Here is a 230686-nt window from a genome sequence, read left to right as displayed (position 1 = left end):
TACTGGGACATGGACGACGAAACCCGGGCGTTCTCGCAGCGCTTTTTCAAGGTGGCCGGCAAGATGCCCACCGCCTTGCAGGCCGGGCAGTACTCGGCGGTGCTCAACTACCTGCGCGCCGTCGAAAAATCCGGGTCGGACAACGTGGACGTGGTGATGAAGACCTTGCGCGAAATGCCCATCCGGGACGCCTTCGCGCGCAATGCCCGGCTGCGCGAAGACGGCAAGCTGATCCACGACACCTATGTCGTCGAGGTGAAAGCGCCAAAGGAATCGACCGCCGCCTGGGATTACTACAAGATCGTCAAGACGGTACCGGGAGACCAGGCATTCATGCCTCTGGCCGAAAGCCAGTGCAAACTGGTCAAGAAATGAGCGCGTCGCCGTTGCTGACCGCCGCCTTGCCCGCCTACGAGGTGTACGCGATCCGCTACGCCACCGTGGCGCGGCGGGCAGTGGACAATTTCCTGTCGCACAACGATGCGCACGACGGACCTATGCCCTTGGACTTCTATTGCTGGGTGGTGCGCGGGGGCGGCCGCACGGTGCTGGTCGACACCGGTTTCAGCGCATGCTCGGCCCGAGCCCGCGGCCGCGCCTTCTGCCTGCAGCCCGGCGCCGCGCTGGCACGGTTGGGCCTGGCGCCGGAGGACATCGGCGATCTCATCCTCACCCACCTGCACTATGACCATGCGGGCAACGTGGAGGCCTACCCCAACGCACGGGTCCATCTGCAGGATGCCGAAATGCGCTACGCCACAGGCCGCTATATGTGTTTTGAAGCGATGCGGCATTTTTTCTCGGCCGACGACGTGCAGGCGGTCGTGCGCCGGCTTTACGCGGGGCGAGTGCAGTTTCACGATGGCGACGCGCGCCTGGCGCCCGGCCTGGAGCTCTACCGCATCGGCGGACATACGCCGGGCCTGCAGGTGGTGCGCGTGCATACCGGCCGCGGCTGGATCGTACTCGCGTCGGATGCCCTGCACTACTACCGCAACTACACTGACCACAACCCCTTCCCCGCCATCTTCCATGTGGGCGACATGCTGGAGGGCTATGCGCGCATCCGATCGCTGGCGGATTCCGATGCGCACATCGTGCCCGGCCATGATCCGCTGGTGGCCAAGCGCTATCCGCGCATGGACGAAGAAGATGGCATCTATCGGCTGGACATGCCTCCATCATGAAGGAACCCGATATGCAAGAAGACGATTTCATTCTTGATCGCCTGGCCGACGCGGTGAATTCGCGCGAACGCCTGGTATGGCGCGGCCGCCACCTGGACACGGTGTTCCTGCTGGAGTCCGGCGACACCGCTCACCTCGTCACGGTGGCGGGCGGCCGTATCGAAGAGGTGCGGCGCGGCCCCTTCGTCATGCCGCGCTGGCAATTCGCGCTGCGCGCGCAAGCCGAGGACTGGGCCCGCTTCTGGGCGCCCAAGCCGGCGCCGGGCTTCCATGACCTGATGGCCATGATCAAGTTCCGCCGCCTGCGCGCCGAGGGCGATCTCTACCCCTTCATGTCCAACCTGCTGTATTTCAAAGAGGTGCTGGCCTGCCCCCGCACCCCGGGAGCATGCTCGTGAACCGACAACAAGCCGTATTCGAACCGGTCGTGGGACGCTACCTGAGGCTGCTGTTGGGCGGGCGCGAGCACCGCGTGTACGTCGAAGAAGCCGGAACCGGCACACCCTTGTTGTGCCTGCATACCGCTGGCGCGGATACCCGCCAGTACCGCGCGGTAATGAACGACCCGGAGATACTCGAAAATTTCCGTGTTATCGCCTTCGACTTGCCCTGGCATGGCAAATCCTCGCCGCCCGAAGGCTGGCACGAGGAAACCTATCGCCTCACCTCGAAAGCTTATGCCGAGGCAGTCCTGGGCGTGGCGGACGCGCTGGCGCTGGAGCGGCCCATCGTCATGGGTTGCTCCATCGGGGGGCGCATGGTCCTGCACCTGGCGCTGGAGCACGCGCAACGTTTTGGCGGCGCCATTGGCCTGCAATCGGGGGCTCATGTCGACCCCTACTATGACCTGGAGTGGCTCAATCGTCCCGACGTGCATGGCGGCGAGGTCTGCGCCGGCATTGTTTCCGGCCTGGTGGGTCCGGGCAGCCCCGACAGGCATCGCTGGGAAACGCTGTGGCATTACATGCAAAGCGGACCCGGCGTGTTCAAGGGCGACCTGCACTTCTATACCGCCGACGGCGACATCCGCGAACGTGTCGCGGCTATCGATACCCAGCGCTGTCCGCTGTGGCTGTTGACCGGCGAATACGACTACTCATGCACGCCACAGGACACCGAGTTCCTGGCAGGCCGCATCGCCGGTTCGAAGTGGCAGCTCATGGAGGGCATGGGGCATTTCCCCATGAGCGAGGACCCGGAGCGCTTCCTGTCGTATCTGCGTCCGGTGCTGAGAGAAGCGGCGGCATCGCGCGTAGAGAAATAACGCGAGCGGCGCCCGCCCGGCACCGCCCGCTGCGGTTCCGGGCCTAAGCCGCTGTTTCTCTCAAGGCGCGCAACAGCTCGTCCACGGGACGCGCCAACTGCGTGGCGTCGCGCACGCAGACGTAGAACTGCCGTTCGGCCCAGGCGTCGCGCAGGCGCAGCAGCACCAATCCCATTGCCGTCAGGTAGTTGCGGGCGATGCCCTCGGGCACGATGCCTATGCCCAGGCCCTCGCGGATCATGCGGCAGCGGGTTTCAAAGTTGGATACCTGCAGCTTGACGTTGGGCGGGCGCGAAAGCGTCTGGCCCGCGTAGGCCAGGAATTGGTCCAGCGAATGGCGCGGGAAATAGCCCAGCAGGTCGTAGTCCAGCGCATCTTCCAGGAACAGCTCGGTGCGTTCAGCAAGCGGATGGCCCACTGGCACGACAAGGCCGACGCGATCGCGGCGGAAGGGAAACGAGGCCACCCCCGGTACCGGGTGATCGGCGTGATAAATGCCGATATCGACCGAGGCTTCCGCCACCATGCGCGGGATGTCGTAGCTGTGCGCATCGAGCAGGTCCACGCTGACGTCACGGCGATCGGCGAGGAATCGGCCCATTACGCCGGGCAGGAACTGCAGGATCGTCGACGGATTCGAAGCCAGGCGGATCTTCGCCTGGCCGTCGGCCGAATAGCCATTGATGGCCGATTCCGTCAATTGCACGCTGCGCAGGATCGCCTTGGCGCGTTGATAGAGCAAGGCGCCCGCGGGCGTTGGTTCCACGCCGCGTCCGTGCCGATGCAGCAGTGTGCGGTCCAGGTGGCGTTCCAGCTCCGCCACGCGCTTGCTGGCGGCGGAAGTCACCAGATTCTCGCGTTCGGCCGCTTTCGACAGGCTTTTTTCTTCGACGGCCGCGACGAAGATTTCCAGTGCGGGAATGTCCAGCTTTTTCATACCGGCAATATACCGTGGCGCCACGCCATCAAGGAGGCTTCCACGTGCCCGATTTCTTCCGCCGTCATCCCGGCCTGGTCGTAGAAGCGCTGGCGCTGCGCCACCACATCGCGCACGTGGTCGAGGATGTCGCGAGCCACGGCTTCGGAACGCAGGCCGAAGCGCCGGTATTCGCTCAGGCAGTTCTGGAACGAGCTTTCCCGGCCGGCCTCGCCGATGTGGAGGTAGTGCTTGGCCGAGCCCTCCTGCGTCACTACGTCGAACAGCGGCGACAGGCGGTAGGTATGGGCGCCCTCATCCTTGAGGAAGCCCACGTTCTTGAGGTGGTCGTCGGTGTTGTGCACGGCCACGTTCAAGATCATGCGGGCATAGAGTTCTTTCAGGTCCTGCACGGGATTGGACGAGACGCGGCGAGTGACATCCGCCAGCCGCGCATAGGAATATGTCGCTTTGCCGCGCGGGCCGTCGAGTTCGCGTTTGCCGATACGCACCGAGGGGCTGATCAGGGAAGCGCCACTGAGGAAATGACGGCGGGCAACGACGGGGTCGGCTCCTTGTTCCACCGGCAGCAATTCGCGGTCGAAGCGATGCGTGAGCAGCACCGCGCCCAGATGCGTTTCAGCCAGCCGGATCTCGGGCACCGTCAGGCCGATGGCCCGGGCCATTTGCAGGTTGGCGTACTCGACGCGCTGGCGGTCGTAGGAGTCGCCCTTGCGCGGAAACTTGGCGATCCACATTTCGCCGTGCTCGTCGCGCACGATGGTTTTGGGACGCGCGCCGCCGATATCCCAGGAACTGCCGAGGATGTCGCGATACAGCCCCTTCGGCTTTACGCCCTGGTCGATGTCGGTCAGCAGGTCGGCCAGCGACTCCAGCTGGCTGAGCTCGGGAAGACGGTAGGTCTTGCGCATGTTCGGCGTGAGCTGGCGCGCGCTGAAAAAAAGCGCCCCCACGCCCATGCCGCGGCCCTTGAGCAGGACTTCGTCTTCGGTCACGCGGGCGCCGGCGTTGTCCACGCGCATGACGTTGCGGCCCCAGGCGTCGGGCGCGGCGTCGAAGATCGCGCCCAGCGTCTCGTAGCGGCTTTCCGTGCGGAAGGTCGTCCGCGCGTCCGCAAGCGGCAGGTTCAGCGGATCCAGGGCGAACGCCCTCGGATCGTTCACATAGGACTGCACGTAGGTGAATTCGGCATAGAAATGGCTTTCGTCCGAGTCGTCCAGCGTCAGCAGTCCGGCCAGTACGGCCTCGCCGCGGATGTCGACGTAGACGTACAGCTCGCTTTCCACCGATTTGTGTTTCTTGGATTGCACGATGTACGGACGCTACAGCAAGGTGGGATCGGCGCGGTGCGCATTTGGTGCCTTGGCGCTACCGCGGTTCGGGCGGCGCACGGCGTCCAGGCGCTTGCCCACGCCGTCGAGCTCGGGGTCGCCCAGGCCGTAGACCTGGTCGGCATAGCCGTATTGCAGCAGGGCTTCGATGGCCAACGCCAGCGACACGCCGCCGTCGCCCTTTTCCAGCCGCGTGATGGTGGCGCGGGACACGCCCATGCGACTGGCCAGCGTGGATTCGGTTTCGGCGCGGCGCAGCCTGGCGGTCCGGATGTTGGCGCCGATTCGGGCTAGCGCTTCGGCGGCTTCGAAGCTGGGTTCGATCTTCTTTTTCATGACTCAATAATAGTGCTTTATTGATGAATATGCACTATTAATGAGTCATTTTTTAACACCGCCTCGATTCATTAATGAAGCATATCTGGAAATTATGCTCCATTAATAGCGCATTTCTTGCAGAGCTACGTCACCACCGCTTGCTCCAGGCGCAGCGCGCCGCGGCTCGTATCCAGCGTTACCTGTGCGCCCAGCGGCAATGTCAGGTTCGGATCGCCGTGGCCGCTGGGCCACCCGGCCAGTACCGGAATGCCGCGCCCGCGGAACTGGTCGAGTATCAGGGGATACAACATCCCTTGAGCCTGGGCATCGTCCATGGACACGCCCAGAATGCGCGTGAAGTTGCCGACCAGCACGCCTTTCAGGTCATCGAACTTGCCCGCGGCCGCCAGTTGGCTCAAGAGCCGGTCGATACGTGGCAAGGCCTCGTTGACGTCCTCGATGAACAGAATGGCGCCGCGGGTGTCGATTTCGTGGTCGGAGCCGATCAGCGCCCCAATCAGCGCCAGGTTGCCGCCGATCAGGCGACCGGTCGCCGTGCCCGGTACCAGTTCCGTGGCGGTGGCATAAGGGGGCGGCGCGATCCACGTCCCCTGCCCCACTTGGCCGGTAATCATGGACAGCAGATGAGATTCGGTGGGTTCGCGCTTGCCGGCCAGCAAATCCTGCGCAAGCATCGGCCCGTGGAAGGTCACGAAGCCGGCGCGCCGCTGCATGGCCAGATGCAGCGCGGTAATGTCGCTATAGCCAATGAACGGTTTGGGATTCTGTCGCAGCAGGTCGAAATCCAGCTGGTCCAGCAGGCGCCAGGAACCGAAGCCGCCTTGCAGGCACCACACGGCGCCCACGTCCGGCGCCGCGAAGGCGGCGTGCAGATCCGCCAGCCGTTCGGCGTCCGTCCCGGCCAGATAGTCATAGGGCGCGTCCAGCCTTGAGCGCGAGGCCGGCATGACCTGCGGCACAAAGCCGCGCGCCAGCAACCATTCGGCCGCCTCATCCGCCGCATCGGGGGCGGCGGATGCGGGTGCGACGATGGCGATGCGCGCACCGGGTTTCAGCGCCGGCACTGCCGCGGCGGCGCCCGCCACCGGCGGCGCTGCAGGAGCGGGCCTGGCCGGTTGCGGTGTCCGGCGCGGTTGTGGCGTCCTGGCCGCGCAGCCCGCCAAAGCGGCGGACAGGCACAGCGCGCCCGCATTGATCAGAAAACCCCTGCGTCCGGAGTGCCGCTCCGGTCGCTGGCCTTGCGGCGCTTGTTCCATAGTCATTCCTGCTGCCGTCAGAAGCGTTCGTATTCCAGGCGATAGCGCCACTGCCCAAGAGCCAGTCCTGCCATGGGCAGGCGGCCGATGCGGATACGCCGCAGGGCTTGCAGGCGCAGTCCCACCGTATCGCATGCATATTCGATGAACCCGGGCGCGGGCGTCTTCAAGGCGAAGCGCAAGTGGGTTTCGTTCTGCCAGCTGACCTTCATGGGCGTTGCGGCGCGGCCTTCGTAGGCCACGCCGCGTTGCAGGCGCGCCAGATCGGCGGCGCTGAGCTGGCCGGACACCTGGGCCACGTACTCTTGCTCGACGTAGCGCCCTTCTTCCACCAGCTTGCGCGCCACCGGGTATTCCTGCGTATAGACAACCAGCCCGCTGGCCGCGCGTTCCAGCGGCGTGACGAGTTTCATGCCATTGAACATACGCTTCAGATAGCGTTGGCCCGAGCGGTCCCCGGGCATCAGGTTCTCGGGCAGGATCAGGCTGCGCGCCGAGCCGGGCTCGTCGTTGGCGTACAGGCCCGCGGGTTTGTGCAGCAGGATGGTGACGGGGCGCGCATCTTCCAGGCGCGCGCCCGGCAAGAGGCCGACGGATTGGCCCGGGCCGACCCGGAACCCGGGCTCTTCCACACGCTGGCCATCCACGGTGGCCCAGCCGCCTTCTATATAACGTTCGGCGTCGCCGCGCGAGCAGGACAGTTCCGTGGCCAGGCGCTTGGCCAGGCGTACGCTTTCGCTCATTGCGCCACCGTCTTGCGGATGGAGATTGCGAAACCGGGCCAGGAATGTAAGGCGCCGATAGGCGACGCCAGAGGGTGCATCATCATGAGGTATTGCCGGGGTGTTGCGGAAAAAGCGGGCCGTGCGCCCGCGACGTGAGGCAGATGTTACGCCCTTCCCTGGCGGCTCGCCCGCCGACGGAATGCGTCATCCGGTGCGTTGGCGCTCAGACCGGCGGGAAGCCTGCGCGTTCGGCGGGCGTCTGGCCGAGATCGGCGTCCGCGGTCAGCGCGGTGGGCGCTGGCACTTCGTCGATCCAGGCTTTGAGCAGCGTATGGGTTACCGCCAGGATCACCGGGCCGATGAACAGGCCCACGATGCCGAACGCGAAGAGTCCCCCCAATACGCCGACCAGTATCAGCAGCAACGATAGATTGACGCCGCGTTTGATGAGGAGCGGCCGCAGCAGGTTGTCCAGCATGGCCACCAGCACCGCCCACACCAGCAGGATCGCGGCGGCCAGCTTCATGTCGTTCTGGAACAACCAGACCACGCCGCCCAGCATGGGCAGGAAAGGCCCCAGCTGTGCCAGGCACAGCATCACCATCAATGCGGTCAGGATGCCGGCGGCCGGCACGCCCGCGATCCACAGGCCGATGCCGCCCAGGCCGGACTGCACCACGGCGGTCACTACGATGCCCAGCGCCACGGCGCGTATCGCCTGTCCGGCCAGCTTGACCGCTGCCAGGCCGCGCTGTCCGGCCAGCCGGTTGAAGAAGCGCCGCACGAAATCGACCGCAACTTCACCCTTGGTGTAGAGAATGCCTGCGACGACCACGGTGATCAGCATGTGCACCATGAAAGCGCCTACGATGGCGGCGTGTCCCAGCAGCCAGGCGACGGCGCTGGTCAGGTAGGGCTCCAGCCTGGCCAGCAGGCCGCCGGCGCCAGCGTCCGACAGGGTCTGCCATTCCTGGGCGATCTTGGGGCCCACCAGCGGAATGCCGTGCACCCAGTCGGGCGGCGCCAGTAGCGCATAGTCGGGCAGCCGCTTGACCGCGGCCATGATGGCGCCGCTATGGAGCGCCAGGGTTGAAATGACTTCATACAGCGGCAGCACGATGACGAACAGCAGGATGACCAGCATCGTCATCGTCGCGATCCAGCGCCGCCCGCCGCAATAGCGCTGTATCGCCTGCATGACAGGCCATGTGGCCACGACAATGGTGGTCGCCCAGACAAGGCCCGGCAGGAACGGGCGCAGGATATAGAGGCTGCCTGCCATCAAGCCGGCCAGGATCACGATGACCAGAATGATGCGGGCGAGATCGACCGTCTGGCGTGGAAGCGGATTCAAGCGCGGCTCCTGACAGGGCCGGCGGCCCTGAATCCCGACGCATCACCGTCAGCAGGCGCCTGCCTGCTGATACACGTGGATGCGTTTTTGACGAATTTATCCGATATTCCCGTGGACTTGTACAGAACCGCAGGAGGAAAATGGACCGTCGGGCAGATCTCGCGCCCGCGTCCGGCGCGCATCGTGCTGCCGGAAAGGATGATGACGGTTCATCGGACCCTCCGCGGATCGTATTTCCGGCAGGCTACTCCACGGAGGTTCTCCATGAGGATCCTGACCACCGCCGGCTTGTTGCTGGCGTTTCTGCTGGCTGGCTGTTCGGCGCCCAGTTCATCCGGCTCCAGCATGTCCATGAAGGCCGATCCGGCCAATTACCACGCTTCGAGTTTTGGCGAACAAAACAACGAGCCGTTCCAGGGCGTATATCCGGGTCATTAGGCCTGTGATCCCGCGCCAACCGCGCTCGCCGGCGCATTCTCCGGCCGGCGAACGCCCTGCCCTGGTCTTCAGGCGCCTTGCCCGGCTGGCGGGATAGGCGCAGGGGCGGCGGTTTCAAGCCGGGTTTGTGCCATCAGATGCCGGGTCAGTTCGCTCAATTGCTCGTCCTTCCTCTTCAATTGCGCCATGAATTCGGCCGACCGTAATTCTGCGGCGGCAAGCCTGGCCTCGAGCGCCTGTTCGCGTTCGCGGCTGGCTGCCTTTGCTGCATTGGCCGCCGCTTCGTCCGCCTGCAGGCGCATTTGCAGCGCCTGGACTTCAGTGCGCAACGCCTGCGCGCCCTGCTCTGCCTGCCGGCGCTGATCCTGTTCGAGCTCCAGCGCTTTGCTCGCCTGCGCCGTTTGCTGCTGGTGGACCGCCAGGGCTTCGTCCAGGCGCGCCTGCAAGCGCTTTACGGCGCTGCGTTCGCCGTCCAGTTCATTCAGCCAGCGACGTTCGTGGGCCGTATGGCGCGCCTCCAGTGCGTCCAACGCCTGGGCGTGCTGGGCGCGGACGTTGTCGGTCTCCGACAAAGCCGCCTGCGTGGCGCTGCGGGCATCTTCCAGCTGCAGTTGGACACGCTTGAGTTGGTCGTCGCGCTGGCGCAACTGCTGCTCGGCCGCTTGCAGGCGATCTTCGGCCGCCGCCAGCTGGGACGTCGCCACCCTGAGCGCTTCCTGCAAGTCTTGTTCGCGGAGCACGAGTTGGGCTTCGCGTTGCTGCAACTGCTCGGCGTCAGACGCGAGCTGCTCCCCTTCGCGCGCCAGCTCTTCCCAGCGTCCGCGATAAGCCTGCTCCTGTTGGGCCCGCGCTTCGGACAGAGCGGCTTCCCAGAAGTGAGCCGCTGCCTGCGCAATGGGATCGGGCACGGCCGCGGGCGCGGCAAATGCACCCGGATCCTTGATCCGCGTGCCCAATGAGCGGAACCAGGTTTCCAGATAGGGGCTGACGGTGTTGGGCGAGCCGCGGCCTATTTTCTGGCGCACCCGTTCGATGGTGGGCCGGGCGCCTTCCAGCAGCAGGGCGTCCGCGGCGCTCCAGACGTCAGTTTCGGTAATTCCCGTGGCCATGGGCTTGCTCCGTGCCGAATTCTGTATATGAAGGATAATTACCCACGATAATGGAACCTTATCGCTGGTAATCTGCTATATATGTTAGAGATCATACAGCATACATAATGAAAATTATAAATTTGGATTTTTCTCCCCTGCCCGACCATGACTGAGCTGAAACTGCAGGCGCCCCTCCCTGCGCTGGACCCACAGACCCTGGACGGCCAGGCCGAGACCGCGGCGCGCGCATTGCTGCGCGAAGGCAGTTCCGCCAACACCGTAGCCAGCTATCGCGCGGCGATTCGCTATTGGAGTGCCTGGTTCCAGCTGCGGTACGCGCGCCCTTTTGCCCTGCCCTTGCCGGAAACGGTGGTGATCCAGTTCGTGGTCGACCACGCCCAACGCTGGACCGAACAAGGCCTGAAATGGGAATTGCCGCTGGCGCTGGACCAGGAGTTGGTGCGCCTGAAGGCCAAGAGCCGATTGGGCGCGCCCAGCCTCAACACGCTGTTGCAGCGCATTTCCGTCTTATCCAAGGCGCACGAGCTGCACGGACACCCCAACCCCTGTCGCGGGGCCGCGGTGCGTGAATTGCTATCCAGAACCCGCCGGGCCTATGCGCGCCGAGGCGTGGCGCCCGCCAAGAAAGTGGCGCTGACGCGCGAACCGCTGGAGGCCATGCTCGCGACCTGCGACGATTCCCTGCGCGGCTTGCGCGACCGCGCTCTGCTGCTGTTTGCCTGGGCCAGCGGCGGACGCCGGCGCTCGGAAGTCGTGCGCGCGTCCGTGGAAAACACCAGGCGCACAGCCGATGGCTTTCTGTTTGCCCTGGCCCATTCCAAAACGAATCAGTCGGCCACGGTCCGTGCCAACGACCAAAAACCCATCGTGGGCGTCGCTGCCGAAGCGCTCGATGCCTGGCTGCGCGCCAGCGGCATCACGCAAGGTCCCCTGTTCCGCCGCGTGCGTCGCGGCGGCGTGCTCGGCGAACCCTTGGCTGCGGCCGCGGTGCGCGACATCGTGCAGGAACGCTGCAAGCTGGCGGGCCTGGAAGGCGAGTTTTCGGCCCACAGCCTGCGCTCGGGTTTCGTCACGGAAGCGGGACGGCAGAACGTCCCGCTGGGCGACACCATGGCCATGACGGGCCACGCCAGCGTGGCCACCGTGATGGGGTACTTCCGGGCCGGGGCGGCGGCCGAATCGCCTGCGGCGCGCCTGCTGGACGACCCAGACAGCCCGCGCGGGTAAAATCCCGCGCACTCGCCGCAACCGAATCCTGCCCGACACGATCCTCATGCGAATCAACCTCCGCGGGCTGGTGCTTGCGCTTACCGTGTTCAGTGCCCTGGCCGCCACCGCCAACGCCCTATATGCCAGCTATCGGGTGCAGCGCGAACAGCTCATTGCCAATACGCTAGAGTCCAATCGGGTCTACGCGGCCAAGCTGGCCGAAAGCGCCGACTCTTTTCTGGATTCCGCCCTGCAGCAATTGGAATACAGCGCGCGCCACGTGGCCGGACGCTTCGATGCGCCGGAATTGCTGAACACGGAAGTGTCGCGCCTGCGGGAGCAGACCGCCAGTTTCAATTCGGTCGCCATCGTCCGCGCCGACGGCATCATCGTGGCGGCCAGCCAAGGCATACGCAGCTACCAGGGAACCCGGGTCGACAATGCCGGCAGCCGCGTGGCGCTGCAGACACGCAAGCCGCTGATCAGCAAGCCGTATGTGTCCATCGCCGGCAATCTGCTGATCAATGTGTCGTATCCGATCCATTCAGACAGTGGCGCCTACCTGGGCTACGTGTCCGGCACGATCTACCTGCGCAATGACGGCGCCCTGCATACGCTGCTGGGCAGGCACCCGTACCAGGACGGTTCCTATCTTTATGTGGTGGATGGCGATGGCCGGCTGATCTACCACGCGGATAACGATCGCGTGGGCGAAGACGTCAGCAGCAACCCCGTGGTGGGGGCGGTGACGCGCGGCGAGCACGGCGCGCAACGTCTGATCAATACGCGCGGTGTGGACATGCTGGCCGGTTACGCGCCCGTGCCGCGCAGCGGCTGGGGGGTAGTGGCGCAGCGTCCGGCACAGGCCACGCTGGAGCCGCTGCACGACCTCACCTGGGCCTTGGTGCGGTACGCGGCGCCCTTCGCCATGGTCTTCCTTCTGGCGATCTGGTGGTGCGCGCGCAAGATCTCGCAGCCGCTATCGCAGCTGGCGACCAACGTCGAACACCATGATATGGCCGTGGCCATGCAGCGGGTGCGCTCGGTCAAGGCCTGGTACTTCGAGGCGCAGCGTTTGAAGCGCGCAGTGATACGGAGCTACACGAATCTGCAGGACAAGATCGGCAAGCTCAACCAGGCCAGCATTACCGACCCTTTGACCGGGTTGCGCAACCGCCGCGGCACGCGGCAGGCCGTGGATACGCTGCAGGCGGCGGACACGCCCTTTGCGGTGGTCGCGCTGGACATCGACCACTTCAAGCGCGTGAACGACACCTACGGGCATACGGCCGGCGACGAAGTGATTCAGGGCATGGCGCAGTTGATGCGGGACTGTTCGCGCCCGACAGATGTTCTTTGCCGCAATGGCGGCGAGGAATTCTTGATCCTGCTGCCCGGCGCGGGCGCGAAAGAGGCGGCTGGCATGGCCGAGCGCCTGCGCCGCAAGACAGAAGCGCGCCGCTTGAGCGGCGCGCTTGAGATCACCGTGTCGGCCGGCGTGGCGCAATGGCCCGCGGGCGGCGCGGACGTGGAAAAGGTCTTTCAGGCCGCGGATGCCGCCCTGTACGCCGCCAAGCAGCAAGGGCGAAATCGGGTGGTGATACACGCGGCCTAGCGCGTCCGGCTCCGCCACACGTATTCAAGCGTGGCGGGGCGCCGTGTCAGGCGTCCTTGTCCTCGGCCGAATCGGTGTCCGCGGGAGCGGACTTGATGTCCGCTTCTTTATTGGTCTCGGGCGCCTTCCAGTCCAGGGGCGGGATCTCGAAGTGCCACTTCTTGCCAACGAGTTGATGGGACATGAACGTTCTCCTGTTCAGGGCGCATGGCTTTCCCCGCGCAAAGCGCCATGCATGGGATTCGTGCGTGCCATGGATGCTGTTCCAATGGGTGCCATCGGGGCGCGGGGGCATGCGCGCAGGCAACGCAAACGAAAATGGCGGCCGCAGCCGCCAGCGACTTCAACTACCAGACCTTCAGTAATTTCAGCACTTGTTTTATTGTAATTTTGCTGAAAGTTGTCGTATTTTAGCACTAAATTGGCTGAAAAAGCAAGAGACTGGTACGCTCCCGCGTCCCGCACGCATGGCGTTCCGGCGAGGCGGCGAAGATGACGCAAATCCCCCCGTAGGATGACGCGATCGCCACTCCCCTGTCGCAGGCGCCATCAATACACTGGTTGCACGGCTTCCCAAGGAGACAGATCGTGACCCAGCCTCTCATCGAAGGCGGCTGCGATTGCGGCGCCGTCCGCTATCGCCTGGCCGGTCCCCCCATGTTCGTGCATTGCTGCCATTGCACCGTATGCCAGCGGCATTCGGGCACCGCCTTTGCCATGAATGCGGTTATCGAATCCGACCGCGTGCGCCGCCTGCAAGGTGAGTTGCGACGGCATCCCGCCGATAAGACCGCCAATGACGGCGAGACCGTCGTTGTCGTGCGTTGCGCGGCCTGCTCCGGTCTGCTGTGGAGCCATCATCCAGGCTATGGCGAAACGGTGGCGCTGATATACGCCGGCACCTTGGACCGCGCCGCCGACTTTCCCCCTGGCGCTCACTGTTTCCTGCGTTCCAAGCATCCATGGATCGGCATCCCGGACGACGTGCCGGCGGCCGACGAGTTCTACGACATGGACGCCTGCTGGCCAGAATCTTCCAAGCGGCGGCTTGACGCCGCGCTGGCCGGTAGCGAGCGCAAGCCCTGGGTTCCCAAAGGGATGAAGCCTTAGGGATTTCCCCCGTTTTGGCCCAAAAAGAGCCTGTTTTACGCATTGCCCGTCCTCCTGAAAGGTGAACGGAAGTTTGGATTTTTAGACTTCCGCGTTCATCCAAAAGTCAGCTTTTGTTCAGAACGTAGTCAGACAAAAGCACAACAACGGGAGGACTACAGATGCAATCCAAACGCAGCGCCGCGCGGCGCGAGGCTTGGGCCGCGGGCACGATGATCGTGCTGGGCCTGGGCGCCATCGCGCAGGCATCCACCTACAACATCGGCAGCCTCGCGCGCATGGGGCCGGGAATGTTTCCCGCCATCCTTGGCGTGCTGCTGGTCTTGCTGGGCTTGATGATTGCCCGCATGGCCGTCGCGCCCGCAGCCGCGGAGGAAGACGCCGAAGACGAACCGCCGCCCGACTGGCGCGGCTGGGGCTGCATTATCGGCGGCTTGATGACCTTCATCCTGGTGGGCAAGTACGGCGGCCTGGTGCCCGCGACTTTTGCCTTGGTGTTCATTTCCGCAATGGGCGACCGCCAACACACCCCGCGCAGCGCGGCGCTGCTGGCCGCGGGCGTGACCGTGCTGGGCGTGGCCGTTTTCTCCTGGGCGCTGCAGTTGCAGTTTCCGCTGTTCCGCTGGGGCTGATCGATGGAAATCCTCAATAACCTGATGCACGGGTTCTCCGTCGCCTTCGCGCTGGACAATCTGATGTGGGCCGCGTTCGGCGTGTTCATGGGCAACCTGATCGGCGTGCTGCCGGGCATGGGCGTGCTGGCCGCGATCTCGATCCTGCTGCCGTTGACCTACACCATGACGCCGACGGCGGCGCTGGTGATGCTGTCGGGCATTTACTATGGCTCGCAATACGGTGGCGGCATTACCTCCATCATGCTGAACTTGCCCGGCACCGCCTCGCATGCCGTGGCCTGCCTGGATGGCAATCCGCTGGCGCGCAACGGCAAGGCGGGGTCGGCGCTGTTCATGTTGATGTTCTCTTCATTTTGCGGCGCGTCCATAGGCATCCTGGCGATGATCCTGTTCTCGCCCATGCTGGTGGACGTTGCCTTCAAGTTCGGCCCCGCAGAGTACTTCTCCATGATGATGCTGGGTCTGCTGGCGGGCGCGACTCTCGCCAAGGGATCGGCGATCAAGGGCGTGGCGATGGTGGTTGTGGGCCTGTTGCTGGGTGTGGTCGGCACCGACGTCAACACCGGCACGATGCGCTTTCACTTCGGCATTCTGGAGCTCTCCGACGGCCTGCAGATCGTGGCGCTGGCCATGGGCCTGTTCGGCGTGGCGGACTTCCTGAAGAACATCAACCGCATTGGCGGCGATGCCAAGGTGACCACGGCAAAGATCAGCATGAAGTCGATGCGGCCCGAAGCCGGGGACATCAGGCAATCGCGCGGCGCGCTCGTACGCGGTACGGCCATCGGCGCGGCGTTCGGCATTCTTCCGGGCACGGGTCCCACCATTGCCTCATTCATTTCGTATGCCACGGAAAAGAAAGTGGCGCGTGAACCGCGCCGTTTCGGCCGAGGCGCCATCGAAGGCATTGCAGGGCCGGAAGCCGCTACCAGCGCATCGACCCAGACCAGCTTCATCCCCACCATGAGCCTGGGCATCCCCGGCGACCCGGTGATGGCGCTGATGCTGGGCGCGCTGATCATCCACGGCATCCAGCCGGGACCGCAGATGATGGTCGAGCACGCTGACATGTTCTGGGGGCTGATCGCCAGCTTCTGGGTGGGCAATGTGCTGCTATTGCTCTTGAACCTGCCGCTGATCGGCATGTGGGTGCGGCTGCTGACCGTGCCGTTCCGGTACCTGTTCCCCGCGGCGCTGTTTTTTGTCTGCGTGGGCGTCTACAGCACCAACAACAATCTTTTCGATGTGGCGATGGTGACCTTGTTCGGCGCGGCGGGCTATGCCCTTATCCGCATGCGCTTCGAACCTGCGCCGCTGTTGCTGGGTTTTGTGCTGGGACCCATGGTGGAAGAGAACTTCCGCCGCGCCCTGCTGCTGTCGCGCGGCGACCTGGCGATCTTCGTGTCGCGTCCCATCAGCCTGGGATTCGTGGTGGCATGCGTGGCGTTGATCGCCTTGCTGGTGGTTTCGGCCATGCGCCAGCGCAAGGGCCGCGAGGCCTTGAAGCAGGCAGAGTCGTCCGCGTAACGATGAGATGCGCGTAGCAACGGCCGACCATGCGAGGCCGGCCGTTTGCACGCGCTAAGCGTCAGGCGCGGTCAGAGGGCCCGCCGTGTGCCCATCAATGTGACCGAGCGTGCGAGCGGGATCAAGGCGGTCGCGCACGCGCTGTTTCAGTTCCTTGGCGGATGGAAAGCCGCCATCGCTCTTGCGGTCCCAGATCAGGTCGCCGTTGTAGGTGACCTGGAAAATTCCGCCGGTGCCGGGCTGCAGCACAACCTCGCCCAGATCCGTGGAGAACGTCGACAGGAGTTCCTGGGCCATCCAGCCTGCGCGCAGCAGCCACTGGCACTGCGTGCAGTAATGGATGACGATGCGGGGGCGGAGGGCGGGAGCGTTCATAGGTAGAAGATTCTACGCCGGTTCATGGATAATATCGGGTTTTCCCGGGTCTGCAATGGACCCCGAGCCTGCCATGAAGTCTGCATTATCCCCTCGCGGCCAACGCTGGCTGATCGGCCTCCTCATGGGGCTGGTCACGTTGACGCCCATGGGCATCGATATCTACCTGCCCTCTCTGCCCGCCATGGCGCTGGACTACGGCCAGCCCGTTACGGCGCTGCAAGCCAGCATCACCTTGTTCATCTTCGCCGTGGGCGTGGGCCAGATGCTGATCGGTCCGCTGGCGGACCGCTACGGCCGGCGACCCGTGGCGCTGGGCGGCGCGCTGGCCTATCTGCTGGGGTCGGCGCTGGGCGCGTCGGCCGGCTCGCTCGAGCTGTTCTACGCCGCGCGCGTCATCCAGGGCCTGGGCGCTTGCTCGGCTTCCCTGGTGGCTTTTGCCGCCGTACGGGATTGTTTCAGTCCTGCGGTCGGCGCCCGGGTGTATAGCTACCTGAACGGCGCGCTGTGTACCGTGCCCGCCCTGGCGCCCATGGTGGGCGGCGCGCTTGCTGTCTATGCAGGCTGGCGCAGCACGTTTGTTTTCATGGTGCTGTTCGCCTTGGTGCTGGCGGGCCTGCTGGCGGTCCGCTTCGAGGAAACGCGGGCTGCGCCCGCGAAAGCCCAGGGCGCGCTTTATAGCCTGCGCCGTTATGCGCCTATCGTGGCCAGCGGCCGCTTCCTTTACTTTGCCGCGTTCGGCATGGCGGGCATGGCCATGATCCTGGTGTTCGTTTCCGCCGCACCCGTGGTGCTGGTGCAGCAACTGGGCTATTCGGAACTGGGCTTCTCCGCCTGGTTCGGGGGGAATGCGGCGATCAACATTGGCGCCTTCTTCCTGGCCCCCGCCTTTATTTCGCGCTATGGGCGCCACACCATGGTGCGCGTGGGCATGGCCGCCCTGCTCGCGGCGGCCGCCATGCATATGGCCGCGTGGTTGTGGCTGCCCTTGTCGGCCTGGGCCTTCATGTTGCCGGTGGCGGTTCTGACCGTGGGCTTTTCGCTGGCGCTGGGTTCGGGGCTGAGCTTGGCGCTGGAGCCATTCGCTGAACGCGCGGGCACCGCGGCCGCGGTGTATGGGCTGTTTCAGATGAGCGGGTCGGCGGTTATCGCCACTCTGCTTCTTGACAGCGGCATGCCGCCGCAGACGGCCATGGCTTTGATCGGCGTCGCCATCGTCGGGCCCCTGCTCTGCCTGTCTCCAGGTATGGCGCGGAGGATCGCGGCGGGCTGATGCCCTCTCCCCGTCCGGGGGTTTCTCCCTCTACTATCCAGGAATAGCCCATCCTGGAGAAGACATGACTATCGAAGACGCCGCGCAAGCCCCCATCCTGGTACGCCAAGCCGAAGGCGGCGTCGTAACGTTGCGGCTGAACCGGCCGGGCCAGTTCAACGCGCTGTCCGAAGGCTTGCTGGCTGCCTTGCAAACCGAGGTAGACGCCTTGTCGCGCGAGGCCGGCCTGCGCTGCGTGGTATTGGAATCCAGCGGCCGCGCGTTCTGCGCCGGCCACGATCTGCGCGAGATGCGCAGCCAGCCCGCCCTGGATTACTACCGCGAACTATTCAGGAAGTGCAGCGCGGTGATGCAGGGCCTGCAGGCCCTGCCGGTGCCGGTGATCGCCAAGGTGCATGGCATCGCCACCGCCGCGGGTTGCCAGTTGGTGGCAAGCTGCGACCTGGCCGTGGCAGCCGATACGGCGAAGTTCGCGGTATCCGGCATCAACGTCGGCTTGTTCTGCTCGACGCCCGCGGTGGCGCTGAGCCGCAATGTGTCCGCCAAGCGCGCCTTCGAGATGCTGGTGACTGCGCGCTTTATCGATGCCGAGCAGGCCCGCGACTGGGGCCTGATCAACGATGCCGTGCCCGAGACGCAACTGGACCAACGCGTGCGCGCCCTGGTGGACGACATCCTGGCCAAGAGTCCCACGGCCATCCGCTACGGCAAGCGCATGTTCTACAAGCAGCGGCAGATGGCGCTGGCGGACGCCTACGATTATGCGGGGGACGTGATGGCGCGCAACATGATGGAGGCGGACGCCTGTGAAGGCATAGACGCCTTCCTGCAAAAGCGCCAGCCGCGCTGGCAGTCCTAGCGCCCTGCCCGCGGGGCGCTCCGGACGCGCAGTGCCGTCATGCCAGCGCCCAGCCGCCAGCCGCGGCCAGCAGCACCACCCAGACGGGGGACCAGCGCGCATAGACCAGCAGGCCGAACAGCAGCAAGGCCAGGCCGAAGTCCGCGCGGTCGCGAATGGCGCTGGTCCAGACCGGATCGTACAGGGCCGACAGCAGAATCCCCACCACGCAGGCGTTCACGCCCGCGATCAGATTGCGCACCCCCGGCCGTCGCCGCAGGCTCTCCCAGAACGGCAGCGCCGCGGCCACGAGCAAGGCGCCTGGCAGGAAGATCGCGACCAGTAATGCGAGCCCGCCGGCCCAGCCCGACAAGGGGCCGGGTGACATGGCGCCCAGGAAAGCGGCAAAGGCGAACAGCGGCCCGGGCATGGCCTGCGCCGCGCCATATCCCGCGAGGAAATCGGTGTTGGAGACCATGCCGTTCGCCACCGTAGCGGATTCCAGCAGAGGCAGCACCACATGGCCGCCGCCGAACACCAGCGCGCCTGCGCGGTAGAAACCGGAGAGCTGCTGTGCCAGCGGCATGCCGCTAAGCGCGGCCCACACCGGCAAGGCCGTCAGCAGCAGCACGAACAGCGCAAGTGCGGTGTACCCGGCGCGGCGCGAGATCTTCAAGGGCTGGACCGCCAACGCGGGGCGCGGCGGCACTTGCAGCGCGGCCAGGCCGGCAATCGCGCCCAGCAGGATCGCGCTCAGTTGCCCCAGCGTCGTTGGCATCAGGATGGTGATGAGCGCCGCCGCCACGGCCAGTCCGGCCCGCTCGCGGTCTGGACAAAGCGAGCGGCCCATGCCCCAGACCGCTTGCGCGATGATGGCGACCGCCGCAATCTTGAGCCCATGGATGGCGCCCGAGGCGGAAAGCCAGCCGAACTGCGCCAGCCCCAACGCAAAGAGAATCAGCGCGATGGCGGTGGGCAGCGTAAACGCCACCCAGGCAGCCAGCATGCCGGCCCAGCCGGCGCGCTTCAGGCCGATGGCCATGCCGACTTGGCTGCTGGCCGGACCCGGCAGGAACTGGCATAGCGCCACCAGGTCGGAATACGCATAGTCGTCCAGCCAGCGCCGCCGTTCGACGAATTCGCTGCGGAAGTACGCCAGATGCGCGACCGGTCCGCCGAAGGAGGTCAGCCCCAGGCGCAGGAACACCAGAAAGACTTCCAGACAGGAGCCCTGGCCAGCCTCCTCGCGCGCGGAAGTGGCGGGCTTGCTGGCGACATGTTCGTCTTGGGGTGAAGGCAGCGGCGGCATGGGATTCGGGTTCATCGACAGGCGGGGCATGAGGATACAGCCCTCGCCTCATGCTTATAGCCGGGCGGCGGAGCGGATTCAACCGCCTGAACGGGCCGGGCCATATGGCCGGTTTACCTCGCCAACGCGGCGCGCTTCAAACAACTTTACAAATACCGTACAAATATCGGTGGATTGGCCGGCCGCGCACCCCTAGGATCGCGAGTCCTCATCCCGCTTCGTCCCCCATGTTCAAGTTCGCGATCCGCATCTTCGTCGTCGCCGCCATCGGCTATGTCGCGGGGTCGCAGTTGGTGGAGCGCGGCCTGCTGTATCTGCTGGACGAGGTTAGCGCCGACTTGTCGTACCAGGCCGTCCGGGGGCAGATGCATGTACTGCGCAAGGAACTCGACGCCATTGCGCCCGCAGCTCGCGCCGACCGCCTGCGCGACGATATACAACCGCTCTACGGCCTGGGCCTGGGCCTGGTCGACGACGACAAGGTCACGCCCAGCGAAGCGGAGCGGCAGCAACTTGCCACGCTCGGCTTCATCATGCGCGACGATTACAACGTCTACCTCGCCCCATTGGCCGGCTCGCCCAGACAGTGGCTGGAAGTCCGCCTGCCGCGCGCTCCGGGGATCGAAAGATGGGTCACCGTCGGCGTCTGGACGGCGCTGAGCCTGATCGTCGGCATCATCCTGCTGCTGCTCTGGGCCCTGCCCTTGTGGCGCGACCTGGACCGGCTGCGCAACGCCACGCTGCGTATGGGCCAGGGTGAGCTTGGCGTTCGCGTGCGGCTGTCGCGCCTGGCCGGCATGCGGCACGTCGGCGAAAGTTTCAACCAGATGGCAGAGCGGATTTCGGCGCTGATCGAAAACCAGCGCAGCCTGACCAACGCCGTGTCGCACGAATTGCGCACGCCGCTTGCGCGGCTGTCATTCGAAGTCGCCCTGCTGGGCCAGGACGCGCAACTGCCCCGGCGGCACCATATCCTGCGCGATATGCAGGCCGACATCAACGAACTGGAGACGTTGGTGGCCGAATTGCTCGTCTATGCCCGGCTGGAGCGTCCCACCGACGAGACCGTGAAGCTCGAGACCGTGGACACCAGCGATTGGCTGGGCGAGGCGTTGGCCCAGGTGGCGCACCAGGCGGAGGCGCGCGCCGTCCGGTGTCATGTGCGCCCCGAGTATCCGCCGCGCGTGCGGCTGCATCCGCGGTACATGAGCCGCGCTTTGCTCAACCTGGTGCAGAACGCGGTGCGCTATGCCAGTCGCCACGTGGAGGTAGAGCTCAGGCGCTGCCAGTCGGGCGGCTTTGAACTCATCGTCGACGATGATGGCGGCGGTATCCCGCCGGCTGACCGGGCGCGGGTGTTCGAGCCGTTCATCCGCCTGGATGAAAGCCGCGATCGGGGCACAGGCGGCGCCGGATTGGGCCTGGCCATCGTCTGGCGCGTGGCGGCCAGCCACGGCGGCAGTATCGACATCCACGACAGCCCCTTGGGCGGCGCCCGTTTCGTGCTGCGCTGGCCTGCCTGAGCGGCCGGGCGCGCGCGCACCGCAGGCGCCGCGCATGGCCCAGGTGAAAACTCCATTTATGGCACTTCTGGCCTGGACCAACCTGGCGCATCCTGGCGGTACGAGATTCCCTTTTGCAACCCGTACCGAAAAGGCAGGAACATGACACAGCGGTTGAACTATTTCCAGGTGTCCGAGGAACAGTCCAGGAAGTATCTGGAATTCAGCATGTCGCTCAAGAAGACCCCCATCGTTCAGGAGGTGGGCCAGCTCGTGGATATCCGGGCGTCGCAGATCAATGGCTGCGGCTTCTGCCTGGACATGCACGTCAAGCAAGCCAGGATTGCAGGCGAGCGCGAATTGCGCCTGCATCATGTCGCCATCTGGCGCGAATCCACCTTGTTTTCGCCACGCGAGCGCGCGGCGCTGGCATGGACGGAAGCCGTCACGACCTTGTCCGCGCAAGGCGTGCCCGATGCCGTCTACGAAGAGGTGCGCGCCCAGCTATCCGAGAAGGAAATCTCGGACCTGACGCTATTGGTGGTCGGCATTAACGGCTGGAACCGCCTGAACGTGGCCTTGCGCACGGTGCCGGGGTCGGCCGATGCAGCCTATGGCCTGGACAAGGCCGGGCTGCACTAGGACTGCATCAGTTTCAGTATCCGCAGGCCCAGTTCATGGGCCTGCGCCTGCGTGGCGATATTGGTGAAGCTGAGCAGCAGGGCCGGCTGCTGCTGCGGCACGGCGTACCAGCGCGACAGCGCTCCCGCATACATGCCCTGCTCTTCCATGCGGTGCGCCAGCGCCACGTCGCTCTGGCCATCCTGCAGGCGCGCCACCAGATGCATGCCGCCCGGCTGCGGTTCGATCCGCAAGCGCTGCCCCAGCGCCGCGTTCAGGCCGGCCGCGGTCGCCGCGCGCCGTTCGGCATAGAGCCTGCGCATGCGCTGGATGTGGCGGCCGAAATGCCCTTCGGCCATGAAGGCCGCGAGTATCGCCTGGGTCAGGCCCGGCGCCGCGCCCGCCTGTAGCCGCGCGGATTGCGCAAACCGGGTAGCCTGCGCTTGAGGCACGACCAGATAGGCCAATCGCAAGCCGGGAAACAACACCTTGCTGAACGTGCCCGCATACAGCACCCGCCCTTGCGTATCCAGGCTCTTGAGAGCCGGCAGCGGACGTCCGACGTAGCGGTATTCGCCATCGTAATCGTCCTCGACGATCCAGGCGCCCTGGCGTTCGGCCCAATCCAGCAGCGCCTGCCTGCGGGGCAAGGACAGCGACATGCTCAAGGGGCTTTGATGAGCCGGGGTCACGATGGCGCCGCGCGCCCGCCCCGCCCGCGCCGTCCCGGCGCTGACCTGGATACCGTCCTGGTCCACCGGCACGGGCACCGGTTCCAGTCGCGCCTGCTCCAGCAGTGCGCGCGTGGGCGGGTAGCCGGGATCTTCCATCCAGACCTGGTCGCCTGGCTGGAACAGCGTCTGCAGGATGAGGCGCATCGTGCCGTTATAGCCGGAGGTGATGAACACTTGCGAAGGCTGGCAGTGGATGCCGCGCGCGACTTGTAAATAGGCTGCCGTGGCAATGCGCAGGGCGTCGAGGCCGCCGCTTGCGGGATAGGCGAGATCGGCGGATTGCAGGCTGCGCAGTTGCCGGGCCCCCAGACGGGCCCATAGTTTGCGCGGGAATGCATCCAGCGCCGGCAGGCCCATTTGGAAGGGGCGCACGCCGGGATACTCCCGCCAGCCTGGGCCGTCGCTGGACTCGTCGGACGCAATGGCAGGCGCAGGTGGCGGCGCGTGCTGCGGTTGCACGTCGGGAGCGACCACTGTGCCGGCCTGGCCGCGCGCCTGGATGTAGCCCTCGGATGCCAGCAGTGAGTAGGCCACTTCCACTGTGCCGCGCGCCACGCCCAGCTCCTTGGCGAGCGCCCGTGCCGAGGGAATGCGGTCGCCCGGCTTAAGCGTGCCGTGGGCGATGGCGCCGCGGAATCGGTCATAGACCTGACGATACAGAGGACCGGCGCCGCCGGCGGCAAGCGCTTGCGCATCCTGGGTCGGAGGGCTGATCATGGCATAGTCCAAAGTTCATTTTATGGCCCTTCTAATTATGGCATGCGCCTCCTAACATGACTGCACGCCCGTTCTGACACCCTTGTGCATTCATGACAGAAGCCACCTTGCGCCATCTCGAAACCCCGCAGGAATTGCGGGCATGCCTGCCCCTCATGCGTGAGCTCAGGCCACACCTGGACGAATCCGACGATTTCATCGAGCGCTTCGCGCGCATGCGCGGTCAAGGCTATCGCCTGTTGGCGGCCATGGACGCCGGCCAAGCCGTCGCGCTCGCCGGCTATCGCTTGCAGGAAAACCTGGTCTACGGCCGTTTTCTGTATGTGGACGATCTGGTCGTGGCGAATGGCCGCCGCGGCGAGCGCTGGGGCGCCAGCCTATTGCAGGCGCTGGACGCCACCGCGCGCGACAGCGGTTGTGCCCGCCTGGTGCTAGACACCGGTCTGGCCAACGCCCTGGCCCAGCGCTTCTACTTCCGCGCCGGTCTCCTGACCAGCGCCATCCGTTTCAGCAAATCCGTGGAAAACATCGCCTCATGAACATCCTGCGCATCATCTGCAGCCCGCGTGGCCGCGCTTCCGAAAGCTATCGACTGTCGCAAGCCATCGTCGAGCAACTGGTAGCCAGCGCGCCCGCCACGCCGGCCTTGCTGGACGTCGACGCCACCACCCTGCCGCTCGTCGACACCGATTACGCCGCCGCGCTGAGCGCGCGCCAGGATCCCACGGACGGCAGCCAGGATCGCGGCGCGTTGCGCCGTTCGACCGAACTGATCCAATCATTGCAGGACGCCACGCATCTCGTCATCGCGACCCCGATGCACAATTTCACGGTGCCTGCGTCGCTTAAGACCTGGATCGACCACGTGGTGCGGGTACGCAGCACATTCCAGATCACCGCCCGCGGCAAGGAAGGCAGCCTGGAGGACCGCCCGGTGTACGTGGCGATCTCCTCGGGAGGCGCATTCGGCGGCGGCGCGCACAACCAGCCGGATTTCCTGACGCCCTATCTCAGGCACGTGCTGGGCACGATAGGCTTGAAGAACGTGACGTTCTTTTCGGTGCAAGGCACGGCGCGCGGACAGGCCGCGCTGGACGAAGCGCGCGCGCGGGTGCAGGCCGAGATCGCCTTGCATCCCTTTGCGGCCGGCATGCGCCCGGAATTCCAGGCCGCATGACTGCGCCCGGGCCTGAGCGGCGCTTGGTGCAGCCGCATCATGGCGCGCGCACCAAACCGCCTCGTGCTTAAGGATAGCGCCGTCGCGCCATGCGGCTTCCCCAGAAAGTCCTAGTCAATCGGGCTGCGTTGACACTTCAAAATTGCCCGCACTACGCTCTTTGCAGAACCCCATAGCCTGAGCAGACTAAGTCGTATTTCCTCATGCGGGCATGGAGGCAGGAGGCGTGCGATGACACTGACCAGACCCGGTATGCTGTTTGCGGCCGCGATAGCGCTGTTTGCCCTGGCCGCGCCGCGCGCCGACGCGGCTTGCAGCGACAAGAAGATAGTGGCGATGGCCAACGACGGCCGCACGGTCAATGCGATCGCCAAGGCCTGCAGCATGCCGGCGGCCAAAGTCCGAGGCGTGATCGAGCGCGCCGACGCAGAAGATGAGGCGCCGCCGCCCGTCGCCAAGGTCGAGCGCACCGCCCCGTCTGAACCGGTCAGCAAGCTGTTGCCGTCCGGCGCGGGCTTGGCCCGCTGCGACTGCCAGGGCATGGTGCCCTATGGCGAACGGGTGCCCGAACTGCGTTGCCAGAGCGGCATGTCGATGGCCACGCCCTGTGCGGGATACTGCTCGCCGCAAGGCGTTGCGCCCTGGCGGAGGATATGCAGTTAAGGCCTACTGCCTGCCGGGCATGAACCAGCGGTAATAGGCGTTGTCGCCGTCGTCGCGGGCCAGTTTGTTCATTTCCCTGCCCCAGGTTTCGCGGTCGCCCACGTACGCTGCCAGCGACGCCCGATAGAAGGTGTCCAGCCTGGCGCGCTCCAGCTGCATCTCGGCGCGCAGTCCATCGGATGCACCCTGTAGCGGCGGTTCGCTGCGCAGGGCCAGCAACGTGGGCAAGACGCGCACCACTTCGCGCGGGCGCACCCAGGTCGCATATTCGATGCCGGGGCGGTCGTCGGTGACGGCCTGCGCGTCGCCGGCAAAACGCGCAAGTCCGTCGCGATCCGTGACCCAGGTGGACAACAAGGCCGCTGCCGACGGCACGCCGACCGCCTTGAGCGCGGCGGCGGTATCGGGCTGGCTGTAGCGCGCCTGGATACGAGCCGCGTCCAGTGTCAAGGGCTGCATCGAGCCCAGCAGCAGCATTTCATGCAGCTCGCTCGTCCAGAGCTGGGCATGGGGGAACACTTCGATAAAGCTGGCGACCAGCGCGCGGGTGTCCTCTTCATTTTGCGTGGGCAGCGGCAGCCACTGCGCCACGATGCCCTGCGGCGCCAGGCGGTTTGCGGCCAGTTGGTAGAAATCCCGCGAATAGAGATTGACCACGCCAGCGGCGGAAGGCGGCGGCGGCTCCAGCGTAATCAAGTCCCAGCGTTCGGCGCTGGCCTGGAGTTCGCGCCGACCATCGCGCAGACGCTTGTCCAGGCCGGGATCCGTTGCGGCCTGGAAAGTCCCCTGGAAGTGCGGGGCGGCACGCAGCACGGCGGGCAAGAGCTCGGCCACGGCGCGCTTTTCCAGCCCGCGATACTGCGACAAGGCGCCGGCGGTGATGCCGGTGCCATAGCCCACCACCAGGGCGGACTTCGGTTCGGCGTTGTGGACGATCAGCGGCAGCAACGCCTGCAGCCGCATGTAGCGCAGCGATGGCATGGCATCACCCGAATTCGACACGCCCTGGATATACAGTCGATGGAAGCGATTGCCATTGCCGGCGCGCTCCACCACGGCGACGGTGCCGCCATGGCTTTCCTCGTAGAAAACCAGGCCGGCGCCGCTGGCGCCCGGCAAGAGCCGCGCAAACTGGTCCATCGGCAGCATGGCCACCACGGCAAGCGTGCCCAGGCCCACGACGCCGGTCGCCCAACCCGTGGTGGCGCGGCCGCCGGCCCGACCGCGCCAAGCCGCTATGGCGCCAACCGCCGCGGCGATAGCGGCGAGCACACCAAGCGTGCGCACCAGCCCCAGGGCGGGCAGCAGCAGGAAGCCGGTCAGCAAGGTGCCCGCGATGCCGCCCAGTGTGTTGCACGCCAGTACGACGCCAGCTTCCCTGCCCACCCGTTGATCGCCCACGGCGATGCGCAGCACCGCCGGAAAGGCGGCGCCCAGGAGCAGCGTTGGCGCGAGCACCAGGCTGGCCGCCGCTACCGCAAAGCGCGCGCACATGCCGGCAAAACCGCTTCCTGTCCATTGATAGACAGCCGCTTCCGCATAGGTCTGGGCCAATACCAGCCATTTGCCGAGCAAGGCAACTTCCAGTACGGCGACCAGGCCCGCGCCGGCGATCAGGAAGCCGAACACCGGCCAGGGGTTACGCACGCGATGGGCCCAGCGCGCATACAGCGCCGCGCCTATCGCCAGGCCCGCCAAGTACGTGGCCAGCACGATGGCAAAGGCAAACGCGCGCGTACTCATGAAGGGCACGATCATTTGCGACCAGAGCACCTCATAGCCCAGCGCGACGGCGCCGGCCACGGCATATAGCGCCACGGCCAGGCGCGCTTGCGCCGGCAAGGGAGCGGCCGCAAGCTGAGCGTCCTGGGCGGGCGTTGTGCCGCTACCGGCGCTTCGGTCCAGCAACCAGGCCCCGGCAGCCGCCAGTAGATTCAGCGCGGCAGCGGCCAGCGCCGCGCCCTGCACGCCGAATCTGGGAATCAAGAAGAAAGCGGGCAGCAATGCGCCCAGGATTGCGCCGCAGGTATTCGCGGCGTACAAGGCTCCGCCGCGGCGGCTGACGTCCGCGTCCCCGCGGCTGACCGCGCGCAGCAGCACCGGCAAGGTGCCACCCATCAGAAATGCGGGTATAGCCAGCAGCAGGCCCACGCCCAACCAGGCGGCGACGGGGCTGTGGGCCTCGATGGCGACGAATGCGGCGGCGCTGCGCGCCAACAGCCAAGTCACCGCGAGACACGACAGCGCTACGGCCGCCTCCAGCATGGCGTAGAAGCGCACTGGCCGCTGCAGGCGATCCGCCTGGCGGCCCAGTAGCCAGCCGCCCAGCGCAAGGCCCAGGAAAAATGCGCTGACCGAACCGGCGATGGCGCTGACCTCCACCCCCACCACCAGCGACAACTGCTTGATCCACAGGACCTGGAACACCAGGGCTGCGGTGCCCGACAGGAACAGCAAGGCGGCTGGCCGGACCGCCGTCAATGGCCGCCCTTCCCTGGCCTGGTCTTTCACCGCACGCGCCTGCATCGCCGCCTCGCTCACCCCTAAGCCCATCATGCCGCACCTCCAGCGTTGCCGGGCGACGCGGCAGGCGCCGCCCGGTCCTGCTCCGGCTCGCGCCGGCACCGTCTACTTCGACTTCTGTTTGTCCAACTGATCGAAGTGCTCTTCCATTGCCTTGTTCACCCGTTCCTGCACCTGGTCCACGCTGAAGCTCGCGGGCCGCTGGCTGGGCGGATACTTGAGGAACGTCTCCAGGAACGCCGACGCCTTCATGGTCGCGATTGCCGTTAGATAGGCGTTCTTGGCCAGCCAGTCGTTGTACTGGTCGGAAGTAATGTCGGCGCGTTCATAGGGATCCATGCGCAGGTTGTAAATTTTGGGCAGGCGCAGGCAGACGAAGGGATTCTGCCAAATATTGAGGTTCCCCGGCGCCCGCTGTTCGCAGAACACCGCCTTCCAGTCACCCCACCGCACCCCCACGAGCAGCCCGTCGTCATTAAAGTAGTAGAAATCGTCGCGGGCGCTCTTTTCCTGCTTGCCGGTCAAGTACGGCAACTGGTTGTAGCCGTCCAGATGCACCTTGAACTTGGTACCGCCCGCTTGCGGCGCCCAACCGTCAAGCAACCGTTCCTTCACGTTGGTGTCGCCGGTGGCGGCCAACAAGGTCGGGAACCAGTCCATGCCGGACATCATGCCGCGCTTGATTTCCCCCGCGGGAATCTTGCCCGGCCAGCGGACCATGGCGGGCACGCGGAACGCCCCCTCCCAGTTGGAGTCCTTCTCGCTGCGGAATGGCGTGGTGGCGGCGTCAGGCCAAGTGAAGGCATTGGGCCCGTTGTCGGTGGTGTAGATGACGATGGTGTTGTCGGCAATGCCCATGTCATCCAGCTTTTTCAACAGCTTGCCCACGTCCTGATCATGCTCCCACATGCCGTCGGCGTAGTCGTTGCCGGGCATACCGCTCTTGCCTTTGTGCTCCGGCCGGATGTGGGTGTAGATGTGCATGCGTGTGGTGTTCATCCACACGAAGAACGGCTTGTCGCCTTTGCCGTGCTTGTCGATGTAGTCGATTGCCGCGCCCACCGTTTCATCGTCGATGGTTTCCATACGCTTGGTCGTAAGCGCCCCGGTGTCCTGCACCTTGCCATCGGCAGTGGCCTTGATCACCCCGCGCGGAGAGAAGTTCTTCACGTAGGGATCGTTGGGGTCCTTGGGCCAGTACGGGCGTTCGGGCTCTTCCTCGGCGTTCAGGTGGTAGAGATTGCCGAAGAATTCGTCAAAGCCGTGCCGTGTCGGCAGGTACTCGTCACGGTCGCCCAGATGGTTCTTGCCGAATTGCGCTGTCGTGTAGCCCTGTGCCTTGAGCGCTTCGGCAATGGTGATGTCGCCTTTCTGAAGTCCGACGGTTGCGCCGGGCATGCCAACCTTGGACAAGCCGGTGCGTAGCGGTGACTGCCCCGTGATAAAGGACGAGCGCCCCGCCGTGCAGCTATTCTCGGCGTAATAATCGGTGAAAAGGGTGCCCTCCTTGGCGATCCGGTCGATGTTGGGCGTCGTGTAACCCACCACCCCATGTGTGTAGGCGCTGATGTTGGCCTGCCCGATGTCATCGCCAAAGATCACCAGGATGTTCGGCTTCTTGCCGTTCGGAGTCTCCTGCCCCTGGTTGGCCGGCGGGGCCTGGGTTTGCGCCTGGGTCTGCGCCTGTGCGCCGCCCAGGACCGCAAGGCCCGCAGCGGCGAAGAGCGCCGCGCTCAACAGTTTTCTTGCGTTCATCGCTTTCTCCTTACCCTTGCGGGCGGTTCCCAATCACGTAAACGAATCACTGCGTTTCAAATGCGTACACCCTTCTCCACTCCTTTGCCATATCCACGATTACCCAACCCCTTTGTTGCGCTTCGTCCAGGGCCTTGTCCAGCCGGCCGACCTTGGATTCGCGGTCGTAAGCCCATTCGCGCCTGCCGTCGGTGTGGTGCACCAGGCCCGCAAAGCGCTTGCCGCTGCCGGCCGCGGTCCACTGCAGCATCTGCAGATCGCCGTCTGAATTGCCGAAGGCGAAGATGGGCTGGCGGCCGATGAATTTATTGATGGCCACGGGCTTGCCCGGACCGTCGTCGTTGAAGTCCAGCTTGGGCGTGCGCATCAGTACTGGCTTGCCGTCCCGCATCTGGAACTCGGTGACGAAAGTGGTGCCTATGACTTGCTCGGGCGGTATGCCGTAGACGCTTTGGGCCCAGGCGCGCATGAACTCCACTTCGCCGCCCGACACAATGTAGGTCTTGAACCCGTTGCTCCGCAGGTAGTCCAGCAACTCCAGCATCGGCGCGTAGATCATGCTGGTGTAAGGCTGCTTGAAGCGCGGATGGCGGGCGGTCTTGATCCATTGCTTGACCTCGGCGCTGAAAGCCTGCGTGCTCATATTGGTGTGCGTGGCCCCCACGATCTTGAGCAGCCCTTCGGTGCCCGAGGCCGCCAGCGCCTGGCGGTCACCCTCGATCGCGGCTTTGAAGGGCTGCTCCGTTGCCCATTCAGGGTGCTGCGGGGCCATGGCCTTGACCTGGTCCAGCGCAAAGATCAATTGGAAGTACAGAGGCTGCTCGCTCCATAGCGTGCCATCGTTGTCGAACACGGCGATGCGATCGGACGGCGCCACGTAGTCGGGACTGCCGTCGCGAGTGACAGCCTCGACAAAACCGAGGATTGCCTGGCGCGAGGGACCTTCGTTCCAGGACGGCAGCGGCGACTGCGCGCGCGCCATACCGGCCAATAGCAGCAGCATCAGCAGCGCGCACCAGCGCCGGACAAGCAAAGGCATCGTCATGGGAGATCTCCTGGCAGTTCGCCGGACGCGGCGTCGGCGGTTCCACGTGATGGTTTGGCCGGACGGGGATTCAGGGCAAGCAAGCACTGCGATCGGGCCGCGTGCCGAGGGGCGCGCAAGGCGCGCCGCAAGCGCGGAAACACCTCGCGCAAGCCGCGCCAGCCGCGCTCCGCGTCGGGCTCGCGGCCGTAGCAGGCCCGCAGGGCGTCAGCGCCAGGCTGCCGCAGAGCGGGGCCCAGGCTCGCCGTTGCCCGTGCCAGCGTGGCGGTGCCGCAAGCGCGGCGCAGCCACGTATACAGCGCGTCCAGGCGTGGTTGGGGTTGGGCAAGCAGGCGCTGCAGTCTCATCGCGGCATAAGATTCGGATTCGCGCCAACGCTGGCGCCGCGCGCGCAGCGCGCTTTGCATGCCAGCGAACGCCCGCCGTATCCACGGGGCGGCCAGCCACCCCGCCAGCGCCGCAACCGCCAGCCCTCCTCCCAGCGCCAGCCAGCCTCCCGGGATACGCAGCTGCGCTCGCCGCCCCATATCCCGCAGGTCCTGCTCGACCGAAAATGGCGTTTGATAAGCGGCGCCCGCTTGCGCCTCGAAGCGTTGCGCGGGCAGTTCCGCGCGCTCTTCCTTGTTGGCCGCAATGTTCCACCAGCGGATCTCTACCGCAGGCAATTCGTAAGCGCCGGCCCGCTCAATCACGTAATCGAGCCGGTCCACGCGTCGTCCGCCCACAAAACCGCCCCTGCTGTCCGAGATCGGCGCCAATTGGGGATCCGATGGATACAGCTTGAGGCCCGGCACAACGGCGGCAACGGGCGGAGGGATCAGCATGGCTTGCGCGCCCTGCGCTTCTATCGTGATGACGCGGCTGACGCGGTCGCCCACGGCGGGCGGCTGGGCCGAAAACTGGATCTGCTGGGCCGCCTGGACAGCGCTTGCCGCCAGCGCGTGGCCGGCCAGGCCGCCGGGCGGTCCCGCGGCCCGCAGCTCCAGCGCACGCGTCTGCGCGGCCAGCGGTGCAGACGCCTGCCCCACCTGGGCGCTGACGTGGATGACGGGTATACGCAAGGGACCGGCCGCTACGGGGCTGACGAGATAGGAGAAGCGCAATCCGTTGTAGGCGACGCCGCCGATCGTGGCGCGGATGATGGTGGCCTGGCCCGACGGCCCCGAAACCAGCGCGCCAGGAACATCCAGGGCTGGCAGTTGAGGGGGTTGGGTAAACCAGGTCGAGGTCAGCACGTCCACCTGCAGGACGGATGTGGCGCCCGCCATCAGTGGGCCGCCCGGGGCCATGCGCGCCTCGGCTCGTAACTGTGCTGCGGCATCCGCGGATTGGGCGTGCGCCACACCGGCCGCCAGGGCCAGGAGCAAGGACAGCAGCAGCAACAGCAGGCCGAGGCGGCGCGGCGGATCATGGCGGCGCATCATGGCTGCCCCCCCTGCGCTGGCGTGGCCTTGCGCGCGTCTTCGATGGCGAACTTCTGCTTCAGGAAACCCGCCGGCGACAGGCTCAGATTGCGTAACCAGACCTCATCCGATGCGGCTTGGGTAACGGTGGTCCGTACCATCTTGCCGGCGGCCTGGTCGTTATCCATGCGGGTCTCGTCCGGCTTATCCGAGTCGTCGTCCTGCTGTTCGGTTTCAGCGGCGGCGATCAGCCTGGCGACCAATTCCCGGTTCTCGCGCGCTTGCGGAAAGTCCGGTCGCTGGCGTAGCGCCTGGTCATAGGCAGCAATCGCGGCGCCGTAGCGGCGTAAGCGGACCTGGGTATTGCCCATATAGAAATAGCCTTCTGGCGTGTCCAGCCTGGCGAAGGCAGCCAACGCGGCCTGGTAGTCGCCCGCGTCGTAGGCCGCGCGCCCCTTCCAGTAAGGATCGGTGAAACGCGTCGCGGCTTCGGCATAGCGTTGATGCTCGTAGGCCCAACGCCCTTGCTGGTCGGGCGTGAAGAACGCATCCACCAGGGGATTCGCTTCCGCCCGAGGCGCGTGCAGCGCGCCGCCGGCAGCGAGCACGAGGCACGCCGTCCAGTTGATGTTCCAACCGCGCCGCAGCGCCAATAGCGCCAGCAAGGCCAGGGGCCAGCACAGCCAGTAACCCGCGTCTTTCCAGTGCAGCGGCTTGTCCGCGTCCTGCACTTCCTGGAAGTGGCGCTGCGCGTGCAGGGATACCCAGTCCAGGTCGTCGTCGTTCAAGGTAAGGCTGCCCAGGGGCGCGCGCGCGGCTTGCGCCAGCTGTTTCAGCGCAGCCTCGTCGAAATTGCCCAGCAGGGGCTTGCCCTGGCCGTCCAGGCGGGGCTGGCCCCGGGCGTCACGGACCAGGCCGCCATCGCGGGTGCCTGCTGCCCACACCAGTATCTGGAAGGAACTGGCGCGGGCCAGACGTTCGACCTCGGCCAACTGGCGCGTGTCCGCGCCGTCGGTCACCAGCAGCAAGGTGCCGCCCGCCTCGCCGGATTGCAGCAGGCTAGCAGCCAGGGAAATGGCGCCGGCGGCGTCCTTGCCCGGCGTAGCGATGAGGTCGGTCGACAGGGTCTGGACGAACATATCCGGCAATGCCGGATCATCGGTAGGCGGCAGCACCAGGTGCGCCGTTCCGGCATAGGCGATCAGGCCCGTCTTGGCGCCCGCGCGCCGTGCCAGCAGGTCGCGCAACTTGCGTTTGGCGGCCTCCAGGCGGCTGGGCGGCAGATCGGCCGCGTCCATCGAGGGCGACAGGTCCACTGCCGCGATCAGCGGCGCAAGATTGTCCAGGAAGGCCGGTCGGTCTTGCCGCCACGTCGGGCCGGCAGCGGCGATGCCGCCCAACGCCAGCAGCACTGCCAGCATCTGCGCCGGGCGCGGGCCGCGGCTGCCTGGCGTGCGCACGGTCAGGTATGGCAGCAGCGCGGGCGCAATATTGCTCCGCCATCCGCGATACCCGTCCTCACCCCGCCGCCGCCATAGCAGCAAGGCCGCGGCCGGAATCGCCAGCAGCCACCAGGGGCGCAGGAAATGGAAGGCGCTCAGGTCGATTTCCACTCGCCCTCCTCCGTGCCTCGCTTGGTGCCGCCTGGATCGCGGCGCCAGCCGCGCAGCGCGGCAAGGAGGTGCCACCCTCCCAGCAGCAACAGCGCCAGCCCCAGCGGCACCCAGAAGAAATCCTGCTTGGGCTGGTGGCGAAGCTCACGCACCTCGTGCGGCGTGATCCGGTCCAGTTCGGCATAGACCTGCCGCAGCGATGCCTGGTCCTGTGCGGGGAAAAAACGGCCGCCGGTCTTGGCGGCTATCGCGCGCAAGGCGTCGAAATCGACCTTTTCCTCGCCTTCCCCCTGCGGATCGCCTATGCCTATCGTGTGAATCACGATATGGCGCGCGGCGGCCATGGCCGAGGCTCGGTCGGGCGGCACGGCGCTACCGGTGTCGTTACCGTCCGTCAGCAGGATCAGGACCTGGTCGTGCTCGCCAGCGTGCTCGAATTGCTTGATCGCCACGCCGATGGCGTCGCCGATCGCCGTGTTGGGACCGGCCATGCGTGTGCTGACTTGACCCAGCAGCTGTTGGAGCGTGGCGTGGTCCTGCGTCAGCGGCGCCTGCGGATAGGCCGCCGTGCCGAATACGATGAGCCCGAGCCGGTCGTCTTTGCGGCGCTCGATGAATTCGCCGACTACCGTTTTCACGCCCGTCAGCCGGTCCTCCCGGCGGCCGTCCGGCGCGATGAAATCCTGGGTCTCCATGGATTGCGAGATATCGATGGCCAGAAGCAGGTCGCGCACCGGCTGGCGGTGTTCCAGCGGCGGATCGACCCGTTCGGGCCGCGCCAGGGCCAGGACCAGGAACAGCCATACCAGGAAGTTCAGCGCCAGTTGCCAGCGGTCGCCGCGCACGCCGGGACGCTGCGGCGTCTGCCCCGTGCTGCGAGCGACCGATTCGAAGAATGGAATGCGCACCGCGCTGCGGCGCTGCACGTATGGCGGCAAATAGCGGTACGCCAGCCAGCCCAGCGGCAGCAGCGCGAGCAGCCAGGGATACTCAAGCCGCCACATGGTGCTTCTCCATCCATACACGGCTTGCGGCAAACAGTTGCCGCAAACGCGCGGGATCGATGGCCCGCAGGGTATCCGGCGGCGCATAGGCGAGCGCGCGCAAGAGGATGCCGGCATCGGGTGGAAAGACCGCCTTGCCGCTATCCATGTAAGCGACCCACTCCGCGCCCTGCAGCGCGCCCACCCGTGCCCGATCCGCGGCGGTCACGGACGACAGGCCGACGCGCTTGAGCAGTTCAGGCAAGGCGCGCGCGGCCAGCGGATCGGATTGCGCCGCCAGCCGCAGCGCTTCCAGCATGCGCAGGCCCGCGCGCCGATAGCGGTTGCGCCTGTGCCGGCGCACTACCCGCCAAGCGACCCAAGCCGCCAGCGCCAGCACCACCGCCAGCGCGACCAGCCAGCCCCAGGTCTGCGGCCAATAACTGACCGGCGCGGGCAGCGGCAATTGCCGCAGCTGTTCGATGGACGGCGTGGCGTCGGCGTTCACGTGCGCTCCCGGGGTGGCGGGCGGCTTGCCTGGCGGCCCAGTTCGCGGCGCAGCTGCGTCGCGGTGTCCTCCGCTGTGTCGATGGACAGCAGCGGCACACGGCTGCGTCGAAGCAGTTCCGCCACGTCGTGCAGGCGCCCGGAGAAAAATGCCGACAGGGGCTCTCGCACCTGCTTGCGATCCGCCGCCACCTCCACCTGCAACTCACCCTGGGTCACCACCAGCCGGCCGCGCAGCGGAATGCGCAGCGCCAGCGGGTCGTACACCAGCGTGGCGACCACGTCGTTATGCGCCGCCAGCGTACGCAACAGGCGCAAGGTCGTATCATCCGCGCCGGCGAAGTCGCTGATCAGGCACACCAGACAATCGTGCGGTGCGTGCGCCAGCGCGCCCTCCAGCGCCTGGTTCAGGCGGCCAGAAGCGTCCACGTCGGGTTGATCGGCGCGCATGGACTGACTGCGGCGCGCGATGGCGGCAAACAAGGCCTGGATGCGTTCACGGCTGCGCAGCGGGCGCACACTGTCCATGCCCGCATCGCTGAACACCAGGCCCCCTACCCGGTCGCCGGCCTGGAAGGCCATCCAGGCGGATAGCGCGGCCACGCGCGCCGCCACCACTGATTTGAAGTTGCGCACCGAGCCGAAATACATGCCCATGCGCTGGTCCACCACCACCAGCGACGGACGGTCGCGTTCTTCGCTGTAGGTACGCACGTAGGGCTTGCCCAACCGTTGGGACGCGCGCCAGTCCAACTGGCGGAGATCGTCTCCGGGCAGGTAGCGGCGCAATTCCTTGAAATCCAGCCCGCGTCCGCGCAAGCGCGAGCCATGCTGGCCGGCAAGGATGCTGCGCACCGGCTGGCGGCTGAAGAAGCCCAGGCCGCGCGCGGCGGGCTCCAACGCCATCAGGTCCGCGATGCGGACCTGCACTTCCGGAGGGGGAGCGGCGGAGGCCATGGCGGGTTCAGACCGGTATCGCGACCGTGTCCAGCAGTTTGTCTATCACGTGGTCCGCCGTGATGCCGTCGGCCACGGCGTCATAGGACAGATGCAGGCGATGCCGCAATACCGGTCTGGCCACGCCGCGCACGTCGTCGGGCGAGGCAAAGTCCTGTCCGGACAGCCAGGCATGGGCGCGCGCCACCTTGTCCAGCGCGATCGCGCCACGCGGGCTGGCTCCCACCTGGACCCAGCGCGCAAGATCCGGGTCATGTTCCGCCGGGCGGCGGGTCGCGTTGACCAGGTCCACCAGGTATTGGTCCAGCGCCTCGGATACATGCACCTTATCGACCTCCGCGCGGCAAGCGAACAGGGCTTCCTGCGTCAGCCGCAGGCCGGGTTCTCCCGCGTCCTGGCGCGCTTCGCCCCGCAACAAGGCCAGCATCTGCTTTTCGCTGTCGGCATCGGGATAGTCCAGCACGATCTTCATGATGAAGCGATCCATCTGCGCTTCGGGCAACGGATAGGTGCCCTCCTGTTCTATCGGGTTCTGGGTGGCCAGCACCATGAACAACTGCGGCATGCGATGGGTCGTGCCCGCCACCGTGATCTGCCTCTCTTCCATGGCTTCCAGCAGCGCCGCCTGCACCTTGGCGGGCGCGCGGTTGATCTCGTCGGCCAGGATCAGGTTGCCGAACAGCGGCCCCTGCTGAAACTGGATGCGGCTATTGCCCTGCGCGTCCTGCTGCAGCACCTCGGCGCCCGTGATGTCCGAAGGCAGCAGGTCGGGCGTGAACTGGATGCGGCTCATGGCGGCGGCCAGGTGTTGCGCCAAGGTCTTGACCGTGCGCGTCTTGGCCAGTCCGGGCAGGCTTTCCAGCAGCAAATGGCCGTCGGCCAACAGGCCCAGCAGCACTTCGCGGATGACGGCGTCCTGGCCCAGCACCGAGCGCGCGATGGCGCGCTCCAACTCCAGGATGCTGTCGCGGTTGCTCATCGGCATTGCTTCTCCTGCGTGAAGGATGGCTTATCGGATCAGCGGCTGGCGATACCGTTTCTCGCGGTCTGAGCCAGCTTCCATTGCTGGGGCGTCATGACGGTGCGAAAGCCCAGATGCGACATCCCGTTCATCGGGTCCGTGCCGCGCCGGGCGCTGGTGCGGTAGCTGATGCAATAGGTATCGCTGCAAAGAAACGAGCCGCCGCGCGTCACGCGTTTGGGCGCCGCGGGCGGGACGATGCCGTCATCGGGGTCGAAGCTGTCGGCAGGGCCGGCCGGATCCGCCGGAGGCTGGCGATACTGCGCCTGGATCTTGAACGCGTCGGCGCGGTACCAATCCGCGGTCCACTGCCACACATTGCCAGCCATGTCGTACAGGCCATAGCCATTGGGAGAAAAGCTTCCCACTGGCATGGTGCCGACCTGTACCTTTTCATCCTTCACGACGGGGAAAGGCTGCCGCTGCTGCGTGTCCCAGATATTGGCCATGGCCTTGCCCTGCGGCAGCAGTTCCTCGCCCCACGCGTAGGTGGCTTGCTCCAGTCCGCCGCGCGCGGCCATTTCCCATTCGGATTCGGTGGGAAGACGCTTGCCCGCCCATTTGGCATAGGCCACGGCGTCCTGGTACGACACCTGCACCACCGGGTGGTCGTCTTTGCCTGCAATGGAACTGCCCGGGCCTTGCGGATGGCGCCAGTTCGCGCCCGGCACGTAGCGCCACCAGCGAGAATAATCGCGCAGGGACACTTCGCTTTCGGTGCCGACGAACACCATGGCGCCTGGCACCAGCAGGCTGTCGTCCGGACGGGGCGTGCCGGGCGGCAACTGCACCTGCAGGTCTTCCCACCGCGGCTTCTGCTCGGCGGTCGTGACATAGCCCGTGGCCTCGACAAAGCGCCGGAACTGCGCGTTCGTGACGTCGTTCACGTCCATCCAGAAACCGCTGACCGATACCTTGTGCGCCGGCATTTCGTTGGGTTGGGCCAGCCGATGGTCGCTGCCCATCAGGAATTCGCGCCCCGGTATCCAGGCCATGCCGGCCGGGCCGCTTTTGCCGTCGCCCAGCACGACCTTCACCGCCTGCGGTCCAGCCTCCTTGCCCATGAGCAAATAGGCCGTGCCAGCGCCCGCGCCGAGCACCACCCCGGCCAGCAGCAATGCGCCAGCCAAGCGTGCCTTCCCTTGTGTTTGCTTTGCCATTCCTATCACCCAAAAGCTAACGGTTCAGGGGCGGCGGCGCCGCTCCCCCGGGGCTGGCTGCCCCTTGAAATCGTGCTGCGTTCAGAACACCAGCGTCGCGGTCGCCATCACCGTGTCATTGCTGTCCAGACGCTTCGTGCTGCTGATGGTGGGCACCCAGCGCAGGCCCAGGGACAAAGAGCGCTTGTCCGCCAGTTTCCTGTCATAGGTCACGATGGGACCCAGCGCCCAATCGCGGCCCTTGAAGCCATTGAGCCGGTCGGCCGTCGGGCCGGAATCGCTACCCAGTTGCTGGATGGTGCCCAGGATCAGGCCCGCGCTGACGCCGTTGCTGAATAGCTTGCGGCCCATCACATCCATGCTGAACAGCGGCGCGTTGCGGTAGTCCGTGGCGTTGTTGCGTGTGTAGAACTGGATGCCGGCGACGGTGTCGAGTTGAAAGCCCGCCTCCGGAAATATCTTGGTATAGGCCACCTGCGGAATGAAGGTCCAATTGTTCAGGCTGGGGTTGGCCATGTCGTCGGCGTTGTACTTGCCGGTAGGTGCCCAGATGTTCAGGCTGAGCGCCATGTGCGAGGTTTCCGAAAAGTGGTAACCCGCGATGATGGGCGAGAAGTACAGATCGAACAGGTTCGAGGCGGTGTCGCTCTGGCTTATGCTGCGCCCGCCAGCCCCCGCCACGGTGGAATTCACCTTGTTCCAGACGTAGGGCAGCGTAAAGCTGGACGCGAAGTTCCAGGGGCCCGGCCCGGTATCCCATGTCTTGAGGATGGTGGCCAGCGTGAACGCCACCTTCGCGTCCAGGCCGAGCGAGGTGCGGCCTCCTATGGGCACTTCGCGGCTGCCGCCCACGGTGCCGTCCAGGTAGATTTGAGAGAAGTTGACGGCCCAGATCGGTTCTGGAGACACGATGCCGGCGTTGGGCTGTACGTTGGTGCCGGTAATCTGGCGCCCCAGGGCGCCTTCCGTCGCCCAGGCCGCCGCAGGCAAGACTGACATTGCGCAGACGGTCATTCCGGCCGCTGTCCTGCTGGCTGTGATTTTCCTGAATGCAGACCTCGTACTGCCCATGCTATGTACCTCGGCAAGAGATAACAAAATGCAAAGACACGCCGTATGGAAACGCCGATTTCAGCAATGAGGGCCGAAATCATAAGTCGAGAAATCTGTCGCAATATTCTCACAGAGTTTTGCTTTCACCAAGTTGGGCCCGCCCGTCTATGAGCGCCCGGCTTTCAGTCCCGCGAAAGGTGTTGGATACCGGCACGCCACAGGGTCGCAGGCGATGCAAAAAAAGGGGATGCCGGTAGCATCCCCTTTTCGTGCAGACGCCATCGGCGTCAACAATCACTGCGCTTGCTCGATCTCCTGACGCACGAGGCTGGCGCGTACCTGGTCGATCCGCAGGCCATCGCGGCGGGTGATTTCGAAGCGCCAGTCACGCCACGTGATTGCATCCCCCGCTTCAGGAATCCGTCCAGCGGCGCGCAACAGACAGCCGGCCAGCGTCGCGTCGGGATACTCTTCTGCCAGCGCGGACGCATCCAGCAAGCGCGCTGCTTCGGCCACCGCCAGCCGGCCTTCCAGCAGCCACGATCCGTCGGCGAGTTGCAAGGCTTCGGGCTGGTCTTCCTGGTGTTCGGGCAGGTCGCCCGCGACGGCGGTCAACACGTCCATCGGCGTGATCAGGCCTTCGCACACGCCATGTTCGTCCACCACGATCAGCATGTGGTCGCGCGACGCGCGCAGCTCGTCCAGCACCTTGAGCACGGGCATGGTTTCCATTACATAGCGCGGTTCGCGGGCCAGCTCCACCAGATCGATCGGGCCCGGGTTCTGCAGCAGCGGCAGCAGGTCCTTGAAGTGCAGCACGCCCAATACGTTGGCCGGATCGCCCGCGCACAACGGCAGGCGCGAATGGCCGCTGCCGAATTTGCGCACGATGGCCTCCGGGGTGTCGGCGACATCCAGCCAGACCATGTCGCCGCGCGGCACCATGATGGAGCGGACATCCCGCCCGCCGATGGAGAGCACGCGTTCGATCATGGTGCTTTCCTCCGGCGCGAAGGCCGGCTCATCATCCGCGCCGTCGACCAGCGCGGCAACCTCGTCCGCCTGCCCCGCCGCCTCGCCCTTGCGGCCGGCGCGCAGCAGGCGCAGCACGGCTTGCGCGGTGCGCTGGCGGCGGCCCAGGGCATGCGTGCCCCGGGCGCGGTTGCGGCGCGCCAGCTGGTTGAAGAGCTCGATCAGGATCGAGAAGCCGATGGCGGCATACAGATAACCCTTGGGCACATGGAAGCCCAGGCCTTCGGCCACCAGGCTGAAGCCGATCATCAGCAAGAGGCCCAGGCACAGGATCACCACCGTGGGATGGCGGCCCACGAAGCTCATCAGCGGACGGCTTGCCAACATCATTACGGCCATGGCGACGACGACCGCGATCATCATGATGCTGAGATCCTGCACCATGCCGACGGCCGTGATCACCGAGTCCAGCGAGAACACGGCGTCCAGCACCACGATCTGCAGGATCACCTGCCAGAACACGGCATGTTGCGGCTTCTGTCCCTGGTCATGGCTGGCGCTGCCTTCCACGCGTTCATGCAGCTCCATGGTGCCCTTGAACAGCAGGAACAGGCCGCCCAGGATCAGGATCAGGTCGCGTCCCGAGATCTCGGCGCCCAGCAACGTGAACATCGGTTCGGTCAGCGTGACCACCCACGCGATACTGGCCAGCAGGCCCAGGCGCATCACCATCGCCAGCGTCAGGCCGATCAAGCGCGCGCGGTTGCGCTGCGCGGGCGGCAGCTTGTCCGCCAGGATGGCAATGAACACCAGGTTGTCGATACCCAGCACGATTTCAAGCACGACCAGGGTCGCCAGGCCGAGCCAGGCGGTGGGGTCGGACATCCAGTCGAAAATCATCGATATTCCATGCAAATCGGGGCCGCGCGCCTAGGGGCGCCGGACGGGATCAAGAAGAGCGCGCCGCAGGTGCGCGCCAGAGGCTTGGAACGGGCATGAACAGGCCCCGGGGCTGGCGGCGGAGCGCGGCCGCCCAGACGCGGCGTGGCCGCAGCGGCGTGCAGGGAGTCGGCGTGGGGGCTGTGCGCCCGGGCCGTGGCGGAAAGATGGGGCGTCGGGCGCCGGCTTGCTTGCGGCGCCCTGCTAGGGGGTGGGTCTTCAGTCATAAATGGCGAACCGCTCTGGGCTGCCTGTGCAGCGCATGGGGGGAGCGTTCGCCCTGCTCTCTTTCTTACGGGAAACTGAATACTACCTGAATACCCTCGGGCGCGCATCCGGGCCACCCCCACTCCCGCAGCGGTGCCCGCTCCTGCTCATGCGGGATTTTCCTGGTGTTTACCCTAGGTCGGCGATATACTCCCGGCACTTTCAACTCACCCGAGATCAATGTGGACAACGACGGATGTAGTCAATACACGACTGCAAGCGCCGCTTGACGCAGGATCCGCGGAAATAGTCCGCGCCGGTCCTGCCTGAAGCCAGGAACCGGCTCTACGGTCCCGTATCGCGCGGGACCGCCCCAGCCCAATCCCCTACTGCTTGCCGAGGCGACGCGTCGCGCCCCGTGGCGCGCGTGCGCACGGCGTGGCGGCGCATGCATGTGGACTTTCCACCGTACTCCCCCGCTAAGGAGACGACCATGCGTATCAAGCAATTCCTGCCATTCCTGGACCGGACCCGCGCAATCCCGGCCACTCCGGCCGCCGCCGCGCCGGTCTATCAATTCACCATCGTCAGCGTGGGCGACACGCTCAACGCATTGCGCAAGCAACTGTATTACGAACTGCGCGACCTGGATCTGCGCGTGCTGGCCGTGCGGATCTCACGCGCCGAATCGGACCAGCTGGCGTCGACTGTCGTCACGCTGCACTGCCCGCCCCACCTGCGCAACCTGCTGGGCGCCATCGCGCTGCGTCTCGGGCAGAGCCCCGATGTGCGCCGCGTGCACTGGGAATGCGAGTCGGGCGCGGCCATTGCCGTACTGCCGGCCTGAAGCCGGCCCGGTCCAGGGCGGTTGCCGGGAGGCTGTCATGAAAGATCCGTACAAAACCTTGATGATTGCGCGCGTCGTGGCGCTGGTGCTGATCTGGCTGGCGGGGCTGCTGTTGGTCCTGCGTTCGATCTGGCGCCTGCCCTGAGCGGCCGCGCACCCTTTTCATACGTGCTGAAGCATCGAGCAGAAAATGAAGAACTTCGAAAACATCCAATTCCTTACGCTGGCCAACACCTTGGTCAGCCTGCTGACCGCCTTCATCCTGGGTTCCGTGGTGGGTTTCGAGCGCCAGTTCCGCCAACGCACGGCGGGCTTGCGCACCAATGTGCTGGTGGCGGTGGGCGCCGCCATTTTCGTGGACCTGGCGTTCCGGGTGGGCGGCGCCGACGGCGGTTCGCGCGTTATTTCCTATGTGGTTTCGGGCGTGGGATTCCTGGGCGCGGGCGCCATCATGCGCGAAGGCGGCAGCATACGCGGCCTGAACACCGCCGCCACGTTGTGGGGCTCGGCCGCCATCGGGGCGTGCGCAGGCGCATCGCTGATCCTGGAAGCCATCGCCGCCACGGCCTTTGTGCTTGCCGCCAATACCTTGCTGCGTCCGGTGGTCAGCTACGTCAACCGCCAGCCGGTGGATTCCCAGACCACGGAAGTGACGACCGTGATACATGTCATCGCAAACGTGGACCAGCGCCAGGCGGCCATGACCGTGCTGGAAGACGTGCTGGAAACCGAGCAATTGCCGCTATCCGAATTGAAGATCGACCAATTCGGCGAGAACGAGGTGGAGATCGAGGCGGCGCTCAGCGAAGCGTCGGTGGACGAACTGGACCTGGACCGGGTCACCGCCAGCATTGCAGCTTCGCCCGCCGTGCGCACGGCGTTCTGGGCGGCCCGCACGGTGTAGCGTTCGCGGTCCGTCAGCGCAGGAAATCAGGCAGCTTGGCGCAAGGCTACCGTGGCCGGGTCCCAGCGGCGTCCCGGCACGGCGGCCAGCAAAGCCTGCGTGTAGGGGTGCGAGGGCCGCCCGAACACCTGGGCGCAAGCGCCCGCTTCCACCACCCTTCCGTTCTGCATGACCGCGATGTCATCGCAGACCTGCGCAGCGACGCGCAAGTCATGGGTGATGAAGAGAATGGACAGCCCCAATTGTTCGCGCAGCCGTGCCAGTAACGCCAACACCTGCGCCTGTACCGACACATCCAGCGCCGACACCGGCTCGTCCGCGATCAGCACGCGCGGCCGCATGGCCAGCGCCCTTGCCAGTCCCACCCGCTGACGCTGGCCGCCCGAAAACTCGTGCGGATAGCGTCGCACGGCGTCGGGCGACAATCCCACCAATTCAAACAGTTCCCGGGCCCGCGCCAGCGCTTCGCGCCGGGGCGTGCCGTGCACGATCGGGCCGCGAGCCACGATTTCGCCCACGCGCTGGCGCGGATTCAACGAGCCATAGGGGTCCTGGAACACCATCTGCACCCGCCGCGCATGCTCGCGCCGCGCCGCAGCGCCATTCAGCGCCAGCGGTTCGCCAGCCAAAGCGATGCCGCCCGCATCCGGTGGCGCCAGCCCCAGCAAGGCGCGCGCGAGCGTGGACTTGCCCGAGCCGCTTTCGCCTACGATGCCCAGCGTGCCCCCCTCCTTCAATGTCAGCGTCACGTCATCCAGCGCGCGCGTTTCATGGCCGGGACGGCCGAACCATCCACGTTTGCGATATGTCTTGAATACGCCCTGCGCGCGCAGGATGGCCGGCGCGTCGTCTTGACGGGCGACTTCGGCGCTGGAGGCGGCGCGCGGCGCCAATGGCGGCACCGCCGCGATCAACGCGCGCGTGTACGGATGCCGCGGGTGTTCCAGCACCTGTTCCGCCGCCCCGCTTTCCACCAGTTCACCGCGTTGCATCACGGCCACACGGTCCGCGATCTCGGCGACCACGCCGAAGTCGTGGGTGATGAAAAGCACGGCCGTGCCCTTGCGGCGCTGCAGATCGTGGATCAGGTGCAGGATTTGCGCCTGGGTCGTTACGTCCAGCGCGGTGGTCGGTTCGTCCGCGATGAGCAGCGCCGGCTCCAAAGCCAGCGCCATGGCAATCATGGCGCGCTGTCGTTGTCCACCAGACAGCTCGTGCGGGTACGCGTCCATCGCCCGCGCCGGGTCCGGCAAGCGCACGGATTCCAGCAAATCCAGCGTGCGGCGCCGGACTTCCTTGCGCGGCAAGCTTGTATGGGTGCGGAAGACTTCAGCAATCTGGTCGCCGATGGTGCGCAGCGGATTAAGGGCAGTCATCGGTTCCTGGAAGATCATGCCGATGCGTTTGCCGCGAAGCTTGCGCAGCGCGTCGGGCGGCAGCCGTAGCAGGTCCTGCCCCTCCCACAGTATCTGGCCGCCGCTTGCGCGCACGTCCTGAGGCAGCAGGCCGAGGATTGCGCCCGCGGTCAGCGACTTGCCTGAGCCGCTTTCTCCGACGACGCAAACGATTTCGCCTGCATCGAGGGTCAGCGACAGATCCTTCAACGCATGCGGCCGGTCGGCGCCTGGCGGCAGGTCCACGGTCAGGTTCTGGATGCGCAGCAATTCGGTCATGAGTCGTTCACCAGGAAGAAGCTGTGGATCGTAGGCCGGGGCGGCCTCTCTGGGAACTGCGCATTTCTCATTTGCTCATTCGGTTTGTGCCGATCGGTGTTTGGGCACCATCGTGGTTACCTCTCTTTACGTTTCGGGAACGGGGATTGCTCCGCAGTGCGGATCGACCCATCCGGAGCGTCCATGTCCTCTACGCACTATATCGACGCCACGACGGTGACTGTGCTCACCGTCAATACGCACAAGGGCTTCACCAGCTTCAATCGGCGCTTCATGCTGCATGAGCTGCGCGAGGCGTTGAGAACGGCGAGTCCCGACATCGTGTTTTTGCAGGAAGTGCTGGGTGAACACCAGGGACACGCGGAGCGGCACAGTGCCTGGCCCGCCTCCTCGCAGTATGAGTTTCTGGCGGATTCGCTGTGGACGGATTTCGCCTATGGGCGCAATGCGGTCTACCCGGCGGGACACCATGGCAATGCCCTTCTGTCGAGGTATCCCATCGAACGCCACGAGAACCATGATGTGACCGTCCACGGACACGAGGGACGGGGTCTGCTGCATTGCGTACTCAGGGTGCCGTCGCTGCCCACCCCCGTCCATGCGATATGCGTGCACCTGGGCCTGCTGGAAGGCCATCGGGGACAGCAGTTGCGCCGCTTGTGCGAACTGGTCGCCCACGGCGTGCCCGCCGACGAGCCGCTGCTGATCGCCGGTGACTTCAACGATTGGCGCCTGCGGGCCGACGCCCTGATGGGCGACTGCGGCACGCGCGAGGTCTACACGTCGCGTCTGGGCCGCCCTGCCCGCACTTTTCCCGCACGCTGGCCTTTGCTGCGGCTGGACCGCATCTACGTGCGCAGCGTGCGCGACTGGCAGCCGGTGCCGCTGGCTTCGCGGGTCTGGTCGCGGCTGTCCGACCACGTGCCTATCTGCGCGGAGATCGCCCTATGAACTTGCGTTGGCGCGAGCACAACCAGTACACGCTGCTGGAGAATGGCACCGACTACTTCCCGGCGGTGCTGGAAGCGGTCGAGGCGGCGCGCAGCGAGGTGCTGGTGGAAACGTTCATCCTCTTCGAGGATGCCGTGGGCCAGGAGTTCCAGCGCGCCTTGATCGCGGCCGCGCGCCGCGGCGTCAGCGTGGACCTGACGGTGGACGGCTATGGCTCGGACGAACTGAGCGAAGACTTCGTCGGCGCCATGACCGAAAGCGGTGTCCGCGTGCACGTGTTCGACCCCCGTCCACGCTTCCTGGGCGTGCGCACGAATGTGTTCAGGCGCATGCACCGCAAGATCGTGGCGGTGGACGGCCGGATCGCCTTCGTCGGCGGCATCAACTTTTCGGCCGACCACTTGCCCGACTATGGCCCGGAGGCCAAGCAGGACTATGCCGTGCGGCTGGAAGGACCGCTGGCAACCGACATCGCGGATTTCGCTCGCGCAGCGCTTGCCGCCGGCGCACGGACACGCGGGCGTCGGCGGCCCGCCTACCTGGATCCGATGCCCTCGGGTGACGGCGGCGGCCGCCTGGTGGTGCGCGACAACATCGAACACCAGACCGACATCGAGCGCTTTTACCGGGCCGGCGTGCGTGCCGCGCGCGAGGATGTGCTGATCGCCAATGCCTACTTCTTTCCCGGGTACCAACTGCTGCATGACCTGGCCAACGCCGCCCGCCGCGGCGTGCGGGTGCGGCTGCTGCTGCAGGGCGAACCTGATGTGCTGGTCGCGCGCCTGGCCGCTACGATGCTGTACGACTACCTGATCGATGCGGGCGTGGAAATATATGAATACTGCAAGCGGCCGCTGCACGGAAAGGTGGCTTGCGTGGACCGCGACTGGAGCACGATAGGCTCCAGCAATCTGGATCCGCTCAGCCTGGCGCTGAATCTGGAGGCCAACGTCGTGGCGCGCGACGCCGGGCTGAACGCCGCGCTGCGCGGCAGCCTGGATCGGCTGATAGAGCAGGACTGCCGACGCATCGAGCTGCCAGCGGGGTCGTCGCGGCGTTTGCGGCGCCTGTGGATCGGCGTGGTGGTGTTCCACTTTCTGCGGCGCTTTCCCGCCTGGGCCGGCAGCCTGCCCGCCCATAAGCCGCGTTTGAAATCCATCCCGATAGAACCGCAACGGGAGTCGGCATGAGAGTCTTCCGTTCCACGCTGACACGCGCATGGCGGCATCGCTGGCCCCGGCTCAAGCGCGCCCTGCCCGCCCTGGTGCTGGTCCTGGTGGCGGCATTGCTGTATTACCTGGGCCGCTCGATAGACTGGCCGCAGGTGTGGATCGCCATGCGCAAGATTCCGCAAGGCACCATTGCCGAGGCAGCCGGCCTGGTCGTGGCGGGGTACCTCGTCTATGGCGGGATGGATCTGCTGAGCAAGCGCTACACCGGCCATTCTCTGCCGTGGCCCAAGGTCCTGGGGGTAGCGATGATGAGCTATGCCCTGAATCTCAGCCTGGGCGTGCTGCTCGGCGGCCTGGGCGCGCGCCTGCGGCTCTACGCCCGCCTGGGCTGTCGCAAGTCGGTGGCGACGCGCGTGGCCTTGTTCTCGGCGGTGACCAACTGGATAGGCTATGCGTGGATCGCCGGGATTCTGTTTGTCTCGGGCGCGGTGCCCGTGCCTCAAGGCTGGGCCATCGGCTCGAATCTGCTGCGCGCGCTGGGCGCGGCGCTGCTGTTGCTGGCGGCCGGCTACGTGGCCATATGCGCGCGAGCCAGGCGGCGCTCCTGGACCTGGATGGGGCAGCGCGCCGTGTTGCCAAGGGGGATGATGGCGGTGGCGCAAAGTGCCGTTGCCGTGCTGTCCTGGGCCATCATGGGCGCCATCATCTACCTGCTGCTGCAGGGCAAGGCCAGCTATCCCGCCGTGCTGGGCATCCTGCTGTGCGCCAGCTTTGCCGCGCTGATCATCCGGGTGCCGGGGGGCTTGGGCACCACGGAGGCGATCTTCGTGGCCACGTTGGCGCCCGGGATTCCGGCCGCGGAGGTATTGGGCGCCGCGCTCGCCTATCGGGCGCTTTACGCCTTTGGCCCGCTGTTCCTCGCACTGGTCGCCTTTGCAGTCATGGAGTTCAAGCTGCGACGCAAGCGCTGGCCAGCCGGCCGGCCCAGGGACGGCGATCCTCCCAAGAGCGCGCGGGAGTCCTTCAAGGCTTAGGCGTCAGCAGGTCCGACAAGGCATTTCCCAGTTCCTTTACCGCGCCGGTGACGCCCTCCGCCGCCCCTTCCGCGCCGACCCCGATCGCACGGCCGAACCCCCGCGCAACCTGAGCGGTAAAGCCGCGGGTAACGGAAAACTTGGGGTTGTCCAGGTCGCCCGCCAGGGCGAACTCGAAGCGCAGCGTGCCGCTCTGGTCCTTGAGCGCCGCCAAGACCGCCTTGCGCGGCAGGGAAAACAGGTCGCCGTTCCCGCTGAACCGCAATCCTCGCAGCGCCACCGTACCCGTGGCCTGAAGCTGGCGCTTGGCGATGGCGGTACGCATGTCCAGATCCATGGCGCCCGCGGCCAGCGAGGAGGCGCCATTGTCCGCCAGATAGGGCGCGGCGTGCTGGATATCCATGTTGCGCACCGCGACCTTGATGTCGGCGTCCGTGCCGCCCACCACTAGCCAGCCTTGCGCGCGCACCGTGGCCGCGCCATTGCGGTTGCCTTCGATTTTTCCTTCGAACTCCATGTCGCTGCGCGAGCCGTCGCCGGGAATGGTCAGGGGACGCAGGCGCGCCTGCACGCCTGAGAACGGGATCCGGTGCGCGGGCCGGGACACCGCGGCGTCCTCGAAATCCAGGCGGCCGTCGCGCAGGATCAGCTCAGCGATGCGGATCGGCGTGTGACGTCGGGCCTGGCCATCGCCGCCCTCGCCGGCTCGCAACGAGGACTGCAGCGCTGGCGCGATGTCCATGTCGCCATTCGCCTTGCGTACCACCGTGAAGTCAAAGCCTTCGATAGTCACCGTCTTGAAGACTGCCTCATGGCGAAAAAAAGCGGACCATTCCGGCTCCAGGACCACGTGTCGGGCCCGGGCGCCGGCCTGGCCGGTACCGCCGGATATGGTCACGTCCCGCAGTATTACCTGCGAGTACCCCACCTCGACGTGGCCGACCTGGCCCCGCGGGCCCAGCATGTTCGCAATGCGCTGCTCGGCGATCCGCAAGGCGGCAAAGGCCAGCACGACGGCCACGGCCGCGATCAGGGTCAGGACCGCCAGTGCACTGCCCCACGCCGACTTGCGGCGTGGCGCGGCTGGGTTGAGGCTCATCGTGGATTCCCGAGGTGCGGCACAATCCGTGCATGGTCCTGGAAACGCCCGATATCATCAATGGGCAAAAAGGATTAGGCGCTCAACGGCGCCAATGGTCGGACATGAGGCACACGCCCGCGAGCACGCCGATCAGGGCGGCACCAGCCAGGCTTTTCCATGCGTTCTCATGCACGTATTCGTCCGCGGCATGCGACGCATGCCTGGCGCGGTCCCAGGCTGCTCGTTCCCAGCCCTTTGCGTGTTCGCGCGCTGCCTCCAGTTGTTGCTTGAGCGTATCGCGCGCTGCCTCGATCTCGGATCCTCCATAGCTTGCGGTGCTGCGCAGCAGCGCCTCCGTTCCCGAGATCAGCTCGCGCATCGTGCGGGTGGAGTTGTCGGCCGGTTGAAACATGTCTCGAAGTCCGTGGTGCTTGTTCATAGATGCTCCTGGTGAAAAAAACGGGTGCTCGGAACGGCCGCAAGCTGCGGCGCGTCGAGCCTGTCTATGCCGGGGGTTTGCTGCGGATCCAGTCCGGGCATGGGATTGGGCAGGCTGTCTGGCGGCCAGCGGCCGTGTTGGTCTTTTTCCTGCTCGGCAGGATCGGGCCTGGGCTGCTCCGCCGGGTGCTGCTCCGGGCTCGTTGGCTTGTCCGCCCCAGGCTGGGCAGGTGTCGGAGGCGTGGTCTTGGTCATGTGACGTGCTCCTGGAGAAAAGTGCATTCGGCGCGGGCGGACCGCCGCGGTCACGGGGTCAGCCCGCCCACCATTGCTTGAGGGTCGCGCGCAGGGCCGCGCCGCCTGCGGCGGCCTCTTCCTTGCGCAACGCCTGGAAATACGCCCCTACCTGCTTGAGCGGGATATGGGGTGGCAAGGGCGGCATCTCGGGGTCGGTCACCATTTCCAGCACCACCGGGCGTGTCGCGGCCAGGGCCTGGTCCCAGGCGTCTCCGACCTTATCCGCGCTGTCCACGCGTATGCCTTCCAGGCCGAGCAAGCGGCCATACTCCGCGTAGGAGAAGTCCGGCAGCCATTGCGAAGCCGCAAAGCGGGGATCGCCGCCCATGACGCGCTGCTCCCAAGTGACCAGGTTGAGGTCTCCGTTGTTCAGCACCATGACGACCAGAGTCGGGTTGGACCAGTCTTTCCAGCGATGGGCGATGGTGATCAGTTCGTTCATGCCCAGCATCTGCATGGCGCCGTCGCCGACCAGCGCAATGACGGGCCTGTCGGGATGGGCCAACTTGGCGGCGAGCGCATAAGGCACGCCGCAGCCCATGGTGGCCAGTCCGCCCGACACCGAGCCCATCATTCCTTCACGCATGGCAATGTCGCGCGCATACCAGTTTGCGGCGGACCCGGAATCGCAGGTAAGAATGGTACGCGGCGGCAACCGTCGCGACAGCTCCAGGAAGGGGCGCTGCGGATTCAGCGGCTGCGCGTCCACCATGGCGCGTGCCGTGACGGTTTCGTGCCACTTCGCGACCTTGCCCTCGATGCGTTCGCGCCAGCGGCGCGCGGTCTTGGCCTGCAGCAAGGGAATCAGGGCCTGCAGGGTCAGCCGGCTGTCGCCGACCAGGCCTAGCTCGACGGGATAGCGCAGGCTGAGCTTGCGGCCATCGCGGTCGATCTGCACAGCCCTGGCCTGCCCCTCTGGCGGCAGGAACTCCGAATAGGGAAACGACGTGCCTACCATCAGCAAGGTGTCGCACTCGTTCATCATGTCCCAGCTGGGCTGCGTCCCCAGCAAGCCGATACAACCGGTGACGTACGGCAGGCTGTCAGGCAGGACCGCCTTGCCCAGCAGCGCCTTGGCTACGCCTGCGCCCAATCGTTCGGCGGTTTCGCGCAGCTCGGGGCCGGCGTCAAGCGCGCCGGCCCCGACCAGCATGGCCACGCGTTCGCCCTGGTTCAGGATGTCGGCGGCATTGCGTAGCGCGGCTTCGCCGGGCACCCCGGCATGCGATGTCACGCCGATGCCCGTGGGGACATTGCCATGTTCCCGGGCGGGCTTTTCCACCGCCGGCAAATCCTGCACATCGTTTGGAAAAATGACGCAGGTCACGCTGCGGCGCTCCATGGCGATACGCATGGCGCGGTCGATCATGTGGCGCGCCTGCTCCGCGGTGGTGGCCATCTGCACGTAATCATGCGCCACGTCCTTGAAGAGGCTGATCAGATCGACCTCTTGCTGATAGTCGCCGCCCAGGGCGCTGCGCGCCTGTTGGCCAACCAGGGCGACCACCGGTTGATGATCGAGCTTGGCGTCGTACAGGCCATTGAGCAAGTGGATGGCGCCAGGGCCTGAGGTCGCCAGGCAAACGCCCGCCTGCCCCGTGAACTTGGCATGGGCGCACGCCATGAATGCGGCCGCTTCTTCGTGCCGGGCCTGGATGAACGTCAATGGCTCCTCGGTGCGCCCGAACGCGCCAATCAGGCCATTGATGCCGTCCCCGGGATAGCCATAGATCCTCCTGACTCCCCATTGGGATAGCCGCTCCAGCACAAAGTCCGCCACTGTTTTCATCCGATTCTCCCTACGTACGCCCGCAATTCGCAGAACGCCGTAATCAGCAAATGGCATTCCCGCCCGCAGCGCGTCTGCGGCGCACCCGGAGCGGGCACGGCGCTTGCGGAGGAATGCGCTACGGCGGACGCGCTTGACGATCTGCCCCATAAAGGGAGTTGGCATGGCGAAGATTCGAACCCTGGTAGTGGCAGGTGAAGCATTTCCCCTGGCCAAGACAGGTGGGCTGGGCGATGCGATCACGGGCATGGCGCGCGCGCTGCGCGAAGCGGGCCTGCCATTGTTAGTGCTGCTTCCCGCCTACCGCGGCGTGCGGCAGCGCCTTGAGGGCGTCCGGGTGGTTGCGCCGTTGCACAACCTGCCGGGAGGCGAAGCCCAGCTTCTCGCTGGGCATTGTCCCCAGTCCGGACTGGACTTTCTGCTGCTGGAAAACGACGCGCTCTATGACAGGCCCGGCATCTACCTGGACGAAAACAGCTGCGAACATGCGGACAATGCGGTGCGCTATGCGGCGCTGGCCCATGCCGCGGTGCGCGTGGCCGGCGGCCTTCCCGGTGTTGCGCGCCCCAATCTCCTGCACGTGCATGATTGGCATGCGGGGCTGGTGCCGCTGCTGTTGCGGGAGTACGGGCTGCGCGACGTCAAAAGCATCATGACGATCCACAACCTGGCGTTCCAGGGACAGTTCCCGCTGGAATGCGCAGCCTCCCTGGGCATACCCGAACGCTATTGCAATGACGAGGGCGCCTGCGCGTGGGGACGCTTGAATTTCCTCAAGGCGGGGATCCGCTACGCCGATCGCATCACGACCGTCAGCCATACCTATGCACGGGAAATCCTGACCCCCGCTTTCGGTTGCGGTCTGGAAGGCCTGTTGCGGCGGCGTGCCGCCGATCTGGTGCCGATACCCAATGGCATCGACAATCTGCTGTGGAATCCGGTCCGCGATCCCCACCTCGGATCCCTGCGGTACTCGGCGCGCGACCTGAGCCGCAAGGCGCGCTGCAAGGCGGCCCTGCAACGGGAATTCGGTTTGCATGAGGAGGCCGACGCCGCGCTCATGGCCATGGGAAGCCGGTTGACGGAACAGAAGATGGCCGACGTTGCAGTGCAGGCCCTGCCCGAAGCGCTGGAAAGGCACCCCGATCTGCAAATTGCGATCCTGGGCCAAGGCGACCGCCGGCTGGAGGATGCGCTGAAGGCGCTTAGCGCGCGCTATCCAGGCCGGTGCGCCACCCGCATCGGCTATGACGAGGCGGTGGCGCACCGGCTGCACGCGGGCTCCGACATCCTTTTGCACGGCAGCCGCTTCGAGCCCTTCGGCCTGACGCCGCTCTATGCCATGCGCTACGGATCGATTCCCATAGGGTCCCGCGTGGGCGGCATGGCCGACACGATCGACGATCCGGGCCCGCGCGCGCCGCTGTCCGCCATGGCCGGCGCCAATGGCCTGCTATTCGACGGCGACGACCCCGCGGCCATGGGCGCCGCGATCTCCCGCGCCCTGGCCCTGCGTGGGGACGCGATGCTCTGGCGAACCATGCAGCGCAATGCCATGAGCGCGGATTTCAGCTGGCGGTCGGCCGTGGGACCTTATGCGGATCTCTACCGTTCGCTGATTGATCCCGGCCGCCGGACCCGGGCCCCGTCCCTGGTCGACGTGCCGGCTGGCGCCGGCGCCCTGCGCGCGGGTCACCGTTCAGGCGGCCCCCTACCCGCGCCCGCCGTCTAGGCAAGCCTACAGGAGGAATCGCCGGTGCCCCCAGCCCAAGCCGCCCAGCCTCACGCTCCCTTGCGCCTCTACCATGCCCATGGCGGGGCCGCCGGCAACGCATCCGCCCCGGCCGGCGACCTGGGGCCGGAGCTCTACGCGCGCCTGCACCGGCGCGGATTCAACGCAGTGCTGGTACAGGCGCCCTGGCTGGTGGCGCCGGGTGGCGCCTCTTTCGCGCCCCTGGATGCGGATCGGGCGTTGCTCGCCGGCGAGCGAGTCCCTATGACGGATTGGCTTCGGTATGTCTCGGGTCAGCTTGCCGAGCACGGGCTGACCCTATATCTGGATCTGGCGCTGGACCGGTGCGCCATTGACGCCGTCGCGGACACGATAGGTCCCGGCTGGTATCAACCGGCGGCCGAAGATCCCGCGCGCGATCCTCGCATGAACGCCGAAGCGCGCGAGGTGCTGCACTTGCGGCACGGCGACCCACCGCCTGCATTTGTCGACGCCTGGGCCAACCGGCTGCAGCGCTGGGCGGCGCACGGCGCCGCGGGCTTCGCGTTTCAGTCGCCACAATGCCTGCCCTCTGCGGCGTGGCAGGCGCTTGCCGCGGCGGCGCGGCGAGGCCGCCCGGCCGCGCAACTGATAGCCTGGGCCCCAGGCCTCACGCCGGAATCGTTGACGGCCTTGCGCGGCGCGGGATTCGACGCCCTGTTCTCGTCTATGCCATGGTGGGACTTCAAGTCCGGATGGTTGGCGGAGGAAGACGCGCGGCTGCGCGCAACGGCACCCGTAATCGCCTCGCCTGCGCGCACGGCGCCGCATGCCCCGCAACTTGCCTCGGACAAACGCGGCGTATGGGCCGCGGCCTTGTGCGCGGATGGCCTGATGTTCGACGACAGCGATGAGAGCCGGCTGCCCGACATCGATGCAGCCAACCATTGGTTCGCGCAGGCAGGCTTGCGCGGGCCGCTGCGCCTGGCAGGCGGACGTGACGGCCATTGCACCATGTTGCTGCGCGAATGTGCTGCCGGCACCGCGGTCCTGGCGCTCAACCCCTCTGACGCGGACGAGGCGCGCGTGGATTGGGATGCCCTGGCCCCGCTGCTGCCCCCCGCCGAATTTCTGCCCGAGGGCGTGCCGGCCGGCTTGCTGGCACCAGCCGATGCGATCCCGCCGGCGGGATGCGCCATGTTCCTGTTCGAACCCACGCACCCCGTGCGCGAGGCCGCGAGACCTGTCGCGCGCCGCATGGACGGCGGGGCCAGCCAGCGCATTGTCGTCGAACAGGTCGGCCCCGCGGTGGATAACGGCGCTTTTCCCGTCAAGTGCATTCCGCACGAACGCATTACGGTACGCGCTGATATTTACATGGACGGCCACGAACAGCTTGCCGCCGAGCTGCGTTGGCGCGCGGCGGATGAAAACTCCTGGCGCGCCGTGCCCTTCGAACGGGGCGTGAACGACCGTTGGGAGGCCTCGTTCCGTCCTCGCCGCATCGGCGCGCATGAGTTCGTCATCAACGCCTGGCTGGATGCCTGGCAGACATTCCGCCACGACCTGGACGTGAAGCACCAGGCCCAGGTGGACCTCCGGCTGGAAGTCCAGGAAGGCTTGCTGATGCTGCGGGCGGCGCTGGCGCGAGCGCGGACCGCCTCGCACCCCGGGGCCATGACGGTGCGCAATGTCTTGCAGCAATTCAACAAGGGAAACGACGCCGAATCCGGCCCGCCCACGCCGCGGCAGATCGCTGCCCTGCTCGACGAGGAACTCGCGCACACCATGCGCGAGCTGGACGATCGCCCGTTCGAGTACGTCAGCCCTGCCCCCTATCCGCTCTGGGTGGATCGGCGCCAGGCCTGCCATGCCAGCTGGTATGAGCTTTTTCCCCGCTCGCAATCGCCGCGGCCAGGCCAGCACGGCACCTTCGACGACGTCATCGCGCGGCTGCCCGATGTGCGCGAGATGGGATTCGACGTGCTCTATCTGCCGCCCATCCACCCCATCGGGTTGCGCAACCGCAAAGGACGCAACAACAGCTTGCGGGCGGAGCCGGACGATGTTGGCAGCCCGTATGCCATTGGCGGCGCCGAAGGCGGGCACGACGCGATCGAACCCCTGCTGGGCGGACTGGACGGCTTTCTCCGACTGGTGGAAGCCGCGCGCGGATACGGCATGGAAGTCGCCCTGGATTTCGCGATCCAGTGCTCGCCGGACCACCCCTGGCTGCAACGCCATCCCGATTGGTTCTCCTGGCGGCCCGACGGCTCCCTGCGCTATGCCGAGAATCCACCCAAGAAATATCAGGACATCGTCAACGTCGCCTTCTACGGCGCCGCCGCGCGCCGCGCCCGCAAGCTCACCCTTTGGCGCGCGCTGCGGGACGTCGTGTTGTTCTGGGTGCAGCATGGCGTGCGCACCTTTCGGGTCGACAATCCCCATACCAAGCCCCTGCCGTTCTGGCAGTGGCTGATCGCGGAGGTCCATGCCCAGCATCCGGACGTGATCTTCCTGTCCGAAGCCTTCACCCGCCCCAAGATGATGTACCGGCTGGCGAAGATCGGCTTTACCCAGTCCTATACCTACTTCACCTGGCGCAACGACAAGGCGGAACTCGAAGCGTACCTCGAGGAAGTATCCACGCCGCCCGCGGCAGATTTCTTCCGGCCTCATTTCTTTGTCAACACGCCGGATATCAATCCCTATTTTCTGCAGACTTCCGGCAGGCCGGGCTTTCTGATCCGCGCGGCGCTGGCCGCCTTGGGATCAGGCCTGTGGGGCATGTACAGCGGCTTCGAACTGTGCGAGGCGGCCGCTCTGCCCGGCAAAGAGGAATACCTGGACTCCGAGAAGTACGAATTGCGTCAGCGCGACTGGTTTGGGCCGGGCAACATCCGCTCGGAAATCACCCGCTTGAACCAGATCCGGCGCACCAACCCAGCCTTGCAGAGCCACCGGGGCCTGAGTGCGGTCCGCAGCGGTAACGACCGTGTGCTGGCATTCTGCAAGTCCACGCCCGGCCGCGGCAATTTCATTCTTGCAGCCATCAGCCTGGATCCTTTCCAGCCGCAGACGGCGCGCATAGAAGCGCCGTTCTGGCTCTTCGGCCAGGCCGACACAGGGCGGCTGGTCGCCGAAGACCTCCTGGCCGAACGCAGTGAGCCCTGGCAGGGCCAGATCCGCGAGCTCACGCTGCATCCCGATCAACCCTATCGCGTGTGGCGCCTGTCGCTACATGGATGACGCCCCACGCCCATTGCCATGATCAGTGAAACCCAGCCCATCCAGGACGACGACCTCTGGTACAAGGACGCAGTCATCTATCAACTGCACGTCAAGTCCTTCTTCGATTCAAACGGCGACGGCGTGGGCGACCTGCCCGGCCTGATCGCCAAGCTCGACTACATCGCGAGCCTGGGCGTCAACACGATCTGGCTATTGCCCTTCTATCCGTCGCCGCGCCGCGACGACGGCTATGACATCGCCGACTACCGTGGCGTGCACCCGGACTATGGCACCGTGGCGGACGTGCGCAAACTGATACGGGCGGCCCACGCCCGCGGCCTGCGCGTCATTACCGAGCTGGTGGTCAACCATACCTCGGACCAGCACCCGTGGTTTCGCCGCGCCCGCGCGTCCAGGCCCGGCTCCGCGGCGCGCAACTTCTATGTCTGGTCGGACAACGACAAGGCTTATGCCGGCACGCGCGTCATTTTCTGCGATACCGAAAAGTCGAACTGGACCTGGGATCCCGAAGCCGGCGCGTATTTCTGGCACCGCTTCTATTCCCACCAGCCCGACCTGAACTACGACAACCCGCAGGTGCTGAAGGAAGTGCTGGCCGTGATGCGCTATTGGCTGGACATGGGTGTGGACGGGCTGCGCCTGGACGCGGTGCCCTACCTCGTCGAACGCGAAGGCACCAACAACGAGAACCTGCCCGAGACACACCAGGTGCTCAAGCGGATCCGCGCCGTGATCGACGCCGAGTATCCCAATCGGCTATTGCTGGCCGAGGCCAATCAATGGCCTGAGGATGCGCAGGAGTACTTCGGCGCGGGAGACGAATGCCATATGTCATTCCACTTTCCGCTCATGCCGCGCATGTACATGGCGATCGCGCAGGAAGACCGCTTCCCCATTATCGACATCATGCGCCAGACGCCGGATATTCCCGCCTCTTGCCAATGGGCCATATTCCTGCGCAACCACGATGAATTGACGCTGGAAATGGTCACCAGCCGCGAACGCGATTATTTGTGGAACGTCTACGCCGCGGATCCGCGCGCCCGCATCAACCTGGGCATCCGGCGCCGACTGGCGCCGCTGCTCGAACGAGACCGGCGCCGGGTGGAGCTGATGAACAGCCTGCTGTTGTCCATGCCCGGCACGCCCGTACTCTATTACGGCGATGAACTGGGCATGGGCGATAACGTGCACCTGGGCGATCGCGACGGCGTGCGCACGCCGATGCAGTGGTCGCCGGACCGCAATGGCGGCTTCTCGCGCGCGGATCCGGAACAACTGCCCTTGCCTGTGCTCATGGGCCCCCTGTACGGCTACGAAGCCGTGAACGTTGAAGCGCAACAGCGCGATCCGCATTCGCTGCTTAACTGGACGCGCCGGCTCCTGGCGCAGCGGCGTCAGAGCCATGCTTTTGGACGCGGTGCGCTGAGGTTCATTTTTGCCGGCAACCGCAAGATTCTCGCCTACCTGCGGCAATGGCAAGAAACGACCATTCTGTGCGTGGCCAACCTGTCCAACGCTGCGCAACCGGTGGAACTGCAGCTGCAGGAATTCAACGGCCGCGTGCCGGTCGAAATGCTGGGCGGAACGCCGTTTCCGGCGGTGGGTGAACTGCCGTATCTGCTGACCCTGCCGCCCTATGCATTCTATTGGCTGGACCTGAGCAACGTAGCGGCTCCGCCCGACTGGCATGCGACCGCTCCGGCCCAGATGCCGGAATTGACCACATTGGTATTGCGCGCCCAGGGTGGGGCTGCGCTGACCGATGCTTCCCGCTCCACCCTGGAACGTGAGGTACTGCCCCAGTATCTGGCGCGCCAGCGCTGGTATCCGGGCAAGGAGACTCCGGCCCGGGCACGCCTGGCCTATGCCACTCCGTTTGCCTCGGCCGATGGCGAGTACTACTGGGCTGAAATCGAGCCTGAGGACGGCGTCGATGGATTGCGCGCGCAGGCGCCCTTCGTGCTGGTGTGGGACGAGACCGCCACCGTGCAATACGCGATTGCCCGGGTCCGCCGCGGAGCGGAGGTCGGCATTCTGGCCGACGCCTTCCTGCAACCCGGGTTCGTGCGCGGCGTGGTCAACGCCCTGAAAACGGGCCGCGAGGTCGACGGCCGCAGCGGCGGCAAGCCCGGAGACAAGCCCGGGGTCATACGTTTCCTGCCCGAGGAAGGTCTGGCCGCCATGGAGATCGCACCGGACGGCGAGCTGCAGTGGCTCTCGGCCGAACAATCCAACAGTTCGGTCATCGTCGATGGCCAGGTCATACTGAAGCTGATCCGCGCCGTCAGGCCCGGCCGCTCGCCCGAGGTTGAAATGACGCGCTATCTGACGCGCGCGGGTTATGCAAACATGCCGGCGTTACTGGGCGAGGTGCAACGCGAAGATGCCGATGGCGTGGTCCACACGCTGGCCGTGGCGCATCGCTATGTCGCCAACGAAGGCGACGCATGGAGCTGGACGCTCGATCTGCTGAAACGCACGCTGGACAATGCCGTGCTCGTGAATCAGAGCCCCGACGAGTTTGTCCAGGATCTGCAGGGCTACGCGGCCATGGCCGCCACCATGGGCGAGCGCCTGGCGCAAATGCACAACCTGCTGGCGCAGCCCACCGACGAGCCCGACTTCCAGCCACGGCCCGCCAGCCAGGCGGACGCCGACGCGCGCACGCGCCATATCCAGGGCCTGCTGGAACGGGCGGAGAAGGACCTGCGGGCGCATCTCGGCAAGCTGGAAGCGCCTTCGCGGGCCTGCGCTGAATGGTATTTCGAACACCGCGAGCGGCTGGCGGCGCGCGTGGCGGCCATGGCGCAAGCCGAAACCGGAGCCTTGTGCCTGCGGGTGCATGGCGACTTTCATCTTGGGCAAGTGTTGGTCGCGCAGGCCGACGCCTATCTCATCGACTTCGAAGGCGAGCCCGTCAATAGCGTCCAGGCGCGCCGCGCATTGGCCTCGCCCTACAAAGACGTTGCGGGCATGCTGCGTTCGTTTGACTATGCCGCCGCCTCCGTCGCCCGCGCCGACTCCCTGGGCGGCGCGCCCACGGACGCCAATGCCGGCGCTGGCGACACGCCCGGAACGGCCGTCAGTCCCGCCGAACTGCGCGACGCGCTGTTGTCGCGTTTCCGCCAGAGCGCCTCCCAGTCTTTCCTGCAGGGCTACCGCGATGCTCGCGCCTCGGCGCTGATCCCGCCCGGAGATGAAGACGTGCTGCTGGCGCTCGCCCAACTGGAGAAAGCCGCCTATGAAGTGAGCTACGAGGCCGCGCACCGCCCCGACTGGATTTCTATCCCGCTTTGCGCCCTGGCGGAGCTCGCGCGCAACCTGCTGCTCACGGCAGCGCTGGACGATGAGGACACGCCATCATGAGCCAGGATACGTCCGCCGCTGTCGCCTCCGGCGCCGTCGACCCCACCGAACTGGCCGCGCTGGCTTGCGGCCTGCATAGCGACCCCTACGCCATCCTGGGGCCGCATGAAGGAACGCTTCGGGTATACGCGCCAGGCGCGCAGGGGGTCGATGCAATGGATGCCGAGGGTCGGCGCACCGCGCTGCATGAGCAGGACCACGGCCTGTTCCTGGGGCGCGTGCCGTACGCGCGTGCGGGCGACGGAAGCTCTTACCGACTCGCGATCCGATGGCCCGGCGCCGAGCAGATTACCGCCGATCCCTTTGCGTTCGGCACCCTGCTTCCGGAAGAGACGCTGGCCCAGCTGGCGCAAGGCTCATGGCGAGCGGCGGGCGATGCCCTGGGCGCGCAACTGACGCAAGTCGACGGCGTGGCGGGCCTGCGCTGTGCGGTATGGGCGCCCAACGCCCAACGTGTCGCTGTCGTAGGGGATTTCAACGGCTGGGACAGCCGCCGGCACGGCATGCGGCTGCGGCACGCCGCGGGCGTGTGGGAAATATTCATCCCCGGCGTGCAGGCCGGCGAGCGCTATAAATTCGCCATCACGGATCGCGCGGGCAATCAACGGCTGAAGGCCGATCCCATGGCGCGGCGCAGCGAAGCGCCGCCAGCCACGGCGTCGGTGGTGGACGACCCCGCGGACTACCCCTGGGAAGACCAGGGCTGGATGGCGGCCCGTGAAGCCAGGCAGTCTTCGGATGCGCCGCTGTCCATCTACGAAGTGCACGCGGGTTCCTGGCTTCCGGAGGAGCCCGAGTCCCGCGCCTGCGTATGGGACCGGCTGGCCGACAAGCTGCCCGCCTACGCCCGCGCCATGGGTTTCAGCCACGTGGAACTGCTGCCGGTCATGGAGCATCCGTTCGGCGGCTCCTGGGGCTACCAACCCTTGGGCATGTTCGCGCCGGCGGCCCGCTACGGCCCGCCCGCCGCGTTCGCCCGCTTCGTAGACCAGTGCCACCGGGCCGGCATCGGCGTCATCCTGGACTGGGTGCCCGCGCATTTCCCCGACGATGCCCACGGGCTCGTCCGCTTCGACGGTACCGCGCTGTACGAGTATGAGGATCCGCGCGAAGGCTACCACCCGGACTGGCACACCATGGTCTACAACCTGGGGCGCACGGAAGTGCAGGCCTTCATGATCGCCAGCGCGCTGCATTGGCTGCGCCGCTTCCACGTGGATGGTTTGAGAGTAGACGCCGTGGCTTCCATGCTGTATCGCGATTACAGCCGCCAGCCAGGCCAATGGATACCGAATCGTTACGGCGGCCGCGAGAACCTGGAGGCGGTGCAATTCCTGCAGGCGCTGAACACCACCGTGCGCCAGGAAGTTCCGGACGCGATCATGGTGGCCGAGGAATCCACCGCGTGGCCGGGGGTGACCGCGCCGGTCGCCGACGGGGGCTTGGGTTTTCACTACAAATGGAACATGGGCTGGATGCACGACACCCTGCGCTATCTTGCCGAGGATCCCGTGCATCGCAAGCATCACCATCACGACATCACTTTCAGCATGGTGTATGCATACAGCGAGCGCTTCATCCTGCCGTTGTCGCATGACGAAGTGGTGCACGGCAAAGGCTCGCTGCTGGGCAAGATGCCGGGCGACGCTGCCGCCCGGCTCGCCAACCTTCGCGCGTATCTGGGCTTCATGTGGGCCCATCCAGGCAAGAAGCTGCTGTTCATGGGCGGCGAGATGGCCCAGCCCCGCGAATGGAATCACGATGTGCCTTTGGACTGGAATCTGCTTGACCATCCCGGCCACCTGGGCGTGCAGCGCCTGGTCGCAGACCTGAACGGCCTGTATCGCACACTGCCGGCTTTGCATGCCCGCGATGCCGATCCCGCGGGCTTCGCCTGGACGATCCTGGACGACCGCGACAACAGCGTGGTCGCCTTCATCCGCAGCGACGGATCCCATCATGTGCTTGCCGTCGCCAACTTCACGCCCGTGGCGCGCCACGACTACCGCATCGGCGTCCCGCGCGCGGGACGCTGGACGGAGAAATTGAACACCGACGCCACGCACTACGGCGGATCGGGCCAAGGCAACCAGGGCGGCGCCAGCACCGGCGAAGGCGCTTCCCATGGCCAGCCCCAGGCCTTGTCCCTGACGTTGCCGCCCTTGGCCACCCTCTTCCTGCTTTACGAAGGCTGAACGTATATGGACCCTACCCAATTTACGCGCATTAGCGGCGGCCAGCCTCATCCCCTGGGCGCGGTCAGCGACGGCCTGGGCGTGAACTTCGCGGTGTTCTCGGCCAACGCCACGCGTATCGAGCTGTGCCTGTTCGACGCCAGGGGCCGAAAGGAACTGCGCCGCTTCGACCTGCCGGAATGCACGGACGAGATCTGGCATGGCTATCTGCCAGACGCGCATCCGGGGCTGGTGTACGGCTACCGCGCCCACGGGCCGCACGACCCGCGCAATGGCCACCGCTTCAATCCCCACAAGCTGCTGCTGGATCCGTATGCGCGGCAACTGACCGGGCCGGTGCATTGGAGCGATGCGCTGTTCGGCTATCGCATGAAACACGCGCGCGCGGACCTCAGCATAGACCGGCGCGACAGCGCGCCCGCCATGCCCAAGGCCATCGTGGCCGAGGAGGCGCCGTTCACCTGGGGCAATAGCCGGCCGCCGGGCACGGCGTGGAACGACACCGTGATCTACGAGGTCCACGTGCGCGGCGCGTCCATGCTGCGCGAAGACCTGCGCCAACCCTTGCGCGGCACCTGCTCCGCCTTGGCAGACCCCCGCTTCATCGAGCATCTGCAGCGGCTGGGTGTCACGGCGGTGGAGCTGTTGCCGGTCCACGCATTCCTGCAGGATCGCTTCCTGACGGAACGCGGCCTGCGCAACTATTGGGGCTATAGCACCCTCTCCTACTTCGCCCCTGAACCCTCCTACCTCCAGCACAATCCGAACGAACTGCGCCAGGCCATACGCCGGCTGCACGCCGCAGGCATCGAAGTCATCCTGGACGTGGTCTACAACCACACTTGCGAGGGCAACGAACTCGGCCCCACGCTGTCGTGGCGCGGCCTGGACAATGCCAGCTACTATCGCCTGGTCCCCGGCGACGAGCGCTACTACATCAACGACACCGGCTGTGGCAATACCGTCAATCTGTCGCATCCGCGGGTCCTGCAGATGGTCACGGATTCGCTGCGTTATTGGGCCGAATCCTATGGCGTGGACGGTTTCCGCTTTGACCTGGGCGTGACGCTGGGCCGGGAAGGAACCGGCTACGACCCTGGCTCGGGTTTTTTCGACGCGGTGCTGCAGGATCCTACCCTGGCCCGTCTGAAACTGATATCCGAGCCCTGGGACGTCGGCCTCGACGGTTATCAGCTGGGTAATCATCCGCCAGGGTTTGCGGAATGGAACGACAAGTTCCGCGACGCGGACCGGCGCTACTGGCGCGCGGACCCCGCCATGCGCGGCGAAATGGCGGCGCGGCTGTGCGGATCTCGCGACCTGTTCGACCGCCGCCACCGCCGGCCCTGGAGCAGCATCAACTACGTCGCCTCGCACGATGGCTTCACGCTTGCCGACATCGTCAGCTACGACGCCAGCCACAACGAGGCCAACGGCGAAGGCGGCAATGACGGCCATGGCGAGAACTACAGCCACAACTGGGGCGCCGAAGGCCCGACGGAAGATCCGGACATCCTCCAGACCCGCAAGCTGGTGCAACGGGCGCAGCTTGCGTGCGTGTTCCTGTCCGACGGCACGCCGATGCTGCTGGCCGGCGACGAGTTCGGCAACAGCCAGGAAGGCAACAACAATGCCTATTGCCAGGACAATCGCCTGTCATGGCTGGACTGGACGCAAGCGCAGGACGAGGCCGGCCGCGAGCTCAGCCGCTATACCGCGCGCCTGATCGCACTGCGCCGCGCGCACCCCAGCACCCGGGGCGCGCGCTATGGCGATGCCAACCAGGAGCTGGCGCCTGGGGTAAAGGCCATCGCCTGGTTCGACCCGGCGGGCGGCGAACTCGATGCCGCCGCCTGGGAGTCGGAACAGGACAATGCCATGGCCTTGCGCCGCGCTGCCTGCCGCGAGGACGGCAGTCTGGACGTGACTCTGTTGATGCTCAATCCGGGTGGGGAGGACGTGGTGTTCCAGGTGCCGCCGCCCGCCCTGGCCTGGATCCGCGAGTTGGACTCCGCCACGCAGGCGCCGGCCGCGCCCCTGGCAGAGCCGGCGATCACGGTGGCGGCGCGCAGCGTGGTGCTGCTGGCCGCGGCGCACGTGCCGGGGGATCCGACATGAGCCACACCTATGCGTCCGGCGCCATGCCTCTGGATAGCGGCGTCACGCGTTTCCGCTTGTGGGCGCCCTCCGCACCCGCCAGCCTTGCCCTCGAGGTCGAAGGTCATCCCCCCATCCCCTTGCGGCCCGGCCCTGACGGCTACACGCAAGCGGACGTGGACTGCCCTATCGGGGCGCGCTATCACTATCGCCTGGATGATGAGACCGTCGTTCCCGACCCCGCGTCGCGCCTGCAGCATGGCGACGTGCATGGAGACAGCATCGTCACCGCGCCGGATTCATACCCGTGGCGGTATGCAACCTGGCGCGGACGCCCCTGGGAAGATGCCGTGCTCTACGAGACCCATGCGGGCCTGGAAGGCGGCTACGCGGGCCTCGTGGCGCGGCTGCCCGAATTGGCTGCGCTGGGCGTTACCTTGCTGGAGCTGATGCCCATTGCGGATTTCCCCGGGCCTCGCAACTGGGGCTATGACGGCGTCCTGCCCTACGCGCCCGACACCGCCTATGGCACGCCGGACGAGCTCAAGCGCCTGATCGACGAGGCCCACGGCCTGGAAATGGGCGTGATGCTGGACGTGGTCTACAACCATTTTGGCCCGGACGGCAATTACCTCCCGCGCTACGCCGCGCCGTTCTTCAGAAAGGACGTCGTCACCCCTTGGGGCGAGGCCATCGATTTTCGTCAGCCCGCGGTGAGCCAATTCTTCAAGGAAAACGCGCTGTACTGGCTTACGGAGTACCGCTTCGACGGCCTGCGTCTGGACGCCGTGCACGCCATCGCCGGCCATGAATGGCTGCATGAACTGGCGCAATACCTGCGGCAGCACATCCCCGCCGAACGCTATGTGCACCTCGTGCTGGAGAACGACGACAACCGCGCCAGCCTGTTGCAAGGCGATTTCGATGCCCAATGGAACGATGATGCCCACCATGCCTTGCACGTCCTCCTGACGGGCGAGGCTCACGGCTATTACGCAGATTACAGCGCGCAGCCGGCCCAGGCCCTGGCGCGTTGCCTGGCCGAAGGCTGGCTGTATCAGGGCCAGCCTTCGCCATATCGTGGCGGGCAGGTTCGCGGCGAGCCTAGCGCCGGGCTGCCGCCAACCGCATTTGTGCTGTTCCTGCAGAACCACGATCAGGCGGGAAACCGCGCCGGCGGCGAGCGCCTGGCCAGCCTGGTTGACAATCCTGCCCGCCTGCGGGCTGCGGTGGCGCTGCAATTGCTGGCGCCGCAGATACCGCTGATCTTCATGGGCGAAGAGCGCGGCGCCCGGACTCCGTTCCACTACTTCACCAGCCATGCCGACCCGGCCTTGGCACAAGCGGTGCGCGAGGGGCGGCGGCGAGAATTCTCGCGGTTTCCCGAGTTTCAGGGTTCGGCAACGGCTGCGCTGGCCGATCCCAACGCCCCAGAGACCTACCTGGCCAGCAAGCCCCGTGCAAGCTCGGCGGACGCGCACGCCTGGATGCGGGACTACGCCATCCTGCTGCATTTGCGCGCGCGCCTGATTGCGCCCAGGCTGCCCGGCGCAACCAGCCTGGGGGCCAGCGCCATCGGCGAGCATGGCGTGTTCGCGCGCTGGGAATTGGCCGGCGGCGCGCGCTTGACGGTCTATACGAACCTGGGGCCCGACCGCCTGGCCTTGCCTGAGTCTTTGCAGGCGGGGCTGGAAGCCTATGCCGCGCTGTTGTTCGAGTCCGTGGCCGGCGCTCGCGATGCGCTGTTCCAAGGCGAGGTCTGCGGCGACAGCACTGTGTGGCTGCTGGAGGAACCGGCATGACCGCCGCCGCAGCCGGCGATGCCGCTTTGTCCGCCTTGGCCGGCAAGGCCGGCATCGCCGAACACTGGACCGACGCACGCAAGCGCCCGCAACGCGTGTCGCCGGACACCTTGCGTCTGTTGCTGGCCGGCATGGGCCTGCCGGCAGCCAATGCCCAAGACATCCGCGACAGCGACCACCGCCTGAGCCACGAGCAAGCCAACTTGCTGCCGCCGCTGTTGGTGGCGCGGGCTGGCGCAGCCACGTTCCTGCCTCCGTCCGCGCGCGGCCCCTACCGCCTCGTCTGCGAATCGGGCGCTGCCCGCGCGGGCATCATTGGCCCGGACGGCCGCCTGGATGCGCCCGACGAGGCCGGTTATCACACGCTGAGTTTCGAATCCGGGCAGACCGTGCTTGCCGTGGCGCCCAGGTTAGCGCCCACCCTGGACCAGTTGACGGGATCCGCCGGGCAGCGCGCCTGGGGGCTGTGCGCGCAGGTCTACAGCCTGAGGCGCGATGCCGCGCACGGCGCGCTGGGTGGAGGCTTCGGCGATTTCGCCGCGGTGCGCGAGCTGGCCGCGGCTGCCGCGGCCGAAGGCGCCGACGCGCTCGCCATCAGCCCGGTGCACGCGATGTTCGCGGCGCTGCCGCAGCGCTGCAGCCCTTATGCCCCGTCCAGCCGACTATTCTTGAACACGCTTTATGCCGATCCGGCCGCGGTCCTGGGCGGGGATGCGGTGGCACATGCGACCGCCGAGCTCGCCGCCGCTACACGCCCGACGAGCCTCATCGATTGGTCCGCCGAGGGCGCGCGGCGCCAGCGTCTGCTGCGCGCGCTGCACCAGCGCTTTCGCCAGGCCGGGTCCGCGGATTGTCGCCAACGCTATGCCGCATTCTGCGCGCGGCGCGGCAAGGCGTTGCGCGATCACGCGGTCTTCGAAGCCCTGCATGGCGCGCACGTCGCGCGGGATGCAATCTCCGCGTCATGGTCGCAATGGGAGCCGGGGCTGCGGGATCCCGACACGCCCGACGTGGAGCGGTTCGCGCAGGAGCACGCCGGAGACGTCGACTTTCATTGCTTTGCCCAATGGTTGGCAGCGGAGAGTCTGGCTGACGTCCAGAATGCGGCGCGCGCGGCCGGCATGCGCATCGGGCTGATCGCCGACCTTGCCGTAGGCGATAGCCCGGAGGGCAGCCACGCCTGGAGCCGGCAGGCTGACTTGATGCCGGGGCTGTCCATCGGCGCCCCGCCCGACATCCACAATCCACTGGGGCAGAACTGGAATCTGACCGCGTTCTCCCCGCGCGCAATGCACGCCCACGGATATTCCGCCTTCATCGACCTGCTGCGAGCGGCCCTGTCCCACGCGGGCGGCCTGCGCATCGACCACATCCTGGGTATGGCGCGCCTGTGGCTCGTGCCGGAAGGCCTGGCCGCCGGCGCGGGCGCCTACCTGCGTTACCCGCTACAGGAACTGCTGGCGCTGACCGCCCTGGAAGCCTGGCGCCACCGGGCGCTCGTCATAGGCGAGAACCTGGGCACGGTGCCAGAGGGGTTCAACCGCGAGTTGGGAGATCGCGGCATCCTGGGCATGAACGTGCTGTGGTTCATGCGGCGGGAGGGAGAGCCGGCGCACGAAAGCCCGGCGCCAGCGGCGTCCGGATCTCCGGCGACAGAGGCAATCCAGCCATTTCTCCCGGCCGCGTCCTGGCCCGTCGAGGCTGTCGCCATGACCACCACGCATGACCTGCCCACGTTGCGCGGCTGGTGGGCCGAACGCGACATTGATCTGCGGGCCAAGTTGAACCTGCTGGGAACGGATGACGATCTGGCTTCGCTGCGGCGCGGGCGCGGCATGGACCGCGCCCTGCTGGCGCAGGCCCTCGGCTACTCCGCCCCGCCCTCGCAGCCCCCACTGGCGGACATACTGCGCTTCGTTTCTTCCAGCCCCTGCCCGCTATTGCTCGTGCCGATGGAAGATCTGGCGGGCGAGCTGGAACAGCCCAATCTTCCCGGCACCGTGGACGAACACCCCAACTGGCGCAGGCGGCTACCGGTGAGCAGCAGGGACTGCTTCGCCGACCCAGAAGTGCAGACGCGCCTGCAAGCCATGCGCGGCGAGCGGGGCCGGCCATGAACATGCCGCGCGCCACCGCCCGGCTGCAGTTGCATGCCGGCTTTACCTTCGACGACGCCCGCAACTGCGTGGACTATTACGCCGACCTCGGGGTAAGCCATCTGTACCTGTCGCCGATCACGCGCGCTCGCGCGGGCTCCACGCATGGCTATGACGTGATCGATCATGGCATGGTCAACCCAGAGCTGGGCGGCGAGTCCGCGCTGCGCAATCTGGCCCACGCCGCGCGCCGGCGCGGACTGGGCCTGATTGCTGACATCGTGCCCAATCATATGGCCGCGCATCCCGCCAATGGCTGGTGGCGTGACGTTCTGGAACATGGCGCGGCAAGCGCGCACGCGCGGGACTTCGATATCAGTTGGGATGCCGAGGACCCGGCATTGCGAGGCAAGGTGCTCCTGCCTGTCCTGCCGGAACCCTACGGCGTGTCGCTGATGCAAGGCGCCATGCGCTTGCAGTACAACGCCGGGACCGACCGGGTAGAACTGGATGTGGGCGGCCTGCGCTATCCGATCGCGCCAGAGTCGATTCCACGCGGGCTGGATCCGCACACCTTGCTGCGCCGCTGCGACCCCGCCCGAACGGCTGGCCGCGAACGGCTGCACCGCTTGCTGGAGTGCCAGCATTACCGGCTGGCCTGGTGGCGCTGCGCGGCGGACCAGATCAACTGGCGCCGCTTCTTCGAGATAAGCGACCTCGTAGGTGTGCGGGTCGAAGATGACTCCGTGTTCGACGCCGTGCATGCGCTGGTACTGCGCCTGTATTCCGAAGGCATCCTCGATGGGCTGCGCATCGACCATATCGACGGGCTTGCCGCGCCGGGCGCGTACTTGCGCCGCCTGGCCCGGGGCCTGGCCGAAGCCGGCGCGAGCCGTCCGGCTTCCTGCGCGCAGACGCAAGCATATCTGGTGGCCGAAAAGATCCTGGCGCCCGGCGAGTCGCCCGACCCGCGCTGGCAATTTCATGGAACCACCGGCTACGACTTCATGGACGAGGTCGGCGCCTTGCTGCATGACCCGGACGCCGAAGCGCCGCTGCGCGCATTCTGGCAGCTTCTAACGGGCGATCTGCGCACACCGCAGGTGCAGCTGGAAGCGGCGCGCGTACGCATGCTGGAACGCCATTTTGCGGCGGAGCGGCAGGCGCTGGTCCGCAGCCTCGAACGCGTGGCGCGACTGGACCGGCAGATGCGCGATTGGAGCGCCGCAGCAATAGACCGTGCGATGTCCGCATGGCTGGTGGCGTTTCCGGTATACCGCAGCTACGCCGAAGACGGCGGACGCAGTGACGGCGACCGCCATTGGTGCGATATCGCCACCCAGCGGGCTCAGGCTCTCTTGGGTGCCCGTTCCGGAACGTCGGACGCGGCCTTGCTGGCACAGTTGAACCAATGGCTCAGCGGCAGCGTCACGCCGGCTCCGATACCCGCAAGAGCTGTCTCGCCGCAACAGCAAGCCCGCGCTGAAACCGCCCAAGCCCTGCGCCGGTGTCAGCAGTTGACTCCGCCGCTTGCCGCCAAGGCGCTGGAAGATACGCTCTTCTACCGCTACGGCCCACTGTTGTCGCGCAACGAGGTCGGCGCCTCGCCCGGACGATTCGCGCTGGCGCCGGACGCCTTTCATGCCTTGGTGCAGGCTCGGGCGGACCGACATCCCTACGCCATGCTGGCCACCGCCACGCACGACCACAAGCGCGGAGAGGATGTGCGCGCGCGGCTGGCGGTGTTGTCGGAAATGCCCGACGCCTGGCGCAAGACGGCCTATCGCTGGATCCATGCCTTGCCGGATGGCGGACTTTTTTCGCTGGCGGATCGCTACATGTTGACGCAGACCCTGGTAGGCGCCTGGCCGGCGGACTGGCCCGTCGACGTGGTGGACGAACCTGACGATGCCCTGGGCGCATGGATAGAGCGCGTGGGCCAGTGGCAGCTCAAGGCGCTGCGCGAAGCAAAATTGCACACCAGTTGGACAGATCCGGATTCCGCATACGAGGCGGTCGCGGGCAACGCGCTCATGCACTTGCGGGACACGGTGCCAGGCCGGCGTCTGTTGACCGAAATGGCGGACTTCGCCTTGACGCTGGCACCTGCCGGCATGATCAATGGACTGGCGCAGACACTGTTGCGCAACACGCTGCCGGGGATACCGGACTTGTACCAAGGGACGGAGTTGTGGGACGACAGCCTGGTCGACCCCGACAACCGGCGCCCGGTGGACTATCCGAGACGCATTGCGCTATTGGCTCGCGCCCGGGCCGAACCAAGCATTCCTGCGCGCGAAGCCGATTGGCGCAGCGCTGCGGTCAAGCAAGCGCTGATCCAGCGCTTGCTTGCAGCGCGCCAACGCCAGCCGGCGCTGTTCGGCGTGGGAACGTGCATTCCCCTGCAAATATCGGGGACACAGGCGCGCCATGCGCTGGCCTGGCTGCGGCAGCATGACAATGCGCGTGCGCTTATCGTCGCGCCGCGGCTGTGCGCCCTGCGTCTGTCCGGCTACGCGCGCGGCGCACCGGCGGCGGCTGCGGAGTTCTGGGCCGATACGGTCTTGCACCTGCCCACCGGCTCGTCAGGCCCGTGGCAGGATGTTCTGGGAGGCAAGGATTTCAAAGCGGGGACGAACGGCGCGCTGCGGCTGGCGGATGTGTTGGGCGGCCTGCCGGTCGCGCTATGTCTGTCCGTGGATGCCTGACACCGCAATGCCTGACACCGCAAGGCCCGCCACCCGATAAGCGCCGCGCATGCATAAACGGCCTTGTCCGCCCACAGCGGGACAAGGCCGTTTCACCGCGCTACCCGCCCGACTAAAGGGTCCGGAGCACGCGGTCTATGAGTCAGCGCGGCATCTTGCTTTGCTGGCCCGGGTTCTGTCCCGGCTGCTGCCGGTCTTTATCGGCATGCTGACCGGACTGGCCGGGCTGCTGCCCGGGCTGCTTGCGGTCCCTGGGGTCTTCCTGGGCCTGTTGCTTCTGCTGCTGCTTTTGCTGGTCGGGCTGGTTCTGATTGGGCATTGCAAGTCTCCTGGAAAGCGGAAAAAGCTCCGCCATACCCCCTTCAGCAACCCGCGTGCCCAAACGTGGGGCGCCCTTGCGGCATCCAGGCCGCGCCCAGGCCCGCAGCCGGGGATCAGAGTTCCGCCTTGTCGGTAAAAATTGCGCTAGCGCGCCACCGCTATTGCGTGGCCGCGTGCCGCTTGCCGCGCCCGGATTGCGGCTCCGAGGCCGCATCGTGGGCGTCCAGCCAGGAAGAGGTGTATGCCGCGGGCGCCGCCAGCGGTTCACCCTGGTCGCGCTGCGTGCGCAGCCGCACCATCAATTCATCCAGCGGCATGGGACGGCCCAATGCGAAGCCTTGCCCGTAGCGGCAGCCGGCGGCGCGCAAGGCGGGAATGTCCGCGACATTCTCGACGCCTTCGGCCACCACGCGGCGTCCCAGCCGGTTCGCCAATTCGGCTGCGGTGCGCAGCACTTCAAACGCAACGGCGCTGCGCCGCATGCGCGTAACGAAATATTGGTCGATCTTGACCTCGGACAGCGGCAGAGCCGACAGCAGCTTCAACGACGCGTGACCGGTGCCGAAATCGTCCAGGCTGACTTCGCAGCCCGCGGTTTCAAGCTTCAGCAGCGTCGCCCGCAGTACGTCCAGCTCGCGGATGGGCTGGTCTTCGGTCAATTCCACCCGGACCAGCGAGGCGGGCAATTCCGCCGCGTAGATGCGGTCCAGCAGGAAATCCACGGCAGCTTCATCCGACAAGGTGGACGCAGGCGCATTGATGGCGACCGGCACCGCGATGCCCGCGCGCCGCATCGTCAGCAGCATATCTATCACCCGCAGGCAGACGCGCTCGAACAGTATCTTGTCCAACCCCAGGCGATTGACAGCCGGAATGAATTCGGAGGGCATGATGATGCCCAGCCGGCGATGCCGCCAGCGCGCCAGCGCCTCGGCTGACACGATCCTGCCGGTCAGCAAGTCCACCTGCGGCTGCAACAGCATGCGCAGGCCGTCCTTGCCGGTAATCATGGCGGCGATCTCGTCGTCGCTCGCCATCGAGCCTGTGGAAGCCTCGTGATTCGACGTCATGTCGACACTCCTTGCGCGCCCCTGGGCGAAACCTGCGCTGTCCGGGCGCAGAAAGGGGCACATTGGACTGAGTATTCCCAGCTACAGGGCTTTTTGTATGCGATTTCCAGACTTTCTTCCAGGCAATTTTGCGCCCCTGCGGCGGCAAAGTCACACATATGTATCCATACGTATTAAGCTGCTCGGATTCATGTACGCGGTCGTCCAATCGGCCCCCCTTGCCGATGTCATCGGAAGCGCTTGTCGACATGGTAGGGTTTGCGTCTTTCGTCTCGCTCCGGGCCCTCCCCGCTGTTGCTCTACTCGCGTGAAGAACTTCTTTTCCCATTGGCGCGCCTCCTTGCGCAACGTTTTGTGGCTGGACGCCCTCCAGGCTGCGGCGATCAGCGCCGCGCCCGTCATCCTTGCCGTGCTTGCGCACGAACCGCGCCTGGGCTGGAGCGCTATCGCGGCGTTCTGGGCCTGCTTTGGAGACCCGGGCGGGCCGCTGCGGCAGCGGGCGGGGGCCATGCTGGCGTTGGGCCTGATCGGCGCGCTGTTCTGCTTTTTGGCCAGTGTCAGCGCCACCCATCTGTGGCTCCTGTTGCCCCTGACTTTCGTATGTTGCACCTTCGGCGGTCTGTTACGCGTGCTTGGGCCGGCCGCGGCCATTGTCGGGACCCTGTTGTCGGCGGGCTTCGTGGTGGCGGCCGAGCTGCCTGCGCCGACCTGGTCCGACAGCCTGTCCTACACACTGTTCTTCCTGGCAGGCGCAGCCTGGGCGATCCTGATGACCGCGCTGGTGTGGCGCCGGCGTCCCTGGAAGGACGCCACGCATGCCGTCGCGCACTGCTACCGCAGCCTGGCGGATTTTGCGGACGCGCTGGCCCGCATGTATTCCGGACTGACGCCGGCAACCAGCCCCCAGGCATGGAGCGCCGTGACGCGGCCGCAGCGCAGCGCTCGAGGCCGCTCGCGTGCGTATACGCGAAGTGCAGGATGCCCGGCCTTCGCGCCGCGCCCGCGCGCACCAGCTGCTGTACTTGCTGGACCATGCCGAGGACAGCTTCATCGCGCTGGTGGCCGCCGCCGATCTGTTGGAATCGAACGCGCCGCGATGGCTGGGCCGTGGCGCCGGCGCCCATCTTTCTCACGCGTTGCACCGCTACGCCAGCCTGAGCAATGCCATCGCCAGCACATCGGACGTCAACGATGCCAAGCAAGCGCAATGCCTGCGCGAACGGCTGGCCCATTACAGCGCCGGCCTGCACGAGCTGCGCGGCAGCGCCATGGCCCATGCGCCCGAGCTGGCGACCATGGTGCCGGTGCTGGACCGCCTGCTGCATGCGGCCCAGGCAGTCACGCAGTCCTTGTTCGACCAGGGCGATGCGCCGGCGGCGCCGGTACGCGACCGCCTTACGGAGGGGCGCACAAAAACGGCCTGGCGCGTCTTGCGCCAGAACCTGAGTTTCGAGTCCGACGCCTTCCGCCACGCCTTGCGCGTGGGCGTAGGCGCCACCATCGCGGTTGCGCTGTCCAAGACTTTCGCTGTCAACCATGGCTATTGGATGTCGCTGACGCTGGTCTTCATCCTGCAACCCTACTTCGCCACGACCTGGCAACGCACGCTGGAGCGCGTCGCGGGCAGCGTGGCCGGCGCCATCGGCGCCTCGCTCCTGGGCTTGTTCCTCAGCACCCCCTTGTCGGTGGCGCTGGCGGTGCTGCCGATTGCGCTAGGCACCTTCGCTGCACGCACTATCCACTACGCGCTGTTCACATTCTTCCTGACGTCGCAGTTCGTGCTGGTCACGCACATCCAGCAGCCCGAGATCTACGAGCCCATGCTCGCCGCCCTGCGCGCATTCAATAGCGTGCTGGGCGGCATACTGGCGTTGCTGGTCGGCTTTCTGGTCTGGCCGGAAAAAGAGCCGCGCCAGTTGGCCGGCGCGCTCAGCATGGCGCTGGAACGCCACGCCGCCTATGCACGCGCCCTGCTTCAGGAAAAGAGCGGCGAGCCCGGCGCCGGGCAGGATATCGTTGCGCTGCGCCGCATGGCCTGCCTGTCGGCCGACAACGCCCAGGCGTCACTGCAGCGCCTGCAGCAGAATCCGGTGCATCGCGACCGCAACGTGGGCACGGCGGAGAGCCTGCTGAACGCCATGCGCCGGGTCACGGCGGCGGGCACCGTGCTGGAAATACAGCCTGCCCTGCCCTCGGGGTCGCCTGCCGCCCGTGCGCTCAGCGACTACGGTTCGGTCCTGGCGCACGCCCTGCACCCCCAGGATTCCGAGCCGTCCCATGGCCGCCAACTGGCCGTGCCCGCGGCTGTCGCCGCCGGCTATCCCGAACTGGCGGGACCTCTGGATCGCATCGCGCAACAGGCGCGCCAGCTGCGTCAACTGCGTGAGCGGGTGGAACGGGCGCCGGCCGTGCACTAGCGGCCGGTTTGCGCGGGCTCGGGCGAACTGCCCCTGCCTTGACGCGCATCAATGGCGAAATGGCCGGAAAGCGTAACCATAGGGGCATGGCAAGCTTAAACAAGGAGGCCTCCATGTACCGCCGCATTTCCGTCCACCTGGACCACGGATTCGACTGCAAACGCCGCATTGAAGCTGCCCTGGCCTTGGCCAAGCGCCACAAGGCCGAACTGGTGGGCATCTATGCCAACGCCGCGCCGCCGCAGTACTACTACGGCGAGTCCGTGCTCATGTCGCGCTCGCTGGGCATCATCAAGGAATTACAGGCACAGAACCGTGACGCGGTGGAAAATGCCTTCCTGGAAGCGGCCGCCCAAGCGGACGTGCCCGCCTTCATGCGCTCGGGCACCTCTTCGCCCAGCGAAACCGTGGCGCTCCTGGGCCGCACGACCGATCTCATCGTCGTCAGCCAGGAGAACCGTGAGGACGTCGAAGCCGCGCACGAAATCGAGTTCGTCGAGCAGACGCTATTGACCGCGGGCCGGCCGGTGCTGGCGATTCCGTCCAGCGGCGAATTCCCGGTTATCGGCGACCGCGTGCTGTGCTGCTGGGACGGCAGCCGCGAGGCGGCCCGGGCCCTGGCGGACGCCGCGCCCATCCTGCGCCTGGCCTCGCATATGATCGTCCTGACCATGAACGAAGGCGCCGCGTCCCCCAAGGCCGAAGCACCGTTCGAGGACCTGGCTACCTATTGCGTGGCGCAGGGCATGCCGGCGCCCGAGCACGTGCGCCGCGACATCAAGGGCGTCGGCGTGGGCAGCACCATCCTGAATGCCGCCGCGGACCATAGCGCGGACCTGATCGTCATGGGCGCCTACGGCCACAGCAAGCTGCGCCAATGGGCCCTGGGCGGTGCCACCGCGTCCATCCTCAAGAGCATGACCGTGCCGGTCATGTTCTCGCACTAGGAAGCAGTTGCCGTGTCCTGGCGCACGGGCGTCAGGACCGGCTTGCCGCCAAAGTGCGCCGTGGCGTTGTCCAGGAACAGCGTCACGGTGGCGTGCACCGCTTCAGGCGAGCGCCCCGCGCTATGCGGGGTCAGCACCACATTGTCGAGCGCAATCAGCGCCTTCGGCACGTCGGGTTCTCCGTCCACCACGTCCAGTCCGGCGCCTGCAATGCGGCGCGCCGACAGCGCCGCGATCAGCGCGTCGGTATCGACCACGCTGCCACGAGCGATATTTACCAGATAGCCCTCCGGCCCCAGCGCTTCCAGTACGTCGGCGTTCACCAGGTGACGCGTTTGCGCCCCGCCCGGCGTTGCCACCACCAGGAAATCCGAGGCCGCAGCCAGCGCGCGCGGGCTGTCGAAATAGGCGTAACCGGTGTCCGGCCTGACACGCCGGCTGTAGTAGCCCACGCGCATGCCGAAACCATGCGCGCCGCGCCGGGCAATTTCCAGACCGATCGTGCCCAGGCCCAGAATGCCCAAGCGCTTGCCGGAGATTTGCGGTCCCATGAAGCCGCTCCAATGGCCTTGGCGCACGGCAGCATCAGCCTGCGGCAGCCGCCGCGCCGCGCCCAGCAGCAGCGCCATGGCATGGTCGGCGACCGACACCGCATTGGCGCCCGGGCCGTTCGTCACCACGACGCCATGCTCGGCGGCTGCGGCGAGGTCGATGTTTTCATAGCCGACGCCCAGGGAACAGGCTATCTCCAACGCAGGCATTGCCGCGATCTCGTCGGCGCGCAAGCCGGTGGCGCCGCGCGTAAGCACGATGCGGACTTCGTGGCCGTGGTCGCGGATCGCCTGGGCACGCGACGCCGCGGTGGGCGCATAGATCACGCGAAAGCCGCGCGCTTCGATTTCTGGCAGGTAGTCCTGCACACTTTCAATCAGGACAAGCAAGGGAATGGTCATGTCGGGAGATACCGCGGATAGCGGGGCTGCATTCAAACCCGGCGATCTTACGCCTGGGCATTGGCGCGCGCCACCGGCCCATCCGTCTGGCGGCCACCCGGCAACCGAAAGATCCGCGCGCCGCCCGACGCGGCTCGCGGATCCGGTGCCGGACAGCGCCCCGCTACAGGCGTCCGGTCAATAGCATCACGATCAGCACGATCAGCAGAATGCCCAGTATGCCGCTGGGGTAATAGCCCCAGCCACGGCTATGGGGCCAGGCGGGCACGGCGCCGATCAGCAGGAGGATAAGGACAATCAGCAGGATGGTCGACATGGCGACTCCTCGGTTCTTGTTGGGTCAGTGGGATTCCGTGGCCAGCGTCACGGGCTGGGCGGCGTGATTTCCTTGCCGGGCGGCGACAAGGGCGGCAGGTCGACGTCCGGCTCGTCGGTATCCGGATCCACCGGCAAATCCCCCGGAGGCGAACCTGGCGGTATGGGATCTGGCTTGGGCGGAACGTGCAGGTAATACGAGTACGCGATGTGCATGGCGGTCTCCGGGGAAAATCCACCCCTCTGTCAGCAAGCAGCGTGCCCACCCCTTCGTGCACACCGGCCCGGGCACGCCGGATGCTGATGCGACCGCCCCGGTCCTGAGGCTGCCGCAGATACCATGAAATCCAACTCCCAGGCGCCGCGCGCTTCCGGCAGCGCGGCGCTGGTCTACTACGACGATAGCCGGGCGGGCTATGCCAGGGTGCGCGTCAACGGCCACACCTTTCATTACCTGGATACCCAAGGCCAACGCATTCGCGACCCGCGCGAAATTCAGCGCATCAATGCCCTGGCGATACCCCCGGCCTACGAGCAGGTGTGGATTTGTCCGTCCCCTCACGGACATTTGCAGGCTACTGGCCGCGATGCGCGCGGGCGCAAGCAATACCGCTATCACCCCGAATGGACGGCGGTGCGCGACGCGAGCAAGTACCAGAGCCTCGCCGCGTTCGGAGAGACGCTGCCGCGCATCCGGCGTCAGGTGGAACGCGACCTGAGGAGCGCCGGCCTTACCCAGAACAAGGTGATCGCCGTGCTGGTGCGGCTGCTGGAGGCAACCTTGGTGCGCATCGGCGCGCGTGAATACGCCCGGACGAACAAATCCTATGGCCTCACCACGCTCAAGCGTCGCCACGTAAGGGTAAGCGGTGACCGGTTCCGGTTTCGTTTCCAGGGCAAGAGCGGCGTAACCCATGACGTTACGGCGGCAGACAGACGGGTGGCCCGCGTCATCAAGCGCTGTCTGGACATACCCGGCCAGCAACTCTTCCAATACCTGGACGAAGACGGCGGCAGCCATCCGGTGGATTCAGGTGCGGTCAATGCCTATCTGCGCGAAGCGGGCCACGGCGATTTCACGGCGAAACACTATCGGACCTGGGCGGGGTCGGTCATGGCGTACGCGGCCCTGCAACGGTGTCCAAGCGAAGACGACGCCCAAGCGCAAAAGAATGTGGTGGAAGTCGTCAAACAGGTGGCACGGCGTTTGGCCAACACGCCCGCAGTGTGCCGCGCGTGCTATATCCACCCCGCCATTCTGACCGCCTATCTGGAGGGGACGCTGCCCGCGCGCGCGGCAGCGCCCAAGGGGCCGGCGGGGCTGAACGCGGACGAACGCCGCCTGCTCGCCTTTCTGCGCGGCGGCGCCGGCGCCGGGCATGCCTCGGGCTGAGGTTCAGAGGATGGAAGAGCGCGCGTTCTTAGCCCGCGGCTGTGGCGCGGAACCGTCCGCCCAATTCGATTCGGTACGGGTATCTGCGACGATCCGCTTGTCGCGCGCCGCTTCGTCCGGTGTCGAGGAGTCTGGTTTATCCGGTCTGCGCGGAACATCGACGGGAGAGCTTGGCGGCAGTATCTTAGCGTTGTCTTCCGGCTGCTTGCCGGCCTGCGCCGACTTTGCGGATCCGGGTACGGATGCTGGTTTCATGCGTGGCTCCAGAGGATTCCCCCATGGGATCTGACCTCCAATGCTACGTCTGTCGCGCCACGCGGATCATCCCCGGCGGCTTCAAATTGCAAGCGGATGTGGCCCCTGTCGGCAGGCGCGCCGATTGGCGCGCCTGCCAGGCATACACAAGGAGATGCAATGCGAGACCCAAACTTCGATCAATGTGTGCAAGCCTGCTATGAATGCGCCGTGGCTTGCGACATCTGCGCGTCCGCCTGCCTGGAGGGGAATCCAGCGGCGATGAAGCGCTGCATCGCGCTATGCACCGATTGCGGGGCGGTCTGCCGGTTGTGCGCAGCCATGTTGGCGCGCGATGGCGAATTTGCCAACGCCCTGTGTACTTTGTGCGCATTGATGTGTGATGCCTGCGCGCGCGAATGTGCACCGCACGAGGCATCGCATTGCCAGGTTTGCGCCGGCGCGTGCCTGAGCTGCACGCTCGCCTGCCGAGACATGCTGGAGGCCTGAGCCCCAGAACCACCGCGCGGCCGCCCGGGCCGGTCCGCGTCGATGTTTTTCCCGCCCGACAGCCAGGAGCTCCCGATGGCCTCTACCAATACCCCCCTGCCCTCCGACTTTCCGGAAAACGGTCCAGACAATCGCGGCGCCCACCGGCGCACTCGGCATCCGGAAGCCTGGATAGACGAACTGGAAGCCACGCTCAGCGACACGGGCGCCACGGATATGGAGGCACTCAAGGCACGTTTGTCCGAGCAGCTGCGCGCGACGCGGCGCAGCCTGCGAGACGCTTCCGACAACGCCAGCGATCTGATGCGCGAGACCATCGATTGCACCGAGGAATACATCCACGCCCGCCCCTGGCAGGCAATCGGGCTGGTGGCCGGCGCGGCCTTCCTGTTCGGTGTGGTGGTGGGCCGGCAGTAGCACTCAGGCCCGCGGCCCGCGCGCCGCGGGCATTCCCCGGCCGGGCATGCCAATTGCTCGAGGATGGGCGAGGCGCCTATCGCGCCCGCCCATCAGGAGAATCGCATGAGCAAACCCGACCAAGCCGGCACCGGCGCCCGGCCCCATCCCACGCCTCCCATGCCTGCCCAGCATCTGGAAAAACCAGGCCAGGAAGCAGACATGGTCCTCAAGCCGCAGTACCAGGCGCCTCAATACAAGGGTAGCGGCAAGCTGGAAGGCATGGCTGCCCTGGTGACGGGCGGCGACTCGGGTATAGGCAGGGCCGTGTGCCTGCTTTATGCCCGTGAAGGCGCCGACGTGGCGGTAGTCTATCTTTGCGAGCACGAAGACGCGGAAGAAACCCGGCGCGCCATCGAGGACGAAGGCAGGCGCTGCGTGCTGATTCCCGGTGATGTGCAGGATCCGGCGTTTTGCGCAAAGGCGGTCGAACAGGCTGTCCAGGCATTCGGCAAGCTCGACGTGCTGGTGAACAATGCGGCCTACCAGCAGCATACGGACACGCTGCCGGAAATCAGCGACGAGAAATGGGACAAGACGCTGCGCACCAACATCACCGGCTATTTCCAGATGGCCCGCGCGGCGCTGCCGCATCTGCGGGCGGGTTCGTCCATCATCAATACCGGGTCTGTTACGGGTCTGCGCGGCAGCGCCAAGCTGCTGGACTATTCCACCACCAAGGGGGCGATCCACGCCTTCACCCGGTCCCTGGCAGCCAATCTTGCCGAGCAAGGCGTGCGCGTAAACGCCGTGGCTCCCGGGCCGGTATGGACGCCGCTCAATCCTGCGGACCAGAGCGCCGAAAAGATTAAGGAATTTGGCAAGCACACGGACTTCGGCCGCCCCGCGCAACCCGAGGAAATCTCCCCCGCCTACGTCTTTCTTGCCTCCCCGGCCTGCTCCAGCTATATCACCGGCATCGTGCTGCCCATTACCGGCAGTGCCGGCGACTGACCTGATATTGCGTCGGCCTCATTGCGTCGGCCTTTGCGCGGCCTTATTGCGCCCTCTACGCGGCCTTCTTGCGGGATTTACGCCGGCCGCGCATCCGGGCCCGGGCCTTCAGGGTTTCGCCGGCGCAATCGACGCCGGCGCCTCGCGGGACGCGGGCGACACTGCGGGGGCTTCGCCCTTCACGGCGGGCTGGATCTTATCCGGGTCGGCCGGCGGCACCTTCTGGAGCTTTCGACTCAGGGCGAGGTGCTCGGCCACGACGGGTAACGCACGCGCCGCGAAGTCGCGTACCTGCGGATCCTTTGCCTCGCGCGCAGCGGTCTCGAACAGGCGATTCGCGGTCGTGTGCGCATCCACAGCCGCCTTTTCGATGTACAGCGCGTCGAAGTCCGCCCCGGAACGCTCGCCCAGCTGCTTAAGCGTGCCCCGGTCGGGTTCGGATGGTTCGCCGGGCAACTTTACTTGCTTGCGTTCGGCCAAGGTCTTGATCTCGGCATTCATGCCGCGATGCTGCTCCAGCATCTCCGCCGCATACGCCTTGACGTCGTTGCCCGCCGCGCGCTTTTTCGCCAGTTCCGCCGCCTCGACCTCAAACATCCCGGATCCCGCCGCCGCCTGCAGAAAACGCGCGTCCGGCTCCGCCAGCTCCTGGGCCTGGACGCCGCCAAGCACGCCTGGCGCCGCCAGCAGACAAACCGCGACGATGCCGGCAATCCATGTCGTTTTCTTCATTTTTGCCTCCCGTGGCGGGTAGCCCAACCTAGTTCGCCATCGTCTGCGCTTGCACGCGGTGGGGCGGCGTCAGCGGGTCGAAGTCTACCCATTTGCCGTTTTGCCAACGGCCTTGCGCCCGCTCGATGTCCCGGCCGCCTGCCGCCGCCAAAATGTTCCTGGCCTGGGCATCGCGGTCGGGCGACACGTGCAACGCCAGCATGACGCCCGCATGGCGCACCGCGGGATGCGCATCCGCCGTGGCGGACGCGGCAACGCGGGTGCGCCGGCCGCGGCCGACGACCCAGAGCGCTCCGGCCAGCGCGCCAAGATACGCGCCGACGCCAGCCGCGGCGATAACAATCAGCACCGGTGCACCCACGCGGGCGGCAATCAGGCCGCCCAGCAGCGCAAATACCAGGCCCAGGGCGGACGCGCCCGCCACCGCACCGAAATGGCCGCCCTTGGCGTCTGGATCCGCGACGCGGTCGCCGCCAATGGGATAGCGCGCGTGCTCGCCCGCGGAATTGATGTAGAAGGTGTGGATATTGTCTTCGGTAAAACCTTCCGCGCACAGCTTGTTCGCCGCCTCGGCGGCCTGGTCGAAAGTGTCGAATCGGGCTGCAACGATCAAGGACATAGTGCTCTCCAGCGCGAAAATGCATTGCCGGTCGTGCAGCAATTGCCATGCCCGCGGCGGGCACGGTGCTTGCTGTAGGGGACCAGCGGCCTGGCCAGGCAGGCATCGGCAGTCCGCCCGCAGTCCCGCCTATTCGCAGCTCGCGCAAAGGACACCAGCATGGACATGCCAGGCAAGAACGAAGACTTTTCCGAACTGGAAGAAGAACCCGCGCCGCCGCTCGTTCCTCCCGAGACCCGTAGTCTTTCCATCCTGGACTGGTCGGCGTTGATCGCGGTGGTGGCAGGCGGTTTGAATTCCGGCTTGATCGCCGCCGTGGAACTGGACGTGTTCGAGAAGATCCTGCCCTCCGCAGCGGCTATCCGTAGCGTCTATGGACTCATCGGGCTGGCGGCGTTGTACAGCGTCGTGCTGTTGTTCCGCCTGGGTGAAGCGCCGGATTGATCTCCGGAGCGCCACTACTTGCCCCCCGGACGCTTGCCGGGATACTGGCCCCCTTCTTCGTACTCGGCCCCCCTGTCATTGGGCTTCTCGTCCGAGTCGCGCTTGGGCGCGCCGGACCGCTTGCCGAAGCCCGGCTTGTCCGTGCCGAATTGCCCACTGCGGTGTGCGGCCTCAGTCTCGGTATGCGGCTCGTTGGCCTTTGCCTTTTCCGGTTCTGCCTTTTCGTTTTCCGTGCGCTTGCGTTCCATGCTTTCACTCCCCTGCAAATCGGGCAATTTTCCAGGTGAGGCCAGGATCACCGGCCCCGGTCCAAGCCCGAGCAAGCGGCGTGCCCGACGGGCCCGGCGGGGTTGGGCATGGCACTTGCTTGGCTGTGCCACAGACCCGCGCAGTGTCGGGTCATCCACAAGGAGTCAGTCATGAATCTGTCCCGAGTCGTCTTCCCCGCCGTAGCCCTGAGCCTTTCCGCCCTCGCCTTCCAGGCCCAGGCGCAAACCACGCAAGGCGGCACCACCACCGTGCGCAGCAATGAGCAAATCGACAATCAATACAAGCTGGACAAAAAACGCTGCGACGGCATGAAAGGCAATGAGAAGGACGTCTGCCAGCAACAGGCCGAAGCCACGCGCGACAAAGCCCGGGCCGATGCCAAGGCAGGCAAGGAAAAGGCCGAGGCCTCGCACGACGCTGCCAAGACGCGCAACGACGCCGACTACAAGGTCGGCAAGGAGAAATGCGACGGCATGTCAGGCAACGCCAAGGACGCCTGCATGGCGGACCTGAAAACCCGGTACGGGAAATGAAATCAGGACCGGTCCTGTTCCCGGGCAGGCAGCGCGGCAGACGCTTGCGCGTCCGCCGCGGCATATTCCTCCAGCCTGTTGTAGAGCGTCTTGGGGCTGATGCCGAGCACTGCCGCGGCCTGCTTTTTCACGCCGTTGCAGCGTTCGAGCGTCGCCAGGATCAGGCGCCGGTCCGCTTCCGCCAGCGTTTCTCCCACGGGCACGCTTACGTGCCCGGATGCGCCCTCGCCCGCCGGGGTCACTCGCGGCGTCAGCATGTCTGCGTCAAGCTTGTCGCCATCGGCCATGATGAAGGCGCGGCGCACATAGTTCTTCAGTTCCCGCACATTGCCGGGCCATTCGTACTGCTGGAGCGCCGCGACCGCGCGCGGCGAGAATTCCTTGTTCTTGCCGGATTCCTGGTTCAAGCCTTGCAGGAAGCGGTTCGCCAGGAACAGGATATCGTCGCCGCGTTCACGCAGCGCCGGCAGCTTGATGGGAAAGACGCTCAGCCGGTAATACAGGTCTTCGCGCAGCTTGCCTTCCCGCACTGCCTGCTCGGGATCGCGGTTGGTGGCGGCCACAATGCGTATGTCGCAGGCGATTTCCCGATTCGTGCCCACGCGCATGAACTGTCCCGTCTCCAGGACGCGCAGCAACTTCACCTGCAGGTCCAGCGGCATCTCGGTGACTTCGTCCAGAAACAGCGTGCCGCCGTCGGCACGCTCGAAGTAACCTTTGTGCTGGCGGTCCGCCCCGGTAAAACTGCCCCGTTCATGCCCGAACATTTCGCTTTCGATCAGGTTTGGCGAGATCGCGCCGCAATTCACGGCGATCAGCGGACGTTGGCGGCGCGCGCTGAGCTCATGGATGGCGTGTGCCGCCAGTTCCTTGCCCGTGCCGCTTTCCCCGATCAACAAGGTTGTCACGGTGGTGGACGCCACGCGCCCGATCTGGCGATAGAGTTCCTGCATGCACGCGGACGCGCCATACATCTTGCCGTAGCGGCCCGGCTCTTCGAACGGCGCGCCGGCCAGATCGTTACCGGCGTTTGCGTTGACGCGCGCGAAAATACCGTTCAGGCGCTCCATGCAGATGGGCTTGACGAGGTAATCGGTAGCGCCCAGGCGCAGCGCCTGCACGGCGTTGTCCACCGTGCCGTGGCCCGTCATCACCACGACTTCCGCGCTGGCCGCGGCGTCGTTCTTGAATATGTCCATGCCGCTGCCTTCGGGCAGACGGATGTCGGTCAGCACCAGGTCGGGAATGTGCCGTTCCAGCTGGATCAGCGCATCTTTGACGCTACCGGCCAAGGCTACCGAAAAACCGCTTTCCCGGCCGATCTCGGCCAGGGTTTCCCGGATTGCGGGGTCGTCATCAACGATCAGAAGATGAGGCATGCTTGCTCCGTATCGCGGATCTTGTGATGAGTAACTCAGCATAGCCATAACGGGCGAATCGGTGGCAAATGTTCGACACTTTCCATCAACATTTTCGAATGCTTGCAAATCGTCGCATCCCGCTCCCTTCCGTCCCTCTAGCATGAGGGCAGACTCATGGCCCGGCCTGGGCCGAGGAATCAGCATGGCGAATCGCAGCACTTCCACCGCCGCGCGCGCCGCGGCAGCCGCCCCTTCCGATGCGCTCATGGATGCATCCGGCCTGTCGACCGTGATGCAGAAGTTGAACGCCCAGGTCCAGCTTGCAGCCGCCACGGATGCCAGCGTCTTCATCGTGGGCGAAAGCGGCACCGGCAAGGAGATCGTGGCCCGCGCCATCCACGACGCCAGTGAGCGCCGGGAACAGCCCTTTGTTGCCGTGAACTGCGGCGCCATCAGCGGCAGCCTCGCGCATGCCGAATTGTTCGGACACGAGAAAGGCAGTTTCACGGGCGCGGTCGCTCAGAACGCCGGCTACTTCGAGTACGCCAGTGGCGGCACGCTGTTTCTGGATGAAGTGACCGAAATGCCGCCGGACCTGCAGGTCAATTTTCTGCGCGTGCTGGAGGCCGGTACGTACCAGCGAGTGGGCGGCTCAGACCTGTTGCGCGCGAATGTGCGCATCATCTGCGCGAGCAACCGCGATCCATACGCCTCGGTTGCCGAAGGCCGCTTGCGACAGGACTTCCTGCACCGCCTCCTGGTGATTCCGCTGCGCGTTCCGCCCTTGCGCGAACGCGAGGACGACGCGCTGGTACTGGCGCACTGGTTCCTGGATACCCTGAATACCGCGAACGGCACGCAAAAGACCTTCTCTGCGGAGATGCTGGAAGCGATTGCCCAGCATGACTGGCCGGGCAATGTGCGCGAACTGCGCAACACAGTGCAGCGCGCGTTCATCCTGGCCGACGGCGTGCTCCAGGCCGAACTGCACACGCGTTCGCGCGGCGAGCAACGGGCCACGATGCGCGAAGGATCGTTGACGCTTCCTATCGGTATGTCGCTGGGCGACGCACAACGCGCATTCATCCTCGCAACCCTGGCGCACCACGCGGGCGATAAGCGCATTGCCGCTGAAACCTTGGGGCTGAGCTTGAAGACGCTCTACAACCGGCTGGACGAATACGAAAGGGACGCGCAGAACCCTGCAGCCTCCTGATGCCCGCAAGGCCGCCAGCGCCACGAGAGGCATTTCTTACCACTCCCTTGTAATACTGAGGCAGTCCGGCGCGCGTCAGCCTGCCGGTCCTGCCCGCAAGGGCACATGGCACGGAGTTTGCTTGAGTATCAGGATGAGTTGCCCGTCGGCAGCCCTTGTCCAGGAGACTCGATTGGCCTACCCCTCGCAAGAATTGCGCCTGCGCCAGCAGATGACGCTGGCGCCCCGGCTCCAGCAATCCGTCAAGCTGCTCCAAATGTCCGCGTTGGAATTCACCACGGCCGTGGAACAGGCCCTGGCCAGCAACCCATTCCTGGAGGACCCCGACGAGCAGGACAGCGACATGCCGTCTGAGGCGCCGACCTTTCCTCCCGCCGCCGAGCAAGCCGTGCCGGCACCCGCCGAGCCTGCGGCGCAAACGGAGCCGCCGATGCCGGACGCGCCCGGCTATTCCGGCGACTACCCCACGCGCGCACAGGGCGACGGCCCGGATCGCGACCAGGGCCTATGGGTGATGTCGACGTTGTCGATGAGCCAGCACCTGTCGCAGGAACTCGGCAATTACCAATTGCAGGCGCGGGATCGCCTGCTGGCCGAATACATCATCGACGCCTTGGACGAGGACGGCTACCTGCGTGCGCCGCTGGCCAGCTTGTGGGGCGACAATCATCGCGGCGCGGACCCCGTTCCGGATGAGGGCGAGTGGATGACGGCATTGCGCCTGGTCCAGCAATTGGACACGCCTGGCTTGGCGGCGCGCAGTCTGTCCGAATGCCTGTCGCTGCAGCTGGCGGTTGCGACCGGCATCAGCGACGAACAGCGAGGCCTGGCCTTGCGCATTGTGCAGGAGCAACTCGATCGGCTGGCCCGCAACGATTGTGCCGGCCTGCGCCAGCAGCTCGGCTGCTCCGAGGATGCGCTGCGCGAGGCCTGCGCCCTGATTCGCAGCCTGGACCCCAAGCCCGGCAGCCGCTACAGCGCAGAAGCTCCCGTCTATGTCGTTCCCGATGTGTACGTGGACAAGTGGCAGTCGCGCTGGCGCGTGCTGCCCAACCGCAATGCCATGCCCCAGGCCCGGTTGCACCAGACCTATGCCGAACTCTTCCGCCGCGCCCGACTCGATGACCGCAGTCCCATGGCGCAGGAACTCCAGGAAGCCCGCTGGCTGGTCCGCAACGTCGAGCAACGTTACGTCACCATCCAGCGTGTCGCCGAAGCCATCGTCAAACGCCAGCAGACCTTCTTTGAATATGGCGACGTAGCCTTGCGGCCATTGATGTTGCGCGAAGTGGCCGATGATCTGGACATGCACGAATCCACGGTGTCGCGCGCAACCGTAGGCAAATACATGGTGACGCCGCGCGGGGTGTTCGAGTTCCGCCATTTCTTTTCGCGCGAACTGGCGACCGACACCGGTGGGTCCTGCTCCGCGACCGCGGTGCGCGCCCTGATCAAGGAAATGGTCGAGGCCGAGGATCCGGCGATGCCGCTGTCGGATGTGGCGTTGACGCAGCAACTGGCCGCGAACGGCATTCTGCTGGCGCGCCGCACGGTATCGAAGTACCGCGGGCAGTTGCGCATGCCGCCCGCCGAATTGCGGCGCCGGCACTAGCTGGCCGGGCGTGGTCCGTCGGGCGCGCTGTCGAGCATGCGCTGCACGCGCTCGGACAACTTGTCCAGTCGAAAGGGCTTCACGATCAGCTCCAATCCCTGTTCCAGGAAGCCCTGGCCGCGCGCGGCGCTCTCGGCATACCCCGTCATCAGCAGCACGCGCAGGCCGGGACGCGCCACGCGGGCGGCGTCGGCCAACTGCCGGCCATTAATGCCTGGCAATCCCACATCGGTCACCAGCAGGTCGATGCCGCGGTCGGACTGCAATACCTCCAGCCCGGCCTCGCCGTCGGCGGCCGTCAAGACTTCGAGCCCGAGTTCAGCCAGGCATTCACGCACCATCTCCCGCACGTTCGCATCGTCTTCGACCACCAGCACGACTTCCTTGCGCGCCCCGCCGGGCGACACCGCCTCCGGGCGCTCGCCGTTGTGCAGGTTTTCGGGCGCGCCATCGTGGCGGGGCAGGAACAGCCTCACCGTCGTGCCCTCGCCGACCGTGCTCTCCAGACTGGCCGCGCCGCCCGCCTGCTTGGCGAACCCGTAGATCATGGACAGACCCAGACCCGTACCCTGGCCCATGGGCTTGGTCGTGAAAAACGGATCGAACGCGTGCGCCAGCACATCGGGCGGCATGCCACAGCCCTCGTCCGTCACCGAAACCTCCACGAATTTTCCCGCGTGCGCGCCCGCGGATTGCAGGAGCAGCGGATCATCCGGTTCCACGTTGCGCACCGCCACCGTCAGCGCGCCGCCATTGGGCATCGCATCGCAGGCGTTGATCACCAGATTCAGCATGGCGTTCTCGAACTGGTTCTTATCGCAGCACACTGTCCACAATTCAGGTTGCAGGTCCAGCCGCAACGTGACCCGTTCGCCGGTATAGCGGTGGAACAAGGCGACCATCGATTGAAGCGCCGAGGCCGCGCAGAACGGTTTGGGATCGATGGGCTGGCGACGCGAAAATGTCAGCAGCCGCTGGGTCAGATGCGCAGCCCGGTTCGCCGAATCCATGGCAACGTCCACGAAGCGCAGCGCCTGTTCCGGCGCGCCTGCCGTGATCTTGCGCTGGACCAGATACAGCGCGCCCGATATCCCTTGCAGCATATTGTTGAAATCATGGGCAATGCCGCCGGTCAGACGCCCCACCGCTTCCATTTTCTGCGATTGCCGCAGCGCGTTCTCGGTCTCGCGCAGCGCTTCCGCCTGCAGCTTCAGGTCGGTGTCGTCCCGGCCCGTCAGATACAGGCTGTCCTGCGCCCAGGACATGCTCCAGGTTATCCAGCGATAGCCGCCATCTCGCTTGAGCAGGCGGTTTTCGAGATGCTTCGCGCCGGTGCGCGGTCCGATGTCCCCGGTTGCCCAGGCCCACGCGGCCAGGGTCGGCGCCAGATCGTCGGGATGGATCAATTCACGCAGGTCCATGGACATGAATTGGTCGGGACTCCACCCGAGGATCGACCGCACCGCCGGGTTGACGCTGACAAAGCGTCCTTGCCGGTCGATCACGGCCAGCAGCTCGGCGGACAAGCGCCAGATACGGTCCCGCTCCGCGATCGCATCCTCGACACGCTGCTCCAGCATGCGCGCGTACTGCGAGCGTTCGACGGCGCCGCACATGCGCTCGGCCACTTCCTCGATAAAGGCAATGTCGCTGCCCCTGAGCCGGCTGCCGGACGAAGGCCGCGCCAACAAGGCGCCGCCGTGCCGGCCCCACCGCCGCAATGGCACGATGATCGCCCAGGGACGGATATCGCCGCCAGCCTCTCCAAGCAGGGGCGCCAGGTACGTCGTGCGTCCTTGGCGCAATGCGGTGTGGTAATCGTCCGTCAAGGCATCGAGGCGGTGCGGCGGCTGCCCCAGCAGCTCGGAGGCCGAGGGCCAACTCGAGGAAATGACAGGTGCCTGGCCTTCGCCCTTCGAATCCAGCACCGCCACCTGGCCCAGCGCCAGATGTTGGCTCAGGCCTTCACAAGCGGCCTGCTCGATATCCTCCTGGCGGTGCAGTTCACGCAGGCGGTCACCCAGCGCGGCCAAATAGATCTTGCGATGTTGCCCTTCCCACAGCTCGGCTTCCGCTGCCTTGCGCGCCGTCACGTCCAGGAACAGCGCCATCATCCTGTCCGCCCCTTCCTTGCGCGCGCGGGCTTCGTACCAGGCCTCCTTGGGCGCGGGCACCATGAACTCGAACTGAGTCGGTTCGCCGGTCTCGACCACTTGGGCGAACGTATCCATGATCTGCCCGGGCACGCCGGGGATCATTTCGCGCAACGTGTGGCCCAGGGTGTCGCCTTCTTTCATCCCGGTCTGGCGCTCGAATGCGGGATTCACTTCCAGGAAACGGAAGTCGACGATGCGCCCGCTGTCATCGCGCAATGCTTCGCTGAGGAAAAAAGCTTCCTGCATGCCCGCGAACATGGCGCGCCAGCGTTCGCCGCTCTGGCGCAACGCCAGCTCCGTCAGGTGGCGCTCTATGGCCAGCGCGGCGCTGCGGGTCACGAGCGCGATCGCGTCGATGTCATGCGCCGAGGGCGAACGCGCTACGGTGTAGTAATTGGAAAACACGCCAAGCAGGCGGCCATCCGGCGCCTTGATCGGCGTGGACCAGCAGGCCCGCAAACCATGCGACAAGGCCAGGTCCCGCCAGCGTTCCCATCCCGGATTGGCGGCGATATCTTCTGCATAGACAGGACTGCCGGTATAGGCCGCCTCGCCCCAGGACGCGGTGTCCGGACGGATGGCCGCCTTGTGCACTGCCGCGTTGTAAGCCATCGGCAAGCTGGGCGCGGCGCCATGCAGCAGAAAGTTGCCGGTTTCGTCCACCAGCGCGATGGAGGTACGCAGCTCCACGCTGGACTGCGCCTCGATGGCATGCAGCACATGCTCCAGCACTTCAGCCAGCGGCACGCCGGCGGCGATCCGCTGCAACATGATGCGCTCATCCTCCAGGCGGGCTAGCGTGTCCGTCCAGGGTAGCGCCACTCGGTCTCGCTTGGTCAGCATGTCGACCCCCCTAACCGCCCACTGTATTCCGGGAGTGGCCGAGCAGCCGAAACGCTAGGTAACCCGACGCTACGGTTCGCCTTCGGGAGCCGCCGATTCAGCCGTCAGTCTTCAGCGGTTCGCGCTGCAGCCGCAGCGAATGCAGGGCCTCGGGCTTGTCCACCAGCACGCACTGTTTACCGGTGCGGGTGCAATGGTCTTTGACGCGCCAATAGGCGCCATGGCTCACGCAGCCGGTCTGGCAGATCACCAGGTCGGCGGCAACCAGGCTGGCTTCCAGGGTGTCTCCGTCGGCGTCCGCGCCGCCATCGTGGCCTAAGTAGCGTCCACCGGCCAGCTCGACCAGCTTGCGGGTCAACGCCAGGGCCACGGTATCTTCGCCCACGCACAAAACCGCCTTCTCGCGCAGCATGACGGCTGAGGGCGCGGGCCGCCACGCCGGCGGCTCGATCAACGTTTCCAGGCCGCGCGCGCAGGCGCTTGTTTTCCCTTGCCAGGCCAGGCGTTCGCGCATCAGGCTCTGCACGCGCTCCATCAACTGGGTAACGCGGCGCGCCAGCGCCACGCGGCGAGGCAGGCCGGGAATGGACGTCTCCAGCGCCTTGCGGTCTTCGCGCGCCCAAGCCAACGCGGTGTCGCGCAAGATGACCGCCGCGCGCAAGCGCATGGCTTCGCTCTCGAGATAGAGGATGCGCGCGGCCTGCGCCGCAAGCAGTCGGCTGCAATGCGCTTGCGCCTGCCCGTAGGCGGCTAGCAGCGCCGCGTGTTCGCGCTGCAGGCTGCGGCTGTCGGGGGAGATAGGATTCATCGCGGCCCTCGGATCTGAATGGGGAGCTCAGTGAGCGTGCCGCAAATTATAAATGAGAATTAATATCTTTTGATGCGGTATCAGGAAGCGCCTCCGCCTACTGCGGCGGAAGCTGGTGCGCGGCCCGTGCGCCAGTACAGACAGGCGCTTATCGCCAATGCCAAGGCCAGCAGGCCGCCCGCCATGGCGGCCACGCCCGGCCACTGGCCGGTGGTCCAGAAGTGCCCGCCCAGCGAGCCGAGCACGCTGGATCCCACGTAATACACCAGCAGATAGAGCGACGCGGCCAAGGCCTTGTAGCCACGCGCCATCTGTCCGACCCAGCCGCTGGCTACCGCATGAGCCGCGAAGAAGCCGAAGGTGAACACGACAATCCCGGCGATCAGCAGCGGTAACCAGTTGGACAGTGTCAGCAGCAAGCCTGCCAGCGCCAGGCCGGTCGAGGCAGACAGCATCGCGCCGCGCCCGTGGCGATCTGCCAGGCGGCCGAACCAGGTCGAAGCGAAGATGCCGACCAGGTACACCACGAAGATGAAGCCGATGAAGGTCTGGCTCAGGGAGAACGGCGGCAGCAACAGGCGAAAACCCACATAGTTGTACACGGTGACGAACGCGCCCATCAGGACACCGCCCAGCGCGAACAGCCCGCACAGAGGGCCGTTCTTCAGGTGCGCAACCACACCGGCGTGCACGTCGCCTCTCACGCCGGCCCAGCCCCTGCCCCGCTGCGGCGCAAAGCGGCGCGATGCGGGCAGCAGCCAGACGAACAGCACCGCTGCCACGATGCCCAAGAGGCCCAGCGTGCCCAACGCGGCGCGCCATCCAAAATGATCCGACACCAGGCCGGTGATGACGCGGCCAGATAACCCGCCGAAGGCGCTGCCGCCGATATACAGCCCCATGGCGAAACCCAGGGTGCCCGGCTCGACTTCCTCCGCCAGATAGGCCATCGCAAGCGCGGGCACCCCGCCCATGGCCAGGCCTTGCAGCGCGCGCAGCGCCAGCAGGCTGTGCCAGTCAGGCGCTACCGCGGCGATGGTGCCCAGCACGGCGGACGCGAACAGGGACAGCGCCATGGCGCGCTTGCGCGGTACCGTTTGGGAAAACAGGCCGACGAAGAAGATGGCGACCGCCAGAAAGGCGGTGCAAAGAGACAGTACCAGGCTGCTTTGAGCCGGCGACACGCCGAACGCGTGGGTGAACAACGGCATCAGCGGCTGCACGCAGTACAGCAGCGAAAACGTGGAAAAGCCAGCAGCGAACAGCGCCCATTGGGCGCGTCGCAATCCCGGGGTGCCGCGGGCAAGATGATCGGTAGGCGTGGAAACAGGCGCCGCAGGGGAGGACGCGGCGGTCGGGGATGAAGAACTGGCGGAAGGGACTGACATCGGGATTCTCGAAAGCAGCGGGCATGCGGCCCACGCGATCAAGGTAGACTTTTCCCGCCCATATGTCCAATATATGAAACTCACCCACACCATATTTAATAACGATGGAACTGCGCCATCTGCGGTACTTCACCGCCGTCGCCGAGGAACTGCACTTCACGCGCGCCGCTGCCCGGCTGGGTATAGGCCAGCCGCCCTTGAGCCAGCAGATCCAGCAGCTGGAGCGCGAAATCGGCACACCGTTGTTCCTGCGCCTGCCGCGGGGCATCGCGCTGACCGAGGCCGGCGCGCAGTTCCTGGAGGATGCGCGCGCCCTGCTCGCCGGCGCCGACCGCGCCATCGACACGGCGCGCCGCCTTGGGCGCGGAGAACGCGGCGCGATTACCGTGGGATTCACGGCGTCGGCCGTGTTTCACCCTTACCTGCCACGCGCCATCCGCGCGTACCGGGACCGCTACCCTGATGTGCGCGTGACGCTCACCGAGAGCAACACCGTCACGCTGTTGCGCGGCCTGCGCGCGGGCGAAGTCGACGTGGCGTTCGTGCGCCCGCCGTACGTGCTGGACCCGGAATTCGAATCCGAACGCGTGCTGGATGAGCCCATGCTGGTGGCGCTTCCCCCCGACCACGCCCTCAGCCGCAAGCGCAGCGTGCCCATCGCTGCGCTATCGGATGAGGACTTCGTGCTGTATCCGCGCCCCATAGGCGCCGGTCTGTACGACGCGATCATGTCCGCTTGCCTGCGCGCCGGCTTTGCGCCGCGCGTTATCCAGGAAGCGCCGCAAATGGCCTCCATTGTCAGCCTGGTCGCGGCTGGCGTCGGCATTTCCATCGTGCCTGCCGCCATGCGCCATATGGGCGCGCAAGGCATCGAGTACCGCCCCATCAAGGGCGACGCTCCGCATGCCCTGCTTGACATGGCCTACCGCCGGCACGACCGGTCTACCGCGGCAGGCAATGCCGTGGACATGCTGCGCAAGCTGGCCCACCCTTGAGCCACCGCGCGCGTGCGACGCGGTATCGCACTGTCGCGTTTGTCATTTTCTGTAAAACCAAGCCCCGACCCGCAATGTAAATTGGCGCGCTCGGCGGCCCGTCCCTCCCGATAGGACGGCGCCGCGCGACCCCAACCTGTATAAAGGTGACATAGTGCGACGTACCCTTCTGGCCTTGGCCATAGCGACGATACCCGGCCTTGGCGCTGCCGCCGGCCTGGCCTCTTCCATCGGTTCGGTAACCGTCTACCAGGACCGTGCCGTCGTGACGCGCGCGGCCAGCAGCGAACTGGCAGCCGGCGAACACGAATTGGTGCTGGAAAAATTGCCGGCCAGCCTGCAGGAAAATTCGTTGCAGGTATCCGCCAAAAGCACCGGCCAGGCCACGCTGCTCGACGTGAAGGTGCGCGACGCCTATCAAGCCGACACCGTCAACGAGCGCGTCAAGCAGTTGGAGGATCAGGTACGCAAGCTTCAGGCCCAGCACGCGCTGCTGGACGACGAGGCCGCAGTACTGGATAACCAACGCGAACTGGTGCTGATGATGCAGCGCGGCGCGACCGAGCCCTCCAAGGAGGGTGCCCGTCTCACGCTGGACGAGCTCAAGGCGATCCAATCCCTGAGCGCGGACTCGTTGGCCAAGGCGCTGGCTGGGCTGCGCCGGGTTGCAGAACAGAAAGAGACGCTGGAGCGTGAGCTGACCGCATTGCAGAACCAGCTGGATCAATTGCAGAGCTCGCTCAATCGCCGCACCAAGACCGTCACCTTGCGCGTCAACCTGGCGCGCGCGGGCAAGCTGGACCTGAACGTTGCCTACGCCGTGGCCGGCGCCCGCTGGACGCCCGCCTACGATGCGCGCCTGCGCCCGGCCGATCGCAGCGTGGATCTGGGCTATTTCGGCGTCATCCGCCAAAACACGGGCGAGGACTGGAACAACGTCAAGCTCACGCTGTCCACCGCGCGGCCCTCGCTGGGTGGCGGCGCGCCCGCGCTGCAGCCGTGGATCATCGACGTGGCCGCTCCGCCGCCCCCGCCCCGCCCGCGCCCCAGCCCCGCGCCGGTCGCGGCGGCCAGGCAGGAAGCCGAAGCCAAGATGTCGCGCCAGCGCGTCCAGTCCTTCGAGGACGCCGGCGCGCCGGTTGCCGAGATAATGCCGGAACCGCTGGAGCAGGCAACCGCGGAAGTCCAGGCCGAAGCCACCAGCGCCTCGTTCCAGATCAAGAATCCGGCCACGCTGCTGTCCGACAATTCCACGCAACGAGTGGCCATTGCCACGGCCAAGCTGCCCGCCACGCTGCAGTACCAGTCCACGCCGGCGCTGCGCGAAGCCATGTTCCTGACCGCCCACGCCAGCAACAATACGGACTTTCCGTTCCTGGCCGGCTCCCTCAACACCTTCCTGGACGACGCCTTCGTCGCGGCCAGTTCCATGAAGTCCGTGATGCCGGGAGAAAAGCTTGAACTGGCGCTGGGCGCCGATGAAGGCATTTCTATCAAGCGCCAGCTCGTGAACCGCTATACGGAAAGCACCGGCTTTTCCGGCAGCGGCAAGCGCGTGACTTACGAGTACAAGATCACGGTCAAGAACAACAAGGCCACGAAGGAAAAGGTGTCGTTCAAGGACCGCCTGCCCATCTCGCGCAACGAGAAAATCGTGGTCAAGCTGCTTTCGCCCGCCGACCGCGACATCAAGCGCGAGGAAGACGGCAAACTCGTCTGGGACTGGGAAATGGAACCCGGCAAGTCGCGCGAGACGGTGTTGAAGTTCTCGGTCGACTATCCGGGCGATATCGAGGTTTCCGGCATCTGATGCCCTCAGCGCATCTGGAACGCCTCCTGGTGGAACAGCTCGCTCACCGGCATGCCGCGCCGGTGCAGCCCATCCTTGAGGGCATCGGCGAATCCCGCCGGACCACAGAACCACACGCTGGGCCATATTTCGCCTGGCTTGTGGTCCGCGGCCAGTTCCGCAGCGGTCAGCGGACGCTGGGTATCGCTGTAGCGCACGTGCAGGGTGACGTTCGGCACGCGCGCGCACAGCGCCTCCAGGTGATCCGCGAACGGCGCGTCGGCGGCGTTGCGGGCGCAGTAGTAAAGCGTCGCGACGGGCGCGCTCTCGGGATCCGTTTGCAAGAACTCCATCCATGAAATAAAGGGCGTGACGCCTATGCCCGCAGCGACCCAAATTTGAGGGCGCCCGTCGTCGCGCTGGAAGTCGAAACAGCCATACGGGCCTTCGATGGTCACAGCCTGCCCCACCTGCAGGCTGCGCTGCAGACGCCGGGTATAGTCTCCCAGCGCCTTAATGGAAAACTGCACCCGTCCGGTGCCGTCGTCCGCGCCGGACACGGTGAATGGATGCGCGCCCTCGCGCCGGTCCGCGGTCAGGAACGCGAACTGCCCTGCGCGGTGATGCCAGTCGCCCTCCACCCGGCAAGTCAGCGCCAGGATGTCATCCGAAAGATGGTCGATGGCCAGCACTTGCCCCTTGTAGCGGCGCCCTCGCCCGATCAAGCCGGCCAGCGCCATCACCGCACAGACCGTTCCCGCCGCGGTGCACGCGGCGACGAGCCACCCCGCGGGCTGCCACCACCAAGCCGCCGGCGTGAGCACCACGCCGTGGAAGGCCACCACCAGGAAAATCACCGCGGCAATGCGGTGGACCTGGCGCCATATGTGGTACGGAAAGCGCCGCCACAGCGTCAGCAGCACCATCGCGGCCAGGATCCACACGGCCCATTCGCCGATGTCCTTGGCGGAACCGCGGAATACGTCCAGCACGGCCGCCGCCCGCGGCGTCTTGGGTAAGGGATCGAACAGCGCCAGGAGTACCGGCTTGCCCAACTTGATCAAGTAGTGCGCCGCCGCCAGCACGGCGGCCAGGATGCCGCTCCATTTATGCAGCCGGTACATCTTGTCCAGCCCGCCCAGCCGTGTTTCCAGCCACATCGGGCGCACCGCCAGCAGCATGATCAGCGTCATGACCGCGTAGGCCCCCAGGCCGGTCAGCAGGATGAGCTGATCGCGCGCCGTCCAGACGTTGAGTTCGGCCGGAGGTTGCACCCAGTAGGCCCCGGCCCAGGCCAGCAGGGAAATCAGTAGGACACCGGCCAGAATGCGTCGCATTGGTTCATCGCTCCATCTTGGGGCCGCGCCATCGCGCGCGGTCCGCGTGGAGCAATGGTAAATCCTACGCCGACGGCGTTTCCCGATGCGCGGCTGCTGTCTTGATCCGGGTCAAGCCGGCCGGAAATCGGAATGGTCCGGCCAGCGCCAGAATACTCCATGCGCCCGAAGCTCGGATTAGTGCGTGCGGCAGAATTCGATGAAGGCGTCGGGCTCCAACGGCACGGATATGCCATAGCCTTGCGCGACGTCGCAGCCCAGCTCACGCAGCAGTTCGATGTCGCGTTCATGTTCCACGCCTTCCGCGACCACTCGCCGTCCCAGTACCCGGCCCATTTCAATGGCGGCTGCCACCACCGCGCGCGACGCTGGCTCGCGATGCATGTGCACGATGAAGTCACGGTCTATTTTCAGCTCCGTGAATGGCATGGCCGAAAACAGGCGCATCGAGGCAATCCCGGCGCCAAAGTCGTCCATCGCCAGTTCAAAACCGCGCACCCGCAGCAGGTTCAACGCCGAGGACAGGGCCAGCCAATCGGTCACGGGCTCGTCTTCGGTCAGTTCGACCTTAACCAACCGGGCCGGCAGGCCGGCCTGCCCCACGCGCTGCTCCAGCAAGCCCGGCAGATCCCTTGAACACAGCGTTGACGCCGATGCGTTGATCGCGACAGGGACGGCGATATCCTCGGCATGCATGCGCTGCAGGACCTCCAGCACCCGGTCGGTCACTCGGCAGAACAACGTGCGGTCCAGCCCGAGCCGGTGCGCGGCGGGCACGAAATCCGCCGCCGGGATGGCGCCCAGTTCGGGGTGGTCCCAGCGCGACAGCGCTTCGGCGGCCAGCACACGTCCCGTGGACAGGCTCATCTGAGGCTGCAGCACCACGCTCATCCCCTGGCCGGTGATCAGCGCATGTCCCAGCGCCGCTTCGATGACATCGCGGCGCAGCGAGCGCTGCCGGGGCGACGCCGTATCGTCTTCGTCGACGCTGCGCAGCGCCGTCTTGATCGCCTGCTGCAGACCCGTGCGGGATACTGGCTTGGACAGCGCCTGCGCCGAGGGGCAGCCGGCCTGCAAGGCCAGCCGTACGTGAGATTGCAGCAGTTCATCGCTGAGACTGCTGATCCATATAATCGGCGGCATGCTTTTCAAGCGCCCGGCATCCACCAGGCGCCGAAGTTCGTTGGGCAGGCGCGTGCCGTCGCCCTCGCCCGTGACGATATCGCTGATGACCACGTCATAGAACTGACGCGCCAGCGCGCTGACGGCTTCGATGCTGCTGCCCAGGCCTGCCACCCGACGGAATCCCAGCGCCAACAGTACGTTCTGCAGATAGGCGCGTTCAACCGGATGGTCTTCAACGAGGAGTATCCGCCGAGTCCCGCCGGGTTCCGTTTTAGGCATGGTGTACCGTCCTACTCAAATATAGGGCGGGCCCCCGCAGGCGGCCGCTGGAAAACTGTGTACACCATGCTAAGGCAAACGCGCCCGGCCTGTCGTTATCGCTAACGGGTTAATGCAGGCCCATCGCCGATAGTCGTAGGATCTGGAACATCAGCCAGACGGAGGCAGCCTTCCGTCGCCCCGCGGCACGGCCGGTGCCATAATAGATGTCTTTCCCCGCATCTACGGCACGGAGCTACCCTTGACCCGCATTGACGACCCCCTGCACGACCGCGAGGTCGGCGCGGCCGACTCCACCCAGGACAATACGCGCACGGACGACACCCGCATCAGCGCGGTTCGCCCCTTGATTTCGCCAGCGCTGCTGCAGGACGAACTGCCTGTCTCGCCCGACATCCAGACGCTGGTCGAGCAAAGCCGCGCCCAGATCGCCGACGTGCTGCACGGCCGCGATGACCGCCTGGTGCTGGTGGTTGGACCCTGTTCCATCCATGACCATGGCCAGGCCATGGAATACGCCCGCTTGCTGCGCGCCGCCGCCGAGCAGCACCAGAAGGACCTGCTGATCGTCATGCGCGTGTACTTCGAGAAGCCGCGCACGACCGTGGGCTGGAAGGGTTATATCAACGACCCGCGGCTGGACGGCAGCTTCCGCATCAACGAAGGCCTGCGCCGCGCGCGCGAGCTGCTCCTGGACATCAGCGGCCTGGGCCTGCCGATCGCGACCGAATTCCTGGACCTGCTCAGCCCGCAGTACATTGCGGACCTGATCGCCTGGGGCGCCATCGGCGCCCGCACCACCGAAAGCCCCAGCCATCGCCAACTGAGCTCGGGCCTGAGCTGCCCGCTGGGCTTCAAGAACGGCACCGACGGCGGCGTGCAGATCGCTGCCGACGCCATGGTCGCCGCCAGCGCCAAGCATGCCTTCATGGGCATGACCAAGATGGGCATGGCCGCCATCTTCGAAACCCGCGGCAACCAGGACACCCACGTCATCCTGCGTGGCGGCAAGCAGGGCCCGAACTACGACGCGGCCAGCGTCGACGCCTGCTGCGCCGCCCTGCGCGCCGCCGGCCAGCGCGAACAGGTCATGATCGACTGCTCGCACGCCAACTCCAATAAGTCGCACCTGCGCCAGGTCGACGTGGCCAACGACATTGCCGCCCAGATCGCCCAAGGCGACGCCCGCATCACCGGCGTCATGATCGAAAGCCATCTCGAAGAAGGCCGTCAGGACCTCAAGCCCGGCCAGCCGCTGCGCCGCGGCGTGTCCATTACGGACGCCTGCCTGGGGTGGTCGCAGACCGCGCCCGTACTGGAAGCCCTGGCCCTGGCCGTGCGCCAGCGCCGCGAAAAGGCCGCGAAACAGGGCTGAGTCCGAGCCTGACGACGCCTGCTGCGTCAGGTCCTCAGCGGCCGACGCGGTAAGGCGCAGGGTCGATGTCCGGCGCCTGGCCCGTGATCATGCTTGCCAGCAGCTTGCCGGTCACGGGTCCCAACGTAAATCCATGGTGGGCGTGGCCGAACGCCAGCCACAGGCCGTGATGACGCGGTGCAGGTCCGATGACCGGCCGCATATCCGGCATGCAAGGCCGGCACCCCATCCACGGTTCCGATTCCACCGCCGCGCCCAGAGGCAGCAGCTGGCCCGCCAAGGCGCGCGCGCGCTGGATCTGGACTGGCGAAGGCGGCGCGTCACGCGCCGCGAACTCCGCCCCAGTCGTCAGCCTGACGCCGAGAGTCATCGGCGTCACCACGAAGCCGCTTTCGATGTCGGCCACCGGATGCGACAAGGCCGCGCCCTCTTCGAGCGCATAGTGCTGGTGATAGCCGCGTTTGACCGCCATCGGGATGCGATAGCCCAGCGGCCGCAGGACGTCGGGCGTCCAGGGCCCCAGTGCCACCACCACGTCCCGGGCCTCGATCATGCCTTCGTCGCCCTGCACCTGCCATGCCTTGCCCGATGGTTTGAGACTGCGCGCGTCGCCGCGCGCCAGCACGCCGGCACGCCGCTGGAACAAGGCCGCGTACCCTCGCGTCACGGCGCCCGGATCGGACACGTTGACGGGATCCAGCCAATGCACCGCGCCCGCCATGCGCGATAGCGAAGGCTCCACCGCCGTCAGCGCCTCGCGATCCAGCACACGGTAGTTCAGCCCGTAGGGCGCGAGCGCCTGGGCTTCGGCGATGGCCCGGGCCAGGCCGGCCTCGCTGCGCACGCCGTCGAGCCAGCCGTTGCGGCGGAACAGATGGGCGATGCCCGCTTCGTCCTTCAGTGCATCATGCTCGGCTACGCTGCGCTCGATCAGCGGCAGCATGGCTTCGGCCGCGCGTGCCAGGCGCGGCGGCGCCGAATGCCACCAGTAGCGCAGCAGCCATGGCGCGATGCGAGGCAGATGGCGCGGGTGGTAGCTCACATCCGGGGTATTGTTCCGCGCGTAGCGCCACAGGCTGCGCCAGTCCCGCGGAAAAGCGTAGGGAATCACGCTGGCGCGCTCGATCAGGCCCGCGTTGCCATAGCTGGTTTCCTCGCCGGGGCCGCGCCGGTCCAGCAGCACGACCGAACGGCCGCGGGCAACCAGATGCAAGGCTGTGCTGACCCCGACGATACCCGCGCCCAATACCACGACGTCTGTTTTCATGCGGCGCATTCTGCGCTCGCGGGCGGTGTTCGGCAAGCGAGCGCGCGCGTAGAATCCCTCCCTGCCCGGCACGCTTCCACCGCCCCGGTTGCCTTCAAGGAATACGCCATGACAGTCCCCCGCCTGCAACCCGTCACACTGGCCGGAGAGGTCGTGCGCCTTGAGCCCCTGGCGGCCGGCCATGCGGCCCCGCTTGCGCAAGTAGGCCTGCATCCCGAGCTATGGAAGCTGCAGCCCGAACCTGTGCAGACGCTGGATGACATGCAGCGCTATGTCGACCGCGCGCTGGCTGCCCAACGCGAAGGCCATTGCCTGCCGTTTGTCATCGTGCGCCAGGAGGATGACCAGATCATCGGCGCTACACGCTATATGGATGTCGCGCTGGCTCACAAGCGCCTGGAAATCGGCGGTACCTGGCTGACGCCTTCAAGCCAGCGGTCGGGCGCCAATACCGAAGCCAAATTCCTGTTGTTGCAGCATGCTTTTGAAACAATTGGTATCATACGCGTCGTATTCAAGACCGAACTGAGCAATATGCAATCGCGCCAGGCCATACTCCGCATCGGCGGTGTCGAGGAAGGCGTGTTCCGCAAGCACCTGATCGCGCAGTCAGGGCGCGCGCGCGACATGATCTATTTCGCGATCCTCGATGAAGATTGGCCGACGGTCAAAGCGCGCCTGCTGACACGCCTGCGCCGTGTCGCCTGAATCGCCCTGCTCTTTTCCGCTTGTCCGGGTCTCATGGCCCACCCGCACTTCTCACGCCAGGTATGCAACACACTAACGCCGCCCCGGCCGCCCCGGCCGCCCATACGCGCCACACGATATTCCTCTACACCGAAGAACAGCGGGGCAACCAACTGGTCGAATCGCCGGTGATCGGCATGCTCTCGGACGTCTCCGGATCGGACAAGTTCGTCGTGGTGCAGGATCCGCACAGCGGCTTGAAGTTCGTCTACCGCATCGACCACGACAGCAGCAACCTCGATGCCGCGGCGATCACCGAACAGGATGTGTCCTTGTTCAATGGCAAGACCTCGGTCCAGATCAACGCCATGTCGTACCGCCTGGGCACGGCCGAGAACGCCATGAAATTGCTGCGGGGCAAAAGCCAGTGGATACAGGACAAAGGTGCCGTGCTGTCCGTGCTGCTGCAGAATGCAGCCGCGCGCAAGACGCGTTTTGCGGCGCCGCGCATCGAACGCGACCGCATGCGCAAGGTACCGCCGGGCGTTCCGGTCGAGCACCTGCCTACATAAAAAGAACAGTATCCACAGGGGCGGCCTTATCCACAATTTCTGTGGATAAAAATGGTTCGAACCCATGGCTGATGGCCGTTCGGCGGATACGCGACGGGCTGCTCATTTTTTGACCACTCGCGGCCACCCCAGCACCCGGTCGCCATCCGCGATTCTTGACGCGGCGCCGCAGTGGCGATGATGATATTCTCCGCAAGCGCGCCATACGAAAAATATCGCGCAAGCGAATTCTCCCCCTACAAGAAGACCCAGATACAAGGAGCGGATAGCGTGTTTGCACTCGAAGCTCCTTGCGCGCAACCGCTGACGCCGGACTCGCCGTGACCATCATCATCGTCGACGACCACGGAGACTGGCGCGACACTATCGCCGAATACATACAGGACCTCGGCCTGGACCGCAGGATCCTCACTGCCGGCTCCCTGGCCGAGCTGGACCAGCTGCTACTGACCGTCACGCCAGGCATCCTCGTGCTGGACGCCATGCTGCCCGACGGCGACGCGCTGACTCGCGTCTCGCACCTGCGAACCTCGTTTCCTTCAATGGGCATCATCATGCTGACCGGGCGCCTGTTGAGCGAGGACAAGGTCTCGGGCCTGAGCCTGGGCGCGGACCATTACCTGACCAAGCCCGTCAATCTGGCCGAGCTGGGCGCCACGCTGGTGTCGTTGTCGCGCCGCCTGCGGGTGGTGCCAGCCGGAAACGCCGAGGCATCCGAATCCGGCGCCTGGCGTTTCGATCCCGCCCGCCGGGTGCTGGTGTCGCCCCAACAGGTCAGCGTGGACATCACCGACACCGAGAGCAGGCTGATCGGCGCACTGATCCAGGCTGCTCCACTACCGTTGTCTCGCGCCCGGCTGATCGAGGCGCTGGGCGCCAGCGTCCAGGCCTATGACACGCACCGGCTGGACGCCCACATGCATCGCTTGCGCCGCAAACTGCGCGCGCTGGCCGGCGGCGACATGGGCATACGCACCGTATACGGCGTGGGTTATGTCTGCACCACGCCTGTGCAGATCGTCAGCAACACCAAGAACTGAAACCACGCCATGACTATTCCGATACGCCCTCGCCGCTCGGTGCTTTATATGCCAGGCGCCAATGCCCGCGCGCTGGACAAGGCGCGCAGCCTGGACGCCGACGCCTTGATTCTTGACCTGGAAGACGCGGTCGCGCCCGATGCCAAGGCCCAGGCGCGCGAGCAGGTCGCGGATGCCCTGCGCACCGGCGGCTACGGACGCCGCGAGTGCATCGTGCGTATCAATGCGCTGGATACGCCGTGGGGGCTGCAAGATGTCCAGGCCATCGCCCGATGCGGCGCCGATGCCGTGCTGTTGCCCAAAGTGCAATCAGCCGGACAGCTCGCCGCGCTGGTCCAGGCGCTGGATGCCGCGGGCGCGCCAGCCGACCTGCCCCTTTGGGCCATGGCGGAAACGCCGCTGGGTTTCCTGCGCCTGGACGCGATCGCTGGCGGCCACCCCAGGCTGGCCGCCATCGTCGTCGGCACCTCGGACCTGGTCAAGGATCTGCATGCACGCCACACGCCGTCACGCGAAGAAACCCTGTTGGCGCGCTCGATGGCGGTAATGGCGGCGAGAGCCCACGGCCTCGCGGTACTGGACGGCGTGCACCTGGACCTGCACGACGACGCAGGCCTGGAGGCAGCGTGCAAGCAGGGACGCGACCAGGGCTTCGATGGCAAGACGCTCATCCATCCAAAGCAGATCGCCGCGGCCAATGCCGCGTTCGCGCCCACCAAAGAAGAACTTGCCACGGCGCGCAAACGCCTGGATGCCTGGCGGGCGGCGCAGGCTGCCGGCCAGGGCGTGGCCGTGGTCGACGGGGCGCTGGTGGAGAACCTGCACGCCCTTGACGCGGAACGCGTGCTGGCGCTGGCCGCGGCCATCTCGCGCGCCTAGCGCGGCCGAAGGCAAGCTCCTTCTCCCCTACGCCGCCGCACCCCGGGGCACGGATACATATGGCAGCAGTAACAAACACGGCAGCAACAATCGACCCTTCAGCAGTAATATCGGCTTTCAAATGCATATTGCCAGTAACGCGCTGCCATGGGCGTTGCCGGCAAATCGGGGAGCCGTCGTGGCGCTGATCTTGCGACAGATATCGATGTCATTGTTACTGGCGGCGCTCTGGGCCGCCGCCGCAGCGAGCCTGCCGGCGCCGGCGCATGCACAGGTTGCCAATTTCCACCCCTGCAATTCCCAGCCTTCCCTGCCGATGTGCCAGCATGGTTACGGCAAGCGCATCGCTGTCCAGCGCTGGGGCGCGCAACCTGAACCCTTGGACCCCGACGCGGCGCTCAACGCTCCGCTGGTCACGCGCGATCCGGCCAAGGAAATCGGCAAGCTCAAGTCCACTACGATCCTGGTCCAGGACATGGACACCTCGGAGGTGCTGTTCGCGCGCAATGAGGGGGCCGTGCGGCCCATCGCCTCCATCACCAAGCTCATGGCGGCGCTGACGCTGGTCAAGGCTGGCCTGCCCATGGACGAGATCATCACGATCGACGCCAGCGACACCAGATCCTCGAGCGAACTGCCCTCGCGCTTGACGGCCGGCACCAAACTGAGCCGCGCCGATTTGCTGCGGCTGGCGCTGGTACCTTCCGAAAACAGCGCCGCGCAGGCGCTGGGGCGTACCTATACCGGCGGCACGTCGGCCTTCGTCGCGGCGATGAACGCCGAAGCCCGCGCGCTGGGCATGACCGACTCCAGCTTCGCCGAGCCTAGCGGCCTGTCGAACGAAAACCAGTCTTCGGCCAGGGATCTCGTCAAGTTGCTCGAGGCGATTTCCACGCAGCCGCTGATCCGGCAATACACCGGCGAGACAAGCTACCAGGCCGCGGGCCAGACCTTCCGCAACACCAACATCCTGGTGGGCCGTCCGCAATGGGACATCCTGGTGTCCAAGACCGGCACCACCCGCGAAGCCGGCGACTGCCTGGTCATGGCGGTCAAGGTCGGCCAGCGCAACCTGGCCATGGTGTTGCTCAACGCACAAGGCACCAACGGCTCGCGCTTCGGGGATGCGGTGCGTCTGCGCCGCGTGCTGGACAGCCGGTTCGCGTCGCGGTAAAGGACGCTGTTGCGCGGCGGGCACGGCAAGCCCGGTACAATACCGGCCTTGCCGTGGAGCGAACACCCGTTCCGTCCGCCTGTCGCGCCGCCTGTGCGCTTCCCTTCCCCAATTATTTACACCGCGCCTGGCCGGCGGGAATCCCGCCGCGTTCCCTGTTGCACCACCCATGATCCGCTTCCAACAAGTTTCACTCATGCGCGGCGTCAAGCCCTTGCTCGACAAGGTCGACCTGCTGCTCAATCCCGGCGACAAGATCGGCCTCATCGGCGCCAATGGCGCGGGCAAGTCCAGCCTGTTCGGCTTGCTGCGCGGCACGCTGCACGCCGACCAGGGCGACCTGGACTATCCGGCCAGTTGGCGCATGGCCTACGTGGCGCAGGAAACGCCCGCGCTGGATCGCCCTGCCATCGAATACGCCATCGATGGCGACGTCACGCTGCGCAAACTGGAGGCGGAGCTGGCCCTGCTGGAAGCCGAACCCGAAAGCGTCGAGAACGGCCTGCGCATGGCCGAGATCTATGCAGCGCTTGCCGATGCGGATGCCTACACCGTGCATTCGCGCGCCGAACAGCTGCTGACCGGCCTGGGCTTCACGCAGGCGCAGATGCATTTGCCCCTGACGAGCTTTTCCGGCGGCTGGCGCATGCGCTTGAATCTGGCGCAGGCGCTGATGTGCCCGTCGGACCTGCTGCTGCTGGACGAACCCACCAACCACTTGGATCTGGACGCCATCATCTGGCTGGAAGACTGGCTCAAGCGCTATCCCGGCACCCTCATCGTCATTTCGCATGACCGGGACTTCCTGGATGGCGTGGTCAATGTCATCGTCCACATCGATGAACGCAAGCTCAAGCGCTACTCCGGCCATTACTCATCCTTTGAACGCCAGCGTGCCGCGCAGCTGGAACTGGCCCAAGGCATGCAGGAAAAGCAGATGCGCCAGCGCGCGCACCTGCAATCCTTCATTGACCGCTTCAAGGCCCAGGCCAGCAAGGCGCGCCAGGCCCAAAGCCGTATCAAGGCGCTGGCCCGCATGGAGGAAGTGGCGCCGCTGCGCGCGGCCGCCGAGTTCTCCTTTGAATTCCGCGAACCCTTGCGCGCGCCCAACCCGCTGTTGACCATGGACGCGGTCAGCGCCGGCTACCGGGTGACCGATGAGGACACGCAAGCCGTATCCGACAAGATCATCGTCTCGGGCGTCAATTTCTCGCTGCAGGCCGGCCAACGCATCGGCTTGCTCGGCATCAACGGCGCGGGCAAATCCACCTTCATCAAGACCATCGCGGGCGAACTGCAGACGCTGGCCGGCGAAGCGCAGTTCAACAAAGGGCTGTCGATCGGCTATTTCGCCCAGCATCAGGTGGAAATGCTGCGCCATGACGAATCGCCGCTATGGCACATGACGAAGATCGCGCCCACAGTGCGCGAGCAGGAATTGCGCAACTTCCTGGGCAGCTTCAACTTCAACGGCAACATGGCGACCAGTTCCATCGCGCCCTTCTCCGGCGGGGAGAAGGCGCGGCTGGCGCTGGCCCTGATCGTATGGCAGCGCCCCAACCTGCTGCTGCTGGACGAGCCCACCAACCATCTGGACCTGGAAACCCGGGAAGCCCTGACGAGTGCGCTGGCCCAGTTCGAAGGCACGCTGATGCTGGTATCTCACGACCGGCACTTGCTGCGCGCCACCACCGATGAATTCATCATCGTGGCCGACGGCGAAGTCAGCCCCTTCGACGGCGACCTGGACGACTACAAGGACTGGCTCTACAAGACCAAGCTGGCCGCCAAGGCCGCCTGAGGCAGAGCGCGCCGCCCGGAGCGGCCCACCCGGGCCGACCGCCCCGCATCACGCCAATGCGCTGGGATAGGGACTGGTGTCGATATGCTCCAGCATGCCGTAGGCCAGCCGCTCCAGCAGCCGCGCCCGATCGCCCGCGCGCGCTGGGTCGTCCCACAGGTTGCGCAGTTCGTGCGGATCCTGCTTCAGGTCATAGAGCTCGCCCCACCGCGCGCCGTCATAGACCGTGACCCGGAACCCGTCGGCCAGCAGCGTGCGGCAGCGGATGCGGCTGTCAAAGCCGAGGATCACGCGCTGCCCTTCTTCTTCGATCATCAGCGCGTCGCGCACGGCCGGTTCACGTCCGGCGATAAGGCCCGCCATATCGCGCCCCTGGATTCCGTTGTAGGGCCGCACGCCTGCGCGCGCCAGCACGGTGGGCGCAACGTCGATGGTGCTGAGCAAGGCATCGCTGGCGGCTCCCGCCACCCGTGCCGCGGCGGGATCGCGCCAGATGAACGGCACCCGCGTCAAGCCACGGTAATGGATGGGCCCCTTCAGCATCAATTGATGATCGCCCAGGTAATCGCCGTGGTCGCTGGTGAAGATCACCACCGTGTTGTCGGTCAGCCCTAGTGTGTCGAGTTCGGTCAATACCCGGCCGATCTGGTTGTCGATGTTGGCGATCGAACCGTAGTTCAGGGCCAGCGCTTCCCGCGCTTCGCGCTCGTTGCAGGAAAAGATCGCGGGTGTGTGTTTTATCGCCGTGCCGGCATCGCGTTGGGCGCGCAGCCAGGCGACGTGTGGCGGCGGCGTCCCGGCGCCATAAAAGGACGCCGGCAACTCCATGTCCTCGGGCCGGTGCAGATCCCAGAATCGCCCGGGCGGCGTGAAAGGATGGTGCGGGTCGGGGAAGGAACACTGCAGGAAGAACGGTTGGCCGGATGCCGCATAGCCACGCAGCGCATCGATGCTGCGGTCGGCAATGTAGGCCGTGGGATAGAGCTCTTCAGGCACCCGCGTGCGCCATGCCTGGCGGATGCGCGTCAGCTCATACTCCGGCGCGGGAATGGCATGCGTCGGGCCTATCAGGGCTTCGACTTCCGGATGCGTCCGCCGCAGCCAGCGGCGGTAGTGGCCATGCACGTCGTCGCTATGGTCATCGACCAGATCCACCTGCTCAAAGCCATAGTACGGATAGCTCAGCTCATGGTCCGGACATTCAAGCCACAGCTTGCGCTGTTCCTGGTCGTAGCGGCCGGCGTCGGGCTCGACCGCCTCCCGCGGCAGCCTGTCCTCGGCACGTACTGGCCAGGAGGGCGGGATGTCCGTCATGTTCTGCAGGTGCACCTTGCCCACCAGGGCAGTACCGTAGCCTGCCTCGCGCATGGCCTCGACAAATGTGCGGCTGCGCAGCGACAGCGCAATACCGTTGTGGCGCGCGCCGTGCGCGGAGGGGTAGCGCCCGGTCATCAAGCTGGCGCGGTTCGGCATGCAGATGGGCGTGGCCACGTGCATGTTGTCGGCGCGCCAGCCCGAGGCCGCCAGCCGGTCCAGGTTGGGCGTGCGCACTACCCGGTTGCCATAGGCTCCCAGATGGTCGGCGCGATGCTGGTCGGTGATGAACAGCAGGAAGTTGACGGGTTTGGCGGAATGGGTCATTGCTTCGCCCCGGACATCTCCACGGCGGAACGCCAGGCCGGCATGTCGCGCTTGACCATGTCGCCGAAGGACTCGGGCGTCATATAGATCGGCACCATGCCCAGCGGCTGCAATGCCTGCTCGAATGCGCGGTCCGTAAGCACCGCCTGCAGATCCGCGCTCAGTTTCTTCACGACCGCGGGCGGCGTGCCGGCGGGCGCGAAGAGCCCGATCCACGACCGCACCGCGACCCCGGCGGCCACGTCCGAGAACAAGGGCACGTCGGGCAGCGCGGCATACTTTTCGGTATTGGCCACGCCCAGCACCTTGACCTTGCCGGACGCGAGGAACGGAATGGCCGGCGCAATGCCGCCGATCATCAGCGGAACGTGCCCAGCGACCAGATCGGCCATCGCGGGGGCTGCGCCCTTGTAGGGCGCGTGGACTACGTCCAGGCCGGCGGCATGCTTCAACTGCTCCATTGCCAATTGATGCACCGTGCCCAGACCCGGTGAGCCATAGGTGTATTTGCCAGGATTGGCCTTGATCAAGCTGACCGCTTCGGCGAGCGTTTTAGCAGGAAAATCGGCATTGGCCAGCAACACGACGACATTGTCTGCCACCAGGCCTACCGGGCTGAAATCGCGCACCGGGTCGTAGGGCAGGCTGGCATACAGCGCGCTGTTGATGCCATGCGTATTGGTGGTGCCCATCAATAACGTGTAGCCATCGGGTGCGGTGCGCGCGACCATGGACGCGGCGATGTTGCCGCCCGCGCCCGGCTTGTTTTCCACCACCAGGGTGTAGCCGCGCGGCTCCAACCGTTGTGCCAGTTGGCGGGCCAGCACATCCACCGCGCCGCCCGGCGAGAACGGCACCACGATCTGCACCGGCCGCGCCGGATATGCGTCCGCCGCCGCCGCGGCGCCCACCATGCCACAGGCCCAGCTCGCGGCTAGGGCCATCCAGAACTTCTTCATGACTCGTCTCCATCCCGGCGTTGCTGCCCGGCCGTGCCCGGCGAACGCCTGTATCTCGTTGAGCGGGAAGTATGCCGATCGCGCGGCCCCCTCGTGAAATGAAATAAACTGAACGATTCATAACCATTTGAATATGATCCGTCATGCCAGAACGCGCCGGTACGCATCTCAAGCGGCGTCACGCCGAACTGCTGGTCGCGCTGGATGACGAGCGCCATCTCGGCCGCGCCGCTGACCGATTGCATATGTCGCAACCTGCCGCATCCAAGGCGCTGGCGCAGCTGGAGGATCAAGTGGGCTACGCGCTGTTCGAGCGCGGGACTCATGGCACCCAACCCACCAATGCCGGATTGGTTATGATCCGCCACGCCCGTCACAGCCTGGGCGCGGCCCAGCGCGTGGCGGCCGAACTGCGTGCCGCCGAAGAGCGCGGAGCCAGCTTGCTGCGCCTGGGCACCCTGCCCTCGGCCGCGCCCAGGCTTGCACCGCAGCTGATTGCACACCTGCTGCAAGCGTCTCCCAGGTTGGAAGTGAAGCTGGTTGAAGGCGCGCTGGATGACCTGATGGACAAGCTGGCGCGCGACGAGCTGGACATCGTGCTGGGCCGCTTGGGCAGCCGCTTGCTGCCGGTGGACTGCGAAGTGATCCGGCTCCATGAAGAACCGATCCTGGTCGTGGCGCGCCCAGGCCACCCGTTGGCCGGCTGCGATGCCCTTGAACCGGCCGAGCTGGCACGCTGGCCGTGGGTGCTGCCGCTGGAAGCCACCATGATGCGCGAGCGTCTGGACGAAGCCTTTGTGCGTGCGGGCTCGCGTCCGCCAGACGCAAGCGTCCAGTCCAACTCCTTGCTGGCAACCCTGGCGCTGCTCGGCCAGGACGATAGTCTGGCCGCGCTGCCCCAGGGCATCGCGCGCTACTGCCAGCGCCAAGGCAGCGTGACCGTCCTGCCGCTGCGGCTGGAGGCCAACTTCGGCGCCATCGGTGCAGTGGTCAATCGGAACGCGGCCGGAATGCCGGTGGCGCAGGCGGCCATGGAATGGTTGCGCGGCTTGGCCGCGGACGCCAGCCCTGCCGAAGGCCGCTAAGGCGCCTGGTAGCCGAGCAGCACGCTGGCGGCCTCGGCCTCGAGACGTACCGCCCGCGCAATCGCCCCGTCCGCCGAGGCGTCGAATCCCCCGGTCGCGCCCAGCGCGGTGAGCGCCGCGCAAGGCCGCCCATTGTGGTCAAGCAGCGGCGCGGATACCGCGCTGATGCCCTTCAGGTTTGTGTCGCGCACGGTCGCGCAACCCTCGGCCAGCACCTGGCGGCGAAGGCGCCCGATCGGATCGGCGGCGTCCAGCTGCGCGCGCAATTCGGCCGGCGCGCGCGCCAGTTCGGCTTCGGCGAGGGCGCGCACGCGCGCATCATCCTGCAAGGCCAGGAACACCCGCCCGGTCGCGGACCACAGCATGGACAACACCGAGCCCATCCGCACATTGACCGTCACGGGCAGGCCGGGCTCTTCGAAGCGCACGATGGTGGGCCCCTTGTTCCCCATCACCGCGATAAAGCAGGTCACTTCCAGCCCTTCGCGCAAGCGCACCAGGCTGGGTTCGGCCAGGCGGATGGGATCGGCCTGACGCAGCGCGGCCAGGCCCAGCAGCATTGCCTCCAGCCCCAGGTAGTACTGTTGAGTCACGGCATCCTGCGCCACCAGCCCCTCTTCCATCAGGCTGACCAGATAGCGGTGCACCTTGGCGGGACTTTCGCCCACCTGCGACGCCAGCAGCGTCAGGCTGGCGCGGCCTCCCAGCCGGCCCAATCCCTTGAGCACGGCCATGCCGGTTTCGGCTGCTTGCACGCGCTGCCGCCGTTCTCTTGGACGCGGAGCGTCCGCGGACGGAATGGCAAGGGAAGCGGGATCGGAGGTCTGGTTCATGGGCGCGATGGAGGGGCTGCCCGGCGGCTGCGGACGCAGCCCGGAGATTACCCCAATTGAATAATTACGCAATGCGTATATGATTTACGCAATTGTAATCCGGAGCGACAACATGGGCCACACTCCCTCTCCCGCATCCCCCGCAGCCGGCCATGCCGGCGGCTGCCCCATCGATCACGCCGCGCTGGCCCGGGCCCAAGGCTGTCCGGTCAGCCCGCGCGCCGCGGAATTCGATCCTTTCGGCGACGGCTACCAGCAAGACCCGCCCGAATACGTGCGCTGGGCGCGCGAACAGGAGCCCGTGTTCTACAGCCCCAAACTCGGCTACTGGGTAGTGACCCGCTACGACGACATCAAGGCCGTGTTTCGCGACAACCACACCTATAGCCCCTCGATTGCTCTGGAGAAGATCACGCCTACCGGCCCCGAGGCCAATGCGGTCCTGGCAAGCTATGGCTACGCCATGAACCGCACCCTGGTCAACGAGGACGAGCCCGCCCACATGCCGCGCCGCCGCGTGCTGATGGATCCCTTCACGCCGGACGAACTCAAGCACCACGAGCCCATGGTGCGGCGCCTGACGCGTGAATACGTGGACCGTTTCATCGACGACGGGCGTGCCGACCTGGTCGACCAGATGCTCTGGGAAGTGCCGCTGACGGTCGCCCTGCACTTCCTGGGCGTGCCCGAAGAAGACATGGACCTGCTGCGCAAGTACTCCATCGCGCACACCGTCAATACCTGGGGCCGGCCCAAGCCGGAGGAACAGGTGGAAGTGGCGCATGCCGTGGGCAATTTCTGGCAGCTGGCCGGCAAGATCCTCGACAAGATGCGCCAGGACCCCGATGCGCCCGGCTGGATGCAGTACGGCATCCGCAAGCAAAAAGAGCATCCGGAGGTCGTCACCGACTCCTACCTGCATTCGATGATGATGGCCGGCATCGTCGCCGCGCATGAAACCACCGCCAATGCTTCGGCCAACGCCATCAAGCTGCTGCTGCAACATCCCGACGCCTGGCGCGAACTCTGCGAAGATCCCGGCCTGCTGCCCAATGCGGTCGAAGAATGCCTGCGCCACAACGGCTCGGTCGCGGCCTGGCGCCGCCTGGCCACGCGCGACACCGAAATCGCCGGCGTGGCGATTCCCGCGGGCGCCAAGCTGCTGATCGTGTCCTCGTCCGCCAACCACGACGAACGCCACTTCGCCGACGCCGACTTCTTCGACATCCGACGCGACAATGCCAGCGACCAGCTGACCTTCGGCTACGGCGCGCACCAGTGCATGGGCAAGAACCTCGCGCGCATGGAAATGCAGATCTTTCTTGAAGAGCTGACCCGCCGCCTGCCGCACATGCGCCTGGCCGAGCAGCAGTTCACCTATGTGCCCAACACGTCGTTCCGCGGCCCGGAGCATCTGTGGGTGGAATGGAACCCGGCCGACAATCCCGAGCGCCGCGATCGCGCCGTGCTGGACCAAGTCCAGCCGGTACGCATCGGCGAGCCCTCCACGCACGCCATCAGCCGCAAACTGGTGGTGACGGCGGTCACCGCCGCAGCCGATGGCATCGCGCGCATCCGGCTCGAATCGCCCGACGGCAAACCGCTGCCGCGCTGGACGCCCGGATCCCACATCGACGTCGAATGCGGCGATACCGGCCTGTCGCGCCAGTACTCGCTTTGCGGCGATCCTGCCGCCGCGAACGTGCTGGAGATCGCGGTGCTCAAGGAGGCGGCTGGCCGCGGCGGCTCTGCCTGGATCCACCAGCACCTGCGTCCGGGCAGCATCGTGCGCGCCCGCGGCCCGCGCAATCACTTCAGGATGGACGAAGGCGCCAAGCGCCTGATCCTCATCGCCGGCGGCATAGGCATCACGCCCATCAGCGCCATGGCGCGCCGCGCGCGCGAACTGGGCATGGACTATGAATTGCACTACAGCGGCCGGTCCCGTGCTTGCATGGCCATGTTGGAAGAATTGGCAGCGCTGCATGGCGAACGCCTGCGTTTGCACGTCAGCGATGAAGGCAGCCGCAATGACTTCGCGATGCTGCTGTCCCGGCCTGAGGGCGGCACCCAGATCTACGCTTGCGGTCCTGAACGTATGCTGGACGCGCTGCAGCAGGCCTGCGCCGCCTGGCCCGACGACAGCCTGCGGGTGGAGCATTTCCATTCCACGCTCGCGACGCTGGACCCGTCCAAGGAACATGCTTTCGAGGCCGAGCTCAAGGACTCCGGCATCGTCGTGCAAGTACCCGCCGACCAGACCCTGCTGACCGCCCTGCGCGGCGCCAATATCGACGTGCAGAGCGACTGCGAGGAAGGACTCTGCGGCTCCTGCGAAGTCCGCGTGCTGGGCGGCGCCGTCGATCACCGCGACGTAGTGCTGACCCGCGCCGAACGCGAGGCTGGCACGCGCATGATGGCCTGCTGCTCCCGCGCCCAGGGCGGGCGCATCGTGCTGGAGCTGTAGCGGCCGCAGCGCGCGGGACGCCAGGCCTTTGCGCTGGCGCCCGCCTGCGCGCGTCCCTCTGCCTGAAGTGCGCCTGAAAGCGGTAGAATTCACCCCTCTGCTCATTACCACGTCGTCCCGCTGCAACGCGGGACGACGTTTTTTGACGCGGCAGGTCCCGGACCAGCAAGCGGGCCCCCACGGGCCGGCCCTTGCCGCGGCCCGCCGCGGGGTTATTTCTTAGCGCTCATAGATGCCGATCAAAGACCAACTTTTCCTCGCCAGCCAGTATCTCGCCCCTCACCACCTGGTGTCGCGGCTCTTTGGGTACGCATCCGACTGCCGGGAACCCGCGGTCAAGAACTGGATGATCTCGCGCTTCGTCCGCCGCTATGGCGTGGACATGCGCGAAGCGCTGCAGGAAGAGCCCTTGGCCTACGACTGCTTCAATGACTTCTTTACGCGGGCGCTCAAGGAAGATGCGCGTCCGCTGGATGAGGAACCCGGCTCGGTGGTGTGCCCCGCCGACGGCGCCATCAGCCAGATGGGCGCGATCGAACACGGACGCATCTTCCAGGCCAAAGGCCATAGCTACGGCCTTGCGGATCTGTTGGGTGGCGATGCCGAACGCGCCGCACCGTTCCAGGGCGGCGAATTCGCCACCATCTACCTGTCGCCCAAGGACTATCACCGCGTGCACATGCCGGTCGCCGGTACCTTGCGCGAGATGATCCACGTCCCCGGACGCCTGTTCTCCGTCAACCCGCTGACCGCCCGCAACGTGCCGCGCCTGTTTGCGCGCAACGAACGCGTCGTCTGCATCTTCGACACCGAGCATGGTCCGATGGCCGTGGTGCTGGTGGGCGCCATGATCGTCGCGTCCATCGAGACGGTGTGGGCCGGCCTGGTCACGCCACACAAGCGCCGCGTCAAAGCCACCCGCTACGACGATGCCGCGCGCGCCCCGATCCATCTTGCCAAAGGCGCGGAAATGGGCCGCTTCAAGCTGGGCTCGACCGCCATCGTGCTGTTTGGCCCCAACAAGATCCGCTGGGCCGACACGCCTTCTGTGCTGGGCCCGGTGCGCATGGGCGAACTGATGGCGCTGCCCGCCTGACATTCGAATAAATCGAAATTGGATGTGTGGATTTATTCGCTTTATGCGATTAATCGGCATTGTTAGATTACGGGCTTTTGCCGGCCCGCCATGACATCCCTGCTTTCGTCCACTGCCCGTCCCCGCGCCGCTTCGGCCGACCGCCCTTTGCCGCGCGCGCTGGCGCGCATGCTGTCCCTGGACGACTTCGAGGCCGCCGCCAAACGGCGCCTGCCTAGGCCCATATTCGGCTACGTGGCGGGCGCGGCGGAAGACAACCAATCGCTGCGCGGCAACCGCCACGCTTTCGCGCAATACGCCTTTTCGCCGCGCGTGCTCGTGGACGTGTCGCGCCGTAGCCAGCAGACCGAGCTCTTCGGCCGCCGCTACGCCTCGCCCTTCGGTATCGCCCCCATGGGGATTAGCGCCCTGTCGGCATATCGGGGAGACATTGTGTTGGCCCGCGCCGCCCGTGAACAAGGCATACCGGCCATACTCAGTGGCACCTCGCTGATTCCGCTGGAAGACGTCATTCGCGAGGCGCCGGGCACCTGGTTCCAGGCTTATCTTCCCGGGGATCCGCAGCGCATCGACGCGCTGGTGGAGCGCGCCCGCCGCGCGGGCTACGAAACTCTGGTGCTGACGGTGGACATTCCCGTGTCGGCCAACCGCGAGAACAATGTGCGCACCGGCTTTTCCACGCCGCTCAAGCCGAGCCTGCGCCTGGCCTGGGACGGCCTGACCCGTCCGCGCTGGCTTGCTGGTACGTTCATGCGCACGTTGCTGGCTCACGGCATGCCGCATTTCGAGAACTCCTTTGCCACGCGCGGCGCGCCGATCGTGTCTTCATCGGTACTGCGCGACTTCAGCGCCCGCGACCACCTCAGCTGGGAACACGTGGCCCGCATCCGCCGGTCGTGGCCGGGCACGCTGATCGTCAAGGGCATCCTGCATCCGCAGGACGCGGCGCAGGCCCGCCAGCACGGCGTGGACGGCATCATCGTGTCCAACCACGGCGGACGGCAATTGGACGGCGCCGTATCGCCGCTGCATGCCCTGCCCGGCGTAGTCGCGGCGGCGGGCAACATGACCGTGATGATGGACAGCGGCGTACGCCGCGGCAGCGACGTGCTCAAGGCGCTGGCGCTGGGTGCCAGCTTCGTCTTCGTCGGCCGCCCCTTCAACTACGCGGCCGCCGTCGGCGGCGAGGCCGGCGTCTCGCACGCCATCGGCCTGCTGCGATCCGAAGTCGACCGCAATATGGCGATGCTGGGGATCAATCATGTCCGCGAGATGCAGGCTGATCTGCTCATGCGCGTGGACCCGGGATACGGCCCGCGCCCCTAGCCCGGCATAGAATGGCGATTCCTTTGCCACGCGCGCCGCGGCTTTTCCCCGGCGCGCCCCCGAGCCGCCCGTGTCCCTACGCCAATCCTCTTTCTTCCTGCGCTTCCTGACATTGGGCGCGCTGGCCCATGTCTATGTGGGCGCCCGCTTGATTCCCGACGCCCAGTTGGGCGGACCCGGTTCCGCCGCCGCGATTCTTGCCCTGCTGTTGTCCTGCATCCTCATTCCGTTAGGCATGCTGGCCCGCTCGTCGGTGCACCCGCCTTGGGGTGACCGCATAGCCTGGGTCGGGCTCTTCGCCATGGGCTTGTTCTCCTCCCTGTTCGTGCTGACCGTGCTGCGCGACGCGCTGCTGCTGGCGGTATGGCTGGCGAACCTGGCAATCGGCGCCGACATTCCATGGGCCGGGCTGCTTCGCGTCAGTGCGTGGACCGTTCCCATCCTGGCCTTGGCGGGTACGCTGCTCGGTTTGTACAACGCCCGCAAGCGGGCGCGCATCGTAGATGTGGAAGTGCCCATCGCCGGACTCGCGCCCGACCTGGACGGCTTTACCATCGTCCAGATCAGCGATGTCCATGTGGGGCCGACCATCAAAAGGCGTTATGTGCAGGCCATCGTCGATGCCGTCAATGAGCAGCTGCCGGACATGATCGCCATTACCGGCGACGTGGTGGACGGCAGCGTCGAACAGTTGTCCGCCCAGGCAAGTCCGCTGGGCCAGTTGCGCGCGCCCTATGGCGTATACCTGGTGACGGGCAACCATGAATATTATTCGGGCGCCACGCCCTGGATCGCTGAATTCCGCCGCCTGGGGCTGCGCGTACTCATGAATGAACATGTCGTCATCCATCCCGCCGGGCTGCCCGTGGTGGTAGCTGGCATCACCGATTACAGCGCCGGTGCCTTCGACCCGCAGCAGCGCAGCAATCCCCGCGCCGCGCTTGCCGGCGCGCCCGCCGACGCCCTGGCCAGGATCCTCCTGGCGCATCAACCGCGCAGCGCGGCCGCGGCCGAACCGCTGGGCTACACCCTGCAACTGTCCGGCCACACGCACGGCGGGCAATTCTTCCCGTGGGGCTTCTTTGTGCGGTTCCAGCAACCGTACACCGCTGGCCTGCACCGCCTGGGCAAGATGTGGATCTACATCAGCCGCGGCACGGGCTACTGGGGACCGCCCAAACGCCTGGGAGCCCCGTCAGAGATCACTCGGCTGCGCCTGCGCGCAGCTGGCGCCGGTTGAGCGGCGGGTTCAGCCATTGTCCGGCAACGGCCCACGCTCCAGGTAACTGGTCAGGGCGATGTCGCTGGTGGTGTTGGTGATGCCATCGATCTGATGGATGCGCGCCAGCAGCGCCTCCAAAGCCTGCGTATCCCGCACGCGCACTTTCAACAGCATGGCGCTCTTGCCTGTGATCGTGTGGATCTCTTCCACCTCGGTCAGTTCGGCCAGACCCAGCACCTGCTGCGTGATGCTCCAGTTGTTGGTATCCACGTGCACGAAGGCCAGCAGCGGCCGGCCTATCCGGGCGCCATCCAGCTTGGCGGCGATGCCTTTGATCAGGCCATCCCGTTTGAGGCGCTTCACCCTTTCGTGCACGGCCGGGGCGGAAAGATTCAGCATTTTTCCCAGTTCGGCGTAACTGGGGGTCGCATCGTCGGCCAACAGCGTTAACAGCTTTCGGTCGCGGTCATCTAGATCAGGCATTGGAATCAAATTCTGCCGAACGGCATTCGAACTTTTATGGAATAAAGAAATATACGCGTTAACCCTTATTTTATTCCAATAAAATTTGGCGATGCAGAACCGTAGCACCCGCAGCGCCCACCCGTCTTCCCCCGTTCCCGCCTTGATGTTCGCCGTCAGCGTCGTTGGATCCAACGGCTTGGCGTTAAGCCCCATCCTGAGCGATGTGGCGCGCTCCTATTCCACCTCGCCGCTCACCATCAGCACCGCCATCTCCGCCTATGGCGCGGCCACGGCCGCCAGCGCCTTCTTCCTGGCCTCGCGCATCGACCGTATCGGCATCCGCCGTTCACTCCTGGGCGCGATGGCCGCCCTGATCGTGGCGCTGGTCCTGTCGGCCTGCGCCCCGCACTGGATCGTGCTGACACTGGCACAAGCGCTGGCCGGAGCGGCCGCGGGCGTCATCCTGCCCGCGGCCTATGGATCGGCCTCGTTGATCGCCCCGCCGGGCCAGGAGGCGCGCACCTTGGGCCGGGTCATCGCAGGCTGGTCCGTTTCCCTGGTGGCAGGCGTCCCCCTCTCCGCGCTGATTTCCGACGCCGTGGGATGGCGCGCCACCTACGGCACCCTGGCACTATGCGCCGCGATTGCCGTGCTGGGCCTGCGCAAACTGCCTGAGCGCCGCGTTGCCAATCCCGCGCCGCTGCGCCTGGCGCGCCTGCTGGCCCCGTTGTCCTATCGCGACGTACCCGCCCTGCTGCTGGGCTGCCTGGCCTTTTCGTCGGCCTTCTATGGCGTGTATGCCTTTCTTGCCGATCACGTGCGCAGCGTGCTGGCGCTGTCCGCCGGGCAAGTGGGCTTCATTGCCTTCGCCTACGGAGCCGGGTTCCTGGTCGCAGGCGTGGCCGGCGCGCCGCTGATCGAACGGCTGGGACCGCGCCGCGCCCTGCCGCTGGCACTGGGCATCATCGCCCTGGTGTACGTAGGGCTGCTGCCGGCGGCACACGCGTTGGCCGCCGTGCTTGCTATCGCCGCGCTTTGGGGCGCGGCCTCGCAGTTGAGCCTGAATCTGCTGGTGCTGCTGCTATCGCGCGCCCGGCCCGACGAACGCGGCGCCGTATTGGGCCTGAACACGTGCACCACCTACCTGGGCGCCAGCGTGGGCACCGCCGTCGCCGGCACCATCTACACGCATGCCGGCTTCGATGCGCTGGGATTAGCCGCTGCCTGCGCGCTCGCCGCGGCGGCGGTGGGCCTGCATTGGCGCCTGAACGGCCGGCGCTCGGCGCGCGGTCAGGCCGCGGCATAAAGGCCTTATCGCGTCACGCGCAAGCAGGTCAGTGCTGGTATTCCACCGCGCAATCCCGCCCCGCGCGCTTGGCCTGATAGAGCGCGAAATCAGCCCGGCGCAACACATCCGAGGCCGTCGCGTCGCTAGGCAGGAAGCCCGCAATACCCCCACTGACCGACAGCACGACGGCCACGCCGTCGATCTCGGCGGGATGCTGCCGCAGGCAGGCGCGCAGTCGCTCGCAAATCGCGCGCGCCACCGCCGCGTCGGCGTCCGCCAGCAGCACCAGGAATTCTTCGCCGCCCAACCGTCCTATCGCATCGCCCTCGCGCAGACACGCGCGGAGCTGTTCGCAGAAATGCCTAAGTGCGATGTCGCCGCCCAAGTGTCCGTAGCGGTCATTGACTTGCTTGAAGTAATCCAGATCCAGCATCAACGCCGTGGTCGGCCCGCCGGTGCCGCGCCGTACGCCGCCCAGCCGTTCTTCCATGCGCTTGAGGATTTCGGCGCGGTTCCAGCAGCCGGTCAGGCTGTCCACCCTGGCCATCCAGGCCAGCGCGGCTTCGGCGCGGCGGCTTTCGGTGACGTCCATTCCCAGGTTGACCACCTTGCCGTCCGGCAGCCTGACGTTGGACCACAGCACCGAAAGTTGCTCGCCGTCACGCGTGCGCGGCTGCCATTCCCGGAATGACCGGTCCGGCCGCGCGCTGACACTTTCCCGCACGCGTTCGCGGGTTTGCGGATCGGGATAGAACAGCGCCAAAGGATCCTGGCTTTGCTTGATCTCGGCTTCCGTCCAGCCAAAGCGCCGCTCGCAAGCGTCGTTCCACAAGGTGCAGCGGCCATCCTTGTCGAACGCATTGATCAGTACCGGGGCCGAACGGAACAGGGCCGCGAACTGCGCGATCACCTCATTCAGTCGCGCCACTTCGCGTTCGCGTGCCGCCGCGCCCAGCACCGCGTGCTGGGCGAAACTGGCCAGAATGGCTTGTGCGCCGGAATAGGCGGATGCATCGGACAGCCTCCGCCTGAAGACAAAAGCGATGTGGCCGCAGGCCACGCCATTTGTGTCGTAGAGCGTGCGAGCCACGCAAGCCCGCGCGCCGGCCTCGACCAGCCAGGGGGGCGATTGCGGCAAGCCTTCCAGGCAAAGGTACGAAGCGCGATCTCCCAATAACGATTGCAGCGCCTCGGCCGCCCCCGCAGGGTCAGCCGCCATGCGGGCACGGCAGGTGGCGCTGGCAATCAGTTCCGCCCTACTGCCGGCGTTCTCCAGGCAGACCCAGGCGTAATCGGCGCCCAATGCCGTGACTGCGTGGTCGACCAGCGTCTCGAAAAAACGGCCCTGCGGCCCGGTAGCCAGGATCGCACTGACCGCCGCCAGAATGCGGCTGTCCTCGGCAGCGGGCGGCCCCTGGGCATGGGCGGCATCGTCGGACGACGGAATACGCATGGCTTGGGTATCGAGGCGAGGATGGCGCGCCTCCCGGGACTGGAGCGCCGCGTTGCAGGGCGGGTGAAAATCGGGGCCAGTATACGAGTTATCCCCGAGTCCAACTGCCAAGAATCGTTAATGCCCGCCGCGTCGGGCGGGCGTGCCGCATCACCAGGGAAAATCGATCAAATCGCCATACAGGCTGCGCAGTTTGGCCTTCACTTCGGCGGAATTCTGATAGATCGCGATGAACTTCAGTAAGCGCGGATCCTGCGCGCCGGCCGGAGTGGTCACCCAGCGGATGGCATAACGGCGCACGTTGGCAGGGTCGGTATTGTCAAACGCAAGGCCGTCCTTCTCATTCAGCCCGGCCTGCTTGGCGAAGGTGGTGTAGGTCACCGACGCCGTCACGTCGTCGAATGTGCGCGCGGACTGCGAACCTTCGATCTGCACGAATTTCAGATTCTTCGGATTCGACACCACATCCTGCAAGGTGGCCTGGTGCGCGACGCCGGGCTTGAGCGTGATCAGGCCGATGGACTCCAGCAGCAACAGCGCCCGTCCGGTGTTGACCGGGTCGTTCGGCACGGCGATGGTCGCGCCAGCCGGCACCGCGTCGCCCTTCTTCAGCTTCTTGGAAAACAGGCCGATGGTGGTGGAGTAACCATAGGCGATTGGCTTCAGATTTGCGCCACGGCGTTGATTGAACAGTTCCAGGAAGGGCTCGTGCTGAAAGAAGTTCGCGTCCACGGAACCGTCGGCCACTGCGATATTGGGCAGCACCCAGTCGTTGAATTCCACCAGCTTGACGTCCAGGCCTTCTTTCTTGGCCTGCGCGATCGCAAGCTCGGTGGCGGCATTGGCGACGCTGGGAATCACGCCGATGCGCAAGGGTTTGTCCTGCGCCATGGCGTTGCCGGCGCAAACCGCGGCCAGCCCGGCCGCTGCGGCGTAACGAGTGAAATTCAATAGCAGTCGATGCAGGAACATGAGGACCATCCAGAAAGAAAGAAACAGGGCGTCGCCCCGTGCTGCCGCTATTGTGCAGCAGCCTGCGGTTTCCTCCGGCAATGGCCTTTGTCACGCAATGGCAATGCCGCGGATCGGCTGGCGGCGCTAAGATGGCTGCAATACCTCCTCGGGAGACGCTCATGAGCGCGGTATTGAATACCCAGCCGGGCGCGCAGTCCGCCGCCAGCCACCGCGACCGCGTGGAAGACCAGCTTGGCGCGCACAACTACCACCCGCTCGACGTGGTCATTGCACGCGGCAGCGGTGTCTGGCTCTATGACGTGGACGGCCGCCAGTACCTGGATTGCCTGTCGGCCTATTCGGCGGTCAACCAGGGGCATTGCCACCCCGCCATTCTGGCCGCCATGGTCGAGCAGGCGCAAAAGCTCACCCTGACTTCGCGCGCCTTCCGCCATGACCAGATGGCCCCGTTCTACGAAGACCTGGCGCGCCTGACCGGCGCGCATAAGATCCTGCCCATGAACAGCGGCGCGGAGGCCGTCGAAACCGCCATCAAGGCCGTGCGCAAATGGGGCTACGAAGTCCGCGGCGTGCCCGAAGACCAGGCCGAAATCATCGTATGCGCCAACAACTTCCATGGACGCACGCTGGGGATCGTGGGCTTCTCGACGGATCCGGACGCCTATGGGCACTACGGGCCCTTCGCGCCGGGATTCAGGATCGTTCCCTTTGGCGACTACGACGCATTCGATGCCGCCATCACGCCCAATACCGTGGCCTTCCTCGTCGAGCCCATACAAGGCGAAGCGGGCGTGGTCCTCCCTCCCGCGGGCTACTTCGGCCGGATCCGCCAACGATGCACCGAACGCGGCATCACGCTGATACTGGACGAAATCCAGACCGGCTTGGGCCGTACTGGCAAATTGCTGGCCGAAGAACATGAAGGCATCGAGGCCGACGTCACGCTGATCGGCAAAGCGCTGTCGGGCGGGTTCTATCCCGTGTCCGCGGTACTGTCCAACGCCGACGTGCTGGGCGTGTTCCAGCCGGGCCAGCATGGCAGCACCTTTGGTGGCAACCCGCTGGCCTGCGCCATCGCGCGCGCCGCGCTGCGCGTGCTGACCGAGGAAGGCATGATCGACAACGCAGCCTCCATGGGCGCCTACTTTCTGGACCGGCTGCGCGCCCTGCCCGGCCCTGTGCGGGAAGTGCGCGGCCGCGGCCTGATGCTGGCCGTGGAGCTGGAACCCGATGCCGGCGGCGCGCGCCTGTGGTGTGAACGCCTGCAGGCACGTGGCATGCTGGTCAAGGACACGCACGGCCACACGTTGCGCCTGTCGCCGCCCCTGATCGTGACTCGCGAGCAGGTCGATTGGGCATGCGACCAATTGAGCGCGGTACTATCCGCCACTTGATACCCCCTCCGGAGTCCGCCACTTGCAGAACACCGATAGCCTGCCGCACCACATCACCCTGATCGGCGCACCCACCGACATCGGCGCGGGCGCGCGCGGCGCGTCCATGGGCCCCGAAGCCCTGCGCGTGGCGGACCTGGGCCCGGTCATCGAAGCCCAGGGTTTCCAGGTGACCGATCGCGGCAATTTGTATGGCCCCGCCAATCCCTGGCTGCCGCCCGTGGAGGGGTACCGCCATCTCGATGAAGTCGCGGCCTGGAACCGCGTGGTGCACGAGGCCGTCTACGAGGAACTGAGCCTGGGCCGCCTGCCCATACTGCTGGGCGGCGACCACTGCCTGGGCATCGGCTCCATCAGCGCGGTCGCCCGCCATTGCCGCGCGACAGGCAAGAAACTACGGGTGCTGTGGCTGGATGCGCACGCCGACTTCAACACCAACGCCTTGACCCCGACCGGCAACATACACGGCATGCCCGTGGCCTGCTTGTGCGGCTACGGCCCCGCGCAGATCACAGGCCTGTCCGGCCAGACGCCCGACATCGAACCGGGCTGGGTGCGGCAGATCGGCATACGCAGCGTGGACCAGGGCGAAAAGCGTCTGGTCCATGAAGCCGGCCTGGAAGTCTTCGATATGCGCTATCTCGACGAAATGGGCATGCGCGCCACGATGGAATCCGCCTTGAGCGGACTGGACGCCGATACCCACTTGCACGTGAGCTTCGACGTTGATTTTCTCGATCCGGAGATTGCCCCAGGCGTGGGCACCACCGTGCCGGGCGGCCCCACCTACCGCGAGGCCCAGTTGTGCATGGAAATGATTGCCGACACGGGTCTGATGCGGTCGCTGGATGTGGTGGAATTGAACCCGGCCTTCGACGTGCGCAACAAGACCGCGGAACTGGCGGTGGACCTGATCGAAAGCCTGTTCGGCAAATCCACCTTGATGCGCCGGGGTTCCTGAAGCGGACGCCCGGCGGTCGTGTTCAGTCAGCCGCCTTGGATGGTCGTGCCTAACAGGCCTTGTCAGCCTTCCCGGCCGAGGCGGATCGCTTCTACTGCGTCGCGCAAATGGCGCAGGTTCTCTTCGCGCTTTTCGGCCACGCGCGACGTCGGGCCTGCCAGGCATAGCGCATACCATTCGCCGCCCAGGTCCAACGCCACGGCCAGGCCGGTCAGGTCGGCCACGCTTTCGCCGGCGTTCTCGGCCCAACCCCTCGCCGCCGTCAGCTCCACCTCCGCCAGCAGCGCCTGGCGCGTCACCAGCGTGCGGTCGGTATAGCGCTCGTAGTCGGCGGAGGCCAGGACGCTGTCCCGTTCAGCCGGCGCCAACCGAGCCAGGATGGCCTTGGCCACCGCGCTGGTATGCAACGGGCGCCGGGCTCCCGGCCGCGCGCCGTAATGCACGGGATGGGTGGACTCCGCCACGTCCAGGAAAAGCACCGCGCCGTCCTGGATCTTGCCCAGCATTACCGTCTCATTGGCTGCGTCGCGCAGCGTGGCAAGCTGCGGCCGCACGCGTTCCATCCACGGATCACCCGACAGAATCAGCCCGCATAACGCGTGCAGCTTGGGCGTCGGGTAATAGCCCGCGCGGCGCCGGACCTCATACAGGTAGCCGCGTGCCACCAATGTGCGCACCAAGGCCAGGCAACTGGACATGGGCGCGCCCAGGCCTTGCGCCAGCTCGGTCAATGGCATCGGCCGGCGTACCTGGGCAAACAGCTCTATCAGCTCCAACGTTCTTGCGACGAGCTTCACTTCCATTGCGGGGCTCCCTCGCGCGGGTTCCAGCCGGGCGCAGCGCTTGCCGGCCTGGGAAATCCACTATGTTGACTTTTCATATGTGCGAACCTAAATTCTTGCACAGGAATTTTCTTTCACCAATATGAATTAAATTTCGGCCAGATGGAGAACTGGCATTCCGCACACAGATACACGGCATCAAACGAAAAACCGATAAATCGGCCCGCCTGGGCCGGGAGGCAAGCAGATGCGTATCAAACCCCTACTGGCGGCGCTCGCCGCCTCGCTGGCCGCCTGCGCGGCACAAGCCCAATCCGACGTCGTGCGCCTGGGCGTATCCAATGACCGATCCGGCATTTACTCCGACCTGGGCGGCCTGGGCTCGGAAATGGCGGTTCGCATGGCGGTCGAGGACTTTGGCGGCAAGGTCGCCGGCAAGACCGTAGAAGTGATCGGCGCGGACAACCAGAACAAGGCGGACGTGGCCTCCGCCCTGGTCCGCCGCTGGTTCGACACGCAGGGACTGGTGGCAGTCGTGGACGGCGGCGCCAGCTCCGCCGGCCTCGCCGCCCAGGGCGTGGCGCGGGAAAAAGGCGGTACCGCGCTCATCAGCGGCGGCTTCGCCGGCGACTTCAGCGGCAAGCAATGCAGCAACCTCAGCACGCAATGGGCGCCCGACACCTACGCCTTGGCCAACGCCGTGGTCAAGAGCGTGGTCGAGAGCGGCGGCAAATCCTGGTACTTCATCACCACTGACTACGTATTCGGCAAATCGCTCGAAGCGAATGCCTCGCGCTTCGTGGATAAGGCCGGCGGGAAGGTGCTGGGCAGCACGCGCCATCCGCTGGGCGCGCTGGATTTCGCTTCATTCCTGGTGCAGGCGCAATCTTCCAAGGCCGACGTGGTTGGCCTGGCCAGCGCTGGCGGCGACCTGGTCAACCTGATCAAGCAGGCCCAGGAGTTCGGGCTGACCGGTGGCAGGCAGCGCATGCTGACCTTCCTGACCTTCATCAACGATGTGCAGGCGATGGGCCTGCCCGTGGCGCAAGGCCTGACCTTCCCCACCGGCTTTTACTGGGACGCTGACGACGACACCCGCGCCTGGACCCAGCGCTGGCAAAAGAAAATGGGCGTGACGCGCGCGCCTTCCATCGTGCAGGCGCTAAGCTACGTCGCCACGACTCACTATCTGCAAGCCGCGCAGGCCGCAGGCACTTTCGAGGGCGCCGCGGTCAACCAGAAGATGCGCGAGTTGCCGATCACCACCAAACTGATCAAGAATGCCCGGGTGCGTCCCGAAGACGGCCGCGTCATCATGGACCTGTATCTGGTTGAAGTGAAGAAACCCGCCGAATCCAAGTATCCGGGAGACTTCTACCGCATCCTGTCCACGGTACCGGGCGAAAAGGTCTTCGTAGCTCTGGCGGACAGTGAATGCCCGACCGTGAAGAAATAGCCTTGCCACGCCGCGCCCGCCCAGCGGGCCGGCAGTAGAAAACACCTAGGAGGAGACATCCCATGAAGTGCTATTGCGTCGTGAACTTCCGTGAGCCCTTGCAGGAAATGGACCAGCCCACGCCCACGCCCCAGGGGTCGCAGGTGCTGTTGAAGGTCCGCGCGGCGGGGGTTTGCCACAGCGATATCCACTTGTGGGAAGGCGGCTACGACCTCGGCCAGGGCCGCACGCTGTCGTTGAAGGACCGCGGCGTCTCGCTTCCGCTGACCATGGGCCACGAAACCGTGGGAACCGTCGTCTCGGCTGGCCCGCAGGCCCAGGGACTTGCCGCCGACCGCAACTACCTGGTCTATCCATGGATCGGCTGCGGCCAATGCCCGCCTTGCCTCGCCGGAATGGAAAACCACTGCTCCGCGCCCGCCTGCCTTGGGGTACACCGCGCCGGCGGGTACGCGGACCACATCCTGGTGCCGCATCCGCGCTACCTGATCGATATCGGCGACCTGGATCCCGCGCAGATTGCGCCCTATGCCTGCTCCGGGCTCACCACGTATTCCGCGCTGAAGAAGATCGGCGCCGACGTCTACCGTTCGCATCCGGTGGTTATCTTTGGCGCTGGCGGTCTGGGCTTGATGAGCCTCACGCTGATCAAGGCGCTGGGCGGCGCGGGCGCCATCGTGGTGGACATCGACCCCGCCAAGCGCCAGGCCGCGCTGGAGGCAGGCGCCCTGGCTGCGATCGACGGCGCGGCGCCCGATGCCGCGCAGCAGATCATCAAAGCGGCCGGCGGCAAGCCCGCGCAGGCCGCGATCGACCTTGTGGGCGCGCCCGCGACCACCTCGCTCGCCTTCGACTTCCTGACCAAGGGCGGCAAGCTGATCATCGTGGGCCTGTTTGGCGGCGCATCGTCCTGGCCCATCGCGCTGATCCCCATGAAGGCCCTTTCCATCGTCGGCAGCTACGTCGGCAACCTGACAGAGCTGCAGGAACTCATGGAACTGGTCAGGGCCGGCAAGGTGCCGCCCATGCCGGTGCACCGGCATGCATTGGCCGAGGCCGACAGCGTGCTCGCATCGCTGCGAGCCGGCAAGGTCGTTGGCCGCGCCGTGCTCACCAACTGAGCTCAGGCGGGGCGCAGGCGCGGATCGTAAATGAAGCGTTCGCGCCGCACCACCACGATGTGCTCCGCATCGGGGTGCGCAGGATTGATGAGGAAATTACAGTCCGGCACGCCCCGATACGGCACGATGGCGCTGGGCAGTTCAAGCAATGCCGACACCCCGGACTGCACCCAGTTGTCGCCCACGGCCTGCGACGCTTCCGCGAAAGGCACGGCATCCCAGAAGGGATAATCTTCCTGCAGCTGCGTGAGACTCAGGGTCTGGCGAGCCTCGTGCACGGCGCGCGGCACGGCCAGCTCGATCAGGTAGCGATTGGCTTGCTCGGATGCGCGAGCCGCGAAGTGCACCACCGTTTCCAGTACCGCCATCGACACGCTTGCCGACGCATAGACCACCGGCGTGCCTGGGCTGTTGTAGCGCCCGCCCACCGCCGCTGCGCCCGCCCCGCTCAGATCGTCGGCCCGGTACTTGCCCGCCGTGGTCCCGATGCGCCAGATCGAAATGCTGTCGTCCGTCATGCGTAGACGCCGGCTGCGGCGCGCGCCAGCGTATCTTCGACGATACGGCTGCTGGCGTCCGAAGTCAGTAGCGACAGCGGCTTGACGTTGCCCAGCGCCGGCACCGGGGTATTCAGCCAGGCCACCGCTTCTTCGTCGCTGCCCAGCACCTGGCGCGCCACCCGCGCCACCCGCGCGACGCGGGCCAGGCGGTCGGACTCGCCCAGGGGCAGCATATGGCCCTCGCGGCTCCAGCGCGACAGCGACGCCGCCTTGACCTCGGTAATGGCCATGATTTCCGACTTGGGCACCTGCAGGTAGTCGGCTGCGTCGTCCACCATCTGGGCCGGCAGCCCGCGGCGCACATCGCGCGCCATGTCGATCAGGGGGCTGTCCACCAGGCTGCGGAACAACTGCTTGGCACGCGCGGCATGGCGTGTGGCGCGTTTGTCGGTGGATTTTTCGGGGACGGCTATGCTCATGGCTCAGCTCCGGCTAGGCGCTACACCGGGCTTTGCCGGCGTAGCTGTTTTCCAAATTGAATTCATAATATCTCATTTGGAATCCCCGTAACAAGATCCGCCCCCAATTCCGTCCATGCCCCAGCGGTTAACAGATTTGGGCATATCATAGGCGGCTGTAACACGATTAATCAGACACTTCCAAGGACTGGCGATGACGGACCGACAGCTGACGATACTCGCGGCGTTGAATCTAATGGTGGCCGTGGGCGCGGGCGCATTCGGCGCCCATGGCCTCAAGCGCATGCTTACGCCGGAGTTGCTGTCCGTCTGGCAGACCGGTGTGCTTTACCACCTGGTTCATGCGCTGGGCCTGTTCGTCGTTGCGCTGCTGGGCGCCCGTTATGGCTCGCCGCTGCTGTCGGCTGCCGGCATGGTGATGTTCGCGGGCATCGTACTGTTCAGCGGCAGCCTCTACCTGCTGTCCCTGACGGGCACGCACTGGCTGGGGGCCGTCACGCCCTTCGGCGGAGTGGCGTTCCTGGCGTCGTGGGGCATGGTCGCGCTGGCGGCTTATCGCTCCCAGAGCTGAACACGCGCGCGCCTTCTCTCCTTTCCCACATTCAGGCGGCCGGAACCGCCAACCCCCAGGCTGTAGATGTCCACCTCTTCCGTACTCCCCGCTGCCCAGAATCAATCCGCTGCCGCAGGCATCGCCTGTGTGGTGGGCGGCATTTTCTTCCTGACTTTGAGCGACGCCAACGCCAAGTGGCTGGGTGCCAACTACAACCCGCTGCAGATCCTGTTCCTGCGGGCGCTCATCGCCCTGCCCTTCGTCACCGCGCTGGCCTTGTGGCTGGGCGGACGCCGGGTGCTCCGTACCGCCCATCCCGGGCTGCACCTGACGCGCGGCGCCATCAACGTGGTCTCAGCCTACTGTTTTTATCTGGGGCTGCGCACGCTGCCACTGGCCGAGGCTACCGCCATTGCCTTCGCCGCGCCCTTGTTCGTCACCGCGCTGTCCGTGCTGGTGTTGAAAGAACGCGTGGACGGCAAGCGCTGGCTGGCCGTGCTGGCCGGTTTTGCGGGCGTGCTGATCGTGGTGCGTCCCGGCGCCGCGACCTTCCAGGCGGCAACCCTGTTGCCGCTAATCACCGCATTGCTATACGGAGTGATGATGATCACGGCCCGCGGCATCAATCGCAATGAAGGCATGCTGACGACCACCCTGTACATCGTCCTGGGCCAGTTGGTATGCAGCGCGGTCGCGCTGCCCCTCGTGTGGGAGCCGCCGGCCGTCGCGGATTTGCCGTATTTCGGCGCGGTGGCGTTGTTCAGCACGTTGGGCCTTGCGCTCATCACGCAGGGATTCCGCATCGGCCCGGCATCGGTGGTTGCGCCTTTCGACTACACCGGACTGATCTGGGCCACCGTCCTGGGCTGGATCTTCTGGCGTGAGACGCCCGACGCCTATGCTTATCTGGGCGCGCTCTTCATCGCCGGCAGCGGCGTTTATATCGCCTTGCGCGAGGCGCGGGCCAAGTCCCGGACTCGCAAAGCCTCCCAACGCTGACGCCGTCTATTCCGTGGGCGGCGGAAAGTGCCGCCGCAGCACCCGAGCCACGTTGGCCTCGAGCGCCGCCTCGCGCGCCACGGCCGTGAGGGCCGGACACTCGGACGCGAACCACGCCTGCCCCGGACGCCAGCGCGTCATGACCGTGACGTACAGGTCCAGCGCTGAAAAACGCCGGCCCAGCATATGCGGGGCGCCCGCCTGGCGCTCCAGCTCCTGCCAGATATCCGCGCGGCGCGTATGCACCCGCTGCCGCAACAGCTCGGCCGCAGGCCCCTCGGTGGTCCATTGCGGCGGGTTGTCCCCGTAGGTAAACGTGGGATAGATCGCCGCCACCAGGCGGATCAACAGATTGAGAAAGCGCGCCCGCTCCGGCTTGTCCGGGGTGGGGGCAAGTCCCGCCTGCGGCGCCACGTCGTTCAGGTGCAGGATCATGGCGGCGCTTTCGGTCATGATCTCGCCGTCTGGCAGGACCAGGGTGGGCACCTGTCCGAGCGGATTCAATTGCAGCAGCCGGTCGCGCTCGGCGCAGGGTTTCAGGTACGGCAGGTCTGTCAACGTATGCGGCACGTTGGCCAGCACCAGCGCCATCTCGACGATGGCGGACCCGCAGCCAGCGGACCCGATCAGCTCATACGGTTTCATCGCGTTCATCCTCCGGAGTCTGCCGGCGCCAGGCGCAGCAACTCGCCCGGCGAGGCGTCGGTCAACACGTATACGTAGCCGTCCGGCCCCTGCCGCACGTCGCGTATCCGCTGCTTGCGGTCCGTCAGCAGCCACTCCTGGCCCACGACGCGGTCGCCGTCCAGAGTGAGGCGGATGAGATTCTGGTTGGCCAGAGCGCCGATGAATACGGAGTTGCGCCACGCCGGAAACCGGTCCGCGTTGTAGAAGGCCATGCCGCTGATGGCCGGTGACTTCGGCCACCAGTACAACGGCGGCTCCATGCCCGCCAGGTCGCCGCCCTTGGCTTCAGGAATGGGCTGGCCCGAATAATTGATGCCATGGGTGGCCAGCGGCCAGCCATAGTTCTTGCCCCGCCGGACCAGATTGATCTCATCCCCGCCGCGAGGCCCATGTTCGTTTTCCCAGAGTTGGCCGGTCCAGGGATTGAGCGCCATGCCCTGCGGGTTGCGATGTCCATAGGACCAGATTTCCGGGCGTGCGCCGGCCTGGCCCACATAGGGATTGTCGGGCGGCACGGAGCCATCGGCCTTCAGGCGCACCACCTTGCCTTGCAGCTTGTCCAGGTCCTGGGCCGTGGGCCGCTGGTTGTTTTCGCCCAAGGAAATGTAGAGATAGCCCTTGCCGTCGAGCACCAGGCGCGACCCGTAATGCAGGCCCGACGACAGCTTTGGCTCCTGCCGGAACAACACGCGAAAATCTTCCAGCGCCGCGCCGTCGACGGACAGGCGGCCGCGGCCCACCGCCGTGCCGCTCTTTGAACCGTCGGCCTCTGCGTAGGACAGGTAGACATACCGGTCCTTGGCGAAGTCCGGCGAAAGCGCCACGTCCAGCAGGCCGCCCTGACCTTGCGCGGCGACCTTGGGCACACCGGCCAGCGGCTTGGACAACCCGCCCGGAATGCGCAATAGCCTCAAGTTGCCCGGACGCTCTGTGATCAACACGCCGCCTTCCGGCAGAAAGGCCATGCCCCAAGGATGATTCAGTCCGCCCACCACGGCCGTGACACGGGCCGGGACGGATGCGGGTTCGGGACCAGGCTGCGCGGACACCGTCAGCGCGGCGCTCAGGCAGAGCGGCAGGAACAAGGCGCGCGTGATCGCGGCGGGGCGTGACGGCATGGGCATCTCCGGCAACGGGTGGCGTACCATATCGGGCCAGGAACGGAGATCCCCGTCCTTGCTCTCAGGAGACCCCATCTGATGAAACTGTACTACATGCCCGGCGCATGCTCGCTCGCGTCCCACATCGTCCTGGAATGGATTGGCAAACCTTACGAAACGCACAAGCTGAGCCGCGACGAGCTCAAGAGTCCGGAGTTCTTGAAGGTCAATCCCCTGGGCGCCGTGCCGGCGTTGGCCCACGACGGATGGGCCGTCACGCAGAACGCCGCGATTCTCGAGTACCTGGCTGAACACGCCCCGGAACTGAAACTGCTGGGCGACGATACGCCCCGCTCGCGCGCCGAAGTGCGCCGCTGGCTCGGTTTCATCAACTCGGACATCCACAAGACGTTCTCGATGCTCTTCGGCGCGCAGCGTTTCCTGGGCGACGAAGCTGCCCAGAAAGAGCTGGCTGCTTCCGCTTCCGCGCTGCTGACCAAGCTGTTCGCGCAGCTGGACGGACAACTCGCGGGCAAGTCCTATCTGACGGGCGACAAGCCTTCCATCGCCGACGCCTACCTGTATGTGGTGCTGCGTTGGGCGCATGCCAAGGAAGTGAACCTGTCCGGCCTGGGCAACCTGGCCGCCTTCTTCAAGCGCATGGAAGCCGACAAGGGCGTGCAGGCCGCGCTCAAGGCCGAAGGTCTGTAAGGCCACAGAGGCCGGGCTTGCCGCGCAGGCGCAAGCCCTCAGCTGGAAGCGCCGGGCGCCTCGGCCATATCGGGCGGCGCGCCCTCTTCCAGTGTTTTCTTCACCGCCGCCAGAAAGCGCCGCGCCAGCAAGGGCGGCGCGCTCAGGTTCGAATGCGTGGCCCAGATATCCACGCCGGCCTGCGGCCAGATCGGGCGCAGCACCATGTGCGCCGCCTGGTCCGGCGTGACGCACCAGGCGTCGACCAAGGCCTGTCCCAAGCCTTGCTGCACGAACGAACAGGCCGTCACCGGTGAATGCACCTCCACCGCCGCCGCGCACGCCGGCCCTTCTCCGAAGAAGGGCTTGAGCGCGCGCGCCAGCGGTGTGTCTCGCGGATAACCGATCCATGCCGCGGTGGAGAAATCCTCAGGCCTTATCACGTCGCGCGCCGCCAGCGGATGGCCCGCCGGCAATACGCAGATGACGGGCACCCGCGCCAGGCGCATGGACCTCAGGTTGGGATGATCGGGCGGCTGCATCGACACGCCTATGTCCGCCTGGCCGGACAGAAAATACGCCGCCAGCTCATCAAACGTCACACTGCGGTAATCGACGCGCGCGTCGGCGTTGCGTCCGCGGAAGCGGTCCAGCGCCATCGGGATGAGGCGTTGTCCGAAACTGGCGCTGGCAACAATCTTGAGCATGCCTGCGCCCGATTGGCCCAGGCTGGCAGCCAGGTCATTCACGCGCTGTATGCCGCCATAGACCTGCTCCACCTCGGCGTACAGCCGCCGCGCTTCGGCCGTCGGCGATAACCGGCTCTTCACGCGCTCAAAGAGCTTGTAACCCAGCCGGCTCTCGGTCAATGCCAGCACGCGGCTGACGGCAGGCTGCGACACGTGGAGCATGCGGCCCGCGCCGCTGATCGATCCGGCCATCATGATGGCCCGGAACACCTCGATCTGGCGCAGGTTCAAAGGCCGCCCGGCAGTGGGTCCGACCTCGTCCGCGTAGGCATGCGCATCCATTTTTTCCCCTGGCAATTCAGCACCAAACCGATAACGCCCGATTATAGGTTTTCGACATTTTTCGATGAGGGCGAGCGCCAGCGCGGGGTGTAACCTGCCGGCCTCAACACCACAAAACCAAGGGGAATCCACCATGCGCAGCAAACTGTTCCGCGGCCTTTCCGCGCTGGCGTTCGGCGCCGTCCTGTCGGCCAGCGCCAACGCCGGCGCTTATCCCGACAAGCCCATCACCTTCGTGGTGCCGTCCGCCGCGGGCGGCTCGCCCGACGTGCTGTCGCGCCTGATCACCACCCAGCTGGCGCGCGACACGGGCGCCACCGTGGTGGTCGAAAACCGTCCCGGCGCCGCCGGCAATATCGGCATCGCGCTGGTCAAGCGCGCGGCCCCCGACGGCTACACCGTGGGCTACGGCAACATCAACACGCTGGCCGTCAACCGCTCGCTGTTCAAGCGCCTGCCGTATGACGTGGACCAGGACCTGACGCCCGTGGCCCATCTGTTCGACCTGTACAACGCGCTGATCGTGCCGGCGGACTCGCCCATCAAGAGTGTGCAGGACCTGATCGACCGCGCTCGCAAGGAACCCGGCCGCCTGTCCTATGGAGCATCGGGCGTGGGTACCACCGGCCACATGGGCGGCGAACTCTTCAAGAGCATGGCCCGCGTCAACGTCATGTTCATTCCCTACAACGGCGGGCCGGCCGCCATCCAGGACCTGCTGGGCGGTCGCCTGGACTACCTCTTTGTCAATACGTCTGAGGCGACTCCGCTGGTCAAGAGCGGCAAGGTACGCGCCATCGGCGTGAGCAGCCTGAAACGCCTCGCGCTGATGCCCGACGTACCCACCCTGGACGAGGCCGGGCTGAAGGGATACGAGACGGTCGCCTGGGGTGGCGTGGTTGCCCCCAAGGGCACGCCGGCGGAAGTGGTGGCCACGCTGAACGCCGCCATCCAGAAGGCCCTGCAGGCTCCGGAAGTGCGCACCGGCCTGGCCACGCTGGGCGCGGAACCGGCCAGCGGTTCGCCCGCGGAGTTCAAGCAGCTGATCGACCGCGAAACCGCCAAGTGGCAACAGATCATCGACGCCGCCGGCATCGAAAAGCTCGATTGAACATGAGCGCGCGCATGCTGCAAGCAGACTTCGTCGTGGCGGGCGCCACTCTCGTGGACGGCACGGGCGGCCCCGCCCGCCGCGGCGACCTCGCGGTGCGTGACGGCCGCATCGCCGCGGTGGGCGATTTCGCCCACCCCGCCGGCGTCCCGGTCATCGACGCCGCCGGCCTGGCGCTGGCGCCCGGCTTCATCGATTCGCACACGCACGACGACGGCTACCTGCTGGCGCACCCCGACATGCTGCCCAAGGTATCGCAGGGCATCACCACCGTGGTCACCGGCAATTGCGGCATCAGTCTGGCGCCGCTGGCAGGAACCCCCATCCCGCAGCCGCTGGACTTGCTGGGGCCGGCCGAACTGTTCCGTTTCGGCACCTTCCGCGCCTGGGTGGACGCGCTGCGTGCCACGCCTGCCGCCGTCAACGTGGTTCCGCTGGTCGGGCACACCACCCTGCGCGTCGCCGTCATGGACGACACCTCGCGCGCCGCCGATGCAGGCGAACGCGCCGGCATGCGCGAGCTGCTGCAAGAGGCGCTGGACGCGGGTGCCTTCGGCGTTTCCACCGGCACCTTCTACCCGCCTGCCAGCGCCGCGCCTACCGATGAGATCATCGATGTCTGCGCGCCGTTGCGCGGCCGCCCCGGCGTGTACGCCACCCACCTGCGCGACGAGGCGGACCACATCGTGCCGGCCATGGAGGAAGCGTTGTTGATCGGCCGCGAGCTCGATTGCCGAGTCGTGTTTTCCCACCACAAGCTGGCGGGCGAACGCAACCACGGCCGCAGCCGCGAAACGCTGGACCTGATCAGCCGCGCGGCCGCCCAGCAGCCTGTCTGCCTGGACTGCCATCCCTACCCCGCCACGTCCACCATGCTGCGCCTGGATCGTGTCCGGCTCGCAAGCCGGACGATGATCACCTGGTCCAAGGGCTACCCCGAAGCCACCGGCCGCGACTTCGATGAAGTCATGGCGGAGCTGGGACTGGACGACGAAGCCGCCATCGCGCGCCTGGCCCCCGCAGGCGCAATCTATTTCCTGATGGACCCAGCCGACGTCGGCCGCATCTTCTCGCATCCGCTCACCATGGTGGGCTCCGACGGCCTGCCCTTTGACCCCCATCCGCACCCTCGCCAATGGGGCACGTTCACCAACGTGCTGCGCGCCATGGTGCGAGAACAGGGCCTGCTGACCCTGGAGACCGCGATCCACAAAATGACCGGGCTCGCCGCCGACCAGTACGGCATCGCCGGGCGCGGCTTGCTGCGAGAGGGGTATCATGCTGATCTGGTGCTGTTCGATCCCGCCACGGTGACAGATGTGGCCACTTTTTCAGCTCCCATTCAGGCAAGCCAAGGCATCCACGCAGTTTGGGTCAATGGCCGCCAGGTCTGGGACGGGGAAACAACCAGCACCGAACGCCCGGGCCAGGTCTTGACGCCCGGGATGGCATTACCTCGGAGTGAATAACGTGAACAGCTATTCCCAGGGTTGTTACCTGGGTGTATTGGGCGGCATGGGCCCCATGGCCGGCGCGGCCTTTGCCCTGCGCCTGGCGGCACTGACGCCCGCCGCCATCGATCAGCAGCACATCCCCACGCTGCTGCGCAACGACCCCCGCATCCCCGACCGTTCCAGCGCCTACATGGCCGGCGGCGAAAATCCCCTGCCCTATATGCAAGAAGGCGTGCGCTTTCTGCAACAGGCCGGCGCGCAACTCATCGCCATCCCCTGCAACACGGCCCACCTCTGGTACGACCAGATCGCGGCATCCACCAGCCTGCCCGTCCTGCACATCATCCAGGCCGTCATCGACGACCTGCGCCGCCTGGGCCTGCCCGCTGGCCGCATCGGCTTGATGGGCACCGCCGCCACGCTCAAGCTGGGCCTCTACCAGCGCCATCTGGAAGCGCAAGGCTACGAGTGCATCGTGCCGGACGACGACGAAGTCGAGCGCTATTGCATGGGCTCGATCCGCGCAGTCAAGGCCAACCGTCTCGAAGACGCCTACGCTCCCGCCGCCGAATGCATCGCCCGCCTCAAGGCTCGCGGCGCCGATGCGGTCGTGCTCGGCTGCACGGAACTGCCGCTGGCCGTGCCGCACGCGCTGCGTCCCAGCCTGGGCGTGACGCTGACGGATTCCATCGATGCCCTAGCGCGCGCCGCGATCTCGCACTATCAGGCCGAGCAACTGCTGGCTGCCTGACCCCGCCGGCAAACGAAAAAAAAGCGCATCTTCCGATGCGCCCAATTTCCCTTCGCGGGGAATAGGATCAACCGCCCAGATACGCCTTGCGCACCTGATCGTTGACGAGCAGGTTGGCGCCGGTGTCCTGCAGCACCACGCGGCCGTTTTCCAGGACGTAGCCGCGGTCAGCCACCCCCAGCGCCTTGTTCGCGTTCTGCTCCACCAGGAACACGGTCACGCCTTGTTCGCGGATCTCGCGGATGATGTCGAAGATCTGGGCGATGACGAGCGGAGCCAGGCCCAGCGTCGGCTCGTCCAGCAACAACAGGCGCGGGCGGGTCATCAGCGCGCGGCCGATGGCCAGCATTTGCTGTTCACCGCCGGACATCAGGCCGGCGCGCTGGCTGGCACGCTCTTTCAGGCGCGGGAACAAGCCGTACACGTGGTCGATGCCGGCCTGGATCTCGTCGCGCTTGGAAAAGAAGCCGCCCATCATCAGGTTTTCGGCCACGGTCAGGTCCTTGAACACCCGCCGCCCCTCAGGCGAAATGGCGATGCCATTACGCATGATGTGGTGCGTGTCCTTATGGGTGATGTTCTCCCCCTCGAACGTGATCGTCCCTTCCCTGGCCCGGGGATTGCCGCAGACCGTCATCAGCAACGTCGTCTTGCCCGCGCCGTTGGCGCCGATCAGGGTGACGATTTCGCCTTTGTTGACCTCCACGGATACCCCGTTCAACGCCTGGATGGCGCCGTAGTAGGTGTGAATGTTATCCAGCTTCAGCATTATTCTTCCCCCAGGTACGCCTTGATGACGCGCTCGTCGTTGCGCACCTGCTCGGGGGTGCCGGTAGTAATGGGCTTGCCGTGCTCCATGACCAGGATGCGGTCGGAAATGCCCATGATCAGGCTCATATCGTGTTCGATCAGCAGCACCGCGACGCCGAACTCGCGCCGAAGCTGGTCGATCAGCGACTGCAGATCGCGCTTTTCCTGAGGGTTCAGGCCCGCCGCCGGTTCATCCAGCATCAAGAGGCGCGGCTTGGTGATCATGCAGCGCGCGATCTCGAGGCGGCGCTGGTGGCCGTAGGCCAGGTTGCCGGCTTCCCGGTTGGCAAACTCGCGCAAGCCCATGAAATCCAGCCATTGCGCGGCGCGCGCCAGCGCGTCGGACTCGGACTGGCGATAGGACTTTAGCTTGAGCAGGCCCGGCAGCAGCCGCGCCTCGACCTGGGTGTGCTGCGCAACCAGCAGGTTTTCCAGCACCGTCAGCTGCTTGAACAGACGCACGTTCTGGAACGTGCGCACCAACCCATGGCGCGCCACCTTGTGGCTGGGCAAGCCGGTAATCGACTTCCCGTCCATGACGATGTCGCCGGCCGTCGGCGCATAGAAGCCGCCCACGCAGTTGAATACCGTGGTCTTGCCTGCCCCGTTGGGGCCGATGATGGCGAACACCTCGTCGGATTTGACTTCGAACGCCACGCTGTCCACGGCCAACAGGCCGCCGAACCGCATGGTGAGTCCGGATACTTTCAGCAATGCCTCGCTCATTTAGCCAGCTCCACGTGGGGACGCTTCATGGGCAACAACCCCTGCGGACGCCACATCATCATCAATACCATCACCAGGCCGAACATCAGCATCCGGTACTCGGCGAATTCGCGCGCCACTTCGGGCAACACTGTCAGCAGCACGGCCGCCAGGATCACGCCCACCTGCGAGCCCATGCCGCCCAGCACCACAATGGCAAGGATCAGCGCGGATTCGATGAAGGTGAAGGACTCCGGGTTCACCATGCCTTGGCGCGCCGCAAAGAACGCGCCGCCGAAACCGGCGAACATGGCGCCGAGCGTGAAGGCGGACAGCTTGATACGCGTGGGGTTCAGCCCCAGCGACCGGCAAGCGATCTCGTCTTCGCGCAACGCTTCCCAGGCCCGTCCGACAGGCATGCGGATCAGCCGCGTCGACACAAACAGCGTGACCAGCGCCAGCAACAGTGCCATCAGGTACAGATAGATCACCATGTCCTGGTTCTGGAACGTCCAGCCCATGAAGTCATGGAACGTGGTGCCGCCCTCGGTGCTGGCGCGGCGCGTCATTTCCATGCCGAATACCGTCGGCTTGGGTATGCCCGAAATGCCGTCCGGACCGCCCGTCAGCGTATTCAGGTTGATCAGCAGCAGGCGGATCATTTCACCGAAGCCCAAGGTCACGATGGCCAGGTAGTCGCCGCGCAGCCGCAAGACCGGGAAGCCCAGGATGAAGCCGAACAACGCTGCCATGGCGCCCGAGAACGGCAGCGCTTCCCAGAAGCTCCAGCCGCCCCAGTGATAAAGCAAGGCGTAGGTATAGGCGCCGACGGCATAAAAGCCCACGAAGCCCAGGTCCAGCAGGCCTGCAAAACCAACGACGATGTTCAGACCCAGGCCCAGCATCACGTAGATCAGCACCAGCGTGGCGATGTCCACCGAGCTGCGCCCGGCAAAGAATGGCCAGATCACCGCGATCGCCAACAACAGCAGCGCGAGCGGCTTATGGGTCTTGGCGGGAGCAGCCGGCAAGGTGGGCAGGCCCGTCTTGAGCTTCTGGAACGGTTTGGCGATCCAGGGACGCAGCAGTTGGAATACGAACACGATCGCGGCGGCAATCGCCACCAGAGACCAGTTCGACTCCATCGTGGTGCGCGCGCCCTGCCGGATCAGCTGCAGGCCAAAGACGGGGGTGACGATGACAGCCGTCAGCACGGCCGCCATCGTGGCGTTTTTCAGATTGTTGTTCGACATCAGACTTTTTCCACCTCAGGTTTGCCCAACAGCCCGGTGGGACGGAACAGCAGGATCAGGATCAGCAGCGAGAACGCCACGATGTCCTTGTACTGTGAGGAGATATAGGCAGCCGCAAAGGTCTCGGCCAGCCCGAGCAGCACGCCGCCCAGCATGGCGCCGGGGATGCTGCCGATGCCGCCCAGCACCGCCGCGGTAAAGGCCTTGATGCCGGCCAGGAAGCCGATGAAGGGATTGAGCTTGCCGATGGTGATGGCGATCAGCACGCCGCCCACCGCCGCCAGGATCGCGCCCATCACGAACGTGAACGAGATCACGCGGTTGGTGTCGATGCCAAGCAGATTCGCCATGTGCATGTCCTGCGAGCAGGCGCGCGAGGCGCGGCCCATGCGCGAATACTTGATGAACAGCGTCAGCGCGATCATCAGCACCACGGTGACCACGATGATCATGATGCGCGAATACGGCACCGTCACATCGAAGTCGGAACCCATGTGGAACTGCCACGCGCCCGACACCAGCGAAGGCACGGCCATGTCGCGCGCGCCTTGCCCGAGCGCGACCCAGTTCTGCAGGAAGATCGACATACCGATGGCGGAAATCAGCGCCACCAGACGGGGACTGCCGCGCACCGGCCGGTAGGCGACGCGTTCGACGCTGAAGCCATAGATGCCTGTGACGACGATGGCCACGACCAGCATGGCCGCGATGATGAACGGTATTGGCAAACCGCTATTGGTGCCGATGGCCGTCAACGTGACCAGGCCGACATAGGCGCCGATCATATAGATTTCGCCGTGAGCGAAGTTGATCATACCGATGATGCCGTAGACCATTGTGTAGCCGATGGCAATCAACGCATAGATCGCGCCCAGAGACAATCCATTGAAGAATTGCTGGGTAAGTTGGGGTATGAGGTCAGACATTATTTCTCTTGCTCCAAATGGTTCCGGCCCCGGTGGTAAGACCCGGAGCCGGAAACCTGGGCGTATTTTATAAGGGCCTGGCATCTGCGCCTGCCGGCCGCACAGCGCTTTTGGCGCATCGCTACGCGGATTACGGCAGAACGAGGACGACAGGCCCTACACGCCGGCGACGCCGGCGGGATCGCGAGTTTACAGCTGGGTCTTCTTGCCGTCCTTGTCCCATTTGTAGACGGCGAACTCGAAGTTCTTCAGGTCGCCCTTGGCGTCGTACTCGACCGGGCCGATGCCGGTGGAGAACTTGGTCTTGTGCATGTAGTCAGCCACCTTGGCGGGATCTTCGCCCACTGCGTTGATGCTGTCGGCCAGGATCTGCACTGCGGCGTAAGCCGGCATCTGGAAAGCGCCATCCGGATCGCGCTTGGCATCCTTGAAGGCCTTCACGATGCTCTCGTTGCCGGGCAGCTTGGTGAAGTCCGCGGGCAGCGTGACCAGCAGGCCTTCGATGGCCGGACCGGCGATCGCCACCAGATCCTGGTTGGCCGTGCCTTCCGGACCCATGAACTGAACCTTCAGGCCTTGTTCGCGCGACTGGCGCAGCAAGAGGCCGAGTTCGGGGTGGTAGCCGCCGAAGTAGACCAGGTCCACGCCAGCGGACTTCAGCTTGGTGATGATGGCCGAGTAGTCGCTGTCGCCGACGTTGATGCCTTCGAACATGGCGACGTTCACGCCGTCCTTGGTCAGCGTGTCGCGCACCTGGGTAGCGACGCCAGAACCGTAGGTCTGCTTGTCGTGCAGCACGGCGACCTTCTTGGGCTTCAAGGTCTTGGCGATGTAGTTGGCGGCATACGGACCTTGCTGGTCGTCGCGGCCGATGGTGCGGAAGAAGAAGTGCGGTTTGATCGTGTCGGTCACCAGCGGCGACGTCGCGCCCGGGGTGATGCCAACGATGCCCTCTTCCTCGTAGACCTTCACGGCAGCCACGGTCACGCCCGAGCAGGCATGGGCCACGGCGAACTTGGCGCCGGAGTTGACCACGCGGTTGGCGGCCGGCACGGCCTGCTTGGGTTCGCAGCCGTCGTCGATGAGAATGGGCTCGAGCTTCTTGCCCTTGACGCCGCCCTTGGCGTTGATGGTCTCGATAGCGGTCAATGCGCCGGCCTGGATCTGGTCGCCGTATTGCGTATTGGGGCCGGTCATGGGCTGGGGAATGCCAATCTTGATCGTGTCGGCGGCGTGCGCGGCGCCAGCCAAGGCAAGTGCCCCAAGCGCCATGGCTACCGGGGTAAGGCGATTCAGAAACTTCATGCGGAGTTCTCCAGCGAGGTTTTGAGCGGCTCTGTCCGGTGCGGTTTATCGGGTGGGTAATCCGTTAATCCGCATCGCCCGTCGCCGGCTTCTTGGGCAAAATCACGGTGTGGGCGGTATTCTGGAAGCAAGCCGCCATACTGTCACTGCGTGTAATCCCCAATATTTTGCCGACGGCCTTTAATCGTGACGGATAGCAGCCACAAGCCCATGAAATCGCTGGGGAATCCGCAAGAAAACCTTATTTAATATCTGGCGCGGACGGGCAACTTGTGCTTGGCGATATATATTCGCGGCGATTAATACACTGTTTAAAGACGCATTTAAATACAGTGCTTACGCGGGCCTTACGAATAATGATTAACGCGCGTAGTAATCCGCCGCTCGAGCCAGAAAAAAGGGGCGCGCCTGCAGGCGCTGCCCCCCTCTACTTCATCGCTTTCACGCGTTGGCCGGTTTGGCCAGATTCCACATCAGCGCCCGGAATGGCGCAAGCATGCTGATGTTGACCGCGAGCTTGATGGCGAGATCGCCCATCATCCAGGTCATCCACGGCGCTCCGGTAGCGGCAAACGCGACGCTGAAGAAGACGGCTGTGTCCAGGATGGCCCCCAATACGCCGGATACCAGAGGCGCGCGCCACCAGCGCTGATCTCGCAAGCGGTCGAACACCTGGATGTCGACCAGTTGGGCGCAGATATAGGCCAGCCCCGAGGCCAGCGCGATACGCGGCGACGCTACCCACACAGACACCACCAGGGCCGCGGCGAAGCCGAACCAGACCACCCGGCGCGCCGCCGCCGGCCCGAACCGGCGGTTCAGCACGTCGGTCACCAGGAAAGCCACCGGATACGACAGCCCGCCCCAGGTCAGCCAGTTGTTCAGGGGCACCTGGACCAGGATGTTCGAGCCGACCACGACCACCAGCATGCACAGCACGGCGATGGCAAACTGCGGCCGGCTCATCGAGGCAAAACGCCGGGAGGCTGCGCTCCCGCCCGCAACCGTCATTTTCCGAATTCCTCCGCCAGTTCGCGCGAACGCTGCGCGGCGGCGGCCATGGCGTCTTCGACGATGCCGGCAAAACCCGCCGCGCCAAAGGCATTGAGCGCGGCCGCCGTGGTGCCTCCCTTGGAGGTGACGCGTTCGCGCAGCGTGGAAAGCGGCTCCGACGACTCGGCCGCCAGGCGCGTAGCCCCGGCCAAGGTGCCCAACGCCAGTTGCTTGGCTTGTTCGGCGGTCAGGCCGACCTTCTGTCCGCCGGCCACCAGCGCCTCCAGGAACAGGAAAACATAGGCGGGCCCGCTGCCGGACAAGGCAGTGACGCCATCCAGCGCCGCATCATCCGCCACCCAGACGACCTCCCCCACGCTGGACAACAGGCGCGCAGCCAGGTCACGGTCGGCGGCGTCCACCCCGTCCAATGCGGCCAGGCCGGTGATGCCCGCGCCCACCAGGGCCGGGGTATTGGGCATGCAGCGCACCAAGCGCTGGAACGGGGCCTCCGGCGTGCCCAGCCAACCAGCCAGCGTGTCGGCGCGGATACCCGCCGCCACGCTTACCACCAAAGTGTCGTCGCGCAGCCACTGACGCGTGGAAGCCACAACGTCTTTCATGTTCTGTGGTTTGACAGCGAACACCCACACCCGGCAGGCCGCCAGGGCTTCACTGGGAGCCGTCGCGGTGGTCATGCCGCGGGCCTGCCACGCGGCGTGCGAATCCTGGTTAATGTCAATGACATGAATGTTGCCGGCGGCGCATACTTTGCCGGCCAGGCCTGAAGCCAGGGCGGCTGCCATATTGCCGCCGCCGATGAACGCAATCGAAAGTTCGTTTTTCATAGGAGACGATTGTAGACGGTAGTTCTCGTTGGGAAAAAAAAGAAAAATGTTCGTTCGCGCCTAAAACGCGCAATTTGACAGGCGTTTAGAGTGATGTGAAAGTCACGGTTTTGTCACAAACAATTCATAAGGTGTCGTGTTTTCCGCGCTCGGACAACCCGGCCGCGTCACGCCCAACTGGAGGAACCTCTCTATGCGATCCCACCGTATTGCCTTAACCTTTGCCGCCATCATGACGGCTTTCGCGGGCGCGTCCGCGCATGCCGCCACCGAGATCCAATTCTGGCACTCCATGGAAGGCGCGCTGGGCGACCGCGTGAACGGCCTGGTCGACGAATTCAATAAAAAGAACCCCGACTACCAAGTCAAGGCAGTCTACAAGGGCAACTACGGTGAATCCATGAACGCCGGCATCGCCGCGTTCCGCGCCGGCAATGCTCCCGACATCCTCCAGGTTTTCGAAGTCGGCACCGCGACCATGATGTACGCCAAGGGCGCCATCAAGCCGGTGCAACAGATGTCCGAAGAAGTCGGCAACCCGATCGACCCCAAGGAATTCATCGGCGCCGTGGCTGGCTACTACTCGTCGGCCGACGGCAAGCTGGTGTCGATGCCCTTCAACAGCTCGACCGTGGTGTTCTACTACAACAAGGATGCCTTCAAGAAGGCTGGCCTGGATGCCGACAAGCCGCCCAAGACCTGGGAAGAGCTTGCCGCCGCCGGCCAGAAGCTGAAGGCCGCCGGCCAGGAATGCGGCTACACGACGTCCTGGCCGTCGTGGGTCCAGCTGGAAACCTTCTCGGCCTGGCATAACGTGCCTTACGCCACCAAGGACAACGGCTTTGGCGGCCTGGATGCGCGCATCGCCATCAACACCCCGCTGCACGTGCGCCACCTGGAAAACCTGGCCAAGCTGGGCAAGGAAGGCATCTTCATGTACGGCGGACGCGGCGACGAGCCGAACTCGCTCTTCATCAGCGGCAAGTGCGCGATGATCACCGGCTCCTCGGGCCTGCGCGCCAACATCGCCAAGAACGCCAAGTTCGAATTCGGCACCTCGACCCTGCCCTATTACGCCGACGTGCAAGGCGCGCCGCAGAACACCATCATCGGCGGCGCTTCGCTCTGGGTCTTCGCCAACAAGAAGCCCGAAACCTACAAGGGCGTCACCGCCTTCTTCAAGTTCCTGGCCAGCCCGGAAATCGCCGCTCGCTGGCACCAGCAGACCGGCTACGTGCCGGTCACCAAGGCCGCTTACGAGCTGACCAAGAAAGATGGCTTCTATGACAAGAACCCGGGCACCGAAGTCGGCGTCAAGCAGTTGAACGTCGAAACCACTGCGCAATCGCGCGGTCTGCGCCTGGGCTTCCTCCCCCAGATCCGTGAAATCGAAGACGCTGAAATCGAACGCATTGTGTCGGGCAAGGTCAGCGCCAAGGACGGCGCCGAGAGCATCGTCAAGCGCGGCAACGAACTGCTGGAAAAGTTTGAGAAGAGTGTAAAGTAACGCCCTTCTGAAATACGGCCCCGGTCCTGTCAATCGGTATTTTCCATGCCGTAGCAAGGACTTGGGCTCTTTCGCACCACGCAGTACAAGGCTTAAGGCCCTGCTTTTTTTAGGGCTTTAAGCCTGTCGTATTTTACGAAGGCGGTTTCAGGCGGCGGTTACTCCAACCGCCGCTTTTCTGTACCTTGGGTTCCCCCTATGGAAAAACGCGTTGTATTCGGGCACAAGACCTTGCCCTATCTGCTGCTCCTGCCGCAGATCATCATTACCGTGGTCTTCTTCTTTCTGCCGGCCGGCCAGGCCATGTGGCAATCGTTGCGGCTGGAAGATGCTTTCGGACTGTCGTCCGAGTTCGTCGGCCTGGACAACTTCATCGACCTGTTCTCGCAACAGGCGTATCTGGATTCCTTCCGTGTCACCGCCGTGTTCTCGATCCTCGTGGCGGTGGTCGGGCTGGGCGTGTCCTTGCTGCTGGCCGTCATGGCGGACCGCGTGATTCGCGGCGCCGGCCTCTACAAGACGCTGCTTATCTGGCCCTATGCCGTGGCCCCCGCCGTCGTGGGCGTGCTGTGGCTGTTCCTGTTTTCGCCTTCCGTCGGCATCCTGGCCGTGGCGCTGCGCCATGCCGGCGTCGATTGGAACCCTCGCCTGGACGGCAACCAGGCCATGACCCTGGTGCTGATCGCCGCGGTGTGGAAGCAGGTGTCGTACAACTTCCTGTTCTTCCTGGCCGGCTTGCAGTCGATTCCGCGCTCGCTGATCGAAGCCGCCGCGATCGACGGCGCCAGCCCGTCCCGCCGGTTCTGGAGCATTGTGTTTCCGCTGCTCTCGCCCACCACGTTCTTCCTGCTGGTGGTCAATATCATCTATGCCTTCTTCGACACCTTCGCCGTGGTGGATACGACCACGCAAGGCGGTCCCGGCACGTCGACCTCCATCCTGGTCTACAAGGTGTACAGCGACGGCTTCCGCGGCCTGGATCTCGGTTCGTCCGCGGCCCAGTCGGTGGTTCTGATGTTCATTGTGATTGCCTTGACGGTCGTGCAGTTCCGCTACGTCGACCGCAAAGTGCAGTATTGATTTTGTCCGAGGCTACAAACAATGGTTGAACGCCGTCCCTGGCTGGATATTCTGGCCCACGTCATTCTGCTCTGCGGCGTGGCGATGGTGGCATTTCCGCTCTACGTCACTTTCGTCGCGTCCACCCAGACCGCGCAGGAAGTGGCTTCCGCGCCGATGTCCCTCATCCCCGGCAAGCATTTCGTCGACAACTACATGCAGGCGCTGTTCGGCGGCTCGTCCGGCGGCTCCTCGGGCGCGCCCGTGGGCCGCATGATGTACGTCAGCCTGATCATGGCGCTGGCGATTTCCATCGGCAAAATCGCGATCTCGCTGCTGTCGGCCTTCGCGGTGGTGTACTTCCGCTTCCCCGGCCGCATGTTCTTCTTCTGGATGATCTTCGTCACCCTGATGCTCCCGGTCGAGGTCCGCATCGCGCCCACTTACAAAGTCGTGGCCGACCTGGGGCTGCTCAATAGCTACGCCGGTCTCACTTTGCCGCTGATCGCATCGGCGACGGCGACCTTCCTGTTCCGCCAGTTCTTCCTGACGGTGCCGGACGAGCTGATCGAGGCCGCGCGGATCGACGGCGCAGGCCCGGTGCGCTTCTTCCGCGACGTGCTGCTGCCCCTGTCCAAGACCAGCATCGCAGCGCTGTTCGTGATCCAGTTCATCTACGGCTGGAACCAGTATCTGTGGCCCCTGCTGGTCACCACGCAGGAAGACATGTACCCCGTCGTCATCGGCATCAAACGGATGATCAGCGGCGGCGACAGCGTGACCGAATGGAACATCACCATGGCCACCGCCATGCTCGCGATGATCCCGCCCGCGCTGGTTGTGATCCTGATGCAGAAATGGTTCGTCAAGGGCCTGGTCGACACTGAAAAATGATGGCCCCCCACGCCGCGCCTGCGGCTTGCCGCCCACCCGAACACGACTCCGAACACGAATAACTCATGGCTACTCTCAGCTTCCGCAACGTCAAGAAAACCTACGCCGGCAACGTGCCGGTCATCCATGGCATCGACATGGACGTCAAGGACGGTGAATTCATCGTCATCGTCGGCCCGTCGGGCTGCGGCAAGTCCACGCTGATGCGCATGGTCGCCGGCCTGGAAACCGTTACCAGCGGCGAAATCGTCATCGACGGTAAGGTCGTCAACAATCTGGAGCCCGCCGAACGCGACATCGCGATGGTGTTCCAGAACTATGCGCTTTACCCGCACATGACCGTGTTCGAGAACATGGCCTACGGCTTGAAGATCCGCAAGTTCTCCAAGGACGAGATCAAAAAGCGCGTGGACGTCGCCGCGCAGATCCTGGAACTCGGCCATCTGCTGGACCGCCGCCCGCGCGCGCTGTCGGGCGGACAACGCCAACGGGTGGCCATGGGCCGCGCGATCGTGCGTGAACCCAAGGTCTTCCTGTTCGACGAACCCTTGTCCAACCTGGACGCCAAGCTGCGCGTGGCGATGCGTCTGGAAATCATGAAGCTGCACCGCCGCCTGGGCACCACCAGCCTGTACGTGACGCACGACCAGGTCGAGGCCATGACGCTGGCCCACCGCATGATCGTCATGTACCAGGGCGTGCCCGAGCAGATCGGCACGCCGATGGAAGTATTTGAGAAACCGGCCTCGACTTTCGTCGCCGGCTTCATCGGCTCGCCGCCCATGAACCTGGTGGAAGTGAATGTCGCGGGCGATGGCACGCTACAGACCCTGGACGGCACGGCGCTGGACATCTCGCCGCTGCAGGTGCCCTCGCAGGTGCGCGGGCGCAAGGTCATCATGGGCATGCGCCCCGAGCACATGCTGCTGAACACGCAAGGCGTGCCGGCAGAGGTCGAAATGGTGGAAACGCTGGGCTCCGAACAATTGGTCCACTGCCGCTGCGGCAAGTCCATGCTGGTCGTGCGTTGCACTACCCGCCAACTGTCGGAATCGTCGGCCAAGGTCGGCGACCGCGTCAACGTGGGTCCGGATGGCCGCCATCCGCTGCACTGGTTCGAGGCCGATAGCGGCCGCCGCGTGCAAGGCCTGTAACGCCCCGCCAACGGAACCGGCGGCACGGCCCGCCCGGTTCCGTCTTGCCCGCCCCCCGTCCGGGAGCGGGCCGCTCTCCCCGATCAATACGAGTAGGTCACCATGGTGCCAATGGTGTACTGCGCGCGGTCCTTCACGATAGGACTGTCGGCCGCGTCGCCATACAGGCGCCGCGCTTCCGCGGCCGTCGTCCAGGCCCAGGACTTGCCCAGCGGCACTGTCCAGGTCGCGCCCAGGGCCACGCTTTCCAGGCCCCCTGTGGGACTATATTTGCGGTAGCCGGATTTCGCTGATTGCTTGCCGCTCACGCCATACCACGTGCGCATGTAGTTGCCGTCGCCGAAGGTGCTGGACAAGGCCAGCGATATTGCCCCGGCGCTGCCCTCGTACACCGTCGTGCTCGCTCCCAGGTTGAACATCGTGTAGGCGCTTCCCACGTCCCGGTCGTCGCCCTTTTTGAATGCATGCGCGATCGTTGCCGAGAGGGTCACGGGACCCAGCGTCGTTTCCGCGTCCATGCCGATCTGCGCCCGGCTCTCGATGTCGCCCATGCCGCGTAGCTTGTCCGATCCTTCGAATCCCTTTTTGTGGTCCTTGCGTGACGCGCTGGGCGCCAGGTAGAACCGGAAAGTGCTGTCCAACGCCTGCGTCTCCCAACCCAATCCGTGGTCGGTGCTGAGAAAGAAGCCGCCGGGGCTGCGCACGCCCAGGCCGATGATGGGCACCGCGGAGTATTCGTCGCTCCCGCTGTAGCGCGGCGCGTAGCCGGCGCCCAGCGTGCCGTAGAACAGCCATTCTTCGGCCGCCCCCTCTCCGGTGGCGACGGTCAACCCCCGCGAGCTGGCTCCGCGCTGGCCGTAGACGGAACTGGTAGCAGCGTCATCGGCCAGGGACAATCCCGGGATAAATGCCAGCAGGCACGCGGCGCCGGTGCCGCGTGTGAACAGGGAAGAACGCAATTTTCGCTTCATAACTGCTTCCAAGAAACGAGGTTGAGGGGTGTAAAAGCAGCGAGCCGAGCGCGGCTCGAACTATTGGGTGATTGCGCTTTGCTTGGCCTGACGCATCAGTGTCATCGCCATCGCCGACACCGAGGCCACCAGCGGCTCGCTGGTGTCGGAGTTGCTCATGACCAGCACCGCGAGCTTGTCGCGCGGCGCCAGCACAAAGCGGGAATGAAAGGCTTCAGTGGCGCCGCTGTGCTGGCGCAAGGACCCGCCGGCGACGTCCTCGCCGCAAGGCGCCGCAAGCCACGAAAGCGCGAAGCGGCAATCCAGCGCCAGGCCGTCGTCCACCGTCTCCAGGTCCAGCACCGCGCGGGCCGATTCGGCGTTCAACACGCGGCGCCCCTGGAATAGGCCGTCGCCAAACAACATGCTCGAGAAGCGCGCCATCTCCGAGGTGCTGAGCCACAATCCATCGGCCGTCTCGTTGGGCTGTGGCGCCTCGGTCCACGGCTCGCCGCGGCGGTAACCCGCGGCACGCAATTCGAGCATGCGCGGGCTGGGATGGAACCCCGCGCGCGGCATGTTCAGCGGCTGCAGGATCGTGCGGCGCACATAGGTGTCGAAGGGTTCGCGGGCCACATGCGCGACCATGTCGCCCAGCAGCGCGTAAGCCATGTCGGCGCGCGCGCGGCCCATGGTGTCTTCCAACGAATAGGGATGCACGCCCAGCAGATTGCGCGCAGTGAAGGGATGCGCTCCCAGCCATTGCATGGCGCCGCGCCGGGGCTGGATGTCCCAGTCGGGCAGCGCCTGCGAGGCGGGCTGGTCCAGTGCCAACCGGCCGTCATCGGCGGCGCGCAGGACGCCGGCGGCGGTAACGATCTTGGTGATGGCGCCTACGCGGTACAGCGTGTCGCTAGTCGCGCTACGGTGGCGCAAAGGGTCCGCGTAGCCAAATCCCGTGCTCCACACCACCCGCTGGTCGTCCACGATGGCGATCGACAGTCCTGGCACCCTTGACGCGTTCATGTCGTAGGGGATGCGAGCTGCCAAATAGCCAACGACCGCATCGTAGTCGCCTTGGGCGATCGTGGGCGGCGCACCGGGAGGCACGCCCTGGCAACCGCCCGCGGCGACCAGCAACATACCAACGGCAACCAGGCGGCTGAGGGATAACATGGCTAACGGCAATGCCTCTGTGGAGAACTGCCGTCATGCTAGCCACGCGCCTGCCCGCGATCTTTCCCGCTTTGTATGGAGTTTGTGAAGATTGCGGCGGCGGTTTGTGAAGTTTGTTTACGTTGTGCGCGACCGCGACAGCCGTCAGGCGGTCTTCCAGCTGATCACGAAGCGCGCGCCGCCCAAGGGGCTATCGCTGGCCTGCACCGTCCCATTGTGCCAACGGGCCACCCGGCTCACGATGGCCAGGCCCAGCCCCACCCCGCCCGTGCCGCGGTCGCGGCTTTCGTCCAGGCGGATGAAGGGTTCAAAGACGCGTTCGCGGTCGGCAGGCGCAATGCCGGGGCCATCGTCGTCCACGATCAACACATACTCGCGCACGCCGTGGCTGATCAGGCTGACCTGCACCTGGCGCCCGGCATGCCGGATGGCGTTCTGCAGCAGGTTGAGCAGCGCGCGCGTCATGTAGCGCTGATGCAGATGCACTTCGGCCACCTGGCACAGCGCGACCTCACAACGCACACCCGACACTCCAGCCTCGAATCCGGCGTGCTGCACCACCGAATCCAGCCAGCCGCGCGCGTCCTGCGCTTGCAGCGCCACGCCGTCGCCCTTGTGTTCGAGCCGGGCATACATCAACAATTCGGAGGCCATGGCGTCCAGCTCGGCCACGTCGCTCTTCATTTCTTCGACCAGCCGCCTGCGCGCGGCGGGGTCGTCCTCGCGATCCATCATGTCCAGTTCGAACGACAGGCGCGCAATCGGCGTGCGCAGTTCATGCGACACCGCATTGGTCAGGTCGCGCTGGTTACCCACCAACGCGCTGATGCGGTCGGACATCTGGTTGAAGGTATCGCCCAGGTTCCGGATGCTAGAATGCCGCGACAAGCGCGCCCGCGCCTGCAGATCGCCCTGCCCCATGCGCTGGGCCGCGGTTTTCAGCGCTTCCAGGTCGCGCCATATGGGCAGCGCCCAAACCAGCATGAATGCGCACAGCAGCAGGCCCAAGGCGGAATACACCGCCGCCATCAACCACGGCCCGATGGACGGTTCGGGCGGGAGCTTGACCTCCAGCCACTGGCTGCCCGCCCCGGGAATCGCCGCCACGAAGGTCTGCTGCTTGTCCCGCACGAAGAAACTGCCGGAATCCACCATGGCGCGCTCGTCCTGCGTAGCGCCGTAGCTGTTCGCGTCGACCACCTTGAGCGCCAAGCCATAGTAAGGAGCCAGCGCATCGCGCACATGCGCTTCGCGCTCCGAGGGCGGCAGGCGGGCAAGTTCCTGCACCAGGCTGTGAATCTGGCCGCGCACCGCTTCGCGCGTATAAGCGTCGCTGACGGGTTCGAAAAAGTAGTTGGCGGACCGGTCCACGACTTCATTGGAAATCACGAAGCCCACCGCCAGCACCACGAACAGCCGCAGGACAAACTTAAGCATCACCGCCCTCGTGCGCCTTGGGCGAGAACAGATAGCCCTTGCCCCACACGGTCTTGATGCGCGCGGGGTCGCGCGGATCGTCATCCAGCTTGCGCCGAAGCTTGCTGACGCAGACATCGACACTGCGGTCCAGCCCATTGAACTCGATGCCGCGCACGGCGTTGAGCAGGTCGTCTCGGGTCAATACCTGGCCGGCCTGGCTGGCCAGGGCCCAGAGCATCTCGAACTCCATCGTGGTCAGGTCCACCTCGGAGCCCGCATGGACCACGGCGCGCGTGCGCCGGTCTATGGTCAGCGGCCCGAACTCCAGGCGCTCCGGCGGCTCGTCCAGTTGGCTGTGCCGCCGCAGCAGCGCCCGCACGCGCGCCAGCAGCACGCGGGGCTCCACAGGCTTGATCACGTAATCGTCCGCGCCAGACTCCAGGCCCAGGATCTGGTCCAGGTCGTCCTCGCGGGCCGTGAGCATCAGAATGGGCGCCGACGAAAATGCGCGCAGGTCGCGGCAGACCTGGAGCCCGTCGCGGCCGGGCAACATCAGGTCCAGGATGGTGATGGCCGGATCGTGCCGGCGGAAAGCCTCCACCGCGTGATCGCCGCGGTAGGCCTGGGCGACATTGAACCCGTGCTGCTCCAGGAACTGCGCAATCAGGCGCGACAGTTTCGGATCGTCTTCGACTAACAAGGCCTTGGTCATGGTGTCCAGACAGAAAAAGTGAGATCGATGGCGCCGCATTCTACGCAAACACAGCGGGCGGGCGTTCGACCGGGACGCCCACAGCCGGTTCCCCGGCACGGCATGCAAACGAAAACCGGGCCGGAAGACTATTGCTTCCGGCCCGGTTTACCTGGGACCATCAAGTGGTTCCGCCGGGGTCGTGGGCGCAAGGCCCACGGGCAGATTTACTTGTAGACGGTCTTGGATCCGTCCTTGTGCCAGGTGAACACGTCGAACTGGAAATTCGTCAGGTCGCCTTGCTTGTTCCAGGACACCTTGCCGATCGGCGTATCGAAGGAATTGGCGTGCAGGTATTTGGCGACCTTGGTCGGGTCGTCGCTGCCCGCGCCCTTGATGCCATCCGCAATGACCTGGGTCGCCGTGTAGGCGGTCATCTGGAAGGCGCCGCTGGCGTTGCGCTTCTTGGCTTCGAAGGCCTTGACGACGTCGGCGTTGGCGGCATTCTGGGTAAAGTCGGCTGGCAACGTCAGCAACATGCCTTCGACGGCGTCGCCTGCAATGGCGTTGATGTCCGGGTTGCCCGTGCCTTCCGGACCCATCCACTTGGCCTTCACGCCCTGTTCGGCCGCCTGGCGCAGCAGCAGGCCCATTTCGGGGTGGTAGCCGCCGTAGTAGACAAAGTCCACGCCCTGGCTCTTGAGCTTGGTGATGACCGCGGAGTAGTCGCTGTCGCCGGCGTTGATGCCTTCGAACACGGCGACGGCCACCCCGCCTTTCTCCAGGTCGTTCTTGACCGCGGTGGCGATACCCTGGCCATACGACTGCTTGTCGTGCAGCACGGCGACCTTCTTGGGCTTGATCTTGTCCAGGATGAACTTGGCGGCGGCAGGGCCCTGCTGGTCATCGCGGCCGATGGTGCGGAAGATGAACTCGTAGTTCTTGCCGTCGGTCAGCGCCGGCGACGTGGCCGACGGCGTGACCATGACCACGCCTTCGTTGTTGTAGACGTCGGCGGCGGCGATGGTGGCGCCCGAGCAAACATGGCCCACGACGAAACCGATCTTGCTATTGACCACGCGGTTGGCGGCGACCGGGCCTTGCTTGGGTTCGCAGCCGTCGTCGATGACGACGGTTTCCAGCTTCTTGCCGTTGATGCCGCCAGCGGCGTTGATGCGCTCGACCGCGGTATCGACCCCTTCACGGACCATATCGCCATACTGTGTGACCGCGCCGGTGGTGGGGCCGACGACGCCGATCTTGATGGTTTGTGCTTGCGCTCCCGTCGCAAACGCCAGGCCGGCCGCGACGCCCAGCGCTGCAATGACCGGGGTCAGACGAAATACTGGCTTCATGTGTGGACTCCTCTAATGATTTGTAATCGTTAGTTTTTGCACCGTAGCGGACGCCGGATCATCTCCAGGCCAAGCATGCCTGCTGGACTGCCCTTTGCAGGGGTTTCGGCCCTGGTCACGCCCGGTTGCATTGCGATTGCACGGCAAGCATACACTGAAAAATCGCCCGTTTTAGGGCCTGCGCCATGCCAATTTCCGGCGCCTTCCGCTTATTGCGCCGCGACATCCATTCCGGCCTGGCTTATGCCTGCGGCGATATATGCAAAAGACCATTTATTCGTTTGCGCGACAAGGCACGAGCGGCATCATGGCCGCCATGAGACTCCAACCGATTATCGTCCCTGGCTGGAAAAACTCCGGGCCCGAACACTGGCAATCCCGCTGGGCGGTACTGCTGCCTCACGCGGTGCGCATTGAACAACGGGACTGGGAAAATCCCGCCGCGCCTGAATGGATTGCCACGCTCGCCGCCGAGGTCGACCGGGCGCGCAGCCCCGTGCTGCTGATCGCCCACAGCCTGGGCTGCGTGATTAGCGCCGCGTTGCCCATCCCCTTGCGCGCGAAGGTCGCTGGCGCCTTGTTGGTCGCGCCCGCCGACGTGGAGCGGCCCGACACGCCGGATTGCCTGCGAGGTTTCGCTCCGGTTCCCTGCCAGCCGCTGCCCTTCCAGAGCGTCGTGGTGTCCAGCGACAATGACCCCTACTGTCGCCTGGAGCGTGCCCGAGCGTTCGCCCAGGACTGGGGCAGCCGGTTCGTCGTGCTGCCGGGCGCCGGCCACATCAACGCGGACAGCGGCCTGGGCGACTGGGCCCAAGGCCTGAAGCTGTTCGGCGCCCTGCGCCGCCGAGCCACCTGGCGCATTCCCACGCCTCCCAAGCGCATCCCTCCGATTCCCCTCTGCGACGCGCCTTGACCGGATCGCTCCGGAACGGCCTCGCCGCCGAAGCGCCGCAGCACCGCAAATCCGTCGCATCCGACGCTCGAAACATGACGGGCGGGAGGTATTGCGGACGCAGGAATCGTCCCCGGATACAAGTATTACGATAATTGTTGACCATTTCCTGCAAACCTTTCAGCTCAAAACCGCCGGGGTGACTTTATTTTGCGGTGTTGAAGCGTTTTGATTATCTTTGCTCCGAAATTGTTACAACTGATTGATATACTCGCGGCCGGGATACTTTTCGGGGACAGGCATTTCAAAGCTGCAATTCGGGCAAGCCCCTGCCCGTCTCATCCATGCAGCAGCAGCGACGGCTGCGCCTGATACACATAGTAAAACTTTCATATGTCACAACGGCCTACGTACATCTGTCACGACGGTCGGACCGCAGCAGCGTCCCCCCGGTGTCAATGTACCTTGAGGCCCGACTGCCGGCGACGATCGACACATAAGAAATGAAAATGCAAAGCAATACAAGCAAGCGCCTTCAGCGGCGCACGGTTAATACACGCGGCGACAAAGCCCTTCAAGCGGCGGCAAGACAGGAGTTTCTCTCAATTTCGGGCCAGAGCATCCGCGCCTGACCGACCGGCGCGCGCCACGTTGCCGGCCTGCCGCCGGAGCCCGCCATTTCGATACTCCTGACGATTCCACCGCACTTTTCATTTCCCGCCGCCGTTCGACGGGCTAGAAGGACACTGCATGCGTAAGCGCGTTGCCGTTATCGGACTTTCGTTCCGATTCCCCAGCACCACCAATGACAGCTACTGGCCAGCTCTGCTTGAAGGCCGCGACCTGGTGACACAGGTCGCCCAAGACCGCTGGTCCAGCGACGCGTACCTGCACCCCGCCAAAGAGCATCCCGGCACCGCCTATACATTCGCCGCCGGTTCGATTGGAGATGTCGCCGGCTTCGACGCCGGGTTCTTCGGCATTTCCCCGCGTGAAGCGGCCTTGATGGATCCGCAACAGCGCCTGCTGCTGGAAATGAGCTGGGAAGCCATGGAAGACGCCGGCGTCCCGCCGTCCACCCTGCGTGGCTCCAATTGCGGCGTCTATATCGGTATCGCCAGTTCCGACTACGCCTACCGCATGGCCGAAGACCTGGGCGCCGTCGACGCCTCCATGGCAACCGGCAACACCGCCAGCATCGCCGCGAACCGGCTGTCGTACTTCTTCGACCTGCGCGGACCGAGCATCGCCATGGACACGGCCTGCTCGTCGTCCCTGGTCGCATTCCACCAGGCCTGCCGCGCAATCGTTTCCGGCGAATGCACCCAGGCGCTGGCGGGCGGAGTCAGCCTGCACCTGCATCCTTACGGATTCATCACCTTCTCCAAGGCGTCCATGCTGTCGCCTCGCGGCCGCTGCAATGTTTTCGATGCGTCGGGCGATGGCTACGTGCGTTCCGAAGGCGGTGGCGTGTTCCTGCTGAAGGATTATGACCAGGCCGTCGCCGACGGCGACAATATCCTGGCCGTGGTCGCCGGTACCGCCGTCAATACGGACGGCCGCAAGTCCGGCCTGACCGTCCCCAGCGTCGACGCCCAGACCGCCCTGATGCGCCAGGCCTACGAACAGGCCGGCATTTCGCCCGCGGATATCGACTACCTCGAAGCGCACGGCACGGGCACCGCGGTCGGCGATCCGATCGAAACGCGCGCGATCGGGCTAGCTCTGGGCCAGCCCCGCGGCAAGCAGACTCCCCTGCCCATCGGCTCGGTAAAAAGCAATCTGGGCCACCTGGAGGCCGCTTCGGGCGTGGCCGGGCTGGTCAAGGCGCTCTACGTGTTGCGGCATCGGGAAGTGCCTGCCACCATCGGCATCAAGACCCTCAACCCCAAAATCGAGTTCCAGGACTGGAACCTGGACGTCGTCACCCAGAACCGCAAGCTGCGCCCCAGCGGCAAGCTGGTGGTGGGCGTGAACTCGTTCGGCTTTGGCGGCGCCAACGCTCACGTAATCCTCGAGAGCGCCGCGCCCGCAAGTCCTGCCGCCGAAGGCAAGATGGCAAAGACCGCGCCGATTCCCGTCGTGGTCTCGGGCAAGTCCGCCCAGGCCCTGAAAGACGCAGCCGGCTTGATGGCCCAGACCCTGCGCGACCAGCCCGCCAAGTTCCTGTACAACGCCGCGTACCACGCCGCCATGCGCCGCGACTGGCACAACGAGCGCGCCGTGGTCTTCGGCACCCAATGCAACGCCGTCGCCGACCTGCTGCAGCAATTTGCAGAGGGCGGCGACACTAAATCCGGCGTCGTCGAGGGCAGCGCCCTGCCCGCCGCTCGCGGCCCGGTGCTCGTCTATTCCGGCAATGGCTCGCAGTGGGCCAACATGGGACGCCGCCTGCTTGCGGATCCCGTCTTCTCTGCAGCCATCGATGAAGTGGACTCGTTGTTCTCCGGCTATGCCGACTTCTCGCTGCGCAAGGAACTCGCCGGTGAAAACGGCGACGACCGCTATGTGCGCACCGAAGTCGCCCAGCCGGCGCTGTTCGCCCTGCAGGTCGGCATTACCCGCATGTTGGCGCAGCGCGGCGTCGTGCCGTCCGCGGTGATCGGCCATAGCGTCGGCGAAGTGGCCGCCGCCTGGGCGAGTGGCGCGCTGACCCTGCCCGACGCGGTTCGCGTCATCTTCCAGCGTAGCCGCCTGCAAGGCCAGACCAGGGGCCAGGGCCGCATGACCGCCGTCGGCATCAGCGGCGAAGAAACCCTGGCGCTCATTACGGAACACAAGCTCGGCGCCAACCTGTGCGTGGCCGGCTTCAACAGCAGCCGCGGCGCCACCGTCGCCGGATCTCCCGAAGCCCTGGACGTGCTCGAGGCAGCGCTGGCGGAACAATCGCTGTTCCATCGCCGCCTGGATCTGGATTACGCCTTCCATAGTCCGGCGATGGATAGCATCGAAGCCGGAATCCGCGAATCGTTGGCGGACATCCAGCCGCGCTCGGGCGCCGTGCCTTTTTATTCCACGGTCACGGGCGCGCTCCTGGACGGCGCCGAATTGACCGCCGACTACTGGTGGCGCAACGTGCGCCTGGCCGTTCGCTTCGAGCAGGCCGCAAACCAGTTGACCGCCGAAGGCAACAATATCTACGTTGAAGTCGGCCCCCATCCGGTACTGCGTTCGTATCTCAATGACGCCCTCAAGACCGCGGACCAGCAAGGCCGCGTGCTGAGCACCGCCACTCGCGGCGGAGACGATCCCGAAAAGATCTGGAACGCCGCCGGCCAGGTTATCGTCAGCGGCGGCCATCTGGACCTGCAGTCGCTGTTCCCCTGGACCGGGTCTCCGGTCGAGTTGCCTACCTACCCCTGGCAGCGCGAACGCTACTGGCATCCCGTTACCACCGAATCCCTCGGCCTGCTCACGCGCCGCCAGGTGCATCCGCTGTTGGGCTACCCCATGCAGCAGCATGAGCACACCTGGGAAAACCGGCTGGATACGCAATCCCACCCGGTGCTGGCTGACCACGTTGTTGGCGACGCAGTCGTTTTTCCCGGCACGGGCTTCGCCGAAATCGCCCTGGCGGCCGCGCTTTGCTGGCAAGACGGCGACGGCGCCGAACTCGAAGAACTCGAGATCCATGCGCCGCTGCTGCTCAACGCCGCGCCCAGCAAGGTCACGCGCTTCCTGCTCGATGACAGCGACGGCCGCTTCCGCATCACTGCCAAAGACTCCGGCAGCACCGAGCCCTGGGTCAAGCACGCCAGCGGCCGCCTGCTGCGCGAGCCCCGCCTGTCCCGCCTTACGCAGCTGGCGTTGCTGTTGCCCGAGCGTCCGCCCGATTTCACCGGCGAGAGCCACAACGCGCTAACGCGCGCGGTAGGCCTGGACTACGGCCCGGGCTTTCAGGCAGTGAAACATGGGTGGCTGGAATCCGACACCAGCGCGCTCGCCGTGCTGGAAGCGGACCCCAGCCTTGCTGGCGAACTCGACGCCACGCGCCTGCACCCCGCCCTGCTGGATTGTGCTTTCCAGCTCATCATCCAATTGCTCAGGAACGACCCGGCGATGCATCTTGGCATTGCCTACGTGCCGTCCAAGATCGGACGCCTGAGCCTGCGCGCCAACGCCGGCCAGCCTGCTGCGGCGCGTGTACGATTGGAACGCCGCGCGCCGCATTCCCTCACGGCCAGCTTCGAGCTCTACAACGCCGAAGGCGTGCAGATCGCCGCCGTGGAACAGGCCCGCTTCCGCAGCATCCGCCTGCGCAAACCCGCGGCCGACCATCTGAGCTTTCTTGACACCGTCGCCACGCCGCGTCCGCAGACGCCGTTTGGCCCTAATCCGATCGATGGCGCCGGACTGCGCGCCGCGTTGGCAGATGCTATCGAGCAATGCCGCGACAGCGGGTCGCACGCGCGCTACGCGGAAGAGGTCGATCCGCTCCTTGAAAGCCTGTGCTACAGCTTTGCGCTTGATGCGCTGCGCGAGATCGCGCCTGACGGCAAGCATGTGCCTCAGGCCCTGATCACCGAACTGGGCCGCCATGCGCCGGAATCCGCGCCGCTCCTGCAGCACATCGTCGATCGCCTGACCGCTGCTGGCTATGTCGAGGCCCAGACGTCCGGCCTGGACCTGCCCGCCAGCGACGGCGGCGAAGGCGGTACCAGCGACATCTGGAATACGCTGCTGCGCGAGTATCCCGACTATGCGCAGATCGTCCACGCGGTCGGCCGGATCGGCCTGCACCTGCCCGCCTTGCTGCGCGGCGAAGCCGCCTTTGACGATATCTGCCCGCGCGCCACCACGCCGGCCGTCATCAACCACAGCCTGCTGGGCGCCGCCAGCGGCCAACGCCTGGGCACGTCCCTGCGCGCCGCACTGGCTCAGGCCCAGGCCGCGCGCCTGCCCGGCCAGCGCCTGGCGGTCATGGAAGTGAGCGGGGCCGCGCCGCTGTTCAATTTCAGTTGCTGCGACACGCTCGACTTCAATGTGGCCGACTATTGCTACGCGTCGACCAACGCCGATATGTTGGAGCACGTCAGCCACCAGCATGCCGAGCGCTACCCCAACGCCAGCATCCAGCCTATCGGCGACGCGGCCGAAGGCGCGCTCCCGTGCCATGACCTGGTCATCTTCCATTCCGACTTCGATACGCTGGACGTAACCCGCAAGGCGCTCAAGCACGCCCGCGCCAGCCTGCGCCCCGGCGGCATCCTGTTGTTCTGCGGCGCCCATCCGGCATCGTGGGCGGATTTCGTCTTCGGCGGCCGTCAGGAATGGTGGCAAGCTGGCGAACAAGGCGAACAACTCTCGACTCAGCAACCCGCCGGGTTCTGGCAGGCGGAGCTTGAAACCCTCGGCCTGCTGTGCGGCGACTGCCTGGAGTTCACGCAATCGCCGGCCACCGGCGCCTATCTGCTGACCGCCCGGCTGGACGCTGAGCCTGTTGCAACGCCAGCTGTGGCGACGAGCGAGCCCGCTCACTGGCTGATCCTGGCCGATCGCAATCCTGAACAAGGCGCCGGCCTCGCCCAAGCCTTGCAGGCCCGCCTGAACGCCGCCGGCCATCGGGTCCGCCTGGAAACCGGCGTCACGCCGCAGACACTGGACAGCCTGCTCGCAGACGATGCCGCGGGCCCGGTACAGCACGTGGTGCACCTGCAGCGCCTGGCCTGGACAGATACGCACGAAACGCCGGACGCGCTGCTGGCAAAGCAGACGCAACGATGCGCCCTGGCTGCCGCCATCATCCAGTCGTGCGAACGTCTGCAAGTGCCGGCAACGGTATGGCTCATCACGGCCGACGCGGCTCAGTATCTGCGCGCCGAGCCGCAAGCCGCCAATATGCATGCGCTCAATGACGCGTCGCTATGGGGCTATGGCCGCACGCTGGCCAACGAGGCCTCCAACTTCCGTATCCGCATGGTTGACGTGCCGCTGGCGCAGGCCGGTCGCATGGCGGATGCCCTGGCCCGCGAACTGACCTGCGCGGACGACGAAGACGAGGTGCTGCTTGGTGACGGCGGCGAACGTTATGTCCCGCGCTTGCGGGTCGTCTCCCGCCCCGCCGCCGCCACCCCCGCAGCTGCCGAGGCGCAGGCCGTGCGCCTGGGCTTCGAGTTCCCCGGGCAATTGCGCAACCTGCGCTGGGAAGCCTGCGCCGCCCCTGCGCCCGCCGGCGACCAGCTGGAAGTGCGGATCGAAGCCACGGGCCTGAACTTCCGCGACGTGATGTATGCGTTGGGCCTGCTGTCCGACGAGGCCATCGAAAACGGGTTCGCCGGCCCGACGCTGGGCCTGGAATTCGCCGGCACGGTCACTCGCGTCGGCCCCGATGCCGTCGGCTACAAGGAAGGCGATGCCGTGGTCGGCTTCGGCCCGGCCAGCTTCGGCGACCGCGTCCTGACCCGCCCCAGCGCCATCTCGCATATACCCGATGGCTTCTCGTTCGAAGCCGCGGCGACCATCCCCAGCACCTTCTTCACGGTCTACTACGCACTGCATCACCTTGCGCGCCTGGAAGAAGGCGAGAAGATCCTGATCCACGGCGCCGCGGGCGGTGTCGGCATAGCGGCCATCCAGTTCGCCCAATGGCTGGGCGCGGAAATCTACGCCACCGCAGGCTCGGACGAAAAGCGCGACCTGCTGCGCCTGCTGGGCGTGCGGCATATCTACGACTCCCGCTCGCTGTCCTACGCTGACGAAATCCTCGCCGACACCGATGGCCGCGGTGTGGACGTCGTGCTCAATTCCTTGGCGGGCGAAGCCGTCAACCGCAACCTGCGCGTGCTCAAGCCATTCGGCCGATTCCTCGAATTGGGCAAGCGGGACTTCTACGAGAACACCCGTATCGGCCTGCGCCCCTTCCGCAACAACATCAGCTACTTCGGCATAGACGCCGATCAGTTGATGAACGAGCGCCCCGAACTCACCCAGCGCCTGTTCGCGGAAATGATGGCGCTCTTCCGTCAAGGCGCGCTGCATCCGCTGCCCTACACCGTCTTCGACGCCAACGACATCGTTGACGCCTTCCGGTACATGCAGCAGGCCAGACAGATCGGCAAGATCGTCGTTACCTACCGCAATGGCATCAGCAGCGTCCATCAGGTCGCAACGCAAGCCGCCAGCGGCCTGACGCTGCCGGCCGACGCCAGCTACCTGGTTACCGGCGGGTTGGGCGGTTTCGGCCTCCGTACGGCGCAGTGGCTGGCGGATCACGGCGCGCGCAACCTGATCCTGATCAGCCGTAGCGGCCCGGCCAGCGAGGCCGCGCAGGCTGCCATCACTGCATTCGAAGCCCAGGGCGTGCGCGTGCACGCGGCGGCATGCGACGTCACCGACCGCGCCGCGCTGGCCAGCGTGCTGGCGCAGACGGCAGCCACGATGCCTCCGCTAAAGGGCGTGGTCCACGCTGCCGTCGTCATCGACGACGGCCTGGCCCGCAGCGCCACGGCCGAGCAGATCCACCGCACCCTGGCCGCCAAGGTGCTGGGCGCCCAGCACCTGCATGAACTTACGCGTGCCCTGCCCTTGGATCTGTTCATCTGCTACTCCTCTGCCACCACGCTATTCGGCAACCCGGGACAAAGCAATTACGTCGCCGCCAACGCCTGGCTGGAACGCCTGGCCGCCCAACGCCGCGCGGAAGGCCTTCCCGCGACCTGCGTGCGCTGGGGCGCGATCGATGACGTCGGCTTCCTGGCTCGCAATGAGAAAATCAAGGAGGCCCTGCAAGGCCGCATGGGCGGTGGCGCGCTCGCGTCCCAGGTCGCCCTGGACGCTCTGGGTGCCATGATTGCGTCCAACGCTTCCGGCCTGGGCGTGCTGGAACTGGACTGGCGCGCTTTGAGCCGCTTCCTGCCCACCGCAGGCCTGCCCAAGTTCTCCGACATTGCCCGCCACGCCGGCGACGGCGGTGACGACGACAGTAACGCGGACGACATCGCCCACCTGATCGCCACGCTTGACGATGCCGCCCTGCACGAACGCTTTACCGAAATGCTCAAGGCCGAGATCGGGGAAATCCTGCGCGTGGCGCCCGACAAGATCGAAGCGACTCGATCGGTCTACGACATGGGGCTGGACTCGCTCATGGGCGTGGAGCTGGTCGTGGCACTGGAGAACCGATTCGGCATCCGTCTGCCGGTCATGGCGCTCAATGAGAGCCCCACGCCGGCCAAGCTCGCCGAACGGCTGGTGCTGCTGCTGCGCGACGAACATGAGGCTGGCGACGCCGTCGCAGCCAGCGTTCAGCAAGTCGTCGCCCACCACGCTGCCGAGGTCACGTCTGCCTCGGTGTCTGAATTCGTCGATGAAATCAAACTCAACGGCAGCCTTCCCAAGCAACGCATGATCCAGTAGGCAAGAAGTGAGTACAGTAAAGAAGCTACCCGGCCTTGCCACTGGCATCAAAGACAGACTCATCCAGCAAGCACTGGAGCGCAAACTGCGCCTGGCCGCCGCACCCGCGGGCCAGGCGCCCGCGCGCCCCGCCGAAAAGAAAGCCGAAATCCCTGAGGAACACTACCGGTTCCACCTGCATCCCGGCTACCAGCAGCTGCGCATCATCAACGACGGCGCGAGCCGCCTCGGCGTCAAGAACCCCTTCTTCAAACTGCACGAAGGCACAGCGGGCGCCGGCACCCAGATCAGCGGCAGCGGCTACATCAATTACGCCAGCTACAACTACCTGAACATGTCGGGCGACCCGGTCGTCACCGCCGCCGCCAAAGCCGCGATCGACCGCTACGGCACCTCCGTCTCGGCCAGCCGCCTGGTCTCCGGCGAACGCCCCGTGCACCGCGATCTCGAAACCGAAATCGCCGCCCTCTACGGCGTCGACGACGCAATCACCTTCGTCAGCGGTCACGCGACCAATGTTTCCACCATCGGTTATCTGTTTGGCCCACGCGATCTCGTCCTGCACGATGAGCTGATCCACAACAGCGTCCTGCAAGGCATTCAGCTGTCCGGCGCGCGCCGCCTGCCCTTCCCCCATAACGATTGGGAAGCCCTGGACGCGATCCTGCAAGAGCAACGCCATCAGTTCGAACGCGTCCTGATTGTGCTGGAAGGCATCTACAGCATGGACGGCGACTACCCCGACCTGCCTCGCTTCGTCGAAATCAAGCAGCGCCATCGCGCCTTCCTGATGGTCGACGAAGCTCATTCTCTTGGTGTCATGGGCGCGCGCGGCTACGGCATCCGCGAACACTTTGGCTTGGACGGCAAGGACGTCGACATCTGGATGGGCACCCTCAGCAAGACGCTGGCGGGCTGCGGCGGCTATATCGCCGGCGAAACGGCGCTGGTGGAACATCTGAAGTTCCTGGCGCCCGGATTTCTGTATAGCGTCGGCATGCCGCCCAGCGTAGCGGCAGCGTCCTTGGCGGCGTTGCGGCGGATGAAGGAACTGCCGGATCGCGTCGCGACGCTGCAGGCACGGGGCAGGTTCTTTCTGGAACAGGCCAAGGCAGCCGGCATCAACACCGGGACGAGCACAGGATTGGCCGTGGTGCCGGCGATTACGGGGAGTTCGTTGAAGGCGACGCGCATATCCGCTGAGCTATTCAGGCTTGGCATTAATGTGCAGCCGATTCTCTATCCGGCAGTTCCGGAAAAGGCGGCAAGACTGCGGTTCTTTATTTCCTGTATGCACACGGAAGCCGAAATCCGAGAAACCGTGCGAGCAACAGCGCGCCTGTCTTGAGACAGCGCGACACCCTCTTCACCGTTAACCGCCAGACCTAGAACTACGCTTGTGTCCATTGGAACTTACTCTCGCCGTTTATCCCAATTGCCTGGTATTGAGGCGTTTCTTGGGGAACCGCTGGTTTACCTGAGGCCGGGCCAATCGCCCGAATCCAGAGGGGTCACCGCGTTGGCAGGCTGGGGGTTTCGTCCATCCACAGAGCGGCCTCGGGCGCTGGCTGCTGCTCATGGATTGCCGTTTATAGGGTTGGAGGACGGCTTCCTTCGCTCCTACGGGACCGGTCAAGGCTATCCAACGCTATCCCTGGTCGTGGATGATGCAGGCATTTACTATGCGGCAGATCGGAGTTCCCGATTGGAAACTCTGCTGGCCTCAAGTACTGACCTTTTCTGCGGACCGGGCGTGGAATATGCGCAGGCGCGTGACCAAGTCATCGCCAAAGGCCTTAGCAAGTACAACCTCGCGCCCGATATCCAATCGCTTCCAGGCCCTGCCAAAGGCACGCGGATACTTGTTGTTGATCAGACGGTGGGCGACGCCAGCATTGGTTATGGCTTGGCGCGTGGCGAGAGTTTCGAGCAAATGCTCCAGAGTGCGAGAGACGAAAATCCGGGCGCCACGATTTACGTCAAGACTCACCCCGAGGTCAGCCGCGGATCCAAGCGAGGCTACCTCTCGGACACAGAGGAAGATAGCCACACCGTTCTCCTGCGCGATCCGATAGCGCCTGGCAGCCTGCTCGCTCAAGTAGACCGTGTTTATGCGGTGACCTCACACCTGGGGTTTGAAGCGTTGCTTCATGGCGTACCCGTGACCTGTTTCGGCATGCCTTGGTATGCCGGCTGGGGGGCCACGACAGACGTCACAAGATGCGAGCGGCGCGCCCGGCAGCGCACCACGGATGAGTTGTTCGCGGCGGCCTATCTGCACTACACCCGTTACCTGAACCCCGAAACGCTCCGGCCCGGCTCCATATTCGATGTCATTGAATGGCTCGATCTACAGCGCCGTATGAAACGCGCAATGAAAGGCCGCAGCATCGCAGTCGGCTACCGGCGCTGGAAAGCGGAAAACGTCCGGCCGTTCCTGGGTGCCGACCCAGAACACGTGCACTTTGTGCCTGATGCCAAAGCGGCTGAGGCACTTGCACCGGACTCCAGCGACCGCTTGATAGTTTGGGGAGCCTCCCCGTCGCCCGACACCTCGGATCTGGCACATAGCAGCGGAGCCTCCCTGTTGCGCATGGAAGACGGGTTCATCCGATCGGTGGGCCTGGGATCGGACTTCGTCCCGCCCCACGCCTTGGTTATGGATGGGCAAGGACTATATTTTGATGCCCGGCAGTCCCACGATTTGGAAAGTCTGCTCAACAACAGGGTATTCACGCCCTGCGACAATGAGAGAGCCGAGAAAGTACGACGGCTGATAGTCGAAAATGCTCTCACCAAATACAACATAGAGCCCACGCAAACGCCGAATTGGCTGGCGGGCGACCGTCACGTCGTGCTCGTCCCCGGCCAAGTGGAAGATGATGCGTCAATCAAGTTCGGCTGCGGCTCGGTCCGGGACAATCTATCCCTGATCAAGGCCGCCCGGCAAGCTCACCCGGACGCATACCTTGTCTACAAGCCGCATCCTGATGTTGCGGTCCGCAACCGCAAGGGAAAAGTCCATACCGCCGATGCATTGCGCTACGTCGATCACATCGAGACCGAGGTCTCCATAGTCAGTTGCCTCGACGCCTGCCATGAAGTCCATACGATGACTTCATTGAGCGGTTTTGACGCTCTGCTTCGGGACAAAACCGTAGTTGTCTACGGCATGCCTTTCTACTCAGGCTGGGGTCTGACGCAAGACCGCATGCCCGTTCCGCGCCGAACTCGCACGCTGACCCTGCTTGAGCTGATCGCCGGCGTAATGCTTCACTATCCTGTCTATTGGGACTGGACCTTAAAGGGCTACACGACCTGCGAAGCGGCACTGCACAGAATAATCCAACGCCGAGCGGAGATACTCTCGGCCGGAGACCTGTCTGCGGTACGCAGGACATACCTGCAGCGACAATTGCATAAGCTCCGCCTGTGGGTCAAAGCCGGGTTCATGGTGACGCGATGAACAAAAGACAGCGTTTTTTGTTCTTGCAAGGGGTGTGTTCGCCTTTTTTCCCGAGCTTGGCGAAGGGACTGCGACAGGAAGGTGGACTCGTTCGAAAGGTGAATTTCACCGTTGGCGACCGTGTGTACTGGCGCCAGGGCGGCGCTATCTCGTACCGTGGGCCCATGGAAAACCTTCCGGCGTTCTACCGCCGCGAGTTCGAGCACCACGGGACAACTGATTTGGTCCTCTTCGGTGACTGCCGCCCTGTTCATCGACCCGCAATTGAACTTGCCGCACAGGCGGGAGTGAGAGTTCATGTCTTCGAAGAAGGCTATTTCCGCCCGTATTGGATAACCTTGGAACGAGGTGGGGTAAACGGCTATTCGGGCTTGCCCGCTGATCCAGATTACTACCGGAAACGGGCGAAGGAAGTTCCAGAGTACGACAACGGCATGCCCTTCATCTCGCCATTCTGGAAACGAGCTGCGTATGACGTGGGCTACAACTTCTGGGCAGGGCTGAACCCCGTGCTTCATCGGGGCGTGAAAAGCCATGTGCCCTATAGTCCGGCCACTGAGTACGTCAACTACCTTCGCAAGAGCTTAGGCAGTCGTGTCAGTCGCCGAAGGGCCCAGGTCATACAGGCTAGAGTTGCGCACGCGACGAATCCGCCTTACTACCTCTTCCCGCTTCAACTCACGACCGACGCACAGATCATTCATCATTCTGAGTTCGATAGCATGAAGCATGTTATCGACACGGTGGTTCGCTCCTTCGCGCTCCATGCCCCCCCAAATACGCTACTGCTCATCAAAGCCCACCCCTTAGACCCGGGTCTGATTAATTATGCAAAACATATTCGCCGCTTGAGCAAAGAGCTAGCGCTAGGCGGCCGTGTTGTCTATATCGACGGGGGGCACCTGCCGGCCCTGATCAACGGCAGCAAGGCGGTAGTAACGGTAAACAGCACGGTAGGCGCGTCTGCATTGCTGCACGGCAAGCCCACGAAAGCGCTAGGCCGGGCGATCTACAACATGCCGGGTCTTACCGATCAACGAAGCCTCGACGAGTTCTGGCATCACCAGCAGCGGCCCGATATGCAACTCTTCAAGAGCTTCAGAAATGTGGTCATCCATGATACTCAGATCAACGGTGGATTCTATTGCAAGCCGGGGATCGACCTGTCCGTGAAGAATTCACTGCGAAAACTACTCTATTAGTTCCATCGACGTACAAAACCATGCACAAAATCGAAGATATTAAACTCGCCATCGTCGGTCTGGGATACGTGGGCCTGCCGTTAGCGGTCGAGTTTGGAAAACAACGCTCTGTCATCGGATTCGACATCAACCAGTCCCGTGTAGCCGAATTACGGGCTGGTCACGACAGCACACTTGAAGTCAGTGACGCAGAACTCGCCGAAGCTCGTGAGCTCACATACACGACTGACAAGACAGCATTGGCGGGCTGCAACACGTTCGTGGTGACCGTCCCCACGCCCATCGATGATTTCAAGCGTCCGGACCTCACGCCGTTGATCAAAGCCAGCGAGACGATTGGCGCGTCGCTCAAACCGGGTGACATCGTCATCTACGAATCTACCGTTTATCCCGGGGCCACCGAGGAAGATTGCGTTCCGGTGCTCGAGCGAGTTTCCGGACTAAAGTACAACATTGACTTCTTTGCCGGATACAGTCCGGAGCGCATCAATCCTGGCGACAAGGAACATCGTGTAAGCGACATCAAAAAGGTCACGTCCGGTTCGACACCAGAAGTTGCCGACCTCGTCGATGCGCTCTATCGCACCATCATCCGGGCAGGCACTCATAAGGCGACGTCGATCCGCGTGGCCGAAGCGGCAAAAGTAATCGAAAACACGCAACGCGATGTGAACATTGCCCTGATCAACGAGTTGGCTCTCATTTTCAACAAAATGGGAATCGATACTGAAGCAGTGCTCGAAGCAGCCGGAACAAAATGGAATTTTCTGCCTTTCCGGCCCGGGCTGGTTGGCGGCCATTGCATCGGGGTCGATCCCTACTACCTGACTCACAAGGCTCAATCCATCGGCTACCATCCCGAGGTGATTTTGGCCGGCCGCCGGCTGAATGACTCAATGGGTGCATACGCCGCAAGTCAGCTCACCAAGGCTATGACCCGCAATCGCATACATGTTGATGGGTCGCGGGTCCTTATTCTGGGGCTGACATTCAAGGAAAACTGCCCCGACCTCCGCAATACTCGAGTCGTGGACATTATCGCGGAGCTGCGTGACTACAACGTAACCGTCGACGTATACGACCCTTGGGTAGAATCTGAAGAAGCAAAGCGCGAATATGGCATTCTTCCCATCGAGATCCTTGCCGAAGGAATCTATGATGGCATCATAATCGCGGTTTCCCATAAGCAGTTCTTTGAAATGGGGGCTGCGGCCATTCGCAAACTCGGCAAAACCACCGGTCACGTCCTCTACGACCTGAAGCACGTGCTCGCGGCTGAAGCGTCCGATTTGCGACTGTGACGGAAGAAAGAGGCGCGCCCCTGCAATGGGCAGCGCCCTTTTATCTACTGCGGGTAAGGCATGTCGCCAAAGAGTCTACGATTTCTCTCCAAATATTGGGTTCAGCCGGGCTTCAAGTGGCATTCCCCATACCATAAGCTCGCTCATAGCGTCACTAGCAGCTCAAGCTGCCCGGCCGTGCACCTGTTGCTCGACTACGGATTCCTGGCAAGGGCATCAGCATATCGCGAGACGCATACGCAGTTATTCTCGCTTGCGTCACTAGGCAAGCTCGAGTACATGCGCGGCAATAACTTGGAGGCGATCGAATATTTACGGCAGGCGCTCCAAGCAGAACCATCCACGCCCAAAGAGATCGACCGCGCTGTAAAGTTGCTAACTCGCTTGTCGCCCTGCGATGTAATTTCTTGGGCTAAAGACGGTAGCCATTCACGCCTATCCCTCCAGATACAAGCGGCACGGGATGCCGAGGCCTGCTTCCTTCCGGACGCCAAAGGCGATGAGCATCTGCTTAATGCGAACGCCCAACTCTCCATCTCAGGCAAAACAACCTCACTGAATGCCTATTGGCGCGAAATGGGGCTATCCGAGGTATGTTCACAAGGAGGTTCGGACCCCTTCGATATAAGATGTTTTGTGCCAACGGGAAAAACTGTCGACGCAACGCCTATCGTTTCGGTGGTCATGACTGTCCACAATGGGGAACGTTATCTCCTTGCGGCCGCCCTATCCATCCTGGAGCAAAACAATGTTCCGCTCGAGCTAATCATCATTGATGACGCGAGCAATGATGGCACGTGGAGCATAATCAACGCACTGCAACGCCGATTTCCCGGCAGAATCATCTCCGAGCGTCTCCCGATGAACGTCGGAACATACAGGGCAAAAAACCTGGGCTTGACCCTGTGCACGCGGGAGTTCGTTGCGTTCCAAGATGCCGATGATTGGTCTCACCCTGCCCGGCTTGCAACCGCCCTCGAATGGCTGAAGGCAAGCCCACGCCGCATCGCCACGACCTCCAGGTATGTGAGATTGAGCGAGGACGGAAAATTCTATTCACCGGCCCGTTGGCCAATTCGGCAATGGTCACCCAACACCCTCGTTTTTCGTCGCGAACCGGTGCTTCGAGCGATAGGACATTTTGACGAAGTCAAAGTGGGTGCCGACACCAGTTTTTTTGAGGCGCTACGCGCCCATTTCGGCGACCATAGGCTGAATTTTCAGCAAGAGGTAAATCTGGTAGCGATGGGACGCTCCACTTCTCTCATGCACGGCTCAATCACCGGCATTGATGAGTACGGCTATTCCGCAGCACGCATAAATTATCGAGAATACGCGGCAGAGCGTATTCTCCAAAAAATTGTCGGAATTTAAGTGAAGAGTGGCATAGAAAAAGGGAGTATCTTCCGCCGTCCTTGGCCCTACACGCACTCTCCCCATAAAAAACGATCGTGCACATCGTTCTGTACCCGGAATTAGGACTGTAGCGAGCAGGCCGGCGCGACTGGGCAATAGGCTAAAAGTCGCGGAGCCGCTTGCTTGTATCCAGAAATTCTTTCCAACTCATTCGCGAGTTCTTGCATCCATCCATAGCAGCGAACCATGTAAGCTATTCAATAGTCGAATGCTGCCCATCGTGGAAGGCGCAGATTTGAGCATCAGCGATAATTCAGTCATGTCAAACACTGATCGTAAATCCTCGTCCTCCACTATCTCCATCAACTCCCGTACGCGGTCACGTATCAAATGGCGGCTCGCCCATTGTCGCGGCGATACCCGGACCTTTTTCGCTGCCTCCAAATCTGACTTTGTCAACCGAGGAAACGCATCTTCCCTACATAGAGGGTCGGACCATTCCCTTCCCTCGCCATACGGTCCGTCGATCCAGGGAGAACCCGCAAGCACCGGCCCGGCAGTGGAATTCATCATCGGCACGGGCCGAATAGCCCTATAAGCATCACATATCACCTCGCGCCCATACCGGTGTTGCAGCAATTGCGGCCGGACCTTGAACATAATGTCCAGCCCAAGAAAATTACTTATCCTTTGATCGCGCGCCTGGTTCAATCCAACGGCCGCACCGGCCAATGAATAAAGCGGATCAAATTTATAACACACGTCAGACCAGAGGCGGGCGCCGAGGCCTACCCAATATCTGTTTCTGTTGGCTAGATAATAGTAATCGAGCAGAGCGTTTGGCTTTATACCAAAATCACTGCCTCGGGCCAAATGCTTCTTAAACTCGTCATGGAGATATAACGAGAAATCCTTCTTCATCAAAGGAGCAGAACGTTCCGGGTTAACCTTGCGGCCGACCCATGATATTCGTTCAAATTGCTCTGCGGTCGACATTCCTTCCGCAACGAAGCGCACATCAAAAAAAGAACGAAGAATTTCCCCGTACCCTCCGCTGAGCAGAATAGATCCGTCATGAAAATTTCTTTCATGCGGGCCAACACTGATCATTCCCTCCGAATAATCGAGTGGGGCTCGGATACGAAACTCATGGCCACGCGGATTAGAAGAAAAGCCATACCCGGGGTAGTGCGACATTCGCAGCCCTTCTGCTTGAGCCAGTTCTTGAGCGACTGCCACATCCAGGCTATTCGTACCACCGGTGGTGTGCCATGTAAACGCGTCTTTCGCCCCGTGGTGCAAAATTGTAGCCAATACAAGGCGAGAATCAAACCCAGCAGTCAAATGAGCTACTTTTCTATGCGAAGGTGCGCTTATCGCAGCTTGAGTATTCATTAATATGTCGTTGGCGACGAAGTCTGCCCCCTCCAGACCAGCCGGTGTATCGTTGAATACATCCCTCGCCCAATTATAGGGCCGGACCTTACATTCCTCAGAGGAAATAGAAAAGTGGGAAAAATTCGGCAAAACTCGAATTTCGTCATACGGAGTGTGGATTAAACCAGCATTTCCTACAAATGCCATCTCGACTGCATACTTTATAGACAACGTCAGAGACTGTCCGAGATCTCTCAAGCGTGCTACCAAGGCGCCAAGATCCGAAGATGCTGCAGAGATCCCATTTCCTTGATAATAGAATACGAGTGCAGCGCCAAACGGATCAGGGACCAGATACACGGCCCGAGTCAGCGCATCCCACGCATACAAACACAGCGAGCCTCTGATGGAGCGGGCCGCATCCACGACACCCTCGGTCCGCCCCTCCAGTACTTCATTGGCATCATTCGTGTGCCTGACGAACTTGCCTGCCAATACCCCGCATCCTCCTACGGCGAATATCGCGCTCTTTGCGGGGTCAATTTGACAATCCCCATCGACATAAACACGGGGGACCACGCAATGCTCGTCCTTTATTGGCGACAAAGTCCAAACCACCACCGGTGCCGCGCCCTTCCGACTTCGTTTGCCCAATAAAGCCATATTAAAATCCTAAACCAACTCGTTTACCAACGAATTGATCAATTGAAAACAATAAGATTTCCGTTAATCGACAGATCTGGAATGAACGAACGACACGCAAGTGGTAACGACGCCAATTTAATGAAAAAATGGTATGACGCGCGCACTCATCTCGTCGAATGTCAGAGGAGTATGACCAGTCGAGTCTACTGCTGCAGATATGACCTCAACGCGCAAATTATTTTCTGCGTCTAGCGATACGCCACCCTGCAGGTAGCCCACGTGAGCCTCATAGTGATGAGCGTCAGACTCCTTAATAACCAGCAGCCCCTTTGGAATATGATTGGTCTTCTTTATAAGCTCCACGACGTCCAATTGAGGTAGATATTTGTCTTCCACATCGCTAATCGTAGGTACGCCAAAACTAACTTGCGCTAACCTATTCATGTGAGAAGTCCACATGTATTTTGGGAGTGACACTTGGGGATTCTCAGAGAATACGCGACATTTCTCAGCATCAAAGCCCAGTGATGGAGCAAGCGTTCCCGCTTGCAGCGCAAGAAACCCGCCCAACGACGAGCCGCAAAACACAATCCTGCTGTATCCAAACTTCTGCTGCAGTTGCAGAATATGCGCAAGTGTTCTTGGGAGAATCCAATCATCCCTTTTACCCTGACACCAAGCACCAAGCATTTCCTGGTGCAAAAACAATGTCGGATCCGAAACGCAGATCACATCAGCATTCTCAAAATTCTTGGCCCACGACCAACGGTGAAAACTCGGGACGTGCCGCTTCCCTCGCACTAGCGCAGATGGGAAGAATACCAAAAGATTTTTCGCGCCAATTCCATGGAAAAAATAGTCGAATCGCCATCCATTTTCGGAGAAGTTGCAAACCACGCTCGGAGCATTTCGGTCGATAGTGATGTTGCCCAGTGATCCGACAACCCTTGCCTCAGTAAGACTATTCAATTCTCACACCTATCATTGTTAGCAGCCGGCGGGCCGGCAACCCTTTCTGCAACTTCGCATCCGTTATCTCAACGAAGCCGCGGGAATATCTTGGATACATTCAAATTATCAGGAAATATTGGAAGAGACTTTCGAAGCAGTGACTCAACGTCACGTTCCTGTTTTTCCAGAACGCGAAGAATAGACTTATAGCCCCAAGGCGCGCCCTGCTTCAACTCCTGGACTATGTATTTTTCTTTGTCCTTAAACTCGCCAAACAGCGTGGAGTTATCTTCCGGCATCTCATTTTCAAGAAGCCAGCCCGCATGGCGTGCGACACATAGCATCGGAATCTGGCGCGCCAGCGCCTCATTTGCAAAGTAAATATCGACCATCCCCCCCATCTTCCACTTCGCCGGCTCTATGGACTGGAAAATGGATGAATGGAAAGCAACGGTACCCGTCCCAAGATTGTTCACGATCCTGGGCTGACTGAGATCATCCTTGAAATGATAGATGAATCGCCTACGGAAGTACTTCTCCGCCGATTCTTCGTACACCACCCCGTGCAGGCCGACTACAACCTTCTTCTTGTAGGCGACAATATCAGCAATGAGGGCTCGTACATAATCAAAGGGGTAAATCAAATCATCGTCGCAGGTAAAGTAGAAAAATTCACCTTTTTCTTTCAACTTGTTGAAATTAATGAATTTTGCGTTATCTCTATAGTCGATGTCAAAATTTTTTGAATGACTTACAGTAATTTTGATGTTGTCAGCCAAAAAATCCGGAGTTTCTTCGTATTTGTCCAAATATACAAACAGATGATCGACCTGGGGGAGCAAGCGGCTCACGACGCACTTCAATTGATTTATGCGTTTTGGAATGCTGCAAACCGATGCATAAACCCGCTCGGCTGGAGCGGTAATTGCCGCCACCGACTCCGGATAACGGGCAACCGGCCTTAACGGCGCTGCGGGAAAATTGTTCCGATACCAGAATCGCCTCTTCTTGCTGTCGTCAAAGCGGCTCTTGAATTGCTTTACGTATTCTTTGCGCTCCTTCGAACTCGCCTGTTCTACGGATCCATCCGCATTGAAAGTCAGCATGTCGGCAACCAGCGAGCCCGAACGAAGCTCAGCCAGATAAAGCGTCACATCCAGCTGTCCGATACGATTCTTGCCATACAAGTGCTGGAGACGTTGAAACCATTCATCATCTCCCGCTTTGCGAACGGCATCAAAAAAGCCGATCTCGTCAAACGCTTCCCTGCGCACTGCAAGCGTAATCAGCCCATATTTGGACAACGCGCTGCCCACCGGGACCACGTGACCAGTTTCAGGATTAAACCTGCAATATTTTGTACGCGTAGCCACCAGCGCCTTGTCCTTCAACAAGGGGAGCACTTGGACAGACGCGCGCTCCGGATGCGAATAGTCGTCCGAGTCCTGAAACATGATGATAGAGCCGCGCGCAATTGAAATGGCCGCGTTCTTCGCCAAGTAGGTTCCACTATTGCAATCCAGTCTGAGCACACGCAGGGCCTTCGGAACGCGGCTCGCCAGTTGAACCAACAACTCCCAAGTCCCATCACTGCTACGATCGTCGCAAACTACAACTTCGACATTCGGATAAGACTGATTCAGCAGCGACATGACCGCATTCTCAACGGTCTCAACGGCGTTATGCGACGTCATCACGAACGTCACGAGTGGCAACTCGTCAAGCTTGGTGCCTTCCGGGATCTGCTTCATCCCTTTGAACTGGGCCAGCGATTTGAGTGCAAAGTCCGTTGCCAAAGGCGTAGCCGGTGCCGCCTGCAGCTGCACGGCTGCGGGGATCTCAGCCGCGGGAGCATCGCGCATCGCAGGCGGGAACTCCGGCACCGCTATCGATGCGATGGGCATCGCTAGATGTTGCTTACAAAGCTCCACATTGGCCGCAAACAGGTGGGCTCCGTACGATTCCCCCGCTTTCAGATACAACTGAAGCGCCTTTGCGTAATCTTTTCCCTTATAGGCCAATATTGCTTCTTTAGCGAAATTCATAATCAAATACCCATATAAATTCTTAAACCGACCCCGCCTTGCACTTTCAATTTATGCCCAGCCCGATTTTATTTCGGCCTAATACTCATAAAACATGCATCCTTTTCCAGGTTTATCGCTTCAATATCAACCAGGAATCCGGCAGCCTCCGATTCCTCTGCCCATTTTTGCACCACTTCTTTCTCGTCTTCTCTTGAATAATCATCCAGGAGGATATCTATATAAAGGCCAGAAAAACTCTCCAAAATGATCGGTAGAGCCGGATATCTCGCATGAGGCCCGGTCGCAGCTGGGGGACCATCCACTATCACCAATATCCTGGCGTCTGGCTTCGTTACGATGCGACGAGCATCTGCCAATTCACTGCGGCAATTGTAAAAGTCGTACACCGCATTATCCGGTGCCGCGTAAGACTGTAGCGGCGCGTGTACCAATCTCACGCTGTTGTCCAACCCTCTTCGCTTCAGACTGGCCAGCGTCTCTTCGTAGTATTCTTCAGAGTGTTCGAACGCCAGATGTTGCGTAACACCGAGCCCTGCATTTCCATGCAGACGCTCCCTGCTGGAGGCAAGCAGAAGAGTGGACGATCCTGAGCCGAATTCGACGATGACGTCGTACCTATTCCGATCCAGCATATCGAGCATAAATAGCGCGAAGTCAGGACTTATTGGCCAACCGTGGAACGCAGGCAGGTGGGTTCCATGGCGAATGTAATCCTGAATCCCCAGATAGGCTTCAATCTGCTTGGTGGAATTGGAAGTCGCCCCTCTCACCACTCGCTCGATGGCTTTCCGCGTTGATACCAACGCCTTCTCCAACTTATCTTCTCGTGCGACGGCAAGTTTCTCGAGCGCCTGGGAAAGTTCCGTCAACATGTCAGCACTCTTACTTGAACCAAGCCGACTCTTTACGAATTCGTCAATGCCAGCCATCGCAGCCTTAGAGGCATCCACCCTGTCCGAAAGGAGCCTCATCTTCTCCTGTATCGTCTTATCGAGCGCTGGCAACTCCGCGAATAAGCGCTGGAAATCGCCACCCATATTGATTCCCTGTTTTTTTATCTCCTGCAAGATGGAATCAAATTTGGCCTCTTTGTTTAACTCTGCGCGCAAGGAATTGTTAAGCTGACTGTTTTCAAGCCGCGCTCGCTCAAGGTCTTCCTCGATAGTCCGACGATCCGAGTCCGCTTGGTCCAATGCCGTCTGCATATCAGTGACGGAATGCGAGAGGCGATCGATCTTTTGTAAGTATTCGATCTCGCGCTGGTCAGAAACCCCTTGTGCCGCCTCCCCTCTCGCGACCTCTGTCTCATACGCCGAACGCCAATTCCGTACAAAGAAGAGATGCTGTATACCGGGATGCAACTCAGTGCATGCCACGCGGCGGGCAAACCCTATCGGTGCGAGCAAAGCTTCGATGGCGTCACCGGAGCATGTCCATGCAGTGCGTTCCATCTCGAAATTGGTGGCGCGCACTTCAATAACATCGAATTGGCCTGCGCGATCGCCAAGGCCACGGAGTATATCTACGCCAGGCAGACAGTCCACGGTTAGCCAGTTGAAGCACACGCCGGATAACTCTTCCTCCGCCAACACGTCTTCGAGCGTCCTGCCGCATACGTGGCGACTATCCTGCTGGTGAAGATTTGGCCACAGAGCTGTCAGCTCCGCAGGATCCACCAGGCCGCTTTCGCGAGAACTGGAGGCCTCAAATAGAATATGTTGATCCGAGTTCGGCCCAACCAACATGTGCCGCGCGTGCCAATTCGGATTACGAGAAATTGCACGCGTTAACTGCAAGAACGTGCGGCCGACGGCCTCGATCGCCACCAGATGCGGAACGTCACGCGTCTCGTCGAATGCCGAGCCCGCACCTGCGCCGACGTACAGCCATCCCGTTACCGGGAAAAACGTACGCAGTTGGCTGCGGACAGTATTAACCGCGAGCTGTTCCCTCAAAACCATCCCCTTTTTTTGTAATACCGTATGTCCGAGATCATCCGCGAGTGCTAGTACTTGGCACCACGGTCCCGTTCAAATTCTTTTATTGCGCGCTTCAATGCGAACGGTAGCTTTATCCAACCGGTGGCGGAACCGGAATTTTCCAGATACGCAACGCCCAGTCTGTAGGAGAGATGTTGAGTCACCCGCGCCGCCTCATGTGCGTCGCTATAACTGGAAATCGGCGGCAAGAGGATTTCCTTGTTCAGATCCTGCTCGGCGCGGTAATCCAATTTAACTTGGCGAAGTGCGCCCAACATGCCCAGTTGTCCGCGCAGGGATTTTGATTGCTGGATCATCTTCGCACCAAGCCGGTATGCCAACTCTCGCTTGATTCGATCAGCAGCGCCGCGGAGAACCGGTTGTTTTGTTTGCTCTTCCTTCAGCTTTTTGATTGTTGCAAAATTTCTTTCCACCTCTTCTTGAACCGCATGCAGCTGTTCAAGCAAAAGCGTGTTGCTGTGCTCCAATCGAACATTATTTTGCTGCAGCAGTCCGCTGCTGTGCTGAAGTTTTTCGGCGGTACGCTTCCACTCTGCCTCGACAGTCGCTTTCTCCACCGTCAATGCGTCAATCGTAGATTGCAGTTGCACCCTTCCCAAGGACAGCTGTTCATTGACGGTACGCAGCGCGCTTTCGGAGACTTCGAGGTGCTCGATCCTTTCCGCGAGGCTTTTTATCTTCTCCTGCTCCTCCGCCTGCGCTGCCTCAGCTGCATTCGTCAGGTACTGGATGCGGGTACTGAGTGCTTCCGCTCGTGCCGCTTGTTCGAACTGGGCTGTCTTTAGCATATCGGCCAGCCGGCCGGCACGACTTTTCACTCCGCGAAACTGCACCAATGCCGCCTTTATATCAACCGCCATCTCGGAATCGTGGTTGGCCGGCAAATTGGCGCAGGCTTGCATTTCCTCATACAGTTGACATACGTCCGGATACTCATTCAGCAGCTGCTGAACGAGATAGTTCTCCAATGCGTCATTGCCCGCGCCATATTCCGCAACGCTGGGGATTGACGATCCCGCGACGTGAGCGATAACGCTCTCCGCATGTTCCTCGGCATCTGCCAACTCCGCCCTCGGCTCCAGCAGATCGACCCGGTGTCCAGATTGCTCGCGCTCATCGAAACCCTCCGGAACATACTTGGCCGGCGGCTCATTCAAAGGAGCATCCAAGCGTGTACGCAACTGCTGCACGTATGTATGGACAGATGACAATGCCTCATCGGCATGCACCAGCACACTGCGATCGCGATTGAAATTGTGGAACCTTAGAATGGTTGAATTTACCGCGCACCAGTTCGCCAACAGCTTTTCAACCGTGGTGGCATCCACATCTCCGGATTCGAGCAGTTCCTTTTTTATGGCGGCACTCGGATCCGAATAGACAAGCACGAACTTCATCGTCGGATCTACATCTTTCCAGTAGTCGAGAAGACGTGCCGCGTTGGGGTCTGACCACCCCCAGAAGCTCTGATCTATGTTCCCCAGGATCAAATCCAGAACTAAGCCGTTCCAGATGGGACCGGGCGCAATCGGAGACAATACGCTGAGCGTCGAATCGTGACTATTCTTCGACACATTCCCTTTGAGTATCGAATCATTAATCTGCTGAGGACTCATGCCTTCTTGACGGCTGGGCAAAGGCGCGGCCATGCCACACTGGTTCAACAGGTTCTCAATATCCTCGCAAGGAGTCGAGGGATGGCCAACAATAAGGAGCTTGTTCATAAAGATTTGATCCCGGCAATTCTCGTGTGGTCGTCGAGCAAATGAACGACCAAAAATATCGCGTGAAAAGGCAGCTCATCCTAAAGCGCGGTGTACGCAGCTATGCCCTCTTCCACATTGTCAAACTGTTCGACTTTTCCGTTATTCAACAGCAGAACGATGTCACATAGCGAACGGACCTGCGTCATGCCGTGCGTGACCAGGAGAAGGTTGGCTCTATGCGTCCTTTTGCTGAACTCGATAGTCGCCTTCTTCTTGAAACTTGCATCACCTACCGACATGGCCTCATCAACCAGATAATAATCAAAATCAAATGCCATGCTTAACCCGAACGCCAACCGCCCTCGCATGCCCGACGAATACGTATTCACCGGTTGGTCAAAGTACTCGCCGAGCTCGGCAAAGTCCTCTACATACTTCACCACCTCTGCCATGCGTTCTCGTTCAGCGCCATACACACGCGCCACAAACTTGACATTCTGACGACCTGTCATCGAGCCCTGAAACCCGCCGCTCAAACCGACCGGCCACGAAATTGTATTTGTCGTTATTATTTTTCCCGAATCAGGCGAGTCTTGCCCCCCCAAAAGTCGCATAAGCGTGGACTTGCCGGCACCATTCCTCCCAATGATCGCAACATTCTTGTCGGGCGGAATAACGAAGGACAAATCCCGAAAAACGTATTTCCTCCCCCGGGGGGTTCGGTACGATTTGCTGACGGAGCGTAATTCGATCATATTGCTTGCAACTGTTCTCGCCGGAATCTGTAGAGGGTGATTCCGACAAATAGCGTTACCAAAGCCGCTGAGGCGGCATAAGTAATACTGACGCCATTGATTTTTGGATAATGCAGGAAAGTCGCCTCTCTCACCCCATCGACCAAGTGCAAGAGCGGGTTCCACCATAACCATTCACGAAACTTGGCCGGGATCACCCAAAGCGGCACGATGACGCAAGACATGAAGTAGAGAGGCATGAAAAGTATTTTTATGAAGCTCTTCAGTTCTGGCAACGCCTCACCAATCACGCAGAAGATCAATGCCAACCCGGTGGAGAACATGATTCCCGTCAGGAACACAGCAATCCACTTCAAAGGATAGTGGATTGCTACGTCGTAACCAAGCCAGAATCCCAAGACAAAATTAATCGCGATATAAACGCAGGCCATCAGGGCGCATTCGACGATCACCCTGGCGATTATCGTGTCAAACGGTTTTATCTGACGATATGCAAACAACGCTTTATTTGCCGCGACGGCTTCCATCCCCTTTAGGGCTATATTCTTAAAGAGAATGAACGGAATTATGCCCGTGACCAGAAACATCGGCAGCGGGGGGCCGTAGTGTGTTTCACCCCTTACCAGGGTAAATATTGTCAACAGCACAATAATATGCGCGAGCGGCTCAAACACGAACCAAAACGCACCCAACCGGTTTGCTCCGAACTTTCCCCGCACCTCTCTGATTACCAGAGCGAACAGGACCGATCGTAGAATTTTGAAGGGCCTTCTCTTCTGCATGAAATTCGCGCTTGCTGGAGCTTAACTAAAAAGACTCAATCGTTCGGCCCAACACCAGAACCTGAACGATCGGGGAAATGATCTTCTGCCACTCATAGACTGCGGCGTTCGTTACGTAGATCGCATCCTCGGGTTGTATGAGAAATTGTCGGGCCAAAAACATTGCCGCGGGTTCCTTCAAGTTCAACCGAAACACTTCCGCCTTGGGCGATATCTCTCCCGTTTCCGGATTTTTTTCGTCGATCAATCTGAAAACGAATACGCCCGCCGCATCCGCCTTTACCTCGCTCAGGCCCTTTACCGATCCAAGCACTTCCAAGAGGCTGGGATTGTTGGACGGAAGGTCATGGAGGCCCGGATCTCCGACAGCGCCCATGGCGACAAATCGCTTGCGTGCGCGTTCCAGCACGACCTCGGCGCCCGGCGGTACCACTTGGTTCTTGCCTGACAGCAGATCCTGATAATTGAATTCATATGACTTCTTCCCCGTGCGAACGACCACACGGATGAGATGTGGTTCAAGCAACGGTCCGCCTGCACGGTTAATGGCGTCCAAGAGGGTCAGGGGACCTTCCAGGGCCGAAAAACGACCGGGCGCCTTCACCGCCCCTGCAACGAGTACGGAACCCGAGAGATCGCCAGTGAGGCCGACTTGCACTTGAGCATCCGTCGTCACCCCTTTCAGCTTCTTGCGGATCAGCGTCTCAACCTCGAGCGGGCTCTTTCCGGCAACGGTCTGCCGGCCGATGTATGGCAGCGAGATCGTTCCCTGACTGTCGACTCTCACGTTGTCGAACACAGTTCCACCGGTAGCAAGCGGAGCAAACACAGCCCCTTCCACGACACTCTCGGCGATCATCACCCTGAGCACGTCTCCGGGCACCAATCTCACCTCCGGCACCTTCGGCAATGCGACAGAGACCTCCAGGTCGGTCTCACGAGGCCTCATGTATGGCGCGATAGTCTCTGCCGTCAGATCTACCAACGTGTAGTTTTGCGCCTCGTCGCTGTTCATCACGGCATAACGCGAGGGCCCCGCGGAGGAAAGCAGACTACCGCATCCTGCAAGAACGAGTGGCAGACATAGCGCGGCAACGCGGAGAGTAAAACGAGTTTTTCTGGTTTTCATAAGATCGATGTTAAATATCAATCACGGTGATCTTCGATCGTGGCGATCACAAAACGCGCAATTCCGTAGAACAAAAGCAACGCAATAAGTAGCGTTACCAAGTTATATATGCGTTCGGGGTAGATTGCCTTGTCCGGCATATTGGGCGACACGATCGTTACCAAGCTCCGTAGCTTTTTGCTGGCCTCGATGCGCGCGGATTCGACGGAGCTCACCGCGAACTTGTATGTCTCTTCCGCAATCGCGGCATCAATGGAGAGATTGCGATACAACGAGGCCACGACGTTCAGCTTGTCGCCGCCTTTCTGTGACAGCAGGCGCCGGCTTTCTGCTGCGAGTTGCTGCTCCATGGCGCTGATACGATTGCGCTGCTGACGAACTTGCGGCGTACTCGAGTCGAGCGTCGCGAGCATCCCCTTGAGGGTAGTTCGCTCTTTAGTAAGATTTGCCTCCAGTTCTGCAATCACGTCCGCGCGCGCTTTTGCCGCTGCCTCGGCATCCAACAGGTTATTGCTGCTTTGAAATGCGAGCATTGCCTCTCGGCGCTCTTCATAGTTTTGGCGAGCTTTTGCCAATTCCCCCTGCGCAAACGCCATCTGATCACGGGCCATACGGTGCGACAGCTCATTCACGAATCGCTCGCTCTCACTCAGCATTACCCGCAACGTCTGCTCGGCAAAGTCAGGATCGAAAGACTGAACTTCAACGCTCAGCAAGCCCGTTTGCTCATCAAAATGCGCGACAACCATACGCTGATAGAATTTCAGCAACTCTTCACGCGCTGCATCCGCAAACAGCCAGTACAAGGGATCGCGCCAGCGTTCAGAATAGTGCTCCGACCAATTGAGTTTTTCTTGGAGCACGTTCAGCATATCCTGCGACGTGAGGAATTCACGTAGATATAGCGTTTCTTCCCGAGACGTCGGATTCAATCCACTGAGCATTACAGCCAGCCCGGGAATTTGTGGGGTTTCGTTATTACCCACTTGGCGCACGGCAACTTGCGCCACGCTGACATAACGATCCAGAGCGAAGAAACTGTAATAGACAAGGGCCAGCAACATCGGTATAGCCACCAGGCACACCGCAAGGCGTTTCGACTTAATCTTTTCGAAGTTGATCATCTAATAATGTTGAAAGCCTACAAAATCATGCAATGAATGCATCAATATTGCAGCTTCTCCCTCTTTTTCCATGTAATTACGGTATGGCGCGACGATTGTACGGTACTGTCTTGGTAAATCGTTACGAACACGACGACCAACGCCTTAGAAGTTATTAATTTTATTTCTTTATGTGTATGAATGTATCTTTCTGGGCTAATCGAAATTGACTGCAAAGGGGAACGTGCCCTGTTTGCGTAGCAAGTTCGTAGTTGATAGATACGTGTACACAAGATCGGCAACACTGCAATCTTGAGGCGGCACCCCGCCCGCGAATCGGCTAGCTGTGCCCCATATGACGTAATCTGTCGTCCCTTCCGGTGCGCCAATCGTTTTGTAGACTGACGGCATGATCGGTACGTGGTCCCCGAACAGGCAAAGTAGCGCTGGCGCGCGGCGTTCCAAAACTCTGGTCCGGAGGTACCCCAGCATTTCATCCGCGTTGCGCAAGTGTCGGGCATAGGCAACCAAGTCCCGACACGCTACAGGCAATGGGCCCTCAAGGACGTCCGCCACATTGGTCGGATCGACGTGCTCCCAATGCAAGGGGCCGTGGTTCTCCATGGTGATCACGTGGACATACAACGGCCTGTCGGATCGCTCCTGGAGCATTCGTACGACGTACTCCCCCAGCGCCCTGTCCCCGACATACGGTCCGTCCCTTTGGGCGTCTTGAAACGCTTCGATACCGATGAACTCGTCGAATCCAAGCAGTGGCAACACCTTGTCTCGCCGGTAAAAACTACGGTGGTACGGATGTACACACACCGTGCGATAGCCAAGCGATTTCAAATATGACGCGACGGTTGGCATCCCCTGCCCCGCCAGCTTGCGATACGGGTTGTATTGATGGATGCCCAGCGCCTCCGGGCCCATCCCGCTAAGAAACGCGAATTCTGTGCGCACCGTGTTCGCGCCCCATGCCGCCACTTTCAACTGGCCGTGCGCGACGGCTTCCGATTTGAGCAAGTCGAAATTGGCCAGGATGTCCTGGCGCAGCAGGTCCGGGTATGCGCGTCGCGCGTCGAAGAAGGACTCGCTCTGTATAACGATGAGGTCGGGCAGAGGGTCCGGCAGGACCTTCGGAGCTTGGACATTGGCAAACGGGGCTTGGGCGCGCAGCTCGGAGCTGGATTGACGCTCGCTACGGCCATATGCCCAGAGCGCAGCCATCAATCCGAGCCGCTGCAGATCGTCCGATGCGTGGAATGCAACAAGAATTCGTCTACCTGCGGTGATGGCCAGCACCAGGCCGCTAGCCGCCAACGCGAAGGTATGGGCAAAGAACGGCACAACGGGGGCCGTGGGGTCGAACATGTGCTCCTGCGGCAATTCTGCAAACGACACCAGCCAGATTCCCGCCCCGGCAGTGACCGAATCTTCCAATGCCAGCCCTGCCCACAATGCAGCGCCGTACCCGCCCCCCGCGGCCAATGCCCGCATCAAACCGAAGAACGGCAAATACAGCCGAGGGTGCTTGATGGCGTCGGTGAAATATTCAAAATCTGGATAAACAAAGGGTTCGCGCAAAGCGTGGTACTTGGCGTTGCTGACCAGCACAATCAACAGTTGGATCGCCAGCACGTTGGCTACGCCAAAGTACGGCCGCCGGAAAAGAGCAAGTTCCAGCGCGAACGCCAACGTCCACACACCCACGTGCACGCCCAGAGCGGCGGCGGGTCGGCGCCATGGCGCCACGGGCCGGGGCGTCAGCAGGATTTCGATTGCCCACGACAGCACCAATCCGATCAGGTAAGGCGGAAGCAGCGGGATCCAGAACGCGTCAATCACCGTAGCCCAGCCTTTTCAGTATCCAACCGGATACCGCGGGGTGGATGACCGACAGCAGGAAGCAACCCAGGTTCAACGGGAACGGGAAGCTGATACGCGCACGGTTGGCCTGCAGGCCGCGCCGGATGACGCGGGCGGCCTTGTCGGCCTTCCACAGAAATGGCTTGGGGCCGGGCATGTCGAAGCACATCTGGGATTCGACGTAGCCGGGCATGATGACGTTAAAGCGTATGCCCTCGTCGCTCAGGGCATCGCGCATGGCTTCGCCGTATACCTTTACGGCGGCTTTGCTGGCGCTGTAGCTGGGCGTTTCAGGCAAGCCGCGCCAGGCGGCCAAAGAACTGATCAGGGCAACCTGGCCATGGCCGCGCTTGCGCATCGCGGGCAGCACGCCGTGCACGGTGGCGAACACTGCTTTGACGTTGACATCGAGCAGGCGATGCACGTCGTGCCAGTCTTCGCCTTGCTGTTGTGGCCCGGTATTGATATTGACGCCCGCATTGGCGATAACGAGCTCCGGCATTTCGGTCTCGCAAACCGCTGCCAGCCAGGCCATCAACGCGTCATGGTCGCGCACGTCCAGGACCTGGGTGAGGACGCGCGCGCCGAGAACCTCGCAGGCGTCTCGCAACTGGCTCAATCTCTCAGCGTTGCGTCCCTGCAGGATGAGTACCTTGGCCCCGGACGCCGCGTACTCCAAGGCCAAGGCGCCGCCGATGCCGCCTGTCGCGCCAGTGATCAGCACACAACGCGGAAAACCGGATTCACGGGCTTCACTGCGATTCATGGCCTGCCTTGTCAGAGGGGACGCGACGCCATGGATTACGACGCAGGCCCAGGGCCTCGCCTATATCCCGGGCGCGCCAATAGAGCGGAACGGTCCGTCCCTTCACGCCCGGCAAACCTTGAATGTCCCAACCGGTCCATGGCAGGAAAGGATTGCGGCGGCCGTACCCCCAGATTTCGATCCGGGTGGAGGCCTGGCGACTTTCGCCGCGCGCATGGAAGCCCGACGTGTCCGCGACGACTAAGGTGTTTTTCTTGACAGCGAAGGCTTGCGGCTCGGGGTAGCCCATGCGGCGCAGCGCCGCCCGCGACACACGTAGCGAGCCGCGGGCGCTCAGCCGGTCGAGCCTGCGGGCGTCGATGGATTGGCGGCGCAGCCACGCGAGTCGACGGCGGTTGACGCGGTGTGATCCGGGCACATAGGTAAAGGGGCCGTCCTCCACGCCTACGTCGCTCAGGAAAAGCCAGGCTTTTACCGTGGGATGGAAAGTGTCGGAATGCAGCTGGAGCTGTGGGTCTGCCCTTCCCTGGCCCGCGCGGGCCTGGATGGTCTGCAGGTAATTCATGGGGTGGCAGCGGAACGACCCAACGTAGCTGAGCAGCCCCAGCCATTGTTTGCCTTGCAGCAGCTGGCGCGTCGCGGGCATGCGCTTGAGCGTGCCCGCGTCCAGCGACATGCGACGGGTGATCGCGTCGCCCTGCTCCATCGCTCGCACCTGACCATTGCACTGCGTCAACTCCCGTTCCACTAAGGCAAAAGTGGCCGGAGGCAGGAAGTCGGACTTCAGAATGAAACCGTTGCGGTCGAAATCCTGACGGTCCTGATCATTGAGCAGGTGCGCCAAGCGTTTGCGCCTGCGGTCGGCCATGCATTGCGCCAGCCGCACGCGGCCGATATGCAGGCCAGCGCGGTTCAGCCGGCGGCTACCTAGAATGGGATTGTCTTTGAAGGATTTGGCTTCGGTCGCCAGCGCCAGCAGCCACACTGGCGCGCACAGCCAGCGCAACCAGTGCGCGGCGGATGAGAAGATGGCAGAAAGTGGCGTCTGAGGCGTTTTCTTGGGCACGTCGCATAGACACGGCCGCCTTTCGGCGGCCATTGTCAGTGTTCAAAAATCCGACCGTTTCCTATTGACACGGAAAACGGTCGGCTATTGTAAGCGAAGTGCAATCTCTTGTTATTTCGGCGGACCCTCCATCATCTGGACGGTCTGTCTGTACCCACCTGCCCGCTGTCAAGCGCTGGCGGGGGCTGTCTCCATACATAGACAGCGCTGCCGCGGAGGCAGATTCCGACGCGGCAGCCGTGGGCGACCATAACCATGACCCAAGAAAAAGGCCGTTTCCCCTTTGCCGGGGAAACGGCCAGACTTCTTGAATGAAGTGCGAAACGGACTAATGTTATTGCAGCAAGCTACGCAGCATCCAGGCGTTCTTCTCGTGCACGTCCAGACGCTGCGTCAGCAGGTCAGCGGTGGGCTGGTCGTTGGCGGCATCGGCCTTTTCGAATGCGGCGCGCGCGGTCTTGGCGACGGATTCATTGGCCGTCACCAGCAGGCGGACCATCTCCAGGGCTTCGGGGACCGAATCAGGCTCGGAAATCGAGGACAGCTTGCCGAATTCGCGGTAGGTGCCCGGCGCGTAGTGACCCAGCGCGCGGATACGTTCGGCGATGCTGTCCAGGGCATTCCACTCTTCCGTGTACTGCGTCATGAACATCAGGTGCAGCGTGTTGAACATGGGCCCCGTGACGTTCCAGTGGAAGTTGTGCGTCATCAGGTACAGCGTATACGAGTCTGCAAGCAGCTTGGACAGTTCGCCGGCGACGGCGGCGCGGTCCTTGTCCGAGATACCGATGTTGATGCGCGGAACGCTGGAGGTCTTCTTGGGGGACTTGGCCATTGCTAGCTCCTAGGGATGAATGTGCGAAACAAGAATAACACTGCAAATACGGCGAAATGCCGCAATATCCGCGGCGCCGCTCAATAAGTCCCGCGACCTTTTGACGCGGCGCAAACCACGCGTTCCAGGACGCCGGACGTCTTGCACGGAAATCAATCCTAATCCTGTACTGCCGCAACCTCCTCGGTCAGCATCTTCACGCCGGGCAGCTCGCAGGCGTACACCGCCTGCGCCAGCGCCTCGATGGCGGCCAGCCGCGGGAAGCTGCGGCGCCAGGCCAGGACCACGCGGCGCTCGGGCACATGGCCATCAAACGGCAGATAGCGCAGCAAGCTGTTGGACGGCGGCTGCTCCGGCACAGCGGTCACGGGCAGCACGGTCACCCCGATGCCTGCGGCGACCATGTGGCGGATGGTTTCCAGCGAGGAGCCTTCGAAGGTGCGCTGGATCCCGTCGCTGGCCGCCGAAAAACGCGACAGTTCGGGACAGACCTCCAATACCTGGTCACGAAAGCAATGGCCGCTGCCCAGCAGCAACATGGTCTGCTGTTTCAGGTCCTGCGCATCGATGGCTTCGCGCCGGGCCAGTTCGTGGTCATTCGGCACGGCCACGACGAATGGTTCGTCGTACAGCGGTTGCATGACCAGGCCCGCCTCGGGCAGCGGCAAAGCCATGATGGCGCAATCGATCTCGCCCTGGCGCAGCAATTCAACCAGCCGGACGGTGAAGTTTTCCTGCAGCAGCAATGGCATCTGCGGCGTGCGGCTGATTTGCACGGGCACCAGGCGCGGCAGCAGATACGGACCTATGGTGTGGATGACCCCGACGCGCAAGGGCCCGGCCAGCGGATCATGCCCCTGGCGCGCGATCTCCTTGATGCTGGCGCTTTCCTCCAGCACTTTCTGCGCCTGGGCGACGATGCGCTGGCCGATGGGGGTGACGCCGACCTCGGCGCCGCCGCGCTCGAACAGCGTGACGCCCAGCTCGTCCTCCAGCTTGCGTATCGCCACCGACAGCGTGGGCTGACTGACGAAACAGGCCTCGGCCGCCCGGCCAAAATGCCGTTCGCGCGCAACGGCGACGATGTACTTGAGTTCGGTGAGAGTCATGGTGGACTACGCCCCCGGGGGTTATGCCCCAGCCGCTAGGCTGGCGCTTGCTAGATTAAGGTTGGCGGCGGACGGCATGGTCAGGTGCGCAGGAAATCCTCGCGCCCGCGCATCCAGCGCGCCAGGTGCGCTTCGACCGCGGCCGGATGCTCCGCGCGCAGCCATACGGCGGCGTCACGCGCGTCTTCGGCAATGGCCGCGTCCGTTTCCAGATCGGCGAAGCGCAACAGCGCCATGCCGGACTGGCGCGTGCCCAGGAACTCACCCGGGCCGCGTTGCTCCAGATCGCGGCGGGCGATTTCAAAGCCGTCCGACGTTTCGAACATGGCGCGCAGCCGTTCGCGCGCCACTTGCGACAGCGGCGTCTGATAAAGCAGCACGCATACAGATTCGGCGGTGCCCCGCCCTACCCGGCCGCGCAATTGGTGCAATTGGGCCAGGCCAAAACGCTCGGCGTGCTCGATCACCATGAGCGAGGCGTTCGGCACGTCCACGCCGACCTCGATGACGGTGGTGGCGACCAGCAGGTCTATTTCGCCCTCGCGAAAGGCTTCCATCACAGCGGCTTTCTCGGCCTGCGGCAGTCGGCCGTGCACCAGGCCGATGCGCAAGTCTGGCAGATCTACCCGCATGCCTTCGTAGGTATCGACGGCGGTCTGGAGCTCGAGGGCCTCGCTTTCCTCGACCAAAGGGCATACCCAATAGGCCTGCTGGCCGCCGCGCGCAGCCTGGGCAATGTGGGCGATGACCTCTTCGCGCCGCACGTCGGACACCAGCTTGGTGACGACCGGGCTGCGTCCGGGCGGCAGTTCGTCGATGACGGAAACGTCCAGGTCGGCAAAGAAAGTCATGGCGAGCGTGCGCGGTATCGGCGTCGCGCTCATGTTGAGTTGATGCGGCACGATGCGCCCGCGCACGGTCTCACCTTTGCGCGTCAGCGCCAGGCGCTGCCCGACGCCGAATCGGTGCTGCTCATCCACGATGGACAGGCCCAGGCGGTGGAACTCGACATGATCCTGAATCAGGGCCTGGGTGCCCACGACCAATTGCACGCTGCCATCTGCCGCTGCCGCGACCGCTGCGCGCCGCGCCTTGGCCGACAGGCTACCGCTCAGCCAGGCCACGTTCACGCCCAGCGGTTGCAGCCACGACACCAGTTTGCGGAAGTGCTGCTCGGCCAGGATTTCCGTCGGGGCCATCAGCGCAACCTGGGCGCCGCTGGCGATGGCCTGGGCCGCGGCAATCGCGGCCACGACCGTCTTGCCGCTGCCCACGTCGCCCTGCAACAGGCGGTGCATGGGGTATGGCTTGCCCAGGTCCGCAGAGATTTCCGCGACCACGCGCTCTTGCGCGGCGGTCAGTTTGAACGGCAGCGTCTCGTACAGCCTGGCGACCAGGCCGTCGGGTTCGCTGCGCGCCGGCAGCGATTCGGCCTCCTTGACGCGGCGGGCGGCACGGGCTGCGGCCAGCGATAGCTGCTGCGCCAGCAGTTCGTCGAACTTGATACGGCGCCAAGCGGGATGCACACGGTCCAGCAAGGCCTGCTCGGACTCCCCTTGCGCGGGGGTATGCAGGGCGCGGATCGCCGGTTCGAACGGCGGCAGGTCGTAGCGCGCGCGCGCTTCGTCGGGCAGCGTGTCGGACAGGTCTGCGCGGTCCAGCGCCTGCGCGATAGCGCGGCGCAAGGTTATCTGAGGCAGCCCTTCGGTACTGGGATAGACGGGCGTCAGCGCCGTGGGCAGCGGCGCGTCGGCATTGGTCATGCGCGGATGAACCATCTCGCGCCCGAACAGGCCGCCGCGGACCTCGCCGCGCGCGCGCAAGCGCTTGCCCACGCTGACCTGTTTTTGCTGGCTTGGATAGAAATTCAGCCAGCGCAATTGCAGTTCGCCGCTGTCGTCCGCCAAGGTGGCGGTCAGCTGACGCCGGGGCCGATAAAGCACCTCGGATTTGATGATCTCGCCTTCCACCTGTCCGGCAAAGCCGGGGCGCAGCGCGCTGATCGGAACGATGCGGGTTTCATCTTCGTAGCGCAGCGGCAGGTGCAGCACGAAGTCCTCGGGCAGCACAAGCCCGAGGTTACGGAGCTTGCGCTCCGTATCCGTCATTGCCTTGCCGGCGCCTTTGTTGTCGGCGCCGGTTCGCTTGGAAGCCGCGGCTGCGGCCGGCATGGAGAAACGAACCCCTGGATTGAAAAGTCCGGGCGGGCCTTACAGGACCAGAATGGCTTCGACCTCGAACTGCGCGCCCTTGGGCAGGCTGGCCACGCCGATGGTCGAGCGTGCCGGGAACGGCTGCGGAATGATCTCGGCCATGATGGCATTGGCGGCCGTGAACTTGCCCAGGTCGGTCAGGAACAGCGTGAGCTTGACCACGTTGTCCAGCGTGCCGCCGGCAGCCTTGATGACTTCCTGCATATTCGCGAATGCCTGGCGCACCTGGGCATCGAAGTTCTCGGAAACCAGATCGCCGGTGCCCGGCTCCAGGCCGATCTGGCCCGAAAGGTAGACAGTCTTGGTGCCGCTTACGGCAACCGCTTGCGAGTAAGGGCCTACCGCGGCGGGCGCGGTGTCGGTATGAATGATTTGCTTGCTCATGGGCGGAATCCTTGGGTGGACGGATAGAAGCTACAACTATCGAAGTTTATCCAGCAATAGACTTTTGCGAAAGTAGCTGAACGCCGTAGGACGGACCATCTATATCCCCCCGGTGTTCCCGCAGTAGGTCATACAGCGCCTGCGCCGCCACTGACAGCGTGCGCCCCTTGCGCCGCACCAGATAGAGCGGCCGGGTCAAGGCCTTGCCGGCCAAGGGCACGATGCGCAGGTCGGCGCCGCCAAAATGGAACAGCGTCATCGCGGGCACCACGGCGATGCCCAGCCCGGCCCGCACCAGTCCGGTGGCGGTGGCCAGGTGCTCCACCTCGAAGACCGGGGCCGGCGCGTCGGCGCCGAGGGCGGCATCCAGGTGCTTGCGCACGCTGCTGCCGCGCGCGAGCTGGATCATGGGATAACGCAGGATGTCGCGCAGCCGGGCCTCGTCGGCTTCCGCAAGCGGATGGTCGGCGCGGCAAACGAGGAAGTACCGGTCCGCATGCAGGAATTCGCTGTCGAGTTCGTTCATGTCCGGCCGCCGCGATGCCACGGCAAAATCCACTTGCCCCGCCTGCACCAAGTCCAGGCAGGGGTCCAGCAAGGCATCGCGCAGGTCCACCGAGATTCCGGGATAGGTCTCGCGAAAGCGCGCCAATAGCCCGGGAAGCCAACCCGCGGCAAGCGAAGGCAAGGCCGCCAGCGCCACCCGCCCGCGCCGTCTTGCGGCGTGATCGCGCAGGTCTTCCATGACCAGGTCCATGTCGGCCAGCAGCCGGCGGGCGGTAGCGTCCAGCACCTGGCCTTCGATCGTCAGCTCCACGTGGCGCGTGTTGCGGTCAAACAGGCGCGCGCCCGCGCTTTCCTCCAGCTGGCGAATCAGGGCGCTGAAGGCCGGCTGGGTCAGGTGGCAACGTTGAGCCGCCCGGGTGAAGTGCTTTTCATCCGCCAAGGCGACAAAAGCGCGCAATTGCCGAGCCGACAGATTCATGGCTTTTCTCTATGAATTGATCCGATCTTTCTATTTTACTGATCATCGATCCATGCCTATAGTGGATTCATACACATGGATCTCGCACCAAACCCGTATGCCCCAATCCCCTCTTTATATCGGCTGCGCCTCCGGATTCTCGGGCGATCGCAGCGATGGCGCCGCCGCGGTGGTGCGCACGCTTGTCGCCCGAGGCGGCGGCGTGCTGATCTACGAAACCTTGGCCGAGCGCACGCTGGCCCTCGCGCAGTTGGCGCGTAACGAAAACCCGGAGCGCGGCTACGAACCCTTGCTGGACGAGCTGGTCGGTCCGGTACTGGGCGACTGCCTGCGCCATGGCATCAGCATCGTCGGCAACTTTGGCGCCGCCAACCCGGCAGCCGCGGCCAGGCGCATTGCCGCGCTTGCCCGGCAACAGGGATTGCCCGTGCCCCGCATTGCGGTGGTCCATGGCGACGCGCTCACCAGCGATGCACAGCGCAAACTGCTGCGCGAGCGCCTGGGCGCCGCGCTGGACGGGCTGGACGTGGTGAGCGCCACAGCCTACCTGGGCGCCGCCGAGATCGCGCAAGCGCTGACGGCCGGCGCACAGGTCGTGGTGGCCGGCCGAGTATCGGATCCTTCCCTCACACTGGGCCCGGCCTTGGCCCATTTCGGCTGGAGCCTGGACGATTGGCCGCGCCTGGGGCGCGCCACCATGGCCGGACATATGCTGGAGTGCGGCCTGCAGGTGACCGGAGGCTACTTCTGCGTGCCCGGCCTGAAGGACGTGCCCGACGTGCATAGCGCGGGCTTTCCCATTGCCGAGATCCAGGCGGACGGCGAATTCGTCATCGGCAAAGCGGACGGCACCGGCGGCATGGTCGACGCGCGTACGGTCAAGGAGCAGTTACTGTATGAGGTGCATGATCCCTCGCGCTACCTGACACCCGACGTCGTCGCCGACCTGAGCCGAGCCACCGTGGCGGAGCTGGGCGGCAACCGCGTGGCGGTGCGCGGCATCACCGGCCATTCGCGCCCGGACGAGCTCAAAGTCAACGTGTGCTACCGCGGCGGCTGGCTCGCCGAGGCCGAGATCTCCTATGCCGGCGTTCAGGCCGAGGCACGGGCGCGCCTGGCCGCGGATATCGTGCGCAAGCGCGTGGATCCGGCGCTGCGCCTGCGCGCCGACCTGATTGGCGCCGTCAGCATACTGGGCGACGACGCGGGCGAACTGCTGTCCGGCCTGCCCGACGGCCATGCGCGCGACGTCCGCCTGCGCATTGCAACCGAGCACCTGGACCGCAAGCTGGCCGAGAGCCTGCTGCGCGAAGTGACCGCGCTTTATACCTGCGGCCCGGCCGGCGGCGGCGGCGTGCGCACCGCCCTGCGTCCCCGCCTGAACATGATGTCCTGCACGTTGCCACGCGACGCCGTGCCTAGCGGCTGGACCTTCCTGGAGGAAACCGCGCAATGAATCCGCCGCTGATCGCGGTCCCTTTGTACCGCCTGGCTCACAGCCGCTCCGGCGACAAGGGCGACATTTCCAATCTGAGCCTCATTGCCTGGGACCCGGAATGCTACGAAGTGCTGACGGCTCAGGTCACCGAAGCCCGCGTTGCCGCCTGGTTCGCGTACCGCCATCCCCGCCGCGTCACCCGCTACGCACTGCCGACGCTGCACGCCATGAACTTCGTGCTCGAAGGCGTGCTGGATGGCGGCGTCAACGATGCCCTCAACCTGGACACGCACGGCAAGAGCCTGTCTTTCAGGTTGCTGGACATGACGGTCGAAGTCAGCCCATCGCTGGCAGGCCGCCTGCCGGACATACCCGGCGACCGCCCAGCGGCCGCCTGATATCCATTCCTATAAAAAACCCCACAGGAGACACACATGCGCATTGCTTTCAAAGGCCGGCTGGCCTTGCTGCTTGCGGCCGCCCTGCCCGTCACGGCGATGGCCCAATTCCCCGCCAAGCCCATCACTTTCATCGTGCCGTTCGCGGCCGGCAGCGCCACCGACCAGATCGGCCGCGCCATCGGCCAGGGTGTTACCGAACAGACCGGCCAGGCGGTGGTGATCGAGAACAAGCCCGGCGCCAGCGCGATGATCGGCGCGGCAGCCGGCGCCCGCGCGGCCCCGGACGGCTATACGGTGCTGATCACCACCAACACCACGCATGCCGCAAACGAACATCTTTACAAGACCCTGACCTACGACCCGGTCAAGGACTATGCTCCCCTGACCTTGCTTGGCAAGGGCGGCCAGATCATGGTGGTGAACCCCAGTTCGCAGGCAAAGACGGTGGGCGACTTCCTGGCGCAAGCCAGGCAATCGCCCGGCAAGCTTAGCTTTGGCAGCGGCAGCTCCAGCAGCCGCATTGCGGGCGAACTGCTGCAGCAGATGGCAGGCGTGCAATTGCTCCATGTGCCTTACAAGAGCAATCCGCTGGCGGTCACGGATCTCCTGGGCGGCCAGATCGACATGATGATCACCGACACCGCCACCGGCCTGCCCCAGGTCAAATCCGGCAAGCTGCGCGCCCTGGGCGTGACCGGCCAGGCGCGCTCGCCGCTTGCGCCCGATGTGCCCACCATCTCGGAGGCCGGCGTGCCGGGCTACGAAATGGGCTACTGGTTCGCCGCCTATGCGCCGGCTGGCACTCCGCCAGACGTGGTCAAGCGTCTGAACGAGCTGCTGGTCAAGGCCACGGAAAGCGCGCCCGCCAAACAGTTCTACACCCAGACAGGCACCGACCCTGCAAGCTCTACGCCGGGCGAACTTGCGCAGTTCCAGCAAGCCGAATCGAAAAAGTGGGGCGACATCATCAAGAAGGCCGGCATCCAGCCTGAATAGGCAGCAAGCGCCAAGGGCGGGAACGCGCAATCGCGCGCCTCCCCTGGCGGTCAGAGCAAATCGTTGCTCGCCAGCATCGGCGTGCCGGCGATACGCTGCGAGATGGCGCGGCAGGCCTCCAGCAGCGGCGCCACGTAGGCGGATTCAGGATCCGGCTTCTGGCGGAAACGCAGCGTGCTCACGCTGATGGCCGCCACCGGACTGCCGTTCTGTCCAAAAATCGGCGCGCCAAAGCAATAGATGCCCGCTTCGTTTTCTTCGTCGTCCACGGCCCAGCCGCGCTGGCGCACCGCCGCCAGCTGCTCCCGCAACGCTTCGGTGTTCTTGACGGTATTCGGCGTATGGCAGGCGAAGGGCTGCGGCAACATGTCCAGCGCGGCCTGCAAGGCAGGCTCGTCCAGCATTGCCAGGTAGGCTTTGCCCACCGCTGTCGAATACATCGACACATTGGTGCCGATACGCGAATTCATCTGCACCACGCTGGGGCTTTCCAGTTTCTCGATATAGACCATGTGTTGCCCGTTGGGCACGGCCAGGTGCACGGTTTCACCGGTGAGGTCCCGCAGCTGCTTCAGGTTCTCGACGGCCGCCAGCCGCATCTCGGACCGCCCCCAACTACGGCTGGCAAGCTGGATCAGGCGCGGCCCCAGGCTCAGCTTGCCCGTGACGGGATGTTCGGCCAGAAGGCGTTCAGCCACCAACGCCGCCACCGTGCGGTAAACGGTCGGTCGCGGGTAGCCGCTGCGCTTGCTGAGTTCGGCCACCGTCATGGATTCCGGCGTATCGGCCACGACCTGCAGCACGTGCATGAACTTCGAAAAGGCGGCGGTGCCCGCCACCTGCGCGGCGGGAGGGTTGGCGACTGGCGGAAGTTCTGACATGGCGAAAAACTTGGCTTTGAAGGGCGGCAATGGCAAACGAGGCCGCAGGCTGCGCCGCGGCCCCGCCATTATCCCCGCAAACACTGGCGCTGGCATACCGCCAGGCTGCCCGTCAGGCCACCAGGTAGCCCCCATCCACCGGCAGGATCACACCGGTCATGAACGAGGCCGCAGGCGCGCACAGGAACACCACGCCTTCGGCCACGTCTTCCGGTTTGCCCCAACGGCCCAGCGGCGTGCGTTGCAGGATAGGCCCCGCGCGTTCGGGGTCCTCCTGCAGGGCGCGGGTCAGCGGCGTGGCGATCCAGCCAGGCGCGACTGCGTTAACCCGGATGCCTTGCGCCGCGTACGCCAGTGCCAGCGACTTGGTCAGTTGCGCCACCCCGCCCTTGCTGGCCGCATAGGCCGGCACCAATGACCCGCCGAAGAAGCTGAGCATGGAGGCGGTGTTCACGATGCAGCCCCCGCGCCGCGCAAGCCGTTCCCGAGCGGCGGTGCACACGCGCATGGTGCCGGTCAGGTTGATGGCCAACACCTGTTCGAATACGGCAGGATCGTGTTCCGCGCCTCGACGGATGATGCCGGCGCAGTTCACCACGATGTCCAGCTCGTCCAGCCCGTGCAACAGGCCCGCGACGTCATCGGCCTGGCTGACGTCTGCGATACGCACTTCAATGCCCGGGGCCAATTCCCCCGTATCGGATTGCAGCCCGGCGGCGATGGTGCGGGCCCCCAGTGCGGCCAGCCTGTTGGCGACGGCCGCGCCGATACCTTGGGTCGCGCCGGTCACCAGCGCCGTCTTTCCGGCAAACAACTCTGCTTGATACGTCATCGCCGCTCGCTCAGAAAGTGCCAGGATAGGCACCGCCGTCGGCCAGCACGTTCTGCCCGGTGACGTAGCCCGCATGAACACTGCACAGGAAGGCACAGATGGCGCCGAACTCCTCCGCGTTGCCGAATCGGCGGGCTGGAATCGCGCCCTGGCGTTCGGCTCTTACCTTCTCGGCATCCTGCCCGGTCTTGGCCGCCGAAGCCGCCAGGGCCGAGCTCAGCCGGTCGGTCGCAAAGGCGCCGGGCAGCAGGTTGTTGATCGTGACGCCGCGGGCGGCGATATGGCTGCGCGCCACGCCCGCCACGAACCCGGTCAGCCCGCTGCGCGCGCCATTGGATAGCCCCAGGATGTCGATGGGCGCCTTGACCGCGCTGGAAGTGATGTTGACGATGCGTCCGAAGCCGCGCTCCGCCATACCGTCCACCGTGGCCTTGATCAGCTCGATCGGCGTGAGCATGTTGGCCTCGACCGCGTTCAGCCATTGCTCCCGGCCCCAGTCTCGGAAGTCCCCGGGCGGGGGCCCGCCCGCATTGGTAACCACGATGTCGTAGTCCGGATGCGCGGCGAACACCGCCTCGCGTCCTCGCGGGGTCGTGATGTCGGCCGCCACGGCTTTAACAAAGGCCGCGGCGTCCGGCCGCGCCTTAAGCAATTGCTGCCTCGCGGCTTCGAGCGCCTCTGCGCCGCGCGCAACGATCACTACGTTGACACCTTCACGCACCAGCGCCAGCGCGCAGCCGTAACCCAGGCCTTTGCTGGCGCCGCCCACCAGCGCCGTCTTGCCGGCAATACCCAAATCCATGTCTTGCTCCTTGTCTTGGCCCGCCAGGTCTACTGGCGCATGCCGAATTTCTCGATCAGGTTCTTGAAGGTGGCGTTATCGCGCTCCATCAGGGCGGTGAAGGTCTGTTGGTCCGCCACCGCGTAACCCAGATTCTGCTCCGCCATGAAACGCTTGAGGCTGTTTTCGGCGGCCGCCTGGCGGAACGCCGCGCTCAAGGTGTCCAGCACTGGCTGCGGCGTGCCCTTGGGCGCGGCGATGCCCCGCCACGTGCCGATAGACAGATCGATGTTGCGCTCCTTCAGCGTCGGCACGTTCTCGAAGCCCGCCACGCGCGCGTCGGCCATGACCGCCAGCGGTTTGAGTTTGCCCGCCTTGACGTACTGCATCACTTCCGCCGGACTGACCGCCACGGCGTCGATGTGTCCGCCCAGCAAGGCCAGCACCGCGGGGTTGCCCCCATTGAACGGAATGTGGTTGAACTTGGCGCCCGTTTTGTCCTCCAGCGCGGCCGCCGCCAGGTGCCAGATAGAACCTATGCCCGCATTACCCACCTGCATGCTCTCCGGCTTGGCGCGCGCCGCATCCAGGAATGCCTCGATCGTGTTGTACGGAGAATCGGCCGCCACGGTAATGGCCGAAGGATCCGCATTGAGCTGGATGATGGGCGTGAACTTCTCATAGGTCGTCTTGGTCAGCCCCAAGTGCGGAATGATCACCATGTCAGCCGTCACCAATGCCAGCTTGTAGCCGTCGGGCTTGGCGTTCGCAACTTCGGTCAGGCCGATGCCGCCCGCCGCGCCCGGCTTGTTCAACACCACGATCGGCTGCGGCAAATGCGTGCGCGACGCGTCGCCCATGGCGCGCGCCATCGCGTCCGTGCCGCCGCCCGCGGCAAACGGCACCACGATCTCGATGGCCCTGTTGGGGAAGTTCTGCGCCTGTGCCGCAGGCCCCGCGCCCAGCGCGGCGCCGGCCAGCAGCGCGGAAAGAATGCAGCGATTGAACGCACGACGTTTCATGGTGTCTCCGGTATATGTTTTATGTGCTGCGGGTTGGAATGCGGTCGTTCAGCGTATGAACTGCTTCACATAGTCTTCGCCCAGGCCGACCGCCGCGAAATGCTTGCGGCACATGTCGATCTTGGTGAACACGTCTTCATAGCCCATACCCTTGCCCCAAGGGTCGGTGTAGTACATGACGCCATTGACCTGGAAAAACGTGATCATTTCCTCCACGTCTGGCGGCACGTAAAGCGTGTGCGTTTCGCCGGGCGGTTCGAACACATAGCTGCCTTCGGTGGCTTCCCAGTCGTGTTCGAGATAGCGCCAGCGGCCTTTCAGCACGAAACCATGCACGGCCTGTGGATGCCGGTGGCGGCTGAGCACGCCGGACTTGCGCACACGCAACAGGTTCATCCAGTAACCCTGGCTCGCGTTCAGACAGAGCGGCCGGAACCATACGTTTTCCGCTTGGGGCACCCAAAGCCTTTCGTCCGTGGGAATCGCATGCGGGACCACCAGTTCGGGCAAGGCATCCGGCGGATTTGGATACTGGTATGGAGTGAGGGGCTCAGCGTCGGGTTGGTCTACGGGCATCTCTTTCATCCTTCCATATTATGGACAATATGTTTACTTTATGGACGAATTATAAGGATTGACCTCGCCCGGCCACAGCGGGCTAACCCTAATCGGACGCCGGAAAACAAAAAACCCATCGCAGCGATGCGATGGGTTTTTCTGGTTGGTGGCTTGCCTGTGGCTTATTTATCCACGAAAGCGCGCTCGACCACGTAGTCGCCCGGCTGGCCCACTCCCGGCGAGACCGTGAAGCCGCGCTTGTCCAGCATGGCGCTGATGTCGGCCAACATATGCGGGCTGCCGCAGATCATCGCGCGATCGGTTTCCGGATTGATCTGGGGAATGCCGATGTCCTGGCACAGCTTGCCGTTTTCCATCAGTTCGGTGATGCGGCCTTGGTTGCGGAAGGGTTCGCGCGTCACCGTCGGGTAGTACACGAGCTTCTCGCGCACGATGTCGCCGAAGAATTCGTTGTTCGGCAATTCATTTTCGATAAAGTCGGCGTAGGCCAGTTCGCTGACCCAACGCACGCCGTGCACCAGGATGACCTTGTCGAAACGCTCGTAGACGTCCGGGTCCTTGATGATGCTCATGAAGGGGGCCAGGCCGGTGCCCGTGCCGAACAGGAACAAATGTTTGCCCGGCTTGAGGTCGTCGACGACCAGCGTGCCGACAGGCTTGCGGCTGACCAGGATGGTGTCGCCTTCTTTCAGGTGCTGCAGGCGCGACGTGAGCGGGCCATTCTGCACCTTGATGCTGAGGAATTCGAGGTTCTCTTCGTAGTTGGCGCTGGCGATGCTGTAGGCCCGCAGCAGAGGCTTGCCTTCAACTTCCAGTCCGATCATCACGAAGTGGCCATTGTGGAACCGCAAGGCCGAGTCACGCGTCGTGGTGAAGGAAAACAGGGTGTCGTTCCAGTGGTGCACGCTTAGTACGCGCTCTGTGTTGAAAGCAGCCATGTCGTATCAAGTAAGGGCGGCCGGCCCCGGGCCGTGGGTCCGGTTTGCGCCGCTGGGTCATTCCGTGCCGCAAAAAAGACGCGGCCGGCATTAGGGTTGACCCTATTCTACAGGGTCTTGATGATAACTGCTCTCATTATTCCGTAATACCCTTATGCCGTATTGATGGGGATCAAGCCCATGCCCTGGCAGACTTACTAGGAGTTGAACGCCGCTTTGCTTCCTGTTATCGTCGCGTTCTCATTTGATAATCATTTTCGTTAGCAGACTGTTTTGAGCGGCGGGATGCCCCAGATACCTGGAATTCCCTCTGCAGCCCTAGCCGGAGCACCTCCTCATGAACAAGCGTCCCCAATTGAACTCGCTGCTGCGCGCCCTGGCGCTGGCCGGCGCTGCCGCCTTCACCGTGTCGGCTAACGCCGCCGAGGAAGTCAGCCTGTACACCACCCGGGAACCGAAGCTGATCCAGCCGCTGCTGGACGCCTTCACCAAAGAAAGCGGCATCAAGGTCAATACAGTCTTCGTCAAGGACGGCCTGCTGGAACGCGTCAAGGCCGAAGGCGCCAAGTCGCCCGCCGACGTGTTGATGACGGTGGACATCGGCAATCTGCTGGACCTGGTGGACGGCGGCGTGACCCAGTCGATCAAATCGGAAACCCTGGAATCCGTCATTCCGGCCAACCTGCGCGGCGCCGACGGCAAGTGGTACGCCCTGTCGCTGCGCGACCGCGTGCTGTACGTGGAAAAGGACCTGAAGCTGGAAGCCTTCCGCTACGAAGACCTGGCCGACCCCAAGTGGAAAGGCAAGGTCTGCATCCGTTCGGGCCAACACCCCTACAACACCGCGCTGGTCGCCTCGATGATTGCGCACGATGGCGCGGAAGCCACCGAAAAATGGCTGCGCGGCGTCAAGGCCAACCTGGCCCGCAAGGCAGCAGGCGGCGACCGCGACGTGGCACGCGACATCCTGGGCGGCATCTGCGACATCGGCCTGGCCAATGCCTATTACGTCGGCCACATGAAGAACGCGGAACCCGGCACCGACGCCCGCAAGTGGGGCGATGCCATCAAGGTCATCCGCCCGACGTTTGCCAACGCAAAGAGCGGCGGCACGCACGTAAACGTCAGCGGCGCGGCCGTTGCTGCCCACGCGCCCAACAAGGCCAATGCCGTCAAGCTGCTGGACTTCCTGGTCTCCGAGCCGGCCCAGGCTCTCTACGCCCAGGCCAACTATGAATACCCCGTCCGCAAGGGCGTGAAGCTGGATCCCGTGATCGCCAGCTTTGGCGAACTGAAGGTGGACCCGCTGCCGCTGACCGAAATCGCCAAGCATCGCAAGCAAGCCAGCGAACTGGTGGACAAGGTCGGTTTCGACAACTGATAAGCCCATGGGAGGCCACGCCTCGCGGCGCGGCGCCTTCCTGGTGGCAGTGAGAAACGCGGGGGGCCGCGCCCAGGCCCGCGCGTAGGGCCTGCTCCCTTTCCCGAGGGAGCAGGCCTTGCCATTGATGCAATCGACTTGAAGCATGCACACAGATTCTTTGCCCCGGCCGCTGCGTCTGCGCTGGACTGAACGCGGGGCCGGCTGGCTGGCCGGCGCCGCCGTGATCGCGCTGGCCGTATTGGCTCCCCTGCTGACGCTGGGGTGGTGGGCGCTGGGCGGCGAGCTTTCCCACTGGCAGCATCTCGCCAGTTATGTATTGCCCCAGGCGCTGGCCAATACCGCCATGCTATTGGCCGGCGTGGGCGTGCTGGTCACCCTGCTGGGCACGGGCGCGGCCTGGCTCGTGACCGCCTACGACTTCCCTACCCGCCGCGTCCTGACCTGGGCGCTGCTGCTGCCGCTGGCGGTGCCGACCTACATCATCGCCTTCGCCTATCTGGACCTGCTGCATCCGATCGGTCCGATACAGACGGCGATCCGCACACTCCTGGGCTACGACAGTCCGCGTCAGTTCCGCCTGCCGGACCTGCGCTCGATCTACGGCGCCATCTTCGTGCTGGGCTTTGTGCTGTATCCCTACGTGTACCTCAGCACGCGCGTCATGTTCATGACGCAGGCCGCAAGCCTGCTGGAAGCCGCCCGCACCCTTGGCGCCGGCCGCATCGCCGTATTCTGCCGCGTTGCCCTGCCCTTGGCCCGGCCCGCCATCGTGGTCGGCGTCAGCCTGGCGCTGCTGGAAACACTGAATGACATCGGCGCGTCCGAATTCCTGGGCGTGCAGACGCTGACGGTGTCGGTCTACACCACGTGGGTTACCCGTTCCGATCTGGCCGGCGCGGCCCAGATCGCGCTCACCATGCTGGCGATCGTCATCGGCCTGATCCTGCTCGAACGTCACGGCCGCAAGCGCCAGCGCTATGCCAATACGCAGCGCATGCGTCCGATGCAGCCACGCCGCCTGCGCGGCGCCGCCGCGGCCGTCGCGGCAGTGCTGGGCTGGATTCCCGTGCTGATCGGTTTTGTCGCGCCCGCGCTGTATCTGGTCGTGGAAACCTACAAGCGCATGCACCTCGTTGGGGGTGTGTCGCAACAGCTGCTCAACGGCTTGAGCAACACGCTGATCGTGGCCTTCAGTGCCACCATCGTTACCTTGCTGTGCGGACTGATCGTCGCCTGGGCCGGCCGCACCCTGCGCGAGAGTTCGGGCTTCAACCCGGGCCGCGCCTGCGCGCGCATCGCCAGCCTGGGCTATGCGGTGCCGGGCACGGTGCTGGCCATCGGCCTGCTTACCCCGTTCGTCTGGATCGATACGGCGCTCGCCAAGGTATTCGGCGGCACCGGCCTTTTCCTGATGGGTTCAATGGGCGCGCTCGTCTGCGCCTATGCAATCCGCTTCCTGGCGATTTCAACCGGCGCATTGGAAGCCGGGCTGGCCCGCATCCCGCCTTCGCTGGAGCAGGCGTCGCGCCTCTTGGGCGAAAGCTCCGCAGGCACCCTGCGCCGCGTGCATCTGCCATTGTTGTGGCCCGCGCTTGCGGCCAGTGCCTTGCTGGTGTTCGTGGACGCCATGAAGGAATTGCCCGCCACGCTACTGTTGCGGCCCATGAATTTCGACACACTCGCCACCTGGCTCTATGCGGAGGCGGCCCGCGGCACCTATGAAGAAGGCGCCGTCGCGGCGCTGGCCATCGTCCTGGCCGGCCTGTTCCCCGTCATCCTGCTGGCGCGCACCAATCTGAAAATGGGACATTGATCATCGTGCCCGATCTGTTAGAACTCGATCACCTCTCCCTCGCCTACGACACGCCGGCGGGGCTCAAGCCCGTGGTGCAGGACCTGACGCTGGGCCTGCCCGTCGGCCATATCGGTTGTCTGCTGGGTGAATCCGGCTGCGGCAAAACGACGGTACTGCGCGCCATTGCCGGGTTCGAACCGGTACGTGCCGGACGCATCCTGCTGGACGGCACGGTGATCTCATCGCCCACCGTCCAGGTCGCGCCGGAGCACCGCCGCGTAGGCATGATGTTCCAGGACTATGCGTTGTTCCCGCACCTGACGGTGGCGCTCAACGTGGCCTTCGGCCTACGAAAAATGGCGCGTCCGGAGCGGGCTCGCCGCGTGGAGGAAATGCTGGAACTCGTGGGCCTGGCGCACGCGGCCAATAGCTACCCGCACGAAATCTCCGGCGGCCAGCAGCAACGCGTGGCGCTGGCGCGCGCGCTGGCCCCCTCGCCCGACCTGCTGCTGCTGGACGAGCCTTTCTCGAACCTGGACGTGGACACGCGCGAGCGCCTGGCATTCGAAGTGCGCGACATCCTGAAGACGACCGGCCACACGGCCATCCTGGTGACGCACAACCAGGCCGAGGCTTTCGCCATTGCCGACCGTATAGGCGTCATGTCCAAAGGCAGCATTGCGCAGTGGGATACGCCCTACAACCTGCACCACCATCCGGCCAGCGACTTCGTGCGCGACTTCATCCGCCGGGAAGCCCTGGAAGAGCGGCGCGAGCAGGCGTACGCCCGCGGCCGCTGAGGCAACGCCGGCCGATCAGTCGGCCGACAGCTTCACTTTTTTCGAAAGCGCCTTGAAGGCCTCGTGCTGGCTTTGCGTCAAGCGCTCTACCTCCTGGGGCGTGGAGCCATAAGGCATGAAGCCGGCCTGCTCTAGCTTGGTCTTCACTTCCGGCAAGGCCAGCGCCCATTGGAAGGCGTCGCTCAGCGCCTTGGTCGCTTCCGGCGACATCTTCGCAGGGCCATAGACCGCAAACCACGGATCCACCACGGCGGCCTCATACCCCAGCTCGGCCAACGTCGGCACGTCCGGCAAGGCGGGCGCTCGCTTGCTGCCCGTCACCGCCAGGGCCTGGACCTTGCCCGCCTTGATATGAGGCAAAGACGCCGGCAGGTTGTCGAACATGACCGGCAGGTGGCCGCCCAGCAGGTCGTTCAGCCCCTGCGCGCTGCCCTTGTACGGAATGTGCTGCATGCCCGCGCCGGTCAACTGATCAAACATCACGCCAGCCAAATGCATGGAGGTGCCGGTGCCCGGCGTGCCGAATGAAGTGCCCGGATGCTGCTTGGCATAGGCGACGAGGTCCTTGACGCTGTCCACCTTCGAGGCGGGGCCGACTTCCAGCACCACGGTGGATGCGCCCAGCATGCTGACGCCCGTGAAATCCTTGGTCGGATCGAAAGGCATGGACGGATAGACAAAGGGATTCAACGCGTTCGTGGATATGGCGCCGAAACCGATGGTGTAGCCATCCGGCGCCGCCTTGGCCACCGCATCCATCCCGATATTGCCACCCGCGCCTGGCCGATTTTCGACAATAACGGGCTGACCCAGCTTTTCAGCCACTTTCTGGCCCGCTGTGCGCGCCACCAAGTCGGTGGTGCCGCCTGCGGTATAGGGCACGATGAAAGTAATGGGTTTGGCCGGATAGCCGGCGGCGAGTGCCGCGTTGGCGCCCTGGATCAGCGCCAGCGCGGCCAAGCCGCGCAGCGCGTTGTAGGTATAACGATGCATGATGTCTCCATCCCGGTTTGTTGTTGCGGTTGGAGGCGCATCATACTGCCTGCCGCGCGATGCCCGCGCGGCAGGGTCGCCGCCTGCTCAGGCGCGCGGCTCGGGCAGCGGGATGTACTCGGTCTCGTCGCCGGGCACGATCTGGTCAAAACGGTTGCGCTGCCAATCCTGCTTGGCCTGTTCGATACGGTCCTTGTTGCTGGAGACGAAGTTCCACCAGACGAAGCGCGGGCCGTCCAAGGGCTCGCCACCCAGCACGGCGAAGCGCGCCGCGGTCTTGGCACGGATCTGCACCGGACGGCCGGGTGCGAACACGACCAGGCGGCCGCTCTCGAACTCCTGTCCGTCGATCTCCACGGTGCCTTGCGCCAAATAGGCGGCACGTTCTTCGTGCTCGGCCGGTAACACCGTGGTCGCGCCCGCCTGCAGCTGCAGGTCGCCATAAAACAGCGGCGACAGCGTTTTCACCGACGATGTCTTGCCGAATAGCGAACCCGCCACCACCTGGGCTCGCACACCCTCGCCTTCGACCACCGGTTGGGCGTCCAGCCCGTAGTGCGTAAAGCCCGGATCGGTTTCCTCGTGTTCCTTAGGCAGGCCCACCCAGATCTGCAGGCCACAGAGGCGCTGCGCGGCCTGCCGGCTTTCGGGCGAAGAACGTTCCGAATGCACGATGCCGCGACCGGCCGTCATCCAGTTGACTTCGCCCGGCAGGATGGTCTGGGTATTGCCCGCCCCGTCGCGGTGCACCATGGACCCTTCGTACAGATAAGTCACGGTGGACAGGCCGATATGCGGATGCGGGCGCACGTCGATGCCCGAACCGGGCGCGAATTCGACCGGACCCATGTGATCCAGGAAAACAAAAGGCCCCACGGTGCGGCGCTGCGCGGACGGGATCGCGCGGCGCACGGAAAAGCCGCCCAGGTCGCTGGTGCGCGGCACCACGACGGATTCAATCTGGCTTTCGCCTGCTTCGGACAAGGTGGACATGATCGGGTCTCCGGGTATTGAGGCCTAGGGCCGGTTGTTGGGGCCAAGGCCCATCTTAAGGCCAGCCGCTTGCATGGAAAAATGGTACTGGCTGGCAAGCGCGAGCCGCTTGCCAGCCATGCTGCTTCAGGCCAGGTCGAAAACCAGCACTTCGGCATTCTTGCCCGCCGAGAGCTCGACCCGAGGCTCATCGGTGATGGCAAGCGCGTCACCGGCCGAGAGTTCGACCCCGTTGACGGTCAGGCTGCCGCGCGCCACGTGCACCCAGGCGCGGCGGCCGGCTGCCAGATCAAGGACCGCCGTTTCATCGCCGTCGAAAAGCCCCGCATACAGGCGCGCGTCCTGATGGATCTTCATCGAACCGTCCACGCCATCAGAAGACACCAGGGCCTGCAGCCGACCGCGCTTTTGCTCGTCGCTGAAGCTGCGCTCTTCGTATTCCGGCGCAATACCGGCCACGTCGGGCTCGATCCAGATCTGCAGCATGTGCGTTTCCCGATCCGACAGCGGGTTGAACTCCGAGTGCATCACGCCGCGGCCTGCGCTCATGCGCTGCACGTTGCCCGGCTGAATGGTCGAACCGCTGCCCATGCTGTCTTTGTGGGCGATCGCGCCGTCCAGCACATAGGTGATGATCTCCATGTCGCGATGGCCGTGCGTGCCGAACCCGCGGCCGGCCGCGATGCGGTCGTCATTGATCACGCGCAGGGCGCCAAATCCCATGTGGGCCGGATCGTAATAGTTGGCGAAGGAAAAGGTGTGAAACGAGTCCAGCCATCCATGGTTGGCGTGACCCCGTTCAGCGGCGCGGCGAGTAGTAAGCATTGCGGACTCCTATTTCAATTATGTGAATGGTTATGCAGCCGGGCTTGCCATTCGTTCTATCGCTGGAAGCTGCTGCACCACCGGCATGAGTGATATTGTGCGCGTGCAGCCTCGCATGTTTGGCGCTATATTTTGACGGAACCATTCAAATTTTTTGAATATCTGCTCCGGAGCCCGTCATCATGCAAGCCATCACCCCAGAACTGCTCGTCCTGGTGGACGCCATCGCGCGCCACGGCAGCTTTGCCAAGGCGGCACGCGAACTGGGAAAGGTGCCTTCCGCGGTGACCTACTCGATCCGCAAGCTGGAAGACGGGCTGGACGTGTTGTTGTTCGACCGTTCGGGGCACCGCGCGCTATTGACCCCGGCCGGCGAAACATTGCTGAAGGACGGACGCCATGTATTGCAATCGCTGGACGACCTGGCCTGCCGGGTCAAGCGCATCGCGACGGGCTGGGAAGTGGAATTGCGCATCGCGGTCAGCGCGGTCCTGCCGTGGCGGCCGCTATACGACTTGATAGAAGAATTCCAGGCATTGGGCAGCGCCACCACGCTGCGTTTTTCCAGTGAAGTGCTAAGCGGCAACTGGGACGCGCTGACCTCGGGACGAGCCGACCTGGTTATCGGCGCGGGCGCAGCCGGAGAGCCCACCGGCCCATATCGCTCGCAAGCCATCGGGCAATCTCAGTTCGGCTTCTGCGTGGCCGCGCACCATCCGCTTGCTGCCCTGCCGCAGCCCTTGAGCCGCGCCGACATCACCCGCTATTGCGCCGTGGTGGTGGCGGACACTTCCCGCAACCTGGCGCCGCAAACGCGCGGCATCCTGGCCGAACAGCCTACCCTGGTCATGCCCACCATGCAGGCCAAGATAGACGCGCAGGTGCGCGGCCTGGGCTGCGGCTATCTGCCGCTGACGCTGGCCGCGCCCTATCTGGCGCAGGGACTGCTGATGGTGTGCGAAACGGATGAAGGCATGTCCCTGACGGAACACCTAGCCTATGCCTGGCGCTCCGAACCACCGGGCGAGGCCTTGAAATGGTGGCTGCAGAAACTGAAGTCGCCACGGCTGTGCGAAAGCCTGCTGGGGATGGGATAAGGCGCGCACCGCGCGCCCCACCCTCACTCGTCTTCGATGCCCAGCTCGCGCAGCTTGCGCGTGATGGTGTTGCGCCCTATGCCCAGGCGCGTGGCCGCTTCCACACGGCGGCCACGGCTGGCATCCAATGCGCTTTGCAGCAGGATTTTCTCGAACTGGCGCGTCAACGTCGCCATGACCGCGGGCTCGCCGCGTTCCAGTCGGTACTGCGCATCGCGCAACAGCGAATCCTGCCAGTTGCGCGGTGATCCTTCATCCACGGGCGCCGCAGCCTGCAGCACGGTGCCCACGCCCGCCATCGGCGCCGCGGGGCGCGAAAACGTCGGCGACGGACCTGGCTGCTGCTGGTGCTCCATGGCACGGATTTCCGGCGGCAAGTCCGCCCGCTCCACCGTCTGGCCGGGCGCCATCACCGTCAACCAGTGGCAGAAGTTCTCCAACTGGCGCACGTTGCCCGGGAAGTCGAACTTGGACAGCACGGCCAGCGCTTCCGGCGTCAGGCGCTTGACCGGCACGCCCAGGGCACGGGCGCTGGCGGTCAGGAAATGGCTCGCCAGCGCCGGAATGTCCTCAACCCGTTCGCGCAGCGGCGGCAGGCGCAGCCGGATCACATTCAGGCGGTGGAACAAGTCCTCGCGGAACAGCCCCTGCTCTACCCGCTGCTCCAGCGGCTGGTGGGTGGCTGCGACGATGCGCACGTCGACGCGCACGGGTTGCGCGCCACCGACGCGGTAGAAACTGCCCTCGGCCAGCACGCGCAGCAGACGCGTCTGCAACTCGATCGGCATGTCGCCGATTTCGTCCAGGAACAGCGTGCCGCCGTGCGCCTCTTCGAAGCGGCCGCGGCGCAGATTGTTGGCGCCCGTGAACGCGCCACGCTCGTGGCCGAACAGCTCGGCCTCCAGCAAGTCGCGCGGAATGGCCGCCGCATTCAACGCCACGAAGGGGCCGCTGGCGCGCACGCCGTGGCCGTGCAAGGCGCGTGCCACCAACTCCTTGCCGGTGCCGGACTCGCCCGTGATCAGCACGGTGACCTTGGACTGGGCCAGCCGGCCGATCGCGCGAAACACCTCCTGCATGGCGGTGGACGAGGACTGCGTCATCATCCAGCGTTCGTTGTTCTGTGCCGACTCGCCCTGCCCTTCAGGATTTTCGGGCTGCGCCGACTCCTGCATGGCGCGCTGGATCAGCGCCACCGCCTCATTCACATCGAACGGCTTGGCCAGGTAGTCGAAAGCGCCACCCTGGAAGGCGGATACCGTGCTGTCCAGGTCGGCGAACGCCGTCATCACAATCACGGGCAAGCCCGGATTGCGTTCTTTCAGCTGACGCAGCAGCTCCAGGCCGTTCCCGCCAGGCATGCGGATATCGGACACCAGCGCGGCGGGCGTTTCGCGCGACAGCGCTTCCAGCACGTCGGCCGACTGGGAAAAACTGCGGGTGGGGACCCCGGCGCGGGCCAGGGCCTTTTCCAGGACCCAGCGGATGGCCTGGTCATCATCGACGATCCATACGGGTTTCATCAGTGTGCAGGCTCCATCGGAAGGACCAGGCGGAACTCGGTGCGGCCGGGCCGGGATTCAAATTCGATGATGCCGCCGTGCTGCTGCACGAAGTCCTGCGCCAGGCTCAGGCCCAGCCCGGTGCCCCCTGCCCGGGCGGTGACCAGCGGATGAAAGATGCGGTCGCGTATCTGATCCGGCACGCCGGGACCGTTGTCGATGATGGACAGCACCAGCGCCAGGCGGTGCTGCCGGTGGGCCAGCATCACTTGCCGCGCCACACGCGTGCGCAGCGTGACCACGCCCGGCTCGGTTTGCGGCCCCTGGGGCCGCGCGACCAGTTCCTGCGCCGCATTGCGCGCCACATTCAGAACAGCCTGCATCAGACGGGCGGCGTCGCCCTTCAGGTCGGGCACCGAGGCATCGTAGTCGCGCAGCAGCGTGACGTCATTGCGGAATTCGGCCTGGATCAGCGCGCAGACGCGCTCGCAGATTTCATGGATGTTCACGGGCCGCGCGTTCAGCGGCACACGTTGCGGACCGCTCAGGCGGTCCACCAGTGCCTGCAGGCGGTCGGCTTCGGAAATGATGACCTGGGTGTATTCGGCCAGGGCTGCGCTGGGCAGCTCGGCTTCGAGCAATTGCGCGGCGCCGCGCAGACCGCCCAGGGGATTCTTGACTTCATGCGCAAGATTGCGCAGCAGTTCGCGGTGGGCTTCGATCTCGTCAACCAGCCGGTGGTTGCGGTCGGCCAGCACGCGCTGCTCGATCTCGCGGGTTTCAATCAGCACGGGCCAAGGCTGGCCCGTCAATCCGACCGTCGTCACCGACACTTCCACGGACTCGGCGGCACGGCGCAACGAGGCAAGCTGCCTGACGTCGGCGTAGCGGCCGGCGGCGGCGCGATCGATGGAGGATTGGATGTTTTCCGGACTGTCGAACAATGTGGCGGCGGAATGGCCGCTCAGTTGCTTGCGCGAACGGCCGAACAAGTCTTCCGCGGCCGCATTGGCGTATTCGATATGACCGCGTTCGTTGACCAGGAAAACGGACGTGGCTAGCAAATCGAGAGCTTCTACATTCATTTTCTACATACCCGAATGTGAGGGGAAGGCGGAATGCGACGGCAGCGCCGGAATCCGGCGCGCTGCCCGCCGGGCGTTGCGCCTGGCGGGCAATACGTCGAACCGCGAGCTGGGGGTGCGCGTGGTGTGGGCCCTGGTTTCTGCCTACATCGCGCGACCTCCAGCTACGGCCTCAACGCATCAGAGGCTGTAGTACATGTCGAACTCGACGGGGTGCGGCGTCATGCGCAGACGGTTCACGTCGCCCATCTTCAGGTCGATGTAGGCGCTGAGCATGTCGTTGCTGAACACGCCGCCGCGGGTCAGGAACTCGCGGTCGTTGTCCAGGGCTTCCAGAGCCTGCTCCAGCGACGCGCAGACGGTCGGGATCTTGGCATCTTCTTCCGGCGGCAGGTCGTACAGATTCTTGTCGGCGGGATCGCCGGGGTGAATCTTGTTCTGCACGCCGTCCAGGCCGGCCATCATCAGGGCCGAGAAAGCCAGGTACGGGTTGGCCAGGGGATCCGGGAAACGCGCTTCGACGCGGCGGGCCTTCGGATTGCTCACGTACGGGATGCGGATCGAAGCCGAGCGGTTGCGGGCCGAATAGGCCAGCTTCACGGGCGCTTCGTAGTGCGGAACCAGGCGCTTGTACGAGTTCGTGCCGGGGTTGGTAATGGCGTTCAGCGCGCGAGCGTGCTTGATGATGCCGCCGATGTAGTACAGCGCGAACTCGGACAGGCCGGCGTAGCCGTTGCCCGCGAACAGGTTCTGGCCGTCCTTCCAGATGGACTGGTGGACGTGCATGCCGGAGCCGTTGTCGCCGACGATGGGCTTGGGCATGAACGTGGCGGTCTTGCCGTAGGCGTGGGCCACGTTGTGGATCACGTACTTGACGATCTGCGTCCAGTCGGCGCGCTGCACCAGGGTGCTGAACTTGGTGCCGATTTCGAGCTGGCCGGCGCCGGCCACTTCATGGTGGTGCACTTCGACCGGCACGCCCATTTGTTCCATCAGCAGGCACATTTCCGAACGCATGTCCTGGAACGAATCGACCGGCGGCACGGGGAAGTAGCCGCCCTTGACGGTGGGACGGTGGCCGGTGTTGCCGCCTTCGAACTCCAGGCCCGAGGACCAGGGCGCTTCTTCGGACTTGATCTTGACGAAAGTGCCGGACATGTCGCTATTCCAGGTCACGCCGTCAAACACGAAGAATTCAGGTTCCGGACCGAAATAGGCGGTATCGCCCAGGCCGGAGGACTTCAGGTAGGCTTCGGCGCGCTTGGCCAGCGAACGCGGGTCGCGGTCATAGCCCTTCAGGTCGGAGGGTTCGACCACGTCGCACGACAGGATCATGGTCGGCTCTTCGCGGAACGGATCCAGGTTGGCGGTGGCGCAGTCGGGGATGAGCAGCATGTCGGACGCTTCGATGCCCTTCCAACCCGGGATCGACGAACCGTCGAAAGCCTGCCCGCTTTCCAGCTTGTCTTCGTCGATCTGGCTGACGGGCACGGAAACGTGGTGCTCGCGGCCAACCGTGTCGGTAAAGCGGAAATCCACGAATTTGACTTCGTTATCGGCGATCTGTTTCAGGACGTCTTTCGGGCTTGCCATGTCATCTCCATTAGATAAAAAGGTCGAGGGCTCCACCCGTCGACTGGCATAAAAGAGGGAAGCAATAAGCGTGCCAGGTTCTACCCCCGGGATTCCCCGGGGAAGTCGGCTCGGTCATTGGAAAATGTAGCACCATCATGGTGCAAATAGTGGGGCACGAACGCCCCACTATGGTGCATAGAGGCTACAGGAACATTTCCTGCAGGTCATTGAGGAATCTCCAGCCCAATGGAGTGGCCCGCAGCCGCGTGGGGTCGGCATCCAGCAAGCCCCGCCTGGATGCTGCCTCCAATTGGTGCGCAATGGCCGCCAGCGACAGGCCGGTGCGTTCATGGAAGGCGGTGGCCGCGACGCCGTCCTTCAGCCGCAAGGCATTCAACATGAATTCGAAGGGCAGCTCATCTGGGCCGACCTGGCGGCTTTCGGCGATATGGCTGCCGTCCCGGGCCATGGCGGCCTGCATCCAGGACTCGGGCCCGCGCAGGCGTGCCTCGCGCAAGATGCGGTCATGGAAGGACAGCTTGCCATGCGCGCCGGGCCCCAGGCCGAGGTAATCGCCGAACTCCCAGTAATTCAGGTTATGGCGGCAGCGGGCGCCGGGCTTGGCATACGCGGAAACTTCATAACGCGCGAGGCCCGCCGCCGCCAGCTCGGCTTCAACGGCGTCCTGCATGGCTGCGCTGGTGTCGTCGTCGGGCAGGTCTTCGGGCGGAAACTTCGCGAAGACGGTATTGGGCTCCATCGTGAGGTGATAGAGCGAGAGATGCTCGGTGCCAAACGCCACGGCTTGCCGAAGATCCGCCACACAGGCGTCCAGCGTCTGTCCGGGCAGGGCAAACATCATGTCCAGGTTGACGCGCGGGACCGCGCGCTGCGCCATCTCGATCGCCGCCCTCGCCTGCGCGCTGTCGTGGATGCGGCCCAGCTTTTTCAACTGTGCGTCGTCGAAACTCTGGATGCCTAGCGAGAACCGCGTCACGCCGCTGGCGGCATAGTCGCGGAAACGCCCGGCCTCGGCGGTGCCGGGATTGGCCTCCATCGTGATCTCGGCGTCAGGCCACAGGTTCAGACAGGCGCGCAGCATCGCGAGCAGTTCGTCCAGCCCCGCCGATGACAGCAGGCTGGGAGTGCCCCCGCCGATGAACACCGACACCACCTGGCGCCCCCAGATGGAGGGCAGCGCCTGCTCGAGATCGCTGCGCAAGGCATCCAGATAGGCGCGTTCCGGAATCTCGCCCGCCGCAGCGTGCGAATTGAAGTCGCAATAAGGACATTTGCGCACGCACCACGGTACGTGCACGTAGACCGAAAGGGGCGGCAGGCTGGTCAGCGTGGCGCCGGCCGGAACCTTCAGGCGCGACGGCTGCGCGCCCAGGTCGTTGCGGATGGGAATGATGATGGACATGCGTAATTCCTGGACCAGGCGCCGTGCGGCGCTCTCGTCAAGCCTGGCTCAGCTTGCTCAACAGTTCGCGCAACGCGCGGGCGCGGTGGCTTAGCCGGTTCTTTTCCTCCGGGTCCAGGGCGGCGGCGGTCAGGGCCTGGTCGGGCAGGTAGAAATGCGGGTCGTAGCCAAAACCGTTGGCGCCTTCGGGCTGGTCGATGATCTCGCCATGCCACAGGCCTTCGCCGATGAGCGGCCGCGGGTCATTCTCGGAACGCACCAACGCAAGCACGGCGACATACCAGGCGCTACGGTCCGCGACACCGGCCAGCTTGCGCACCAGCAGATCATTATTGGCCTGGTCGGACTTTTCGCCGCCATGCATCTTGGCATAGCGCGCCGAATACACGCCCGGCGCGCCGTCCAGTGCCGCCACGCACAGGCCGGAGTCGTCCGCCAGGGCTGGCAAGCCGGTCAGGCGGCTCGCATGGCGGGCCTTGGCCAGCGCGTTCTCAACGAACGTAACGTGAGGTTCTTCGGCTTCGGGCACCCCCAGTTCGCCTTGGGGCACCAGCTCTATGCCCAGGGGCGCGAACAAGGCGGAGAACTCGCGCAACTTGCCGGCGTTATTGGAGGCCAGCACGACGCGGCGCAGGGAATCGGGAATCTTGGGAGCAGTCATGGGCAAATTGTATAGGGCGCCGGCGTCGCGCGCCGCCCGGCATGCGCGATGCCCAGGTGCGTTGGAAGGATATGGCGGGATCTGTGTTGACAGCCGGACGGCCGTTGCCTGAAGATGGCGCGCCAGCCGTCGGCGAAACAACGCAGACATATTCCGTTGTCAATATGATCAAACTTGTCACTGATAGTATCTGAACGCACCGGCGATGGACCCCATTCACGCTTTGCCCCGGCCGGTAGCGGCCCGCGCGCCCTCAACTCCCCTGGACTGCGCGTCAGCGCACGTGAGCCTTGCCGGCATCTTGCGCGAACGGCTGTTGCGCCCGCGGTTCCAGCCGGTGGTCGATCTTTCCCACAGTCGCATCTACGGTCATGAAAGCCTGATCCGCGGGCCCGCCGACACGGCCTTGCACTTTCCCGACGCCCTGTTTGCCGAGGCCCGCCGCCAAGGCCTGCATCCCCAACTGGAGCTGGCGAGCTTTCGCGCCGGCGCCCAGGGTTTTCATCAGCACGACGCCGCCGGCATGCTGTTCCTGAACCTGTCCGGCTCCGCGCTGCTTCACTACTGGACCCTGTGGGGCGAGGAAATGCCCCAGCGCCTGCTCAAGAATTGCTCACTGGCGCCGTCCAGCATCATTGTCGAGCTGACCGAACAGGATCCCCTGTCCGAGCATATGGCGGAGCTGGCGGGCGCATTCGCCTGCCTGCGCGCGTACGGCATGCGGGTCGCGCTGGATGATTATGGCGTGGGCAATTCCAATCTCCAGCTATGGGCCGAGATGCAGCCGGACCTGGTCAAGATCGACCGCTACTTCTTCGACGGCATCGGCCATGACGAACGCAAACAAAACATGGTGCGCGCCATCCTGAAAGTGGCGCAGCACCTGGGTACGACCATCGTGGCCGAGGGTATCGAAACCGCCGAGGATTTGGCGGTGGTACGTGAAATGGACATCCGGTACGCGCAAGGCTGGTTGCTGGGCCGGCCCGACGAGACGCTGCTGACCGAGCTCGCTCCCCCCTTGCGGGACTCGTTGAGGCAACGCTCACCTGCCGCCCCGGCCCAACGCGGCGCGGGAGGCACCGCCGCCAGCCTGCGCGTCGAGGCCCCAGCCGTTCAGCTGACCGGGCACACCAATGACGACGTGCACCGGCTGTTCATCGAGCACAAAGACATGCACGCCGTGGCGGTGGTGGATGACGACAATCGCCCTGTGGGCATCATCAACCGCCGCGACTTCTCCGAACATTACGCGCAGCGCTACACACGCGAACTCTTCGGACGGGACGCCTGCTCCACGTTCATGAACGCCGAACCGGTGCTGGTGGACCTGGACGTATCCATCGATCAGCTGAGCCATGTGCTGATCTCCGAAGACCAGCGCTATTTGATGGACGGCCTGATCATTACACGCGAAGGCCGCTACGATGGCCTGGCCACCGGCGAAACGCTGGTGCGCTCGGTGACGGAAATGCGCATCGAAGCGGCGCGCTACGCCAATCCGCTGACCTCCCTGCCCGGCAACATTCCCATCAGCCGGCACATTGCCACCCTGCTGGAGGACGCGGACGACTTCACCATCTGCTATGGCGACCTGAACAACTTCAAGCCCTTCAACGACGTCTATGGCTATTGGCGCGGCGACGACATGATCATGCTCACGGCCGAAGTCATCAAGCGCCACTGCGATCCCCAGCGCGACTTCGTCGGCCATGTGGGCGGCGACGATTTCGTGGTGCTGCTGCGCAGTCCTGACTGGATCGCTCGCGTGCGACGCATCATCGCGGAATTCAACGACCGCGCCATGGACCTGTACGACGACGAAGGCCGCCGCAACGGCGGGATCGAAGCGGAGGACCGCTACGGGGTGCCCCGCTACTTTCCCTTTGTGACCCTGGGCGTTGGCGCCCTCACCGTGACGCCGTCGTTATGCGAGCGCATCCGCCCTGAGGACATCGCGTCGGCCGCCGCTCATGTCAAGCACAAGGTCAAGCACGGGAACTTGTCGTTGGTGGCCGAGCGCTACACCGGCGGCATCCTGCCGCAGCTCGACAGCTGAGTCCTGCCTGGCCACAATGCTGGCCGGCTGGGCGATCTGGAACACCGACACCGCGCGGCGCAATCCCTGGGCCTGGGCTTCCAGGGCGGCAGCCGCGGCGGCGGTCTGCTCCACCATGGCGGCATTTTCCTGGGTGGAGCGCTCAATGTCCGCCACGGCCTGATTCACCGAGGCGATGCCGGCAGCTTGTTCGGCGGTGGCGCTGGAGATCTCGGCCACGATCTGCGTCACGCGATCCACCGATTGGAGCATGTCGCGCATGGTATCTCCCGCCACGCCGACCTGCCGCACGCCCGCCTGCACGCGCGCGGCCGAGTCGTCGATCAAGCCCTTGATTTCCTTGGCGGCCTGCGCGCTGCGCTGGGCCAGCGACCGCACCTCGCCCGCCACCACCGCAAATCCCTTGCCCTGCTCGCCCGCGCGCGCCGCTTCCACGGCGGCGTTGAGCGCGAGAATATTGGTCTGGAAAGCGATGCTGTCCACCACGCCGACAATCTCGCCAATACGACGGGCGCTCTCGGCAATGCCCTGCATGCTCTGCACGACTTCCTCGACCGCCTCGCCGCCACGTTGCGCCAGGCGGGTGGCGCCAAGCGCCTGCCGGCTGGCCAAATCGGCGTTACCCGCGGTCAGCTGCACGGTGTGCGCCAGCTGCATCATGTTGGCCGACGCTTCCTGCAGTGACCCCGCCTGGCGCGCCGTGCGATCCGACATGTCCGCGCCACCCGCCGCGATCTCGCCCGAGCCGGTATGGATTTCTTCCACGCCGCGGCGCACCGAAGCCACGGCCGCCGACAACCCCGTCTGCATGCGCCGCATGGCGCTGTACAGGACGCCGATCTCGTTGTCGCCGCGCATCGCAATCGCGCCCGTCAGGTCCCCGTCGGCGATGCGGTCGAAATGCGCACCGGCCTCGTTCAAGGGCCTCAGGATGTTCCGGCGGAAAGCCAGCCGGATCAGCACGGCCAGCAGCAGAACCAACGCCAGCACACCCGCCGCCACCGCGATCACCCGCTCCAGCGTGAGACTGGCGCTGGCGACGGCGGCCTGACCCTGGTCTCGCGCATAGGTCTGATAGGCGCCGGCCTCCTTCACGTAGGCAGCGCCGCTGGCCGGCAGCACCTTGTCCACCAGACGGTTCACCTCGATCCCATTCCAGCCCTTGATCGCCGTGTGCATGGGAGCCAGCGTCTGCTCGGCGAAGGCGGCATAGGCTGCCAGCACGCCGTCGAAAAGCGGCGCCCCTTGGGCGCTAGTATCAGGATTTTCGCGCAGGCGCGTCAGGCTGGCTGCCGCCTGCTTGAAGAGCGTGTCCGCCTGCTCCAAAGCCTGGTTGCGCGCCTCTTCCAGGCCGCCCTCCATCGCCGTCTTGGCGTCCGTGAGCGCGGCGCGCGCCTGGAACAACCGGCTTGTCAGGTCCGCCAGGTCGCTGGCGCGCTCGATGCTGCCTCGGCCCAGGGCCTCGATATCCGCGCGGTTCTCGCGCAGCACAGCGATGCCCGCTGCCGCCGCCACCGCGAACAGCACCACAAACAACGCAAGAATGGCAGACAACGCCGTGGTGACCTTGATGTTTTTCCGCATATCCATCCGTACAGAACCTGCCGCCCGCGGCGGCGTTCTGGCGGATTATGGCCATGCAGTTTGGCAATTTCTTGACACAACCCCGACGTCCCGATGACAAACTCCCGTCATGAAACCGAACCCCGTATTAAGCAATTGTGAATTGGCAGGGACGGCTGCTTTGCGGCACATTGAACGCTGCACCGATCCATTACCCATACAGAAAACAGCATCATGCCCAACGCCTCCCACGCCTACCAGGACATCCGCGAAGCCGTGCGCGACCTCTGCGCCCAGTTCCCCTCCGAATATTTCCGCAAGGTCGACGAAGAACGCGGTTACCCTGAAGCCTTCGTCCGCGCCCTGACCGAGGCGGGCTGGCTGGCCGCGCTGATCCCGCAGGAATACGGCGGCTCCGGCCTGGGGCTTACCGAAGCCTCGGTCATCATGGAAGAAATCAACCGCAGCGGCGGCAACTCTGGCGCCTGCCACGGCCAGATGTACAACATGGGCACCTTGCTGCGCCACGGCTCCGAGGCCCAGAAACGCGAATACCTCCCCCGCATCGCCGCCGGCGAACTGCGTCTGCAGTCGATGGGCGTGACCGAACCCACCACCGGCACCGATACCACCAAGATCAAGACCACCGCCGTCAAACGCGGCGACCGCTACGTCATCAACGGCCAAAAGGTCTGGATCTCTCGCGTGCAGCATTCCGACCTGATGATCCTCCTGGCGCGCACCACGCCGTTGGACCAGGTCACGCGCAAATCGGAAGGCATGTCGATCTTCCTCGTGGACCTGCATCACGCGGTGAAGCACGGCATGTCGATCCGGCCGATCCCCAACATGGTCAACCACGAGACCAACGAGCTGTTCTTCGACAACCTGGAAATCCCCGAAGAGAACCTGATCGGCGAAGAAGGCAAAGGTTTCAAGTACATCCTGGACGGCCTGAACGCCGAACGCACCCTCATCGCCGCCGAGTGCATCGGCGACGGCTACTGGTTCGTGGACAAGGTCACCGCCTACGCTAAGGAACGCATGGTATTCGGCCGCCCTATTGGCCAAAACCAGGGCGTGCAGTTCCCCATTGCCCGCGCCCACATCAACGTCGAAGCCGCCAGCCTCATGCGCTATGAAGCCTGCCGCCTGTTCGACGCGCACGAGCCCTGCGGCGCCCAGGCCAATATGGCCAAGCTGCTCGCAGCCGACGCATCCTGGGAAGCCGCCAACGCCTGCCTGCAGTTCCATGGCGGCTTCGGCTTCGCCACGGAATACGATGTCGAACGCAAGTTCCGCGAGACCCGCCTCTACCAGGTTGCCCCCATCTCGACCAACCTGATCCTGTCCTACGTGGCTGAGCACATCCTGGGCCTGCCCCGCTCCTTCTGATCCGGTACCGACACCAATGACCGCTGCCAACGACATCCCGCACCTGAGCGCCGACCTCGCGGCCTTCGCCGCAAACCTGCGTTACGAAGACATTCCGGCCCCGGTACTGCGCCGCGCCGAGGACCTGCTGCTGGACTGCCTGGCCTCCATCCTGGCCGGCGCCTCCGCTCGCGCCGTGCAGGCCATCGACCGCTACGCCGCCGCGATGGGGCCGGCCGACGGGCCGAGCGAAGTCCTGATCACCCGCCGCCGCACCACGCCGCTGTTCGCCGCCATGGTCAACGCCGCGGCCGCTCACGTCGTCGAGCAGGACGACGTGCACAACGGTTCCGTATTCCACCCCGCCGCGGTGGTTTTCCCTCCCGCATTGGCGGTGGCCCAGGCACTGGGCCGCTCCGGCCGGGACCTGTTGGTCGCCTCCGTAGCCGGCTATGAAGTGGGCATCCGCGTGGGCGAATTCCTAGGCCGTTCGCACTACAAAATTTTCCACACGACCGGCACCGCGGGCACGTTGGCGGCCGCCGTCACCACCGGCCGCTTGCTCAATCTGTCCGCCGAGGAAATGCTGCACGCGCTGGGCTCGGCCGGCACGCAGGCCGCGGGCCTCTGGGAATTCCTGCGCGATGCGGCGGATTCCAAGCAGTTGCACACCGCCAAGGCCGCCGCCGACGGTATCACCGCCGCCTATCTGGCCCGCGAAGGTTTCACGGGCGCGCGCCATATCCTGGAAGGTCCGCAGGGCATGGCTGCGGGCATGTCCACCGACGCGGATCCCAGCCGCCTCTGCGACCGTCTGGGCGAACGCTGGGCGCTGGCCGAAACCTCGTTCAAGTTCCATGCCTCCTGCCGCCATACCCATCCCGCCGCCGACGCGTTGCAGCAGGCGTTGCGTGACAACAATCTGACCGAAGCGGATATCGAGCGGGTGGTGGCCCATGTGCACCAGGGCGCCATCGACGTGCTGGGCCCCGTCGTCAATCCGCAGACCGTGCACCAATCCAAGTTCTCGATGGGAACGGTTTTGGCGCTTATCGCGCGCCAGGGCCGAGCGGGCCTGGCGGAGTTCGACGCGGGCCTGGACGATCCGGGCGTGGCCACGTTCCGCGGCAAGGTCGAGATGGAGCTGGACCCTGAGGTCGACGGCGCCTACCCGCAACGCTGGATCGGCAAGGTCACCGTCTACACCCGCGACGGCCGCAAGCTGCATGGCCGCGTGGATGAACCCAAGGGCGATCCGGGCAACACCCTGAGCCGAGCGGAAATCGAGGACAAAACGCTAAGTCTGGGCCGCTACGCGGACGCCGCTACCGAACAAGAACTGCACGGGTTGATCGCTGCGATCTGGAATCTGGAAAAGGCGGAAAAAATAGGAATGCTGCTGGCGTCGAAGTAAAGCCCGTCGCCGAATCTACGGGTTGGCCGCGGGGTCCGCGTCCAACCCGTTTCTTTTGATGCCGATCAGGCCAGCGCAGCGCGCTGCGCGCGCACCAGGCCCGCGATGCCGCTTTCGGCCAGCACCAGCATCGTGTCCAGCTCCGCGCGGGTAAAGGTCGCGCCCTCGCCCGTGCCCTGCACTTCCACGAACGCCCCGCTACCGGTCATGATCACATTCACGTCGGCGTCGCAGGCCGAGTCTTCCTCGTAATCCAGGTCCAGCACGGCGCGGCCCTGCACCAGGCCGACGGACACAGCCGCGACCGCATCACGGATCGGATTCGCGGCGAGGTCGCCGCGCTTCATCAACAACGCAACGGCATCGGCCGCCGCCACCCAGGCGCCGGTAATGCTGGCGCAGCGCGTGCCGCCGTCTGCCTGCAAGACGTCGCAATCCAGATGCAGCGTGCGCTCGCCCAGCGCCTTCATGTCGAACACCGCGCGCAGACTGCGGCCGATCAAGCGCTGGATTTCCTGGGTCCGGCCGCTTTGCTTGCCCCGCGCCGCCTCACGGTCGCCCCGCGTGTGGGTGGCCCGCGGCAACATGCCGTATTCAGCCGTTACCCAGCCTTCCCCCTTCCCCTTCAGGAAAGGCGGTACTTTCTCTAATACGCTGGCCGTGCACAACACATGGGTATTGCCAGCCTTCACCAGCACCGAACCTTCGGCGTAGCGCGTGAATCCGCGCTCCAGGCTGAACGGCCGCAATTCGTCGACGGCGCGGCCCGAGGGACGGGCGATGGCGGGGGTAGTGGTCACAGGCAAACTCCAGACGTGGCTTAGATCCGCCGCATTGTACGGGCTGGCCCGCAGGAAAGCGCCGCTTGGAGTATCCTGCCGCGATACAACCGGTACAAACCCCTGTTTCCGCGCCGAAAACCCGGCTGGCGCGGCCGCCGGCACCACCGGCTCCCAATAAAAAGCATTTCCAGGACACGCAAATCATGATTCGCAGCATGACCGCTTTCGGCAACGCCCGCGCAGACCTCGAGCAAGGCACGCTTGCGCTCGAATTCCGCAGCGTCAACAGCCGCTTCCTCGACCTCTATTTCCGTCTGCCCGACGAGTTGCGCCACGTGGAAACGCCGCTGCGCGAACTGCTGACCGCCAACCTGGCGCGAGGCAAGGTCGAAATCCGCGTTTCCTATACGCGCAATGCCAGCACCGACCTGTCCAAGCTGGAACCCGCCTGGCTGGAAAGCCTGGCCGAACAGTTGCAGGCGGCACGCCGCATCCTCCCGGACATCGCCGCCCCGCGCCTGGTCGAACTGTTCAACTGGCCCGGGCAGCGCGCCAACGACGCGCTCGACCCGCAGGTCTGGGGCGCCGCCTGCTTGCAGGCCGCCCAACAGGCGCTGACGCAACTGCAGGAAGGCCGCGAGCGCGAAGGCGAACGCCTGGCCGGCATGATGCGCGAGTGCGCCGATGGCGTAGCGCGCATCGTGGAGCTGGTGCAGGCACACCTGCCTCAACTGCTGGCCGACCACCGCGACAAACTCGCCGCCAAGCTGCGCGAAAGCGTGGAATCCGCTTTCCCCGGCGGCTTCACCCATATTTCGGGCGCGGAACTGTCGGAACGCCTGTCCCAGGAGGCAAACCTTTTTGCGCTGCGCATCGATGTGGCGGAAGAGCTTTCGCGCTTGCGCTCGCACCTGGAAGAGTTGCGCCACCTCCTGGGCGATGGCGGCGGCAAGCAGACTGCCGGCAAGAAAAACGCCGGCAGCGCCGGTAAGCGCCTGGACTTCCTGTTCCAGGAAATGAACCGTGAAGCCAACACGCTGGGCTCCAAGGCCGGCAGCATGGAAGTCACCCGCGCAGCCATGGACCTCAAGCTGCTGATCGAGCAAATGCGGGAACAGGCGCAGAACATCGAGTAACCGGCCCACGGGCGACGGCTTACTTGTCCGCGCCCGCCCGTGCCAAGGCCACGGCCGCCGCCCTTACATTGACGGCGACGCTTCGGCACGGGAAAGCGGTGATCGCTCACCGCGCGGTCCTGCCCTGGTACTACGTAACGTCATCGAACGTAACCCGGAAGCCGTCATCGAAGCGCTGGCTTGACCAGCCTTCAACGCGCCTCGCCCGCCGCGGGCTCGCCGCGCAGCGCCGAATCCAGATAAGCGCTACGCGCCCGCGCGTCGGGGAAATGCATGTCGCGGTAGCTCACAAAGCGCGAGCCGCGCACCAACCTGTAACCGGCCCAGATCAGCAGGAACAACGGGATGCCGATATAGGTCGCGACCACCCCGCCCCAGTTGATCTTGTCTTGCAGGAAGGCCTGGTAGTTCTGCCCCAGCGTGATAATCAGGCACAACACGAAAGCAAAAATCGGTCCAAATGGAAAGAACGGCGACACATAGGGCAGATCGGCCAGGTTGTGGCCTTGCTTTACGTAACCGCGACGGAAGCGATAGTGGCTGATGGCGATGCCTAGCCACGCGATGAAGCCCGTCATGCCCGAGGTGTTGAGCAGCCAGATATAGACTGCGTTAGGGCTGAAGACAAAGGTGAAAAAGCACAGCGCGGCCACGGCGGTCGTCGCCAGCAGCGCCCACAGCGGCACGCCGCTGCGCGAGATCCGGCCGAAGATGCGTGGCGCCTTGCCTTCCCGCGCCAGGCTGTAGAGCATGCGCGTGGCGGCATACATGCCGGAATTGCCGGCAGACAGCACCGACGTCAGCACCACTGCGTTCATGATGGAGGCCGCCCCCAGCAGACCGGCGCGCTCGAAAATCAGGGCAAAGGGGCTGACGCTGATGTCCTCGACCTCGTTGCGCAGCAGATGCGGGTCGGTATAGGGAATGAGCAGGCCGATGACCAGGATGGCCGCCACATAGAACAGCAGAATGCGCCAGAACACCTGGCGCACCGCGCGCGGCAGGTTGCGCGCCGGGTCCTTGGATTCGCCCGCGGCGATGCCAATGAGCTCGGTGCCCTGGAAGGAAAAACCGACCACCATGGCCACGCCGATCAGCGCCGCGAAGCCACCGGAAAAAGGCGCGTCGCCCACGGTCCAGTTGGCCAGGCCGCCGGTCTCGCCGCCACGGATAATGCCCAGCAGCATCATCACGCCCATCGCCACGAAGGCCAGCACGGCGATGACCTTGATCAGCGCAAACCAGAACTCGGCCTCGCCGAAGCCGCGCGCCGACATGGCGTTCAGGCCGAAGGTGATCGCCAGGAACAAGGCGCTCCAGTAGAAGCCGGGCACGTCCGGAAACCAGTAAGCCATGACAAGCTGCGCCGCCACCAGGTCCACGGCAACGGTCACTGCCCAGTTGTACCAATAGTTCCAGCCCAGGGCGAAACCGAAGCCGTCTTCGACGTAGCGGGCGCCGTAGGTGGAGAAAGACCCCGAAACCGGCATGGCGGCAGCCAGCTCGCCCAGGCTTGTCATCAGGAAATAGACCATGATGCCGATCAGCACATAGCCCAGCAACGCCCCGCCCGGCCCGGCCTTGGCGATCGTCGCGCCCGAGGCCACGAACAAGCCGGTGCCGATCGACCCACCTACCGCGATCATGGTCAGGTGGCGCGCGGACAGCGTGCGGCGCAGTTCGGAAGGCCGATCCGCCTTCGCCTCGCGCGTGCCGCCAGAGCGACGTTCATCGTGTTCCGATGGTGCCAAAATGCATTTCCTTCAGGTCATGAAGGCACCCGCGCGCAGCGCCAGGTGCCTGGGAATTTCCAAGCAACCGGCGAGAATAGCGCAAGAGGCCCCATCCGGTGAAATCGGACGGCCTCGGGGACGGATCAAGACACCTATTGAAACGCCGTTTCCATGAAGGTACGCAGCTTGCGCGAATGCAGGCGCTCCGGCGGCATGTCGCGCAGCCGTTCCAGGGCGCGGATGCCGATCTCCAGATGCTGGTTCACCTGTCGGCGATAGAAGGCGCTGGCCATGCCGGGCAACTTCAGCTCGCCATGCAGCGGCTTGTCCGACACGCACAGCAAAGTGCCATACGGTACCCGGAAACGAAAGCCGTTGGCCGCGATGGTGGCGGACTCCATGTCCAGCGCGATGGCGCGGGACTGCGCAAAACGCTCCACCAGTTCCAGATGGTCGCGCAGTTCCCAGTTGCGGTTGTCGATGGTCGCGACGGTGCCCGTGCGCATGATGCGCTTCAGATCCCAGCCGGACAGCCCCGCCACCTCTTCGACCGCCTGCTCCAGCGCGACCTGCACCTCGGCCAGCGCGGGCACCGGCACCCAGGTGGGCAGGTCGTCGTCCAGGACGTGGTCTTCGCGCACGTAACCATGCGCCAGCACGTAGTCGCCCAGCCGTTGGGAGTCGCGCAAGCCGGCGCAGTGGCCCAGCATCAGCCAGGCATGCGGGCGCAGCACCGCGATGTGGTCCGTAATGGTCTTGGCGTTGGACGGGCCCACGCCTATGTTCACGAGCGTGATGCCGGAATGGTCCCCGCGCACCAGGTGATACGCGGGCATTTGGGGCAGGCGGATGGCCTGGTCCTCGTCGCCAGGCCCGCTTTCACCCCTGCGCGTGATGCGATTGCCTGGCTCGACCAGCATGTCGTAGTCTTCGTTGCCGCTGGCCATCAAGGCCCGGGCGCGAGCGCAGAACTCATCCACGTAGAACTGGTAGTTGGTGAACAACACGAAGTTCTGGAAGTGCGCCGGAGCGGTCGCGGTGTAGTGCTGCAGGCGATGCAGCGAATAATCCACGCGCTGGGCCGTGAACGGCGCCAGCGGCTTCGGCTCGCCTTCCTTGCCGCGCCACGAACCGTTGACGATGGCGTCGTCTGTCACCGCCAGGTCGGGCACGTCGAACAGGTCGCGCAGGGGCCGCTTCAAGGCTTCCAGGTGCTCGCCTTCGACGTAGGCGCCTTCGGGGAAGGCAAAATGCAGCGGGATGGGGGAATCGGATTCTCCGACCTCCACCGCTACCCGATGATTCTGCAACAGCTGGCTTACCTGCTCTATCAGGTAATCGCGAAACAGCGCCGGCTGCGTGACGGTGGTCTGGTAGACGCCCGGCTCGGCCACGTGACCGTACGACAGCCGCGTATCGATGGGATCGTAGGTTTCCACGACGATACGGATGGCGGGATAGTAGGCCCGGGCGCGCTCGCGGCCGGTGCTGGAGCCTTTCAGCACTTCGCGGAAGGCGGCGCGCAGGAAAGCCGTATTGCGCGCATAGATTTCAATCAGGCGCTCCACCGCCGCCACAGCGTCCTGGAACGGCTCGAAGGGCAAGGCTTCCGGCCGGCTCATGGAAGACAAAGGGTGCACTGCGTTCATCATCGAGCTTTACTCCGCTTCTCATCTTATCTGTAACCGCGGCCGCTGCCGGCTTGCCGGGCCGCAGGGCCGATGGCGACGATTATGCCCGAGCCCGCGGAAGATGAAGTGTCATATTCGAGGAGTCGATGGCCTGCGGACGCAGTAACTTTCACGGACAAGAATGCTGCATTGCACTACAAATGTAATGAAACATTATTCCATTACAATCACATGGCAGTCCGGGGTTTTGCGTCCCGGAGATGCCCCCTTTCCGCCGGCTTGCCTGTCCAGGCAAAGCCATGCCGCCCACTCCGATTTTTGAAGTGACGTAATGACGCCGCCCACGCGAAAAGCCCGAATTGCCAAACTACGCATTCCCGTATTCCTGTCAGCACCCATCATTGCCCTGACGCTTTCCTGGATTCCCGACGCCGCTCAGGCGTCCATCCGCCCCGAGCAGGCCCGCCCCTCGCTCACCGGCCTGCGCCTGGCGCAGGAGCCCACCGTTCCCACCCTGCGCGACCGCGTCGTGCAAGCCGGCCTGGAGGCCATCGGCACTCCCTACAGCTGGGGCGGCGATGACGCCGAGGGCTTCGATTGCAGCGGACTGGTGTTGTATGTATTCCGCGAGATCGCCGGCCTGGAACTGCCCCGCACGGCGCGCGCCCAGCGCACCGCGGGTGAATCCGTCGGCGACAAGAAGGAGCTTCGCCCTGGCGACCTGGTGTTTTTTGCCACGCGCGGCCGAGGCGTGACCTCGCACGTCGGCATCTACATCGGCCAGAACAAGTTCGTCCACGCCCCGCGCCGCGGCACCAAGGTCCGCGTGGATGAAATGAAGAATCCGTACTGGAACAAGCGCTACGTCGGCGCACGGCGCTATCTGGATACCCAGCCCGGCCAGATGCTGGCCCAGGCATCTCCGCGCTGACGGCAAGATCCGGGCGGCGCCACTCGCGCCCGCCCAAGGGGCGGCACCACCACAGCCTGCCGCGGCCAGTCCGGAATGGACATGCCGCCGCAGGCTGGACGCGTTTCAGCCCCGGCCCACGAAGGGCATGTTGGTCGCCATGATGGTCATGAATTGCACATTGGCCTCCAGCGGCAGGCGCGCCATGGCGGCAACCGCCTGCGCCACGTGCGCCACGTCCATGCGCGGCTCTACCTTGGTGCTGCCATCGGCCTGCAGGATGCCGGCCGCCATGCGCTCGGTCATGTCGGTCGCGGCATTGCCGATATCGATCTGCCCGCAGGCGATGTTGTAAGGCCGGCAATCCAGCGAAATCGACTTGGTCAGCCCGGTCACCGCATGCTTGGTGGCGGTATAGGCGATGGAGAACGGCCGCGGCGCATGCGCCGAGATCGAACCGTTATTGATGATGCGCCCGCCGCGCGGGTTTTGCGCTTTCATGACGCGTATGGCGGCCTGCGCGCACAGGAACATGCCCGTCAGGTTGGTGTCCACCACCTCGCGCCAGACGGCCACGGGCAATTCTTCGATGGGCATGGCCGGCGCGCCGCGCCCGGCATTATTGAAAAGCACGTCCAGGCGGCCATATTCACGCTGCGTGGAGTCGAAGAGTTCGCGCACGGCCTGTTCATCGGATACGTCAGTGGGGACGACCAGCGCCCTCACTCCGTCCTCGCCCGCTGCCGTGCGAGTGGCTTCCAGGGGTTCGCGGCGGCGGCCGGCCAGCACGACCCGATAACCTTGCGCCAGGAATTCCAGCGCCACCGCGCGGCCTATGCCGGTACCGGCGCCGGTGACCAGCGCCACGCGCGGGTGTTCGATCTCGTTCGCTTGCATCGGATTCTCCTTGTTATCGATCGCCGAAATGCTACCCGAATCATTCTGGCGATGCTGCAAGCGAAGGTTCCAGCCGTGACATATGCGCAGCCTTCACACGCAAGTAAAAATTACTCTGCAGCACCGCTTGCAGGACGCATCGCACGTGCCATCAAATGGACGATCTCGTGTTGATCCGTCACAAGTATTTATATAATTATTAGAAATTAGCTTATTACCAAAAATCCAATAATCACTGGAGCAAGGTTCCCATGACCCCACGGTCCCTACCCGGCGCGCTGATCCTGGGCGCGGTGTTTGCAGCCTCGGCCGGGGCGCAAAGCGCGCCGGACGGCAAGCAGATCAGCACCCAGGGCGCAAACGGCGCGCCCGCCTGTATCACCTGTCACGGCGCCCGCGGCGAAGGCAATCCAGCCGCAGGCTTCCCCCAACTGGCCGGCATGGGCAGCGCCTATTTGAATGAACAGCTCGAAGCCATGGCCAACGGCTCGCGCGTCAGTCCGGTCATGGCGGCCACCGCCAAGGCTCTGGACCCGGCGCAGCGCAAGGCCGTGGCACAGTACTACGCAACCTTGCCGTCAGCGCTGGACACCGACAGGCTGGCCGCCACCGCCATGCACCCCGTCAATCCCAGCGATACCGGCGCCTGGCTGGCCACCCGCGGGGCCTGGGACAAGAACGTGCCGGCGTGCAACCAGTGCCACGGTCCGGGCGGCATCGGTGTCGGCGCCAACTTTCCCGCCTTGGCGGGCCAGCCCGCAGCCTACATTGCCAGCCAGCTGCGCGCGTGGCAGCAAGGCCAGCGCCCGCCCGGACCGCTGGCCTTGATGCCAGCCGTTGCCACCCGCCTCTCCAGCGCCGAAATCGACGCCGTGTCCGCCTACTATGCCGGCCTGCCCAAGGCCGCCGAGCAGCTTGCCGCGCAAGCCAACACCGCCGCGGGAGCCAAACAATGACCGCCACGCACCTGCGCCTGTTGTCCGCAGCCGCCTGCCTGTTCGCCACCGCTGCCGCGTTCGCGGCCGAACCGCGCCCGCCGTTCACGCCCCCGTCCGCCGCCGCCATCCCGGACAATGATTTCGGCCGCGCCGTGCGCGAAGGCGAGCAGATTTTCCTGCACACCCCGCAGAAGGCCGGCAAGTTCGTCGGCAACGACCTGAATTGCGCCAGTTGCCACCTGGACGCCGGCCGCCGCCCGGATTCCGCGCCGATGTGGGCTGCCTATGTGCTGTATCCCGCCTATCGCGCCAAGAACGGCCACGTCAACACGCTGGCCGAACGCCTGCAAGGCTGCTTCCGCTTCAGCATGAACGGCAAGGCGCCTCCCGCCGACGATCCCACCTTGACCGCGCTGCAGACCTATATGTTCTGGCTGGCCAGCAAGGCCCCCACCGGAGTGGTACTGGAAGGCCAGGGCTACCGCAAGCTGCCACCGCCCGCCCAAAAGGCGGACTACGTCCGCGGCAGCGAGGTCTACGCCCAGTATTGCGCCGTCTGCCACGGAGCGGAAGGCCAGGGCCAGAAGAACGGCAAGCACTGGGTGTTCCCGGCCTTGTGGGGAGCCGACTCCTTCAATTGGGGCGCGGGCATGCACCAGATCGGCAACGCGGCCGGCTTCATCAAGGCCAACATGCCCCTAGGGCAGGCCGGCATGCTGAGCGACCAGGAGGCCTGGGACGTCGCCTATTTCATGAATGCCCATGAGCGCCCCCAGGACCCGCGCTATACCGAATCGGTCGCCGCAACCCGGGCCAAGTACCATGACTCCGACGATTCGCTATACGGCATCGAGGTCAACGGCCACTTGCTGGGCAGCGACTCGCCGCCATCCGGCGGCAAGCTCAGGCAGGCCGCCGCCAAGGCCGGCGGTTAAGGCCAGACGCAAATAGCCAAGCGCAAATCGCGCGGCCGGCGGGGGGCTTTCCCCCTGCCGGGCCGCGCGATTTGCTATTCTTCGTGTCTTAGCATCACACGCCAGTCACATTCATGTCCGCCAATCCCGGAAACGTCTTCATGGTCGTCGCGCCCAGCGGCGCCGGCAAGTCCAGCCTGGTCAAGGCCTTGCTCCAGCAAGACCCCTCCATCCTGCTCTCCATATCCTGCACCACCCGCGCGCCCCGCCCCGGCGAGGAAGACGGCCGCGAATACCGCTTCGTATCCCCGGACGAATTCAAGCTCCTGCGCGAAGGCAATAATCTGCTGGAATGGGCGGAAGTGCATGGCAATTTCTACGGCACGCCCCGGGACCGCATCGACGAAGCCACGCGCGCCGGCCGCGACGTGCTGCTGGAAATCGACTGGCAAGGCGCGCGCCAGGTAAAGCAGCGCTTCCCCGGCGCGATCGGCGTGTTCGTGCTGCCGCCGTCCATCGATGAACTCGAAGCCCGCCTCAAGGCGCGCGGCCAGGACGAACCGCAAGTGATCGCACGCCGCTTGATGGCCGCGGGCGGCGAAATCGCCCACGCGCCTGAATGCGAATATGTTATTATTAATCAAGAATTTAGCGTGGCCTTATCGGAACTGACTCAAATAGTCAGCGCCGCTAGGCTGCGCTTTTCGTCTCAGGCCGCCCGTCACAGCCAGTTGTTCTCGCAACTGGGCATCCCGGCCGAACACTGAGCCGAACGCATTCTCCCTATCCTCCATCAGCACCAGGTGTCCTAATGGCTCGCATTACCGTCGAAGACTGTCTGAATCAAATCCCCAATCGTTTCAAGCTCACGCTGGCCGCGACCTACCGCGCCCGCGAGTTGGCGCAAGGCCATGCCCCGCGCCTGGACAGCAAAGACAAGCCCACGGTCACTGCCCTGCGTGAGATCGCAGGCGGCCTCACCGGCGTGGAAATGCTGCGTAAAGTACCCACCTGATCATCTCCGGGGGCGGCAAGCATGGCTTTTCCCGGGCTGAAGTACGCTTCATCAGGTCTGCTTGCCGCACTGCGTGCCGGCTCCCGTCTCGGGCGCCGCACGGGCAAGAAAGACAAGACTCCCCCCACGCCACCGTCCGTCGCCGCGCAAGAAGCGGCGGACGCGACCGCATCACCGGTCGCTTCGCTGGCGCCGCTGACCGAAATCATCGGCAGCTATCTCGACAAGAAAGACGTAGAGCGCGTGCGCGAGGCCTATCGCTTCGCGGACCAGGCCCACCTGGGCCAGTTCCGCGCCAGTGGCTCGCCCTACATCTCTCACCCCATCGCCGTCACGGAAATCTGCGCAGGCTGGAAGCTCGACGTCAACGCGTTGTCCGCCGCCCTGCTGCACGACGTGATGGAAGACCAGGGCATCGCCAAG

196 protein-coding genes and 2 pseudogenes (2 of these 198 cut by a window edge) are annotated in these 230686 nt (G+C 64.6%); 94 read left to right on the top strand and 104 right to left on the bottom strand.

The genetic code is table 11. The features are described from left to right. The 4 genes in view from CEY08_RS12040 to CEY08_RS12025 are tightly spaced (at most 11 nt apart) and all read left to right on the top strand, a layout consistent with a single transcriptional unit that may run on beyond the window. A protein-coding gene (locus CEY08_RS12040) for an ABC transporter substrate-binding protein (RefSeq protein WP_042793575.1) crosses the window boundary here: on the top strand, positions 1 to 375 show its 3' end. Its footprint begins 843 nt before the window's first position; only the last 375 of its 1218 coding nucleotides appear in the window; its start codon lies off the left edge, out of view; its stop codon occupies positions 373 to 375. Further along, positions 372 to 1187: an N-acyl homoserine lactonase family protein gene (locus CEY08_RS12035; RefSeq protein WP_076813489.1), complete on the top strand. Its 816-nt coding sequence runs from the start codon at positions 372 to 374 to the stop codon at positions 1185 to 1187. The genes CEY08_RS12040 and CEY08_RS12035 overlap by 4 nt, the downstream gene beginning before the upstream one ends. Positions 1188 to 1198: 11 nt before the next feature. Then, positions 1199 to 1585 carry a hypothetical protein gene (locus tag CEY08_RS12030; protein WP_076813492.1) on the top strand — a complete coding sequence of 129 codons (387 nt, stop codon included), beginning with the start codon at positions 1199 to 1201 and terminating at the stop codon, positions 1583 to 1585. Further along, complete coding sequence (locus CEY08_RS12025) at positions 1582 to 2451, top strand: alpha/beta fold hydrolase (protein ID WP_088607716.1); 870 nt, start codon at positions 1582 to 1584, stop codon at positions 2449 to 2451. Before CEY08_RS12030 ends, CEY08_RS12025 begins: the two co-directional genes overlap by 4 nt. Before the next feature lie 43 nt (positions 2452 to 2494). Here the strand turns inward: CEY08_RS12025 and CEY08_RS12020 are convergent, their stop codons facing one another. From CEY08_RS12020 to ydiK, 6 genes are all read right to left on the bottom strand, one after another. Next, the gene (locus CEY08_RS12020) at positions 2495 to 3388 is read right to left on the bottom strand and encodes a LysR family transcriptional regulator (RefSeq protein WP_042793577.1); all 894 of its coding nucleotides are present in this window, start codon (positions 3386 to 3388) and stop codon (positions 2495 to 2497) included. Then, positions 3385 to 4698: a type II toxin-antitoxin system HipA family toxin gene (locus CEY08_RS12015; protein ID WP_223306476.1), complete on the bottom strand. Its 1314-nt coding sequence runs from the start codon at positions 4696 to 4698 to the stop codon at positions 3385 to 3387. Before CEY08_RS12015 ends, CEY08_RS12020 begins: the two co-directional genes overlap by 4 nt. A gap of 12 nt (positions 4699 to 4710) precedes the next feature. Continuing rightward, entirely contained in the window at positions 4711 to 5055 is a 345-nt protein-coding gene (locus CEY08_RS12010) for a helix-turn-helix transcriptional regulator (RefSeq protein ID WP_063640624.1), read from the bottom strand. 125 nt (positions 5056 to 5180) lie between these two features. Continuing rightward, positions 5181 to 6314, bottom strand: coding sequence for a S66 peptidase family protein (locus CEY08_RS12005; RefSeq protein WP_275300839.1), 1134 nt, complete (start codon positions 6312 to 6314; stop codon positions 5181 to 5183). Between the two features lie 17 nt (positions 6315 to 6331). Next, the gene (locus CEY08_RS12000) at positions 6332 to 7057 is read right to left on the bottom strand and encodes an RNA pseudouridine synthase (protein ID WP_076813494.1); all 726 of its coding nucleotides are present in this window, start codon (positions 7055 to 7057) and stop codon (positions 6332 to 6334) included. A 205-nt stretch (positions 7058 to 7262) separates the two neighbouring features. Continuing rightward, positions 7263 to 8393: an AI-2E family transporter YdiK gene (ydiK, locus tag CEY08_RS11995; protein ID WP_063640623.1), complete on the bottom strand. Its 1131-nt coding sequence runs from the start codon at positions 8391 to 8393 to the stop codon at positions 7263 to 7265. A 264-nt stretch (positions 8394 to 8657) separates the two neighbouring features. Between ydiK and CEY08_RS29960 the strand changes: the two genes are divergently transcribed. Continuing rightward, positions 8658 to 8831 (top strand): hypothetical protein, encoded by a 174-nt coding sequence (locus CEY08_RS29960; protein WP_164793683.1) that lies wholly within the window; start codon positions 8658 to 8660, stop codon positions 8829 to 8831. Between the two features lie 68 nt (positions 8832 to 8899). Here the strand turns inward: CEY08_RS29960 and CEY08_RS11990 are convergent, their stop codons facing one another. Continuing rightward, positions 8900 to 9940 (bottom strand): DNA-binding protein, encoded by a 1041-nt coding sequence (locus CEY08_RS11990; RefSeq protein WP_042793580.1) that lies wholly within the window; start codon positions 9938 to 9940, stop codon positions 8900 to 8902. Between the two features lie 147 nt (positions 9941 to 10087). Here CEY08_RS11990 and CEY08_RS11985 point away from each other — a divergent pair, with 147 nt between their 5' ends. After that, entirely contained in the window at positions 10088 to 11170 is a 1083-nt protein-coding gene (locus tag CEY08_RS11985; RefSeq protein WP_076813497.1) for a site-specific integrase, read from the top strand. Positions 11171 to 11216: 46 nt separating this feature from the next. Then, on the top strand, positions 11217 to 12767 hold the full coding sequence (locus tag CEY08_RS11980) for a sensor domain-containing diguanylate cyclase (RefSeq protein WP_076813499.1): 1551 nt from the start codon (positions 11217 to 11219) through the stop codon (positions 12765 to 12767). 46 nt (positions 12768 to 12813) lie between these two features. Here CEY08_RS11980 and CEY08_RS29955 read toward each other — a convergent pair whose 3' ends face one another. Beyond that, positions 12814 to 12951, bottom strand: a complete 138-nt coding sequence (locus tag CEY08_RS29955) for a hypothetical protein (RefSeq protein ID WP_164793686.1) — start codon at positions 12949 to 12951, stop codon at positions 12814 to 12816. A gap of 404 nt (positions 12952 to 13355) precedes the next feature. On the opposite strand from CEY08_RS29955, the gene CEY08_RS11975 reads away from it, so the two are divergent. The 3 genes from CEY08_RS11975 to CEY08_RS11965 all read left to right on the top strand — a co-directional run bounded on the left by CEY08_RS11975 (position 13356) and on the right by CEY08_RS11965 (position 16039). After that, a complete protein-coding gene (locus CEY08_RS11975) occupies positions 13356 to 13877 on the top strand; it encodes a GFA family protein (protein WP_197723184.1) in 522 nt (173 codons plus the stop codon). 161 nt (positions 13878 to 14038) lie between these two features. Beyond that, a complete protein-coding gene (locus CEY08_RS11970; RefSeq protein ID WP_042793582.1) occupies positions 14039 to 14509 on the top strand; it encodes a tripartite tricarboxylate transporter TctB family protein in 471 nt (156 codons plus the stop codon). A gap of 3 nt (positions 14510 to 14512) precedes the next feature. Beyond that, positions 14513 to 16039, top strand: a complete 1527-nt coding sequence (locus tag CEY08_RS11965; RefSeq protein ID WP_076813501.1) for a tripartite tricarboxylate transporter permease — start codon at positions 14513 to 14515, stop codon at positions 16037 to 16039. Positions 16040 to 16093: 54 nt separating this feature from the next. Here CEY08_RS11965 and CEY08_RS11960 read toward each other — a convergent pair whose 3' ends face one another. After that, positions 16094 to 16414, bottom strand: a complete 321-nt coding sequence (locus CEY08_RS11960; RefSeq protein WP_042793584.1) for an Rdx family protein — start codon at positions 16412 to 16414, stop codon at positions 16094 to 16096. Between the two features lie 73 nt (positions 16415 to 16487). Here CEY08_RS11960 and CEY08_RS11955 point away from each other — a divergent pair, with 73 nt between their 5' ends. Both CEY08_RS11955 and CEY08_RS11950 read left to right on the top strand, forming a co-directional pair. Further along, entirely contained in the window at positions 16488 to 17687 is a 1200-nt protein-coding gene (locus CEY08_RS11955; RefSeq protein ID WP_076817686.1) for a multidrug effflux MFS transporter, read from the top strand. 64 nt (positions 17688 to 17751) lie between these two features. Then, on the top strand, positions 17752 to 18546 hold the full coding sequence (locus CEY08_RS11950; RefSeq protein ID WP_076813503.1) for an enoyl-CoA hydratase: 795 nt from the start codon (positions 17752 to 17754) through the stop codon (positions 18544 to 18546). Positions 18547 to 18583: 37 nt separating this feature from the next. Here CEY08_RS11950 and chrA read toward each other — a convergent pair whose 3' ends face one another. Continuing rightward, positions 18584 to 19834 carry a chromate efflux transporter gene (gene chrA, locus CEY08_RS11945; protein WP_076817688.1) on the bottom strand — a complete coding sequence of 417 codons (1251 nt, stop codon included), beginning with the start codon at positions 19832 to 19834 and terminating at the stop codon, positions 18584 to 18586. Positions 19835 to 20061: 227 nt separating this feature from the next. Between chrA and CEY08_RS11940 the strand changes: the two genes are divergently transcribed. Together CEY08_RS11940 and CEY08_RS11935 are read left to right on the top strand one after the other, a co-directional pair. After that, positions 20062 to 21357 carry an ATP-binding protein gene (locus CEY08_RS11940; RefSeq protein WP_042793586.1) on the top strand — a complete coding sequence of 432 codons (1296 nt, stop codon included), beginning with the start codon at positions 20062 to 20064 and terminating at the stop codon, positions 21355 to 21357. A gap of 141 nt (positions 21358 to 21498) precedes the next feature. After that, positions 21499 to 21978, top strand: a complete 480-nt coding sequence (locus tag CEY08_RS11935) for a carboxymuconolactone decarboxylase family protein (protein ID WP_042793587.1) — start codon at positions 21499 to 21501, stop codon at positions 21976 to 21978. Here CEY08_RS11935 and pdxR read toward each other — a convergent pair. Then, the gene (pdxR, locus tag CEY08_RS11930; RefSeq protein WP_076817690.1) at positions 21975 to 23408 is read right to left on the bottom strand and encodes a MocR-like pyridoxine biosynthesis transcription factor PdxR; all 1434 of its coding nucleotides are present in this window, start codon (positions 23406 to 23408) and stop codon (positions 21975 to 21977) included. The genes CEY08_RS11935 and pdxR overlap by 4 nt on opposite strands. Before the next feature lie 92 nt (positions 23409 to 23500). Here pdxR and CEY08_RS11925 point away from each other — a divergent pair, with 92 nt between their 5' ends. The 3 genes from CEY08_RS11925 to CEY08_RS11915 all read left to right on the top strand — a co-directional run bounded on the left by CEY08_RS11925 (position 23501) and on the right by CEY08_RS11915 (position 25248). After that, positions 23501 to 23947, top strand: a complete 447-nt coding sequence (locus CEY08_RS11925) for a GNAT family N-acetyltransferase (protein ID WP_076813506.1) — start codon at positions 23501 to 23503, stop codon at positions 23945 to 23947. Beyond that, positions 23944 to 24585, top strand: coding sequence for an FMN-dependent NADH-azoreductase (locus CEY08_RS11920; protein WP_063962620.1), 642 nt, complete (start codon positions 23944 to 23946; stop codon positions 24583 to 24585). The genes CEY08_RS11925 and CEY08_RS11920 overlap by 4 nt, the downstream gene beginning before the upstream one ends. Positions 24586 to 24816: 231 nt before the next feature. After that, positions 24817 to 25248, top strand: coding sequence for a hypothetical protein (locus CEY08_RS11915; protein ID WP_076813509.1), 432 nt, complete (start codon positions 24817 to 24819; stop codon positions 25246 to 25248). A gap of 3 nt (positions 25249 to 25251) precedes the next feature. Here the strand turns inward: CEY08_RS11915 and CEY08_RS11910 are convergent, their stop codons facing one another. The 12 genes from CEY08_RS11910 to CEY08_RS11855 all read right to left on the bottom strand — a co-directional run bounded on the left by CEY08_RS11910 (position 25252) and on the right by CEY08_RS11855 (position 41140). Then, positions 25252 to 27801: a fused MFS/spermidine synthase gene (locus CEY08_RS11910; protein ID WP_076817692.1), complete on the bottom strand. Its 2550-nt coding sequence runs from the start codon at positions 27799 to 27801 to the stop codon at positions 25252 to 25254. 75 nt (positions 27802 to 27876) lie between these two features. Continuing rightward, positions 27877 to 29526 carry an arylsulfatase gene (locus CEY08_RS11905; protein WP_076813512.1) on the bottom strand — a complete coding sequence of 550 codons (1650 nt, stop codon included), beginning with the start codon at positions 29524 to 29526 and terminating at the stop codon, positions 27877 to 27879. A 46-nt stretch (positions 29527 to 29572) separates the two neighbouring features. After that, a complete protein-coding gene (locus CEY08_RS11900) occupies positions 29573 to 30571 on the bottom strand; it encodes an HAD family hydrolase (protein ID WP_042793591.1) in 999 nt (332 codons plus the stop codon). Then, the gene (locus CEY08_RS11895; protein WP_084738545.1) at positions 30568 to 31995 is read right to left on the bottom strand and encodes a BatD family protein; all 1428 of its coding nucleotides are present in this window, start codon (positions 31993 to 31995) and stop codon (positions 30568 to 30570) included. The genes CEY08_RS11900 and CEY08_RS11895 overlap by 4 nt, the downstream gene beginning before the upstream one ends. Then, positions 31992 to 33587, bottom strand: coding sequence for a VWA domain-containing protein (locus CEY08_RS11890; protein WP_076813514.1), 1596 nt, complete (start codon positions 33585 to 33587; stop codon positions 31992 to 31994). Before CEY08_RS11890 ends, CEY08_RS11895 begins: the two co-directional genes overlap by 4 nt. Next, positions 33572 to 34591 carry a vWA domain-containing protein gene (locus CEY08_RS11885; protein WP_088607676.1) on the bottom strand — a complete coding sequence of 340 codons (1020 nt, stop codon included), beginning with the start codon at positions 34589 to 34591 and terminating at the stop codon, positions 33572 to 33574. Before CEY08_RS11885 ends, CEY08_RS11890 begins: the two co-directional genes overlap by 16 nt. Next, a complete protein-coding gene (locus CEY08_RS11880) occupies positions 34578 to 35078 on the bottom strand; it encodes a DUF4381 domain-containing protein (protein WP_076813516.1) in 501 nt (166 codons plus the stop codon). Before CEY08_RS11880 ends, CEY08_RS11885 begins: the two co-directional genes overlap by 14 nt. Then, positions 35075 to 36034, bottom strand: coding sequence for a DUF58 domain-containing protein (locus CEY08_RS11875; RefSeq protein ID WP_076813520.1), 960 nt, complete (start codon positions 36032 to 36034; stop codon positions 35075 to 35077). The genes CEY08_RS11880 and CEY08_RS11875 overlap by 4 nt, the downstream gene beginning before the upstream one ends. Positions 36035 to 36041: 7 nt before the next feature. Continuing rightward, positions 36042 to 37013, bottom strand: a complete 972-nt coding sequence (locus CEY08_RS11870) for an AAA family ATPase (protein ID WP_076817696.1) — start codon at positions 37011 to 37013, stop codon at positions 36042 to 36044. A gap of 38 nt (positions 37014 to 37051) precedes the next feature. Beyond that, positions 37052 to 38215: a formylglycine-generating enzyme family protein gene (locus CEY08_RS11865; protein ID WP_042793594.1), complete on the bottom strand. Its 1164-nt coding sequence runs from the start codon at positions 38213 to 38215 to the stop codon at positions 37052 to 37054. Between the two features lie 81 nt (positions 38216 to 38296). Continuing rightward, complete coding sequence (locus CEY08_RS11860) at positions 38297 to 39214, bottom strand: SphA family protein (protein ID WP_376785080.1); 918 nt, start codon at positions 39212 to 39214, stop codon at positions 38297 to 38299. Between the two features lie 348 nt (positions 39215 to 39562). Continuing rightward, positions 39563 to 41140, bottom strand: a complete 1578-nt coding sequence (locus tag CEY08_RS11855) for a TerC family protein (RefSeq protein WP_063962630.1) — start codon at positions 41138 to 41140, stop codon at positions 39563 to 39565. Between the two features lie 739 nt (positions 41141 to 41879). Here CEY08_RS11855 and CEY08_RS11850 point away from each other — a divergent pair. Both CEY08_RS11850 and CEY08_RS11845 read left to right on the top strand, forming a co-directional pair. Further along, entirely contained in the window at positions 41880 to 42233 is a 354-nt protein-coding gene (locus CEY08_RS11850) for a hypothetical protein (protein ID WP_076813522.1), read from the top strand. A 190-nt stretch (positions 42234 to 42423) separates the two neighbouring features. Beyond that, the gene (locus CEY08_RS11845) at positions 42424 to 43137 is read left to right on the top strand and encodes an MgtC/SapB family protein (protein ID WP_063640612.1); all 714 of its coding nucleotides are present in this window, start codon (positions 42424 to 42426) and stop codon (positions 43135 to 43137) included. A gap of 26 nt (positions 43138 to 43163) precedes the next feature. Here the strand turns inward: CEY08_RS11845 and CEY08_RS11840 are convergent, their stop codons facing one another. Continuing rightward, positions 43164 to 44810: an ABC transporter ATP-binding protein gene (locus CEY08_RS11840; RefSeq protein WP_076813525.1), complete on the bottom strand. Its 1647-nt coding sequence runs from the start codon at positions 44808 to 44810 to the stop codon at positions 43164 to 43166. A 183-nt stretch (positions 44811 to 44993) separates the two neighbouring features. Here CEY08_RS11840 and CEY08_RS11835 point away from each other — a divergent pair, with 183 nt between their 5' ends. Genes CEY08_RS11835 through CEY08_RS11825 form a run of 3 tightly spaced genes read left to right on the top strand, consistent with a single transcriptional unit; the run spans position 44994 to position 47967 of the window. Then, positions 44994 to 45761, top strand: coding sequence for an endonuclease/exonuclease/phosphatase family protein (locus CEY08_RS11835; protein WP_042793599.1), 768 nt, complete (start codon positions 44994 to 44996; stop codon positions 45759 to 45761). After that, the gene (clsB, locus tag CEY08_RS11830; protein WP_076813527.1) at positions 45758 to 46951 is read left to right on the top strand and encodes a cardiolipin synthase ClsB; all 1194 of its coding nucleotides are present in this window, start codon (positions 45758 to 45760) and stop codon (positions 46949 to 46951) included. Before CEY08_RS11835 ends, clsB begins: the two co-directional genes overlap by 4 nt. After that, the gene (locus tag CEY08_RS11825) at positions 46948 to 47967 is read left to right on the top strand and encodes a lysylphosphatidylglycerol synthase transmembrane domain-containing protein (protein ID WP_088607675.1); all 1020 of its coding nucleotides are present in this window, start codon (positions 46948 to 46950) and stop codon (positions 47965 to 47967) included. Before clsB ends, CEY08_RS11825 begins: the two co-directional genes overlap by 4 nt. Here CEY08_RS11825 and CEY08_RS11820 read toward each other — a convergent pair. The 4 genes from CEY08_RS11820 to CEY08_RS11805 all read right to left on the bottom strand — a co-directional run bounded on the left by CEY08_RS11820 (position 47957) and on the right by CEY08_RS11805 (position 51572). Then, on the bottom strand, positions 47957 to 49066 hold the full coding sequence (locus CEY08_RS11820; protein ID WP_076813530.1) for a DUF748 domain-containing protein: 1110 nt from the start codon (positions 49064 to 49066) through the stop codon (positions 47957 to 47959). The two genes, CEY08_RS11825 and CEY08_RS11820, sit on opposite strands and share 11 nt — an antisense overlap. A gap of 82 nt (positions 49067 to 49148) precedes the next feature. Next, positions 49149 to 49487 (bottom strand): ElaB/YgaM/YqjD family protein, encoded by a 339-nt coding sequence (locus CEY08_RS11815; RefSeq protein ID WP_076813532.1) that lies wholly within the window; start codon positions 49485 to 49487, stop codon positions 49149 to 49151. Continuing rightward, the gene (locus tag CEY08_RS11810) at positions 49484 to 49741 is read right to left on the bottom strand and encodes a hypothetical protein (protein WP_076813534.1); all 258 of its coding nucleotides are present in this window, start codon (positions 49739 to 49741) and stop codon (positions 49484 to 49486) included. The genes CEY08_RS11815 and CEY08_RS11810 overlap by 4 nt, the downstream gene beginning before the upstream one ends. A gap of 58 nt (positions 49742 to 49799) precedes the next feature. Then, positions 49800 to 51572: a thiamine pyrophosphate-requiring protein gene (locus tag CEY08_RS11805; protein ID WP_076813537.1), complete on the bottom strand. Its 1773-nt coding sequence runs from the start codon at positions 51570 to 51572 to the stop codon at positions 49800 to 49802. Positions 51573 to 51735: 163 nt separating this feature from the next. Between CEY08_RS11805 and glgA the strand changes: the two genes are divergently transcribed. Genes glgA through treY form a run of 8 tightly spaced genes read left to right on the top strand, consistent with a single transcriptional unit; the run spans position 51736 to position 70802 of the window. Next, positions 51736 to 53304 carry a glycogen synthase GlgA gene (gene glgA / locus CEY08_RS11800; RefSeq protein WP_076813540.1) on the top strand — a complete coding sequence of 523 codons (1569 nt, stop codon included), beginning with the start codon at positions 51736 to 51738 and terminating at the stop codon, positions 53302 to 53304. A 24-nt stretch (positions 53305 to 53328) separates the two neighbouring features. Further along, positions 53329 to 56532 carry an alpha-1,4-glucan--maltose-1-phosphate maltosyltransferase gene (locus CEY08_RS11795; RefSeq protein ID WP_076813542.1) on the top strand — a complete coding sequence of 1068 codons (3204 nt, stop codon included), beginning with the start codon at positions 53329 to 53331 and terminating at the stop codon, positions 56530 to 56532. Between the two features lie 18 nt (positions 56533 to 56550). Continuing rightward, complete coding sequence (treS, locus tag CEY08_RS11790; protein ID WP_076813544.1) at positions 56551 to 59904, top strand: maltose alpha-D-glucosyltransferase; 3354 nt, start codon at positions 56551 to 56553, stop codon at positions 59902 to 59904. After that, on the top strand, positions 59901 to 62099 hold the full coding sequence (gene glgB, locus CEY08_RS11785) for a 1,4-alpha-glucan branching protein GlgB (protein WP_076813547.1): 2199 nt from the start codon (positions 59901 to 59903) through the stop codon (positions 62097 to 62099). The genes treS and glgB overlap by 4 nt, the downstream gene beginning before the upstream one ends. A gap of 6 nt (positions 62100 to 62105) precedes the next feature. After that, entirely contained in the window at positions 62106 to 64217 is a 2112-nt protein-coding gene (gene glgX / locus CEY08_RS11780; protein ID WP_076813550.1) for a glycogen debranching protein GlgX, read from the top strand. Next, positions 64214 to 65998, top strand: a complete 1785-nt coding sequence (gene treZ / locus CEY08_RS11775) for a malto-oligosyltrehalose trehalohydrolase (protein ID WP_088607674.1) — start codon at positions 64214 to 64216, stop codon at positions 65996 to 65998. Before glgX ends, treZ begins: the two co-directional genes overlap by 4 nt. Next, on the top strand, positions 65995 to 68115 hold the full coding sequence (gene malQ / locus CEY08_RS11770; RefSeq protein WP_076813552.1) for a 4-alpha-glucanotransferase: 2121 nt from the start codon (positions 65995 to 65997) through the stop codon (positions 68113 to 68115). The genes treZ and malQ overlap by 4 nt, the downstream gene beginning before the upstream one ends. Next, on the top strand, positions 68112 to 70802 hold the full coding sequence (gene treY / locus CEY08_RS11765; protein WP_084738546.1) for a malto-oligosyltrehalose synthase: 2691 nt from the start codon (positions 68112 to 68114) through the stop codon (positions 70800 to 70802). Before malQ ends, treY begins: the two co-directional genes overlap by 4 nt. 142 nt (positions 70803 to 70944) lie before the next feature. Here the strand turns inward: treY and CEY08_RS29950 are convergent, their stop codons facing one another. Beyond that, entirely contained in the window at positions 70945 to 71121 is a 177-nt protein-coding gene (locus CEY08_RS29950) for a hypothetical protein (RefSeq protein WP_165611723.1), read from the bottom strand. A gap of 160 nt (positions 71122 to 71281) precedes the next feature. Beyond that, the gene (locus CEY08_RS11760) at positions 71282 to 72193 is read right to left on the bottom strand and encodes an EAL domain-containing protein (protein ID WP_042793609.1); all 912 of its coding nucleotides are present in this window, start codon (positions 72191 to 72193) and stop codon (positions 71282 to 71284) included. A gap of 956 nt (positions 72194 to 73149) precedes the next feature. Between CEY08_RS11760 and CEY08_RS11755 the strand changes: the two genes are divergently transcribed. After that, positions 73150 to 74610, top strand: coding sequence for an FUSC family protein (locus tag CEY08_RS11755; protein WP_232033723.1), 1461 nt, complete (start codon positions 73150 to 73152; stop codon positions 74608 to 74610). 113 nt (positions 74611 to 74723) lie between these two features. Further along, positions 74724 to 75557, top strand: coding sequence for a universal stress protein (locus CEY08_RS11750; RefSeq protein ID WP_076813554.1), 834 nt, complete (start codon positions 74724 to 74726; stop codon positions 75555 to 75557). On the opposite strand, the gene CEY08_RS11745 is transcribed toward CEY08_RS11750, so the two are convergent. The 3 genes from CEY08_RS11745 to CEY08_RS29945 all read right to left on the bottom strand — a co-directional run bounded on the left by CEY08_RS11745 (position 75554) and on the right by CEY08_RS29945 (position 77041). Then, positions 75554 to 76510, bottom strand: a complete 957-nt coding sequence (locus CEY08_RS11745; protein WP_076813556.1) for a 2-hydroxyacid dehydrogenase — start codon at positions 76508 to 76510, stop codon at positions 75554 to 75556. The genes CEY08_RS11750 and CEY08_RS11745 overlap by 4 nt on opposite strands. Positions 76511 to 76673: 163 nt before the next feature. Then, the gene (locus CEY08_RS11740; protein ID WP_042793612.1) at positions 76674 to 76826 is read right to left on the bottom strand and encodes a DUF3309 family protein; all 153 of its coding nucleotides are present in this window, start codon (positions 76824 to 76826) and stop codon (positions 76674 to 76676) included. 47 nt (positions 76827 to 76873) lie between these two features. Continuing rightward, a complete protein-coding gene (locus CEY08_RS29945; RefSeq protein ID WP_013393888.1) occupies positions 76874 to 77041 on the bottom strand; it encodes a hypothetical protein in 168 nt (55 codons plus the stop codon). A gap of 124 nt (positions 77042 to 77165) precedes the next feature. Between CEY08_RS29945 and CEY08_RS11735 the strand changes: the two genes are divergently transcribed. Further along, positions 77166 to 78218, top strand: coding sequence for a DNA topoisomerase IB (locus tag CEY08_RS11735; protein WP_088607673.1), 1053 nt, complete (start codon positions 77166 to 77168; stop codon positions 78216 to 78218). Between the two features lie 3 nt (positions 78219 to 78221). Here CEY08_RS11735 and CEY08_RS11730 read toward each other — a convergent pair whose 3' ends face one another. Next, entirely contained in the window at positions 78222 to 78473 is a 252-nt protein-coding gene (locus CEY08_RS11730) for a hypothetical protein (RefSeq protein ID WP_076813560.1), read from the bottom strand. 96 nt (positions 78474 to 78569) lie between these two features. Here CEY08_RS11730 and CEY08_RS30370 point away from each other — a divergent pair, with 96 nt between their 5' ends. The 3 genes from CEY08_RS30370 (at position 78570) to CEY08_RS11715 (ending at position 80372) form a co-directional block, all read left to right on the top strand. Continuing rightward, positions 78570 to 78962, top strand: a complete 393-nt coding sequence (locus tag CEY08_RS30370) for a four-helix bundle copper-binding protein (protein WP_487259545.1) — start codon at positions 78570 to 78572, stop codon at positions 78960 to 78962. Between the two features lie 75 nt (positions 78963 to 79037). After that, positions 79038 to 79379, top strand: coding sequence for an ElaB/YgaM/YqjD family protein (locus tag CEY08_RS11720; protein WP_042793613.1), 342 nt, complete (start codon positions 79038 to 79040; stop codon positions 79377 to 79379). 105 nt (positions 79380 to 79484) lie between these two features. After that, the gene (locus CEY08_RS11715; protein ID WP_063962646.1) at positions 79485 to 80372 is read left to right on the top strand and encodes an SDR family oxidoreductase; all 888 of its coding nucleotides are present in this window, start codon (positions 79485 to 79487) and stop codon (positions 80370 to 80372) included. 108 nt (positions 80373 to 80480) lie between these two features. Here CEY08_RS11715 and CEY08_RS11710 read toward each other — a convergent pair whose 3' ends face one another. Both CEY08_RS11710 and CEY08_RS11705 read right to left on the bottom strand, forming a co-directional pair. After that, positions 80481 to 81104: a DUF4142 domain-containing protein gene (locus CEY08_RS11710; RefSeq protein ID WP_076813564.1), complete on the bottom strand. Its 624-nt coding sequence runs from the start codon at positions 81102 to 81104 to the stop codon at positions 80481 to 80483. A gap of 28 nt (positions 81105 to 81132) precedes the next feature. Beyond that, positions 81133 to 81723 (bottom strand): hypothetical protein, encoded by a 591-nt coding sequence (locus CEY08_RS11705; RefSeq protein ID WP_063640593.1) that lies wholly within the window; start codon positions 81721 to 81723, stop codon positions 81133 to 81135. A 159-nt stretch (positions 81724 to 81882) separates the two neighbouring features. Between CEY08_RS11705 and CEY08_RS11700 the strand changes: the two genes are divergently transcribed. Continuing rightward, positions 81883 to 82167, top strand: coding sequence for a DUF378 domain-containing protein (locus CEY08_RS11700; protein WP_042793616.1), 285 nt, complete (start codon positions 81883 to 81885; stop codon positions 82165 to 82167). A gap of 14 nt (positions 82168 to 82181) precedes the next feature. On the opposite strand, the gene CEY08_RS11695 is transcribed toward CEY08_RS11700, so the two are convergent. Continuing rightward, positions 82182 to 82415, bottom strand: a complete 234-nt coding sequence (locus CEY08_RS11695) for a hypothetical protein (protein ID WP_076813567.1) — start codon at positions 82413 to 82415, stop codon at positions 82182 to 82184. A gap of 171 nt (positions 82416 to 82586) precedes the next feature. On the opposite strand from CEY08_RS11695, the gene CEY08_RS11690 reads away from it, so the two are divergent. Further along, complete coding sequence (locus CEY08_RS11690; RefSeq protein WP_042793619.1) at positions 82587 to 82970, top strand: hypothetical protein; 384 nt, start codon at positions 82587 to 82589, stop codon at positions 82968 to 82970. A gap of 2 nt (positions 82971 to 82972) precedes the next feature. Here the strand turns inward: CEY08_RS11690 and CEY08_RS11685 are convergent, their stop codons facing one another. Next, complete coding sequence (locus CEY08_RS11685; protein WP_042793620.1) at positions 82973 to 84349, bottom strand: sigma-54-dependent transcriptional regulator; 1377 nt, start codon at positions 84347 to 84349, stop codon at positions 82973 to 82975. Between the two features lie 184 nt (positions 84350 to 84533). Here CEY08_RS11685 and CEY08_RS11680 point away from each other — a divergent pair, with 184 nt between their 5' ends. Then, positions 84534 to 85547: a sigma-54 interaction domain-containing protein gene (locus tag CEY08_RS11680; protein WP_084738547.1), complete on the top strand. Its 1014-nt coding sequence runs from the start codon at positions 84534 to 84536 to the stop codon at positions 85545 to 85547. Between the two features lie 172 nt (positions 85548 to 85719). Further along, positions 85720 to 87159, top strand: a complete 1440-nt coding sequence (locus CEY08_RS11675) for an RNA polymerase factor sigma-54 (RefSeq protein ID WP_456298155.1) — start codon at positions 85720 to 85722, stop codon at positions 87157 to 87159. On the opposite strand, the gene CEY08_RS11670 is transcribed toward CEY08_RS11675, so the two are convergent. From CEY08_RS11670 to CEY08_RS11660, 3 genes are all read right to left on the bottom strand, one after another. Continuing rightward, the gene (locus tag CEY08_RS11670; protein ID WP_076813572.1) at positions 87156 to 90158 is read right to left on the bottom strand and encodes an ATP-binding protein; all 3003 of its coding nucleotides are present in this window, start codon (positions 90156 to 90158) and stop codon (positions 87156 to 87158) included. The two genes, CEY08_RS11675 and CEY08_RS11670, sit on opposite strands and share 4 nt — an antisense overlap. 97 nt (positions 90159 to 90255) lie before the next feature. Then, positions 90256 to 90966 (bottom strand): DUF2325 domain-containing protein, encoded by a 711-nt coding sequence (locus tag CEY08_RS11665; RefSeq protein WP_076813575.1) that lies wholly within the window; start codon positions 90964 to 90966, stop codon positions 90256 to 90258. 80 nt (positions 90967 to 91046) lie between these two features. Beyond that, entirely contained in the window at positions 91047 to 92354 is a 1308-nt protein-coding gene (locus CEY08_RS11660) for an MFS transporter (protein WP_076813577.1), read from the bottom strand. Between the two features lie 104 nt (positions 92355 to 92458). On the opposite strand from CEY08_RS11660, the gene CEY08_RS11655 reads away from it, so the two are divergent. Next, positions 92459 to 93349, top strand: a complete 891-nt coding sequence (locus CEY08_RS11655) for a LysR family transcriptional regulator (RefSeq protein ID WP_063640585.1) — start codon at positions 92459 to 92461, stop codon at positions 93347 to 93349. Between the two features lie 154 nt (positions 93350 to 93503). Then, positions 93504 to 95159 carry a mucoidy inhibitor MuiA family protein gene (locus CEY08_RS11650; RefSeq protein WP_076813579.1) on the top strand — a complete coding sequence of 552 codons (1656 nt, stop codon included), beginning with the start codon at positions 93504 to 93506 and terminating at the stop codon, positions 95157 to 95159. Positions 95160 to 95164: 5 nt separating this feature from the next. Here the strand turns inward: CEY08_RS11650 and CEY08_RS11645 are convergent, their stop codons facing one another. Further along, on the bottom strand, positions 95165 to 96475 hold the full coding sequence (locus CEY08_RS11645) for a ferredoxin reductase family protein (RefSeq protein ID WP_076813581.1): 1311 nt from the start codon (positions 96473 to 96475) through the stop codon (positions 95165 to 95167). A gap of 177 nt (positions 96476 to 96652) precedes the next feature. After that, a complete protein-coding gene (locus tag CEY08_RS11640; protein WP_042793627.1) occupies positions 96653 to 97879 on the bottom strand; it encodes an EAL domain-containing response regulator in 1227 nt (408 codons plus the stop codon). A gap of 241 nt (positions 97880 to 98120) precedes the next feature. Between CEY08_RS11640 and CEY08_RS11635 the strand changes: the two genes are divergently transcribed. Then, positions 98121 to 99254 (top strand): 3-deoxy-7-phosphoheptulonate synthase, encoded by a 1134-nt coding sequence (locus tag CEY08_RS11635; RefSeq protein ID WP_042793629.1) that lies wholly within the window; start codon positions 98121 to 98123, stop codon positions 99252 to 99254. A 34-nt stretch (positions 99255 to 99288) separates the two neighbouring features. Here CEY08_RS11635 and CEY08_RS11630 read toward each other — a convergent pair whose 3' ends face one another. Then, positions 99289 to 100521 (bottom strand): NAD(P)/FAD-dependent oxidoreductase, encoded by a 1233-nt coding sequence (locus tag CEY08_RS11630; RefSeq protein ID WP_076817702.1) that lies wholly within the window; start codon positions 100519 to 100521, stop codon positions 99289 to 99291. A gap of 108 nt (positions 100522 to 100629) precedes the next feature. Here CEY08_RS11630 and CEY08_RS11625 point away from each other — a divergent pair, with 108 nt between their 5' ends. From CEY08_RS11625 to CEY08_RS11600, 6 genes are all read left to right on the top strand, one after another. Next, the gene (locus CEY08_RS11625) at positions 100630 to 101229 is read left to right on the top strand and encodes a GNAT family N-acetyltransferase (RefSeq protein WP_042793630.1); all 600 of its coding nucleotides are present in this window, start codon (positions 100630 to 100632) and stop codon (positions 101227 to 101229) included. A gap of 62 nt (positions 101230 to 101291) precedes the next feature. Beyond that, a complete protein-coding gene (locus CEY08_RS11620; RefSeq protein ID WP_076813583.1) occupies positions 101292 to 101780 on the top strand; it encodes a hypothetical protein in 489 nt (162 codons plus the stop codon). 320 nt (positions 101781 to 102100) lie between these two features. Then, the gene (locus CEY08_RS11615) at positions 102101 to 102820 is read left to right on the top strand and encodes a response regulator transcription factor (RefSeq protein ID WP_076817704.1); all 720 of its coding nucleotides are present in this window, start codon (positions 102101 to 102103) and stop codon (positions 102818 to 102820) included. Positions 102821 to 102829: 9 nt separating this feature from the next. Next, positions 102830 to 103699 carry an HpcH/HpaI aldolase/citrate lyase family protein gene (locus CEY08_RS11610; protein WP_076813586.1) on the top strand — a complete coding sequence of 290 codons (870 nt, stop codon included), beginning with the start codon at positions 102830 to 102832 and terminating at the stop codon, positions 103697 to 103699. Between the two features lie 205 nt (positions 103700 to 103904). Beyond that, positions 103905 to 104873, top strand: coding sequence for a serine hydrolase (locus CEY08_RS11605; RefSeq protein ID WP_232033856.1), 969 nt, complete (start codon positions 103905 to 103907; stop codon positions 104871 to 104873). Positions 104874 to 105042: 169 nt separating this feature from the next. Then, on the top strand, positions 105043 to 106674 hold the full coding sequence (locus tag CEY08_RS11600) for an ATP-binding cassette domain-containing protein (RefSeq protein WP_063640579.1): 1632 nt from the start codon (positions 105043 to 105045) through the stop codon (positions 106672 to 106674). 48 nt (positions 106675 to 106722) lie between these two features. Here CEY08_RS11600 and CEY08_RS11595 read toward each other — a convergent pair whose 3' ends face one another. Together CEY08_RS11595 and CEY08_RS11590 are read right to left on the bottom strand one after the other, a co-directional pair. Then, positions 106723 to 108315 (bottom strand): sulfatase family protein, encoded by a 1593-nt coding sequence (locus CEY08_RS11595; RefSeq protein ID WP_076813588.1) that lies wholly within the window; start codon positions 108313 to 108315, stop codon positions 106723 to 106725. Beyond that, the gene (locus tag CEY08_RS11590; RefSeq protein ID WP_084738548.1) at positions 108312 to 109274 is read right to left on the bottom strand and encodes a Bug family tripartite tricarboxylate transporter substrate binding protein; all 963 of its coding nucleotides are present in this window, start codon (positions 109272 to 109274) and stop codon (positions 108312 to 108314) included. The genes CEY08_RS11595 and CEY08_RS11590 overlap by 4 nt, the downstream gene beginning before the upstream one ends. 143 nt (positions 109275 to 109417) lie before the next feature. Between CEY08_RS11590 and CEY08_RS11585 the strand changes: the two genes are divergently transcribed. After that, entirely contained in the window at positions 109418 to 110359 is a 942-nt protein-coding gene (locus CEY08_RS11585) for a LysR substrate-binding domain-containing protein (protein ID WP_076813591.1), read from the top strand. On the opposite strand, the gene CEY08_RS11580 is transcribed toward CEY08_RS11585, so the two are convergent. Continuing rightward, complete coding sequence (locus tag CEY08_RS11580) at positions 110356 to 111192, bottom strand: IclR family transcriptional regulator (protein ID WP_076813594.1); 837 nt, start codon at positions 111190 to 111192, stop codon at positions 110356 to 110358. The genes CEY08_RS11585 and CEY08_RS11580 overlap by 4 nt on opposite strands. A 112-nt stretch (positions 111193 to 111304) precedes the next feature. On the opposite strand from CEY08_RS11580, the gene CEY08_RS11575 reads away from it, so the two are divergent. The 4 genes from CEY08_RS11575 (at position 111305) to CEY08_RS11560 (ending at position 117321) form a co-directional block, all read left to right on the top strand. Next, entirely contained in the window at positions 111305 to 113659 is a 2355-nt protein-coding gene (locus tag CEY08_RS11575; protein ID WP_076813596.1) for a cytochrome P450/oxidoreductase, read from the top strand. Between the two features lie 232 nt (positions 113660 to 113891). Beyond that, positions 113892 to 114755 carry an archaetidylserine decarboxylase gene (gene asd / locus CEY08_RS11570; RefSeq protein WP_076813599.1) on the top strand — a complete coding sequence of 288 codons (864 nt, stop codon included), beginning with the start codon at positions 113892 to 113894 and terminating at the stop codon, positions 114753 to 114755. A gap of 90 nt (positions 114756 to 114845) precedes the next feature. Next, positions 114846 to 116081, top strand: coding sequence for an alpha-hydroxy acid oxidase (locus CEY08_RS11565; RefSeq protein ID WP_076813601.1), 1236 nt, complete (start codon positions 114846 to 114848; stop codon positions 116079 to 116081). Between the two features lie 70 nt (positions 116082 to 116151). Then, positions 116152 to 117321: a metallophosphoesterase gene (locus tag CEY08_RS11560; protein WP_063962658.1), complete on the top strand. Its 1170-nt coding sequence runs from the start codon at positions 116152 to 116154 to the stop codon at positions 117319 to 117321. A 9-nt stretch (positions 117322 to 117330) separates the two neighbouring features. On the opposite strand, the gene CEY08_RS11555 is transcribed toward CEY08_RS11560, so the two are convergent. Beyond that, positions 117331 to 117786, bottom strand: coding sequence for an Lrp/AsnC family transcriptional regulator (locus CEY08_RS11555; RefSeq protein WP_063640575.1), 456 nt, complete (start codon positions 117784 to 117786; stop codon positions 117331 to 117333). A gap of 91 nt (positions 117787 to 117877) precedes the next feature. On the opposite strand from CEY08_RS11555, the gene CEY08_RS11550 reads away from it, so the two are divergent. After that, entirely contained in the window at positions 117878 to 119074 is a 1197-nt protein-coding gene (locus CEY08_RS11550; RefSeq protein WP_076813604.1) for an MFS transporter, read from the top strand. A 28-nt stretch (positions 119075 to 119102) separates the two neighbouring features. On the opposite strand, the gene CEY08_RS30150 is transcribed toward CEY08_RS11550, so the two are convergent. Together CEY08_RS30150 and CEY08_RS11540 are read right to left on the bottom strand one after the other, a co-directional pair. Next, positions 119103 to 120509 (bottom strand): sensor domain-containing diguanylate cyclase, encoded by a 1407-nt coding sequence (locus CEY08_RS30150; protein ID WP_076813607.1) that lies wholly within the window; start codon positions 120507 to 120509, stop codon positions 119103 to 119105. Positions 120510 to 120659: 150 nt separating this feature from the next. Beyond that, positions 120660 to 121481 (bottom strand): MetQ/NlpA family ABC transporter substrate-binding protein, encoded by an 822-nt coding sequence (locus CEY08_RS11540; RefSeq protein WP_088607671.1) that lies wholly within the window; start codon positions 121479 to 121481, stop codon positions 120660 to 120662. Between the two features lie 161 nt (positions 121482 to 121642). On the opposite strand from CEY08_RS11540, the gene rocD reads away from it, so the two are divergent. Together rocD and rocF are read left to right on the top strand one after the other, a co-directional pair. Beyond that, positions 121643 to 122878, top strand: coding sequence for an ornithine--oxo-acid transaminase (gene rocD, locus CEY08_RS11535; RefSeq protein ID WP_076813609.1), 1236 nt, complete (start codon positions 121643 to 121645; stop codon positions 122876 to 122878). Between the two features lie 22 nt (positions 122879 to 122900). Beyond that, entirely contained in the window at positions 122901 to 123839 is a 939-nt protein-coding gene (gene rocF / locus CEY08_RS11530) for an arginase (RefSeq protein WP_076813610.1), read from the top strand. Between the two features lie 62 nt (positions 123840 to 123901). Here the strand turns inward: rocF and CEY08_RS11525 are convergent, their stop codons facing one another. Then, positions 123902 to 124642, bottom strand: coding sequence for an IclR family transcriptional regulator (locus CEY08_RS11525; RefSeq protein WP_076813612.1), 741 nt, complete (start codon positions 124640 to 124642; stop codon positions 123902 to 123904). 226 nt (positions 124643 to 124868) lie between these two features. Here CEY08_RS11525 and CEY08_RS11520 point away from each other — a divergent pair, with 226 nt between their 5' ends. After that, positions 124869 to 126077: an ABC transporter substrate-binding protein gene (locus tag CEY08_RS11520; protein WP_076813614.1), complete on the top strand. Its 1209-nt coding sequence runs from the start codon at positions 124869 to 124871 to the stop codon at positions 126075 to 126077. A 62-nt stretch (positions 126078 to 126139) separates the two neighbouring features. Then, entirely contained in the window at positions 126140 to 127198 is a 1059-nt protein-coding gene (locus CEY08_RS11515; protein WP_063640569.1) for an alcohol dehydrogenase, read from the top strand. 2 nt (positions 127199 to 127200) lie between these two features. Here the strand turns inward: CEY08_RS11515 and CEY08_RS11510 are convergent, their stop codons facing one another. Beyond that, positions 127201 to 127716, bottom strand: coding sequence for an RES family NAD+ phosphorylase (locus CEY08_RS11510; RefSeq protein WP_063640568.1), 516 nt, complete (start codon positions 127714 to 127716; stop codon positions 127201 to 127203). Then, positions 127713 to 128177 carry a type II RES/Xre toxin-antitoxin system antitoxin gene (gene parS, locus CEY08_RS11505; RefSeq protein WP_042793648.1) on the bottom strand — a complete coding sequence of 155 codons (465 nt, stop codon included), beginning with the start codon at positions 128175 to 128177 and terminating at the stop codon, positions 127713 to 127715. The genes CEY08_RS11510 and parS overlap by 4 nt, the downstream gene beginning before the upstream one ends. A 193-nt stretch (positions 128178 to 128370) precedes the next feature. On the opposite strand from parS, the gene CEY08_RS11500 reads away from it, so the two are divergent. Together CEY08_RS11500 and CEY08_RS11495 are read left to right on the top strand one after the other, a co-directional pair. After that, positions 128371 to 128748: a DUF423 domain-containing protein gene (locus tag CEY08_RS11500; RefSeq protein ID WP_042793649.1), complete on the top strand. Its 378-nt coding sequence runs from the start codon at positions 128371 to 128373 to the stop codon at positions 128746 to 128748. Between the two features lie 66 nt (positions 128749 to 128814). Next, positions 128815 to 129729: a DMT family transporter gene (locus tag CEY08_RS11495; protein WP_076813616.1), complete on the top strand. Its 915-nt coding sequence runs from the start codon at positions 128815 to 128817 to the stop codon at positions 129727 to 129729. Between the two features lie 6 nt (positions 129730 to 129735). Here CEY08_RS11495 and CEY08_RS11490 read toward each other — a convergent pair whose 3' ends face one another. Both CEY08_RS11490 and CEY08_RS11485 read right to left on the bottom strand, forming a co-directional pair. Then, positions 129736 to 130374, bottom strand: coding sequence for a glutathione S-transferase family protein (locus CEY08_RS11490; RefSeq protein WP_076813618.1), 639 nt, complete (start codon positions 130372 to 130374; stop codon positions 129736 to 129738). 5 nt (positions 130375 to 130379) lie between these two features. Further along, the gene (locus CEY08_RS11485; RefSeq protein ID WP_088607670.1) at positions 130380 to 131534 is read right to left on the bottom strand and encodes a PQQ-dependent sugar dehydrogenase; all 1155 of its coding nucleotides are present in this window, start codon (positions 131532 to 131534) and stop codon (positions 130380 to 130382) included. An 81-nt stretch (positions 131535 to 131615) separates the two neighbouring features. Here CEY08_RS11485 and CEY08_RS11480 point away from each other — a divergent pair, with 81 nt between their 5' ends. After that, positions 131616 to 132227 (top strand): glutathione S-transferase family protein, encoded by a 612-nt coding sequence (locus tag CEY08_RS11480; protein WP_076813621.1) that lies wholly within the window; start codon positions 131616 to 131618, stop codon positions 132225 to 132227. A 38-nt stretch (positions 132228 to 132265) separates the two neighbouring features. Here the strand turns inward: CEY08_RS11480 and CEY08_RS11475 are convergent, their stop codons facing one another. Further along, on the bottom strand, positions 132266 to 133237 hold the full coding sequence (locus CEY08_RS11475) for a LysR family transcriptional regulator (RefSeq protein ID WP_076813624.1): 972 nt from the start codon (positions 133235 to 133237) through the stop codon (positions 132266 to 132268). 133 nt (positions 133238 to 133370) lie between these two features. Between CEY08_RS11475 and CEY08_RS11470 the strand changes: the two genes are divergently transcribed. The 3 genes from CEY08_RS11470 to cuyB are packed head-to-tail and all read left to right on the top strand — an operon-like array spanning position 133371 to position 136553. Further along, positions 133371 to 134348: a Bug family tripartite tricarboxylate transporter substrate binding protein gene (locus CEY08_RS11470; RefSeq protein WP_063640563.1), complete on the top strand. Its 978-nt coding sequence runs from the start codon at positions 133371 to 133373 to the stop codon at positions 134346 to 134348. 2 nt (positions 134349 to 134350) lie between these two features. Further along, positions 134351 to 135817 carry an N-acyl-D-amino-acid deacylase family protein gene (locus CEY08_RS11465; RefSeq protein ID WP_076813627.1) on the top strand — a complete coding sequence of 489 codons (1467 nt, stop codon included), beginning with the start codon at positions 134351 to 134353 and terminating at the stop codon, positions 135815 to 135817. Between the two features lies 1 nt (position 135818). After that, positions 135819 to 136553: a cysteate racemase gene (cuyB, locus tag CEY08_RS11460; protein ID WP_042793655.1), complete on the top strand. Its 735-nt coding sequence runs from the start codon at positions 135819 to 135821 to the stop codon at positions 136551 to 136553. Between the two features lie 67 nt (positions 136554 to 136620). Here the strand turns inward: cuyB and CEY08_RS11455 are convergent, their stop codons facing one another. The 7 genes from CEY08_RS11455 to proC form a co-directional block, all read right to left on the bottom strand. After that, positions 136621 to 137322, bottom strand: a complete 702-nt coding sequence (locus tag CEY08_RS11455) for an ABC transporter ATP-binding protein (RefSeq protein ID WP_042793656.1) — start codon at positions 137320 to 137322, stop codon at positions 136621 to 136623. Further along, a complete protein-coding gene (livG, locus tag CEY08_RS11450; protein ID WP_042793657.1) occupies positions 137322 to 138089 on the bottom strand; it encodes a high-affinity branched-chain amino acid ABC transporter ATP-binding protein LivG in 768 nt (255 codons plus the stop codon). The genes CEY08_RS11455 and livG overlap by 1 nt, the downstream gene beginning before the upstream one ends. Further along, a complete protein-coding gene (locus CEY08_RS11445) occupies positions 138086 to 139321 on the bottom strand; it encodes a high-affinity branched-chain amino acid ABC transporter permease LivM (RefSeq protein WP_042793658.1) in 1236 nt (411 codons plus the stop codon). Before CEY08_RS11445 ends, livG begins: the two co-directional genes overlap by 4 nt. Then, positions 139321 to 140247, bottom strand: coding sequence for a high-affinity branched-chain amino acid ABC transporter permease LivH (livH, locus tag CEY08_RS11440; RefSeq protein WP_042793659.1), 927 nt, complete (start codon positions 140245 to 140247; stop codon positions 139321 to 139323). The genes CEY08_RS11445 and livH overlap by 1 nt, the downstream gene beginning before the upstream one ends. Before the next feature lie 189 nt (positions 140248 to 140436). Continuing rightward, positions 140437 to 141552, bottom strand: coding sequence for a high-affinity branched-chain amino acid ABC transporter substrate-binding protein (locus CEY08_RS11435; RefSeq protein ID WP_076813629.1), 1116 nt, complete (start codon positions 141550 to 141552; stop codon positions 140437 to 140439). Between the two features lie 441 nt (positions 141553 to 141993). After that, entirely contained in the window at positions 141994 to 142563 is a 570-nt protein-coding gene (locus CEY08_RS11430; protein WP_042793661.1) for a queuosine precursor transporter, read from the bottom strand. Then, positions 142560 to 143393, bottom strand: coding sequence for a pyrroline-5-carboxylate reductase (gene proC, locus CEY08_RS11425; RefSeq protein ID WP_042793662.1), 834 nt, complete (start codon positions 143391 to 143393; stop codon positions 142560 to 142562). Before proC ends, CEY08_RS11430 begins: the two co-directional genes overlap by 4 nt. 193 nt (positions 143394 to 143586) lie before the next feature. Here proC and ugpB point away from each other — a divergent pair, with 193 nt between their 5' ends. The 4 genes from ugpB to CEY08_RS11405 all read left to right on the top strand — a co-directional run bounded on the left by ugpB (position 143587) and on the right by CEY08_RS11405 (position 148007). After that, positions 143587 to 144900, top strand: coding sequence for a sn-glycerol-3-phosphate ABC transporter substrate-binding protein UgpB (gene ugpB, locus CEY08_RS11420; protein ID WP_042793663.1), 1314 nt, complete (start codon positions 143587 to 143589; stop codon positions 144898 to 144900). 198 nt (positions 144901 to 145098) lie between these two features. Next, the gene (gene ugpA / locus CEY08_RS11415) at positions 145099 to 145980 is read left to right on the top strand and encodes a sn-glycerol-3-phosphate ABC transporter permease UgpA (RefSeq protein ID WP_042793664.1); all 882 of its coding nucleotides are present in this window, start codon (positions 145099 to 145101) and stop codon (positions 145978 to 145980) included. A 21-nt stretch (positions 145981 to 146001) separates the two neighbouring features. Next, positions 146002 to 146853 carry a sn-glycerol-3-phosphate ABC transporter permease UgpE gene (gene ugpE, locus CEY08_RS11410; protein WP_013393954.1) on the top strand — a complete coding sequence of 284 codons (852 nt, stop codon included), beginning with the start codon at positions 146002 to 146004 and terminating at the stop codon, positions 146851 to 146853. A 65-nt stretch (positions 146854 to 146918) separates the two neighbouring features. Beyond that, the gene (locus CEY08_RS11405) at positions 146919 to 148007 is read left to right on the top strand and encodes a sn-glycerol-3-phosphate import ATP-binding protein UgpC (protein WP_063640559.1); all 1089 of its coding nucleotides are present in this window, start codon (positions 146919 to 146921) and stop codon (positions 148005 to 148007) included. An 83-nt stretch (positions 148008 to 148090) separates the two neighbouring features. Here the strand turns inward: CEY08_RS11405 and CEY08_RS11400 are convergent, their stop codons facing one another. The 5 genes from CEY08_RS11400 to CEY08_RS11380 form a co-directional block, all read right to left on the bottom strand. Then, entirely contained in the window at positions 148091 to 148978 is an 888-nt protein-coding gene (locus CEY08_RS11400) for a MipA/OmpV family protein (protein ID WP_063640558.1), read from the bottom strand. Between the two features lie 60 nt (positions 148979 to 149038). After that, a complete protein-coding gene (locus CEY08_RS11395; protein ID WP_076813631.1) occupies positions 149039 to 150133 on the bottom strand; it encodes a serine hydrolase domain-containing protein in 1095 nt (364 codons plus the stop codon). 144 nt (positions 150134 to 150277) lie between these two features. Then, the gene (locus CEY08_RS11390; RefSeq protein ID WP_076813634.1) at positions 150278 to 151570 is read right to left on the bottom strand and encodes an ATP-binding protein; all 1293 of its coding nucleotides are present in this window, start codon (positions 151568 to 151570) and stop codon (positions 150278 to 150280) included. Then, positions 151563 to 152264: a response regulator gene (locus CEY08_RS11385; protein ID WP_063640555.1), complete on the bottom strand. Its 702-nt coding sequence runs from the start codon at positions 152262 to 152264 to the stop codon at positions 151563 to 151565. The genes CEY08_RS11390 and CEY08_RS11385 overlap by 8 nt, the downstream gene beginning before the upstream one ends. A 206-nt stretch (positions 152265 to 152470) precedes the next feature. Beyond that, entirely contained in the window at positions 152471 to 153598 is a 1128-nt protein-coding gene (locus CEY08_RS11380; RefSeq protein ID WP_076813636.1) for a branched-chain amino acid ABC transporter substrate-binding protein, read from the bottom strand. Positions 153599 to 153914: 316 nt separating this feature from the next. Between CEY08_RS11380 and CEY08_RS11375 the strand changes: the two genes are divergently transcribed. From CEY08_RS11375 to CEY08_RS11345, 7 genes are all read left to right on the top strand, one after another. Beyond that, positions 153915 to 154511, top strand: coding sequence for an RBBP9/YdeN family alpha/beta hydrolase (locus tag CEY08_RS11375; RefSeq protein ID WP_076817717.1), 597 nt, complete (start codon positions 153915 to 153917; stop codon positions 154509 to 154511). A 729-nt stretch (positions 154512 to 155240) separates the two neighbouring features. After that, complete coding sequence (locus CEY08_RS11370) at positions 155241 to 162845, top strand: type I polyketide synthase (RefSeq protein WP_076813640.1); 7605 nt, start codon at positions 155241 to 155243, stop codon at positions 162843 to 162845. A 7-nt stretch (positions 162846 to 162852) separates the two neighbouring features. Continuing rightward, positions 162853 to 164193, top strand: a complete 1341-nt coding sequence (locus CEY08_RS11365) for an aminotransferase class I/II-fold pyridoxal phosphate-dependent enzyme (RefSeq protein WP_063640552.1) — start codon at positions 162853 to 162855, stop codon at positions 164191 to 164193. 51 nt (positions 164194 to 164244) lie between these two features. After that, positions 164245 to 166311 (top strand): capsule polysaccharide biogenesis protein, encoded by a 2067-nt coding sequence (locus tag CEY08_RS11360; protein WP_232033855.1) that lies wholly within the window; start codon positions 164245 to 164247, stop codon positions 166309 to 166311. Next, a complete protein-coding gene (locus tag CEY08_RS11355) occupies positions 166308 to 167513 on the top strand; it encodes a capsule polysaccharide biogenesis protein (protein WP_088607668.1) in 1206 nt (401 codons plus the stop codon). The genes CEY08_RS11360 and CEY08_RS11355 overlap by 4 nt, the downstream gene beginning before the upstream one ends. A 20-nt stretch (positions 167514 to 167533) precedes the next feature. Further along, a complete protein-coding gene (tviB, locus tag CEY08_RS11350; RefSeq protein WP_076813643.1) occupies positions 167534 to 168814 on the top strand; it encodes a Vi polysaccharide biosynthesis UDP-N-acetylglucosamine C-6 dehydrogenase TviB in 1281 nt (426 codons plus the stop codon). Positions 168815 to 168991: 177 nt separating this feature from the next. After that, the gene (locus tag CEY08_RS11345; protein ID WP_167380337.1) at positions 168992 to 170188 is read left to right on the top strand and encodes a glycosyltransferase family 2 protein; all 1197 of its coding nucleotides are present in this window, start codon (positions 168992 to 168994) and stop codon (positions 170186 to 170188) included. Positions 170189 to 170377: 189 nt separating this feature from the next. Here CEY08_RS11345 and CEY08_RS29820 read toward each other — a convergent pair whose 3' ends face one another. The 17 genes from CEY08_RS29820 to CEY08_RS11270 form a co-directional block, all read right to left on the bottom strand. Next, complete coding sequence (locus tag CEY08_RS29820; RefSeq protein ID WP_126389617.1) at positions 170378 to 172210, bottom strand: hypothetical protein; 1833 nt, start codon at positions 172208 to 172210, stop codon at positions 170378 to 170380. A gap of 117 nt (positions 172211 to 172327) precedes the next feature. Then, positions 172328 to 173161, bottom strand: coding sequence for a hypothetical protein (locus CEY08_RS29815; protein ID WP_126389614.1), 834 nt, complete (start codon positions 173159 to 173161; stop codon positions 172328 to 172330). Between the two features lie 68 nt (positions 173162 to 173229). Then, positions 173230 to 175188 carry a glycosyltransferase family A protein gene (locus tag CEY08_RS11340; RefSeq protein ID WP_076813645.1) on the bottom strand — a complete coding sequence of 653 codons (1959 nt, stop codon included), beginning with the start codon at positions 175186 to 175188 and terminating at the stop codon, positions 173230 to 173232. A gap of 68 nt (positions 175189 to 175256) precedes the next feature. Next, positions 175257 to 177152, bottom strand: coding sequence for a hypothetical protein (locus tag CEY08_RS11335; RefSeq protein WP_076813647.1), 1896 nt, complete (start codon positions 177150 to 177152; stop codon positions 175257 to 175259). A gap of 44 nt (positions 177153 to 177196) precedes the next feature. Continuing rightward, positions 177197 to 178915: a coiled-coil domain-containing protein gene (locus CEY08_RS11330; protein WP_076813650.1), complete on the bottom strand. Its 1719-nt coding sequence runs from the start codon at positions 178913 to 178915 to the stop codon at positions 177197 to 177199. Between the two features lie 80 nt (positions 178916 to 178995). Continuing rightward, positions 178996 to 179652 (bottom strand): ABC transporter ATP-binding protein, encoded by a 657-nt coding sequence (locus CEY08_RS11325; protein ID WP_076813652.1) that lies wholly within the window; start codon positions 179650 to 179652, stop codon positions 178996 to 178998. Beyond that, positions 179649 to 180434 (bottom strand): ABC transporter permease, encoded by a 786-nt coding sequence (locus CEY08_RS11320; protein ID WP_076813655.1) that lies wholly within the window; start codon positions 180432 to 180434, stop codon positions 179649 to 179651. The genes CEY08_RS11325 and CEY08_RS11320 overlap by 4 nt, the downstream gene beginning before the upstream one ends. Before the next feature lie 25 nt (positions 180435 to 180459). Beyond that, positions 180460 to 181449, bottom strand: a complete 990-nt coding sequence (locus CEY08_RS11315) for a polysaccharide biosynthesis/export family protein (protein WP_232033882.1) — start codon at positions 181447 to 181449, stop codon at positions 180460 to 180462. Positions 181450 to 181580: 131 nt separating this feature from the next. Further along, entirely contained in the window at positions 181581 to 182687 is a 1107-nt protein-coding gene (locus CEY08_RS11310) for a KpsE/RkpR family capsule polysaccharide export protein (RefSeq protein WP_063640543.1), read from the bottom strand. Between the two features lie 195 nt (positions 182688 to 182882). Beyond that, a complete protein-coding gene (locus CEY08_RS11305) occupies positions 182883 to 184517 on the bottom strand; it encodes an LTA synthase family protein (RefSeq protein ID WP_088607667.1) in 1635 nt (544 codons plus the stop codon). Then, on the bottom strand, positions 184510 to 185304 hold the full coding sequence (locus CEY08_RS11300; RefSeq protein ID WP_076813663.1) for an SDR family NAD(P)-dependent oxidoreductase: 795 nt from the start codon (positions 185302 to 185304) through the stop codon (positions 184510 to 184512). The genes CEY08_RS11305 and CEY08_RS11300 overlap by 8 nt, the downstream gene beginning before the upstream one ends. After that, entirely contained in the window at positions 185291 to 186370 is a 1080-nt protein-coding gene (locus CEY08_RS11295) for a phytanoyl-CoA dioxygenase family protein (RefSeq protein WP_232033854.1), read from the bottom strand. Before CEY08_RS11295 ends, CEY08_RS11300 begins: the two co-directional genes overlap by 14 nt. A gap of 334 nt (positions 186371 to 186704) precedes the next feature. Next, positions 186705 to 187205, bottom strand: a complete 501-nt coding sequence (locus tag CEY08_RS11290) for a Dps family protein (RefSeq protein WP_013393962.1) — start codon at positions 187203 to 187205, stop codon at positions 186705 to 186707. 158 nt (positions 187206 to 187363) lie between these two features. Next, positions 187364 to 188314 carry a LysR substrate-binding domain-containing protein gene (locus CEY08_RS11285; RefSeq protein ID WP_063640540.1) on the bottom strand — a complete coding sequence of 317 codons (951 nt, stop codon included), beginning with the start codon at positions 188312 to 188314 and terminating at the stop codon, positions 187364 to 187366. A gap of 80 nt (positions 188315 to 188394) precedes the next feature. Next, complete coding sequence (recG, locus tag CEY08_RS11280) at positions 188395 to 190485, bottom strand: ATP-dependent DNA helicase RecG (RefSeq protein WP_076813665.1); 2091 nt, start codon at positions 190483 to 190485, stop codon at positions 188395 to 188397. A 39-nt stretch (positions 190486 to 190524) separates the two neighbouring features. Further along, entirely contained in the window at positions 190525 to 190911 is a 387-nt protein-coding gene (locus CEY08_RS11275) for a Rid family detoxifying hydrolase (protein WP_013393965.1), read from the bottom strand. A gap of 46 nt (positions 190912 to 190957) precedes the next feature. Next, positions 190958 to 191896: a LysR family transcriptional regulator gene (locus tag CEY08_RS11270; protein ID WP_076813668.1), complete on the bottom strand. Its 939-nt coding sequence runs from the start codon at positions 191894 to 191896 to the stop codon at positions 190958 to 190960. A 97-nt stretch (positions 191897 to 191993) separates the two neighbouring features. Between CEY08_RS11270 and CEY08_RS11265 the strand changes: the two genes are divergently transcribed. Genes CEY08_RS11265 through CEY08_RS11255 form a run of 3 tightly spaced genes read left to right on the top strand, consistent with a single transcriptional unit; the run spans position 191994 to position 194731 of the window. Beyond that, complete coding sequence (locus CEY08_RS11265; RefSeq protein ID WP_076813670.1) at positions 191994 to 193352, top strand: acyclic terpene utilization AtuA family protein; 1359 nt, start codon at positions 191994 to 191996, stop codon at positions 193350 to 193352. Continuing rightward, on the top strand, positions 193349 to 193732 hold the full coding sequence (locus tag CEY08_RS11260; protein ID WP_076813673.1) for an AtuA-related protein: 384 nt from the start codon (positions 193349 to 193351) through the stop codon (positions 193730 to 193732). The genes CEY08_RS11265 and CEY08_RS11260 overlap by 4 nt, the downstream gene beginning before the upstream one ends. Before the next feature lie 36 nt (positions 193733 to 193768). Next, positions 193769 to 194731: a Bug family tripartite tricarboxylate transporter substrate binding protein gene (locus CEY08_RS11255; RefSeq protein ID WP_042793675.1), complete on the top strand. Its 963-nt coding sequence runs from the start codon at positions 193769 to 193771 to the stop codon at positions 194729 to 194731. 50 nt (positions 194732 to 194781) lie between these two features. Here CEY08_RS11255 and CEY08_RS11250 read toward each other — a convergent pair whose 3' ends face one another. The 6 genes from CEY08_RS11250 to CEY08_RS11225 all read right to left on the bottom strand — a co-directional run bounded on the left by CEY08_RS11250 (position 194782) and on the right by CEY08_RS11225 (position 199764). Beyond that, a complete protein-coding gene (locus CEY08_RS11250) occupies positions 194782 to 195612 on the bottom strand; it encodes an IclR family transcriptional regulator (protein WP_076817721.1) in 831 nt (276 codons plus the stop codon). Positions 195613 to 195724: 112 nt separating this feature from the next. Next, complete coding sequence (locus CEY08_RS11245; protein WP_076813675.1) at positions 195725 to 196444, bottom strand: SDR family NAD(P)-dependent oxidoreductase; 720 nt, start codon at positions 196442 to 196444, stop codon at positions 195725 to 195727. 10 nt (positions 196445 to 196454) lie between these two features. Then, positions 196455 to 197246, bottom strand: coding sequence for an SDR family oxidoreductase (locus tag CEY08_RS11240; RefSeq protein ID WP_076813679.1), 792 nt, complete (start codon positions 197244 to 197246; stop codon positions 196455 to 196457). Between the two features lie 29 nt (positions 197247 to 197275). Beyond that, positions 197276 to 198247, bottom strand: coding sequence for a tripartite tricarboxylate transporter substrate binding protein (locus CEY08_RS11235; RefSeq protein ID WP_076813682.1), 972 nt, complete (start codon positions 198245 to 198247; stop codon positions 197276 to 197278). 48 nt (positions 198248 to 198295) lie between these two features. Next, positions 198296 to 198823 (bottom strand): 2,4'-dihydroxyacetophenone dioxygenase family protein, encoded by a 528-nt coding sequence (locus CEY08_RS11230; protein ID WP_042793679.1) that lies wholly within the window; start codon positions 198821 to 198823, stop codon positions 198296 to 198298. A 164-nt stretch (positions 198824 to 198987) separates the two neighbouring features. Further along, positions 198988 to 199764 carry a ferredoxin--NADP reductase gene (locus CEY08_RS11225; RefSeq protein WP_063959712.1) on the bottom strand — a complete coding sequence of 259 codons (777 nt, stop codon included), beginning with the start codon at positions 199762 to 199764 and terminating at the stop codon, positions 198988 to 198990. Between the two features lie 337 nt (positions 199765 to 200101). Here CEY08_RS11225 and CEY08_RS11220 point away from each other — a divergent pair, with 337 nt between their 5' ends. The 3 genes from CEY08_RS11220 to CEY08_RS11210 all read left to right on the top strand — a co-directional run bounded on the left by CEY08_RS11220 (position 200102) and on the right by CEY08_RS11210 (position 203743). Beyond that, positions 200102 to 201145 (top strand): Fe(3+) ABC transporter substrate-binding protein, encoded by a 1044-nt coding sequence (locus CEY08_RS11220; RefSeq protein ID WP_042793681.1) that lies wholly within the window; start codon positions 200102 to 200104, stop codon positions 201143 to 201145. Between the two features lie 145 nt (positions 201146 to 201290). After that, positions 201291 to 202961, top strand: coding sequence for an ABC transporter permease (locus CEY08_RS11215; RefSeq protein WP_076813685.1), 1671 nt, complete (start codon positions 201291 to 201293; stop codon positions 202959 to 202961). Between the two features lie 5 nt (positions 202962 to 202966). Further along, positions 202967 to 203743: an ABC transporter ATP-binding protein gene (locus CEY08_RS11210; RefSeq protein ID WP_042797075.1), complete on the top strand. Its 777-nt coding sequence runs from the start codon at positions 202967 to 202969 to the stop codon at positions 203741 to 203743. A 15-nt stretch (positions 203744 to 203758) separates the two neighbouring features. Here the strand turns inward: CEY08_RS11210 and CEY08_RS11205 are convergent, their stop codons facing one another. From CEY08_RS11205 to CEY08_RS11195, 3 genes are all read right to left on the bottom strand, one after another. Next, complete coding sequence (locus CEY08_RS11205; RefSeq protein WP_076813688.1) at positions 203759 to 204736, bottom strand: Bug family tripartite tricarboxylate transporter substrate binding protein; 978 nt, start codon at positions 204734 to 204736, stop codon at positions 203759 to 203761. An 87-nt stretch (positions 204737 to 204823) separates the two neighbouring features. Beyond that, positions 204824 to 205729: a pirin family protein gene (locus CEY08_RS11200; RefSeq protein ID WP_076813690.1), complete on the bottom strand. Its 906-nt coding sequence runs from the start codon at positions 205727 to 205729 to the stop codon at positions 204824 to 204826. A 126-nt stretch (positions 205730 to 205855) separates the two neighbouring features. Then, positions 205856 to 206554, bottom strand: coding sequence for a pirin family protein (locus CEY08_RS11195; RefSeq protein WP_042793685.1), 699 nt, complete (start codon positions 206552 to 206554; stop codon positions 205856 to 205858). A 182-nt stretch (positions 206555 to 206736) separates the two neighbouring features. On the opposite strand from CEY08_RS11195, the gene CEY08_RS11190 reads away from it, so the two are divergent. Beyond that, a complete protein-coding gene (locus CEY08_RS11190; protein WP_076813693.1) occupies positions 206737 to 207651 on the top strand; it encodes a LysR family transcriptional regulator in 915 nt (304 codons plus the stop codon). A gap of 23 nt (positions 207652 to 207674) precedes the next feature. Here the strand turns inward: CEY08_RS11190 and ntrC are convergent, their stop codons facing one another. The 5 genes from ntrC to rdgB all read right to left on the bottom strand — a co-directional run bounded on the left by ntrC (position 207675) and on the right by rdgB (position 213897). Beyond that, complete coding sequence (gene ntrC / locus CEY08_RS11185; protein ID WP_076813695.1) at positions 207675 to 209174, bottom strand: nitrogen regulation protein NR(I); 1500 nt, start codon at positions 209172 to 209174, stop codon at positions 207675 to 207677. Further along, positions 209174 to 210238 (bottom strand): nitrogen regulation protein NR(II), encoded by a 1065-nt coding sequence (gene glnL, locus CEY08_RS11180; RefSeq protein WP_042793688.1) that lies wholly within the window; start codon positions 210236 to 210238, stop codon positions 209174 to 209176. Before glnL ends, ntrC begins: the two co-directional genes overlap by 1 nt. 180 nt (positions 210239 to 210418) lie before the next feature. Beyond that, entirely contained in the window at positions 210419 to 211831 is a 1413-nt protein-coding gene (gene glnA, locus CEY08_RS11175; RefSeq protein ID WP_076813698.1) for a type I glutamate--ammonia ligase, read from the bottom strand. Positions 211832 to 212015: 184 nt separating this feature from the next. Further along, complete coding sequence (hemW, locus tag CEY08_RS11170) at positions 212016 to 213236, bottom strand: radical SAM family heme chaperone HemW (RefSeq protein ID WP_063959717.1); 1221 nt, start codon at positions 213234 to 213236, stop codon at positions 212016 to 212018. Positions 213237 to 213273: 37 nt separating this feature from the next. After that, the gene (rdgB, locus tag CEY08_RS11165) at positions 213274 to 213897 is read right to left on the bottom strand and encodes an RdgB/HAM1 family non-canonical purine NTP pyrophosphatase (RefSeq protein ID WP_042797076.1); all 624 of its coding nucleotides are present in this window, start codon (positions 213895 to 213897) and stop codon (positions 213274 to 213276) included. Between the two features lie 283 nt (positions 213898 to 214180). Here rdgB and CEY08_RS11160 point away from each other — a divergent pair, with 283 nt between their 5' ends. Further along, positions 214181 to 215956: an EAL domain-containing protein gene (locus CEY08_RS11160; protein WP_084738551.1), complete on the top strand. Its 1776-nt coding sequence runs from the start codon at positions 214181 to 214183 to the stop codon at positions 215954 to 215956. A gap of 150 nt (positions 215957 to 216106) precedes the next feature. On the opposite strand, the pseudogene CEY08_RS11155 reads toward CEY08_RS11160, so the two are convergent. Further along, positions 216107 to 217540: pseudogene (locus tag CEY08_RS11155) on the bottom strand (methyl-accepting chemotaxis protein); the annotation flags it as partial. Between the two features lie 213 nt (positions 217541 to 217753). On the opposite strand from CEY08_RS11155, the gene CEY08_RS11150 reads away from it, so the two are divergent. Continuing rightward, positions 217754 to 218914, top strand: coding sequence for an acyl-CoA dehydrogenase family protein (locus tag CEY08_RS11150; protein WP_059375802.1), 1161 nt, complete (start codon positions 217754 to 217756; stop codon positions 218912 to 218914). Positions 218915 to 218930: 16 nt separating this feature from the next. Then, positions 218931 to 220307 (top strand): MmgE/PrpD family protein, encoded by a 1377-nt coding sequence (locus tag CEY08_RS11145; protein ID WP_076813700.1) that lies wholly within the window; start codon positions 218931 to 218933, stop codon positions 220305 to 220307. 65 nt (positions 220308 to 220372) lie between these two features. Here CEY08_RS11145 and rph read toward each other — a convergent pair whose 3' ends face one another. Next, positions 220373 to 221107: a ribonuclease PH gene (rph, locus tag CEY08_RS11140; RefSeq protein ID WP_063640528.1), complete on the bottom strand. Its 735-nt coding sequence runs from the start codon at positions 221105 to 221107 to the stop codon at positions 220373 to 220375. Positions 221108 to 221292: 185 nt separating this feature from the next. On the opposite strand from rph, the gene CEY08_RS11135 reads away from it, so the two are divergent. Further along, positions 221293 to 222225 carry a YicC/YloC family endoribonuclease gene (locus tag CEY08_RS11135; RefSeq protein ID WP_063640527.1) on the top strand — a complete coding sequence of 311 codons (933 nt, stop codon included), beginning with the start codon at positions 221293 to 221295 and terminating at the stop codon, positions 222223 to 222225. Positions 222226 to 222296: 71 nt separating this feature from the next. After that, positions 222297 to 222409: pseudogene (locus CEY08_RS30145) on the top strand (helix-turn-helix domain-containing protein); the annotation flags it as partial. Positions 222410 to 222416: 7 nt separating this feature from the next. Here CEY08_RS30145 and CEY08_RS11125 read toward each other — a convergent pair. Both CEY08_RS11125 and CEY08_RS11120 read right to left on the bottom strand, forming a co-directional pair. Further along, complete coding sequence (locus CEY08_RS11125) at positions 222417 to 223976, bottom strand: amino acid permease (protein ID WP_063640526.1); 1560 nt, start codon at positions 223974 to 223976, stop codon at positions 222417 to 222419. Between the two features lie 134 nt (positions 223977 to 224110). Next, positions 224111 to 225610: an AMP nucleosidase gene (locus tag CEY08_RS11120; RefSeq protein ID WP_372341590.1), complete on the bottom strand. Its 1500-nt coding sequence runs from the start codon at positions 225608 to 225610 to the stop codon at positions 224111 to 224113. 310 nt (positions 225611 to 225920) lie between these two features. Here CEY08_RS11120 and CEY08_RS11115 point away from each other — a divergent pair, with 310 nt between their 5' ends. Beyond that, positions 225921 to 226520 carry a C40 family peptidase gene (locus CEY08_RS11115; RefSeq protein WP_063640525.1) on the top strand — a complete coding sequence of 200 codons (600 nt, stop codon included), beginning with the start codon at positions 225921 to 225923 and terminating at the stop codon, positions 226518 to 226520. 105 nt (positions 226521 to 226625) lie between these two features. Here the strand turns inward: CEY08_RS11115 and CEY08_RS11110 are convergent, their stop codons facing one another. Next, entirely contained in the window at positions 226626 to 227396 is a 771-nt protein-coding gene (locus tag CEY08_RS11110) for an SDR family oxidoreductase (protein ID WP_042797081.1), read from the bottom strand. A gap of 251 nt (positions 227397 to 227647) precedes the next feature. Between CEY08_RS11110 and CEY08_RS11105 the strand changes: the two genes are divergently transcribed. The 5 genes from CEY08_RS11105 to CEY08_RS11085 all read left to right on the top strand — a co-directional run. Further along, positions 227648 to 228352 (top strand): c-type cytochrome, encoded by a 705-nt coding sequence (locus CEY08_RS11105; protein ID WP_076813702.1) that lies wholly within the window; start codon positions 227648 to 227650, stop codon positions 228350 to 228352. After that, on the top strand, positions 228349 to 229269 hold the full coding sequence (locus CEY08_RS11100; protein WP_063640523.1) for a c-type cytochrome: 921 nt from the start codon (positions 228349 to 228351) through the stop codon (positions 229267 to 229269). The genes CEY08_RS11105 and CEY08_RS11100 overlap by 4 nt, the downstream gene beginning before the upstream one ends. 113 nt (positions 229270 to 229382) lie before the next feature. After that, entirely contained in the window at positions 229383 to 230015 is a 633-nt protein-coding gene (gene gmk, locus CEY08_RS11095; protein ID WP_076813704.1) for a guanylate kinase, read from the top strand. A 44-nt stretch (positions 230016 to 230059) separates the two neighbouring features. Further along, on the top strand, positions 230060 to 230263 hold the full coding sequence (gene rpoZ, locus CEY08_RS11090) for a DNA-directed RNA polymerase subunit omega (protein ID WP_006219679.1): 204 nt from the start codon (positions 230060 to 230062) through the stop codon (positions 230261 to 230263). Positions 230264 to 230284: 21 nt separating this feature from the next. After that, positions 230285 to 230686, top strand: the 5' end (the start) of a protein-coding gene (locus CEY08_RS11085) for a RelA/SpoT family protein (protein ID WP_063959721.1). 1893 nt of this gene lie beyond the right edge of the window; only the first 402 of its 2295 coding nucleotides appear in the window; its start codon is at positions 230285 to 230287; the stop codon falls past the right edge of the window.

Source organism: Achromobacter insolitus, from assembly GCF_002209555.1.
Classification (GTDB): Bacteria; Pseudomonadota; Gammaproteobacteria; order Burkholderiales; family Burkholderiaceae_B; genus Achromobacter; species Achromobacter insolitus.
The sequence above is the reverse complement of the archived record's forward strand: the minus strand, read 5'-3'. Positions and strand labels throughout refer to the sequence as shown.

Coding starts and splice junctions, on each gene's coding strand:
- CEY08_RS12035 (WP_076813489.1), top strand. CDS start 372: ATGAGCGCGTCGCCGTTGCTGACCGCCGCCTTGCCCGCCTACGAGGTG.
- CEY08_RS12030 (WP_076813492.1), top strand. CDS start 1,199: ATGCAAGAAGACGATTTCATTCTTGATCGCCTGGCCGACGCGGTGAAT.
- CEY08_RS12020 (WP_042793577.1), bottom strand. CDS start 3,388: ATGAAAAAGCTGGACATTCCCGCACTGGAAATCTTCGTCGCGGCCGTC.
- CEY08_RS12010 (WP_063640624.1), bottom strand. CDS start 5,055: ATGAAAAAGAAGATCGAACCCAGCTTCGAAGCCGCCGAAGCGCTAGCC.
- CEY08_RS12005 (WP_275300839.1), bottom strand. CDS start 6,314: ATGGAACAAGCGCCGCAAGGCCAGCGACCGGAGCGGCACTCCGGACGC.
- CEY08_RS12000 (WP_076813494.1), bottom strand. CDS start 7,057: ATGAGCGAAAGCGTACGCCTGGCCAAGCGCCTGGCCACGGAACTGTCC.
- CEY08_RS29960 (WP_164793683.1), top strand. CDS start 8,658: ATGAGGATCCTGACCACCGCCGGCTTGTTGCTGGCGTTTCTGCTGGCT.
- CEY08_RS11990 (WP_042793580.1), bottom strand. CDS start 9,940: ATGGCCACGGGAATTACCGAAACTGACGTCTGGAGCGCCGCGGACGCC.
- CEY08_RS11985 (WP_076813497.1), top strand. CDS start 10,088: ATGACTGAGCTGAAACTGCAGGCGCCCCTCCCTGCGCTGGACCCACAG.
- CEY08_RS11980 (WP_076813499.1), top strand. CDS start 11,217: ATGCGAATCAACCTCCGCGGGCTGGTGCTTGCGCTTACCGTGTTCAGT.
- CEY08_RS29955 (WP_164793686.1), bottom strand. CDS start 12,951: ATGTCCCATCAACTCGTTGGCAAGAAGTGGCACTTCGAGATCCCGCCC.
- CEY08_RS11970 (WP_042793582.1), top strand. CDS start 14,039: ATGCAATCCAAACGCAGCGCCGCGCGGCGCGAGGCTTGGGCCGCGGGC.
- CEY08_RS11965 (WP_076813501.1), top strand. CDS start 14,513: ATGGAAATCCTCAATAACCTGATGCACGGGTTCTCCGTCGCCTTCGCG.
- CEY08_RS11960 (WP_042793584.1), bottom strand. CDS start 16,414: ATGAACGCTCCCGCCCTCCGCCCCCGCATCGTCATCCATTACTGCACG.
- CEY08_RS11955 (WP_076817686.1), top strand. CDS start 16,488: ATGAAGTCTGCATTATCCCCTCGCGGCCAACGCTGGCTGATCGGCCTC.
- CEY08_RS11950 (WP_076813503.1), top strand. CDS start 17,752: ATGACTATCGAAGACGCCGCGCAAGCCCCCATCCTGGTACGCCAAGCC.
- chrA (WP_076817688.1), bottom strand. CDS start 19,834: ATGCCGCCGCTGCCTTCACCCCAAGACGAACATGTCGCCAGCAAGCCC.
- CEY08_RS11940 (WP_042793586.1), top strand. CDS start 20,062: ATGTTCAAGTTCGCGATCCGCATCTTCGTCGTCGCCGCCATCGGCTAT.
- CEY08_RS11935 (WP_042793587.1), top strand. CDS start 21,499: ATGACACAGCGGTTGAACTATTTCCAGGTGTCCGAGGAACAGTCCAGG.
- pdxR (WP_076817690.1), bottom strand. CDS start 23,408: ATGATCAGCCCTCCGACCCAGGATGCGCAAGCGCTTGCCGCCGGCGGC.
- CEY08_RS11925 (WP_076813506.1), top strand. CDS start 23,501: ATGACAGAAGCCACCTTGCGCCATCTCGAAACCCCGCAGGAATTGCGG.
- CEY08_RS11920 (WP_063962620.1), top strand. CDS start 23,944: ATGAACATCCTGCGCATCATCTGCAGCCCGCGTGGCCGCGCTTCCGAA.
- CEY08_RS11915 (WP_076813509.1), top strand. CDS start 24,817: ATGACACTGACCAGACCCGGTATGCTGTTTGCGGCCGCGATAGCGCTG.
- CEY08_RS11910 (WP_076817692.1), bottom strand. CDS start 27,801: ATGGGCTTAGGGGTGAGCGAGGCGGCGATGCAGGCGCGTGCGGTGAAA.
- CEY08_RS11905 (WP_076813512.1), bottom strand. CDS start 29,526: ATGAACGCAAGAAAACTGTTGAGCGCGGCGCTCTTCGCCGCTGCGGGC.
- CEY08_RS11900 (WP_042793591.1), bottom strand. CDS start 30,571: ATGACGATGCCTTTGCTTGTCCGGCGCTGGTGCGCGCTGCTGATGCTG.
- CEY08_RS11895 (WP_084738545.1), bottom strand. CDS start 31,995: ATGATGCGCCGCCATGATCCGCCGCGCCGCCTCGGCCTGCTGTTGCTG.
- CEY08_RS11885 (WP_088607676.1), bottom strand. CDS start 34,591: ATGTGGCGGCTTGAGTATCCCTGGCTGCTCGCGCTGCTGCCGCTGGGC.
- CEY08_RS11875 (WP_076813520.1), bottom strand. CDS start 36,034: ATGGCCTCCGCCGCTCCCCCTCCGGAAGTGCAGGTCCGCATCGCGGAC.
- CEY08_RS11870 (WP_076817696.1), bottom strand. CDS start 37,013: ATGAGCAACCGCGACAGCATCCTGGAGTTGGAGCGCGCCATCGCGCGC.
- CEY08_RS11865 (WP_042793594.1), bottom strand. CDS start 38,215: ATGGCAAAGCAAACACAAGGGAAGGCACGCTTGGCTGGCGCATTGCTG.
- CEY08_RS11860 (WP_376785080.1), bottom strand. CDS start 39,214: ATGTCAGTCTTGCCTGCGGCGGCCTGGGCGACGGAAGGCGCCCTGGGG.
- CEY08_RS11855 (WP_063962630.1), bottom strand. CDS start 41,140: ATGATTTTCGACTGGATGTCCGACCCCACCGCCTGGCTCGGCCTGGCG.
- CEY08_RS11850 (WP_076813522.1), top strand. CDS start 41,880: ATGCGTATCAAGCAATTCCTGCCATTCCTGGACCGGACCCGCGCAATC.
- CEY08_RS11845 (WP_063640612.1), top strand. CDS start 42,424: ATGAAGAACTTCGAAAACATCCAATTCCTTACGCTGGCCAACACCTTG.
- CEY08_RS11840 (WP_076813525.1), bottom strand. CDS start 44,810: ATGACCGAATTGCTGCGCATCCAGAACCTGACCGTGGACCTGCCGCCA.
- CEY08_RS11835 (WP_042793599.1), top strand. CDS start 44,994: ATGTCCTCTACGCACTATATCGACGCCACGACGGTGACTGTGCTCACC.
- clsB (WP_076813527.1), top strand. CDS start 45,758: ATGAACTTGCGTTGGCGCGAGCACAACCAGTACACGCTGCTGGAGAAT.
- CEY08_RS11825 (WP_088607675.1), top strand. CDS start 46,948: ATGAGAGTCTTCCGTTCCACGCTGACACGCGCATGGCGGCATCGCTGG.
- CEY08_RS11820 (WP_076813530.1), bottom strand. CDS start 49,066: ATGAGCCTCAACCCAGCCGCGCCACGCCGCAAGTCGGCGTGGGGCAGT.
- CEY08_RS11815 (WP_076813532.1), bottom strand. CDS start 49,487: ATGAACAAGCACCACGGACTTCGAGACATGTTTCAACCGGCCGACAAC.
- CEY08_RS11810 (WP_076813534.1), bottom strand. CDS start 49,741: ATGACCAAGACCACGCCTCCGACACCTGCCCAGCCTGGGGCGGACAAG.
- CEY08_RS11805 (WP_076813537.1), bottom strand. CDS start 51,572: ATGAAAACAGTGGCGGACTTTGTGCTGGAGCGGCTATCCCAATGGGGA.
- glgA (WP_076813540.1), top strand. CDS start 51,736: ATGGCGAAGATTCGAACCCTGGTAGTGGCAGGTGAAGCATTTCCCCTG.
- treS (WP_076813544.1), top strand. CDS start 56,551: ATGATCAGTGAAACCCAGCCCATCCAGGACGACGACCTCTGGTACAAG.
- glgB (WP_076813547.1), top strand. CDS start 59,901: ATGAGCCAGGATACGTCCGCCGCTGTCGCCTCCGGCGCCGTCGACCCC.
- glgX (WP_076813550.1), top strand. CDS start 62,106: ATGGACCCTACCCAATTTACGCGCATTAGCGGCGGCCAGCCTCATCCC.
- treZ (WP_088607674.1), top strand. CDS start 64,214: ATGAGCCACACCTATGCGTCCGGCGCCATGCCTCTGGATAGCGGCGTC.
- malQ (WP_076813552.1), top strand. CDS start 65,995: ATGACCGCCGCCGCAGCCGGCGATGCCGCTTTGTCCGCCTTGGCCGGC.
- treY (WP_084738546.1), top strand. CDS start 68,112: ATGAACATGCCGCGCGCCACCGCCCGGCTGCAGTTGCATGCCGGCTTT.
- CEY08_RS29950 (WP_165611723.1), bottom strand. CDS start 71,121: ATGCCCAATCAGAACCAGCCCGACCAGCAAAAGCAGCAGCAGAAGCAA.
- CEY08_RS11760 (WP_042793609.1), bottom strand. CDS start 72,193: ATGACGTCGAATCACGAGGCTTCCACAGGCTCGATGGCGAGCGACGAC.
- CEY08_RS11750 (WP_076813554.1), top strand. CDS start 74,724: ATGTACCGCCGCATTTCCGTCCACCTGGACCACGGATTCGACTGCAAA.
- CEY08_RS11745 (WP_076813556.1), bottom strand. CDS start 76,510: ATGACCATTCCCTTGCTTGTCCTGATTGAAAGTGTGCAGGACTACCTG.
- CEY08_RS11740 (WP_042793612.1), bottom strand. CDS start 76,826: ATGTCGACCATCCTGCTGATTGTCCTTATCCTCCTGCTGATCGGCGCC.
- CEY08_RS29945 (WP_013393888.1), bottom strand. CDS start 77,041: ATGCACATCGCGTACTCGTATTACCTGCACGTTCCGCCCAAGCCAGAT.
- CEY08_RS11735 (WP_088607673.1), top strand. CDS start 77,166: ATGAAATCCAACTCCCAGGCGCCGCGCGCTTCCGGCAGCGCGGCGCTG.
- CEY08_RS11730 (WP_076813560.1), bottom strand. CDS start 78,473: ATGAAACCAGCATCCGTACCCGGATCCGCAAAGTCGGCGCAGGCCGGC.
- CEY08_RS30370 (WP_487259545.1), top strand. CDS start 78,570: ATGTGGCCCCTGTCGGCAGGCGCGCCGATTGGCGCGCCTGCCAGGCAT.
- CEY08_RS11720 (WP_042793613.1), top strand. CDS start 79,038: ATGGCCTCTACCAATACCCCCCTGCCCTCCGACTTTCCGGAAAACGGT.
- CEY08_RS11715 (WP_063962646.1), top strand. CDS start 79,485: ATGAGCAAACCCGACCAAGCCGGCACCGGCGCCCGGCCCCATCCCACG.
- CEY08_RS11710 (WP_076813564.1), bottom strand. CDS start 81,104: ATGAAGAAAACGACATGGATTGCCGGCATCGTCGCGGTTTGTCTGCTG.
- CEY08_RS11705 (WP_063640593.1), bottom strand. CDS start 81,723: ATGTCCTTGATCGTTGCAGCCCGATTCGACACTTTCGACCAGGCCGCC.
- CEY08_RS11700 (WP_042793616.1), top strand. CDS start 81,883: ATGGACATGCCAGGCAAGAACGAAGACTTTTCCGAACTGGAAGAAGAA.
- CEY08_RS11695 (WP_076813567.1), bottom strand. CDS start 82,415: ATGGAACGCAAGCGCACGGAAAACGAAAAGGCAGAACCGGAAAAGGCA.
- CEY08_RS11690 (WP_042793619.1), top strand. CDS start 82,587: ATGAATCTGTCCCGAGTCGTCTTCCCCGCCGTAGCCCTGAGCCTTTCC.
- CEY08_RS11685 (WP_042793620.1), bottom strand. CDS start 84,349: ATGCCTCATCTTCTGATCGTTGATGACGACCCCGCAATCCGGGAAACC.
- CEY08_RS11680 (WP_084738547.1), top strand. CDS start 84,534: ATGGCGAATCGCAGCACTTCCACCGCCGCGCGCGCCGCGGCAGCCGCC.
- CEY08_RS11670 (WP_076813572.1), bottom strand. CDS start 90,158: ATGCTGACCAAGCGAGACCGAGTGGCGCTACCCTGGACGGACACGCTA.
- CEY08_RS11665 (WP_076813575.1), bottom strand. CDS start 90,966: ATGAATCCTATCTCCCCCGACAGCCGCAGCCTGCAGCGCGAACACGCG.
- CEY08_RS11660 (WP_076813577.1), bottom strand. CDS start 92,354: ATGTCAGTCCCTTCCGCCAGTTCTTCATCCCCGACCGCCGCGTCCTCC.
- CEY08_RS11655 (WP_063640585.1), top strand. CDS start 92,459: ATGGAACTGCGCCATCTGCGGTACTTCACCGCCGTCGCCGAGGAACTG.
- CEY08_RS11645 (WP_076813581.1), bottom strand. CDS start 96,475: ATGCGACGCATTCTGGCCGGTGTCCTACTGATTTCCCTGCTGGCCTGG.
- CEY08_RS11640 (WP_042793627.1), bottom strand. CDS start 97,879: ATGCCTAAAACGGAACCCGGCGGGACTCGGCGGATACTCCTCGTTGAA.
- CEY08_RS11630 (WP_076817702.1), bottom strand. CDS start 100,521: ATGAAAACAGACGTCGTGGTATTGGGCGCGGGTATCGTCGGGGTCAGC.
- CEY08_RS11625 (WP_042793630.1), top strand. CDS start 100,630: ATGACAGTCCCCCGCCTGCAACCCGTCACACTGGCCGGAGAGGTCGTG.
- CEY08_RS11620 (WP_076813583.1), top strand. CDS start 101,292: ATGCAACACACTAACGCCGCCCCGGCCGCCCCGGCCGCCCATACGCGC.
- CEY08_RS11610 (WP_076813586.1), top strand. CDS start 102,830: ATGACTATTCCGATACGCCCTCGCCGCTCGGTGCTTTATATGCCAGGC.
- CEY08_RS11605 (WP_232033856.1), top strand. CDS start 103,905: ATGTCATTGTTACTGGCGGCGCTCTGGGCCGCCGCCGCAGCGAGCCTG.
- CEY08_RS11600 (WP_063640579.1), top strand. CDS start 105,043: ATGATCCGCTTCCAACAAGTTTCACTCATGCGCGGCGTCAAGCCCTTG.
- CEY08_RS11595 (WP_076813588.1), bottom strand. CDS start 108,315: ATGACCCATTCCGCCAAACCCGTCAACTTCCTGCTGTTCATCACCGAC.
- CEY08_RS11590 (WP_084738548.1), bottom strand. CDS start 109,274: ATGAAGAAGTTCTGGATGGCCCTAGCCGCGAGCTGGGCCTGTGGCATG.
- CEY08_RS11585 (WP_076813591.1), top strand. CDS start 109,418: ATGCCAGAACGCGCCGGTACGCATCTCAAGCGGCGTCACGCCGAACTG.
- CEY08_RS11580 (WP_076813594.1), bottom strand. CDS start 111,192: ATGAACCAGACCTCCGATCCCGCTTCCCTTGCCATTCCGTCCGCGGAC.
- CEY08_RS11575 (WP_076813596.1), top strand. CDS start 111,305: ATGGGCCACACTCCCTCTCCCGCATCCCCCGCAGCCGGCCATGCCGGC.
- asd (WP_076813599.1), top strand. CDS start 113,892: ATGCCGATCAAAGACCAACTTTTCCTCGCCAGCCAGTATCTCGCCCCT.
- CEY08_RS11565 (WP_076813601.1), top strand. CDS start 114,846: ATGACATCCCTGCTTTCGTCCACTGCCCGTCCCCGCGCCGCTTCGGCC.
- CEY08_RS11555 (WP_063640575.1), bottom strand. CDS start 117,786: ATGCCTGATCTAGATGACCGCGACCGAAAGCTGTTAACGCTGTTGGCC.
- CEY08_RS11550 (WP_076813604.1), top strand. CDS start 117,878: ATGCAGAACCGTAGCACCCGCAGCGCCCACCCGTCTTCCCCCGTTCCC.
- CEY08_RS30150 (WP_076813607.1), bottom strand. CDS start 120,509: ATGCGTATTCCGTCGTCCGACGATGCCGCCCATGCCCAGGGGCCGCCC.
- CEY08_RS11540 (WP_088607671.1), bottom strand. CDS start 121,481: ATGTTCCTGCATCGACTGCTATTGAATTTCACTCGTTACGCCGCAGCG.
- rocD (WP_076813609.1), top strand. CDS start 121,643: ATGAGCGCGGTATTGAATACCCAGCCGGGCGCGCAGTCCGCCGCCAGC.
- CEY08_RS11525 (WP_076813612.1), bottom strand. CDS start 124,642: ATGGAAGTGAAGCTCGTCGCAAGAACGTTGGAGCTGATAGAGCTGTTT.
- CEY08_RS11520 (WP_076813614.1), top strand. CDS start 124,869: ATGCGTATCAAACCCCTACTGGCGGCGCTCGCCGCCTCGCTGGCCGCC.
- CEY08_RS11515 (WP_063640569.1), top strand. CDS start 126,140: ATGAAGTGCTATTGCGTCGTGAACTTCCGTGAGCCCTTGCAGGAAATG.
- CEY08_RS11510 (WP_063640568.1), bottom strand. CDS start 127,716: ATGACGGACGACAGCATTTCGATCTGGCGCATCGGGACCACGGCGGGC.
- parS (WP_042793648.1), bottom strand. CDS start 128,177: ATGAGCATAGCCGTCCCCGAAAAATCCACCGACAAACGCGCCACACGC.
- CEY08_RS11500 (WP_042793649.1), top strand. CDS start 128,371: ATGACGGACCGACAGCTGACGATACTCGCGGCGTTGAATCTAATGGTG.
- CEY08_RS11495 (WP_076813616.1), top strand. CDS start 128,815: ATGTCCACCTCTTCCGTACTCCCCGCTGCCCAGAATCAATCCGCTGCC.
- CEY08_RS11490 (WP_076813618.1), bottom strand. CDS start 130,374: ATGAAACCGTATGAGCTGATCGGGTCCGCTGGCTGCGGGTCCGCCATC.
- CEY08_RS11485 (WP_088607670.1), bottom strand. CDS start 131,534: ATGCCGTCACGCCCCGCCGCGATCACGCGCGCCTTGTTCCTGCCGCTC.
- CEY08_RS11480 (WP_076813621.1), top strand. CDS start 131,616: ATGAAACTGTACTACATGCCCGGCGCATGCTCGCTCGCGTCCCACATC.
- CEY08_RS11475 (WP_076813624.1), bottom strand. CDS start 133,237: ATGGATGCGCATGCCTACGCGGACGAGGTCGGACCCACTGCCGGGCGG.
- CEY08_RS11470 (WP_063640563.1), top strand. CDS start 133,371: ATGCGCAGCAAACTGTTCCGCGGCCTTTCCGCGCTGGCGTTCGGCGCC.
- CEY08_RS11465 (WP_076813627.1), top strand. CDS start 134,351: ATGAGCGCGCGCATGCTGCAAGCAGACTTCGTCGTGGCGGGCGCCACT.
- CEY08_RS11455 (WP_042793656.1), bottom strand. CDS start 137,322: ATGCTGAAGCTGGATAACATTCACACCTACTACGGCGCCATCCAGGCG.
- livG (WP_042793657.1), bottom strand. CDS start 138,089: ATGAGCGAGGCATTGCTGAAAGTATCCGGACTCACCATGCGGTTCGGC.
- CEY08_RS11445 (WP_042793658.1), bottom strand. CDS start 139,321: ATGTCGAACAACAATCTGAAAAACGCCACGATGGCGGCCGTGCTGACG.
- livH (WP_042793659.1), bottom strand. CDS start 140,247: ATGTCTGACCTCATACCCCAACTTACCCAGCAATTCTTCAATGGATTG.
- CEY08_RS11435 (WP_076813629.1), bottom strand. CDS start 141,552: ATGAAGTTTCTGAATCGCCTTACCCCGGTAGCCATGGCGCTTGGGGCA.
- CEY08_RS11430 (WP_042793661.1), bottom strand. CDS start 142,563: ATGACGGTTGCGGGCGGGAGCGCAGCCTCCCGGCGTTTTGCCTCGATG.
- proC (WP_042793662.1), bottom strand. CDS start 143,393: ATGAAAAACGAACTTTCGATTGCGTTCATCGGCGGCGGCAATATGGCA.
- ugpB (WP_042793663.1), top strand. CDS start 143,587: ATGCGATCCCACCGTATTGCCTTAACCTTTGCCGCCATCATGACGGCT.
- ugpA (WP_042793664.1), top strand. CDS start 145,099: ATGGAAAAACGCGTTGTATTCGGGCACAAGACCTTGCCCTATCTGCTG.
- ugpE (WP_013393954.1), top strand. CDS start 146,002: ATGGTTGAACGCCGTCCCTGGCTGGATATTCTGGCCCACGTCATTCTG.
- CEY08_RS11405 (WP_063640559.1), top strand. CDS start 146,919: ATGGCTACTCTCAGCTTCCGCAACGTCAAGAAAACCTACGCCGGCAAC.
- CEY08_RS11400 (WP_063640558.1), bottom strand. CDS start 148,978: ATGAAGCGAAAATTGCGTTCTTCCCTGTTCACACGCGGCACCGGCGCC.
- CEY08_RS11395 (WP_076813631.1), bottom strand. CDS start 150,133: ATGTTATCCCTCAGCCGCCTGGTTGCCGTTGGTATGTTGCTGGTCGCC.
- CEY08_RS11390 (WP_076813634.1), bottom strand. CDS start 151,570: ATGCTTAAGTTTGTCCTGCGGCTGTTCGTGGTGCTGGCGGTGGGCTTC.
- CEY08_RS11385 (WP_063640555.1), bottom strand. CDS start 152,264: ATGACCAAGGCCTTGTTAGTCGAAGACGATCCGAAACTGTCGCGCCTG.
- CEY08_RS11380 (WP_076813636.1), bottom strand. CDS start 153,598: ATGAAGCCAGTATTTCGTCTGACCCCGGTCATTGCAGCGCTGGGCGTC.
- CEY08_RS11375 (WP_076817717.1), top strand. CDS start 153,915: ATGAGACTCCAACCGATTATCGTCCCTGGCTGGAAAAACTCCGGGCCC.
- CEY08_RS11370 (WP_076813640.1), top strand. CDS start 155,241: ATGCGTAAGCGCGTTGCCGTTATCGGACTTTCGTTCCGATTCCCCAGC.
- CEY08_RS11355 (WP_088607668.1), top strand. CDS start 166,308: ATGAACAAAAGACAGCGTTTTTTGTTCTTGCAAGGGGTGTGTTCGCCT.
- tviB (WP_076813643.1), top strand. CDS start 167,534: ATGCACAAAATCGAAGATATTAAACTCGCCATCGTCGGTCTGGGATAC.
- CEY08_RS29820 (WP_126389617.1), bottom strand. CDS start 172,210: ATGGCTTTATTGGGCAAACGAAGTCGGAAGGGCGCGGCACCGGTGGTG.
- CEY08_RS11340 (WP_076813645.1), bottom strand. CDS start 175,188: ATGAATTTCGCTAAAGAAGCAATATTGGCCTATAAGGGAAAAGATTAC.
- CEY08_RS11335 (WP_076813647.1), bottom strand. CDS start 177,152: ATGGTTTTGAGGGAACAGCTCGCGGTTAATACTGTCCGCAGCCAACTG.
- CEY08_RS11330 (WP_076813650.1), bottom strand. CDS start 178,915: ATGAACAAGCTCCTTATTGTTGGCCATCCCTCGACTCCTTGCGAGGAT.
- CEY08_RS11325 (WP_076813652.1), bottom strand. CDS start 179,652: ATGATCGAATTACGCTCCGTCAGCAAATCGTACCGAACCCCCCGGGGG.
- CEY08_RS11320 (WP_076813655.1), bottom strand. CDS start 180,434: ATGCAGAAGAGAAGGCCCTTCAAAATTCTACGATCGGTCCTGTTCGCT.
- CEY08_RS11315 (WP_232033882.1), bottom strand. CDS start 181,449: ATGAACAGCGACGAGGCGCAAAACTACACGTTGGTAGATCTGACGGCA.
- CEY08_RS11310 (WP_063640543.1), bottom strand. CDS start 182,687: ATGATCAACTTCGAAAAGATTAAGTCGAAACGCCTTGCGGTGTGCCTG.
- CEY08_RS11300 (WP_076813663.1), bottom strand. CDS start 185,304: ATGAATCGCAGTGAAGCCCGTGAATCCGGTTTTCCGCGTTGTGTGCTG.
- CEY08_RS11290 (WP_013393962.1), bottom strand. CDS start 187,205: ATGGCCAAGTCCCCCAAGAAGACCTCCAGCGTTCCGCGCATCAACATC.
- CEY08_RS11285 (WP_063640540.1), bottom strand. CDS start 188,314: ATGACTCTCACCGAACTCAAGTACATCGTCGCCGTTGCGCGCGAACGG.
- recG (WP_076813665.1), bottom strand. CDS start 190,485: ATGCCGGCCGCAGCCGCGGCTTCCAAGCGAACCGGCGCCGACAACAAA.
- CEY08_RS11275 (WP_013393965.1), bottom strand. CDS start 190,911: ATGAGCAAGCAAATCATTCATACCGACACCGCGCCCGCCGCGGTAGGC.
- CEY08_RS11270 (WP_076813668.1), bottom strand. CDS start 191,896: ATGAATCTGTCGGCTCGGCAATTGCGCGCTTTTGTCGCCTTGGCGGAT.
- CEY08_RS11265 (WP_076813670.1), top strand. CDS start 191,994: ATGCCCCAATCCCCTCTTTATATCGGCTGCGCCTCCGGATTCTCGGGC.
- CEY08_RS11260 (WP_076813673.1), top strand. CDS start 193,349: ATGAATCCGCCGCTGATCGCGGTCCCTTTGTACCGCCTGGCTCACAGC.
- CEY08_RS11255 (WP_042793675.1), top strand. CDS start 193,769: ATGCGCATTGCTTTCAAAGGCCGGCTGGCCTTGCTGCTTGCGGCCGCC.
- CEY08_RS11250 (WP_076817721.1), bottom strand. CDS start 195,612: ATGTCAGAACTTCCGCCAGTCGCCAACCCTCCCGCCGCGCAGGTGGCG.
- CEY08_RS11245 (WP_076813675.1), bottom strand. CDS start 196,444: ATGACGTATCAAGCAGAGTTGTTTGCCGGAAAGACGGCGCTGGTGACC.
- CEY08_RS11240 (WP_076813679.1), bottom strand. CDS start 197,246: ATGGATTTGGGTATTGCCGGCAAGACGGCGCTGGTGGGCGGCGCCAGC.
- CEY08_RS11235 (WP_076813682.1), bottom strand. CDS start 198,247: ATGAAACGTCGTGCGTTCAATCGCTGCATTCTTTCCGCGCTGCTGGCC.
- CEY08_RS11230 (WP_042793679.1), bottom strand. CDS start 198,823: ATGCCCGTAGACCAACCCGACGCTGAGCCCCTCACTCCATACCAGTAT.
- CEY08_RS11225 (WP_063959712.1), bottom strand. CDS start 199,764: ATGGCTGCTTTCAACACAGAGCGCGTACTAAGCGTGCACCACTGGAAC.
- CEY08_RS11220 (WP_042793681.1), top strand. CDS start 200,102: ATGAACAAGCGTCCCCAATTGAACTCGCTGCTGCGCGCCCTGGCGCTG.
- CEY08_RS11215 (WP_076813685.1), top strand. CDS start 201,291: ATGCACACAGATTCTTTGCCCCGGCCGCTGCGTCTGCGCTGGACTGAA.
- CEY08_RS11205 (WP_076813688.1), bottom strand. CDS start 204,736: ATGCATCGTTATACCTACAACGCGCTGCGCGGCTTGGCCGCGCTGGCG.
- CEY08_RS11200 (WP_076813690.1), bottom strand. CDS start 205,729: ATGTCCACCTTGTCCGAAGCAGGCGAAAGCCAGATTGAATCCGTCGTG.
- CEY08_RS11195 (WP_042793685.1), bottom strand. CDS start 206,554: ATGCTTACTACTCGCCGCGCCGCTGAACGGGGTCACGCCAACCATGGA.
- CEY08_RS11190 (WP_076813693.1), top strand. CDS start 206,737: ATGCAAGCCATCACCCCAGAACTGCTCGTCCTGGTGGACGCCATCGCG.
- ntrC (WP_076813695.1), bottom strand. CDS start 209,174: ATGAAACCCGTATGGATCGTCGATGATGACCAGGCCATCCGCTGGGTC.
- glnL (WP_042793688.1), bottom strand. CDS start 210,238: ATGAATGTAGAAGCTCTCGATTTGCTAGCCACGTCCGTTTTCCTGGTC.
- glnA (WP_076813698.1), bottom strand. CDS start 211,831: ATGGCAAGCCCGAAAGACGTCCTGAAACAGATCGCCGATAACGAAGTC.
- hemW (WP_063959717.1), bottom strand. CDS start 213,236: ATGTCCATCATCATTCCCATCCGCAACGACCTGGGCGCGCAGCCGTCG.
- rdgB (WP_042797076.1), bottom strand. CDS start 213,897: ATGACTGCTCCCAAGATTCCCGATTCCCTGCGCCGCGTCGTGCTGGCC.
- CEY08_RS11150 (WP_059375802.1), top strand. CDS start 217,754: ATGCCCAACGCCTCCCACGCCTACCAGGACATCCGCGAAGCCGTGCGC.
- CEY08_RS11145 (WP_076813700.1), top strand. CDS start 218,931: ATGACCGCTGCCAACGACATCCCGCACCTGAGCGCCGACCTCGCGGCC.
- CEY08_RS11135 (WP_063640527.1), top strand. CDS start 221,293: ATGATTCGCAGCATGACCGCTTTCGGCAACGCCCGCGCAGACCTCGAG.
- CEY08_RS11120 (WP_372341590.1), bottom strand. CDS start 225,610: ATGATGAACGCAGTGCACCCTTTGTCTTCCATGAGCCGGCCGGAAGCC.
- CEY08_RS11115 (WP_063640525.1), top strand. CDS start 225,921: ATGACGCCGCCCACGCGAAAAGCCCGAATTGCCAAACTACGCATTCCC.
- CEY08_RS11110 (WP_042797081.1), bottom strand. CDS start 227,396: ATGCAAGCGAACGAGATCGAACACCCGCGCGTGGCGCTGGTCACCGGC.
- CEY08_RS11105 (WP_076813702.1), top strand. CDS start 227,648: ATGACCCCACGGTCCCTACCCGGCGCGCTGATCCTGGGCGCGGTGTTT.
- CEY08_RS11100 (WP_063640523.1), top strand. CDS start 228,349: ATGACCGCCACGCACCTGCGCCTGTTGTCCGCAGCCGCCTGCCTGTTC.
- gmk (WP_076813704.1), top strand. CDS start 229,383: ATGTCCGCCAATCCCGGAAACGTCTTCATGGTCGTCGCGCCCAGCGGC.
- rpoZ (WP_006219679.1), top strand. CDS start 230,060: ATGGCTCGCATTACCGTCGAAGACTGTCTGAATCAAATCCCCAATCGT.